General features: G+C 56.7%; 210 protein-coding genes, 1 tRNA gene, 1 other RNA gene and 1 other annotated feature (2 of these 213 running past the window's edge). Of the genes, 105 read left to right on the plus strand and 107 right to left on the minus strand.

Translation table 11 applies throughout. The annotated features are described in order from the left end of the window. The 7 genes from mrdB to lipA form a co-directional block, all read left to right on the plus strand. On the plus strand, positions 1–189 hold the 3' end of the coding sequence (gene mrdB / locus N5C09_RS04480) for a peptidoglycan glycosyltransferase MrdB (protein ID WP_048966702.1). The gene continues 924 nt to the left of window position 1, outside the view; only the last 189 of its 1113 coding nucleotides appear in the window; its start codon lies beyond the left edge, outside the window; its stop codon occupies positions 187–189. A gap of 16 nt (positions 190–205) precedes the next feature. After that, complete coding sequence (gene rlpA, locus N5C09_RS04485; RefSeq protein ID WP_279748525.1) at positions 206–1312, plus strand: endolytic peptidoglycan transglycosylase RlpA; 1107 nt, start codon at positions 206–208, stop codon at positions 1310–1312. A 139-nt stretch (positions 1313–1451) separates the two neighbouring features. Further along, the gene (gene dacA, locus N5C09_RS04490; RefSeq protein WP_063866078.1) at positions 1452–2663 is read left to right on the plus strand and encodes a D-alanyl-D-alanine carboxypeptidase DacA; all 1212 of its coding nucleotides are present in this window, start codon (positions 1452–1454) and stop codon (positions 2661–2663) included. Between the two features lie 107 nt (positions 2664–2770). Beyond that, entirely contained in the window at positions 2771–3034 is a 264-nt protein-coding gene (ybeD, locus tag N5C09_RS04495) for a DUF493 family protein YbeD (protein ID WP_003858718.1), read from the plus strand. Between the two features lie 94 nt (positions 3035–3128). After that, complete coding sequence (lipB, locus tag N5C09_RS04500; RefSeq protein ID WP_063866077.1) at positions 3129–3770, plus strand: lipoyl(octanoyl) transferase LipB; 642 nt, start codon at positions 3129–3131, stop codon at positions 3768–3770. Between the two features lie 291 nt (positions 3771–4061). Then, a complete protein-coding gene (locus N5C09_RS04505; RefSeq protein WP_107534918.1) occupies positions 4062–5015 on the plus strand; it encodes a YbeF family transcriptional regulator in 954 nt (317 codons plus the stop codon). Between the two features lie 207 nt (positions 5016–5222). Beyond that, a complete protein-coding gene (lipA, locus tag N5C09_RS04510; protein WP_006809637.1) occupies positions 5223–6188 on the plus strand; it encodes a lipoyl synthase in 966 nt (321 codons plus the stop codon). Between the two features lie 80 nt (positions 6189–6268). Here lipA and tatE read toward each other — a convergent pair whose 3' ends face one another. Beyond that, positions 6269–6472: a twin-arginine translocase subunit TatE gene (gene tatE, locus N5C09_RS04515; RefSeq protein ID WP_003858723.1), complete on the minus strand. Its 204-nt coding sequence runs from the start codon at positions 6470–6472 to the stop codon at positions 6269–6271. Positions 6473–6600: 128 nt separating this feature from the next. Beyond that, positions 6601–7389 carry a deaminated glutathione amidase gene (locus N5C09_RS04520; protein WP_279748526.1) on the minus strand — a complete coding sequence of 263 codons (789 nt, stop codon included), beginning with the start codon at positions 7387–7389 and terminating at the stop codon, positions 6601–6603. Positions 7390–7456: 67 nt separating this feature from the next. On the opposite strand from N5C09_RS04520, the gene crcB reads away from it, so the two are divergent. Beyond that, positions 7457–7840: a fluoride efflux transporter CrcB gene (gene crcB, locus N5C09_RS04525; protein WP_063449384.1), complete on the plus strand. Its 384-nt coding sequence runs from the start codon at positions 7457–7459 to the stop codon at positions 7838–7840. 219 nt (positions 7841–8059) lie between these two features. Here crcB and cspE read toward each other — a convergent pair whose 3' ends face one another. Continuing rightward, on the minus strand, positions 8060–8269 hold the full coding sequence (gene cspE / locus N5C09_RS04530; RefSeq protein WP_002439184.1) for a transcription antiterminator/RNA stability regulator CspE: 210 nt from the start codon (positions 8267–8269) through the stop codon (positions 8060–8062). 190 nt (positions 8270–8459) lie between these two features. Continuing rightward, positions 8460–9035 (minus strand): lipid IV(A) palmitoyltransferase PagP, encoded by a 576-nt coding sequence (gene pagP / locus N5C09_RS04535; RefSeq protein ID WP_063449385.1) that lies wholly within the window; start codon positions 9033–9035, stop codon positions 8460–8462. Between the two features lie 565 nt (positions 9036–9600). On the opposite strand from pagP, the gene dcuC reads away from it, so the two are divergent. Both dcuC and rna read left to right on the plus strand, forming a co-directional pair. Then, positions 9601–10968: an anaerobic C4-dicarboxylate transporter DcuC gene (dcuC, locus tag N5C09_RS04540; protein ID WP_064910849.1), complete on the plus strand. Its 1368-nt coding sequence runs from the start codon at positions 9601–9603 to the stop codon at positions 10966–10968. 94 nt (positions 10969–11062) lie between these two features. Further along, positions 11063–11872, plus strand: coding sequence for a ribonuclease I (rna, locus tag N5C09_RS04545; RefSeq protein ID WP_131636161.1), 810 nt, complete (start codon positions 11063–11065; stop codon positions 11870–11872). Here rna and N5C09_RS04550 read toward each other — a convergent pair. Then, entirely contained in the window at positions 11866–12492 is a 627-nt protein-coding gene (locus N5C09_RS04550; RefSeq protein WP_107534915.1) for a flavin reductase family protein, read from the minus strand. The genes rna and N5C09_RS04550 overlap by 7 nt on opposite strands. A gap of 260 nt (positions 12493–12752) precedes the next feature. Here N5C09_RS04550 and rnk point away from each other — a divergent pair, with 260 nt between their 5' ends. Further along, positions 12753–13163 (plus strand): nucleoside diphosphate kinase regulator, encoded by a 411-nt coding sequence (gene rnk / locus N5C09_RS04555; protein ID WP_279748527.1) that lies wholly within the window; start codon positions 12753–12755, stop codon positions 13161–13163. Positions 13164–13252: 89 nt separating this feature from the next. Here rnk and N5C09_RS04560 read toward each other — a convergent pair whose 3' ends face one another. Then, positions 13253–14491, minus strand: a complete 1239-nt coding sequence (locus N5C09_RS04560; protein WP_015571156.1) for a zinc-dependent alcohol dehydrogenase — start codon at positions 14489–14491, stop codon at positions 13253–13255. A 181-nt stretch (positions 14492–14672) separates the two neighbouring features. On the opposite strand from N5C09_RS04560, the gene uspG reads away from it, so the two are divergent. Beyond that, positions 14673–15101: a universal stress protein UspG gene (gene uspG / locus N5C09_RS04565; RefSeq protein ID WP_063449390.1), complete on the plus strand. Its 429-nt coding sequence runs from the start codon at positions 14673–14675 to the stop codon at positions 15099–15101. Between the two features lie 59 nt (positions 15102–15160). On the opposite strand, the gene ahpF is transcribed toward uspG, so the two are convergent. Further along, complete coding sequence (gene ahpF, locus N5C09_RS04570; RefSeq protein WP_107534913.1) at positions 15161–16726, minus strand: alkyl hydroperoxide reductase subunit F; 1566 nt, start codon at positions 16724–16726, stop codon at positions 15161–15163. Between the two features lie 185 nt (positions 16727–16911). Further along, a complete protein-coding gene (gene ahpC / locus N5C09_RS04575) occupies positions 16912–17475 on the minus strand; it encodes an alkyl hydroperoxide reductase subunit C (protein ID WP_008501015.1) in 564 nt (187 codons plus the stop codon). A 620-nt stretch (positions 17476–18095) separates the two neighbouring features. On the opposite strand from ahpC, the gene N5C09_RS04580 reads away from it, so the two are divergent. The 3 genes from N5C09_RS04580 (at position 18096) to N5C09_RS04590 (ending at position 20975) form a co-directional block, all read left to right on the plus strand. After that, a complete protein-coding gene (locus N5C09_RS04580; RefSeq protein WP_279748528.1) occupies positions 18096–19001 on the plus strand; it encodes a LysR substrate-binding domain-containing protein in 906 nt (301 codons plus the stop codon). A gap of 139 nt (positions 19002–19140) precedes the next feature. Further along, positions 19141–20364 carry a phosphoadenosine phosphosulfate reductase gene (locus N5C09_RS04585; RefSeq protein WP_193033273.1) on the plus strand — a complete coding sequence of 408 codons (1224 nt, stop codon included), beginning with the start codon at positions 19141–19143 and terminating at the stop codon, positions 20362–20364. Next, positions 20349–20975 carry a ParB/RepB/Spo0J family partition protein gene (locus N5C09_RS04590; protein ID WP_279748530.1) on the plus strand — a complete coding sequence of 209 codons (627 nt, stop codon included), beginning with the start codon at positions 20349–20351 and terminating at the stop codon, positions 20973–20975. Before N5C09_RS04585 ends, N5C09_RS04590 begins: the two co-directional genes overlap by 16 nt. On the opposite strand, the gene N5C09_RS04595 is transcribed toward N5C09_RS04590, so the two are convergent. Next, entirely contained in the window at positions 20976–22136 is a 1161-nt protein-coding gene (locus tag N5C09_RS04595; protein WP_279748531.1) for a pyridoxal phosphate-dependent aminotransferase, read from the minus strand. Positions 22137–22257: 121 nt separating this feature from the next. Between N5C09_RS04595 and N5C09_RS04600 the strand changes: the two genes are divergently transcribed. Genes N5C09_RS04600 through N5C09_RS04610 form a run of 3 tightly spaced genes read left to right on the plus strand, consistent with a single transcriptional unit; the run spans position 22258 to position 24097 of the window. Continuing rightward, entirely contained in the window at positions 22258–22872 is a 615-nt protein-coding gene (locus tag N5C09_RS04600; RefSeq protein WP_279748532.1) for a methylthioribulose 1-phosphate dehydratase, read from the plus strand. Beyond that, positions 22869–23558, plus strand: coding sequence for an acireductone synthase (gene mtnC, locus N5C09_RS04605; RefSeq protein ID WP_063866063.1), 690 nt, complete (start codon positions 22869–22871; stop codon positions 23556–23558). The genes N5C09_RS04600 and mtnC overlap by 4 nt, the downstream gene beginning before the upstream one ends. Next, positions 23555–24097 (plus strand): acireductone dioxygenase, encoded by a 543-nt coding sequence (locus N5C09_RS04610; RefSeq protein ID WP_063866062.1) that lies wholly within the window; start codon positions 23555–23557, stop codon positions 24095–24097. The genes mtnC and N5C09_RS04610 overlap by 4 nt, the downstream gene beginning before the upstream one ends. 110 nt (positions 24098–24207) lie before the next feature. Here the strand turns inward: N5C09_RS04610 and mtnA are convergent, their stop codons facing one another. Next, positions 24208–25224 (minus strand): S-methyl-5-thioribose-1-phosphate isomerase, encoded by a 1017-nt coding sequence (mtnA, locus tag N5C09_RS04615; RefSeq protein ID WP_279748533.1) that lies wholly within the window; start codon positions 25222–25224, stop codon positions 24208–24210. Positions 25225–25328: 104 nt separating this feature from the next. On the opposite strand from mtnA, the gene mtnK reads away from it, so the two are divergent. Beyond that, positions 25329–26528, plus strand: coding sequence for an S-methyl-5-thioribose kinase (gene mtnK / locus N5C09_RS04620; protein WP_279748534.1), 1200 nt, complete (start codon positions 25329–25331; stop codon positions 26526–26528). 47 nt (positions 26529–26575) lie between these two features. Here the strand turns inward: mtnK and N5C09_RS04625 are convergent, their stop codons facing one another. The 4 genes from N5C09_RS04625 to N5C09_RS04640 form a co-directional block, all read right to left on the minus strand. Next, positions 26576–27817 (minus strand): LVIVD repeat-containing protein, encoded by a 1242-nt coding sequence (locus N5C09_RS04625; RefSeq protein WP_279748535.1) that lies wholly within the window; start codon positions 27815–27817, stop codon positions 26576–26578. 82 nt (positions 27818–27899) lie between these two features. Continuing rightward, a complete protein-coding gene (locus tag N5C09_RS04630; RefSeq protein WP_279748536.1) occupies positions 27900–28964 on the minus strand; it encodes a sugar ABC transporter substrate-binding protein in 1065 nt (354 codons plus the stop codon). A 19-nt stretch (positions 28965–28983) separates the two neighbouring features. Beyond that, positions 28984–29979, minus strand: coding sequence for an ABC transporter permease (locus tag N5C09_RS04635; RefSeq protein WP_063866052.1), 996 nt, complete (start codon positions 29977–29979; stop codon positions 28984–28986). After that, positions 29976–31478: a sugar ABC transporter ATP-binding protein gene (locus tag N5C09_RS04640; protein ID WP_279748537.1), complete on the minus strand. Its 1503-nt coding sequence runs from the start codon at positions 31476–31478 to the stop codon at positions 29976–29978. Before N5C09_RS04640 ends, N5C09_RS04635 begins: the two co-directional genes overlap by 4 nt. 160 nt (positions 31479–31638) lie before the next feature. On the opposite strand from N5C09_RS04640, the gene N5C09_RS04645 reads away from it, so the two are divergent. The 4 genes from N5C09_RS04645 (at position 31639) to N5C09_RS04660 (ending at position 34393) form a co-directional block, all read left to right on the plus strand. Further along, positions 31639–32727: an oxidoreductase gene (locus N5C09_RS04645; RefSeq protein WP_279748540.1), complete on the plus strand. Its 1089-nt coding sequence runs from the start codon at positions 31639–31641 to the stop codon at positions 32725–32727. A 57-nt stretch (positions 32728–32784) separates the two neighbouring features. Beyond that, entirely contained in the window at positions 32785–33528 is a 744-nt protein-coding gene (locus N5C09_RS04650; protein WP_100170618.1) for a 3-oxoacyl-ACP reductase family protein, read from the plus strand. 183 nt (positions 33529–33711) lie between these two features. Beyond that, the gene (locus tag N5C09_RS04655) at positions 33712–34008 is read left to right on the plus strand and encodes a type II toxin-antitoxin system RelE/ParE family toxin (protein ID WP_279748541.1); all 297 of its coding nucleotides are present in this window, start codon (positions 33712–33714) and stop codon (positions 34006–34008) included. Further along, on the plus strand, positions 33989–34393 hold the full coding sequence (locus N5C09_RS04660; protein ID WP_279748543.1) for a helix-turn-helix transcriptional regulator: 405 nt from the start codon (positions 33989–33991) through the stop codon (positions 34391–34393). The genes N5C09_RS04655 and N5C09_RS04660 overlap by 20 nt, the downstream gene beginning before the upstream one ends. Here N5C09_RS04660 and N5C09_RS04665 read toward each other — a convergent pair. The 7 genes from N5C09_RS04665 to entC form a co-directional block, all read right to left on the minus strand. Next, the gene (locus N5C09_RS04665) at positions 34390–34587 is read right to left on the minus strand and encodes a YbdD/YjiX family protein (RefSeq protein ID WP_006809671.1); all 198 of its coding nucleotides are present in this window, start codon (positions 34585–34587) and stop codon (positions 34390–34392) included. The two genes, N5C09_RS04660 and N5C09_RS04665, sit on opposite strands and share 4 nt — an antisense overlap. 59 nt (positions 34588–34646) lie before the next feature. Then, the gene (cstA, locus tag N5C09_RS04670) at positions 34647–36752 is read right to left on the minus strand and encodes a pyruvate/proton symporter CstA (RefSeq protein WP_063449408.1); all 2106 of its coding nucleotides are present in this window, start codon (positions 36750–36752) and stop codon (positions 34647–34649) included. 149 nt (positions 36753–36901) lie between these two features. Beyond that, on the minus strand, positions 36902–37315 hold the full coding sequence (gene entH / locus N5C09_RS04675) for a proofreading thioesterase EntH (RefSeq protein ID WP_063866045.1): 414 nt from the start codon (positions 37313–37315) through the stop codon (positions 36902–36904). Beyond that, positions 37315–38070, minus strand: a complete 756-nt coding sequence (gene entA / locus N5C09_RS04680; protein ID WP_193033284.1) for a 2,3-dihydro-2,3-dihydroxybenzoate dehydrogenase EntA — start codon at positions 38068–38070, stop codon at positions 37315–37317. The genes entH and entA overlap by 1 nt, the downstream gene beginning before the upstream one ends. After that, positions 38070–38924 carry an isochorismatase gene (locus tag N5C09_RS04685; protein WP_279748544.1) on the minus strand — a complete coding sequence of 285 codons (855 nt, stop codon included), beginning with the start codon at positions 38922–38924 and terminating at the stop codon, positions 38070–38072. The genes entA and N5C09_RS04685 overlap by 1 nt, the downstream gene beginning before the upstream one ends. Positions 38925–38934: 10 nt before the next feature. Beyond that, positions 38935–40545, minus strand: coding sequence for a (2,3-dihydroxybenzoyl)adenylate synthase EntE (gene entE, locus N5C09_RS04690; RefSeq protein WP_279748546.1), 1611 nt, complete (start codon positions 40543–40545; stop codon positions 38935–38937). 9 nt (positions 40546–40554) lie between these two features. After that, positions 40555–41730: an isochorismate synthase EntC gene (gene entC / locus N5C09_RS04695; RefSeq protein WP_279748548.1), complete on the minus strand. Its 1176-nt coding sequence runs from the start codon at positions 41728–41730 to the stop codon at positions 40555–40557. Positions 41731–41918: 188 nt separating this feature from the next. Here entC and fepB point away from each other — a divergent pair, with 188 nt between their 5' ends. Beyond that, a complete protein-coding gene (gene fepB, locus N5C09_RS04700; protein ID WP_107534890.1) occupies positions 41919–42878 on the plus strand; it encodes a Fe2+-enterobactin ABC transporter substrate-binding protein in 960 nt (319 codons plus the stop codon). 61 nt (positions 42879–42939) lie between these two features. Here fepB and entS read toward each other — a convergent pair whose 3' ends face one another. Continuing rightward, on the minus strand, positions 42940–44178 hold the full coding sequence (gene entS / locus N5C09_RS04705; RefSeq protein WP_279748549.1) for an enterobactin transporter EntS: 1239 nt from the start codon (positions 44176–44178) through the stop codon (positions 42940–42942). 108 nt (positions 44179–44286) lie between these two features. Between entS and fepD the strand changes: the two genes are divergently transcribed. From fepD to fepC, 3 genes are read left to right on the plus strand one after another with little or no spacing between them, the layout of a single operon-like run. Beyond that, on the plus strand, positions 44287–45291 hold the full coding sequence (fepD, locus tag N5C09_RS04710) for a Fe(3+)-siderophore ABC transporter permease (RefSeq protein WP_063866037.1): 1005 nt from the start codon (positions 44287–44289) through the stop codon (positions 45289–45291). Further along, positions 45291–46280 carry an iron-enterobactin ABC transporter permease gene (gene fepG, locus N5C09_RS04715; RefSeq protein WP_074177705.1) on the plus strand — a complete coding sequence of 330 codons (990 nt, stop codon included), beginning with the start codon at positions 45291–45293 and terminating at the stop codon, positions 46278–46280. The genes fepD and fepG overlap by 1 nt, the downstream gene beginning before the upstream one ends. Further along, on the plus strand, positions 46277–47071 hold the full coding sequence (gene fepC / locus N5C09_RS04720; RefSeq protein ID WP_059357479.1) for an iron-enterobactin ABC transporter ATP-binding protein: 795 nt from the start codon (positions 46277–46279) through the stop codon (positions 47069–47071). The genes fepG and fepC overlap by 4 nt, the downstream gene beginning before the upstream one ends. 71 nt (positions 47072–47142) lie before the next feature. Here fepC and entF read toward each other — a convergent pair whose 3' ends face one another. Genes entF through fes form a run of 3 tightly spaced genes read right to left on the minus strand, consistent with a single transcriptional unit; the run spans position 47143 to position 52419 of the window. Then, the gene (gene entF / locus N5C09_RS04725) at positions 47143–51000 is read right to left on the minus strand and encodes an enterobactin non-ribosomal peptide synthetase EntF (protein ID WP_279748550.1); all 3858 of its coding nucleotides are present in this window, start codon (positions 50998–51000) and stop codon (positions 47143–47145) included. Continuing rightward, a complete protein-coding gene (locus N5C09_RS04730; RefSeq protein ID WP_063449420.1) occupies positions 50997–51209 on the minus strand; it encodes an MbtH family NRPS accessory protein in 213 nt (70 codons plus the stop codon). The genes entF and N5C09_RS04730 overlap by 4 nt, the downstream gene beginning before the upstream one ends. Before the next feature lie 10 nt (positions 51210–51219). Beyond that, entirely contained in the window at positions 51220–52419 is a 1200-nt protein-coding gene (fes, locus tag N5C09_RS04735) for an enterochelin esterase (RefSeq protein ID WP_279748551.1), read from the minus strand. Positions 52420–52564: 145 nt separating this feature from the next. Between fes and N5C09_RS04740 the strand changes: the two genes are divergently transcribed. Together N5C09_RS04740 and entD are read left to right on the plus strand one after the other, a co-directional pair. Further along, positions 52565–54805: a TonB-dependent siderophore receptor gene (locus N5C09_RS04740; RefSeq protein WP_279748553.1), complete on the plus strand. Its 2241-nt coding sequence runs from the start codon at positions 52565–52567 to the stop codon at positions 54803–54805. A gap of 62 nt (positions 54806–54867) precedes the next feature. Further along, on the plus strand, positions 54868–55560 hold the full coding sequence (entD, locus tag N5C09_RS04745) for an enterobactin synthase subunit EntD (RefSeq protein ID WP_279748555.1): 693 nt from the start codon (positions 54868–54870) through the stop codon (positions 55558–55560). On the opposite strand, the gene N5C09_RS04750 is transcribed toward entD, so the two are convergent. The 5 genes from N5C09_RS04750 to betT form a co-directional block, all read right to left on the minus strand. Next, on the minus strand, positions 55496–56335 hold the full coding sequence (locus N5C09_RS04750; protein WP_219258564.1) for a metal ABC transporter permease: 840 nt from the start codon (positions 56333–56335) through the stop codon (positions 55496–55498). The genes entD and N5C09_RS04750 overlap by 65 nt on opposite strands. Further along, positions 56332–57180, minus strand: coding sequence for an iron/manganese ABC transporter permease subunit SitC (gene sitC / locus N5C09_RS04755; protein WP_063449425.1), 849 nt, complete (start codon positions 57178–57180; stop codon positions 56332–56334). The genes N5C09_RS04750 and sitC overlap by 4 nt, the downstream gene beginning before the upstream one ends. After that, on the minus strand, positions 57177–57983 hold the full coding sequence (gene sitB, locus N5C09_RS04760; RefSeq protein WP_131636138.1) for an iron/manganese ABC transporter ATP-binding protein SitB: 807 nt from the start codon (positions 57981–57983) through the stop codon (positions 57177–57179). The genes sitC and sitB overlap by 4 nt, the downstream gene beginning before the upstream one ends. A 2-nt stretch (positions 57984–57985) precedes the next feature. After that, a complete protein-coding gene (locus N5C09_RS04765) occupies positions 57986–58897 on the minus strand; it encodes a metal ABC transporter substrate-binding protein (protein ID WP_279748556.1) in 912 nt (303 codons plus the stop codon). Between the two features lie 243 nt (positions 58898–59140). Further along, positions 59141–61174: a choline BCCT transporter BetT gene (betT, locus tag N5C09_RS04770; protein WP_063866018.1), complete on the minus strand. Its 2034-nt coding sequence runs from the start codon at positions 61172–61174 to the stop codon at positions 59141–59143. A 128-nt stretch (positions 61175–61302) separates the two neighbouring features. On the opposite strand from betT, the gene betI reads away from it, so the two are divergent. Genes betI through betA form a run of 3 tightly spaced genes read left to right on the plus strand, consistent with a single transcriptional unit; the run spans position 61303 to position 65054 of the window. After that, the gene (gene betI / locus N5C09_RS04775) at positions 61303–61890 is read left to right on the plus strand and encodes a transcriptional regulator BetI (protein WP_232948820.1); all 588 of its coding nucleotides are present in this window, start codon (positions 61303–61305) and stop codon (positions 61888–61890) included. A gap of 13 nt (positions 61891–61903) precedes the next feature. Then, positions 61904–63376, plus strand: coding sequence for a betaine-aldehyde dehydrogenase (betB, locus tag N5C09_RS04780; RefSeq protein ID WP_112792650.1), 1473 nt, complete (start codon positions 61904–61906; stop codon positions 63374–63376). A 13-nt stretch (positions 63377–63389) separates the two neighbouring features. Continuing rightward, complete coding sequence (gene betA, locus N5C09_RS04785; protein WP_193036162.1) at positions 63390–65054, plus strand: choline dehydrogenase; 1665 nt, start codon at positions 63390–63392, stop codon at positions 65052–65054. 40 nt (positions 65055–65094) lie between these two features. Here the strand turns inward: betA and N5C09_RS04790 are convergent, their stop codons facing one another. Next, positions 65095–65547, minus strand: a complete 453-nt coding sequence (locus N5C09_RS04790; RefSeq protein WP_063866013.1) for an SgcJ/EcaC family oxidoreductase — start codon at positions 65545–65547, stop codon at positions 65095–65097. Positions 65548–65848: 301 nt separating this feature from the next. Between N5C09_RS04790 and N5C09_RS04795 the strand changes: the two genes are divergently transcribed. The 5 genes from N5C09_RS04795 (at position 65849) to N5C09_RS04815 (ending at position 69319) form a co-directional block, all read left to right on the plus strand. Beyond that, a complete protein-coding gene (locus N5C09_RS04795) occupies positions 65849–66181 on the plus strand; it encodes an SMR family transporter (RefSeq protein ID WP_112792653.1) in 333 nt (110 codons plus the stop codon). Positions 66182–66604: 423 nt separating this feature from the next. Then, positions 66605–66970, plus strand: coding sequence for a hypothetical protein (locus N5C09_RS04800; RefSeq protein WP_129741670.1), 366 nt, complete (start codon positions 66605–66607; stop codon positions 66968–66970). A gap of 216 nt (positions 66971–67186) precedes the next feature. After that, positions 67187–67855, plus strand: a complete 669-nt coding sequence (locus N5C09_RS04805) for a helix-turn-helix transcriptional regulator (protein WP_203465782.1) — start codon at positions 67187–67189, stop codon at positions 67853–67855. Beyond that, positions 67845–68648, plus strand: a complete 804-nt coding sequence (locus tag N5C09_RS04810; RefSeq protein ID WP_279748558.1) for a PhzF family phenazine biosynthesis protein — start codon at positions 67845–67847, stop codon at positions 68646–68648. Before N5C09_RS04805 ends, N5C09_RS04810 begins: the two co-directional genes overlap by 11 nt. 452 nt (positions 68649–69100) lie before the next feature. Beyond that, positions 69101–69319 (plus strand): YgdI/YgdR family lipoprotein, encoded by a 219-nt coding sequence (locus tag N5C09_RS04815; protein WP_107534873.1) that lies wholly within the window; start codon positions 69101–69103, stop codon positions 69317–69319. A 47-nt stretch (positions 69320–69366) separates the two neighbouring features. Here the strand turns inward: N5C09_RS04815 and N5C09_RS04820 are convergent, their stop codons facing one another. From N5C09_RS04820 to budA, 5 genes are all read right to left on the minus strand, one after another. Beyond that, the gene (locus N5C09_RS04820) at positions 69367–70062 is read right to left on the minus strand and encodes a GNAT family protein (protein WP_279748560.1); all 696 of its coding nucleotides are present in this window, start codon (positions 70060–70062) and stop codon (positions 69367–69369) included. 107 nt (positions 70063–70169) lie between these two features. After that, on the minus strand, positions 70170–70643 hold the full coding sequence (locus tag N5C09_RS04825; protein ID WP_045260739.1) for a cold shock domain-containing protein: 474 nt from the start codon (positions 70641–70643) through the stop codon (positions 70170–70172). Positions 70644–70776: 133 nt separating this feature from the next. Continuing rightward, positions 70777–71547 carry a (S)-acetoin forming diacetyl reductase gene (locus tag N5C09_RS04830; protein WP_045631532.1) on the minus strand — a complete coding sequence of 257 codons (771 nt, stop codon included), beginning with the start codon at positions 71545–71547 and terminating at the stop codon, positions 70777–70779. Positions 71548–71567: 20 nt separating this feature from the next. Further along, entirely contained in the window at positions 71568–73247 is a 1680-nt protein-coding gene (alsS, locus tag N5C09_RS04835) for an acetolactate synthase AlsS (RefSeq protein WP_279748561.1), read from the minus strand. Between the two features lie 13 nt (positions 73248–73260). Further along, positions 73261–74040: an acetolactate decarboxylase gene (gene budA, locus N5C09_RS04840; protein ID WP_028012263.1), complete on the minus strand. Its 780-nt coding sequence runs from the start codon at positions 74038–74040 to the stop codon at positions 73261–73263. 105 nt (positions 74041–74145) lie between these two features. Between budA and N5C09_RS04845 the strand changes: the two genes are divergently transcribed. Together N5C09_RS04845 and N5C09_RS04850 are read left to right on the plus strand one after the other, a co-directional pair. Beyond that, positions 74146–75027, plus strand: a complete 882-nt coding sequence (locus tag N5C09_RS04845; RefSeq protein WP_107534868.1) for a LysR family transcriptional regulator — start codon at positions 74146–74148, stop codon at positions 75025–75027. Positions 75028–75316: 289 nt separating this feature from the next. Beyond that, positions 75317–75772, plus strand: coding sequence for a hypothetical protein (locus N5C09_RS04850; protein WP_279748562.1), 456 nt, complete (start codon positions 75317–75319; stop codon positions 75770–75772). Between the two features lie 148 nt (positions 75773–75920). Here the strand turns inward: N5C09_RS04850 and N5C09_RS04855 are convergent, their stop codons facing one another. Then, a complete protein-coding gene (locus N5C09_RS04855; RefSeq protein ID WP_107534866.1) occupies positions 75921–76388 on the minus strand; it encodes a DUF3237 domain-containing protein in 468 nt (155 codons plus the stop codon). Between the two features lie 1310 nt (positions 76389–77698). Here N5C09_RS04855 and N5C09_RS04860 point away from each other — a divergent pair. The 10 genes from N5C09_RS04860 (at position 77699) to N5C09_RS04905 (ending at position 90962) form a co-directional block, all read left to right on the plus strand. Continuing rightward, positions 77699–78118: a hypothetical protein gene (locus N5C09_RS04860; RefSeq protein WP_107534865.1), complete on the plus strand. Its 420-nt coding sequence runs from the start codon at positions 77699–77701 to the stop codon at positions 78116–78118. Further along, positions 78115–78705: a hypothetical protein gene (locus tag N5C09_RS04865; protein ID WP_279748564.1), complete on the plus strand. Its 591-nt coding sequence runs from the start codon at positions 78115–78117 to the stop codon at positions 78703–78705. Before N5C09_RS04860 ends, N5C09_RS04865 begins: the two co-directional genes overlap by 4 nt. A 155-nt stretch (positions 78706–78860) precedes the next feature. Next, a complete protein-coding gene (locus N5C09_RS04870) occupies positions 78861–79403 on the plus strand; it encodes a fimbrial protein (protein WP_279748565.1) in 543 nt (180 codons plus the stop codon). Between the two features lie 61 nt (positions 79404–79464). Next, positions 79465–80142 (plus strand): molecular chaperone, encoded by a 678-nt coding sequence (locus N5C09_RS04875; RefSeq protein ID WP_279748566.1) that lies wholly within the window; start codon positions 79465–79467, stop codon positions 80140–80142. Between the two features lie 172 nt (positions 80143–80314). Beyond that, the gene (locus N5C09_RS04880) at positions 80315–82678 is read left to right on the plus strand and encodes a fimbrial biogenesis outer membrane usher protein (protein WP_279748567.1); all 2364 of its coding nucleotides are present in this window, start codon (positions 80315–80317) and stop codon (positions 82676–82678) included. 135 nt (positions 82679–82813) lie between these two features. Further along, the gene (locus N5C09_RS04885; protein WP_279748568.1) at positions 82814–83788 is read left to right on the plus strand and encodes a fimbrial protein; all 975 of its coding nucleotides are present in this window, start codon (positions 82814–82816) and stop codon (positions 83786–83788) included. A 201-nt stretch (positions 83789–83989) separates the two neighbouring features. After that, complete coding sequence (locus N5C09_RS04890; protein ID WP_279748569.1) at positions 83990–88315, plus strand: inverse autotransporter beta domain-containing protein; 4326 nt, start codon at positions 83990–83992, stop codon at positions 88313–88315. A gap of 186 nt (positions 88316–88501) precedes the next feature. Next, entirely contained in the window at positions 88502–88864 is a 363-nt protein-coding gene (locus tag N5C09_RS04895; protein ID WP_107534860.1) for a hypothetical protein, read from the plus strand. 185 nt (positions 88865–89049) lie between these two features. Continuing rightward, a complete protein-coding gene (locus N5C09_RS04900) occupies positions 89050–89559 on the plus strand; it encodes a phenolic acid decarboxylase (RefSeq protein ID WP_193032728.1) in 510 nt (169 codons plus the stop codon). 281 nt (positions 89560–89840) lie between these two features. Next, positions 89841–90962: a YbdK family carboxylate-amine ligase gene (locus N5C09_RS04905; protein WP_063868913.1), complete on the plus strand. Its 1122-nt coding sequence runs from the start codon at positions 89841–89843 to the stop codon at positions 90960–90962. Here the strand turns inward: N5C09_RS04905 and N5C09_RS04910 are convergent. From N5C09_RS04910 to N5C09_RS04920, 3 genes are all read right to left on the minus strand, one after another. Further along, positions 90913–94047: an efflux RND transporter permease subunit gene (locus N5C09_RS04910; protein ID WP_279748570.1), complete on the minus strand. Its 3135-nt coding sequence runs from the start codon at positions 94045–94047 to the stop codon at positions 90913–90915. The genes N5C09_RS04905 and N5C09_RS04910 overlap by 50 nt on opposite strands. Before the next feature lie 9 nt (positions 94048–94056). After that, positions 94057–95121 (minus strand): efflux RND transporter periplasmic adaptor subunit, encoded by a 1065-nt coding sequence (locus tag N5C09_RS04915; RefSeq protein WP_279748572.1) that lies wholly within the window; start codon positions 95119–95121, stop codon positions 94057–94059. 116 nt (positions 95122–95237) lie between these two features. Continuing rightward, entirely contained in the window at positions 95238–97946 is a 2709-nt protein-coding gene (locus N5C09_RS04920) for a cation-transporting P-type ATPase (RefSeq protein WP_107534856.1), read from the minus strand. 488 nt (positions 97947–98434) lie between these two features. On the opposite strand from N5C09_RS04920, the gene N5C09_RS04925 reads away from it, so the two are divergent. Then, positions 98435–98683 carry a DUF1158 domain-containing protein gene (locus N5C09_RS04925; protein ID WP_063451549.1) on the plus strand — a complete coding sequence of 83 codons (249 nt, stop codon included), beginning with the start codon at positions 98435–98437 and terminating at the stop codon, positions 98681–98683. On the opposite strand, the gene N5C09_RS04930 is transcribed toward N5C09_RS04925, so the two are convergent. The 3 genes from N5C09_RS04930 to N5C09_RS04940 all read right to left on the minus strand — a co-directional run bounded on the left by N5C09_RS04930 (position 98669) and on the right by N5C09_RS04940 (position 101903). Further along, positions 98669–100237: an alpha/beta hydrolase-fold protein gene (locus N5C09_RS04930; RefSeq protein ID WP_279748573.1), complete on the minus strand. Its 1569-nt coding sequence runs from the start codon at positions 100235–100237 to the stop codon at positions 98669–98671. The two genes, N5C09_RS04925 and N5C09_RS04930, sit on opposite strands and share 15 nt — an antisense overlap. 188 nt (positions 100238–100425) lie before the next feature. Further along, a complete protein-coding gene (locus tag N5C09_RS04935; protein WP_063451551.1) occupies positions 100426–100767 on the minus strand; it encodes a RamA family antibiotic efflux transcriptional regulator in 342 nt (113 codons plus the stop codon). Between the two features lie 32 nt (positions 100768–100799). Continuing rightward, positions 100800–101903, minus strand: a complete 1104-nt coding sequence (locus tag N5C09_RS04940; RefSeq protein WP_193036138.1) for a RomA family MBL fold metallo-hydrolase — start codon at positions 101901–101903, stop codon at positions 100800–100802. 191 nt (positions 101904–102094) lie between these two features. Between N5C09_RS04940 and N5C09_RS04945 the strand changes: the two genes are divergently transcribed. The 3 genes from N5C09_RS04945 to nfsB all read left to right on the plus strand — a co-directional run bounded on the left by N5C09_RS04945 (position 102095) and on the right by nfsB (position 103817). Beyond that, positions 102095–102685, plus strand: a complete 591-nt coding sequence (locus N5C09_RS04945) for a TetR/AcrR family transcriptional regulator (RefSeq protein ID WP_063451553.1) — start codon at positions 102095–102097, stop codon at positions 102683–102685. Further along, positions 102675–103043 carry an MmcQ/YjbR family DNA-binding protein gene (locus N5C09_RS04950; RefSeq protein WP_279748575.1) on the plus strand — a complete coding sequence of 123 codons (369 nt, stop codon included), beginning with the start codon at positions 102675–102677 and terminating at the stop codon, positions 103041–103043. Before N5C09_RS04945 ends, N5C09_RS04950 begins: the two co-directional genes overlap by 11 nt. Before the next feature lie 120 nt (positions 103044–103163). Then, positions 103164–103817, plus strand: a complete 654-nt coding sequence (gene nfsB / locus N5C09_RS04955; RefSeq protein ID WP_023324270.1) for an oxygen-insensitive NAD(P)H nitroreductase — start codon at positions 103164–103166, stop codon at positions 103815–103817. 36 nt (positions 103818–103853) lie between these two features. Here nfsB and N5C09_RS04960 read toward each other — a convergent pair whose 3' ends face one another. From N5C09_RS04960 to N5C09_RS04970, 3 genes are all read right to left on the minus strand, one after another. Next, positions 103854–104141 carry a helix-turn-helix transcriptional regulator gene (locus N5C09_RS04960; protein WP_059357457.1) on the minus strand — a complete coding sequence of 96 codons (288 nt, stop codon included), beginning with the start codon at positions 104139–104141 and terminating at the stop codon, positions 103854–103856. Beyond that, on the minus strand, positions 104122–104451 hold the full coding sequence (locus tag N5C09_RS04965; RefSeq protein ID WP_131636121.1) for a type II toxin-antitoxin system RelE/ParE family toxin: 330 nt from the start codon (positions 104449–104451) through the stop codon (positions 104122–104124). Before N5C09_RS04965 ends, N5C09_RS04960 begins: the two co-directional genes overlap by 20 nt. A gap of 135 nt (positions 104452–104586) precedes the next feature. Further along, positions 104587–105456, minus strand: coding sequence for a helix-turn-helix transcriptional regulator (locus tag N5C09_RS04970; protein ID WP_107534850.1), 870 nt, complete (start codon positions 105454–105456; stop codon positions 104587–104589). A gap of 107 nt (positions 105457–105563) precedes the next feature. Between N5C09_RS04970 and N5C09_RS04975 the strand changes: the two genes are divergently transcribed. Both N5C09_RS04975 and N5C09_RS04980 read left to right on the plus strand, forming a co-directional pair. Next, positions 105564–107000: an MFS transporter gene (locus N5C09_RS04975; RefSeq protein WP_279748576.1), complete on the plus strand. Its 1437-nt coding sequence runs from the start codon at positions 105564–105566 to the stop codon at positions 106998–107000. Between the two features lie 67 nt (positions 107001–107067). Beyond that, on the plus strand, positions 107068–108312 hold the full coding sequence (locus tag N5C09_RS04980; RefSeq protein WP_022647326.1) for a mechanosensitive ion channel family protein: 1245 nt from the start codon (positions 107068–107070) through the stop codon (positions 108310–108312). Here the strand turns inward: N5C09_RS04980 and N5C09_RS04985 are convergent, their stop codons facing one another. The 9 genes from N5C09_RS04985 to N5C09_RS05025 form a co-directional block, all read right to left on the minus strand. Continuing rightward, complete coding sequence (locus N5C09_RS04985) at positions 108313–109284, minus strand: LacI family DNA-binding transcriptional regulator (protein WP_279748577.1); 972 nt, start codon at positions 109282–109284, stop codon at positions 108313–108315. It lies immediately after the preceding gene. 75 nt (positions 109285–109359) lie between these two features. After that, complete coding sequence (locus N5C09_RS04990; protein ID WP_279748578.1) at positions 109360–110502, minus strand: Gfo/Idh/MocA family oxidoreductase; 1143 nt, start codon at positions 110500–110502, stop codon at positions 109360–109362. After that, positions 110495–111520, minus strand: a complete 1026-nt coding sequence (locus tag N5C09_RS04995; RefSeq protein WP_279748579.1) for a sugar phosphate isomerase/epimerase — start codon at positions 111518–111520, stop codon at positions 110495–110497. Before N5C09_RS04995 ends, N5C09_RS04990 begins: the two co-directional genes overlap by 8 nt. A 15-nt stretch (positions 111521–111535) precedes the next feature. Next, positions 111536–112774, minus strand: coding sequence for an MFS transporter (locus N5C09_RS05000; protein ID WP_279748580.1), 1239 nt, complete (start codon positions 112772–112774; stop codon positions 111536–111538). Between the two features lie 289 nt (positions 112775–113063). Further along, positions 113064–114452 (minus strand): phenylalanine transporter, encoded by a 1389-nt coding sequence (pheP, locus tag N5C09_RS05005; RefSeq protein WP_193032706.1) that lies wholly within the window; start codon positions 114450–114452, stop codon positions 113064–113066. A 102-nt stretch (positions 114453–114554) separates the two neighbouring features. Further along, positions 114555–116528 carry a PhoX family phosphatase gene (locus tag N5C09_RS05010; RefSeq protein WP_279748582.1) on the minus strand — a complete coding sequence of 658 codons (1974 nt, stop codon included), beginning with the start codon at positions 116526–116528 and terminating at the stop codon, positions 114555–114557. A 128-nt stretch (positions 116529–116656) separates the two neighbouring features. After that, positions 116657–118840: a TonB-dependent siderophore receptor gene (locus tag N5C09_RS05015; protein ID WP_279748583.1), complete on the minus strand. Its 2184-nt coding sequence runs from the start codon at positions 118838–118840 to the stop codon at positions 116657–116659. Positions 118841–119058: 218 nt separating this feature from the next. Beyond that, complete coding sequence (yahO, locus tag N5C09_RS05020; protein ID WP_022647318.1) at positions 119059–119334, minus strand: DUF1471 family periplasmic protein YahO; 276 nt, start codon at positions 119332–119334, stop codon at positions 119059–119061. A 237-nt stretch (positions 119335–119571) separates the two neighbouring features. After that, positions 119572–119648 (minus strand) — tRNA-Arg (locus N5C09_RS05025). A gap of 303 nt (positions 119649–119951) precedes the next feature. Between N5C09_RS05025 and N5C09_RS05030 the strand changes: the two genes are divergently transcribed. The 3 genes from N5C09_RS05030 to fimZ all read left to right on the plus strand — a co-directional run bounded on the left by N5C09_RS05030 (position 119952) and on the right by fimZ (position 122796). Beyond that, positions 119952–120614, plus strand: coding sequence for an EAL domain-containing protein (locus N5C09_RS05030; protein ID WP_063868950.1), 663 nt, complete (start codon positions 119952–119954; stop codon positions 120612–120614). Positions 120615–120638: 24 nt separating this feature from the next. Continuing rightward, positions 120639–121355, plus strand: a complete 717-nt coding sequence (locus N5C09_RS05035; RefSeq protein WP_107534840.1) for a LuxR C-terminal-related transcriptional regulator — start codon at positions 120639–120641, stop codon at positions 121353–121355. An 808-nt stretch (positions 121356–122163) separates the two neighbouring features. After that, positions 122164–122796, plus strand: coding sequence for a fimbria biosynthesis transcriptional regulator FimZ (fimZ, locus tag N5C09_RS05040; protein WP_063451623.1), 633 nt, complete (start codon positions 122164–122166; stop codon positions 122794–122796). 50 nt (positions 122797–122846) lie between these two features. Here fimZ and sfmF read toward each other — a convergent pair whose 3' ends face one another. From sfmF to fimA, 6 genes are all read right to left on the minus strand, one after another. Beyond that, a complete protein-coding gene (gene sfmF, locus N5C09_RS05045; protein ID WP_063868955.1) occupies positions 122847–123368 on the minus strand; it encodes a fimbria assembly protein in 522 nt (173 codons plus the stop codon). 9 nt (positions 123369–123377) lie between these two features. After that, positions 123378–124385, minus strand: a complete 1008-nt coding sequence (gene fimH / locus N5C09_RS05050; RefSeq protein ID WP_279748584.1) for a type 1 fimbria D-mannose specific adhesin FimH — start codon at positions 124383–124385, stop codon at positions 123378–123380. Next, complete coding sequence (locus N5C09_RS05055; RefSeq protein WP_279748585.1) at positions 124378–126936, minus strand: fimbrial biogenesis usher protein; 2559 nt, start codon at positions 126934–126936, stop codon at positions 124378–124380. The genes fimH and N5C09_RS05055 overlap by 8 nt, the downstream gene beginning before the upstream one ends. 14 nt (positions 126937–126950) lie before the next feature. Then, the gene (gene fimC, locus N5C09_RS05060) at positions 126951–127643 is read right to left on the minus strand and encodes a type 1 fimbria chaperone FimC (protein WP_279748586.1); all 693 of its coding nucleotides are present in this window, start codon (positions 127641–127643) and stop codon (positions 126951–126953) included. 34 nt (positions 127644–127677) lie between these two features. Further along, positions 127678–128220, minus strand: a complete 543-nt coding sequence (gene fimI, locus N5C09_RS05065) for a type 1 fimbrial protein subunit FimI (RefSeq protein ID WP_063451628.1) — start codon at positions 128218–128220, stop codon at positions 127678–127680. Between the two features lie 69 nt (positions 128221–128289). After that, entirely contained in the window at positions 128290–128853 is a 564-nt protein-coding gene (gene fimA / locus N5C09_RS05070; protein ID WP_074161078.1) for a type 1 fimbrial major subunit FimA, read from the minus strand. Positions 128854–129162: 309 nt separating this feature from the next. Between fimA and folD the strand changes: the two genes are divergently transcribed. From folD to N5C09_RS05095, 5 genes are all read left to right on the plus strand, one after another. Beyond that, positions 129163–130029, plus strand: a complete 867-nt coding sequence (folD, locus tag N5C09_RS05075) for a bifunctional methylenetetrahydrofolate dehydrogenase/methenyltetrahydrofolate cyclohydrolase FolD (protein ID WP_279748587.1) — start codon at positions 129163–129165, stop codon at positions 130027–130029. A gap of 2 nt (positions 130030–130031) precedes the next feature. Continuing rightward, on the plus strand, positions 130032–130244 hold the full coding sequence (gene ybcJ / locus N5C09_RS05080) for a ribosome-associated protein YbcJ (protein ID WP_063451631.1): 213 nt from the start codon (positions 130032–130034) through the stop codon (positions 130242–130244). Positions 130245–130526: 282 nt separating this feature from the next. Further along, positions 130527–132026 carry a PTS transporter subunit EIIC gene (locus N5C09_RS05085; protein ID WP_063451632.1) on the plus strand — a complete coding sequence of 500 codons (1500 nt, stop codon included), beginning with the start codon at positions 130527–130529 and terminating at the stop codon, positions 132024–132026. Between the two features lie 83 nt (positions 132027–132109). Then, positions 132110–133126 (plus strand): Mal regulon transcriptional regulator MalI, encoded by a 1017-nt coding sequence (gene malI, locus N5C09_RS05090; RefSeq protein ID WP_131636105.1) that lies wholly within the window; start codon positions 132110–132112, stop codon positions 133124–133126. Between the two features lie 73 nt (positions 133127–133199). Continuing rightward, complete coding sequence (locus N5C09_RS05095) at positions 133200–133721, plus strand: metal-dependent hydrolase (RefSeq protein ID WP_063451634.1); 522 nt, start codon at positions 133200–133202, stop codon at positions 133719–133721. 88 nt (positions 133722–133809) lie between these two features. On the opposite strand, the gene cysS is transcribed toward N5C09_RS05095, so the two are convergent. Further along, positions 133810–135195 carry a cysteine--tRNA ligase gene (cysS, locus tag N5C09_RS05100; RefSeq protein WP_279748588.1) on the minus strand — a complete coding sequence of 462 codons (1386 nt, stop codon included), beginning with the start codon at positions 135193–135195 and terminating at the stop codon, positions 133810–133812. A gap of 175 nt (positions 135196–135370) precedes the next feature. Between cysS and ppiB the strand changes: the two genes are divergently transcribed. From ppiB to mnmH, 5 genes are all read left to right on the plus strand, one after another. After that, complete coding sequence (gene ppiB / locus N5C09_RS05105) at positions 135371–135865, plus strand: peptidylprolyl isomerase B (protein WP_000256009.1); 495 nt, start codon at positions 135371–135373, stop codon at positions 135863–135865. Between the two features lie 3 nt (positions 135866–135868). Beyond that, a complete protein-coding gene (gene lpxH, locus N5C09_RS05110) occupies positions 135869–136591 on the plus strand; it encodes a UDP-2,3-diacylglucosamine diphosphatase (RefSeq protein ID WP_279748589.1) in 723 nt (240 codons plus the stop codon). A 119-nt stretch (positions 136592–136710) separates the two neighbouring features. Then, positions 136711–137220 carry a 5-(carboxyamino)imidazole ribonucleotide mutase gene (gene purE, locus N5C09_RS05115; RefSeq protein ID WP_063868980.1) on the plus strand — a complete coding sequence of 170 codons (510 nt, stop codon included), beginning with the start codon at positions 136711–136713 and terminating at the stop codon, positions 137218–137220. Then, on the plus strand, positions 137217–138284 hold the full coding sequence (gene purK / locus N5C09_RS05120; RefSeq protein WP_279748590.1) for a 5-(carboxyamino)imidazole ribonucleotide synthase: 1068 nt from the start codon (positions 137217–137219) through the stop codon (positions 138282–138284). The genes purE and purK overlap by 4 nt, the downstream gene beginning before the upstream one ends. A gap of 84 nt (positions 138285–138368) precedes the next feature. Then, on the plus strand, positions 138369–139439 hold the full coding sequence (gene mnmH / locus N5C09_RS05125; RefSeq protein ID WP_279748591.1) for a tRNA 2-selenouridine(34) synthase MnmH: 1071 nt from the start codon (positions 138369–138371) through the stop codon (positions 139437–139439). Between the two features lie 90 nt (positions 139440–139529). Here mnmH and N5C09_RS05130 read toward each other — a convergent pair whose 3' ends face one another. From N5C09_RS05130 to ybbA, 3 genes are all read right to left on the minus strand, one after another. Then, positions 139530–140675 carry a porin gene (locus N5C09_RS05130; protein WP_063451640.1) on the minus strand — a complete coding sequence of 382 codons (1146 nt, stop codon included), beginning with the start codon at positions 140673–140675 and terminating at the stop codon, positions 139530–139532. Between the two features lie 182 nt (positions 140676–140857). Further along, entirely contained in the window at positions 140858–143272 is a 2415-nt protein-coding gene (ybbP, locus tag N5C09_RS05135) for a putative ABC transporter permease subunit YbbP (RefSeq protein WP_279748592.1), read from the minus strand. Next, on the minus strand, positions 143269–143955 hold the full coding sequence (gene ybbA / locus N5C09_RS05140; RefSeq protein ID WP_063451642.1) for a putative ABC transporter ATP-binding protein YbbA: 687 nt from the start codon (positions 143953–143955) through the stop codon (positions 143269–143271). The genes ybbP and ybbA overlap by 4 nt, the downstream gene beginning before the upstream one ends. On the opposite strand from ybbA, the gene tesA reads away from it, so the two are divergent. The 3 genes from tesA to N5C09_RS05155 are packed head-to-tail and all read left to right on the plus strand — an operon-like array spanning position 143926 to position 146261. Then, positions 143926–144558 (plus strand): multifunctional acyl-CoA thioesterase I/protease I/lysophospholipase L1, encoded by a 633-nt coding sequence (tesA, locus tag N5C09_RS05145; protein WP_063451796.1) that lies wholly within the window; start codon positions 143926–143928, stop codon positions 144556–144558. The genes ybbA and tesA overlap by 30 nt on opposite strands. Next, positions 144539–145348, plus strand: a complete 810-nt coding sequence (locus N5C09_RS05150; protein WP_107534829.1) for an SDR family oxidoreductase — start codon at positions 144539–144541, stop codon at positions 145346–145348. Before tesA ends, N5C09_RS05150 begins: the two co-directional genes overlap by 20 nt. 58 nt (positions 145349–145406) lie before the next feature. Next, on the plus strand, positions 145407–146261 hold the full coding sequence (locus N5C09_RS05155; RefSeq protein ID WP_063451644.1) for a co-chaperone YbbN: 855 nt from the start codon (positions 145407–145409) through the stop codon (positions 146259–146261). Between the two features lie 87 nt (positions 146262–146348). On the opposite strand, the gene fetB is transcribed toward N5C09_RS05155, so the two are convergent. Both fetB and fetA read right to left on the minus strand, forming a co-directional pair. Continuing rightward, positions 146349–147131 (minus strand): iron export ABC transporter permease subunit FetB, encoded by a 783-nt coding sequence (fetB, locus tag N5C09_RS05160; RefSeq protein ID WP_063868991.1) that lies wholly within the window; start codon positions 147129–147131, stop codon positions 146349–146351. Next, complete coding sequence (fetA, locus tag N5C09_RS05165; protein WP_279748593.1) at positions 147124–147795, minus strand: iron ABC transporter ATP-binding protein FetA; 672 nt, start codon at positions 147793–147795, stop codon at positions 147124–147126. The genes fetB and fetA overlap by 8 nt, the downstream gene beginning before the upstream one ends. A 142-nt stretch (positions 147796–147937) precedes the next feature. Here fetA and N5C09_RS05170 point away from each other — a divergent pair, with 142 nt between their 5' ends. The 3 genes from N5C09_RS05170 (at position 147938) to N5C09_RS05180 (ending at position 150310) form a co-directional block, all read left to right on the plus strand. Beyond that, a complete protein-coding gene (locus N5C09_RS05170; RefSeq protein WP_063451646.1) occupies positions 147938–148792 on the plus strand; it encodes a hypothetical protein in 855 nt (284 codons plus the stop codon). A gap of 154 nt (positions 148793–148946) precedes the next feature. Then, the gene (locus N5C09_RS05175) at positions 148947–149861 is read left to right on the plus strand and encodes an SPFH domain-containing protein (RefSeq protein WP_063451647.1); all 915 of its coding nucleotides are present in this window, start codon (positions 148947–148949) and stop codon (positions 149859–149861) included. After that, on the plus strand, positions 149858–150310 hold the full coding sequence (locus N5C09_RS05180; RefSeq protein WP_063868998.1) for an NfeD family protein: 453 nt from the start codon (positions 149858–149860) through the stop codon (positions 150308–150310). The genes N5C09_RS05175 and N5C09_RS05180 overlap by 4 nt, the downstream gene beginning before the upstream one ends. Here N5C09_RS05180 and cueR read toward each other — a convergent pair. Next, a complete protein-coding gene (gene cueR, locus N5C09_RS05185; protein WP_279748594.1) occupies positions 150307–150717 on the minus strand; it encodes a Cu(I)-responsive transcriptional regulator in 411 nt (136 codons plus the stop codon). The genes N5C09_RS05180 and cueR overlap by 4 nt on opposite strands. 108 nt (positions 150718–150825) lie before the next feature. Here cueR and copA point away from each other — a divergent pair, with 108 nt between their 5' ends. From copA to ybaK, 3 genes are all read left to right on the plus strand, one after another. Then, complete coding sequence (copA, locus tag N5C09_RS05190) at positions 150826–153324, plus strand: copper-exporting P-type ATPase CopA (protein ID WP_279748595.1); 2499 nt, start codon at positions 150826–150828, stop codon at positions 153322–153324. 50 nt (positions 153325–153374) lie between these two features. Next, on the plus strand, positions 153375–154169 hold the full coding sequence (locus N5C09_RS05195) for a TraB/GumN family protein (RefSeq protein WP_279748596.1): 795 nt from the start codon (positions 153375–153377) through the stop codon (positions 154167–154169). A 198-nt stretch (positions 154170–154367) separates the two neighbouring features. Beyond that, complete coding sequence (gene ybaK / locus N5C09_RS05200) at positions 154368–154850, plus strand: Cys-tRNA(Pro)/Cys-tRNA(Cys) deacylase YbaK (protein WP_279748597.1); 483 nt, start codon at positions 154368–154370, stop codon at positions 154848–154850. A 41-nt stretch (positions 154851–154891) separates the two neighbouring features. Here the strand turns inward: ybaK and ushA are convergent, their stop codons facing one another. Next, positions 154892–156544, minus strand: a complete 1653-nt coding sequence (ushA, locus tag N5C09_RS05205) for a bifunctional UDP-sugar hydrolase/5'-nucleotidase UshA (protein ID WP_107534824.1) — start codon at positions 156542–156544, stop codon at positions 154892–154894. Positions 156545–156708: 164 nt separating this feature from the next. Here ushA and N5C09_RS05210 point away from each other — a divergent pair, with 164 nt between their 5' ends. Next, positions 156709–157929, plus strand: coding sequence for an MFS transporter (locus tag N5C09_RS05210; protein WP_279748599.1), 1221 nt, complete (start codon positions 156709–156711; stop codon positions 157927–157929). Positions 157930–158161: 232 nt separating this feature from the next. After that, the gene (gene ybaL / locus N5C09_RS05215) at positions 158162–159838 is read left to right on the plus strand and encodes a YbaL family putative K(+) efflux transporter (RefSeq protein WP_112791913.1); all 1677 of its coding nucleotides are present in this window, start codon (positions 158162–158164) and stop codon (positions 159836–159838) included. 81 nt (positions 159839–159919) lie between these two features. On the opposite strand, the gene N5C09_RS05220 is transcribed toward ybaL, so the two are convergent. The 9 genes from N5C09_RS05220 to N5C09_RS05260 all read right to left on the minus strand — a co-directional run bounded on the left by N5C09_RS05220 (position 159920) and on the right by N5C09_RS05260 (position 169287). Beyond that, complete coding sequence (locus N5C09_RS05220) at positions 159920–161224, minus strand: inosine/guanosine kinase (RefSeq protein ID WP_131636096.1); 1305 nt, start codon at positions 161222–161224, stop codon at positions 159920–159922. A 62-nt stretch (positions 161225–161286) separates the two neighbouring features. Next, positions 161287–162249, minus strand: coding sequence for a ferrochelatase (gene hemH / locus N5C09_RS05225; protein WP_063451657.1), 963 nt, complete (start codon positions 162247–162249; stop codon positions 161287–161289). Positions 162250–162373: 124 nt separating this feature from the next. Further along, positions 162374–163018, minus strand: a complete 645-nt coding sequence (gene adk, locus N5C09_RS05230; RefSeq protein ID WP_006809841.1) for an adenylate kinase — start codon at positions 163016–163018, stop codon at positions 162374–162376. 195 nt (positions 163019–163213) lie between these two features. Then, the gene (gene htpG / locus N5C09_RS05235) at positions 163214–165088 is read right to left on the minus strand and encodes a molecular chaperone HtpG (RefSeq protein WP_112791912.1); all 1875 of its coding nucleotides are present in this window, start codon (positions 165086–165088) and stop codon (positions 163214–163216) included. A 110-nt stretch (positions 165089–165198) separates the two neighbouring features. Beyond that, entirely contained in the window at positions 165199–165804 is a 606-nt protein-coding gene (gene recR, locus N5C09_RS05240) for a recombination mediator RecR (RefSeq protein ID WP_006809843.1), read from the minus strand. Next, entirely contained in the window at positions 165804–166136 is a 333-nt protein-coding gene (locus N5C09_RS05245) for a YbaB/EbfC family nucleoid-associated protein (protein WP_003858972.1), read from the minus strand. The genes recR and N5C09_RS05245 overlap by 1 nt, the downstream gene beginning before the upstream one ends. Positions 166137–166189: 53 nt before the next feature. Beyond that, entirely contained in the window at positions 166190–168118 is a 1929-nt protein-coding gene (dnaX, locus tag N5C09_RS05250; protein WP_203465745.1) for a DNA polymerase III subunit gamma/tau, read from the minus strand. Further along, positions 166796–166860 (minus strand) — a sequence feature (DnaX frameshifting element). (Overlaps the previous gene by 65 nt.) Positions 168119–168206: 88 nt before the next feature. Further along, positions 168207–168758, minus strand: coding sequence for an adenine phosphoribosyltransferase (gene apt, locus N5C09_RS05255; RefSeq protein WP_000127359.1), 552 nt, complete (start codon positions 168756–168758; stop codon positions 168207–168209). Positions 168759–168909: 151 nt separating this feature from the next. After that, positions 168910–169287, minus strand: a complete 378-nt coding sequence (locus N5C09_RS05260) for a DUF454 family protein (RefSeq protein ID WP_063451660.1) — start codon at positions 169285–169287, stop codon at positions 168910–168912. A gap of 50 nt (positions 169288–169337) precedes the next feature. Between N5C09_RS05260 and priC the strand changes: the two genes are divergently transcribed. Together priC and rsmS are read left to right on the plus strand one after the other, a co-directional pair. Further along, on the plus strand, positions 169338–169865 hold the full coding sequence (gene priC, locus N5C09_RS05265) for a primosomal replication protein N'' (protein WP_063451661.1): 528 nt from the start codon (positions 169338–169340) through the stop codon (positions 169863–169865). 14 nt (positions 169866–169879) lie between these two features. After that, positions 169880–170050, plus strand: coding sequence for a pleiotropic regulatory protein RsmS (rsmS, locus tag N5C09_RS05270; RefSeq protein ID WP_279748602.1), 171 nt, complete (start codon positions 169880–169882; stop codon positions 170048–170050). A gap of 17 nt (positions 170051–170067) precedes the next feature. Here the strand turns inward: rsmS and mscK are convergent, their stop codons facing one another. After that, positions 170068–173415, minus strand: coding sequence for a mechanosensitive channel MscK (mscK, locus tag N5C09_RS05275; RefSeq protein WP_279748603.1), 3348 nt, complete (start codon positions 173413–173415; stop codon positions 170068–170070). Between the two features lie 113 nt (positions 173416–173528). Next, complete coding sequence (gene acrR, locus N5C09_RS05280) at positions 173529–174182, minus strand: multidrug efflux transporter transcriptional repressor AcrR (protein ID WP_063451664.1); 654 nt, start codon at positions 174180–174182, stop codon at positions 173529–173531. 141 nt (positions 174183–174323) lie between these two features. Between acrR and acrA the strand changes: the two genes are divergently transcribed. From acrA to N5C09_RS05310, 6 genes are all read left to right on the plus strand, one after another. After that, a complete protein-coding gene (acrA, locus tag N5C09_RS05285) occupies positions 174324–175517 on the plus strand; it encodes a multidrug efflux RND transporter periplasmic adaptor subunit AcrA (RefSeq protein WP_063451665.1) in 1194 nt (397 codons plus the stop codon). A 22-nt stretch (positions 175518–175539) separates the two neighbouring features. Further along, on the plus strand, positions 175540–178686 hold the full coding sequence (acrB, locus tag N5C09_RS05290; protein WP_063451666.1) for a multidrug efflux RND transporter permease subunit AcrB: 3147 nt from the start codon (positions 175540–175542) through the stop codon (positions 178684–178686). A gap of 509 nt (positions 178687–179195) precedes the next feature. Beyond that, entirely contained in the window at positions 179196–179570 is a 375-nt protein-coding gene (tomB, locus tag N5C09_RS05295) for an Hha toxicity modulator TomB (protein WP_006809850.1), read from the plus strand. A gap of 27 nt (positions 179571–179597) precedes the next feature. Continuing rightward, positions 179598–179816, plus strand: a complete 219-nt coding sequence (locus tag N5C09_RS05300; protein WP_010428174.1) for an HHA domain-containing protein — start codon at positions 179598–179600, stop codon at positions 179814–179816. 207 nt (positions 179817–180023) lie between these two features. Further along, positions 180024–180575, plus strand: a complete 552-nt coding sequence (maa, locus tag N5C09_RS05305; RefSeq protein ID WP_279748605.1) for a maltose O-acetyltransferase — start codon at positions 180024–180026, stop codon at positions 180573–180575. 115 nt (positions 180576–180690) lie between these two features. Further along, positions 180691–181158 (plus strand): YlaC family protein, encoded by a 468-nt coding sequence (locus N5C09_RS05310; RefSeq protein ID WP_063869025.1) that lies wholly within the window; start codon positions 180691–180693, stop codon positions 181156–181158. 37 nt (positions 181159–181195) lie between these two features. Here N5C09_RS05310 and ykgO read toward each other — a convergent pair whose 3' ends face one another. After that, on the minus strand, positions 181196–181336 hold the full coding sequence (gene ykgO / locus N5C09_RS05315) for a type B 50S ribosomal protein L36 (protein ID WP_063451669.1): 141 nt from the start codon (positions 181334–181336) through the stop codon (positions 181196–181198). Between the two features lie 2 nt (positions 181337–181338). After that, entirely contained in the window at positions 181339–181599 is a 261-nt protein-coding gene (locus N5C09_RS05320) for a type B 50S ribosomal protein L31 (protein WP_063451670.1), read from the minus strand. Between the two features lie 225 nt (positions 181600–181824). On the opposite strand from N5C09_RS05320, the gene N5C09_RS05325 reads away from it, so the two are divergent. Next, positions 181825–183393: an EAL domain-containing protein gene (locus N5C09_RS05325; RefSeq protein ID WP_107534814.1), complete on the plus strand. Its 1569-nt coding sequence runs from the start codon at positions 181825–181827 to the stop codon at positions 183391–183393. A 19-nt stretch (positions 183394–183412) separates the two neighbouring features. Here the strand turns inward: N5C09_RS05325 and N5C09_RS05330 are convergent, their stop codons facing one another. The 3 genes from N5C09_RS05330 to N5C09_RS05340 form a co-directional block, all read right to left on the minus strand. After that, complete coding sequence (locus N5C09_RS05330; protein ID WP_279748606.1) at positions 183413–186502, minus strand: beta-galactosidase; 3090 nt, start codon at positions 186500–186502, stop codon at positions 183413–183415. A gap of 103 nt (positions 186503–186605) precedes the next feature. Next, the gene (locus tag N5C09_RS05335) at positions 186606–187676 is read right to left on the minus strand and encodes a LacI family DNA-binding transcriptional regulator (protein ID WP_279748607.1); all 1071 of its coding nucleotides are present in this window, start codon (positions 187674–187676) and stop codon (positions 186606–186608) included. Positions 187677–187753: 77 nt separating this feature from the next. Next, complete coding sequence (locus tag N5C09_RS05340) at positions 187754–188365, minus strand: hypothetical protein (RefSeq protein WP_193527892.1); 612 nt, start codon at positions 188363–188365, stop codon at positions 187754–187756. Positions 188366–188449: 84 nt separating this feature from the next. Between N5C09_RS05340 and N5C09_RS05345 the strand changes: the two genes are divergently transcribed. After that, positions 188450–189871: a PLP-dependent aminotransferase family protein gene (locus N5C09_RS05345; RefSeq protein ID WP_279748608.1), complete on the plus strand. Its 1422-nt coding sequence runs from the start codon at positions 188450–188452 to the stop codon at positions 189869–189871. A gap of 70 nt (positions 189872–189941) precedes the next feature. On the opposite strand, the gene N5C09_RS05350 is transcribed toward N5C09_RS05345, so the two are convergent. Both N5C09_RS05350 and N5C09_RS05355 read right to left on the minus strand, forming a co-directional pair. Continuing rightward, a complete protein-coding gene (locus N5C09_RS05350; protein ID WP_279748609.1) occupies positions 189942–190157 on the minus strand; it encodes a hypothetical protein in 216 nt (71 codons plus the stop codon). Then, positions 190154–190405, minus strand: a complete 252-nt coding sequence (locus N5C09_RS05355; RefSeq protein ID WP_063451676.1) for a hypothetical protein — start codon at positions 190403–190405, stop codon at positions 190154–190156. Before N5C09_RS05355 ends, N5C09_RS05350 begins: the two co-directional genes overlap by 4 nt. Before the next feature lie 412 nt (positions 190406–190817). Between N5C09_RS05355 and N5C09_RS05360 the strand changes: the two genes are divergently transcribed. Continuing rightward, positions 190818–193307 carry a BsuBI/PstI family type II restriction endonuclease gene (locus N5C09_RS05360; RefSeq protein ID WP_279748610.1) on the plus strand — a complete coding sequence of 830 codons (2490 nt, stop codon included), beginning with the start codon at positions 190818–190820 and terminating at the stop codon, positions 193305–193307. A 114-nt stretch (positions 193308–193421) separates the two neighbouring features. On the opposite strand, the gene ffs is transcribed toward N5C09_RS05360, so the two are convergent. After that, positions 193422–193518: signal recognition particle sRNA small type (gene ffs / locus N5C09_RS05365), an RNA gene on the minus strand. 170 nt (positions 193519–193688) lie between these two features. Between ffs and N5C09_RS05370 the strand changes: the two genes are divergently transcribed. Continuing rightward, positions 193689–194000 (plus strand): MGMT family protein, encoded by a 312-nt coding sequence (locus N5C09_RS05370; RefSeq protein WP_063869039.1) that lies wholly within the window; start codon positions 193689–193691, stop codon positions 193998–194000. Positions 194001–194037: 37 nt separating this feature from the next. Here the strand turns inward: N5C09_RS05370 and N5C09_RS05375 are convergent, their stop codons facing one another. After that, a complete protein-coding gene (locus N5C09_RS05375; RefSeq protein ID WP_063869041.1) occupies positions 194038–194565 on the minus strand; it encodes a YbaY family lipoprotein in 528 nt (175 codons plus the stop codon). A 203-nt stretch (positions 194566–194768) separates the two neighbouring features. On the opposite strand from N5C09_RS05375, the gene tesB reads away from it, so the two are divergent. Then, positions 194769–195629: an acyl-CoA thioesterase II gene (tesB, locus tag N5C09_RS05380; protein WP_063451680.1), complete on the plus strand. Its 861-nt coding sequence runs from the start codon at positions 194769–194771 to the stop codon at positions 195627–195629. Positions 195630–195723: 94 nt separating this feature from the next. On the opposite strand, the gene amtB is transcribed toward tesB, so the two are convergent. From amtB to N5C09_RS05405, 5 genes are all read right to left on the minus strand, one after another. Continuing rightward, positions 195724–197010: an ammonium transporter AmtB gene (gene amtB, locus N5C09_RS05385; RefSeq protein WP_279748611.1), complete on the minus strand. Its 1287-nt coding sequence runs from the start codon at positions 197008–197010 to the stop codon at positions 195724–195726. 35 nt (positions 197011–197045) lie between these two features. After that, positions 197046–197384 carry a P-II family nitrogen regulator gene (glnK, locus tag N5C09_RS05390; protein ID WP_006809867.1) on the minus strand — a complete coding sequence of 113 codons (339 nt, stop codon included), beginning with the start codon at positions 197382–197384 and terminating at the stop codon, positions 197046–197048. A gap of 211 nt (positions 197385–197595) precedes the next feature. Continuing rightward, on the minus strand, positions 197596–199377 hold the full coding sequence (locus tag N5C09_RS05395) for a SmdB family multidrug efflux ABC transporter permease/ATP-binding protein (RefSeq protein ID WP_063869044.1): 1782 nt from the start codon (positions 199375–199377) through the stop codon (positions 197596–197598). Then, positions 199370–201124 (minus strand): SmdA family multidrug ABC transporter permease/ATP-binding protein, encoded by a 1755-nt coding sequence (locus N5C09_RS05400; protein ID WP_131636082.1) that lies wholly within the window; start codon positions 201122–201124, stop codon positions 199370–199372. Before N5C09_RS05400 ends, N5C09_RS05395 begins: the two co-directional genes overlap by 8 nt. Positions 201125–201154: 30 nt before the next feature. Beyond that, a complete protein-coding gene (locus tag N5C09_RS05405) occupies positions 201155–201613 on the minus strand; it encodes an Lrp/AsnC family transcriptional regulator (RefSeq protein WP_022647254.1) in 459 nt (152 codons plus the stop codon). A gap of 115 nt (positions 201614–201728) precedes the next feature. Here N5C09_RS05405 and N5C09_RS05410 point away from each other — a divergent pair, with 115 nt between their 5' ends. Next, positions 201729–202775: a PLP-dependent cysteine synthase family protein gene (locus N5C09_RS05410; RefSeq protein WP_279748612.1), complete on the plus strand. Its 1047-nt coding sequence runs from the start codon at positions 201729–201731 to the stop codon at positions 202773–202775. 42 nt (positions 202776–202817) lie between these two features. Here the strand turns inward: N5C09_RS05410 and cof are convergent, their stop codons facing one another. Continuing rightward, on the minus strand, positions 202818–203636 hold the full coding sequence (cof, locus tag N5C09_RS05415) for an HMP-PP phosphatase (RefSeq protein WP_279748613.1): 819 nt from the start codon (positions 203634–203636) through the stop codon (positions 202818–202820). 101 nt (positions 203637–203737) lie between these two features. Between cof and N5C09_RS05420 the strand changes: the two genes are divergently transcribed. Both N5C09_RS05420 and queC read left to right on the plus strand, forming a co-directional pair. Then, a complete protein-coding gene (locus N5C09_RS05420; protein ID WP_279748614.1) occupies positions 203738–205438 on the plus strand; it encodes an SgrR family transcriptional regulator in 1701 nt (566 codons plus the stop codon). A 66-nt stretch (positions 205439–205504) separates the two neighbouring features. Next, on the plus strand, positions 205505–206200 hold the full coding sequence (gene queC / locus N5C09_RS05425; RefSeq protein ID WP_045142053.1) for a 7-cyano-7-deazaguanine synthase QueC: 696 nt from the start codon (positions 205505–205507) through the stop codon (positions 206198–206200). Between the two features lie 2 nt (positions 206201–206202). Here queC and N5C09_RS05430 read toward each other — a convergent pair whose 3' ends face one another. The 11 genes from N5C09_RS05430 to bolA all read right to left on the minus strand — a co-directional run bounded on the left by N5C09_RS05430 (position 206203) and on the right by bolA (position 217281). Then, positions 206203–206532, minus strand: a complete 330-nt coding sequence (locus N5C09_RS05430) for a DNA-binding protein (protein WP_279748615.1) — start codon at positions 206530–206532, stop codon at positions 206203–206205. Beyond that, the gene (locus N5C09_RS05435; protein ID WP_102749855.1) at positions 206489–206869 is read right to left on the minus strand and encodes a type II toxin-antitoxin system RelE/ParE family toxin; all 381 of its coding nucleotides are present in this window, start codon (positions 206867–206869) and stop codon (positions 206489–206491) included. Before N5C09_RS05435 ends, N5C09_RS05430 begins: the two co-directional genes overlap by 44 nt. 47 nt (positions 206870–206916) lie before the next feature. Then, positions 206917–207315, minus strand: a complete 399-nt coding sequence (locus tag N5C09_RS05440; protein WP_063451689.1) for a YbgC/FadM family acyl-CoA thioesterase — start codon at positions 207313–207315, stop codon at positions 206917–206919. Positions 207316–207412: 97 nt separating this feature from the next. After that, on the minus strand, positions 207413–207793 hold the full coding sequence (locus N5C09_RS05445; RefSeq protein WP_107534802.1) for a helix-hairpin-helix domain-containing protein: 381 nt from the start codon (positions 207791–207793) through the stop codon (positions 207413–207415). A gap of 148 nt (positions 207794–207941) precedes the next feature. Then, positions 207942–209813, minus strand: coding sequence for a peptidylprolyl isomerase (ppiD, locus tag N5C09_RS05450; protein WP_102749812.1), 1872 nt, complete (start codon positions 209811–209813; stop codon positions 207942–207944). A 212-nt stretch (positions 209814–210025) separates the two neighbouring features. Next, complete coding sequence (gene hupB / locus N5C09_RS05455; protein ID WP_002444653.1) at positions 210026–210298, minus strand: nucleoid-associated protein HU-beta; 273 nt, start codon at positions 210296–210298, stop codon at positions 210026–210028. 210 nt (positions 210299–210508) lie between these two features. Next, a complete protein-coding gene (lon, locus tag N5C09_RS05460; protein ID WP_063451692.1) occupies positions 210509–212863 on the minus strand; it encodes an endopeptidase La in 2355 nt (784 codons plus the stop codon). A 184-nt stretch (positions 212864–213047) separates the two neighbouring features. Next, positions 213048–214322: an ATP-dependent protease ATP-binding subunit ClpX gene (gene clpX, locus N5C09_RS05465; protein ID WP_006809879.1), complete on the minus strand. Its 1275-nt coding sequence runs from the start codon at positions 214320–214322 to the stop codon at positions 213048–213050. 127 nt (positions 214323–214449) lie between these two features. Further along, a complete protein-coding gene (gene clpP / locus N5C09_RS05470; RefSeq protein ID WP_063451693.1) occupies positions 214450–215073 on the minus strand; it encodes an ATP-dependent Clp endopeptidase proteolytic subunit ClpP in 624 nt (207 codons plus the stop codon). Positions 215074–215333: 260 nt separating this feature from the next. Then, positions 215334–216632 (minus strand): trigger factor, encoded by a 1299-nt coding sequence (gene tig / locus N5C09_RS05475; protein WP_063869062.1) that lies wholly within the window; start codon positions 216630–216632, stop codon positions 215334–215336. A 331-nt stretch (positions 216633–216963) separates the two neighbouring features. Further along, a complete protein-coding gene (gene bolA / locus N5C09_RS05480; RefSeq protein ID WP_003859051.1) occupies positions 216964–217281 on the minus strand; it encodes a transcriptional regulator BolA in 318 nt (105 codons plus the stop codon). 303 nt (positions 217282–217584) lie between these two features. Here bolA and N5C09_RS05485 point away from each other — a divergent pair, with 303 nt between their 5' ends. The 8 genes from N5C09_RS05485 to N5C09_RS05520 all read left to right on the plus strand — a co-directional run bounded on the left by N5C09_RS05485 (position 217585) and on the right by N5C09_RS05520 (position 226457). Then, entirely contained in the window at positions 217585–218163 is a 579-nt protein-coding gene (locus N5C09_RS05485; protein ID WP_006809883.1) for a lipoprotein, read from the plus strand. Positions 218164–218208: 45 nt separating this feature from the next. Beyond that, on the plus strand, positions 218209–219684 hold the full coding sequence (ampG, locus tag N5C09_RS05490) for a muropeptide MFS transporter AmpG (protein ID WP_063451695.1): 1476 nt from the start codon (positions 218209–218211) through the stop codon (positions 219682–219684). Positions 219685–220162: 478 nt separating this feature from the next. Next, positions 220163–221110 carry a cytochrome o ubiquinol oxidase subunit II gene (gene cyoA / locus N5C09_RS05495; RefSeq protein WP_279748616.1) on the plus strand — a complete coding sequence of 316 codons (948 nt, stop codon included), beginning with the start codon at positions 220163–220165 and terminating at the stop codon, positions 221108–221110. Positions 221111–221126: 16 nt separating this feature from the next. Next, complete coding sequence (gene cyoB, locus N5C09_RS05500; RefSeq protein WP_063869066.1) at positions 221127–223118, plus strand: cytochrome o ubiquinol oxidase subunit I; 1992 nt, start codon at positions 221127–221129, stop codon at positions 223116–223118. Beyond that, positions 223108–223722: a cytochrome o ubiquinol oxidase subunit III gene (locus tag N5C09_RS05505; RefSeq protein WP_063451697.1), complete on the plus strand. Its 615-nt coding sequence runs from the start codon at positions 223108–223110 to the stop codon at positions 223720–223722. The genes cyoB and N5C09_RS05505 overlap by 11 nt, the downstream gene beginning before the upstream one ends. Then, positions 223722–224048: a cytochrome o ubiquinol oxidase subunit IV gene (locus N5C09_RS05510; RefSeq protein ID WP_006809888.1), complete on the plus strand. Its 327-nt coding sequence runs from the start codon at positions 223722–223724 to the stop codon at positions 224046–224048. Before N5C09_RS05505 ends, N5C09_RS05510 begins: the two co-directional genes overlap by 1 nt. An 11-nt stretch (positions 224049–224059) precedes the next feature. Beyond that, complete coding sequence (gene cyoE, locus N5C09_RS05515; RefSeq protein WP_003859062.1) at positions 224060–224947, plus strand: heme o synthase; 888 nt, start codon at positions 224060–224062, stop codon at positions 224945–224947. A 148-nt stretch (positions 224948–225095) separates the two neighbouring features. Further along, positions 225096–226457: an MFS transporter gene (locus N5C09_RS05520; protein WP_107534797.1), complete on the plus strand. Its 1362-nt coding sequence runs from the start codon at positions 225096–225098 to the stop codon at positions 226455–226457. Positions 226458–226489: 32 nt separating this feature from the next. Here N5C09_RS05520 and N5C09_RS05525 read toward each other — a convergent pair whose 3' ends face one another. Further along, the gene (locus tag N5C09_RS05525) at positions 226490–226981 is read right to left on the minus strand and encodes a YajQ family cyclic di-GMP-binding protein (protein WP_063451798.1); all 492 of its coding nucleotides are present in this window, start codon (positions 226979–226981) and stop codon (positions 226490–226492) included. Positions 226982–227106: 125 nt separating this feature from the next. Here N5C09_RS05525 and panE point away from each other — a divergent pair, with 125 nt between their 5' ends. After that, positions 227107–228018, plus strand: coding sequence for a 2-dehydropantoate 2-reductase (gene panE, locus N5C09_RS05530; RefSeq protein WP_193527886.1), 912 nt, complete (start codon positions 227107–227109; stop codon positions 228016–228018). Next, a protein-coding gene (yajL, locus tag N5C09_RS05535) for a protein deglycase YajL (RefSeq protein ID WP_203464227.1) crosses the window boundary here: on the plus strand, positions 227981–228161 show its 5' end (the start). Its footprint extends 410 nt past the window's final position; only the first 181 of its 591 coding nucleotides appear in the window; its start codon is at positions 227981–227983; the stop codon falls past the right edge of the window. The genes panE and yajL overlap by 38 nt, the downstream gene beginning before the upstream one ends.

Genomic DNA, 228161 nt, shown 5'->3' on the forward strand with positions numbered 1-228161 from the left:
GGGTTAATGTTGATTTTATTCGTTTATGTCTTCGTAAATATTGGTATGGTGAGTGGTATTCTGCCGGTTGTTGGCGTACCGCTGCCGCTGGTGAGTTACGGGGGCTCGGCACTGATCGTGTTGATGGCCGGGTTTGGTATCGTGATGTCGATCCATACCCACAGGAAAATGTTGTCCAAAAGCGTATAAAAATAAGGGGATCGCAATGCGTAAGCAGTGGCTGGGTATCTGTATCGCAGCAAGTTTACTTGCCGCCTGTACAAGTGATGATGGTCAGCAACAGGCAACCGTCGCGCCGCCGCAGCCTGCGGTCTGTAATGGCCCGATTGTTGAAATTAGCGGTGCCGATCCCGTTTATGAACCGCTGAACCCCAGCGTGAATCAGGATTATCAGCGCGACGGTAAAAGCTATAAAATCGTTCAGGATCCTTCCCGCTTCAGCCAGGCGGGCTTTGCTGCCATCTATGATGCTGAGCCAGGCAGCAACCTGACCGCCTCAGGTGAAACTTTCGATCCGATGCAGATCACGGCGGCACACCCGACGCTGCCCATCCCGAGCTATGCGCGCATCACTAACCTGGCGAACGGCCGAATGATCGTGGTGCGCATCAACGATCGTGGCCCTTACGGCAACGATCGCGTGATTTCCCTGTCGCGCGCGGCGGCCGATCGTCTGAACACCTCCAATAATACGAAAGTGCGTATCGACCCGATTATCGTGGCGCAGGATGGTTCGCTGTCTGGACCAGGCACAGCCTGTACCACGGTGGCGAAGCAAACCTACGCCCTGCCCGCTCGCCCGGACCTGAGCGGTGGTATGGGGGGCGCGTCAACGCCGGCAGAGCCCGCACAGCCGCAGGGTGAAGTGCGCGCCATCAGCAACGATACGCTGCAAAGTGAAGATGCGACAGGCGCCCCGGTGAAAAGCAGTGGTTTCCTTGGCGCACCCACCACCTTAGCGTCGGGCGTGATTGAATCGAATGAACCTGCTCCAGCGCCTGTCGTTACTGCGCCCGCAGCACAACCCGCCCCGGTAACTGCGCCGGCTGCGACGCAGACTGCTGCGCCTGCGCCTGCGGCGGCGAGCGGCAGCTACGTGGTTCAGGTTGGCGCCGTCAGCGATCGGACGCGTGCAGAGCAGTATCAGCAGCGCTTAAGCCAGCAGTTTGGCGTGCCAGGCCGCGTTGAGCAAAACGGTGCGGTATGGCGTATCCAGATGGGCCCGTTTGCCAGCAAAGCACAGGCCGCCTCCCTGCAACAGCGTTTGCAGAGCGAGGCGCAACTCCAGTCGTTTATCGCTGTTGCGAAATAATTAATCGGTGGTATCCGAAATGTCAGTTTGTGTAAACCACGTTAACACTCTCATGATGAAAGTCGGATGCCTGCCCGTATAGCATTTGCTATAGTAAGGCACTTTTTTTAATTCCATCACGGATGTCGTAGTTCTGACCATGAAGACCACTTTTTCTGCTCGTTTTGTGCAGCGCATGGCGCTGACCACGGCCCTTTGCGCTGCTGCGTTCTCCGCCGCTCACGCTGATGACCTGAACATCAAGACCATGATCCCTGGCGTTCCGCAGATCGACGCGGAATCCTACATCCTGATTGATTACAACTCCGGCAAAGTTCTGGCAGAACAGAACGCCGATGTCCGCCGCGATCCGGCCAGCCTGACTAAAATGATGACCAGCTACGTTATCGGCCAGGCGATGAAGGCAGGTAAATTCAAAGAAACCGACCTGGTAACTATCGGTAACGACGCGTGGGCGACCGGTAACCCGGTGTTCAAAGGTTCATCGCTGATGTTCCTGAAGCCAGGCATGCAGGTTCCCGTCTCTCAGCTGATTCGCGGCATTAACTTGCAGTCCGGTAACGACGCCTGCGTGGCAATGGCCGACTTTGCCGCAGGCAGCCAGGACGCGTTTGTTGGTCTGATGAACAGCTACGTCTCCGCGCTGGGCCTGAAAAACACCCACTTCCAGACCGTTCACGGCCTGGATGCGGAAGGCCAGTACAGCTCCGCGCGTGACATGGCGCTGATTGGTCAGGCGCTGATCCGCGATGTGCCAAACGAATACTCTATCTACAAAGAGAAAGAGTTCACCTTCAACGGCATTCGTCAGACCAACCGTAACGGCCTCCTGTGGGATAACAGCCTGAACGTCGACGGCATCAAAACCGGCCACACCGACAAAGCCGGCTATAACCTGGTGGCTTCCGCTACTGAAGGCCAGATGCGTCTGATCTCCGCCGTGATGGGGGGCCGCACGTTTAAAGGACGCGAAACAGAAAGCAAAAAACTGCTGACCTGGGGCTTCCGCTTCTTCGAAACCGTGAACCCGCTGAAGGCCGGTAAAGAATTTGCTTCTGAGCCCGTCTGGTTTGGCGATAACGACCGTGCTTCCCTGGGCGTGGACAAAGATCTCTATCTGACAATCCCACGCGGTCGCATGAAAGATCTGAAAGCCAGCTACGTGCTGAACACCACCGAACTGCACGCCCCGCTGCAAAAGAATCAGGTTGTGGGTACCATCAACTTCCAGCTGGATGGCAAAACCATCGATCAGCGCCCACTGGTGGTGCTGGAAGAAATTCCTGAAGGCAATTTCTTCGGCAAAATCATTGATTACATTAAGCTGATGTTCCATCACTGGTTTGGTTAAAAATTGAACACTTGAAAGTGTGATTTTGATCCCCATATACTACGTATCAGTATAACTCCCGCCCCGTGGCGGGAGTTATTATTTTTTATACACACGCCGGAGCTGACATGAAAACCAAACTTAACGAACTGCTTGAATTCCCTACCCCTTTTACTTACAAAGTAATGGGTCTGGCGAAACCTGAGCTGGTTGATCAGGTGGTTGAAGTGGTACAGCGCCATGCGCCGGGCGACTACTCTCCATCAGTCAAACCGAGCAGCAAAGGTAACTACCACTCGGTCTCAATCACCATTACTGCAACACACATTGAGCAGGTAGAGACGCTGTACGAAGAGCTCGGCAATATCGAAATTGTTCGTATGGTACTGTAGTCCCTCTGCGGTTGCCCGGTTTGCCGGGTAACCCCCTTCCCCGCTGTGATATACTCCCCGTTACCTATTCTCCCTTGTCTTCGGAGACATCCTTTTGTACCAGGATAAAATTCTTGTCCGCCATCTTGGGCTACAGCCTTACGAGCCTGTTTCTCAGGCTATGCATGACTTTACCGATACGCGCGATGACACCACGCCTGACGAAATCTGGCTGGTTGAACACCTGCCGGTGTTCACTCAAGGCCAGGCAGGAAAAGCCGAACATTTATTAATGACAGGCGATATCCCGGTGATCCAGAGCGATCGCGGTGGACAGGTGACGTACCACGGCCCTGGCCAGCAGGTGATGTATGTCTTGCTTAACCTGAAACGCAGAAAGCTGGGCGTGCGCGAGCTGGTTACCCTACTGGAACAGACCGTGGTGAACACGCTGGCTGAGTATGATATTGACGCTCATCCTCGCGCCGATGCGCCGGGCGTCTATGTTGGAGAGATGAAGATCTGTTCGCTGGGGCTGCGTATTCGTAAAGGCTGCTCGTTCCATGGGCTGGCGTTGAATATCAATATGGATCTGACCCCCTTCCAGCGCATCAACCCGTGTGGGTATGCCGGTATGGAAATGACGCAAATGCGCCAGTGGGTTGATACAGCCACGCCTGACAATATCCGCCCCGTGCTTCTGAAGAACTTTTTAGCGCTGCTTAACAATCCCGCTTACGAATATATTACTGCTTAACACCCATCCGTCAGTGGCTCGATTATTTGACGAGCCACGTCTTAATAAACGCATTTACGCTTTACAATAAACCGCATATTCTATATTTTCGAGTCGCCCATATATTAGCGACCCATATTAATTAGAACCTTAATAGAACCATTACCGGGTATCGTGTAACGTGCGTGACAATCACCCAACTGCTTGTTTTCGATAAACAATGGAAACTTACGAAAGACTTTACTGATCTCTGCAAGCATAATAAATAAATTCAACTATCATTCATATTGTGAATGGATACGGAGTAAGAGCGTGGAGCCTACTAATTTACCAGCCAAACGCCTGAATGAAACCGGCGGCGAAGATAAGCCGCAAATTTTTCGGACTTTACGTAATATTGATCTCAATTTACTGACTATTTTTGAGGCGGTATATGTCCACAAAGGTATCGTTAATGCTGCGAAAATTCTTAATCTCACGCCCTCTGCTATTAGCCAGTCCATTCAAAAATTGCGCGCGATATTTCCCGATCCGTTATTTATTCGTAAAGGCCAGGGCGTAACCCCAACCGCATACGCCACCCATCTGCATGAGTACATCAGTCAGGGCCTGGAGTCGATTCTGGGCGCGCTGGATCTCACCGGCAGTTACGATAAGCAAAGAACCATTACCATAGGCACCTCGCCCTCGGTGGGCGTTCTGGTCATGCCGGCTATTTATCAGGCTGTGAAACAGCATGCGCCGCAGCTGCTGATCCGCAACGTGCCCGTAAACGATCCGGAAACACAGCTGGCGCAATTCCAGACGGATCTGATCATCGACAGCAATACCTTCGCGGCCAGAGCATTAGGGCATAACGTTCTTTATTCCGACTCGCTGGCGCTCGTTTGTCGTCAGGCTCACCCTGCGTTGAGCGCACCATTGACGCCAGAAAATCTGCGTCAATACGAACATGCCACGTTTATGGCCGAAGGACAGGGACAGGATCCGCTGCGACAGCGTATTAACGAACTGTTCCCGGACCGTCTGATCAGCTTCAGCAGTTACAATATGTTTACCCTTGCGGCCCTGCTTGGCAGCAGCGATTTGCTCTGTATCATGCCCGTGCGTCTCTTCACTCTGCTGCAAAAGTGCTGGCCGCTGGAGAGCATTCCGCTGAGCCAGCTCGCTACGGAATCTGTTGAAATCTCACTGCATTACAACAAACTAAGCCTGCGCGATCCGGTCCTGGAAAACGTCATTAACGTGATCCGTCAGGCTTTCTGATCCTGCCTTTCAGCACAAGACCCTGCCGCATGCGGGGCAAAAGGCACAAAACAACAACTATTTTACAAATTGGCGACCTGGCAGGCTGCTTTCACGCCCCTATAAATGATATACTGCCTGTCGTTCGTTCAAAAATAGTTGATAATTACAACATTCCCTTGAATTGAAACGCTTTCCTTCGATATTCGCAACTGGAACACGCACGCTATGAGTAAACCCATTGTGATGGAACGCGGTGTTAAATACCGCGATGCCGATAAAATGGCCCTTATCCCGGTTAAAAACGTGGCTACAGAGCGCGAAGCGCTGTTAAGAAAACCGGAATGGATGAAAATTAAACTTCCGGCTGACTCTTCGCGTATCCAGGGGATCAAAGCGGCGATGCGCAAAAATGGCCTCCACTCTGTCTGTGAAGAGGCCTCCTGCCCTAACCTTGCTGAATGTTTCAATCACGGTACCGCGACGTTTATGATTCTGGGTGCCATCTGCACCCGCCGCTGCCCGTTCTGTGACGTTGCCCATGGCCGTCCTGTTGCGCCTGACGCTAACGAACCGCAAAAACTGGCGCAGACCATTGCCGATATGGCGCTGCGTTATGTTGTTATCACCTCCGTTGACCGTGACGATCTGCGCGATGGCGGTGCTCAGCATTTTGCAGACTGCATTACCGCCATCCGCGAAAAAAGCCCGAACATTAAGATTGAGACGCTGGTGCCGGACTTCCGTGGCCGAATGGACCGCGCGCTCGATATTCTGACCGCGACGCCTCCAGACGTGTTCAACCACAACCTGGAGAACGTGCCGCGTATCTACCGTCAGGTACGTCCAGGTGCAGATTACAACTGGTCTCTGAAACTGCTGGAGCGCTTTAAAGAAGCCCATCCGCATATTCCTACCAAGTCTGGCCTGATGGTGGGTCTGGGTGAAACCAACGCTGAAATCATTGAAGTGATGCGCGATCTGCGCCGCCATGGCGTGACGATGCTGACGCTGGGCCAGTACCTACAGCCAAGCCGTCATCACCTGCCCGTACAGCGTTATGTGAGCCCGGATGAGTTCGATGAAATGAAAGCCGAAGCGATGGCGATGGGCTTTACCCACGCGGCCTGCGGCCCGTTTGTTCGCTCCTCTTATCACGCCGATATGCAGGCGAAAGGCGAAGAAGTTAAATAAACCTGTAAAATTTGCTTACAGTAAAACAAAAAACCGGCCTCGTGAGCCGGTTTTTTTATGCAAGCCTTGCAGCATTGCCATTACTCTTTGTGCGAAAGCTTCTGTGCGGTGATGTCATCTTCGGCACTTTTCTTTGCTGCCGCGTCGTCATCGTTCATTGCTTTCTTAAAGCCCTTAATGGCAGCACCCAGGTCTCCACCCAGCGTGCGTAACTTCTTGGTACCGAACAGCAGGACGACCAGTGCGGCAACCACCAGCAGTTTGGTAATACTAATCTCACCCATAAATACCTTCTTTACATGAAACAGGCTGCATTCAGCGCCAAAGAAACCTGAACGTATTAACGGTCATCAGGCGCGCGCACACAATAGCAATCTGTAACAAGGTGAATCAAGCATTGTTGAAAAAAACATCATATTAATTGCGGTGGCGCAAATCTGCGGTTACGCAGAACAGGTAATTGCTGACGCGCAAGGGCGATTCGGTCTGATGTTATCTCCGTCAGCAGTAGCGCAGGCGACTCCGCCGCCGCCGCAACGGTCACTCCCAGCGGATCGACAACCCTGCTCTGCCCGATATTCCTGTTACCACATTCCCCTGCGGCAACCACATAACAGGTGGTATCCAGCGCGCGTGCGGTCAGCAGCGTGGCCCAGTGATGCTCCTTAAGCGGGCCTCTGACCCACGCGGCAGGCAGCACCAGCACCTCTGCCCCCTGCAATGCCAGATTCAGCGCCAGCTCGGGAAAACGGATATCGTAGCAGGTCATCAGGCCAACCTTAAAACCGTCCACCTCAATCAGCGGCGGAATAATACTCCCCGGATCGACCAGCCGCGACTCCTGGATGCTGAACGCATCATACAGATGTAGCTTGGCGTAACTCGCGACAATCGCACCTTCACGAATCGCCACCAGCGTGTTCACCGCACGTCCCGGCGTGGAGGGAACATGAATAGTCAAAATGGTGGTGAGCGCGTTGCCAGCGCTTTCGGCCAGAAGTCGTTTCAAAAACGCCCCTTCCAGCATTTGCGCAGATTTGACCGACAGGTCCGGATCGCTATCATCACGCGCCAGTAACGCTTCCGGAAGCACCAGCAGCGCCGCCCCTTTTTGCGTTGCCTGGTCCATCAGGGAGACGCATTTGCGCGCATTTTCATTCCAGTCCGGCGTCACCGCGAACTGCCCTACTGCTACATACATAATTGTCTCCCGGTTAAAAACAGCGTTACACTCGACGCATTCACACAGCAAACAGCAGGTAATGACAGTGTTACAACTACTTATAGCCGTTTTTATTGGTGGGGGCACGGGTAGCGTTGCGCGGTGGCTCTTAAGCATGCGGTTTAACCCTCTGCATCAGGCCATTCCGATGGGCACACTGGCAGCAAATCTGCTTGGCGCATTTATTATTGGCATGGGGCTGGCGTGGTTCAATCGCATGACTCATATCGACCCGATGTGGAAGGTGCTGATCACGACCGGTTTCTGTGGTGGCTTAACGACGTTTTCGACCTTCTCTGCGGAAGTAGTATTTCTGTTTCAGGAAGGACGGATGGGCTGGGCGCTGACGAATATCGCCGTTAACATGCTTGGCTCGTTTGCGATGACCGCGATCGCATTCTGGTTATTTTCCTCCGCCAGCGGACAGTAAGCGTGGCACCCTTAATGTTGGCTTAACTTTTCTCTGTCACTCTTGGCGCAATACTGACTGAGGGTGAAAGCATGAAAGAGAATCTGTTGAGCGCGGGCATGGTACTGCTAAGCGTTGCGATCGTCGCCAGCTTTCTGAAGATCTATCTTATGGGTTGATTCAGAACGAAAAAAACCCGCTCATTGAGCGGGTTTTGAAATTCTTGCTGACGCGTCTGAATTACAGAGCGATTACGTTAGCAGCAGAAGGGCCTTTGGCACCGTTAGTGATTTCGAACTCTACGCGCTGACCTTCAGCCAGAGTTTTGAAACCATTAGACTGGATTGCAGAGAAGTGTACGAACACGTCTTTGCTGCCATCTTCAGGAGTAATGAAACCGAATCCTTTGGACTCATTAAACCACTTAACGTTACCTTTAATCTTAGACATCAAAATTACCTTTACATTAAAAAACGACACAAATGCTGTGTCGGGTATCAGTACAACAATTGTGAGGCGTTTTGTCCAGCGGATCTTTGATAAAAAGTGACAAAAGTCGCGTTAATTTTCGCTGTCCGATTTTTATCCTTTACATTTCAATGCCTGTGCATTTTTTGACCGATTCATCACCCAAAATCAGTTAAAACTGGAACCGCATCCAGGCAAAGTAAACGTTACCGTTGTTATACGTACCCGGTATGTAGGTCATCTGAAACGTCGCCGGGCCATAACCGATAGAGGCAAGCGGCAACAGCACCGGGACAGGAATGTATTTCCAGTTATCACGCGCCGTCACCCCTGCCGTATAGCCTAAACCCAGATGGAAATTGTCGTCTGATAACGGACGCCAGGTTTTTTCCCAGCCGTAGCCGCCAATGGGCTCCCATTTGTTGTAGGAGTCCTTAAACGCCATCAGGTACAGGCCATGCCAGTTCCCTTTTTCATCCCAGCGAGACTGACCGAAGCCAGCCCCCCAGGGACGCTCGTTATAACGGTCTGTTTTTTCTTTATCGTAGGCAAAACGGGCGTGCCACGTAATGGCCGGAATATAGAGATCGTAATGCTCGGGTTCCTTCCATGTTTGCGCGACGTTATCCGTGAAGGTCGTAAACCAGCCTTTATCCGCTGTATTACCCTCTGCATTTACAACGGACGCGAACGATAACTGCCCAATAATAAACAATAAAAGAAGGGGGAATTTAAATCGTACAATCACAGTGCCATTACCCTATTTCGTATTCAGTGCAAACCTTAACACAGGATACTTGAATGAACGCTTAACGGCATGGGGGGTATTCTTAATTAACAATCCGGTGCTGAGAATAGTCTGCGTACCGGAAATCTGCCTGACTGAATAAGCGCATACAAAGGGCATATTTAACTCTGATGTAACAATTTATGCTGCGCAGGAATATCCGACATTCACAGCCGTGGTGCGGTAATCTTCCTGCCGCCATCGCTGCGACGGTACAGCGCCGGGCCGCGGCCAGGGCACGTTCGCGGGCTTCAATGCTTTTCGAAGCGAGATGCTGGGACAACAGCACGCCACACCCAAAAAATTAACACTTAAATATCAATTTAATGACATATAATCTCTATTCATCTGGTCAATAAGGACATAAGATAAATGACGCAGGATGAGCAAAAATATCATCATCATTGCCTTTAGTCGTCGCTTTCTTGATTTTAATCAGCAAGGACTGGCCATTTATTCGGCACATTTCAGGCTGCTTTTTTATTGATTATTTGTCCTCTCGGGCAGCAAGGATACAGGGGAAATCATGCTTACTTTTCTCGAACTCCTCATTGGAGTCGTGGTCATTGTCGGTGTAGCACGCTACATCATTAAAGGATACTCTGCCACCGGCGTGTTATTTGTCGGCGGCCTGGCGCTGCTCATCATTAGCGCGCTAATGGGTCATCAGGTATTACCCGCCAGTGAAGCCAGCACGGGATATACCGCCACCGATATTGTGGAATATATAAAAATTCTGCTGATGAGCCGCGGCGGCGATCTGGGCATGATGATCATGATGCTCTGCGGTTTTGCCGCCTATATGACCCATATCGGCGCGAATGATATGGTGGTGAAGCTGGCCTCTAAGCCGCTGCAATATATTAACTCCCCCTACCTGCTGATGGTCGCGGCCTATTTCCTGGCCTGCCTGATGTCGTTAGCCGTTTCCTCAGCCACAGGCCTCGGCGTGCTGTTGATGGCGACGTTATTCCCGGTAATGGTTAACGTCGGGATCAGCCGTGGCGCAGCGGCGGCTATTTGCGCCTCTCCGGCGGCAATTATCCTCTCCCCTACTTCCGGTGACGTAGTGCTGGCCGCAAAAGCGGCGGAAATGTCGCTGATTGACTTCGCCTTCAAAACCACGCTGCCGATCTCTATTACCGCTATTCTCGGTATGGGCGTGGCGCACTTCTTCTGGCAGCGCTATCTCGATAAGAAAGAGAACGTCAGCCATGAAATGATGGACGTCAGCGAAATCACCACTACCGCCCCGGCGTTTTATTCTATCCTGCCGTTCACCCCGATTATTGGCGTGCTTATTTTTGACGGAAAATGGGGTCCGCAGCTGCACATCATCACTATCCTGGTGATCTGTATGCTGCTGGCGGCCATCCTCGAATTTGTCCGTGGCTTTAATACCCAGAAAGTGTTCACTGGTCTGGAAGTTGCCTTCCGCGGTATGGCAGACGCCTTCGCGGGCGTGGTAATGCTGCTGGTTGCCGCAGGGGTATTTGCCCAGGGGCTGAGCACCATCGGCTTTATTCAGAGCCTGATCTCTATCGCCACCTCGTTCGGCTCGGCCAGCATTATCCTGATGCTGGTACTGGTGGTGCTGACCATGCTGGCGGCGATGACCACCGGCTCCGGTAACGCGCCTTTCTACGCCTTTGTTGAGATGATCCCTAAGCTGGCACACACCTCCGGCATCAACCCGGCTTACCTGTCCATTCCAATGCTTCAGGCCTCTAACCTGGGTCGTACCATCTCTCCGGTATCGGGCGTGGTGGTTGCGGTTGCGGGGATGGCAAAAATCTCTCCGTTTGAAGTGGTAAAACGCACGTCAGTGCCGGTGCTGGTTGGTCTGATTATCGTCATCATCGCCACCGAAGTGCTGGTTCCCGGCGCTGCCTAAGCGAAATTCCTGGTTTCCAAAAAGCGCCTGCGGGCGCTTTTTGTGCTTTAATAACCCCCAGAAATTAATCGCGCCCAACCAATCAGGAAAGCAAATGTTCAGGAAGGATATCGTTATCCCGTCTGGCGCAGTAGCGCTTGCACTCTGTGTCTTCTCACTCCAGGCGGACCCTCTTAAGGCAACGCAGTACGGCGATTTCGATCGCTACGTTCTGGCGCTTTCCTGGCAAACCGGATTTTGCCAAAGCATGGTCGAACGTAACCGCGACGAACCGGACGAGTGCCGGCTGCAAAAAGAGAGCAACAACAAAACCGATTTTCTGACCGTCCACGGCTTATGGCCCGGCCTGCCGAAATCGATCGCTGCTCGCGGCGTGGATGAACGCCGCTGGATGCGCTTCGGCTGCGCCACGCGTCCGGTGCCGAACATGCCGGAAGCAAAAGCCAGCCGCAAATGTGCCGCAGCAGAAACCGGGCTATCGCTCTCGGGCGCGGCAAAGCTGAACAGCGTGATGCCCGGCGCGGGCGGCAACTCCTGCCTTGAACGTTATGAATACGCAAAACACGGCGTCTGCTTTGGTTTTGATCCCGACGCCTACTTCGGCACCATGGTGCGCATGAACCAGGAAGTGAAGAGTAGCGCGGTAGGGGAATTTCTGGCGGAAAACTACGGCAAAACCGTACGCCGCAGCGACTTTGATGCCGCCGTGGCCAAAAGCTGGGGGAAGCAGAACGTTAAAGCCTTCAAGCTTACCTGCCATGGCAATCCGGCCTATTTGACCGAAATGCAGATCTCGCTGAAATCCAGCACCATAAACCAGCCGCTCTCTGCCGGCTCCTTTGCTCCGCAGCCGCATCCGGGCAACTGCGGTAAACAGTTCGTCATCGATAAAGCCGGTTACTGATTGTTCCTGCGGGCATCCGGGCGTACCAGATCGAACCGATGGCTGTCGCTGATGGCGTAGTAGGCCGTCGGTCCCCCCGCACGCAGAATGGGCTGCGCTTTTGCGGTTTGGTAAATCCCCTCTTCCAGCAGACTTTCGGCGATGTGGACGCCCACCACTTCGCCGAGCACCAGCCAGGTATCAATCGGCGTCCCGTCCGCGCCGGTAAGCTGAATGCACTGCGATAATCGGCACTCGAAATTAACCGGGCTTTCCGCCACGCGCGGCGCGCCCACAAGCTGGCTGGCTACGGGCGTCAGGCCGGCAAAGGTAAATTCATCCTCACCATGAGGCAGCGTGACGGAAGTTTCATTCATCGCCTCGGCCAGATCGCGCGTCGCGAGGTTCCAGACAAACTCACCCGTTTCGGTAATATTCCGCACGCTGTCCTTCCAGCCGTTGCTGGAAAAACCAATGATTGGGGGGCGATAGTTAAAGCAGTTAAAGAAGCTATACGGGGCCAGGTTCAGCTGTCCGGCCTTATCACTGGATGAGATCCAGCCAATCGGACGCGGGCCGATAATGGCATTCAGCGGGTCGTGCGGCAGGCCGTGCCCCTGAGAAGGTTGGTAAAAGTACATATCGCTCTCTCTACGGTGGGCTGCAAAGCGCATTGCCCGGATTCGGTCTTCCCAGACTAACGAAATTTCCGTTCAGCGTGAATCGGGGGCCGGGTTTATTGCCAAAAATTCATATGGCGCATGATTGTGACGTTCATCACTTCAAACTTACGGGTTCAGACAGTATCATCAGATAAGTTAAACCCTCGCTGCCAGACGGCGAGGGTTTTCTTTTGGATTGGTTTCTGCGTTACACGCAGCATTAACGACATGGAGTAAAAATGTCCAGACCTACGATTATCATCAATGAACTCGACGCAGAACGTATTGACCGCCTGTTGGAAAAACCAAAATTTGCCTCGCTGCCGGTAGCGGATGCGCTGAACGAAGAGCTAGACCGGGCGCAGATGTGTACGCCTGAAACCATGCCGCATGATGTGGTCACCATGAACAGCCAGGTGAAGTTCCGCAACCTGACGACCGGGGAAGAACTGACCCGCACGCTGGTCTACCCGGCGCAGATGACCGACAGCAGCACGCAGCTTTCGGTGCTGGCCCCCGTGGGCGCGGCGCTGCTTGGGCTGCGCACGGGCGATACCATCCACTGGGAACTCCCGGGCGGCGCATCGGCCCATCTGGAAGTGCTTGAGCTGCTCTACCAGCCCGAAGCCGCGGGCGATTACCTGCGTTAATCCCTTCTGAACAAGCGACCCCGCTTTGCACAGAGGATGCGTCTGCATCCTCTTTCCGCAAAATCACCCGAGAGTGTCAGTGAGAGGCCTCACACGACGCCGCCGGGGAAAGCATTCACTAGCCCTTTCACCTTCTGCTGTGCGGCCTCCGGGGTATCTGCGCCAGGCACCAGGATCACCTTGCGGCACTCCTCCTCGCGTTTTTCGAAAATCTTATAGGCGCGCTCCGCGTCGGCCAGCGGAAGGTAATGGGTCACAATATCTTCCGGCGTGAGCAGCCCCTTTTCGATGAGCGGCAGCAGCTCTCCCAGCCAGGCATGGACGTGCGTCTGGCCCATCTTAAAGCTCAGCCCCTTATCGAAGGCATCGCCAAACAGGAAGCCGTGGATAAAGCCGGCATACACGCCCGGCACGCTGACCACGCCACCGCGTCGCACCGCCGCAATGCACTGGCGCAGGGCTTTGCCGCTGCTGCCTTCAATTTTCAGGTTACTGAGGATCGTTTCCGTCGTGCTGCCTTTGGCCTCAAACCCGACGGCATCAATGACCGCATCCACCCCGCGCTGCCCGGCCGTTTGCTCAATGATTTTCTCCGCCGCGTCGTTATCGTCATCAAAGTTAATCGGGATGGCGCCATAGCGCTCCTGAGCAAACCGCAGCCGGTAAGGGTGATGGTCAACCACGAAAATCTGCTCTGCGCCAAGCAGACGCGCGCAGGCAATGGTCAGTAGCCCCACCGGTCCGGCCCCGAATACGGCGACGCTGGAGCCTTTCTGGATCTGGGCGTTTTTCGCCGCCTGCCAGGCGGTTGGCAGAATATCGGACAGGAAAAGCGCTTTGTCATCAGACAACAGCTGCGGCACTTTAAACGGCCCCACGTTACCTTTCGGCACGCGCACGTACTCAGCCTGTCCGCCCGGCACGCCGCCGTAGAGATGGCTGTAGCCAAACAGCGCCGCAGGAGCGGGAATTTGCTTTTTGTTCAGCGCCGCGCCCTGCCCGCGGTTCGTGTTTTCGCAGGCCGCGTACTGCTGCATCTGGCAAAAGAAGCAGTCGCCGCAGGCGATCACAAACGGGATCACCACCCGGTCGCCTTTCTGCACGTTTTTCACCTCGCTTCCGCACTCCACCACTTCGCCCATAAATTCATGACCAAAGATATCGCCGTGCTGGACCTTGGGAATTTTTCCGCGATAAAGATGCAGATCGGAACCACAGATCGCCGTGGCCGTTACGCGCAGGATGATATCGTCTGGCTGTTCAATGCCCGGGTCAGGCACGTTATCAACCCGAACATGGTGTGGACCGTGATAGGTGAGAGCTTTCATGCAACCTCCGAAAGGGTGTGGGTTAGCTTATAAAAGGGTAGCTACCCCACGGGATCTGCCCCGGAATCCGGCTGTTTTGAGATTTATCCTGGCGAAATGAAAAAGTGCTGTCGGGATTACAGAAACCATTTATATTTTGTGGTTGAATGATTTCAGCGTTTATAAACAAGGAGAAACGGTTATGTATCAAACAATCATTATGCCGGTTGATGTTTTCGAAATGGAACTGAGTGATAAAGCTGTACGTCACGCGGAATTTCTCGCGCAGCAGGACGGAATTATTCATCTTCTGCATGTCTTACCGGGCTCTGCCAGCCTGAGCCTGCACCGCTTTGCTGCCGACGTGCGTCGTTTTGAAGAGCATTTACAGCACGAAGCCGAAACGCGCCTGCAAACCATGGTCGGGCATTTCAGCATCGATCCTTCCCGCATTAAAACTCACGTTCGCTTCGGCAGCGTTCGCGACGCCGTCAACGAGCTGGCCGCGGAGCTGAATGCGGACGTGGTGGTGATCGGTTCGCGTAATCCTTCCATCACCACGCACCTGCTGGGATCGAACGCGTCCAGCGTGATCCGCCACACCCACATTCCGGTGATGGTCGTCAGATAAAAAAAGAGGCCACCTTCTGGTGGCCTCTTGAATTGCAGGTATAGTCTTGCTTTCTTTTGTTATGCGGTTTTGGTGCGGATCAGGTAATCAAACGAGCTCAGCGACGCTTTCGCACCTTCGCCGGTGGCGATGATGATCTGCTTGTACGGCACGGTGGTGCAGTCGCCCGCCGCAAATACCCCTTTCACGCTGGTTTCGCATTTCGCATCAATGATGATCTCGCCCATGCGGTTGCGCTCAATCGCGCCTTCCAGCCAGGTGGTGTTTGGCAGCAGACCAATCTGAACGAAGATCCCCGCCAGCGGTACGCTGTGGATATCGCCGCTCACACGGTCGCGGTATTCCAGACCGGTCACCTTGCTGCCGTCGCCTTTCACTTCCGTCGTCTGGGCATTCAGCACAATGTCGACGTTATTCAGGCTACGCACTTTGTCCTGCAACACCTGGTCCGCTTTCATCTCTGGGGCGAACTCCAGCAGGGTAACGTGTTCAACAATCCCCGCCAGATCGATAGCCGCTTCCACGCCGGAGTTACCACCGCCGATCACCGCTACGCGTTTGCCTTTGAACAGCGGGCCGTCGCAGTGCGGGCAGTAGGTCACGCCTTTGGTGCGATACTGATCTTCACCCGGCACGTTCATGTTGCGCCATTTCGCGCCGGTGGCAATGATCACGCTGCGCGCTTTCAGCACCGCGCCAGAGGCGGTTTCAATCTGGTGTAAGCCACCTTCTACCGCCGCCGGAACCAGTTTGCTGGCGCTCTGGCTGTCGATGACGTCCACAGCGTAATCGCTGACGTGCGCCTTCAACGCACCGGCCAGCTTCTGACCTTCGGTTTTCGGCACGGAAATGTAGTTTTCGATGTCTACCGTATCGAGCACCTGACCACCGAAACGCTCGCCCATCAGGCCGGTGCGGATCCCTTTACGTGCGGAGTAAACCGCTGCCGCCGCGCCCGCAGGGCCGGAACCGACAATCAGCACATCGTACGCATCGCGTTTGTTCAGCTCTTCCGCCGCGCGTTTTTCTGCACCGGTATCCACTTTCGCGACGATTTCCGTCAGCGTCATGCGGCCCTGACCGAACTCCTGACCGTTCAGATACACCGCCGGAACGCCCATCACGTTGCGATCGGTGATTTCATTCTGGAACGTGCCGCCGTCAATCGCCGTATGCTTGATGCGCGGGTTCAGAACCGACATCAGGTTGAGCGCCTGCACCACGTCCGGGCAGTTGTGGCAGGAGAGCGAATAATAGGTTTCAAACTCAAAATCACCGTCGATATCGCGGATCTGCTCCAGCAGGGTCTGCGCTTCTTTCGACGGGTGACCACCGGTCCACAGCAGCGCCAGCACCAGTGAGGTAAATTCATGTCCCAGCGGAGAGCCGGCAAAACGCGGTCCCTTGTCCGAGCCCGGGTTAGTAATCAGGAAAGAAGGTTTACGAACCGCAAGCGAATTGTCTTCTTTGAAGGTCACTTTTGGCGACAGTTCAGCGATCTCTGCCAGCAGCTCTTTGATTTCTGCCGATTTCGCGCTGTCGTCCAGCGTGGCAATCAGCTCAACGGGTTTGGTCAGTTTCTCAAGGTAGGCCTTGAGCTGGGTTTTCATATTGGTGTCGAGCATGGTTCTTCCCTCTCTTAAGACGTCATCATGCAAGCTGCCTTTGCGGGCGGCCTGAATGCAACTTGCATCATGGTGCTGGAATGAAATGGGCGCGGGTGCGCCCATTGATTGCCGGAGGCACTTCGTTTACCCGGCCTACGATACCGTAGGCCTGTGCAAGCGCAGCGCCGCCAGGTTTTACAGACTTAGATCTTGCCGACCAGGTCTAAAGATGGCGCCAGAGTCGCTTCGCCTTCTTTCCATTTCGCCGGGCACACTTCGCCTGGGTGAGAAGCTACGTACTGAGCCGCTTTCACTTTACGCAGCAGGTCAGATGCATCACGGCCGATACCTTCAGCGGTAACTTCGATAGCCTGGATAATACCCTGCGGGTCAACAACGAAGGTTGCACGGTCTGCCAGGCCTTCATCTTCACGCATGTTGTCGAAGTTACGGGTCAGGGCGCCAGTCGGGTCGCCGATCATCGCGTATTTGATTTTCGCGATGGTTTCAGAGCTGCTGTGCCACGCTTTGTGGGTGAAGTGGGTATCGGTAGACACTGAGTAAACGTCTACGCCCAGCTTTTGCAGTTCGTCGTAATGGTCAGCAACGTCGCCCAGTTCAGTCGGGCAAACGAAGGTGAAGTCAGCCGGATAGAAGAAGAAGACGCTCCAGCGACCTTCAGTATCTTTCTCGGTAACTTCAATGAACTCACCGTTTTTGAACGCCTGGTTTTTGAAAGGTTTAATTTTGGTGTTAATCAAGGACATCTGTACTTCCTCCGTGTTTTCGTTGAGATGTAAGGTAACCAACTTTGCTCATCGGGGCTAATGCGTATGCTTTATCAAATCAATCAGCCAAACCTTACAACGGCAACAAGACAGCAAGGTGAACTCTTTACAGGAAAGCCTGAAAGTAAAAAGGCCGCCTCAACGGGCGGCCCTGATACCTGAATTCCCCGCAGGTACATTCAGTGCCAGCCGAAGCTGGCGTTGCGTTGCGCTCTACATACCTTGTATCAAGGCGGTAACAGCACCCTGATTACACCACCCGTACAGGCATTGAGCAATCCTTAACAGGGGCATTCCTGTCTATGGCTCTGATAGGTTTAACCGAACAGTCATACCGACCTGACTAAATCAAAACGGGTGATGAATAAGAGGCAATATATAAATGTCAATTACCCTTTAATTTATTATCGCTCTGTTCAAAGATAAAATTATCTTAATCACATCTGAAGTTCTATTTCATTAATGCGACAGCGTGATATATTAAGATGACTTAAATATCTTTTTAAGTCGTTAACCAAAAGGATTGTAAATGGTTAGCTTTAATCTATAGTTATCAACAATATGTCATACCCGCACACACGGCACAGTCAGGATGAAACATGGCAAACCTTTACGATCTTAAAAAGTTCGATCTTAACCTGTTAGTTATTTTTGAATGCATTTATCAACATCTTAGCATCAGTAAAGCAGCGGAAATGCTTTATATCACCCCTTCCGCGGTAAGCCAGTCGCTTCAGCGCCTGCGTGGACAACTGAACGATCCGCTGTTTATTCGTTCCGGTAAAGGCATCACCCCGACGACCGTTGGCATCAATCTGCACCAGCATCTTGAGAAAAACCTCAACCAGATCGAGCAGACCATCAACCTGATGCACGATGCCGACATCAAAAAGAAGTTTGTGATTTATTGCTCGCAGATGGTCTCTCCGGGCTACCTTTATGAACCCATCCGGCTGCTGATGTCTCAGGAAAATTACGAGGTAGAACAACGCGATATGCTCGTTTCGGCAGAGTCTGCGGAGGATTTACTGGCCTACCGCAAAGCCGACCTGATCTTTACCGTTTCGCCGGTCAACAGCCGCGCCGTGGTGTGCTCTCACTTCGTGACGATTCCGTCTGTGCTGTTTTGTCGCAAGGACCATTCGCGCCTTGACGGCGAGGTCACGCTGGACCAGCTAAAGCAGGAGAAATTTACCTTCTACCAGAGCACTAATCCGGGTATTAAGGAGCTTCAGGGCCGTGCAGCAGACATTTATCCTGACAGAAATATCGCCTTTCGCACGGATTCCATGAGCTCGTTTGTCTCTATGGTCAGCATGTCGGACCTGTTAGGGTATATCCCGCTTTCTATTTTTGAAACGTATAAATCATCGCTCGGGTTAAAACGGCTTTTACCGCCGTTTGAATTACCGGAAGTACCTATTTATATGCTGTACAACCGCTCGTCGCTGAACAGCACCGTTTTTTCAACATTCATTGAAAAAATGCATAAGCTGGCGCATTAACCGTATCAATATAATGAACCACCACCGCCCGTGAGCAGGCGCACGATATAGCAATGATGACTTGTGAATACAGACAGATAATACGATTATTGGCGTTCAATAATGTAAAAAGTCTTCAATACGCAGGACGCGATTCATCATGTCTCTCTATAAATTACCGCTTCAGGAAAATGTTCTGGAGGCGTCTACCGAACGCATAAACTGGACGCTTCAGAACCTGACGCGGGTCTGCGTCTCTTTTTCTGGCGGAAAAGATTCAACGGTTATGCTCCACCTTGTCGCGCAGCAGGCGCGGCGCTTAAAGCGAAAAATCGACGTGCTTTTTCTGGACTGGGAAGCACAGTTTTCGAGCACCATCGAGCACATCGAAAACATGCGTGTGCTGTATCAGGACGTTATCCATCACTTCTGGTGGGTGGCTCTGCCAATCACCACGCAAAATGCGCTGTCCCAGTTTCAGCCCGAATGGCAGTGCTGGGAGCCGGGCACCCGCTGGGTTCGCCTGCCGCCTGAAGATGCCATTACCGACCCACAATACTTCGCTTTTTATCAGCAAGGGATGACCTTCGAAGCCTTCGTCCGGGACTTTGCCGAATGGTATGCGCGAAGGCGTCCCGCCGCAGTGATGGTGGGCATCCGCGCCGATGAATCCTACAACCGCTTCCTGGCTATCGCCTCCGCCCGCAAGCAGCGCTTTTCCGATGACAAACCCTGGACAACCGTCGCGCCGGGCGGGCATGCCTGGTATATCTATCCTCTCTACGACTGGAAAACCGCCGACATCTGGACCTGGTTCGCCAAATCCGGCTGCCCCTATAACCCCCTCTACGACCTGATGTACCAAGCCGGCGTGCCGCCGCGCTATATGCGCATCTGTGAGCCCTTTGGTCCCGAACAGCGTCAGGGATTATGGCTCTATCACGTTGTGGAGCCCGATCGCTGGGCCGCCATGTGCGAACGCGTGAGCGGCGTGCGCAGCGGCGGCATTTACGCCGGGCACGATAACCACTTCTACGGCCACAGAAAGATCCTCAAGCCCGACCACCTGAGCTGGCGCGCATACGCCATGCTGTTGCTCGACAGCATGCCGCAATCGACCGCTGAACATTACCGCAATAAGGTCGCGGTGTACCTGCACTGGTATCAGAAGCGCGGGATGGCGGATATCCCCGAAACGCAGGAGGGCGATATTGGTGCGAAGGATATCCCCTCATGGCGGCGGATATGCAAGGTTCTGCTGAATAACGATTACTGGTGTCGGGCGCTCTCGTTTAGCCCAAACAAACCCAGGCACTATCAGCGCTACAGCGAACGAATGAAATCAAAACGCAAGGAGTGGGGAATTTTATGCAACAACGAATAATCAGCGAGATGGAAGCGTACCTTCAGACGTTAAGCGATGAGAAAAGAATTGACGCTATCAATGCGTTTCGCCAGGCCATGCATCAGCTCAGCCCGTTTCGCGATCAGCCCGTCGACTGCGTGCTGTGGATCAGGCAGGACGACATCAGCGCCAACGATTACAACCCCAATAACGTGGCGCCACCGGAAAAACGGCTGCTCAGCAAATCGCTGGAACTGGACGGCTTTACCCAGCCCATCGTCGTGACCGAAAGCGAGCCGGCGCACTATGAAATTGTCGACGGATTCCATCGCCACGAAATCGGCAAAAGCAGAGCCGCGCTGAAGCGCCAGCTCAGGGGCTATCTGCCCGTCACCTGCCTGCGCAAAGATCGCCAGCAAAAGCTCGACCGGATGGCGGCCACCATTCGCCATAACCGGGCCCGCGGCCGTCACCAGATTAACGCCATGTCCGACATTGTGCGGGAACTGGCCCAGCTTGGCTGGAACGACGAAAAAATTGGTAAGGAGCTGGGGATGGACGGCGACGAGGTACTGCGCCTGAAGCAGATCAACGGCCTGCTGGAGCTGTTTGCAGACCGTCACTATTCCGAAGCCTGGACGGTGAAATAGTCAGAGCGTCGCCAGACGCTCCGCCGCCGCCAGCAGCGTCGATTCCTGCTTCGCAAAGCACAGGCGAATCAGCTTGTGCGGGAAGGGATCGGCGCAGAACACCGACAGCGGAATGGCCGCCACGCCCACCTCCTTCGTCAGCCACCGGCAAAAGCTGACGTCGTCCAGATCGGAAATCGCGCTGTAGTCCGCCAGCAGGAAGTAGGTCCCTTCGCAGGGCAGGATTTCCAGGCGGCTTTTGCCGAGCGCGGCCACGAACAGATCCCGACGCGCGCGGTAAAAATCCGGCAGCTCGCGATAGTGCTGCGGTTCGCTGCGCAGCATGTCCGCCAGCGCCAGCTGGGCGGGCGTGTTGACCGCAAAGGTCAGGTACTGGTGTACCTTGCGCAGCTCCGCGCTGATGGCCGCCGGGGCCACGCAGTACCCTACCTTCCAGCCAGTCATATGGTAGGTCTTCCCGAATGACGACACCGCAACCGCACGCTCGCGCAGCTGCGGATGGGCCAGCACGCTGGCGTGCCCTTTCGCCGCAAAGCAGATGTGTTCGTAGACTTCATCGCTCAGGACGTAAATTTCCCGCTCAGCGATGGCCTGCCACAGCGCGGTAAAATCGGCCTGTTGCCACACCGTCGCCGACGGATTGTGCGGAGTATTCAGGATCACCAGACGGGTTTTATCGCTCAGCAGCGCGGCGAACGCCTGCCAGTCCGGGCGGAAATGCGGCGGCTGGAGTGCCACGCGCTTCACCACGCCACCAGAGAGTTCAACCGCAGGCGCATAGCTGTCGTAGCTTGGGTCAAAGCAGATCACTTCATCCCCAACGCGCACCAGCGCGGTGATGGCCGCATAGAGCGCTTCGGTCGCCCCTGCGGTCACCGTGATATCGCTGTTCACATCGGGCCGATGGCCGTACAACTCCGCCGTTTTGTCGGCAATGGCTTCCCGCAGCGCCTGCACGCCGGTCATCGGCGCATACTGATTCGCCCCCTGCGCCACGTGGTGCGCCAGACGTTCTTGCAAATATTTCGGACCGTCAAAATCGGGGAACCCCTGCGAGAGGTTAATGGCGTTGTGCTGCTGCGCCAGGGCGCTCATCTGCGTAAAGATGGTGGTACCGAGACCAGGAAGTTTACTCTGCGGGATCAATGCGTTATTGCTCATGTTGTCGTGCCTGCTTGTAATACTTATGTTGCTGCCACTATAACACGATGTTAATCTTTGGCAATCAAGACGCTTAGACGTCTAAACCATATCAATATTCCTGGCCGAGGGGTAAAAGGAAATGACAGACAACCTGCTGCTCACACACCTGGTCGACGCCTGCCGCTGGATAGGCGCCAAAGGCTGGGCACCCGCCACCGGCGGCAATATGTCGGTGCGTCAGGACAAGCACCTCTGCTGGCTCAGCGAGTCCGGCAAGGACAAAGGCAGCCTGACCACCGACGATTTTCTCCAGGTTGAAATTGCCACCAACCGCGCGCCGTCTGGCCGAAAACCCTCGGCAGAGACCGGTCTGCACACCCTCATCTATCGCCTGTTCCCGGAGGCTAACGCCGTCCTGCACGTTCACACCGTTAATGCCACGGTGCTGTCGCGTCTGGTCAAAGAAGCCGAGCTGAATATCAGCGGTTTCGAGATGCAGAAATCCCTCGCCGGACAGACCACGCATCTGGATACCGTCGCCATCCCGGTGTTTGATAACGACCAGGACATCGACGCCCTCGCCTCGCGCATCGCCCATTACGCCCAGGAGCGTCCGCTTAATTATGGTTTTCTTCTGCGCGGTCATGGCTTAACCTGCTGGGGACGCGACGTGGCCGAAGCCCGCCGTCATCTGGAAGGATTAGAATTCTTATTTGAATGCGAAATGCGTTTACGACAACTGGAGAGAATATGATTCGCGCGATTGTGACGGATATTGAAGGAACCACCAGCGATATCCGTTTTGTCCATGATGTTTTGTTCCCCTACGCGCGTGAGCGGCTGGCGGCCTTCGTGACCGCGCAGCAGTACGCCGAGCCGGTCAAATCGATTCTGGACAACCTGCGCGATGAAATCAGCGATCCGCATGCCGGCGTCAGCGAGCTTATCAACGTGCTGTTTAGCTTTATGGATGAAGACCGCAAATCAACGGCGCTTAAAGCCCTGCAAGGGATCATCTGGCAGGAGGGCTACATCAACGGTGACTTTACCGGCCATCTCTACCCTGACGTTCTGCCCGCGCTGGAAAAATGGAAGGCGCAAGGAATTGATCTCTATGTATATTCCTCAGGCTCCGTTGCTGCGCAGAAACTGTTATTTGGCTACAGCGACGAAGGTGATATTACTCATCTGTTCAGCGGCTATTTTGATACGCACATCGGCGCCAAGCGCGAGGTGCAGTCTTACCAGAACATAGCGGCGCAAACGGGCATCGCCCCGTCGCAGATCCTGTTCCTGTCGGACATTCATCAGGAGCTGGACGCGGCTGAACAGGCGGGTTTTCGCACCCTGCAACTGATTCGCGGTGAAGATGACGGCGCGAGCCATCACCATCAGATCCACCAGTTTGACGAGATTAATCCGGAGCAGATCCCTTCATGAGCGCATTGACCATTTATTCCGATAAAGACGCAAGTCAACACCAGTGGCACAGCACCGACGCCGCCGAAATCGCTCAACAGCTAAACGCTAAGGGCGTGCGCTTTGAGCGCTGGGCGGCAGACCGTGATTTAGGGCAGGATCCTGCGCCCGAAGCCGTGATCGAAGCGTATCAACATGCGATCGACAAGCTGGTGGCGGAGAAAGGCTACCAGAGCTGGGATGTCATCAGCCTGCGCGCCGACAATCCGCAGAAAGAGGCGCTGCGCGCGAAGTTTCTCAACGAGCACACCCACGGCGAAGACGAAGTGCGCTTCTTCGTGGAAGGTGCGGGGCTGTTTTGCCTGCATATTGGCGATGAGGTGTACCAGGTACTGTGCGAGAAAAACGACCTGATTTCCGTGCCCGCCGGCACGCCGCACTGGTTTGATATGGGATCAGAGCCGAACTTTACCGCCATTCGTATTTTCGACAATCCGGAGGGATGGGTGGCGCAGTTTACCGGGGATACGATTGCGGATGCGTATCCACGCCTGGCATAGGTATTCGCCTTGCTCCCTCTCCCCGTGGGAGAGGGCCGGGGTGAGGGCATCAGCGTACACCGCCCCTTCACCTGCCTCACCAGTCGAGCGCCCCTTCAGGCAAGCTATTCTCAGGCAAATCTCCCTGCCACCACCTCATCCGGCATGACCACGCTCGTGTCCAGCACCCAGCCGCTAATCAGCGAGGCGGGGGTGACGTCGAACGCCGGGTTATACACCGCCGCGTTTTCCGGCGCCCACTGCACCGCGCCAAAGCTTCCGGCAACGCCCGTCACTTCGCTGGAGGCGCGCTGCTCGATGGGGATCGCATCCCCGTTCGGGCAGGCCGGGTCGAGCGTCGTTTGCGGGGCGGCGACGTAGAACGGAATGCCGTGGAATTTCGCCAGCACCGCCAGCGAATAGGTTCCTATTTTATTCGCCACGTCACCATTAGCGGCGATGCGATCGGCTCCCACCCACACGGCGTCCACCTGCCCTTTCGCCATCAGGCTGGCGGCCATGGAGTCGGTAATCAGCTGATACGGCACGCCCAGCTCGCCCAGCTCCCAGGCGGTCAGCCTGCCGCCCTGCAACAGCGGACGAGTTTCATCCACCCAGACGTTGCTGACGTTGCCTTCCTGATGCGCGCGGGCAATCACCCCCAGCGCCGTACCGACGCCCGCCGTTGCCAGCCCGCCAGTGTTGCAGTGGGTCAGCAGACGGCTACCGGGCTTCACCAGCGCGCTGCCCGCTTTTGCAATCGCATCGCACAGCTGCCGGTCTTCGTCAATCAGGCGCAGCGCCTCAGCCACCAGCGCCGGAACGAAATCCTCTTTCCACAGCGCAAGCTTCATGCGGTCGAGGTTGTTCATCAGGTTTACCGCCGTCGGGCGTGCGGCGCGAAGCGTGTCCAGCGCCGCCGCCAGCGCGTCGCGGCTTTTGCCGTTTTCCGCCAGCAGCGCCAGCAGCAGGCTTGCAGAGAGACCAATCAGCGGCGCGCCGCGCACCCGCAGAGCGTGAATATGCCCGACCAGCGCCTCCACCGTTGAGGCATCCAGCCAGCGTTTCTCCTGCGGAAGCGCCTGCTGGTCGAGAATAAAGAGCTGATTATCCGCCACCCGCAGGCTGGTCGTCTGTAATGTCTGCATGTCGTTAATTCCCTGTTGCGTTGTTGTAGCACATTGTGTCAGGATGAAATCCAGATGTATAGACGTCTACATGTCTTAATTAGTTAACTCGTGAGGAGCAGGCCATGTCGCAATACCGTACCTTTACCGCTCAGGACGCCGTGGAGTATGCCAGGCAGTTTGGCGGGCTTGACGATCCGTCATCGCTGGTAGAGGCGCAGGAAGTGGGCGACGGCAACCTCAATCTGGTTTTTAAAATTTACGACAGCGCGGGCGTCAGCCGCATCATCGTCAAACAGGCGCTGCCCTACGTGCGCTGCGTCGGGGAATCCTGGCCGCTGACGCTGGATCGCGCCCGCCTCGAGGCGCAAACCCTGGTCGAGCATCACAGGCATAGCCCGCAGCACACCGTAAAAATCCACCACTATGACCCGGAACTGGCGGTGATGGTGATGGAAGATCTCTCCAGCCATCGCATCTGGCGCGGCGAGCTGATCGGCAACATTTACTACCCGCAGGCGGCGCGGCAGCTGGGTGAATACCTCGCTCACACCCTGTTCCACACCAGCGATTTTTACCTGCACCCGCACAAGAAAAAAGCGCAGGTCGCGAAGTTCATCAACCCGGAGATGTGTGAGATCACCGAAGATTTGTTCTTCAACGATCCGTATCAGGTTCATGAGCGCAATAACTACCCTACCGAGCTGGAAAATGACGTCGCCGCCCTGCGCGACGACGCCCCGCTAAAAATTGCCGTGGCCTCCCTGAAGCACCGCTTCTTCTCGCATGCCGAAGCGCTGCTGCACGGGGATATTCACAGCGGCTCGATTTTTGTGGCCGACGGCAGCCTGAAGGCCATCGACGCCGAGTTCGGCTATTTCGGGCCGATAGGCTTTGACGTCGGCACCGCCATCGGCAACCTGCTGCTCAACTTCTGCGGCCTGCCGGGGCATCTGGGCATTCGCGATGCCGCCGCCGCGCGCGAGCAGCGCCTGACCGATATTCAGGAACTGTGGAACAGCTTCGCGGAACGTTTCCAGGCGCTGGCAAACGAGAAAGCGAACGATGCCGCGCTGAGCGCGCCGGGCTATGCTTCCGCGTTCCTGAAAAAAGTCTGGCATGACGCCATCGGGTTTTGCGGTACCGAATTAATTCGCCGCAGCGTCGGGCTTTCCCACGTCGCGGATATCGACAGCATTCAGGACGAGGCCATGCGCCACGAATGCCTGCGCCACGCCATTACGCTTGGTAAAGCACTGATTCTGATTGCCGACCGCATCGACAGCGTGGAAGCGCTGGTGGCAAGGGTGCGGCAGTACAGTTGAGTGCCGTTTGTTTGCCGGGTAAGGCGCAGCCGCCACCCGGCAAAAATTCACCCCAGATACTCAATCACCGATAGCCCGCCGTTATAGTCCGTGCTGTAAATAATCCCCTGCGCGTCCACAAACACGTCACAGGACTGGATCACCTGCGGGCGATTCGGCCGCGTGTCCATCATTCTCTCCGGCGCGGCGGGCACCAGCGCCCCGGTTTCCACCGGCCGATACGGATTAGAAATGTCATACGCGCGCACGCCCGCGTTCTGATACGTCGCGAAAATCAGCGTTGAGCTGACGAAGCTCCCCGGCCGGTTCTCATGCAGGTTGTGCGGGCCGAAATGCGCCCCTTTTGCCACGTAGTCGGTTTCATTCGGCTGCGGGAAGGTGGAGATGCTCACCGGGTTAAACGGCTCGCGAATATCAAACAGCCAGATCAGCTTCTCGCCGTCCTGCTGGTTATCCAGCACCGCTTCGTCCAGCACCACCAGCAGGGAGCGGTCCGGAAGCGGCAGCGCGGTGTGCGTCCCGCCGCCAAACGGCGGGCTCCAGTTGCGGTGGCTAATAAGCTTAGGCTGGGTGCGGTCCTTCACGTCCAGCAGCGTTAAGCCGCCGTCGCGCCAGCTGCCGTACGCCGTATCGCCGGCGATAATCGCGTGGTGCAGCGCGTAGCGCTTGCCCTCCGGCCAGTTGGGCTGTTCCCCTGCGGCCTGGTTCATCCCCGGCAGCCACCAGCGCCCCACTACCTCGGGCTTGCGCGGGTCCGCCAGGTCAATGGTCAGGAAAATGTAGTCGGTAAAGCCGTCGATCAGCGCTGACACGTACGCCCAGCGGCCACCCACGTACCAGATGCGGTGTATGCCGATACCGCTCAGCGACAGAAAGCCAATTTCGCGCGGCGCGTCGGGGGTTGAGATATCAAACACCCGCAGCCCGGCGCTCCAGCCCCTGTCCTGCACGTCGCTGACGGTCTCCCCCACCTGGCGGGTGTAGTAGACCTTCTCGTCGGCGAAGCGGGCATCGGCAAACAGATCCCGGGCGTTAATCACCAGCAGCAGGTCGTCATGCGCCTGTAAATGGACGTTCCAGGTACCCGGCGGCGCGGGCACGTAGCCCGCGGCTTTCGGGTTTTTCGGGTCGCGCACGTCAACAATCGAAAAGCCCTGCGACACCATATGGCCAATATACGCAAAGCCGCGGTGCACCATCAGCTGAACGCCGTCCGGGCGACCGCCCTGGTCGCTATGGCCAATCAGCCGCATATTGCGGCTGTATTCGGGAAGGGGTAATTGAGACACCTGAGCTCCTTTAGCCGGGTGGCGGCTGCGCCTTACCCGGCCTACGAAACCGTAGGCCCGGTAAGCGAAGCGCCACCGGGCATTATTTTGACCTGGCTTGCAGCGTCGCAAACCACGGCGCGATAAAATCGTCCGTCTGACCCCAGCCCGGAATGATTTTGCCCAGCGACGCCACGTTCACCGCCCCCGGCTGCGCGGTCAGCAGCGCCTGCGGGATCGCGGCGGCTTTGAAGTCGTAGGTGGCAGGCGTGGCTTCCCCGGCAATCTTGTTGGCGATCAGGCGCACGTTGGTCGCGCCAATCAGCTTTGGATCCACCGCCACGCTCACTGCCCACGGGCTACCCGGCTCGCGCATCAGCTGTAAGTCCTGGTTGGAGATATCAATGCTGTAGAGCTTGATCTCGGTGCGGCCATTCTCCTTCAGCGCCTTATACGCCCCCTGGCTGAAGGCGTCCCAGGTGCCCCAGATCGCGTCGATTTTGCCTTTCGGGTATTTCGCCAGGATCGCCCCCACCTTGTTGGCGGTGTCGCCCTGCACGTCAGAAGAGACCGCGCCGATGGACTCCAGCTCTTTAATCTCCGGGTACTGCTTTTGCAGTTCTTTATACGCCGCCTGACGGCGCTCCATCGGCGGGAAGCCCGCCACCCACAGCTTGACGATGTTGGCCTTGCCGTTGAAATCTTTCGCCAGCTGGCCGAAGGAGAGATTCGTCAGGGAGGCATCGTCCTGCTGGGTGACGGTCACGCCCGGGATCTCGCCGTTAACGGCGGTATCAAATACGGCGACCTTGATCCCGGCATCCACCGCCTTCTTCACCAGCGCGGTGGAGTACGGATCGCGGCCCTGCGACAGGATGATCCCGTCATATTTCTGGCTGATGGCCTGGTTAACAAAGTCCTGGAATTTGGCGTCATCCCCGTTGCTCAAAAAGGTGCTGACCTTAAAGCCGAGCTTTTTCCCTTCCTGAATCGCCCCGGCAACAAACTGCGTGGTGTTGTCGTCCGAGCCGAGGTTACGGATCACCGCGATGCGGATCGGACCGTCATGGCTGGCAATGGCGTCCGGAACCGGCGCGGGCGTGGCCGCAAATCCCGGCAGAGAAGTGAGTAACCCCAGTGCCACCAAAGAGAGAGCAATCTTTTTCATTTATTATCCCGTTGTGTTGTCAGCGTTTTTGTATGTAGGTAATCGCCAGCGCTACCGCGAGCACCAGCCCTTTTATTATGTCCATGGCGTAATACGGCACGGAGAGCATCACCAGCCCGTTCGACAGTACGCCGAGGATCACCGCCCCCACCAGCGTGCCCAGCGCGTTCGGCTTGCCGGACCCGGCCAGCGAGAAGCCAATCCACGCCGCTGCCACCGCATCCATCAGATAGCCGCCGCCCGCATTGACCTGCGACGATCCGATGCGGGAGGCCAGCAGAATGCCGCCCAGCCCCGCCAGCAGCGAGGCAATCACGTAGGCCGCCACCTTGTAGCGCGTGGTGCGAATGCCCGAGAGGCGCGCCGCTTCCGGGTTGCCGCCAATGGCGTACATCCGGCGTCCATGGGTGGTCAGCGACAGCCCCAGCTGCGCCAGCAGCGTCACCGCCAGCATGATGATGACAATGGTCGGCACCTGCCCCAGCAGGCCAAACGCCGCCGGAATGGTGCCTTCCGCCATGTCGCCGCTCGGCAGCACCATGTTCTCGGTAATCGACCCGCCGTAGCTGTAGGTCATCGCCACCCCCTGGATCACAAACAGGCTGGCGAGCGTCGCGAGCATATCGGGGATGCGCAGGATGACGATCAGAAAAGCGTTAAACAGGCCGACCAGCGTGCAGAGCGCAAGGGTGATCACAATCGACTCGGTAGTGCCGAAGCCGTGCCAGACGAAAAGCGAAATCACCAGCGCGTTCGCCAGCGACGCCGTGGAGCCCACGGAAAGATCGAACCCGCCGACGGTCAGGGAAATCGACACGCCAACGGCAATCACCGTCACGATGGCAATCGAGCGCAGAATATTGATGATGTTGTTCGGGTCGAGAAAGCTGTCCGACGCCAGGCCAAAGACGGCCACCAGCGCGACGACGGTGAGCAACATGCCCCATTTATAGAGAAAATCAAAAAGTTGCTGACGGCCAGACGCCGCCGCGGTCACTGAAAGGGCCTTGCTCACGACGCCGTTCCTCCGGTTGAATAATAAAGTAGTGTCTCTTCACGGGCCTCGGCCCCGGCGATTTCCGCCACGATGCCCCCGTCCCACAGCACGCAGATGCGGTCGCACAGCCCCACCAGCTCGGCGAACTCGCCGGAGGCGTAAATCACCCCTTTGCCCTCGCGCGCCAGGCCGTCAATAAGCTGGAACAGATCGGTTTTGGCCTTCACGTCCACGCCTTTGGTCGGCTCGTCGAAAATCAACACGCTGGCGTCATTACGCAACCATTTGCCAATGGCAACCTTCTGCTGGTTACCGCCGGAGAGACGTCGCAAAACCTGCCCCGGTCCCCGAGCGCGCACGCCGATGCGGGCAATGACCTCTTCCGCCCAGCGCCACGCCTGACGATGACCAAACAGACTCCAGCGCGAGAAGCTGTTATCGGCGCTCACGGCAAGGTTCATGCTTACCGGCTCGTCGATAAAAATACCCTCCTTGCGCCGCTCCTCCGGCACCAGCGCAAGGCCATGTAGCACGGAATCTGCCGGATCGCGCGGTTTCCAGGCCTGATGGTTCAGCTCGCCGCGCGCCACGCGGCTTTTGCTGGCGCCAAACAGCGCCTTGCAGAGTTCGGTTTTCCCCGCCCCCGCCAGCCCGGCAATGCCGAGGATTTCGCCTTTGCGCAGGTGCAGGGAGATGTCTTTCAACAGGACATCGTCGTGAAGCCCGTCGACGCGCAGCAGCGTCTCTTCGCCGTGCGGCGGTCGCGCGGGCGGGTAGATATCGCTCAGCTCGTGGCCCAGCATCTTCTCGACAATCTCTTCACCGCTGAGATCGGCCATCGGGCCGGACTCAATCAGCTTGCCGTCGCGCAGCACCGTTAAGGTGTCGCAGATAGCCTTCAGCTCGTGAATACGGTGGGAGATAAACACCACGCCTATGCCCTGCTCTTTTAAACGTCTCACCACCGCAAACAGACGCTCGCTTTCGTGCGCGTCCAGCGGCGCGGTGGGCTCATCAAGGATCAAAAATCGGCAATGGTGCGACAGCGCCCGCGCCAGCAAAATCTGCTGCTTTTCGGCAAGGGAGCAGCTGTCGATGGAACGGCGAACGTCCAGCGAAACATCCAGCTGCGCCAGCGCCTGCCGCGCCTGCTGGCGAACGGCGCGCCAGCTGTAGCGGTGTCCCGGCTGCGCCAGCTGGTCGAGCATAATGTTCTCCGCAATGCTCAGCCCGGGGATCAGCGCCACGTCCACCTCCTGCTGCACCAGGTGGATACCCAGCCGTTTGGCGTCCAGCGGTTCTCGAATATTTACCGGCTGGTTGTTAATGCAGATTTCGCCTTCATAACGATCGTGCGTCCCGCACAGTACCGCCATCAGCGTCGATTTCCCCGCGCCGTTGGCCCCGGTCAGCGCATGCACCGACCCGCCGTTCAGGGTAAAGTCCACGCGCGACAGCGCCTGAAAGCCGGAAAAGGCCAGGCTGATACCGCGCATCTCAAGGCGACTGGAAACCATCCGCGTAAATCCTTCATTACTCTTCTGATTTAGCGAATTTTTCACAGCTCCGGTTGACTGACAACGACGGAAAAGGCATAAGATAAAGCGAAATATTATTAGCCATCCGGATGTCCAGACATAACATCGGGTTAGCGCTTGCTAAAATAAGGACAACTTCATGAGCAACACCGATATTCGCGTCGTGCCCGGCCCGGCGAACTACTTCTCTCACCCGGGAAGCCTTGCGCGCCTGGATGATTTCTTTACCCCGGAACAGCTTTCCCGAGCGGTGTGGATCTACGGCGAGCGGGCGATTGAGGGCGCGCGCCCTTATCTGCCGCAGAGTTTTACCGCGCCGGGGGCAAAACAGCTGCTGTTTATGGGCCATTGCAGCGAGCGTGACGTCACCCGTCTGGTGAACGAAGCGGGAAGCGAAGCCAGCGTGGTGATTGGCATCGGCGGCGGTGCGGTGATGGATACCGTTAAGGCCGTGGCGCGTCGTCTGGGCGTGCCGTTCGTCGGCATTCCCACCATCGCCGCCACCTGCGCAGCGTGGACGCCGCTCTCCGTCTGGTACAACGATGCCGGTCAGGCGCTACAGTTTGAGATTTTTGACGACGCTAACTTTCTGGTGCTGGTGGAGCCGCGGATCATTCTGAACGCCCCGGCGGAATATTTGCTGGCGGGCATCGGCGATACGCTGGCGAAGTGGTACGAAGCGGCGGTGCTCGCCCCACAACCTGAGACTCTGCCGCTCACCGTGCGTCTCGGCCTCAACGGTGCGCTGGCGATCCGCGACGTGCTGCTGGAGCGCAGCGAAGAGGCGCTTGCTGACCAGCAGCGCGGCGAACAAACGCAGGCGTTCCGGGACGTGGTGGATGCCATTATTGCCGGCGGCGGTATGGTTGGCGGTTTGGGGGAGCGCTATACCCGCGTGGCGGCGGCGCACGCGGTGCATAACGGCTTAACCGTGCTGCCGCAGACGGAAAAATACCTGCACGGCACTAAGGTGGCGTACGGCATTCTGGTGCAGAGTGCCCTGCTCGGCCAGGACGACGTGCTGGCGCAGCTGGTGGCGGCGTACCAGCGCTTTAATCTGCCGACCCGGCTTCGCGAGCTGGACGTCGACATCAATAACCGCGACGAGCTGGATAGGGTCATCGCCCACACCCTGCGCCCGGTGGAGTCGATTCACTATTTACCCATTACGTTAACGCCTGAGGTTCTGCTCGCCGCGTTTGAGAAGGTGGAATCCTTCAGCCGTTAATCGCGCCGACGGGCTATACCTAATGATGATTCTCACCACTCTCGTAACGAGGTCATCATGCAGATCGATTTAACAGGTAAAAAGGCGCTGGTTACCGGCGCCAGTCGTGGGCTGGGCCGGGCGATTGCGCTGTCGCTGGCGCGCGCCGGTGCTGATGTGGTTATCACCTACGAAAAATCCGTCGATAAAGCCCAAGCGGTCGCCGATGAGATTAAGGCGCTGGGGCGGCACGGCGAGGCCATTCAGGCGGACAGCGCCAGCGCGCAGGCGATTCAGGATGCGGTCACGCAGGCGGCGCGCTCCCTTGGCGGACTGGATATTCTGGTCAATAACGCCGGCATTGCGCGCGGCGGCCCGCTGGAGTCCATGACCCTGGCGGACATCGATGCCCTCATCAACGTCAATATCCGCGGCGTGGTGATCGCCATTCAGGAAGCGCTGGTGCACATGTCCGACGGCGGGCGCATTATCAACATCGGCAGCTGCCTGGCGAACCGCGTGGCGCAGCCGGGGATTGCGGTCTACTCAATGACCAAATCTGCGCTTAACTCCCTGACCCGCGGTCTGGCCCGCGATCTTGGCCCACGCGGCATCACCGTTAATCTGGTGCACCCCGGCCCGACCAACAGCGACATGAACCCGGAAGACGGGGAACAGGCTGACTCACAGCGTCAGCTTATTGCCCTGGGCCATTACGGCCAGCCGGAAGACGTCGCGGCGGCGGTCACCTTCCTCGCCAGCCCGGCTGCGGGGCAAATATCCGGCACCGGTCTGGACGTGGACGGCGGTTTGAACGCCTGATCGCAAATTTTCTGCAAGCCTCTGTCGACCGGCAGAGGCCTTCTCAAGCGCTCTCGACGATTCGCGTTTTGCCGCTTTCTCCCGCTTTTTGTCCGCTCTACAGTACCCCATAAGAAATTCGGAATTTATCTAATAGTCTTATTATTTCCTTATGTTTTGTGTGGGCGTACAGTGGAGGTACGGATGAAGATTGTGTGGTCAAAGAATGCAAAGAAAGAGCTTTCCAAAATTGATGGCCGATATCAGCGAAGAATCAAAACAAAACTTGCTGAACTGGACGATCGTTCAGCTCCCCGGCCCGATATCAAAAAAATATCGGCGACAGAAAATCATTTCCGGCTACGCGTTGGCGAATACCGCATCCTGATTACACTTCGGGACAATCCCAATACCCATTGTTATGTTTTGGCCGTCAAGCGCAGAACATCAACAACTTACCTGCACGAGGAGAAAGCCACCTATGGCTGTTCAGCTAATTAAGGACGATAACGGAAAAACACAGTTCGTGGTCATGCCCTATCACGAATACTTTCGTATGTGCTTACAGATGGCAGAGATCGACGACGAAACCGATGAGGATCTGGAGGATATCGAAGTCGAACACGATTGCTATGATGACGTGGAATTACCCGGAGAAGTATGCGACGTCATGCATAACGAGAACGTCAGCCTACAAGCCGCGTGGCGCATTCTGCGCGGCATGTCCCAGCAGGAGGTGGCGGAAAAACTCGGCATCAGCCAGTCCGCCGTATCACAGCTTGAAGCGCTGGACTCCCGCCCGCAAAAGCGCACCCGCGAAAAGCTGGCGGCGATCTACGGCTGTCAACAGGAGCAAATCAGCCTCTATTTACCGAAAGAGGGTTAACAGCACTTCGCCCCGCCCTTGCCGCCGTAACGGGCATCCTGGCGGTCGCGGAAAAACTCTTCGTACGTCATTGGCGTCTGGTCCGGGTGGTTGACGCGCATATGCTCGACGTAGTTGTCGTAATCCGGCACGCCAATCATCATTTTGGCGGCCTGGCCCAGGTACTTACCTGCTTTGGAGAGGGTGTCGAACATCATTCTGGTCTCACTGGAAATGTAGGCCGGGTAAGCGCTAGCGCCACCCGGCACACGGGTTAATGCGCCCCTTTCGCCTGGGTCACAATCTCGTCCAGGTTTTCAGGCATAGGCTCGTACGGCGTCTCTTTCGCCGTCGGCGTGTCGACCTTCAGCGCCGCCAGCGCGGTTTTCAGAGAATACAACGCCAGCACCACAACCACCACCATAAAGAAGATGGTCAGCCCGGCATCCAGACGGTTGTTGAACACCAGCTGCGACAGCTGGGATTCGGTGTACTGCGCCGGGATCTTACCGCTGTCGATCATCGCCTGGAACTTGTTGGCGATGGCCAGGAAGCCCACCTTGTTGTCCGGGCTGAAGGCTTTTTGCCAGCCCGCCGTCAGGGTACAGATCAGCAGCCATGCGGTTGGCACCAGCGCCACCCATGCGTAACGCTGGCGCTTCATCTTGAACAGCACCACCGCACAGAGCATCAGCGCCATGCCCGCCAGCATCTGGTTGGCGATACCGAACAGCGGCCACAGGGTGTTGATCCCGCCCAGCGGATCGACCACGCCCTGATGCAGGAAGTAGCCCCACGCCAGCACGCACAGCGCCGTCGCCAGCAGGTTAGCCGGGAGCGAATCGGTCCGCTTCAGGTTTGGCGAGATCACCCCCAGCAGATCCTGGAGCATAAAGCGCGCCGCACGCGTACCGGCATCCACCGCCGTCAGGATAAACAGCGCTTCGAACAGAATGGCGAAGTGATACCAGAACGAGACGTCCATCAGCCCGCCCAGCGCACCGTGCAGGATGTAGGCCATGCCCACCGCCAGCGTCGGCGCCCCGCCCGCGCGGGAGATAATTGACTGCTCGCCCACCTCATTAGCGATATGCGTCAGCGTTTCCGGGGTAATGGCAAAGCCCCAGCCGCTCACCACCTGCGCGGCAGAGGCGACCACGTCAACGGTGCCGGCCGGGGCCAGCACCGCCATCGGGCTGTTCATCGCAAAGTACACGCCCGGATCAATAATGCAGGCGGAGACCAGCGCCATAATCGCCACGAAGGACTCCATCAGCATGCCGCCGTAGCCAATCAGGCAGGCCTGATTCTCGTTGGCCAGCATCTTCGGCGTGGTCCCGGAGGCAATCAGGGCATGGAAGCCGGACACCGCGCCGCAGGCGATGGTGATAAACAGGAACGGGAACAGGTTGCCGGTCCAGACCGGGCCGGTGCCGTCGATGAATTTGGTCAGCGCAGGCATGGTCAGGGTCGGGCGCATAATCAGAATGCCGATGGCCAGCCCGACGATGGTGCCGATTTTCAGGAAGGTTGAGAGGTAATCGCGCGGGGCCAGCAGCAGCCACACCGGCAGCACCGCCGCCACAAAGCCGTAGCCCACCAGCATCCAGGTCAGCTGCACGCCGGTAAAGTCGAAGAACGGTGCCCAGGTCGGGCTTTCCGCCACCCAGCCGCCGGAAATAATCGCAAATACCAGGAACACCAGACCAATGACCGAGACTTCCCCGATGCGGCCCGGGCGCAGGTAGCGAATGTAGATCCCCATGAACAGCGCCAGCGGAATGGTAAAGGCGACGGTATAGGTTCCCCACGGGCTGTGGGTCAGCGCTTTCACCACGATCATCGCCAGCACCGCGAGGATGATCACCATGATCATAAAGGTCGCCACCAGCGCGATGACCCCGGCGGTCGCGCCCATCTCCTCTTTCACCAGCTCGCCCAGCGAACGACCGTCGCGACGGGTGGAGACGAACAGCACCATAAAGTCCTGCACCGCGCCCGCCAGCACCACCCCCGCGAGGATCCAGATCATCCCCGGCAGATAGCCCATCTGCGCCGCCAGCACCGGCCCCACCAGCGGGCCTGCACCGGCAATCGCCGCGAAATGGTGACCGAACAGCACTTTTTTATCGGTCGGCACGTAGTCCAGACCATCGTTGTGGCGAACGGCAGGCGTCATGCGCGTGCCGTCTACGCCCAGTACCGTCTTTGCGATATAGCGGCCATAAAAACGGTACGCGATGAGATAAATGCAGACGGAGGCGACGACGATCCAGAGCGCATTGATCTGCTCCCCCCGATTGAGGGCGATATAGCCCAGGGCAAAGGCTCCCACAACGGAGAGCGCCGCCCACGTAAGGTATTTCCCTGAGTTGTTCATAGCTGTTATCCGTTGTTGTGAAACAGTGAGATGTTACATTTTGTTTCTAGAACAACGGATAATATTTAACAACTTTGAAACGCAATAATGCGTGGTCAAACCAGAGATTTACACTACAGTGTTAAGCCGATCACTTTCAGCTGAATGACTTACCCCAGCACCATCGTGCTCAACCGACAGGTACAGCACCGCCGCCCCTGCTCGTCGAATACCACGATCTCCCAGCTCTGGCTGGAACGCCCCAGATGCAGCGGCTGACAAACGCCGCGCACCTTGCCCTGCGACACCGCGCGGTGGTGCGTGGCGTTCAGCTCCGTGCCCACCACGTTCTGCCCGTCGCGGGTCATCAGAAAACCGGCCATTGAGCCCAGCGTTTCCGCCAGTGCCGCCGAGGCGCCGCCGTGCAGCAGGCCAAACGGCTGATGGGTGCGCGCATCCACCGGCATCTCCGCTTCCAGCGTGTCGTCCCCGAGGCGGGTATAGACGATGCCCAGGTGCGCCACCATCGTGTTCTGGCTGGTGGCGTTCAGCTCGTCGAGGGATAAATGACGTTTCCAGATCATCACGCCCCCAGCGTGGAGCCGCCGTCCACCACGATATCCTGCAAGGTAATGTGGCTGGCGGCATCGGACGCAAGGAACAGTACGGTCGCGGCAATCTCCTGCGGACGAGCGATTTTGCCCAGCGGAATGCCAAGCTTGAACTGCTCGCCAAAGCCGCGAATGCGCTGCTGCTCCGCGTCGTCGCTTTTCCACAGGGTGCGCTGCATGTCGGTATCCGTTGAGCCCGGCGACACCAGATTACAGCGCACGCCGCTGCCCGCCAGCTCCAGCCCGACGGTCAGCGCCAGGCTTTTCAGCGCCGCCTTCGACGCGCCGTAGGCACTCATGCCGATGCGCGGGGTGTGCGCCGCGTCGGAGGCCACGGTCACTATCGCCCCGCCCTGCTGACGGCGGAACTGGCCCATCGTCTGCTGAAACAGGTTAAACGCACCGCCGACGTTAACCGCGAAGGTCTGCTGCCAGTCCTCCAGCGAGAGCTCGTCCGTCGCGCCCATGCGCAGAATCCCCGCCGCGTTAACCAGCACGTCGAGGCGCTCAAGGGTGCCGAGTAAACGTCCGCAGACGTCGCCCACCTGCGCCGCGTCCGCCACGTCCAGCGTTTCGGTGGCAAACGGATAATCGTCCTGCGGAAAGGCCAGATCGAACCCGGTCACCCGCGCGCCCGCCTCCACAAAGGCCAGCGCGGTCGCATAGCCAATACCTTTACCCGCGCCCGTTACCCAAACCGTTTTACCGGTAAAATCGAACCCGGCCATCACTTCACCTCACGGGAGAGCAGCGCCCACCAGGCGTCGAGGGTCGGATTTTTCGCCAGCATCACGAAGTCGATGTCGCCGTGCACCTTCCGCCAGCGGGCGGCCAGCGCCATCATGCGCACTGAATCCAGACCGTAGTCGATCAGGTTTTCGTCATCCATCGGCTCGTCGGACTCGTCCAGCAGCGGCAGGATCAGCTCGCGCAGCGCGGCTTTCGTTGCCGGAACGGACGGCAGCAGCTCGTCGGTCATCACCACGCGGCCCGAACGTCCGGCCACGTATTTCAGCGACATCAGGTGGTCGTCGCGGGTGAAGTCCGCCAGCGCATCGGCGATAAAGAACGGCTTGATGTCGCGCATAAAGGCGTCGGTGGCGGTGGTCATGCAGCCGATGTGGGCATACACGCCGGTAATCAGCAGCTGGTTGCGGCCGGTCTCTTTCAGCATCTGCTCCAGCGGCGAGCGGTGAAATGCGCTGTAGCGCCACTTCACCAGCACGGTGTCCGCTTCGTCCGGCGTCAGTTCAGCCACGATGCGCTGCTGCTCCGGCGAGCGGGTCAGCCCCGGCCCCCACATGTCGTTCAGCAGGGCACGGTCTTCATCGCTCTGCTCTTTCGGCTGCGCGGTGTAGTACACCGGGATATTGTGTTCTTTGCAGTACGCGCGCAGTTTAGCGATGTTCGCCACCACCTGCTGCATCATGTCGCTATTTTCGCCCCAGAAGTTCAGGAAATACTCCTGCATATCGTGGATCAGCAGCGCGGCGCGCTCCGGTTCAAACGCCCAGTTCACCTTGTTGGTCGGCAGCTCTGCGGCGGTTGGCAGCGCGTAAGCGGTTAATTTTGGAATGGCCATTCTCTGTTCCTCAGCCCCGGGCGCGTTCAGCAAGCCACAGGCGCAACTGTTTCTTATCAACTTTGCCGACCGGCGTGAGCGGAAGCGCATCCACGCTTTCCACGCGGTCCGGCAGCTTAAATTCGGCAACGCCCTGCTCGCGCAGGAAGCGGCGCACCTCAACCGCGCGCAGGGGTTGTTTCACCACCAGATACGCACAGCTTTTTTCGCCCAGCAGGCTGTCCTCCATGCTCACCAGCGCGGCGTGGATCACCGCTTCGTGGCGCAGCAGCAGGTTTTCAATCTCTTCGGCGGCAATCTTTTCGCCACCGCGGTTAATCTGATCTTTCTCGCGACCCTGCACGGTGATGTAGCCCTGCTCGTCGATGGCGATTAGATCGCCGGAGCAGTAAAAACCGTTGGCATCAAAGGCGCTGGCGTTGTGCTCCGGGCTGTTGAAATAGCCGCGGAAGGTGTACGGGCCGCGCGTCATCAAACGTCCGACTTCCCCGCGCGGGAGCGGATAGCCGTCCTCGTCCGCCACCCACACCTCGTCGTCCGGACACATTGGGCGGCCCTGAGTGTTGATGATGCGTTCCGGCGCATCGTCGAGGGCGGTGTAGTTCACCAGCCCTTCCGCCATGCCAAACACCTGTTGCAGCTGGCAGCCGATTTCCGCCGGGATACGCGCCGCGAGCGTGGCGGAGAGCCGTGCGCCGCCTACCTGGAGCAGCTTCAGCGACGCAAGCTGGGCGTTGCCCGCCCCTTCAGCGATCGCCTGCAACCACAGGCTGACCGCCGGCGGTACCAGCGAGGTCACGTTAACCTGATGCCGTTCAATCAGCGGGAAGCAGAGCGTGGCGCTCGGATCGTTCGCCAGCACCACGCAGCCGCCCGCCGTGAACACGCCTAACGATCCTGGCGAGCTCATGGCGTAGTTGTGCGCTGCGGGAAGCGCGTTCAGATAGCGGGTCTGCGCAGTGATACCGCAGATTTCGTTGCTGCGACGAATGCTGTAGTCGTAGTCGTTATGCGTACGCGGGATCAGCTTCGGCGTGCCGGTGCTGCCGCCGGAGAGCTGGAAGAACGCCACTTCGTCGGCGGGCGTCGGGTTAGGGATAAAATTATCCGCCGGACGGGCAATCGCCGCTTCCAGCGCGCGATCGCCCCGATCGCCACGCAGCAGTACCCCGCGCACCGAGCGATGCTCGTCGATAAACGTATTGAGAAATTCGTCGCCCGCGAACAGGGCGTGGTCGCGATCGGCAATCAGTACGGCGGGTTTGATCTGCACCGCGTAGGCGTTCAGTTCGCTGCGTTGATGGCTAAAGAGCGCGTTGACCGGCGCGACGCCAATTTGCAGCAGCGCAAAGAAAGTGATGTAAAACTCGGCCACGTTGCCGAGCTGCACCAGCGCGGTCTCACCGCGATGCAGCCCCTGCGCCTGGAGGGCAGACGCCAGATTCGTGACCGCCTCATTCAACGCGCGGTAGGTGATGTGGCGATCGCCGTCGATAATCGCGACCGCATCGCTTTGCGCATGGTCCGTCAGGATGTGGGTCAGGGGCAGATCCTGCCAGTAGCCTTTTTCACGGTAGCGGCGGGCAAAATCCTCAGGCCAGCGGGTAAAAGGGATGGTCATGGGTATTCCTTAGTGCAAACCAAACACGTTAAGCATGGTGGAGAGCTTCACGCCCGTCTCGCGCCACTCGCCCACCGGGGAGGAAGCAGGCACAATGCCCGCGCCGGCAAACAGGCGAACGGTATTTTGATGCAGCCGCGCGCAGCGGATGGTCACCACCCACTCGCCGTTGCCTTCGCTGTCGCACCAGCCAACGATGCCGCCGAACAGTTCGCGGTCGAAGGGCTCCAGCTCGGCAATGAGTTCTTTTGCCGCCTGATGCGGGAAACCGCTCAGCGCCGGGGTCGGGTGCAGCAGGCAGGCCAGCGTCAGGGCGTTTTCGTTTTCACGCGCCTCGCCTTCTACTGGCGTCGCCAGGTGCCACAGCGTCGGTGTAGTGATGAGCTGCGGGGAAGCCGGCATGCTCAGTTGATGGCTGCGCGGTTCCAGAATGGTTTTCATCGCCTGAGTCACCAGGTCGTGTTCGTGACGATCTTTTTCAGAGGCCAGCAGCTTATTGCCCGCCTCGCGATCCAACACATCATCCGGCTGACGCCGCGCGGAGCCTGCCAGCGGCAGGGAGCTAAAGTGCGCGCCCTCTTTGCGCAGCAGCAGCTCCGGGCTGGCGCCCAGCAGCACGCCGCCGTCTTCCAGCGGCACGTGGAAGTTAAAGCTCGCCGGGTTCTGGGCGATCAAACGCTCCATCAGCGCACCGCTATCAATGGTTTTGTCGGTGGCGATATCAATCAGGCGCGACAGCACCACCTTATTCACCTGCGGCGTGGCGGTGAGCGACGCGGCGCGGGCGACCATCTCCTCGAAAACCGGCTGCGGTGGGATCTCGGTGCGTTGTTGCACGTTCAGCGTCTGTGCGCCGGAGGCGTAGCGTGCAGTCTGCTGACGCGCAGGACGAGAGAAGGTCTGCCAGCGCTGCGGAATAAACAGCGACGACGGTTTGCGGGTATCGAAGGGGATCGCCCCTACCATTACCGGATGGGCAATGCCGCTGTTTTTCGCATTTCTGAAAGCCTGAGCCAGTTTCTGCTGAAAGGACCCCGCCGGATCGTCACCGCCGACGGCGGGTTCAGAAAAACGGGCAAAACAACCGGACGTGGTAAAACTGCGGTAAGGCGACATAAAGAAAAAGCTGTCTGATTGCAGCGTGGTCGCGGTGTGCTGAACTTCCTCAGCCAGGGACGTGTCCATATCATCCTCCTTAAAATGATAAAAGAAGCAATAATGATTATCATTTATATTTTCGTCGGCTAACCTAATCCCACAGCGCGCCGCTGTCAACCGTCGGGCCATTAACTTGTGCGACAAATGCTTGCATCCCTTCACGGCAACCATGAAAATGAGAAGCATTATCTTCAATAAAAACAGGATGCCGCTCTGTGAAAATCGCTGCCGTTTGCCGCAATGCCCTTCTTCTGACAGGACTTTTTGTTTTAGGACTAACCTCAGCCGCCGCCGACGACTGGCCGCGCCAGGTCACCGACAGCCGCGGCGTGCACACGCTTGAGAGCAAGCCGACGCGCATTGTCTCCACCAGCGTGACCTTAACCGGCTCCCTGCTGGCCATTGACGCGCCGGTCATCGCCAGCGGTGCGACCACGCCCAACAACCGCGTGGCGGATGCGCAGGGGTTCCTGCGCCAGTGGGGCGATATCGCGAAACAGCGCAAAGTTGCCCGGCTGTATATCGGCGAGCCAAGCGCCGAAGCGGTGGCCGCCCAGATGCCGGACCTGATTCTAATCAGCGCCACCGGCGGGGATTCCGCGCTGGCGCTCTACGATCAGCTCTCCGCCATCGCCCCGACGCTTATCATCAATTACGACGACAAAAGCTGGCAGGAACTGCTGACCCAGCTGGGCACGATGACCGGGCATGAAAAACAGGCCGCTGAACGTATCGCCGCGTTCGATAAACAGCTCGCGCAGGTGAAACAGCAGATGAAACTGCCGCCGCAGCCGGTGAACGCCATCGTCTATACCGCCGCTGCGCACACGGCGAACCTGTGGACGACAGAATCGGCGCAGGGCAAGCTGTTACACCAGCTGGGCTTTACGCTGGCGGCGTTACCCGATGGGCTGCACACCTCAAAAAGCCAGGGCAAGCGTCACGACATTATTCAGCTGGGTGGAGAAAACCTGGCGACAGGGCTGAACGGCGAAGGGCTGTTCGTGTTTGCCGGTGACGAGAAAGACGTGAATGCGATTTATGCCAACCCGCTGCTGGCGCATTTACCGTCGGTGAAAAACAAGCGCGTCTGGGCGCTGGGAACGGAGACGTTCCGCCTGGATTATTACAGCGCGATGTTGGTGTTACAGCGCTTAGATTCAATTTTTAAATAAGTGGCACATTCCCCGTAGGCCCGGTAAGCGCAGCGCCACCGGGCGTTTTGTCGGGTGGCGGCTACGCCTTACCCGACCTACAGGGGCTGAATCGCCGCAATTCCACCAGCGCCACCAGTAAGATCGCGCCAACCATTGCTAACACAAACCCGCTGCTGCTCGCCGACGCCACCGGAGTCATTATTGCCCCCAGCCCGCCGAGGATCGCCGCGCCAATCGCATCGCCCGTCACGTTCTGCGCCGTCCACAGGCCGTTAATACGCCCCAGCATGCCTTCCGGCGTCTGGGTCTGGATCAGGGTGTACTGTAAAAGTGAGCTGACCGCGCTCAGCCAGCCGAAAATCACCAGACACATCACCCCCAGCGCCCAGACCGGCATCAGGCTGAAGAAGCCGATGGCGATAAACGAGGCCAGCGTCGCCACCAGCATAATCAAGCCCGGACGCGCGCTTTGAGCCAGGTTACCGCTGGTCAGCGCTCCGCAGGCCGCGCCGAGCGGAATGGCGGCGTACAGCACACCAATCTCTGAGGCGCTCATCTGCCACTCGCCCGCCAGCGCCGGGTAAAGCACGCGCACGGCGCTCGCCATGGTCAGCAGGCCGCCGAGCAGCGCAATGCCGCCAATCAGCGGGTTACTGAACAGAAAACGAATCGCGGCCATTAACGACTTCAGCGGGTGCTCGCGCGGCTGCGGCGGCGGTGGCAACAGCGGCAGACGCAGCAGCGTCAGCGTGGTGATAAAGGTTCCCGCCGCTGCAAGGCCGTAGTTCCACGCCACGCTGCCGGTGGCCAGCAGCAGGCCGCCGACCATCGGCGAAATCACCGAGCCGAGGCGCACGGTGAGCATGGTGATCGCCCCCGCCTGCATCAGGTTCTCGCGCCCCACCAGCACGGGCGTCGCCGCCAGCAGCGCCGTCACGCCGAGCGAGGCGAAAAAACCGTCCCACAGGCCAAGGGCATAAATCGCCACCAGCGACGGCTCCGGCAGCATCGCGTTCAGACACAGCCCGATAAAGCCCACCCCGCAGGTACCGCGCGCCAGCAGGATCAGCTTCTTACGCTCGTAGCGATCCGCCAGCACCCCGCCGACCATCAGGCCGATAAACATCGCCCCGCCGGTTAAGGTCACGGATAACCCCACCAGCCAGCTGGAGTGCGTCATGGTCTGGATCTGGACGGGCACGGCGACGCCGAGCAGGCCGAGGGACAAAATGGAGATAAAACGGGCGATAAAGACGGCGCGAAATGCCGGGTGCGTCTTAAGCAGGCTGAGGTTAAGCAGCCAGGATTTTTGATTCATGACAAGGCCTTGAGTCTATTTCTACCAATTCCATGGGCGCACATGCTAACATAGCCAAATAAGATAGATAACGATAATCACTATCATTATCAAATCATGGATGTTGCTATGTCGTTTTCCTCTTCTGCGGTGCGCGCCATTGCCGTGCCCGTATTATTGCTACTGCTAATCCTTGCGATTGCACTCAGCCTGCTGGTCGGCGCTAAACCGCTGCCCGCGTCCGTTATTGTCGATGCGCTCTCCGGAACCTGTCAGAGCGCCGACTGCACCATCGTGCTCGATGCCCGCCTGCCCCGTACCCTTGCCGGACTGCTGGCCGGCGGCGCGCTCGGCCTTGCGGGTGCGCTGATGCAAACCCTTACCCGTAACCCGCTGGCGGACCCCGGCATTCTTGGCGTCAACTCAGGCGCAAGCTTTGCCATCGTGCTCGGCGCAGCGCTGTTCGGGTTAACGTCGCCCTCTGAACAGCTGGTGATGGCTTTCTGCGGCGCGCTGGCGGCCTCGCTGGTAGTGGCGTTTACCGGCAGTCAGGGCGGCGGCCAGCTCAGCCCGGTACGCTTAACCCTGGCAGGCGTGGCGCTGGCGGCGGTGCTGGAAGGTCTGTCCAGCGGTATCGCCCTGCTTAACCCGGACGTGTATGACCAGCTGCGCTTCTGGCAGGCCGGTTCGCTGGATATCCGCACCCTTGAAACCTTAAACGTGGTGGCGATCCCGGTCATTATCGCCGCCGTCGTGGCGCTGTGTTTAAGCCGGTCGCTGAACAGCCTGAGTCTCGGCAGCGACACCGCGACCGCCCTCGGCAACCGCGTGGCGCGCACGCAGCTGACTGGCCTGCTCGCTATCACGGTGCTGAGCGGTAGCGCAACCGCCGTGGTCGGCCCGATCGCCTTTATCGGCCTGATGATGCCGCACATGGCGCGCTGGCTGGTGGGCTCGGACCACCGCTGGTCGCTGCCGGTCACGCTGCTGGCGACCCCTGCACTGCTACTGTTTGCCGACGTGCTGGGCCGCCTGCTGGTGCCCGGCGAGCTGCGCGTCTCGGTGGTGAGCGCGTTTATCGGCGCGCCGGTGCTGATCTTCCTGGTACGTCGCAGACGCGGGGGTGGCGCATGATGGCTCCGTCCCGCCGTTTACTCACCAGCGTCTTCCTGCTGGCTATCGCCATTACTCTGCTGGCGGTCTGGAGCCTGCAAAGCGGTGCCGTAGCGCTTGATTTCGCGCAGGTCTTTCATGCCCTCACCGGCAGCGCGCCGCGTAACATCACCATGGTGGTCACCGAATGGCGACTGCCGCGCGTGGCGATGGCGATCCTGGTGGGCGCGGCGCTCGGCGTCAGCGGCGCGATTTTCCAGTCGCTGATGCGTAACCCCCTCGGCAGCCCGGACGTGATGGGCCTGAATACCGGCGCGTGGAGCGGTGTGTTGGTAGCGATGGTGCTGTTCGGGCAGCATCTGACGGCCATTACCTTTACGGCGATGGCGGGCGGCATTTTGACCTCGCTGCTTATCTGGGCCCTGGCCTGGCGCAACGGTATCGACACCTTCCGGCTGATCATTATCGGGATCGGCATCCGCGCCATGCTGATGGCGTTTAACACCTGGCTTTTGTTGCAGGCGTCTCTGGAAACCGCGCTCTCCGCGGGGCTGTGGTATGCCGGTTCACTTAACGGCCTGACGTGGGGCAAAACCTGGCCCGCCGCGCCGCTGATTTTGCTGATGTTTATCGGCGCCCTGCTGCTGGTACGCCGGATGCGCCTGCTGGAGATGGGCGACGACAGCGCCTGCGCGCTGGGCGTGAGCGTTGAGCGTTCGCGTCTGATGCTGATGCTGGTGGCGGTATTGCTGACCGCAGCGTCCACCGCGATTGCCGGGCCGATCTCGTTTATTGCCCTTGTCGCGCCGCATATCGCGCGGCGTCTTAGCGGCACCGCACGCTGGGGCTTGACCCAGGCTGCCCTGTGCGGTGCGATGCTGCTGCTGGCCGCCGATCTCTGTGCCCAGCGGCTGTTTATGCCTTATCAACTTCCGGTGGGCGTGGTGACCGTCAGCCTCGGCGGGATTTACCTCATCGTCTTGCTCGTTCAGGAGTCACGCAAGAAATGACAGATTCAACAACCCGCTTGCGCGGCGAAAACTTGACCCTCGGCTATGGCAAAAAAATCATTGCCCGTGATTTAACCGTCGCCATTCCGGACGGCCACTTCACCGCGATTATCGGACCGAACGGCTGCGGCAAATCGACCCTGCTGCGCACCCTGAGCCGCCTGATGTCGCCGACAGAGGGCAGCGTATTCCTCGACGGGGAGCAGATCCAGCGCTTCGCCAGCAAAGAGGTGGCCAGGCGCATCGGGCTGCTGGCGCAAAACGCCACCACGCCGGGAGATATCACGGTGCAGGAGCTGGTCTCGCGCGGGCGCTACCCACACCAGCCGCTGTTTACCCGCTGGCGCAAAGAGGACGACGAGGCCGTGAAGCGCGCGATGCAGGCAACGGGCATCACCGATCTGGCTCAGCAAAGCGTGGATACCCTCTCCGGCGGACAGCGACAGCGGGCGTGGATCGCGATGGTGCTGGCGCAGGAAACCGCCATTATGCTGCTGGACGAGCCGACGACCTGGCTGGACATCAGCCATCAGATTGACCTGCTGGAGCTGCTGAGCGAGCTGAACCGCACGCAGGGGTATACCCTGGCGGCGGTGCTGCATGATTTAAATCAGGCCTGCCGCTACGCGACGCATCTGATTGCGCTGCGCGACGGCGAGATTGTGGCGCAGGGCGCGCCAAAGGAGATTGTGACGCCAGAGTTGATCGCGCGGATCTACGGCATGCGCTGCATGATTATTGACGATCCGGTGGCGGGCACGCCGCTGGTGGTGCCGTTAGGTCGGCGGTAATTGCCGGACCCGGCCTACAGTCAGCTCCCGTAGGCCGGGTAAGGCGTAGCCGCCACCCGGCGCTTTTGACGTTACTCCAATATTTCCTTCAACACCGGCCCAATCTTTTCAAACGCCTGCGGTGAAATGATATCCACGTGGGCGCAGTCCTGGCTGTAGACCTCCAGCTCGCCCACCCACGGCGCCCAGGCCGTATGCGGATCCATCGTTCGCGTGCGTTCGGCAACAAACAGCGTCGCTTTACCGTCGAACCGTGAACTGTGCGCGGTGGTGAGCAACCGCACCGCGTCCGCGTAGTTGCCTTCAATGGTGTTAAACAATTCGCTGGAGCCCTGCCCCTGCTGGGCGGCGATAAACGCCTGACGCTCGCGCTCGATCTCCGCCAGCACTTCCGGGTCAAGGCCGTTGGCCTCTTTCTCCGCCCAGTTCTGGGTTTCCGGCGGCCAGGTATCCAGCAGACCAAGGAACGCCACCGCTTCGCCCTGCTCGCGCAGACGCGCCGCAATGCCCTGCGCCAGCGTACCGCCGAGCGAATAGCCGAACAGATAATACGGCCCTTGCGGCTGCTGCTTACGCAGCGTTTTCAGGTGATGTTCGATCACCCCATCGAGATCCGCGCACTGCTGCATCGGACCGTTTGGCCGCGGCGACTGAATGCCGGTAATCGACCAGCGAGGGCTGAGATAGCGCGCCAGGACGCTGAACTGCCAGGCAAAGCCGGACGCCGGATGGAAGCAGAACAGCGTCGGGCCGTTGCTTTCACGCAGCGGCAGCAGGGTTTCATACCCCAGACGCTGCGCCTGTTCGTCGCTCAGTTGCGAGTCCAGCAGCGCGCTGAGCTTGCCGACCGTCGAGGCGACCATAATCTGCCCTGGCGTGACCTTGCGGCTGAACGCACGGCCAAGCTGAGCCGCGAGGCGCATCGCCAGCAGCGAGTGGCCGCCGAGGGCAAAGAAGTCGGCGTCGATATCGTTCACTTCGCAGCCCAGCAGCGCGGAAAACGCCTGCGCCACGACGGCTTCGGTTTGCGTCTCGGGTGCGCGACCGGAGGTTTTGCTGGTCAGCTCCGGCAGCGGCAGCGCCTTGCGATCCAGCTTGCCGTTGGCGCTCAGCGGCAGCGCGCTGATTTGCAGCAGCACCACCGGCACCATATGCGGCGGCAGCTGTGCCCTGAGCGAGTCCAGCAGCGCGTCGCGATCCAGCGGCAAACCGGATTCGGACACCACATACCCCACCAGCTGGCGGGCATCGCCGCCCGTTGCCGCTGCCTGGTTGAACACGCACGCATGCGCCACGGCCTGGGCCACGTCCGGCAGCGACAGCATCGCCCGGTCGATTTCACCCAGCTCAATGCGCTGACCGCGGATTTTCAGCTGGTCATCGCTGCGGCCCAGATATTCCACCGCCCCGTTGTCCAGCCAGCGGGCAACGTCTCCGGTGCGATACATCCGCTCGCCTGGGGCAAACGGATCGGCAATAAAGCGGCTGGCGGTGAGGTCGGGGCGTCCCAGATACCCCTGTGCCAGCTGAATGCCGGTGAGATACAGATCGCCCGCCACGCCGAACGGCACCGGGCGCATCATCGCATCCAGAATGCGCAGCCCCGTATTCCACACCGGGAAGCCAATCGGCACGCTGTTGCCCTCCACCGCCGCCAGCTCCGGGCCATACGCCGGATACCAGCTCACGTCCACCGCCGCTTCGGTTGGGCCGTAGAGGTTGTGCAGCGGTACATGAGTGAGCTGCTCCCACTCGCGGCACAGCGCCGTTGGCAGCGCCTCGCCGCTACAGAACACCTGCTTCAGCGTCCTGCAACAGTCGACGTTTTCCGGCGTCAGCGAGGCGACAAATGCCGCCAGCATCGACGGCACGAAGTGGGTGGTGGTTACGCCATATTCTGCGAAGAAGCTCTGCATCGCCTGCGGATCGCGGTGTGCGTCCGGCTCGGCCATCACCAGCTTTGCCCCGGCGATAAACGGCCACCAGAACTCCCACACCGACACGTCAAAGCTGCACGGCGTTTTCTGCGCCACGACGTCATCCGCCGCCAGTGGATAATGATCCTGCATCCACTTCAGGCGGTTAACGATGGCGGTATGCCCCACCATCACCCCTTTCGGGCGTCCCGTTGAACCTGAGGTAAAGATGATGTACGCGGTCTGCTCCGGCTTCGCCAGCCGCAGAGGTTCAGCGTCCGTGGTCGGTAATAGCATGTTGTAACTAAGCGAAGGTATCGGCAGATCGTTAAAGCGCGGAAGCTGCGTGTCGGTGGTAATGAGAAGCGACGGTTTCGCGTCCTCCAGCATCATCCGCAAACGATCGTCCGGGTAGCCGGTATCCAGCGGCAGCCAGGCGGCACCGGCTTCAACAATGCCGTGCAGCGCCAGGGTCAGGAACACTGAACGCGGAAGCGCCACCGCCACGCTGTCGCCGGGCTTCACGCCGCGCGCGCGCAGCAGGGTTGCCAGCGCGACCACCTGCTCGCGCATCTGGCGGTAGTTCAGCTCAATATGGGCATCCGCCAGCGCGGGGGCGTCCGGCGTTTTGTTTGCCTGCTCCGCCACCAGATCCGCCAGCGTGGTGGAAGGCAGCGCCAGGCCAGTATCGTTGATGCGCGCCAGCCGGGCGTATTCCTGCTCGGATACGGTTTCCACGTCGCCACAGCGCAGGTCCGGGTTCGCGGCAAACTGCGTCAGCATCGCGTTCAGGCGCGAAACGTGGCGCTTCAGCGTTGCGTCGTCGTAACGCTGCCTGTTGGCGAGGATCTCAATGCTTAATCCGCCCTGCTCGTCCGGGAACAGCGCCAGCTCCAGATCGTTCACCGGGCCGGTCGCCAGCGTGTGGGTGATGGCCTCCACGCCGTCGATATCCAGCTGATAATCAAACACCTTCACGTTCAGCACCGGCCCAAACAAGGGTTCGTCCCCTGCGGCCCGCCCGCTGTCGCGCACGATCTGCTCGGCGTCGTAGCGCTGATGGCGGCGCATCTTTTTCAGCTGGTTCGCCAGGCGCAGCGCCAGCTCCGGCAGGCTCTCAAGCGGATTAATATTCACCGCCAACGGCAGGACGTTAAGCACCGGGCCGGTTGCGGTCAGCGCGGCGGACCCCATGCGGCGCATAAAGATAAACCCGGCGGCGTAGTCCAGCCGTCCGGTGAGGCGGCCGAGCCACAGCGCCACCAGCGCAAGCGCCAGATCGGTGCGCTGTGCCTGCCCCGCAGCCTGCGCCAGCTGGCTAAAGGCGCGAGCGTCCATTGCAATTTTCAGGCGCAGAATGTCGGTAGTGGCGGCGCGTCCCGGCAGCGGCGCGGAGGAGAGCGAGACCGGAGGAGGAAGCTGTTTGCGCTGCCCGGCCCAGAAAGCACCGTCGCGCTGCCATGCCTCGCTGTCGCGATAGCGCTGATACTCGTCGACGACCTCAGCGAACGGGGTAAACGGTGAGGCTGGGGTGGGTTCCCCTTTCTTCCAGGCAGCGTAAATCGCGGCGATCTGGCGGGTAATCGCCGGGAAACTGAAGCCATCCACCACCAGATGGTGATAGCGCTGATACCAGTACCAGCGGTTGTCACCGACCTGAATCAGCTGATGAAAAGCGAGCGGCTGACCGCTGTCCACGCGCAGATCCTGACTGAGATCGGCCTCCATCAGCGCCACGGCGGCGTCGTGAGAATCAACGCGAACGATGGACGGCTCCGGCAGGATCAGGGTCTCATCGACCCACTGCCAGACCTCGCCGTTATCTTCAGCGAAACGCGTACGCAGGGTATCGGCCTGCATCATGCCTTGCGCAATGGCTTTTGCCAGCAATGGCGCGTCGATATTCCCTTTCAGCTCGGTGTAGTGCGCCACGCTCCAGGCGTTTGGCAGCGAGGAAAGCTGCTCTGCCATCCAGATACCCGGCTGGGCGGCGACGAGAGGAAGACGGTTCATGCGCGCTCCCCCGCAAAACAGGACGGCTCAAGCGTCTGCCAGCGTTGCGCCAGCCACTGCTGGCACGCCTCCTGAGAGTGCGGTTCGCAGACCACGCGCCAGCCCGCGGGCAACTCGCACTGCTGCGGCCACAGGCTGTACTGCCCCTGGTCATTTTGCAAAATGGCGAACTGTCCCTGCGGATTATCGAAAGGATTGCTGAATTCCATACAGACTCCGTTATTGAATGAGCGGCTGCCAGAGGGTCATCAGCCCCTGCGTCAGCCCACCGCGCCAGCAAAGCGCATCGTGCCCGCCGTCAACCTGACGCCAGAATACCGGTTGCTGTGCGTGTAGTTCGGCGTAAATCGCCTGGTTTGCGCGCAAGATAAGCGGCTCATTGCGCCCGGCCTCAAGGACGATGCGCAGCCCGCGAGCGGTTTTTTCACCCGCTTTAAGTTGTTCGATGAGCAGCCCGTCCTGCTGTGCGCCGCGGTGCGGCCACCAGTAAGATCCGGACTGGCTGAGAATGCAGCCAAACCGCTGCGGCCAGTTGAGGCCGGCATAGAGCGAAGAGAGCCCGCCGAAGCTCTGGCCCGCCACCACGGTGCGATCGGCGCGATCGCTGAAGGGCGCAATGCTGTTCACCTGCGGGAGAAGCTCTTCCTGCACCGCCAGCCAGAAATCAGGGTTGCAGGGCAGCTCGCGGCTGCGGTGCGCGGTGTCTATCACGTCGATCAGCACGTAAACCGCTGGCGGCAGTTTGCCTTCACGGGTGAGCGACGTCAGCGCGGGCCAGATCGGCATGCTTTCGGCCCAGAACTGCCCGTCGAGGAAGACCGCCAGCGGGCGACCGGGGTTATCATCGCCGGTGGTAAAAATCCACACGCGGCGACGGTTCTTCAGGCGCGCGCTGTTCCACGTAATGCAGACGGGCTTTTTATAAGGCGTATCGGGATGGTTCCAGCCCGGCTGAACGGGGGCCGCAGGCATTTCCAGCGCCGAGACGGCGTGCCCGCGCCCGCCGCGCCAGCTCTGCGCATTCAGCGGGTCAGAAATTGCGTGCGGCAGCAGTTTTCGCCAGCCTTCGCGCAGCGCCATGCGGTCCGGCTGATCGCCTTCAAACACTGCATCGGCAAAATCGTTTTCGTTATCGGTGGGGATAAAACAGTAGCTGCCGCGCCATTCGGGGCTGAACTCCCCCTGCCAGTGCCAGACGTCGGTATCCGGGATACGTTCAAGCGATTGCGGGCGGGCATTCTGATGGTGGTCGGTCACGCCGGTAACGTAGAGCCAGACGCGCTTGATCGTTGAGGTCTGCTGGGTTCCTGCCGGGTCCCGCCACCAGAATGTGACGCGATAGTTTTCCTCATGACGTTCCCATTCCGGCCCGTTTTTCGACTGCCACCACGCTTCACTTCCGGTTGTTAACGCCGTCACCCTTATAACCCCATGTTTAACAATATTTTTTGTTTCAGAGCAAATTTTATTGATAATATTATTGATAACTATTTGCATTTGCAATAGCGTATTGCCCGCGCTGTGGGAAGCGCGTTCATAAATAACCATAAAAGCGGGACGTACAATGAATAAGAAGATTCACTCTCTGGCCTTGCTGGTCAATTTAGGGATTTATGGCGTCGCGCTGCCCGCCATGGCAGACGACAACGCCGCCTCCGCGCAGCACGAAGACACCATGGTGATCACCGCCGCCGAGCAGAATTTGCAGGCGCCAGGCGTGTCGACCATCACCGCCGATGAGATCCGCAAAAACCCGCCCGCGCGGGACGTGGCGGAAATCATCCGCACCATGCCGGGCGTTAACCTGACCGGGAACTCCACCAGCGGCCAGCGCGGGAATAACCGTCAGATCGACATTCGCGGCATGGGCCCGGAAAACACCCTGATCCTGATCGACGGCAAGCCCGTCACCAGCCGCAACTCCATCCGCCTGGGCTGGCGCGGCGAGCGTGATACCCGCGGCGATACCGGCTGGGTGCCGCCAGAGATGATCGAGCGCATCGAAGTGATCCGCGGCCCGGCCGCCGCGCGCTACGGTAACGGCGCGGCGGGCGGCGTGGTGAACATCATCACCAAAAAATTCGACGACCAGTGGCACGGCTCCTGGAACACCTACCTGAACGTGCCAGAACATAAAGACGAAGGTTCTACCAAGCGCACCAACTTTAGCCTGAGCGGCCCGCTGGGCGGCGACTTCAGCTTCCGCATGTTCGGTAACCTGGACAAAACCCAGGCCGACGCGTGGGACATTAACCAGGGTCATCAGTCTGACCGCACGGGCGCTTACGCCAACACCCTGCCCGCGGGCCGCGAGGGTGTAGAGAACAAAGACATCAATGGCGTGGTGCGCTGGGACTTCGCGCCGATGCAGTCGCTGGAGTTTGAAGCGGGCTACAGCCGCCAGAACAACCTGTATGCGGGTGACACGCAGAACACCAACAACGACAACGCGCTGGTGAAGAAAAACTACGGCAAAGAGACCAACCGTATTTATCGCCAGAACTTCGCCGTAACCTGGAACGGCGGCTGGGATAACGGCATTACCACCAGCAACTGGGCGCAGTACGAACACACCCGCAACTCCCGACTGGGCGAAGGGCTGGCGGGCGGTCTGGAAGGCCTGTTCAACAGCAATAAATTCACCGATACCGACCTGGCCGACGTGATGCTGCACAGCGAAATCAACCTGCCGATTGATTTCATTGTGAACCAGAACCTGACGCTCGGCACCGAGTGGAACCAGCAACGGATGAAGGATTCAACCTCCTTCACGCAAACCCAGCAGGGTGGCACCATCCCGGGCATGAGCGAAGACCGTAGCCCGTACACGTCAGCGGAGATCTTCTCCCTGTTCGCTGAGAACAACATGGAGCTGACCGACAGCACCATGCTGACCCCTGCCCTGCGCTTCGATCACCACACCATCGTGGGCAATAACTGGAGCCCGTCCCTGAACCTGTCGCAGGGTCTGGGGGATGACTTCACCCTGAAGATGGGGATTGCGCGCGCCTACAAAGCACCAAGCCTGTACCAGACCAACCCGAACTACCTGTTGTACAGTAAAGGCCAGGGCTGCTACGCCAGTTCCGACGGCGTGGGCTGCTACATGATGGGTAACGACGATCTGAAAGCGGAAACCAGCATCAACAAAGAGATTGGCCTGGAGTGGAAACGCGACGGCTGGCTGGCGGGCGTGACCTGGTTCCGCAACGACTACCGCAACAAGATTGAAGCGGGCTACGCGCCGATTGGCCAGACCTCCACCGGTAAAGTCACCACCGATATCTACCAGTGGGAAAACGTGCCGAAGGCGGTGGTGGAAGGTCTGGAAGGCTCCCTGAACGTGCCGGTCAGCGACACCATCAACTGGACCAACAACATCACCTATATGCTGCAAAGCAAGAACAAGGAGACCGGCGACCGTCTGTCGATCATTCCGGAGTACACGCTGAACTCGACCCTGAGCTGGCAGGTGCATCAGGACGTGTCGCTTCAGTCGACCTTCACCTGGTACGGCAAGCAGCAGCCGAAGAAGTACAACTACAAAGGTCAGCCGGTGACCGGGTCTGAGAAAGACGAAGTCAGCCCGTACAGCATCGTTGGCCTGAGCGCCACCTGGGACGTGACCAAAAACGTTAGCCTGACCGGCGGCGTGGACAACGTCTTCGACAAGCGCCAGTGGCGCGCGGGTAATGCCCAGACGACCGGAAATGCCACCACCGGTGCGTATATGTACGGTGCGGGTGCCTACACGTATAATGAACCGGGTCGCACCTGGTATATGAGCGTGAATACACGTTTTTAAGGCACTGAAGTCAATCCTTCCCTCTCCCCTCCGGGGAGAGGGTCAGGGTGAGGGGAAAAACCATGCACACCACCCACAGCACATTTTCTCTCGCCGGCCTCATCCTCCACCGCATCACCTTCGATTCCAGCACCTTCACCGACGCCGATCTCCTCTGGCTCCCCCATCACGCCCAGCTCGCTGATGCCGGACGTAAACGCAAGGCTGACCATCTGGCAGGACGCATCGCCGCCGCGCACGCCTTGCCTGACCACACCGTTCCCGCTATCGGCCCCAGCGGGGAACCGCTCTGGCCTGACGGCGTTTCCGGCAGCATCACCCACAGCGGCACCCAAGCCATGGCGGTAGTGGTTCGCGATCGACACGCGCTCATCGGCATCGACTGCGAAACCCTCCTGCCCGAAAATGAAGCAAGGGAAATCAAAGATGGCATTATAGATGCCCATGAAGAGCGCGTGCTTTCCCACTCGGGATACCCGTTCGCCCTCGCCCTGACGCTGGTTTTCAGCGCCAAAGAGAGCCTGTTCAAGGCCCTCTTTCCCCAGGTGCAGGCATATATGGGTTTTGACAGCGCCCGCGTCACCCTGCTCGACGATAAGACGCTCACGCTGGCGTTGACCCGTCAACTGGCAGGCTTTAACGAAGGCACCGCCTTCACCCTGCACTGGCAGCAGCACGGCGAGCAGGCGATCACCCTGCTGTCACACGTTCCTGCCGACGCGCCTTCACGCTGGTCACCACAAACGTCACGATAAACACCACCGCGAACAGCACCACGATGGTCGGCGCGGGCGCGCTGTCGAGATAAAACGAGGCATACACGCCGCTGACCGACACCAGTACTGATACCGCCACTGCCACCAGCAGCGCCATGTGAAAGCGTCGGGCGATCAGCACCGCCACCGCGCCGGGGGCAATCAGCAGCGAAATCGACAGAATGATCCCCACCGCCTTCAGCGTCGCCACGATGGTCAGCGAGACCATGCACAGTAAGCCGTAGTGCAGCCATCGGGCGCGCAGGCCGCTCGCCTGCGCCTGCTGATAGTCAAAGCAGAACAGCAGGAAATCGCGCCACTTCAGGCCAATCACCAGCGCAATCAGCCCCGCCACGATGCCGCTTTGCAGAATGTCCATCCCGTTTATGCCCAGCATATCGCCGAACAGAATGTGGTCGAGATGCACCTCAGGCTTGACGGCGATATAGAGGATCAGCCCGGCGCCGAACATCCCGGAAAAGACAATCCCCATCACCGTATCCTGCTTGATCCGGCTGTTGTCCTTCAGGTAGCCGGTGGCGACCGCGCAGAACAGACCGGCAACGAATGCACCCACCGCCAGCGGCAGGCCCATCACCCACGCCAGCACCACGCCGGGAAACACCGCGTGGCTCATGGCGTCGCCCATCAGCGCCCAGCCTTTCAGCACCAGAAAAACCGACAGCAGCGCGCAGGGTACGGCCACCAGAAGTGAAATCAGCAGCGCGTTATTCATGAACGCAAACTGGAAGGGTTCAAGGAGCAGCGCCATCATGGGTGTGCCTCCTTCGCGCGACGGCGGCTGGCGAGCAGCCCGTGCTTCGGCGCAAAGACGAACGCCAGCAGGAACAGCAGCGTCTGGGCGACCACAATAATGCCGCCGGTGGCGCCGTCCAGGTAATAGCTGGCCCACGCGCCGAGGAAGCTGGTGAGGCTGCCAATGGCGACGGCAATCATCAGCAGGCGCGGAAAGCGGTCGGTGAGCAGCCACGCGGTTGCGCCGGGCGTAACCACCAGGCAAATCACCAGAAACGCGCCAACGGTTTGCAGCGCCGCCACGGTGGAGACCGCCAGCAGCGTAAAGAACAGAACCTTCAGGCGCGCCGGGCGCAGGCCGATGGCGCGGGCGTGGTTCTCATCAAAAAAGGTCACCATCAGATCTTTCCATTTGAACAGCAGGATAACCATCGACACCACGCCGATAATCGCCAGCTGGACGATATCCTCCGGGGCGATAGCCAGAATATTGCCGAGGACGATAGTCTGAATATTCACCGAGGTCGGGTTGAGCGAGACCATAAACAGCCCCAGCCCGAAAAAGGAGGAGAAGATCAGCCCGATGATGGCGTCCTCCTTCAGGCGGCTGCGCTGGTTGAGAAACAGCATGCTGCCCGCCGCCAGCCCGCCCGATAAAAACGCCCCCAGCGAGAACGGCAGCCCGAGCATGTAAGCCCCCGCCACGCCCGGCACGATGGAATGCGAGAGCGCATCGCCGATCAGCGACCAGCCTTTGAGCATCAGGTAGCAGGAGAGAAACGCGCACAGCCCGCCCACCATCGCCGAGACCCACATCGCGTTGAGCATGTACTCATAGCTGAAGGGTTCAAGAAGCGCGTTCATTTGGCCTCCTGCCGGTGCGTGACGAAGGGCCGCTCGTCGTCGGTAATGATGCGTTCTTCCGAGCCGCTGAGCACCACGTGGCGCAGCACGCCGCTGAAGGCGCGCTCAAGGTTTTCGGCGGTGAACGTCGTTTCCGTCGGACCGCTCGCCAGCACGGTGCCTTTGACCATCACCGTGTAATCGCAAAACTCCGTGACCGAGCCTAAATTGTGGGTCGAGACCAGCATGGTTTTGCCCTCGTCGCGCAACTCGCGCAGCAGGCTGATGATTCTGGCTTCGGTTTTAACGTCCACGCCGGTAAACGGCTCGTCGAGCAGGATCACCTCGCCCTGCTGGGCAATCGCCCGCGCCAGGAAGACGCGTTTCTTTTGCCCGCCGGACAGCTCGCCAATCTGCCGATGGCGCAGCTCGAGCATATCCACGCGCTTCAGGGCGTCGGTTACGATCTGCCGATCCTGCGCTTTAGGCCGCCGCAGAAATCCCATATGCCCGTAGCGGCCCATCATCACCACGTCCTCGACCAGCACCGGAAACGACCAGTCGACCTCTTCCGACTGCGGCACATAGGCGACCAGGTTCTGGCGCAGCGCCCGGTGAGGCGGCAGCCCATGGAGGGTGATGCTGCCGCTCGCCGCCCGCACAAAGCCCATCACCGCCTTAAACAGCGTGGACTTGCCGGAGCCGTTCACCCCCACCAGCGCGGCAATCGATCCGCCGGGCACGCTGAACGACGCATTGCGCAGCGCCGTGTGGCCGTTGCGGTAGGTCACGGTCACGTCCGTAACGACAATCCCCTTTTGCATGGTCACTCCTTCATGCCGTCGCGAATGCCCTGCACCAGCGTGCGGGTGGTCACGTTCAGCAGGTCGATATAGGTCGGCACCGGGCCGTTTTCCGCGCTCAGGGAGTCGACGTACAGCACGCCGCCGTAGTGGGCGCCGGTTTCCCGCGCCACCTGACGCGCCGGCTTATCGGAAACCGTGCTTTCGCTGAATACCGCCGGGATGCGATGTTGCTTCACCAGATCGATCACCTTGCGCACCTGCTGCGGCGTCCCCTGCCGATCGGCGTTGATCGGCCACAGGTAAAGTTCCTTCATGCCCAGATCCCGCGCCAGATAGGAGAAGGCGCCCTCGCTGGTCACCATCCAGCGCTTGTCTTCCGGTATAGCCGCCACCTGCTTGCGCAGCGGTTCGAGGGTCGCGACGATCTTCTGCTTGTAGGCTTCGGCGTTGCGCTGATACGTCTGCGCATTCGCCGGGTCGTACTTCACCAGCGCGTCGCGGATGTTATCGACGTAAATCAGCGCGTTGTCCGGCGACATCCACGCGTGCGGGTTGGGCTTGCCGTCGTACGGCCCCTCGCTGATGCCCATCGGCGTAATGCCCTGGGTGACAATCACCTCCGGCACGCCGTTCAGATGCTGATAAAAACGCTGGAACCACAGCTCCAGGTTCATGCCGTTCGCCAGAATTAGCTGCGCCTTTTGCGCGCGCTTGATATCGCCCGGCGTCGGCTGGTACTCGTGGATTTCAGCGCCCGGCTTGGTGATGGAGGTGACGTCTGCGGCATCCCCCGCCACGTTTTTCGCCATATCCGCAATGACGGTAAAGGTGGTGATGACCTGGAACTTTTCAGCCGCCAGCGCGCCCGTACTGGTCGTAGCCGTGAGCAGCGCGCCGAGCAACAGACGCTTTAATCCTTGCAGTGGGTGCATCGCAGAAGTCTCCTGAGGTGGTTAAATTCAAAGCAAAATTAGCCCGTGCTATAAGGTATAGCACAGGCTATATTTAAATGAAAATGGTTATCATTAAAGTTATGTCAATGAAGAGCGTGCCTGATGGCGCTTCGCTTATCAGGCCTACGGAAAAGCAGTTTTGGAGTTTTTGTAGGCCGGGTAAGCGCAGCGCCACCCGGCAAAAAAATGGCTGGATTTTTAATTAAAGGAGTTTGTCATTACTTAAACATCCGGGAACATCACGCTATTCCCCGGCGCTTCCCTGTGCAGATGAATAAAGTTCAGGTGCCGTTCATACTGGTCCAGAATGTCCGTAATCACCTGCTCCTTGCTGTAATCCATCAAATCATTCCCCTGGCTCCCTTCCAGCAGGAACGTCTCCAGCCGGTAGTAGGTTGATTTCCCGCTGCGCGCCCGGTAGGTAAACCCAGGCACCGAGTACTGCTGCGGCCAGATCTGATAGACAAAGTTCTGCTCGTCGCCCATGTGCACCAGCAGATCCAGGTGCCCCAGGGTTTCGCCCTCCTCCGGCGGCAGGTTTTTCAGCTCCACGTACGCACCGCGCAGCTTCAGCTCCTGCGCCACCTCTTCCATCGCCGGGAAGCAGACGGTTTCCATCATCTGGCTGGTGTAGCGCGTGCCCGGGTAGTTCATCAGGCGCGACAGGCGCTTCTTCCAGCTCAGCCGGTCCTGGGCGCCCATCGGCCGCGGCGCGGTGTCGCGGCTGGCGCTTTCGCGGCGGTAGTCTTCTACCTTGAGCGATTTATACAGCCCGGCCATCACGAAGAAGATCACAAAGCTGAACGGCAGGCCCATGATCACCGTGGTGTTCTGCAACGCCGAAATGCCGTTGGTCATCAGCATGCCGAGCGTCAGCAGGCCGATGGCGACCGACCAGAAGATGCGCAGCCAGTTCGGCGCGTCGCTGTTGATGTCCTTCAGCTTTGAGGTGAAGTTCCCCAGCACCAGCGCGCCGGAGTCCGCCGAGGTGACGTAAAACAGCAGGCCGGTAATGGTCGCTACCGAGGCGCTAAAGGTAAACGCCGGATACTGCGCCAGCAGGCTGTAGAAGCCGCGCTCCGGGTGCGCCATCGCTTCCTGGGCAAAGGTTGCGTTGCCGTGGATGATCTCGTGCAGCGCGCTGTTGCCGAAAATCGACAGCCACAGCAGGGTAAAGGTGAACGGGATGATCAGGGTGCCCATCACAAACTGACGAATGGTGCGCCCGCGCGAAATACGCGCCAGGAACAGGCCAACAAACGGCGACCATGCGACCCACCACGCCCAGAAGAACAGGGTCCAGTTGTTCATCCACTCCACCGGGCGGTCAAAGGCGAAGCTGTTCAGCGTCATGCCCATGAAGCGGTTCACGTAATCGCCCACGTTCAGTACCAGAGCGTTGAGCAGGAACGACGTGTCGCCCATAAACAGCACGAACAGGATCAGACCCAGCGCCAGCGCCACGTTCAGCTCAGAGAGCACGCGAATGCCCTTATCCACGCCGGAAGTCACCGAAATGGTGGCGATAATCACCGAGAGTGCAATCAGCGCCGCTTTCGCCGCCATTGAATCCGGGATATCAAACAGCACGCTCAGCCCATAGTTGAGCTGGACCACGCCAATGCCGAGCGTCGTCGCGATGCCGAAGATGGTGCCAATGACCGCCGCGATATCGACGCTGTGGCCAATCGGGCCGTTAATTCTTTTCCCGAAAATCGGGTACAGCGCGGAGCGGATGGTGAGGGGCAAATTATAACGATAGCTAAAGTATCCGAGCGCCATCCCCATCAGGGCATACATCGACCATCCTGTCAGGCCGTAGTGGAACAGCGTCCAGACCATCGCCTGTCGCGCGGCCTCCATCGTCTGCCCCGCCCCTTCCGGCGGCTGCATATACTGTGTGACCGGTTCGGCTACCGAGAAGAACATCAGGTCGATGCCGATGCCCGCGGCAAACAGCATTGCCGCCCAGCTCAGCAGGCTGAACTCGGGCTTGGACTGCTCTGGCCCGAGCTTCACCGAGCCAAAGCGCGAGCAGGCAATGCAGACCACGAAGACGATATAGAGCGTCGCCGCCAGCAGGTAGTACCAGCCGAAGGTCTTCGACACCCAGTTCAGGGTGCGGCCAATCCACTCGGCAGAAAAATCGCTAAAGAAAATGGTCGTCAGGGAAAACAACAAAATCAGCCCGGCGGACGTGTAAAAAACGACCGGGTTGATTTTGTCTTTTTCTCTGTCTTGTGAAAGGTCTGTCATCCAGTATCCCCACTGTTTTTGTAACTATTGAAATCCAAAATCGCAACAATTAAGACACATTTTATATTGAACGTCCAATCAAAAACCGCTTTAATAGATTACCAACGCTGATGAATGGAGTGGCAAAAATGCCCAAAGTGGGGATGCAGCCGATCCGGCGCAGGCAGCTTATCGACGCCACGCTGGAAGCAATCAATGAAGTGGGAATGCATGACGCAACCATCGCGCAGATCGCCCGTCGGGCGGGCGTGTCCACGGGGATCATCAGCCACTATTTCAAAGATAAAAACGGCCTGCTGGAAGCGACCATGCGCGACATCACCGGCCAGCTGCGCGACGCGGTATTAAGCCGCTTACGCGCCCTGCCGAACGGCAGCGCGGAGCAGCGTTTGCAGGCGATTGTCGGCGGCAATTTTGATGAAACCCAGATTAGCGGCGCGGCGATGAAGGCCTGGCTGGCCTTCTGGGCGAGCAGCATGCATCAGCCGATGCTCTACCGTTTGCAGCAGGTCAGCAGCCGCCGGTTGCTCTCAAACCTGGTGTACGAGTTCCGCCGCGAGCTGCCGCGTGAACAGGCTGAAGAGGCGGGCTACGGGCTCGCCGCGCTGATTGACGGGCTGTGGCTGCGCGCCGCGCTGAGCGGCAAACCGCTGGACAAAACCCTCGCGCAATCGCTCACCAGCCACTTTATCAGCCAGCATTTACCGACCGAATAACCGAGGAGGAAGCATGTCCCGAATGGCAGAACAGCAGCTTTATATAAATGGTGGTTATACATCCGCCACCAGCGGTCGCACCTTCGAGACCATCAACCCGGCCAACGGTGAAGTTCTGGCGAGCGTGCAGGCCGCCGGGCGTGAAGACGTGGACCGCGCCGTAGAGAGCGCAACGCGCGGGCAAAAAATCTGGGCGGCGATGACCGCCATGGAGCGCTCGCGCATCCTGCGTCGCGCCGTCGATATCCTGCGCGAGCGCAACGACGCGCTGGCGAAGCTTGAAACCCTCGACACCGGTAAGGCGTTTTCTGAAACCTCGACCGTCGACATCGTCACCGGTGCGGACGTGCTGGAGTACTACGCGGGGCTGATCCCGGCGCTGGAAGGCAGCCAGATCCCGCTGCGCGACACCTCATTTGTCTATACGCGCCGCGAGCCGCTGGGCGTGGTGGCGGGCATCGGCGCGTGGAACTACCCGATCCAGATCGCCCTGTGGAAATCCGCCCCGGCGCTCGCGGCGGGCAACGCGATGATCTTCAAGCCGAGCGAAGTGACCCCGCTCACCGCCCTGAAACTGGCGGAAATCTACACCGAGGCGGGCCTGCCGGACGGCGTGTTTAACGTCCTGCCGGGCGTGGGCGCGGAAACCGGCCAGTACCTGACCGAGCATCCGGGCATTGCCAAAGTCTCCTTCACCGGCGGCGTCGCCAGCGGCAAAAAGGTGATGGCTAACTCCGCAGCCTCGTCCCTTAAAGAGGTGACGATGGAGCTGGGCGGCAAATCTCCGCTGATAGTGTTTGACGATGCGGATCTGGATCTCGCCGCAGACATCGCCATGATGGCCAACTTCTTCAGTTCCGGACAGGTGTGCACCAACGGCACCCGCGTGTTCGTGCCTGCAAAATATAAGGCCGCATTTGAGCAGAAAATCGTTGAGCGCGTGGGTCGCATCCGCGCGGGCGATCTGTTCGATGAAAGCACCAACTTTGGCCCGATGGTCAGCTTCCCGCACCGCGACAGCGTGATGCGCTACATCGCCAAAGGTAAAGAGGAAGGCGCGCGCGTGCTGTGCGGCGGCGACGTGCTGAAGGGCGACGGGTTTGATAACGGCGCGTGGGTAGCCCCGACCGTGTTCACCGACTGCACCGACGAGATGACCATCGTGCGCGAAGAGATCTTCGGCCCGGTGATGTCCATCCTCACCTATGAAAGCGATGAAGAAGCCATTCGCCGCGCCAACGACACCGACTACGGTCTGGCGGCGGGCATCGTCACTGCCGATCTGAACCGCGCGCACGGCGCGATTCATCAACTCGAAGCGGGCATCTGCTGGATCAACACCTGGGGTGAATCCGCCGCGGAGATGCCGGTTGGCGGCTACAAGCACTCCGGCATTGGCCGCGAAAACGGCGTGATGACGCTTCAGAGCTACACCCAGGTGAAGTCCATCCAGGTTGAGATGGGTAAATTCCAGTCCATATTTTAACCGGGAGGTTTATTTGCAATTTGACTACATCATTATCGGGGCCGGCTCTGCCGGCAACGTACTGGCTACACGATTGACTGAAGATCCGAACACCACCGTCCTGCTGCTTGAGGCGGGCGGGCCGGACTACCGCTTTGATTTCCGCACCCAGATGCCCGCCGCGCTGGCCTTCCCGCTCCAGGGCAAGCGCTACAACTGGGCGTATGAAACCGAACCAGAGCCTTTCATGAACAACCGCCGCATGGAGTGCGGACGCGGAAAAGGGCTGGGCGGCTCGTCGCTGATCAACGGCATGTGCTACGTGCGCGGCAACGCGATGGATCTGGACAACTGGGCGAAAGAACCGGGTCTGGAGCACTGGAGCTACCTCAACTGTCTGCCCTACTACCGCAAGGCAGAGACCCGCGATGTGGGACCGAACGACTACCACGGCGGCGACGGTCCGGTGAGCGTCACCACCTCTAAGCCGGGCGTAAACCCGCTGTTTGAAGCAATGGTGGAAGCAGGCGTGCAGGCGGGCTATCCGCGCACCGACGATCTCAACGGCTACCAGCAGGAAGGCTTCGGCCCGATGGACCGCACAGTCACGCCGCAGGGCCGACGCGCCAGCACCGCGCGCGGCTATCTGGACCAGGCAAAACCGCGTCCTAACCTGACCATCCGTACCCACGCCATGACCGATCACATTATTTTTGACGGCAAGCGCGCGGCGGGCGTTGAGTGGCTGGAAGGCGAAAGCACCATTCCGTCAAAAGCGACGGCGAATAAAGAAGTTCTCCTGTGCGCAGGCGCCATTGCGTCTCCGCAGATCCTCCAGCGTTCCGGCGTGGGCAACGCTGAGCTGCTGAAGCAGTTCGATATCCCGCTGGTGCATGATTTACCCGGCGTGGGGGAAAACTTGCAGGATCACCTGGAGATGTACCTCCAGTATGAATGTAAGGAGCCGGTTTCCCTCTACCCTGCCCTGCAATGGTGGAACCAGCCGAAGATTGGCGCGGAGTGGCTGTTTGGCGGCACCGGCGTAGGTGCGAGCAACCACTTCGAAGCGGGCGGATTTATCCGCAGCCGCGAGGAGTTCGCGTGGCCGAACATTCAGTACCACTTCCTGCCGGTGGCGATTAACTACAACGGCTCGAACGCGGTGAAGGAACACGGCTTCCAGTGCCACGTCGGCTCCATGCGCTCCCCGAGCCGCGGGCACGTGCGCATTACATCTCGCGATCCGCACCAGCATCCGGCGATCCTGTTTAACTATATGTCCCACGAGCAGGACTGGCAGGAGTTCCGCGACGCGATCCGCATCACCCGCGAGATCATGCACCAGCCGGCGCTGGACAAATACCGTGGTCGTGAAATCAGCCCGGGCGTCGAATGCCAGACCGACGAACAGCTGGACGAGTTCGTGCGTAACCATGCTGAAACCGCCTTCCATCCGTGCGGCACCTGCAAAATGGGCTACGACGAGATGGCGGTGGTTGACGGTGAAGGCCGCGTTCACGGGCTGGAAGGATTACGCGTGGTGGATGCGTCGATCATGCCGCAGATTATTACCGGCAACCTGAACGCTACCACGATTATGATCGGTGAGAAAATTGCTGATGCCATTCGCGGGCGCGAGCCGCTGGCGAAGAGCACGGCGGCGTATTACGTGGCGAACGGCGCGCCGGTTCGCCGATAAGACATTCCCCCTCTCCCCGCCAGGGCGAGGGGGACAGAATTTACCCTTCTGGCATCGCTGAAGAGTGGTGCGATGAAATTTTCCACGCTTTTCCATCCCACGCGTAGGTGAAGGTATAACGTGCGGTCACGGACGTTTTATCGGCAAAGGTAAACGTGTAGGTCCCTGTATCAATCGCTTTATTGCAGCCGAGACGAATGGTGCGGCTATCAATTTTCCCGAACGGCTTCTTCTTCAGAAAATCCTGGAAGTAATCCACGCGCTCCTGATCGGTCAGCCGGACCTGATTGGATATGGTCGGCAGCAAAACCGCATCGCTCAGGTAATTCTCCGCGACCTTATGGGCATCTCCCGTCTGGAGTGAGGCATTCCATTTATCAAAAAGCGCTTCAATTTGCTGATTATCCGCTTTTACGCAGTCAGGCGCGCTCGCGGCAAAAGCAGAAGTTGAGGCAACACCGAGAAGTACGGTAAGAGAAACGAACGTTTTCATAAACCATTTTCCTTATGTGGTTTTTTCCTGTGAAGCGCACTATCCCGATTATCCCGCTGCGTGACAATATCCATTACTTATTATTACGTTTTTTACAGAACGACAAATTAGGTCAAATTATATCCAATCGAGTGACCGTCCTCTGATTGCTCCCCTCAGCCATTCTCCGGCTGCCCTCCTTCAGGCCAGAGAAGGTGCGCTGGCTCACACAAATTAAACACTGAGTTTAATTTACAACTTATTGTTGATAATATTTTTCCCCCCAACTGGGAAACCGGAGTATCAAAAAACAGGCAGCTGAATGAATACCTATCTTTTTCTTTTATTATCAATTGCATCTGAAGTCATTGCGACGACGGCATTAAAACTATCCGACAGCTTCACCCGGTTGTGGCCCTCCGTCATCACGGTGATGTTTTACATCATTGCGTTCTGGTCATTAACCATCCCCATGAGAACAATCCCAACGGGAATTATTTATGCGGTGTGGTCAGGGGCCGGGATCGTACTGATTAGCCTGGCAGGATGGATTATTTATGGTCAAAAGCTGGATATGGCGGCCCTGACAGGAATAGGCCTTATTATTGCCGGCGTGATGGTGATAAATCTGTTTTCGAATTCAACAGGACACTGAGCGGCAGCTTTATCCCGTCAGGTATCACGTCGTCCGGTACACTTTATGATCAAAAATCTTTTAATCTGCTTCGTTGTGTTTCTCTTTCTGGTGTTAACGCTTGAAATTCTTTATATCGAAAAGCGTCATGTTAATTTTTTTCGCGATGGGGTAAGAAGCGTCGAGGAGGTGCTGTCTCTCTGGGATGAGCATTAATCAGACTCCCCCTATATCCTTCGCCTGCATCAACACCGTGAAGACGTTTTTGTGAAAATTTCAACGTAACGTTTTATTAATGTAAATTATTGCCGATATATTTGACAGAAGAATTAGTCGATGCATATCGGCGTTAATCCGATGGATAGGCAATATCTATTATGTACTCTTTACGGAGGTAGCTAAACTGCTTTCAAAGAGTATAATATTTGTTAAAAAGGTAAATGAGTGGAAACAACAAAATTATGGATTTCGTTAGGGACGATTGTCAGCCCTATTACTGGAACGTTTTTCACTAAAATAGTTACACAACATAATCATAAATATCTGCTCTGGTATAATGGCGACTATCTTATCAAGCCGGGAGATAACATTAAGGTTAGTAACAAAGGCTTTGTTATTTCCGGGCAACTACGTTCGGTGAACATTATTCAGATTGATAAATACAGCCCAACGCTCTGGCGGGTAATGCACAATATGTCCAGCTGTCCGGGAGACAGAGAACCTGAAAATCCGTATTGTACGACCACAACCCGCTGCATTTTCAAGTCCTGCCCTCACGGCAAAACGCGTCATGCCCTTCAAAACCGCTGAGAATACGCTCCCCTGAGCCTCTTTCATCAGAGGCTTTTTTTTTACCTTAAATATTAATACGTTAATTGATCACCGACCGCCTGATACGGCATAAAATCTGCATGCTCACAACGCATTTATCAACTTTTTGTTGATAATTAAACACTATCGATATACTTTAAGCTCAGTGAGGTTTTAAGCTCGACATCTGACCATGCCAAACATAAAGGAACAACGATGAAATCAGATTACGCCAAACAGATTGAACTGATTTCCGGGCCGCTGGAAGCGGCAATGGAAGCGCTTGCAGGTACGTTGTCGGCGAATCATGAGATAGTCCTGCACAACCTAACCATGCCAGATCGGTCCGTGGTAAAAATCATCAACGGGCACGTCAGCGGCAGACAAGCGGGTGACAATCTTTTGTCAGGCCCTGAAAAAGACAAAGGATTTGCCCTACTGCTTAAAAACAGCAAAGACAGCACCCCGGTCACGGTAAAAAATTATAAAACCGTCACGGCATCCGGACGGATCCTGAGCAGCGCCTCGACAATTTACTACAGCGAGGAAGGCGTACCGTTGATGGCCTTTTGCATCAATATCGATACCTCTCCTTACGAGCAAATGCGCAAGTGCCTGGACGCGATTACGGGCAGCCCGCTTGCCGATTCAGACCCGCAGGATATGAACCTGGGTGGCATCATCGAGCAGTCAATCCAGGAAATCATCGATAAACATTCGGTCCCGGGCAAAAAGGTTCAGAAAGCGCAGCGGCTTAAAATAGTCGCTGAAATGCATGCGAAAGGCATTTTCAAAATGCGGGGTGGCGTCCAGCACGCGGCGCAGGCCCTGGGCGTGACGCGCTATACGGTTTATAACGATCTTGAGGTGATGGGTGAAAAATAACAGTCCCCGGCGCATTCCGTTTTACCAGGTTGACGCCTTCTCTGACGGTCCCTTTACGGGCAATCCCGCGGCCGTCTGCCTGCTGGACGCCTGGCCGGACGCGCATGTTCTCCAGCGTATCGCTACGGAAAACAATCTTTCCGAGACCGCGTTTGTGGTTAAGCAGGACGACGGCTTCGCGCTTCGCTGGTTCACCCCTGCGGTAGAAGTGGATCTTTGCGGCCATGCGACGCTTGCCGCTGCGAGCGTTCTCTTAAGCCGTGACCACGCCTCTGAAAGCGTGCGTTTTTTCACCCGCAGCGGCGAGCTGAACGTCACCTCGGAGGGTGAGCAATACACGCTGGATTTCCCACAGGCGATCCCGTCCCGCATTACCGCTCCGGAAGGGTTGTTTGAGGCGCTAGGGCTGGAGGAAAACGCCGGAGAAACCTGGCAGGCGTCCGATCTCATCGTCGTCATTGATGATGAAGACAGGCTGGATGCGCTGAAGCCTGATTTTTCCGCGCTGGAAAGGTTTAACACGCGCGGCGTGGTGGTTACTGCCGCCTCACGCACCTTCGATTTTCGCTCCCGCTGGTTCGGCCCGCAGGTGGGAGTAAATGAAGATCCGGTGACGGGTTCTGCCCACACCTTTCTGGCACCGTTGTGGAGCGAAAAACTGTCGAAGAAGACGTTGCGCGCGCAACAGGGCGGAAGCCGTAAAGGCGAACTGATTTGCCATGTTAAGGACAACGGACGCGTAGAGCTCTCAGGCAAAGCGTGCCTGATGATTGAAGGAACCTTTATTCTGTAAGCACACGGACGTGCTGCGTAAACCCGGGTGAAAGGGTTCAGTCGGGTTATTGCTGCGAATTATCATAAACGCTTTATATTTTATTAAATAGCGTGAGGTCTATTCATGACGCCTTACGCTTAACCTGACGCTCGGGAAAAATAAATAACGTTGTCATTACGCAGGTATATCATCCTGAACTGCTATTTGCTGTTTATTTGTCACTGGCACGCTATTACTGGCGTGGCCACGGCTTAGTATAACGCTCGCAGGCTAAATGAGAGAAAATCATGTCAACGAAACCAGATGAAAGATCTAAAGTGGCCGTTACGCCCCTTGAACGTCGCGTTGTTATTGTGACGCTCCTGTTTATGTTTTTGATATATACAGTGTTACTGATATCTCCCTTTTTATGAGGTGAATGACAGTAACCTTATTCGGCCCCAGTGGTCTTTTTAATTACAGGCATTAAGATGAAAAATTTAGCAGCAGTGATGAGTCTGGCACTGATGACCCTGACGGTTACAGGGTGCTCCAGCGACTACGTATTACAAAAGAAAAATGGCGAAATGATTATTACCCACGGAAAGCCGGAAGTCGATGATGACAACGGTTTAATTACCTATGAGGACGTTGCGGGCAATGAACATGCTATCAACCGCGACCAAATTATCCAGATGATCGAGAAATAACGTTCGTGGGCAGAGCAGCCGCATTGCGCTCTGCCCGCGATACCGTTCTAGCGAAATGCCTCAAGCCGCTTAATCTGATGCCCTTGCGCGTCAAAATTCTCTGCTGCCAGCCACGCGCGCAGCGCCGCGTCCCTCTGCGGCCATTCGCCGTCAATAATAGAGAGCATGTCGCTGTCGCGGTTACGCCCCTTACGCACCAGCTTCTGGCGCAGACGTCCTTCCCAGACAAACCCCAGCCGCTCCGCCGCGTTGCGTGAGGCGGTGTTCATCGAATCGCACTTCCACTCCAGCCGACGGTATTTATGCTCGAAGGCATTTTTCAGCAGCAGCCACACCGCTTCGGTGCCAATGCGGGTGCCTTTCATTCTGCGCGACCAGGTCACATGGCCGATCTCCACCGAGCCCTGGAACCGCTCTATCGCCATGTAGCAGACCAGCCCCACGGCGCGCTCGGTGCGCAAATCAATCACGGCATAGGGCACCAGATCGTCATCCAGCACTTTGCCGAGCACCCAGTGCGCGGTGGCTTCCACGCTCATGGGCTGGCTGCTGGCAAGCCACGTCCAGTCGCTGTCGTCGCCCAGGGCATACGCTTCATACAGATCCGCGGAATGGCGATCGGCATCGAGCGGCTCCAGACGACAATACTGACCAACGAGCGCGGTGCGGGCCAGCGCGGGGGCGCATTTCCAGTCCGGGACGATATCGTTAACGGTTTGACCATGTTGATTGATTTCGGGCACGGCAATGACTCCCTGAAAGGTAAGGAGTGTGTTATAGCAGGTTAAAAAGCGGACGAAAAGAGAGGAAATGCAGGCCGGGTAACGTGGAACCGCCACCCGGCATAAGATTACTTCAGCAGTTTTACCGTGGCGTCGATGTCGATTTCATCTTCGGTAAAGATCATCGTCGTGTTCTGGAAGGTGGTGATCGCCAGCTTCTTCACCGTACGCATTTCGCCCGGCTTCTTGTCGGATTTTGGTTTGATGCTGTTCATCAGCAGCCCCACCGAGAGCACTGCATTCTCTTTGTCGATTTTGGTCTCAACGGGCTCTTCCTCGCTGAATACCACGAAGGACTTGATCGAGGTGAGCTTCACGCGCTCGCCCGCGATATAGAGATGCTTGCTCTCCGGGATCACCTTCACCGCATACGCGGAAAGACCTTTGGTGTTGGTGGTTGGCTCGAAGGTCACCGCCGCATCTTTTTTAATCAGATCAGGGTTGGCGACCTTAATCACATGAAAATAGCGGTTGTCGCCGTTTTCATCTTTGATAAATCCAAAGCCTTTATCTTTAAACCACGTTGTGATTGTACCGTTCATCGCTGTTACCGCCTGTCAGATCTCAAGACTAAAGTTTTGCAGCGCGCAGTGTAATCCACAATGGCTGAGGAGACAAAAAAAAGCCCCTGCACGGGAGCAGGGGAAAGTTCATGTCAGAGCTTATCGTTATTTTTTAGTTAAACACCATCCCGCCGTCTATCAGCAGGGACTGGCCGGTCATGTAGTCGGAGTCTGGCCCCGCAAGGTAAGAGACGCACGCGGCCACGTCTTCCGGCTCGGACAAACGGCCAAGCGTGATGCGTTTGGCAAAGGTTTCTGTCCCGTAGCCGAGTGGTTTACCCGCCGCCTCGGAGACCTGACGGTCAATTTCCGCCCACATCGGCGTTTTAACGATGCCCGGGCAGTAGGCGTTAACGGTGATCCCCAGCGGGGCGAGATCCCGCGCGGCCGTCTGGGTCAGGCCGCGTACCGCGAACTTGCTTGAACTGTATACCGCCAGCTCCGGGTTACCGGTATGCCCCGCCTGGGAGCAGGCGTTGATGATTTTGCCGCCGTGCCCCTCTTTGCGAAACGCGTCAATCGCGGCCTGAATGCCCCAGATCACCCCTTTCACGTTGATGTTGTAGACCTTGTCGACAATCTCCGGGGTGATGGATTCGATGGGGGTAGACGGCGCAACCCCGGCGTTATTGACGATGACGTTGAAGCCGCCCAGCTCGGTACGGGCTTTCTCCACGGCCGCAAACACCTGCTCGCGGTCAGAGACGTCGACCTTCACGGCGACGGCCTTCCCGCCGCTGCGGGTGATTTCATCGGCTACCGCTTTCGCCGTCTCTTCGTTGTAATCGGCGATAGCGACGGCAAAACCATCCTTCACCAGACGAAGCGCGATCGCTTTGCCAATCCCCTGGCCGGAGCCGGTTACGAGAGCCACTTTTTGCATTTCTCTGTCCTTATGTTGATTCACAAAATCTGGCTGAGATGGAGCTGGCCCATCAGCAGCGGGTTATCGCTGTAGTCGACGGGAATGGCCACCACGGCCGGGCCATCGACATCCATTGCCGCACGCAGCGTCGGTTCGAGCGCGTCGGCACTCTCGACGGCAAAACCTTTTGCGCCGAACGCGTCGGCATAGGCTTTGAAGTCGACCGGGCCGAACTCCACGCCGGAGAGACGCTGGTATTTTTTCTCTTCCTGGATCGCCACCATGTTGTAGGCGTTATCCACCCAGATGATGTGCAGCACGTTGGCGTTGAGGCGCACGGCGGTTTCCAGCTCCATGCTCGACTGCAAAAAGCCGCCGTCCCCGGAGACCGACACGACCTTGCGCCCCGGGTTGACCAGCCACGCGCCAATCGCCCACGGCAGCGCCACGCCCATGGTCTGCTGACCGTTGGAGATCATCACCTGACGCGCGCGGAAGCTGTAGAGGTAGCGGGCGATCCAGATGTGGAAGCTGCCCATATCGACGGTGAGCGTCACGTCGCTGTTCACGATGTCCTGCATGGCGCGCACGATGCGCAGCGGATGCAGGGCAAACTGGTTAAGCGATGCGCCGCGGCGGTCGAGGAGGTCCCGCTGATGCTGGCGATCGACCAGAATTTCCGAGGCGCGCTGGCTCAGTTCAAGCTTGTGCTCAATGCGGCTGGCGAGCAGGTTCAGCGTGGCGGCGATATCCCCTACCAGCTCCAGATCGGGAACATACCTGCGCTCCTCATAGGCGGGCAGCACGTCAATGTGCACGAGGGTGGCATCGCCGCTGTTCCACATAGCTGGCTCGTACTCCACCGGGCTGTAGCCGATGCAGATAATCAGATCCGCCAGATGCAGCAGCCGGTCGCCCGCCTGGTTGTTAAACAGGCCGACGCGTCCGGCAAAGCGGGTGAAGTGCTCCTGATTCACCGCCCCGGCGGCCTGGTAGGTGCTGGTGACCGGAATACGGCTTTTCTCCAGCAGCTTGCGCAGCGCGGCGCTGTTCGCGGGCTGGCTGGCCATCAGGCCGAGTAAGATGACCGGGTTTTTGGCCTTTTCAATAAGCTTCGCCACATCGTTAATGGCGGATTCCGGTGCCGGCCCCATCAGCGCGGGACCGCTCGCGGGCAGGATCGCCCCCGTGGTGGGCTGGTCGACAATATCCTGCGGCAGGCTGACAAACGCCCCGCCCGGCCTGCCGTGCTCGGCGGCGCGAAACGCGTTGGACACCACCTCGGCAATCGCGTCCGGGGAGTTCACTTCTACGGCGTATTTCGTCACCGGGCTGAACATCGCGACGGTGTCCATGCTCTGATGCACCAGCTTGGCTTTATCCGCCCGCTTCACCGCCCCGCCCAGCGCTACCACCGGGTCGCCTTCGCTGTTGGCGGTGGCGATGCCGGTGATCAGGTTCGAACAGCCCGGTCCGGAGGTGACCAGCGCCACCCCGGCTTTACCGGTCAACCGCCCCACTGCCGCCGCCATAAACGCCGCGTTGGCCTCGTGGCGTACGGGAATGATCTCAATGGAGGAGTCCAGCAGGGAGTCAAAAACCTTGTCGATTTTCGCCCCCGGTATCCCGAACACCTGCTTCACGCCCTGCGCTTCCAGCTGGCCGACAACCATATCGGCGCCGTGCGCCCACTGACGTGACTGTTTCTCACTGTTCACGGTAGTTCTCCTGTTAGTTTTCGACGGCGCGGATAGCCGCATCAAGGTTGCTGGGGTGCAGGTTGGCCTGTAAAAACGCGCTGTCGGCAGGCAGGTCAATCATCAGCTTGTGAATTTCACCGAAGGTGAGTACGCCGCTTTCCAGCTGGTAGTCGAGCAGATGGCCGCCGCCCTGTCGGTCGTCGGTGATGAAGTGTTCGTGATAGCCCGCCACGTTTATCCCCTGCATATGCTGCGGGGTACGGAACCCCACCAGCACGCCCTCGCGCTGGTTAAAGCGGAATACCGGCTGGTCGTCCAGCACGTCGGTCATCGCCCGGTACGGCGGCGTCTGGCGCGGAACGGTGCGGGTGTGGGCATGGCGGAAGTTGCCATCGATGCGCAGCGCGCAGAACAGGTTATCGGAGGGGATCTGCTGGTCGATCACGTCGTGGATCTGCTGACGGCTGACCGGCCCGTCAAAGGTTTTGCGGTACTGGGGCTGGAACCAGGTCATCACCGCGAACGGCGTTTTCTGCTCCGGCTTCGCGGCGCGGGCGCTGCCGTCGGCGCGCAGCTGGTACACCTGGCTGCTGAAGGCAATCATTTCGCCGTCCAGCTCGTTAAAGGTGCCGAGGCCAAAATCGCCATGCGCCAGCAGGTCGGCGATGGTGGTCTCTCCTTCGTACACGCCGCTTAGCAGGGCGCTCATTAGCGATGTCTGATAGATCACGCTGTCAGGATGTTGAGCCGAGAACCCGCGCAGGGTCTCGCATAAACTCGCCTCACAGTCGCATGCAGATGAATGCATCATCATGCTCGTCCTCTTCAACTTTATTTATAAAGGTTAAATAAATGTTGACCCGATTCAGCAGAGAGTTCCAATATAGAATCCATGCTGGTTTGAGACGTTTTTGATATGGAACTTCGTTATCTGCGCTATTTTGTCGCGGTAGCACGCGAGCGACACTTCACCAGGGCGGCCAACGCGCTGGGTATTTCACAGCCTCCTCTGAGCCAGCAGATCAAACGGCTTGAGGAGGAAGTGGGCACGCCGCTGTTCAGGCGCCTGACGCGGGGCGTGGAGCTGACCGAAGCGGGAGAAGCCTTCTATGAGGACGCCTGTAAGATCCTGGCGCTGAGCGACGCCGCGCTGGAGAAAGCCCGGGGCATCGCGCGCGGGCTGAACGGCAGCCTGTCGATTGGCATCACCAGCTCCGACGCTTTCCATCCCAAAATCTTCGCCCTGATCCGCCAGTTTCAGGTGCAGAACATGGCGGTGCAGGTTCATCAGGTGGAAGCCAACATGTCGTCGCTGACCACGATGCTGGCGGAGGGTGAGCTGGATATCGCCTTTGTGCGCCTGCCGTGCGAAAGCAGCAAGGTGTTCGAATTAAAAATCCTCGACCGGGAGCCCATGGTGGTGGCGCTGCATCGCGATCATCCCCTGGCGACGTGTGGCGATCTGGCGCTGGAGGAACTTCGGGATACGCCGGTGGTGCTGTTCCCGCAGGAGGTCGCGCCGGGGCTGTACGACCGCGTTTACGGCAGCTGCGAGCGGGCCGGAATCGATATGCAGCACATGCTGCAATCTTCACAACTTTCTTCTTCCCTGAGCATGGTCTCCGCCGGCGGCGGGTTCGCGCTGGTGCCGAAATCCATGGCCGCTATTTCGCCGCCGAATGTCACCTACCATGCGCTGCGCTCACCGGAGCTTTATACCGATATCGCGCTCTGCTGGCGGCGCTTTGAACGTTCGCGGACGGTGAAGCGGTTTCTGGCGATGATGAGCGAGGGGTAGCTACGGTGCGGCTGTGCCCGGCGGCGCTGCGCTTGCGCGGGCCTACGGTTCGTGTCGCGGGTTGGTTGGCTTGTTTGCGGTTTTGTAGGCCGGGTAAGGCGTAGCCGCCACCCGGCAATGCCTTTCTGGAAGCCGCCTCGCAAACCTGCAAGCAACCTTATGTAATTCAGGGTTATCCCCTTTCCTTCCTTTTTTCACCGCCGTAAAGTGCCTGCGTTGCGGCACATCCGTAACCGGGCGTAGGAACCCGTTAGCATGACATAACATGTTTGGACCAAGAGGATGCTAAATGGCGACTACCCCTGAATTTTCCTACGCGCTTTCTGAGGAAAGTGCTGTTCATCAGCTCATCAACCACCCAATTTCCGACTCTGCGGATCTCTTCGAACTGGCCGATGCCTGCGCCACTTACGTAAGCGTACTGGTGGAAACTGACGACACAGTGACATTCGCCACGCTTTGCGAGCGACTGCTGGCTACACTGAAGCGGCTGCGCGAATGCTGTGACTCGGCACTTCCGCCGTATCTGGTTGAACGGCTCATTGCGGGGGAAAAGATCGCCTCCTGCGTGCCGGAATGTTGGCAAGAAACGGCGCTACAGGTGGATTATGCCGTGGCGTTAACGCTGGCGGTGATGGGCGGGACGTTGCATGCGAGCGTGGCGAAAGAACTCACCGGGCTGTTGCATGATATGGTCTGGCTGCTGGCGGAGTTTGTGAAAGAGCCTTATATAACGGCGCACTGAGGCGGGTGATGGGAGAACGTAATACTACTGGGTAATATGTAAACTCCCGGGCGGGCAGGTTTATCCCACGGAGAGCCTGTCAATTCTTAGTCCCATCACTGCTATAAAGGTTACGGTGGGGAGCAGTCAAAAATATACGAGACGGAAATCAGCTCACACGATAAAAATCTAGCTTTACACCATCAGATGTACGGCTTGCAGAACAGATAAAAATTGATGTCCTCAGCCATTCAAGTTCAGGCGAATCGACCTCAAAAACAGGCACCGTTTTAAAATAAATGTCAGAGGGTAAAATGTGATTGAAAAAACTCATGTCTTCGGTAAAAAGCAAATGTGTAAACTCTGCTGGCACTTTGCGTATACCGTTATTTTCAATATAAATTGTCCCTTCTGAGACCTTTAAAGCATACCTTGCAGAAAGTCGGCAGACTCCATTAGGCTCTATGATCTGACTATCAACACCACCAGGCAGAACCTCACCCGTTAGTCCCCCGGAAACTTTTCCACTCAAAATAGGTATTAACTGACGCTTTCCTGTCACAGGAGAGTTAGAAACAACGATCGGCCGATCGACAACAATATCAACACTGAAAGAAAATTCGAGTTTTGGCTCCATGAGATCCTCCTAAGACTTCACTCTATAGCAATAGCCACACACAAAATAGCGCAAAATGTGAATTGATTTCATCACATATTTAAATCATTAAGGTTGTTGAAAAAAAAACTACAGTCACAACACCCCACAGGGAAACCGTGTTAAACCTTTTTCAAAAATCCAGGGCGGACAAGGTTATTACGATCCGGCCTATGCTTTAAAGCGCGGTTATGCTCAGAAAATCATAAGACCGTCTGGGTTCAGGTCAGCAACATGGCGAAAAGCATGCGAGAATTCCGCTTAGCTGAAGCAGCAGCGTGCAGCGCATAATGACGGGTGAAATGGCGAAAAATGCACTGTTACCCTTGTTAAATTGGGCAACCACCCTGTTCTCACCTATACAGAACTAAGCTCCCCCAATTATTTTGATGTTAGTAAAAGAAACTTTGTTGAATGCAATGAACTGTTTTGTGTAAAGCAGCGCACGGATAACCTTTTACAAAGGGCGGGTATACAACGGGAGCCCATACGTAATCCAAAGCGATTAACTAATCACTTATTCACCCTACGCGCGCGCATTCAATCATCATTCAATTAAAGATGATTATTAAAATATTATTAATACCCTGGCGTAATGATATCAGTCCGTGAAATGTTTACACTGTTGACTATATAGTTGCCTACGCCAGACAGCTGTGGCACAGGTATGGTCATTTTTCCTTTATATATGTTCAGTCCTGGATGTTGATCCAGGAGATTTTTAGAGGGTTACCGATATGGGGAAATAATGACCTCGCTCACATGCAGGTAACCTGCTGATTTGAATAGATTATTTTTCTATCCATGTTGCAAAATATTGTTCGGGGTTACCATTTGTTAATTTAGATTCATTTATGTTGCCAGAGTTTTAAGCGGATTTTACGCGCTGTTTTGACTATTCCTAAATCCACCTGGTTAGGATATGGCTTAACGCCTTTAATCGATAATCACAACACATTGAAAATTAAGATAATTTTTGGTTGGATTTTATATAAATCCATAAAGAAACTTTAATTAGATAAATGTTCTGACGTTTAAATATTGTTAAAAAACAGAGAATAAAAGCAACATTTTATTATCATATAGATTTATATCTCCCAGGACTTAACATCTAAAGTCATAAATGTTTTGAATATTATTATTTTGGTATTTTATTTTGATAAACCTGTCTCATTGCCACCTTTTTTTTAATGAAATACTATTTTTCTCGTACCTGGTGAACAACAATTCATTGTAAAGATATGAAAAAAAGTGTCATGGATATGAGATGGATAGACCTCTAAGGAGTGGCCGTGCCCTTTTTCTCAGACGTTATTCTATATGGATATAATATTTTTCAAAATCTGGAGTACAGGCTTTCTACCAGAACGTTAATCAACATCAAAAATGGGCGTATCAAAAGGTTTGGAGCCACTAAAGCCAGACTTTTCGAATATTTGCTGTCTGAAATGGACACGGGTGTTGTGTATGATGAAGATATTATCATTCATGTATTTTATGATAATGGATTACGCTGTTCAAAATCATATTTACTGTCGATGGTAAAGAAGATTCAGCTTGCATTTAACAGCGTTGGCTTTGAAAGGTATCCATTCTCAAGGCTGGACGGTAAAGCATATAAAATAGAACAGGATGCTCTGGAACGTGTATATGTTGTCAAAAAACAATCATTTATTAAAAATGAGATTAGCTCGAAAGGACAGAAGCAGTGACAGCTGTACTTGTTTTTACCAGAAATTTTGCAATGCGTCAGGCGATAATATCATTATCTCCTGAAAATAGACAGATTTTCTTCTTTGATAATCGTCTGGCATTTTTAGTTTGCGCGACGGTTTTTGACAAACCCTATATTATCATCGATACGGTTCATGAAACGGGAGACAATATTCGCTGGCTCCACTCGCGCCTGGCTGCGAGGGGATTATCCAGGCAGACCCATTTTATTGTACCAGAAAACATTGCCGCAAATAGCTTCCTTAAAGCATTTGGGCTAATAACGACAATCAAAGAACTAAAGAAGATTTGCAGCCGTGCAGCAAAATTCACCCTGGTAGAATCATCCTGTAGTTTAGTTAATGTATTGCATCATAGATTGAAAGATACTTTATCAGAAGATTATTTTGATTTTCTGGTAAACATTTACGACCCAACAAATGAAATTTATTTGCGTAAAAACAGGTCTGACACCAATAGATTACAGTATGTAAAGAGCCGTCTTTTTTTAGGTAGCAGCCTGGAGTTAAAACAACTCATTTTAATGCTGTCTTCTGAAGGGGTTTCCAGAAGGGCTTTTATGTAAAATATAAGTAGCAACCTTATCTATTAATGTGTTTTTTGGTCAGAAGTATTCCTTTTGATCTTCTTGAATATTTTTATAAGGCGGTATTAAACCGTCAGTCCTGCTATGGATAACGTCCGCAGCAGATATTTGTTCAATCATAAGGATATATAGCTATGCAAAATAAAATGCCCCGTCTTGTTCGCAAAGTGCTGGCAGCAGCTGTCGTCACCGGTATTTCCTTTGCGGCTCATGCTGCCGATGGGAAGATTAATTTTACCGGAACTATTCTGGATTCGGCGTGCACGGTTAACACAGGTACTGCTACCCAGACTGTTGACCTCGGACAAATTCCCAAGAGCTCATTCAGCGCAAAAGGCGATGTAGCGGCAGCAACTCGCTTTACTATCGTGCTTGATAATTGCCCGACGGCGGTTAAAACCGCATCAGTTAAATTTGATGGCACAGCTGATGCTAATGATACCAGCATACTTGCGCTTAGCTCAGGTCAGACGGCCAAAGGAGTAGGCGTCGCGCTGTATGAAAAAGATGGCGTTACGCCCATCCCTCTCGCCACGCTGTCTAAAAGCCTGACGCTTGATACCACGGCTTCAAACAGTAATCAGATGGCATTTGTTGCCAAATACAAGGCAACCGAAGCTACGGTTACAGCCGGTACGGCTAATGCCTCATCAGATTTTACTATCACCTACCAGTAAGACGTTCGGGCGTGCCCGCTGCACGCCCGCCTGTTTCCCGATGGGATCATGGAGTTGTAATATGAGCCGTCTCCTTCACGCTATTCTTTTACTCACTGCTTGCTTATTCACCCTTTCAGTCAATGCTGGCATTACTGTTGGCGGCACACGGCTGATTTACAATGGTGAAGAAAACGAAGCGTCAATATCGGTGATTAATAGTAAGAACTCAATTCCTTATCTCATTCAGTCATGGATTGAACTGGAAGAAAATTCACCTGCTAAAGTGCCTTTTATTGTCACACCACCGCTGTTTCGTCTGGACGGAGAGCATGAAAATACCCTTCGTATTATTTACACCGGGGAACAGATGCTGCCGCAAGATCGTGAATCCCTCTTTTGGCTTAACGTAAAGTCGATTCCATCTATGGAAAAATCGGATCACAACCAACTGCTTATTGCCGTTAAGACGCGCATTAAGCTTTTCTATCGGCCGGCAAAATTAGCAACCGACAGGGTAAATGACGCCTGGAAAAACCTGCACTATGAGCGTAGCGGAGATCGGATTGTTATCTCTAATCCAACCCCCTATTACGTGTCGTTGTTTTCTTTAAAAGTGGGCAGTCAGGCTATTGAACACCCGCCGATGATAGCACCGTTCGGTACGGCACATATCACCGCTGCGGGACGGGATGTTACCTGGAAAGCGATAAATGATTTCGGCGGCGTTACTGAAGAAGCGCGTCAGAGATTGCCGTAATTAAGAAATAGATTCAGCCATGTCATCCCAGCAGGAAAGCAAAGTGAAGACTGACTTTAATTGCCGAAAATTAATTAAACCGGAAATGAAAGCTTTTAAAGTTATCCGGCTGTCTGCTATTGCCCTGTTAATTTCCGGTCTGTTTCCTGCAAAGGCAGGTGAATTATATTTTATGTCTGACGCGCTGGAAAAGACGCACACATCGGCAAAAAACATTGATCTAAGCCGTTTTGAACATGGAGAGCAGTTGCCCGGTACCTACAGGGTAGAAATCTGGCTTAACAATGAATATGTTCGGACGGAGAATATTTCTTTTGTAGCCCTGAATGGTGTGGGGCTGGCGCCTGAGCTAAATCGCGGCATGCTTGAGATGCTTGGTGTACGGACCCAGCTTTTTCCGAAGCTGGCGGCACTGCCGGAAGGAACGATTATCACCAACCCTGGCGCCTTTATACCTGATGCCAGCGCTCGCCTGAATTTTGACAAGCAAAGGCTGGATATATCCATTCCTCAGTCAGCGCTTAACATTCGTGCACGCGGCACGGTTGACCCTTCCCGTTGGGATCAGGGGATCCCGGCGCTGCTGCTCAACTACAGTGCCAATGGCTCGCGCAATTGGGTAAATCAGGGAAAGACGCAGGATCAGCTTTATCTGAACCTACAGAGCGGTCTGAATCTGGGGCCCTGGCGGCTACGTAATTACAGTACCGCCACTAAAAGTAATAAAGAGCATGATTTTTCGTCCGTCAGTACGACGCTGAGCCGCGATATACAATTTTTGAAAGGACAGCTACAGCTTGGCGAAACAAGCACGCCGGGAGATATTTTCGACAGCATTATGTTTCGGGGCATACAGATTTATTCAGACGACACCATGCTGCCCGAGAGCATGCGCGGTTTTGCGCCAACGATCCGTGGCATTGCCCGCAGCAATGCGATGGTCACCGTTAAGCAAAACGGCTACACGATTTATCAAACCTATGTCGCGCCGGGCAGCTTCGAGATACGCGATCTTTATCCTACTTCAACCAGCGGCGATCTTGAGGTTACGGTTGCCGAAGCCGACGGCAGCGAGCAGCGATTTATCCAGCCTTTTTCAGCAGTACCCGTCATGCTGCGTGAGGGGCGGTTAAAATACTCGCTGAGCGGCGGTGAATACCGTACCACCAAAGATAATGCACAGAAGCCCTCATTTGGTCAGGGTACCCTGGCCTGGGGCGTGTCAAACACGCTTACTCTTTATGGCGGCATGCTGGGCGCAGATAACTATCTTGCCGGCGTACTGGGTGCGGGCTTAAGTTTTGGTGAGATCGGGTCGCTTTCTGCGGATGTTACCCTGGCCGACAGCAAGCTTAAACAGGACGAAGTCAGGCGAAGCCGTGGACAATCCTATCGGGTGCAGTATTCGAAAACGGTGACGACCACTGATACCACGGTAACGCTGGCCAGCTACCGATATTCCACCGAGGGGTTTTATACTTTTCAGGAGGTAAACGACTACGCCAGCCAGCGCTACAACAAACGAAGCCGACTACAGCTTAATCTTAATCAGTCCTTGATGAGCTGGGGGAGCTTTTATATTAGCGCCTACCAGCAAGACTACTGGCGACGGGAAGGGTATGAACGCAGCATCAGTACGGGCATTAACACCAGCATCAACGAGATCGGCTATTCGCTGAGCTACACCTACAGCGAAACCCCTGGCGTGTCGCAAAAGGATCAGATCCTCGCCTTCAGCTTGCAGGTGCCGCTCAGTAAATGGTTGCCGAAAAGCTGGGCCAGCTACAGCGTGAACGCCCAAAAAAAGGGCGGCGAAACGCATCAGGTGGGGCTGAGCGGTACAGCGCTTGCTGATAACAATTTCAGTTATTCGCTTCAACAGGGGTATACCTCATCGGGGAGCCAGTCCAGAAGTTCGGTCAGCGGCACCTATAAAGGCGGCTACGGCACCGTCAGCGCAGGTTATAACTACAGCCGGGATAACAGCCAGCTTAACGTTGGTGTGCAGGGCGGTATTGTCGCTCATGAAGACGGCGTAACGTTCTCGCAACCGCTCGGCGACACCGTTGCGCTGGTGAAGGCCGAGGGGGCATCAGGCCTGAAGGTGCGCAATAATCCGGGGGTGAAAACCGACTGGCGCGGCTACGCGATTGTTCCTTATACCAGCGCTTATCAGGAGAACCGTATCGCTATTGATACCCGTTCGCTCGGGCCTGATACCGATATCGCAGAATCTGTGGTTAACGTGGTACCGACCCGCGGCGCGGTTGTGCGCGCAACGTTCAATGCCAGAACGGGCTACCGCGCGTTAATTAAACTGCGCTACAAAAATGGGCCCGTACCCTTTGGATCAATGGTCAAGCTGGAGGGCCGTGACGTGATGAGCATCGTTGGTAATGATGGTGAGGTTTACCTGAGCGGTCTGAATAACGGCGATCGTATTTCAGCGACCTGGGGTCAGATAAATTGCCAGACAACGATAAAACATGAAAACCGCCCCGGAGCTATTCAACGTATAACCGCGCTATGTCAGTGATAAAAAGTCAGAGAATGAATTATTGCGAGGATAGCTAACAACTTTTATACGCGGTTTTATAGATGAATATCGCTTCAGTGATGTTGTGAAAAAGCATTTTCCGCAACATTGCCAGACATAATTAAGGAATTCGCTGTGCGCACATTTTTTAAAATTATTAGCCTCATTGCAGGCAGTTTTATGTCAGTCAATACTTACGCTTTATGTACAGCATCGGATGTCAACGTTAACTTTGATCAAAGTATTCTTATTCAGCGGGATGTACCCGTCGGAAGTGTGTTGGGTTCGGTAACGGTTAACCATCCCATCAACTGCGATGCGAAAGGTCAAACCACAGCGGAAGGGTCCTGGGCAATTCAGCTGGCGCCAACAAATATTGACAATGGTGCTTCGGTGATAGCCGGCGTACGGGCCACAAACGTTGAAGGAATTGGGTTACGCTGGAAAAACTATTCCAGTACCACCGGGGCTACGGGCACCGTTACTAACGGTTCGCTGAACCTGAGCACCTGGCAGCGAGGCATATCGCAAAAAGGGGCAACCTTCAATGATACCTTTGAGCTGGTCAAAACGGCGTCAACGCCCAGGACGGGCATAATTTCCCCACTCGTCATTGCGATTCAGTACAGCACGCCAGTAAGTAAAAACGTACAGCGACAGCCTCTGTTTAAATACCTTATATCAGGCGTCAATACCAATACCGTTTCGTGTCTGGTACAGGATAGCAATTTAAATATTGATATGGGATTTGCCGTTGCCTCTAAATTTAATGGCATTGGCAGTACCCAAAACCCAGTAAATTTCAATGTATCGCTTAATTGTGATGCACAAACATCTGTGAACGTAACGCTGGATAATGTCTCGGTACTTGCAGACGCCACCAACGGAGTATTAGGCCTTAGCAGCGCATCCACTGCCAGCGGGGTTGGCATTCAGATTTTGCATCAAGATTCACCTGTGAAATTTGGCAGCATGATCAATCACGCTATCACGACTTCCAATGGGGAAATCGTGAATATTCCATTTAAGGCTGCCTACTATCAGACGGACAAAAACATTCAACCCGGAACAATAAACGCTACGGCATCCTTCACGATGACCTATCGATGATATTTGGGTCTAAATACGTGGAAAAGACTTTTAATATAATTTAGCGCGCACGCTTATATAAATCATCAATGTCAAAAGTGCGCCTGTATAAGCAAGGGAGTAATTATCAATATGGTGGTCAGCTGCCTATCCCATTTTAAGCGAAAGCACGGGATGTATATTGTGCTTTTTATGCAGCCAGGACTGGCTGCGGGAAGTGAGATGAATACGAACGATCGCGCCATGACGGTCAGGGAGAGTGTCTATCGCGCGCTGCATGAGGAAGAAATCAGCCGTGAAGAAACCCTCTTCCGGGCAAGAGCTGGCGCAGGCGCTAAGCTGGCGCAGGTGCTGGGGCAGGACGCTTCCGCCGATCGCATCAGCGCCGTCGGCGGCAGCATGGCCTCAGGATTATTCAGCTCGGCCGTTCAGCAAAGCCTTTCTTCATTTGGCACGGCAAGAGTGAAGTTGAATTTAAGCAGCGCGCACCTTGACGGCAGTGAATTTGATTTTTTACTGCCCCTTTACGAAAACCGCAGCCATCTGTTTTTTTCCCAGACGGGGATTAGGCGGATCGACGACAGAACCATGGCAAATCTCGGCATGGGGTATCGATTCTGGCCTTCTGACTCCGCCATGTTCGGTGCCAATATGTTTTATGATTACGACGTCAGTCGCCAGCATAAGCGCCTGGGCACAGGTCTTGAGTATGCACGCGATTTCTTTCGCGTTTCTGCCAATGGCTATTACCGGCTCAGCGACTGGAAGCGCTCGCGGGATCTCACAGACTACCACGAACGCGTCGCTAATGGCTTTGATATCCGGACAGAAGCCTGGCTACCGGGTTTGCCTCAGCTTGGCGGAAAAATTACCTGGGCTCGGTATTATGGCGATCAAGTCGGTATTTTTGGCCCGGATGATCTTCAGAAAAATCCTCAGGTACTGACCTTAGGTCTGAATTACACCCCTGTCCCCCTGGCGGGAATTTCACTGCAAAAAACGGTTAACACGCGTGGCGGCGGTGACGAATTTTCCATAGGGTTGAACCTCTCCTGGCAGTTTGGTTTGCCGCTCAAAACGCAGCTTGATCCCGAGCGTGTTCGCTTTAACCGCACGCTGGCGGGCTCTCGCTATGATCTGGTGGACAGAAACAACGTTATTGTTCTGGAATACAAAAAGGATCGCCTGTTTTCCGTGGCTCCGCATCACAAGGTTTCGGGCGTTGAAAGCAGCCAGCTCGCGTTAAACCTGGACATCTCTTCGCGCTATGCCGTGGCCGGAATTGGCTGGCAGGGTCAGGATTTCTTCGCCGCAGGTGGCGATATCACCAATGTAAACGGCGCCTATGTCATCGTTCTGCCCGAATGGCAAACAACCGGCAGTAATCACTATCTGCTGGAGGGGCGTGCCATTGATGAAAAAGGCAACTTATCAGCGCCGTTCCGCGTTGAGGTGGATGTTCTGCCATTGGATGTCAAAATCTCGCTGGCAGGCGACCTCAAGGGTGAAGAGGGACAAACGCTGGCCCTCGGCCTTAATGTTCGCAGTACCGGCACCATCGGTAAAGTTGACTGGAAGGCACCGGAATTTCTTGCCGCCGGAGGCAAGTTTATCCAGACGCGTGCTCCAGAAGCGGACAATCTGAGCCTGAACTATAGCGTCGTTCTGCCTCCCTATAAGGCTGGCGGTGAAAACAGTTATCCCATTGAAGTAACGGTGAGTGACAGCGAGGGGAACGTTTCTAACACCGCTTCAGCCCGGATCGTGGTCGAACCGCGCTCTATTGTGCTCACCGTTCCGCCAGAGGTGGAGGGTAACGAAGGGGAGCGTATTGCGCTGCCGCTGACGATTGATGCCAAAACTGCCGTCACCCGACTCGACTGGGAGGCGCCCGAGTTTGTTGCCCATGGGGGTAAAGTCACCGTCGAAAAAGATAAAGTCTGGCTGGAGCTGCCTGCATGGTCGGACTCGGGCTCCAACCAGTATGCAATTACCCTTACCGCAGGTGACGACCAAAACCACCGTTCCGCGCCGGTTACCGCCACGGTTTCTGTGGCTTCAGCGGCCATTAACCTTGTTCTCGATGAAAATCTGACGGGTAACTCTGGTGAGGAGCTCATCGTTACGCCGCAGGCCAGCGCCCAGTCCAATATTGATCGCATCGAGTGGCAGGGTGAGGCATTTTTCAGCGCCGGCGGAAAAATTACGCAGGACGGCACAAATGCCTGGCGGTTCACCCTGCCCTTATGGAAAAAAGAGGGGGCCAACCGCTATTCCGTGCGCGCTGTCGCGTGGGATAAGTCTGGCCACTCATCGACACCGGTCACCCTGACAATTGTGGTTGAGCCTGGCGCGATTGTGCTCACCGTTCCGCCAGAGGTGAAGGGTAATGAGGGAGAGCGTATTGCGCTGCCGCTGACGATTGATGCAAAAACCGCCGTCACCCGGCTCGACTGGGAGGCGCCCGAGTTTGTTGCCCATGGGGGTAAAGTCACCGTCGAAAAAGATAAAGTCTGGCTGGAGCTGCCTGCATGGTCGGACTCGGGCTCCAACCAGTATGCAATTACCCTTACCGCAGGTGACGACCAAAACCACCGTTCCGCGCCGGTAACCGCCACGGTTTCAGTACTTTCAGCGGCCATTAACCTTGTTCTTGATGAAAATCTGACGGGCAAGTCAGGTGAGGAGCTTATCGTTACGCCGCAGGCCAGCGCCCAGTCCGGCATCGATCGCATCGAGTGGCAGGGTGAAGCATTTTTCAGCGCTGGTGGAAAAATTACGCAGGACGGCACAAATGCCTGGCGGTTCACGCTGCCTTTATGGAAAAAAGAGGGAACCAACCGCTATTCCGTGCGCGCTGTCGCGTGGGATAAGTCTGGCCGCTCGTCGACACCGGTCACCCTGACGTTAGAGGTGCAGCCTGTCAGCATTGCCGTTTCGGCGCCCGACACGCTGACCGGAACTGAGCAGGAAACGGTGGATACCACCATAAACGTGGTGTCAGAGGGAACCACCGTAAGTGATGTCCAGTTCAGCGCGGAGGATTTCCTTGCCGCAGGCGGTAAGATTACCGGCACACTGCCTGACTATCATTTTGTCATGCCCGCATGGCAGGCAACGGGAAGCAACCACTACAGCATCACGGTTACCGGAAAGGATCCGCACGGCAATATCAGCGAGCCGACGAAAATAGAGGTTGTCGTCAGCCAGGCGCCCTTCACCATCACCGCGGAGACGGCTGTCACGGGCTTTGAGGGCAGCACAACCGAGGTGACGCCCGAGGTTCAGAGCCTGTACGGCGTCGCAAATTACCAGATTGAGGCTTCCGCCTTCAAATCCGCCGGCGGCACCATTACGGAGAAAGAAGGGACCTTCATGCTGACCTTGCCGGGCTTTATCGTGGGCGGCGAAAACCGTTATCCCGTTACGATCCGCGCCGTTGACAGAAAAGGCACGGTATCCTCGCCGCTGGAGCTGAACGTCGTCGTCACCACCCAGCTACTTGATGCAAACGGTCAGTGCTCTGTCGTCGGTGGCGGAGAAGGCTATGCGAGCCGGATAGATAAAGACAGCGTGAATTATCAGGAGGCTACTGACTATGCCACACTAAAGGCGCTGGTCGATGCCGGCACCCCCTATATCTATATTCCCGGCGATGTTGAAATTGAATTACCGGTCCGGCAAAACGCGCTCTTCATCAAAAGCGGAACCACTATTTTTAGCGATCGTGGGGCAAACGGCAGCGAAGGAGCGCGCCTGAGTATTCCTTACATGAGCGAAGAAGAAAATAAATTCCCGATTATCATGATGGACAGCAATACGCGTATTTCGGGTATCCGATATGAAGGCCCCTATAAAGGAACCCTGACGAAAAATACCACTATTGGTATCCAGACCGTTGAAGGCAGCCATAATGTTGAGGTCGACAATATGGAGCTCTGGGGATGGCCCTGGGCTGCGGTGAGCGTAAAAAAATCAACGAATGTGCGGGTTCATCACAGCTATATTCATCAGAATATTAAAAAAGAGCTCGGGTATGGCGTGGTTGTGCAAAACGGTAATGCCACGGCAGAGGTTGCCTGTAACCTGTTCAACAGTAACCGGCATTCAATTGCCGGAAGCGGTATGGCTGGAGAAGGCTACGCGGCGCACCATAACCTGGTACTTAACGGCGGCGGAACCGGAGCTTATCATCAGTTTGATATGCACAGATATCAGTCAGCAGGCGCCGGTGCGTTTATGGAAGTAACGCAAAACTGGTTTGATTATGGGCGCTACGGTACCAGCAATCGCTCCTCAATTGGCGTGCGTGGTCAGCCTTCAAGAGGGCCTATTACCGTGACCGATAACTGGTTCAGTCAGCCCTGGAAGAATGGAACCCAGTATGCCGTCGCGGGAGAATATGGCACCTGGGTCCCTACCGTTGAATCAATACTGGCAACCAATAAATTCAGTGTTAAGTTCAACTATCTAAATAAAGGGAGCAACCAGTGCGTTATTGACTGGTTAAGTTACAGCCAGAGCATTAACTGTGCAGCGGTAAATTAACCGTGAACACGTGACATACCCATCCACACAGATGCAGATTCGTAGTGAGTATGGGTAATGCCGATAACGCGCTGAGTAAAATAATAATACAGGGAGATTCCCTGTATTATTATTGCGGCGGCTCATCACTGTCCGGTCGTAGAAATTCCCGCCCTAAAGAGCGGAGAGATTGTCAAAGGATTTTCAATGATCAAACACGTCAAAATATTTGTATTAACTTTTTTTTATTCAATTTCGTCGTATGCTTTATCCCTCGAAAATTCAGCTATCAGGTTGTTTTGCCCAATGCGCGGTCAGATCGAGGTCATCCTTCACCGCTACGAACACTCACAGGAATCATGGGGGGGAAATCAGTTTGAAACAGGAGCGGGACACTTTCGCAAGGGATCACTTCTTATCTTCCCCTTTGCTAATCTTGACCAGATGATTTTTAACCAGACCACCGGGCAATTTTCTTTCTGGTATGCAGACAGTGAAAAACTGGTACGCTGCCGCCTGATAACGCTCACAAATACTTACCCTGTCGATATACCGTATTTCCGCAATTGATGCCCCCTGTCCTAAAAAATGCCAGTCAAATTTCGCGGAGCCCAACCTAAGCTGCGTAAGTTTGAGATCATATTTTCACTCTACGGTTTACATGCTCTTACATACCTAAACGCTGTGTCCAATGAAAGCATCTATACTTTTATTTCACGTTGCGGGGCAATATCTAAGTACTCAGGAGATGGGACATGACAGACTTTAATAAAGATGATCTCTCAGGTTTCACTGGTAAACACCTTGTCTATACTTATGACAACGGCTGGAACTACGAGCTTTACATTAAAAATGAAAACACGATCGATTACCGAATTCACAGCGGTATGGTCGGTGGTCGCTGGGTCAAAGACCAGCATGTCTACATCGTTCGTGTCGGTAATGAGATCTATAAGGTATCCTGGACCGAGCCAACGGGTACTGATGTCAGTCTGATTGCCAATCTCGGAGACAAGCTTTTCCATGGAACCATATTCTTCCCTCGCTGGGTTATGAACAATCCAGAGAAAACGGTTTGTTTCCAGAACGATCATCTCGACAAAATGGAAGAGTATCGCAGCGCGGGTCCTGCCTATCCGACTGAAGTCATTGACGAGTTTGCAACCATTACATACGTCAACGACAGCGGTGTAAATAATGAATCTGTTATTAATTGCCCGCCTGACCAGTTGCCCGATAATTTTCCAGAGAATCTAAAAAAATAACTCTCGCGTATTGTTAATCTGATTTATTAAAAAGGCTGCTTCATTGCAGCCTCCATCACACTGTTTTTTTTGTGCATTAAATCAGTCTTCCAACAACCTTCCCGCAATTCGGTACGCCGAAATAACTTACCTGGTCATTCAGGAAATCCTTCTGTAATCGATGGATAGTCAGACATAAGTCACTCCCCTGTTGCAAAGCCTACTATCCGTTATACCACCACGAGACGAGCGCGCCACGCCCATTGTCTATACTCAACACACAACAGACAACGGAGTGCGCCATGCCTTTACCTGATTTCAAATCCTCTGAACCCTACACCCTCGGCATCGAGCTTGAACTCCAGGTGGTGAACCCGCCGGGCTACGACCTGAGTCAGGACTCTTCCGCGCTTATCGCTGCCGTCAAAGACGACATCAAAGGCGGTGAAGTCAAACACGACATCACCGAAAGCATGCTCGAAATCGCCACTGGCGTGTGCCAGACCATCGACCAGGCGGCAGCGCAGTTCTCGGTGATGCAGCAGAGCATCCTGCGCGCGGCGGCGGAGCAGCATATTCAGATCTGCGGCGGCGGAACCCATCCGTTCCAGAAGTGGCAGCGGCAGGAAGTGTGCGCCGATGAGCGCTATAACGTCACGCTGGAGCGCTTTGGCTATCTGATTTTACAGGCGACGGTGTTTGGCCAGCACGTGCACGTGGGATGCCGAAACGGGGACGACGCCATTTATCTGCTGCACGGCCTGTCGCGCTTCGTGCCGCACTTTATCGCCCTCGCCGCGTCCTCCCCCTATATGCAGGGCACGGACACCAGGTTTTCCTCGTCGCGTCTCAATATCTTTTCCGGCTTCCCGGATAACGGCCAGATGCCGTGGGTCAACAGCTGGCAGGAGTTCGAGGGGCTGTTCCGCCGCCTGAGCGCTACCAGCATGATCGACAGCATTAAGGATCTGCACTGGGACATCCGCCCCAGCCCGCACTTCGGCACCGTGGAGGTACGAGTGATGGATACCCCGCTGACGCTCGGCCACGCGATTAATATCGCCGGGCTGATCCAGGCGACGTCTCACTGGCTGCTGACCACGCGGCCGTATAAGCATCAGGAGCGGGATTTTCTCTTGTACCGCTTTAACCGTTTTCAGGCGTGTCGCTACGGGCTGGAGGGGGTTCTGACGGACGTGCATACCGGCGAGCACAAAACCGTGGCGGACGATATCGCCTGGCTGCTGGAGCAGGTTGCGCCGTCGGCCGAGAAGCTCGGCGCAACGAGCGCAATCAAGGAAATTGCCCTGCTGTTAAAGCAGGGCAAGAGCGAGGCGCAGCGCATGCGGGACTTCATCGCCGACGGCGGCTCGCTTATTTCTCTGGTTCAGAAGCACTGCGAGCTGTGGGCGACGAGTCCGTAAGGCCGTGGCCCCACTCGCGCAGGCGCTGGAACAGCACGAACAGCGCAGGGATGAACACAATCCCCACCACGGTTGCCACCAGCATGCCGCTGAACACCGTGGTGCCAATGATGCGGCGGCTCTGGGCACCCGCCCCGGTCGCCAGCATCATCGGCAGGACGCCGATGATGAACGACACGGCGGTCATCATCACCGCGCGGAAGCGGCGCGATGCCCCTTCCCGTGCGGCATCGACAATCGCCATCCCGTCCATCCGCCGCGCGCGGGCGAACTCCACGATAAGAATCGCGTTTTTCGCCGCTAGCGCGATCAGCAAGACCAGACCGATCTGCACGTACACGTCGTTGGCGTAGCCCGCCAGCCACAGCCAGACCAGCGCCCCGCCGATGGCGAACAGCACCGAGAGCATCACGCTCGCCGGCAGCGTCCAGCTCTCGTACTGGGCGACGAGGAACAGCCACGCCATCACCACCGCCGCCAGCACAATCCATACCGCCTGGTTGCCGGTCTGCTGCTCCTGATACGACATGCCGCTCCAGGCGTAGTCGTACCCCGCAGGCAGGCTCTGCGCCAGAATTTCGTCCATCGCCGCCATCGCGGTGCTGCTGCTTACCCCTTCCGCTGCCGAACCGCTTATCGATACCGACGGGAACTGGTTGTACTGCTGAATAAATGGCGCGCCGACGGTCGGCGTGATGGTGACGAGGTTGCTCAGTCGCACCCGCTCGCCGCTGTTGCTGCGCACGAACAGCTCGCTGATTTGCTCCGCGCGCTCGCGCCACTGCATCTCGTTCTGCATCACCACGTGGTAAACGCGGTTGTTGACGCTGAAATCCCCGGCGCGGGTGCCGCCGAAGGCGGTTTGCAGGCTGCTGAAGATGCGCGACACCGGCACGTCGAGCCGGGCAGCGCGCTCGCGGTCAACGGTCAGCGTCAGCTGCGGCACGTTGCTGCTCCAGGTGGTGAACACGCGGCTCAGCTGCGGATGCTGGTTGGCTTTTGCCAGTACCTCACGCGTAACGCGCTCCAGCTCCGCCGGGCTCTGCCCCGCCTGCGCCTGAATGCGCAGGTCGAAACCGGAGGCATTGCCCAGCCCCGGAAGCGTCGGCGGCGCGAAGGTCATGATGGTCGCTTCCGGCAGGGCCAGCAGCTGGCGCTGAAGGGTGCCCATCACCTCATCCAGCGGCGGGCGCTCGCTCCAGTCCTTCAGCATGATGGAGATAAACCCGCCGTTCGACGCGCTGGTGCCGTTGAGGATGTTAAACCCGGAGACCTGAATCACGTCTTCCACCGCCGGGTTTTTAGCGATCAGCTCGCGCGCGGAGGTCATTACCGCTTCGGTGCGTTCCAGCGAGGCCGCCTCCGGCAGCTGGACGCTGGCGAAGAAGTAGCCCTGATCTTCCTGGGGCAGGAAGCCCTTTGGCATCGACATAAAGCTGAACGCCACCACTGCCGCCGCGCCTGCGGTGGCCAGCAGCGCCAGCCACGGACGCCGGTTGAACACGCTCACTATCCGAGTGTAAAGCGTGCGCGTGGCGTCCAGCCCACGGTTGAACCCACGGAAAATCGCGGCAGGCTTCGCCGGACGCGGGCGCAGCAGCATGGCACAGAGCGCGGGCGTCAGGGTCAGCGCCACCAGGCTTGAGAGCGTGACGGCGGTAGAGAGCGTCACCGCGAACTGGCGGTACAGCTCGCCCACGATCCCCGGCAGGAGCGCCACCGGCACAAACACCGCCAGCAGCACCAGCGTGGTGGCAATCACCGGCCCGGCAATCTGGCGCAGCGCCAGCGCGGTCGCCGCCGTGCGGCTCTGCCCTTCCGCCATCAGGGTTTCGATGCTCTCAACCACCACGATGGCATCATCCACCACCATGGTCAGCGCCAGAATAATGGCGAACAGGCTCAGCGTGTTAGCGGAGTAACCGAGCGCGTAGAGCACCGCAAAGGTGCCCACCAGCGACACCGGAATGGCGAGGGCGACAATCAGCGTCGCGCGCCAGCTTTGCAGGAACAGGGAAACAACCACCACAACCACCAGCATGGTCAGCGCCAGCGAGACGCCGATCTCTTTAATGGTGGCGGCAACGAAGGTGGTGGTGTCGAATTTCACCTCGTAGACCAGGTCGTCCGGAAAGCGCGTCGAGAGACGCTCCAGCTCCGCGCGCACCGCGTCGGCCACGCGCAGGGCGTTAGCGGACGGCGTCGGGTAGATGCCAAGATAAGCAGAGTCATGCCCGTTCAGCTGGGCGCCCGAGCTGTAGCTGCGCGAGCCGAGCTCGATGGTCGCCACATCCTTCAGGCGCACCAGCTGGCCCATCTCTCCGGCGCGAATAATGATCTCGGCAAAGTCTTCGGCCTGGCTTAAGCGCCCCAGCCCGTTGATGGTCAGCGTCTGCTGCTGGCCGTTGAATACCGGTGGCGTACCGATCTGGCCCGCCGCCCCCTGCACGTTCTGCTCGCGCAGCGCCTGCGCCACGTCGTCGGTCGTGACGTTCAGGGCGTTCATGCGGTCCGGACGCAGCCAGATGCGCATGCTATAGTCCCGCGCGCCAAACATCTGCACCTGCCCCACGCCCGGCAGACGCGACAGCGCCTCGCGCACCTGCGTGCTGGCGTAGTTGCTGACAAACAGCGGCGTGTGGGTGTTGTTCGGTGAGTAAAGGCTTACCCCCATCATCAGGTTGGTGGCGCGCTTGCGCACCTGCACGCCGTTTTGCTGTGCCTCGGTCGGCAGCTGCGCCACGGCCTGCGCCACACGGTTCTGCACGTCGATGGCGGCGAGGTCCGGATCGGTACCCGCCGCAAAGGTGATGTTCAGGCTGTAGGTGCCTTCATCCGAACTGGTGGACTCCATATAGAGCATGTGATCTACGCCGTTAAGCTGCGTCTCCAGCGGCGTGGCGATGGCCTCCGCTACGTCAGCCGAGCTGGCGCCCGGCCAGCTGGCAGAGACATTCACCACCGGCGGGGTGATCTGCGGGTACTGCTCTACCGGAATGATCCTCAGGGCGATGGCCCCCAGCAGGGTGATGACCAGCGCAATCACCATCGCGAAGCGCGGGCGTTTGATGAAAAACGTCAGCATGATGGCTCCTTAATTGAGTATCTGGACGGCAGCGCCGGGCTGCACGCGCTGCGCGCCGTCGGTAATCGCTCGCTCACCGGTATTCACGCCGGAGGCAATCTGAAACTGCTGGCCGATTTGCCCGGCAATTTTCAGCGGGCGCCTTTCGGCTTTGCCGTCGGCGTTAACCACCCAGGCGAAGAACCCGTCGCCGTTCTGCTGGACCGCGGCGGCAGGCAGCGTCAGCACCGGCTGCTCGCTCGCCGGACGCAGATAGACATTCACGTTGCCGCCGGGCAGCAGCTGATGGCGCGGGTTCGCAAACTCGGCGCGCAGCATCACGCTGGCGGTGCGCGGATCGATGCGGTTGTCCACGGACGTCAGTTCCCCGCCGACGCGCTGACCGTTGCTGTCGATCAGCGCCTGCCAGGCCTGCTTCATGGCGCTGATATCCGCGTGCTGTCCGGCTTTGGTGGCAAACGCGCCCTCTTCCAGCGCAAAGGCGATGCGGATGGGATCGAGCTGCACCACCTCCACCAGCACGCCGCTGGCAGGATTCACCAGGCTGCCCACGTGGAACTGGCTATGCCCCACGCGACCGTCAATCGGCGAGGTGATGCGGGTATAGTTCAGGGTGACGCTGCGGGTATCGAGCCGGGCTTTCGCCTGCTCCAGCGCGGCGCTCGCCACGTCGCGCTGCATGCGGGCGTTGTCCACGTCGTGACGACTGATAGCGTTGCTGCTGCCCAGACTTTCGAAGCGGGAAAGCTGCTGCTGCGCCTGACGCAGCGTGGCTTCGGCGCTTCTCACTTCGGCCTGCGCCAGACGCAGGGCGGCACGCGGCTCGGCGTCGTCCAGCTCAAACAGCACGTCGCCTTTTTTCACGTACTGCCCGTCGCGGAAGTGGATTTTCGTTAACACGCCTTCCGTACGCGCGCGCAGCTCAACGGTGTGAATGGCTTCGATGCGGCCCGGGATCTGGCGCTCGGCGGCATGGGCGGTCTGCTCCACGGTGGCGACGCGAACGGGAATAGCCGCGGCGAATGCGGGTGGCAGCGTGCAGGCGAGGAGTGCGAACAGGAGCGGAAATTTCATGGGAGTACCTCTAATTTGTACCCCTCACCCCGGCCCTCTCCCCACAGGGGCGAGGGTGAAAACCGGGCGGTCCCCTCTCCCCTGTGGGGAGAGGGTTAGGGTGAGGGGGATCTTTGTTATGCAGCCTTACGGAACCTGCGGGTCAGTCGCTTCTCGATTTCGACGACGAAGAACATCACCCCAGCCACCGCCAGCGTTACGAACCAGTAGCGCAGCGGCAGCGCTTCGGTGCCGAACAGCATCTGCATAAACGGCAGGTAGATAATCGCCGCCTGGAGCAGGAACAGTACGCCCGTCACCAGCCAGATCCCTTTGTTCGCCAGCAGGCCGCGGTTCAGGGAGAACCCGTCGGTGTTGCGGCAGTTAATCATGTACACCCACTGGGCGCAGACCAGCATCTGAAGCAGCACGGTGCGGATGAACTCCGCGCTATGGCCGCGCGGGGCCAGCCAGGCTTCAAGCGCAAAGGCGGCGATGGCAATCATGGTGCCGACGAAGGCCACGCGCCATACGGCGTAGGCGTCCATCACGTGCTGCCCGGTCTGGCGCGGCGGGCGGCGCATAATGTTGCGCTCGGCGGCCTCAAAGGCCAGGCCGAAGGAGAGCGTGGCGGAGGTCGCCATGTTCATCCACAGAATCAGCACCGGCGTCAGCGGAATGATATTCCCCGCCAGCAGCGCAATCACAATCAGCAGCCCCTGCGCCAGGTTGGTCGGCATAATGAACAGGATGGTTTTCTTCAGGTTGTCGTAAACGCGACGCCCCTCTTTCACCGCGCTGGCGATGGTGGCGAAGTTATCGTCCGTCAGGACCATGTCCGCCGCCTCTTTGGTCACTTCCGTGCCTTTGATGCCCATCGCGATGCCGACGTCCGCCTGGCGCAGCGCCGGGGCATCGTTTACGCCGTCGCCGGTCATGCCGACGATTTCGCCTTTATCCTGCAACGCTTTCACCAGGCGCAGCTTATGCTCCGGGCTGGTACGGGCAAAGATGTCATATTTCACCGCCGCTTCCGCCAGCTCGGCATCGTCCATTTTCTCCAGCTGATAGCCGGTGACCGCCTGCTCGCTGTTGGTGATCCCCAGCATCTGGCCGATGCTCATCGCCGTCTGCGGGTGATCGCCGGTGATCATCTTGACCCGGATCCCCGCCTGCTGGCAGGCGTTAATTGCATCAATCGCTTCCGGGCGCGGCGGATCCATCATTCCGGCAATGCCGAGGAAAATCAGGCCGTGGCTCAGGTCGTCGTGCGTTAACGCCTGCTCGCCGTTCGCCGGCTTGAACGCCGCGGCGACCATGCGCAGCCCCTGACGCGCATAGCGCTCCATCTCCGTTTCCCAGTACGCGCGGTTGAAGGCTTCCGCGCCGTTGCGCGTCTGCTGCTGGTCACACAGGGCGAAAATCACGTCCGGCGCGCCGGTAATCAAAATCTGCTCCTCACCGCCAATCTGGTAGTGGGTGCTCATATACTTGTACTGCGAGTCGAACGGGATCTTGTTGATAAGGGTGGTCATCACCGGCGCGAGGTGGGCTTTCGCCGCCAGCACCTTCAGCGCGCCCTCGGTCGGCCCACCGGTAATGCCCCACAGGCCGCGCTCGTCCTGAATCAGCTGGCTGTCGTTGCACAGGTCAACGGTGCGCAGGTACTGCTCGAGCACGGTGCCCGGCTGGATCTGTACCGGCTCATCGCTGCCTTCCAGGTAGATATTGCCCACCGGCTCGTAGCTGTTGCCGTCCACGCGGTAGCAGGTATCGGCAGTGATGATGGCTTTGACCGTCATCTCGTTCATGGTCAGGGTGCCGGTTTTGTCCGAGCAGACCACGGTCATCGCGCCCAGGGTTTCAACCGTCGGCAGCTTGCGGATAATCGCCCGCTTGCGCGCCATCGCCTGCACGCCCAGGGAGAGGATGATGGAGATAATCGCCGGCAGGCCTTCCGGTACGGAGGCGACCGCCAGGCTAATGAGGGAGAGCAGCAGCTCGCCCATCGGGATCTCGCGGAACACCAGGCTGAAGACGAACAGCGCAGCCATCATTGCCAGAATAATGGCGAAGATGGCTTTGCCCAGCTTGTCCATCTGCACCAGCAGCGGGGTGCGGTGTTTTTCAATGCCCGCCATCATCTGGTTGATGTGGCCGAGCTCGGTCTCCTGGCCGGTGGCAATGACCACGCCCACGCCGCCGCCCGCGCTTACCGTCGTACCGGAAAAGACCATATTGGTGCGGTCGCCCAGCGGTAATTCGCCGTTAAGCGGGTTCGTGTGTTTATCCACCACCGTGGATTCGCCGGTCAGGATCGCCTCTTCCACGCGTAAATTATGCGCTTCGATTAAACGCATATCCGCCGGAATACGATCCCCTGCGCGCAATACAATAATATCGCCCGGGACGATTTCCGTCGTCGGGATAGTTTCATGGTTGCCGTTACGAATAACGCGCGCCTCGCTGGAAAGCATATTGCGAATACTCTTCAGCGATTTTTCCGCGTTGCTTTCCTGAATGTGGCCAATTAGCGCATTGATGACCGCCACGCCCAGAATAACCAGCGTATCAACCCAGTGGCCCATTACCGCGGTTAATACAGCAGCCGCCAGCAGGACGTAAATCAGCACGTCGTTAAAGTGCGCGAGAAAACGCAGCCAGCCCGGCTTGCCTTTTTTCTCCGGCAGCGCGTTTGGGCCATGCTTTTGCAGACGCGCCTGCGCCTCGGCGCGGTCAAGGCCGCTGGCCTGGCTTTGGGTCTGGGCAAGCACCTGCTCTATGTTCTGCTGGTACGCCTGTCCGCCTGCGGGTGGCATATTCTGTGAGAAATTTTTTTTGGTCATGGTATTTTTCCTTCAATATCCGGTGGTCGGAAGCCGGAATTCCTTTCTGGCTTTAATTAATTCATTTTTAAGACTTGCGGGTTAAATTGATCTACCGCAATATAATGACGACAAGGTTATTCAAAACTGATTTAAATTATTTCGATGCGCTGATTTTTACAAAATATTTCTAAACCAACACTAAACGAGGAGGAACCATGTTTGGTATTTATCGCGGACGGCGCCTGGCGTTATACATTGTCGCAGCCATTGTTATTGCGACGTTAATTGGATATAGCACCTATAGCTTTGTAAAATTATTTTCGTAAGGAAGACGTTTATTTACATTACGCGATATTAATTTAATCGCATCGGCGTTTATATTCTTTTTTGGCTATTTATTCGCAGAATAACGGTGGGCTGTGTCTTAATTTTGCCAGCCGGGATGATATTGCTTTACGTTTCAGGATGCCGGACAATGACATTTTTAACTGACGATTAACATTACGATGAAACACCCGTTAGAATCGCTGATTACTGCGGGGGGCATTTTACTGATGGCCCTGCTCTCCTGCCTGCTGTTACCTGCGCCGTCGCTTGGGCTGGCGCTGGCGCAAAAGCTGGTTCAGACCTTTCATATGGTCGATCTGAATCAGCTTTACACCATTCTGTTCTGCCTGTGGTTTTTACTGCTCGGCGCCATCGAATTTTTCATTCTGCGTTTCGTCTGGCGCCGCTGGTTTTCACTGGCGTCGTAGGCCGGTGAAATCACGCATCCCGTGGATCAGCGCTTCGCACCAGGCCGCGTAGTCGTGGCCGCTGGACCACGGATGGAAACTGACGCGATAGCCTTTTTCCCTCAGCACCTGTTCAAAATCCTTCGTGGTGCGATAGATGCCACCGCCCGGCCCCGCGGTTTCAAACTTCCCGGCCTGTAACCAGAAGCGTACCGGATACGGCGGAGACTGCTGGTACTGACGCGTCAGCCAGCCGGGGGCTTCACCTTTTGGCGCCCACCAGTAGGAGCCGGAAAGACTCAGCACTTTGCCAAACAGCCGCGGGTAGCGTAGCGCCACCCAGGAGGAGGCGATTCCCCCGTAGCTTGACCCCGCCAGCACCGTTTTCTGCCGCTGCATCGCGATGCCCTGTCCGCGAAGCCACGGCAGCAGCTCGTGCGCCATGAAATCGGCGAAATCCGGGTTCGGCGGCAGTTCGTTGCCGCGTCGGGCATGATCGAGGCTGTCGATAAACACCACGTTAATGGGTGGCAGATGGTGCCGGGCAATCAGGCCATCCAGCACGTTGGCAAAACGGTACTCGTCCTGATAAATCTGTCCGTCGAAGAGGATGAGCGTCCAGCGCGCGGGCTGCGCGCCGCGCGGTTTGTAGATCATCACTTCACGGGAATTGCCGAGGATAGTGCTGCTCAGCATCTGGCGGCTCAACGTTCCGTGCACCAGCGGCTGTGCCGTAGCCTGAACGGAGCAATAGCGCGCCGGGCTGAGATCGAGCAGGGAAAAGCGATTCCAGCGATCCGCCTTCTGTTCACCAAAGGTGTTCGGGTTAAGCGGATCGGCCTGCGCGCTCACCAGGATCGCGCGGCGCCTGTCGAGGGCAGAACCTTCCACGATCGGTACATCGGGGGCGAGCTTGTACTGCATCACCGTATCAGCGGGCACGACGTAGCTGCGAAACCAGACGTCGCTGTTGCCCAGGCGGAACAGCGGATCGTGATCCCCCGCCGGAGAGCCGAGGATGAACACGTTATCGCGCGCGCCGCGCCACAGAAAGGTCACGCGCTTATGGCTCGCGTCAACCGGCTCCACCATCGGCGTGCCCTGCCGACGCTGCGCCTGCCAGAACGCCTCGGTACTGCCACCGGCAGAAATAGCGTTTGCCAGCGCCTTCAGCGTCGGGCTTTCAGGCGCCAGCCTCTGTACGCGCGGCAAGGGGGAAGTCTCTTTCATTCGCCACTGAAAACGCCACGGCTTGCCCGCTTCGCCGTGCAGCACCAGCGAGGTGCGCTGTTTCACCGGCAGGGCAAACAGCAGCGTGTGTTCGCCGTCGGCAGGCCCGCCTTCGACCAGCGTGCGAATGCGGCGGTTTTGTCCGTCCAGCAGGCGCGCATCCGTCACGCCGTTCAGCGTGGCGGAAACGTAATTTTCACCCAGCTCGGGCAGCAAAAAGCAGACTTCGCCGCTGGCATCAAACTTTCCCTGAACATCCCCCAGCAGGGACGACTCCTCGCACGTTGCCGCCACCGCGGGCAGCGCGCCGATCCCCACCAGCAACCCACTCCATACGCTCTTCATTACCGCTTGTTTCCCAACGAAATTTGGCATCAACGCTAATGCAAATGGTAATAATTTGCAATATCACCTACAGCGTTTTACCGGTGATGTCAGGACGATCGCAGGTGTCGGCATGGGCTACAACGGCAGCGAGGCAATAAAAAAGCCGGGTGGCGGCTACGCCTTACCCGGCCTACATGCCGTCAAATTTAATGTGTCTGGCTGTGATTTTCTTTGCGGTACGCGCCGGGCGGCTGGTTGAAGGTGCGGGTGAAGATGCGCGTAAACGTCTGCTGCGAGTCAAAGCCGTAGCGCAGGCAGATGTCGTACACGCGTTCGTTTGATTCACGCAAATCGCGCGCCGCCATCAGCAGCTTGCGTTCACGGATATAGCGCCCCAGACTTTCGCCTTTGTATTGCATAAACAGCCGCTGTAAATGCCACTTTGAGTAACCCGCGTGGCGGGCAATCTCTTCGATACGTAACGGCTGGTGCAGGTTGTCATCGATCCATTCGACAATCGTATCAATGACCTGAGCGGAAATCGTCATACTGCTCTCCCCCTCTGATTCTCGCTTAAACATTATTCCCACCACTCGCGAAATTTTTGCGTGGAATCACTCACCCGGACAGGCTCGCCCAGCTCCGGCGTCAGCAGCCGGTAGTTTTTATCCTTACTGGCTTTCGCCAGCTGGATCAGCGGATCGTTCCAGGTATGTTTCGCCAGCACAAAACGCCCGTTATGGCCCGGTACGATCGCTTTAGCATTGAGATCTGCCGAGGCCTGCGCCGTTTCTGCCGGATGCATATGGATGTACTTCCAGTCCTGGTCGTACTGGCCGTTTTCCATGATGGCTAAGTCAACGCCGCCAAACTGCTCGCCAATCGCTTTGAAGTGCGGGCCGTAACCGGAGTCTCCGCTGTAGTAAACCTTCCGCTCCGGGGTGACAAACATAAAGCTGCCCCACAGGGTCTGGTTACGCTTAATGCCACGCCCGGAAAAGTGGCGTGCGGGCAGCACGTGAACCGTCAGCGCATCGCTGATGTGCACAGACTGATTCCAGTCCCGCTCGTCAATTATGTCCGGGTTCATGCCCCAGTAGCGCAGGTGTGAGCCCACGCCGAGCGGCGTGACCACGCGCTTCACCTTCGGCAGCAGCGCCCTGATGGTGGCGTAATCCAGATGGTCATAGTGATCGTGAGAGATAATCAGCAGGTCGATCTCCGGCATGCTCTGTGCGTTCCACGGGTACTCCCCCGCAAACGCTTTATTGAGGAAGGAGAACGGCGCGGCGTAATTCCCCAGAACCGGATCGATCAGGATGCGCTTTCCCGCCAGCTGCATATACCAGGAGGAGTGGCCGAGCCACACCAGCGTGTCCTGTTCAGGCGACAGGCTGGCCAGTTCGGTTTTCACCAGCGGCAGCGGCTGAGCAGGACGGGCGTTTTCGGTTTTACGGGTAAGAAACTGCCACCACGCCACCAGCATATTTTGTTGCCCGGTAAAGCCCGGCGTAGGGAGCGTGTTGTGGAATTGCCCGTCGCGATAGTGCGGGGAAGCTTCCACTTCAGAGAGCTGCGCACCCTGCGGCGGCTGACCAAATCCGGCATTCAGTACAAACGGTAAACTCGCCGCTGAAGCAATTATCATGACTAACACCACGCAGATGAATAGAGGCTTTTTCATTTCCTGACCCGCCAACGCGCCCCTTCCGATGGTTTGCGCGGGTGACACTTGATTATGAGTGAGTAAGCACTCATTATAGATAGGATGCTTACGCCGTCAAGAAGGTTTTCGATCTTTGACATTCCGCGTTGCAGCGTAACAAAGCACGTGTTTCAATCAGGGCTTTTACAATTGACGGGAGGAAAAATTTAGTGGCACGTCCGAAGAGTGAAGATAAAAAACAGGCCTTACTGGAAGCAGCAACCGCTGCATTTGCGCAGTCAGGTATTGCCGCCTCAACGGCGTTAATTGCCCGTAATGCGGGCGTCGCTGAAGGGACGCTGTTTCGCTACTTTGCTACCAAAGACGATCTGCTGAATGCCCTCTACCTGCATCTGAAGCAGGATCTTTGCCAGACCATGCTGGCGAACCTCGATCGCACCATCACCCTGCCGAAAGAGCACACCCGCAATATCTGGAACAGCTATGTGGACTGGGGTATTCGTAACCCCGTGGCGCATGCGGCTATCCGCCAGATCGGCGTCAGTGAAAAGCTGAACGCGGAAACGGAGCAGGCGGTAAAAGACATGTTCCCTGAGCTGCACGAACTGTGCCGCCGTTCGATTCGCCAGGTATTTATGTCCGACGAGTTTAAGACTTTCGGTGATGCCATGTTCTTATCGCTGGCGGAAACCACCATGGAGTTTGCTACCCGCGATCCGTCCCGTGCCGTCGATTTTAAAGCGCTGGGCTTTGAGGCCATGTGGCGCGGGCTTGCTGAGGAGGATAACGATGGACGGTAAAACGTTGCAGGCGCACGCAAAACGCGTCGCACTGGAGATGCCCTTCACCGAACATTGCTGGCCGTTTGGGCCGGAGTATGACGTGTTTAAGGTGGGCGGGAAAATTTTCATGCTGATGGCGACCGTACGCGGTCGGCCCCACGTCAGCCTGAAGTCCGATCCGGAAACATCGCTGCTCAATCAGCAGATCTACCGTGGCGTGGAGCCCGGCTACCATCTCAACAAGAAGCACTGGATTTCCGTGTACGGCACCAACGACGTTACGCCTGAGCTGGTCACCGACCTGATTACGGACTCGTGGAACCTGGTCGTCGACAAACTGCCGAAAAAAGACCAGAAGCGGATACGCCCGACCTGATTGTTCGCCTGAGGCGAACAGTATAAGCGCTCGAATCGCACTTATCTTTTCCCGCTTCGCGCGGTAATCTGCTTTCCTTCCACGCCCGCCTACGGGCGAATTTCAACACCAGGAGTTGTTATGGATATTATTTCTGTCGCCCTGAAACGCCACTCAACCAAGGCGTTCGACCCCGCTAAAAAACTGACCGCAGAAGAAGCGGAAAAAATCAAAACGCTGCTGCAATACAGCCCGTCCAGCACCAACTCGCAGCCGTGGCACTTTATTGTTGCCAGCACTGAAGAGGGTAAAGCGCGCGTGGCAAAATCCGCGGCGGGCACTTATGTGTTCAACGAACGCAAAATGCTGGATGCCTCTCACGTAGTGGTGTTCTGCGCGAAAACCGCGATGGACGATGCCTGGCTTGAGCGCGTTGTCGATCAGGAAGAAGCCGATGGCCGTTTCAACACGCCGGAAGCCAAAGCCGCGAACCACAAGGGCCGCTGCTACTTTGCCGACATGCACCGCGTGGATCTGAAAGATGACGACCAGTGGATGGCGAAGCAGGTTTACCTGAACGTCGGTAACTTCCTGCTGGGCGTGGCCGCAATGGGCCTGGACGCGGTGCCGATTGAAGGCTTTGACGCGGCTATTCTTGATGAAGAGTTTGGCCTGAAAGAGAAAGGCTTCACCAGCCTGGTGGTGGTCCCGGTCGGGCACCACAGCGTGGAAGATTTCAACGCCACGCTGCCGAAGTCTCGTCTGCCGCTGAGCACGATTGTGACCGAGTGCTGATCGCTTCTTGCACGCCGGATTCCGGCGTGCAAGTTATTAATAGAGCGTAATCTGCGGATGCTTCACCCCACACACCATCGCATAACGCGTTAATGTATCGAGACTCGCCCGGGTAATATTCGCTTCCATTCTTGATACCGTTGGTGCGCTGACGCCCATCCGCTCCGCCACCTGGGCGCGCGTCAGACCAGCATGATTGCGCCATTGCGCCAGCATCTCTCGCAAACGCTCCTTGCGCTCTTCTGCATCAAAGGAAGCCTGAACCTCTGAATCGCTTAACAGTTCAGCCCTGAGTTCATCCCAGTCAATAATCTTCTTGCTCATCTAACATCTCCTGTTGTCGCTTCAGTGCCAGACGAAGTTCAGCAGAGGGCGTTTTTTGCGTCTTCTTGATAAACACCCGCAGCAGAAAAATTGTCTTTTCTCGCTGATAGACGTAGATCCCACGCGTGTGGATCAGCCCGACGGTTCTGATTTCAAACAAACCATAGGGTAAGGGTTTGCTGACAGGCTCTCTCAGTGCCGTCGGATTAACGCATAGTTTATCAAGCTGGCGAATCAGCTTCGCCTGTACCCCCGCAGGCAGGGAGAGGATCTCATCCCTGACCGCCTTATGAACGATAAGTCTGAACACGTTACTCATCCCTGATATTAGCATATAAGGCAATTTGCATTAAAGGCTAATTTTGCCTTTCATGACTCACCTTACCTGCTTTTAACAGTCAGTACCGGATCCGCATTGATTCCCTGAAAGCGCCTCGCAAAAAACTTATTTCCCCTGCCCGGCCAGCCACGCCATCGCCCGCTCTCCCGCCTCATCCACAGGTAAATAGACCAGCAGCCGCGATCCGTTTCGCGGCGCGGAGTACCAGTACATCTGCTGGAGATGGAAATCACCCAGTTCTGGATGGGTAAACAGCTTGAGCTGATTCTCCACGCCGCGCACGTCGTTGCGCTGGTGCCACAGGGTTTTGAACTCCTCGGAAACCGCGAAAAAACGCGCCAGCTTCGCTTCCCAGAGCGGGTCGCCCCGGTGTTCGGCCATTGCCGCGCGGAAATAGGAGACGAAAATCGGCAGCACGTCGTCACGTTTGCCGAGCCGCGCGCGCCACGCCGGATGGGTGAGGAAGAGATAAATACAATTGCGATCTTCCGGCGGTATGGCGTTGAAATCGACGCCCATCAGATGCCCGAAGCTGTCGTTCCAGGCCACGATATCGAAATTCGGTTTCTGAATGCTGGCGGGTTTTGGCATCAGCGTATCCAGCAGGCGACGCGTGCCTTCGCTGATCCCCTCGCAGCAGACCGCCTGCGGGGCTTCACCCGGCGGCAAACCGGCGAGCACAAAAAGATGTCGGGCTTCGGTTGGGGTGCATTGCAGCGCTTTTGCGATGGCGGCCATCACCGCGCTGGACGGGTTGACGTCCCTGCCCTGTTCCAGCCAGGTGTACCAGGTGACGCCGACGTCCGCGAGCATCGCCACCTCCTCGCGGCGCAGGCCCGGCGTGCGGCGGCGGCCGCTGCGCGGTAAGCCGAGGCGTTGCGGGTCAAGGCTTTCACGCCGGGCACGTAAAAAGGCGCCCAGCTGCTTGCGGGTGTCATCCTGGAGAGAGGTGACAGGTTCAGACATCAGCGCCATAAAATCTCCTGCATGGTAGTGCCAGTACCAGTATAAGCAAGAACTGGTACCCGTTTATCAGATGGTTGATGCTACGACTCTACGCTGTTTGACGCAATGGAGTCACCATGAATACGTCAGTTGTTTCACCGGGTCGTGCGGGCCTGATACTGCTGTTAACCGGCCAGATGCTGCCGCTGATTGATACCTCAATCACCAACGTGGCGCTGGATTCCATCACCCAGTCGTTACACGCCACTGCTACCGAACTGGAGCTGATTGTCGCCCTCTACGGCGTGGCCTTCGCCGTCTGTCTGGCCCCCGGCAGCAAGCTGGGCGATAACCTTGGCCGCCGTCGTCTGTTTATGTGGGGCGTGGCGAGTTTTGGCCTGGCCTCGCTGCTGTGCGGCATGGCGGGCAATATTGAACAGCTGCTTGCCGCGCGCATTATTCAGGGTGCGGGCGCCGCGCTTATCATGCCGCAAATTCTTGCGACGCTGCATGTCACGTTAAAAGGGACGGCACACGCCAAAGCGATCAGCCTGTTTGGGGGGATCGGCGGGATTGCGTTTATCGTCGGCCAGATGGGTGGCGGCTGGCTGGTGTCGGCGGATATCGCCGGGCTGGGCTGGCGCAACGCCTTCTTTATCAACGTGCCGATTTGTCTGGTGGTGCTGGCGTTAAGCCGTCGCTACGTCCCGGAAACCCGCCGCGACACGCCGTCGCGCATTGACTGGACCGGAACCGTCCTGCTGACGGCGATACTGTGCTGTCTGCTGTTCCCGATGGCGCTCGGCCCGCAGTGGCACTGGTCCTGGCCGCTTAAAGTCGCGCTGCTGGCGATTGTGCCGCTGGCCGGGTTAATGGTGCTGAACGCGCGCAAAAAAGAGCGTGAGGATGCCCACCCGCTGATTGCGCCGCGCCTGTTGCAGCTGCGCAGCATTCGCTTTGGCGTGCTGATTGGGATGCTCTTTTTCAGCGTCTGGTCCGGGTTTATGTTCTGCATGGCGCTGACCATGCAAAGCGGTCTGGGGATGGCGCCGTGGCAGTCCGGGAACAGCTTTATTGCGCTCGGCGTGACCTATTTTATCTCTGCCTGGTTCGCCCCACGCCTGATTGCCCGCTACAGCACCAGCGCCATCCTGCTGACCGGGCTTGCGATTCAGCTGGTCGGCCTGGTGGCGCTGATCGCCACGTTCCGCCACTGGGGAATGCACAATACCGCGCTGACGCTGGCCCCGGCTACCGGGCTGGTGGGTTACGGGCAGGCGCTGATTGTGAACAGCTTCTACCGCATCGGGATGCGCGATATCCAGCCTGACGACGCAGGGGCCGCGAGCGCGATTTTAAGCACCCTGCAACAAGCTGCGCTGGGGCTTGGCCCGGCCATTTTTGGCGCAATTTTGCTGCACGGACTGCACACTCATCACGGCGATTACACCCAGGCGGTCAACGTCTTCCTGATGGTGGAAACGGTCATGATGGTGGTGCTGGCGCTGGCCACGCTGCGCATGCGCCATCGCCTGAGTTTACCGGTCGTCAAGGCCTGCCCGACGACAAAATAAAACAGCCTGAATTTGCATAATAGATCCGCAGCCGCCATTATGGGGCTGCATCAATACAGGAGACGTTATGCAGGAATTAATTGCTCAGGTTGAAGAGTTAGGGATTGAAATTAATCACACCACCTCTTTAGTGATTATCTTTGGTATTATTTTTCTTACCGCCATCATTGTTCATTTTATTCTGCACAAAGTGGTGCTGCGCGCCTTCGAGAAACGCGCGCAGGCCAGCAGCCATTTATGGTTGCAGATCATCACTCAGAACAAGTTATTTCACCGTCTGGCGTTTACCCTTCAGGGGATAATCGTCAACGTTCAGGCGGTACTGTGGCTGCAAAAAGGCAGCGAAGCAGCGGAAATGCTCACCACCTGCGCAAAGCTGTGGGTGATGGTATATGCCCTGCTCTCTTTCTTCTCGCTGCTGGACGTCATATTCAATCTGTCGCAGAAAATGGCCACCGCGTCGCAGCTGCCGCTGAAGGGGATATTCCAGGGCATCAAGCTGGTGAGCGCCATTCTGGTGGGGATCTTAATTATCTCCCTGCTGATCGGCCAGTCTCCCGCCATTCTGATAAGCGGCCTGGGTGCAATGGCTGCCGTTCTGATGTTGGTATTCAAAGATCCGATCCTGGGCTTAGTGGCCGGCATCCAGCTCTCCGCCAACGACATGCTCAAGCTCGGTGACTGGCTGGAAATGCCGAAATACGGCGCCAACGGCACGGTGACGGATATCGGCCTGACCACCGTTAAGGTGCGCAACTTTGATAACACCATTACCACCATCCCGACCTGGGCGCTGGTCTCTGACGCGTTCATCAACTGGAGCGGCATGTCCGCCTCCGGTGGCCGCCGCATTAAGCGCAGCCTGAATATCGACACCACCAGCATTCATTTTCTTGACGAGCAGGAGCAGCAGAAGCTGATTCAGGCGAAACTGCTGAAGCCCTATCTGGCCGCGCGCCATGAGGAAATTAACCTGTGGAATCAGCAAAACGGGGAAGGAGAATCGGTATTAAACCTGCGCAAGATGACCAATATCGGCACCTTCCGCGCCTACCTGAATGAATATCTGCGTAACCATCCGCGTATTCGTAAAGATATGACGCTGATGGTGCGCCAGCTGGCGCCGGATGCCAACGGGCTGCCGATTGAAATATATGCCTTTACCAATACGGTCATCTGGGCGGAATACGAAGATATTCAGGCCGATATCTTTGACCATATTTTCGCGGTAGTGGATGAGTTTGGCCTGCGTATTCATCAGTCACCGACCGGAAACGATATTCGCTCGCTGGCAGGCGTTATTGCCAGATAATCAGGCGCTGGCGCGGGAAATAAAGCGCCAGCCCATCATCACCCTTTCCGTGGGCGCATCCGGGTTGTCGATTTTGTTTAAAAGAAGATTGACCGCCTTGCGCCCGATATCCCGCGACGGCTGTTCGATGGTGGTAAGTGAAATCATGTCCGCCAGCTCCGTACCGTCAAAGCCGACCAAGGCAATATCCTCCGGCACCCGCAGACCTGCCTGCTGAATGGCGCGCAACGCCCCCGCCGCCAGCGTATCGGAAACGGCAAATACCGCATCTGGCGGATTTTCTTTTAACAGGTTTTGCATCGCCGCCATGCCCGCTCTGGAGTTGAGCTCACTGGCGTACTCCACCGCCTGATAGTCCAGACCCCGCAGGTGGATCACGCTCTTATAGCCGCGCTCGCGCAGACGGGCATATTTGTAGCTGAGGTCGTGGTTGATCAGCGCAATGCGTTTGCGTCCCCCGTCGGCCAGCTGGCTGACAACGTGCTGGGAGGCATCGACATCGTTTATCCCCACGCAGGAAACCGCGCCCGCATCCGCGTATTCGGCGCACTGCACCCACGGCGCAGAACCAATCAGCGCCGCCAGTTCCGGCAGTTTTGAAAATGCATCCATGGTGATGATGCCGTCGACGATTTTGCCCGACAGCAGGCTTAAGCCCGAGCGGGAGCGCTCAATGTCCGAGCCGGAGTTGCACAGCAGAATGCGATAGCCGTTCTTTTCCGCCTCGGCTTCGATGCCCTTCACCACTTCGGCGCAGAACGGATTAGCGATGTTCGAGACCATCACCAGGATCATATAGCTGCGGGCGGTGCGCAGCTGACGCGCCAGCAGATTGGGCTGATAGTTACTCTCCTGGATCGCCTGCAAAACACGCTCGCGGTTTTTCGCCTTCACGGTATCGCTGTTGTTCAGCACGCGGGAGACCGTTGCCACGGAAACCCCGGCCAGCTGAGCGATTTTCTGAATTGACATAGCGACGATACATCCTGCGGTTAGCGTTTTGTGCAGGCTATCATAAATTCGTTGCCCGGCGAACCGGGCAGTGCATCAACGTTCCACGCGCACCCAGCGCTGCTGCTGATGGCTTTTCACAATAGCATCAATGATATACATCACGTTTGTGCCATCGTGGAAGGTGGCAAACTGCGCCGCCTCAGGCATTACACCGGCCTGCACGGCGCGGTAGAACTGCGCCATCATATTTTTGAAGGCGTCCAGCCAGCCTTCAATATGCCCGCCGGGGAAGTGGGCGCTGTCGGCCACGTCACGGTTCATCAGGCCTGGATCGTCGGTGAGCGTCTGGTTGGCCTGCGCGCGATGGCCGATCCACAGCTGCTGCGGGATCTCCTGATCCCATGCCACCGACCGCTCGCTGCCGTTGATTTCAAAGGTCAGACGGTTTTTTCGCCCGGCGCTTACCTGCGAGACGCTAAAGCTGCCTTTGCTGCCATCGTCAAAGCGGAACAGTACCGAGCCGAAGTCTTCGGTCGTGACCGGTTTGTTTTCATACTCCGCCTGCTCGTCATGGGAGAAGGTCTGATGACCGCCCGCGCTGGCCTTGCGCGTCGGCCAGACGATGGATAAATCAGCCATCACCTCGGTAATGCGCCTGCCGGTCACATACTGCACCGTATCGCACCAGTGGGAGCCGATATCCGCCACCGCCCGCGATGCGCCGCCGAGCGCGGCATCCACCCGCCAGTTGTAATCGGTTTCCAGCAGCATCCAGTCCTGGAGGTAGCTGCCGTGTGAGGCAAAAATCCGCCCGAGGCTGCCCGCGCGCATCATGCTCGCCGCCTGACGCACCATCGCAAACTGGCGATAGACGAAGCTCACGCCGTGCATCACGCCCGCCTGCTCCGCCAGCGCCACCAGCTCGCGCGCCTCCTCAGGCGTCATGCACAGTGGCTTTTCGGAAAACACGTGCTTGCCCGCGCGCAGGATCTGGCGGTTAATCTGTGCGTGCAGGTGGTTCGGCGTGCAGTTGTGCACCACGTGCAAATCAGGGTGCGCGAGCAGCGCCTCAACGCTGCCGTACGCGTGCGGTACGTTTAGCAGGCGCGCCTTTTCCTGCGCCTTAACGAGCGAGCCGTCGCACAGCGCGACCACCTGGACAAACCCGAGGCGCCTGAGCGCCTCGATATGTGCCGGGCCAATAAACCCGCTGCCGACGATCCCGACGTTAATCATGGCTGTCCCCTGCGGCGAAATCGTCAAACGCCCGTCCGGAAACGGGAATGATGTGGCGGCGGATAAATTCGCTGCCTTCACTCGCCCCGGTATCGCCGTCCTTCAGGCAGCACTCCCACTCCAGCACCGCCCAGCCGTCATAGTCGTACTGGGTCAGCTTGCTGAAAATGCCTTTGAAGTCGATCTGCCCGTCGCCGGGCGAGCGGAAGCGTCCGGCGCGGTTGATCCACGGCTGGTAGCCGCCGTACATGCCGCTGCGCCCGCTGGGGCGGAACTCGGCATCCTTCACGTGGAACGCTTTAATACGCGCATGGAAGATGTCGATAAAGGCCAGATAGTCCATCTGCTGGAGCAGCATATGGCTTGGATCGTAGAGGATGTTGCAGCGCGGATGGTTGTCCACCAGCGCCAGAAAACGCTCGAAGGTGACGCCGTCGTGCAGATCTTCCCCCGGATGCAGCTCAAAACAGACGTCCACACCCTGTTCGTCGAAGGTATCCAGAATTGGCCGCCAGCGATCCGCCAGCGCCTGGAACGCCTCCTGAAAACGCTGCTCGTTGTGCGGCGGCCACGGATAGAAAAACGGCCACGCCAGCGAGCCGGAGAAGGTCGCGTGCGCCTTCAGCCCTAATCTTGCCGAGGCGACCGCCGCCTGCTTCAGTTTTTCGGTTGCCCACGCCCGGCGCGCCGCCTCGTTACCGCGCACGGCGGCGGGCGCGAAGTGGTCAAACGCCTCGCTGTAAACCGGGTTCACCGCCACGAGCTGCCCTTCCAGATGGGTCGACAGCTCGCTGATCGCCAGCCCGTGCGCAGCCAGCTTTGCGGTGATGTCGTCGCAGTAGGCCTGGCTCTCTGCGGCTTTCTCCACGTCAAAGATGTGCGGATGGTTGCAGGGGATCTGCACCGCTTTGTAGCCCTTCGCAGCCGCCCATCCGGCCAGCCCGTCAAGGGTGTTGAACGGCGCGTTCTCGCCAATAAACTGCGACAGAAAAATGCCGGGTCCTTTCATCGTCCTCATACCACCTCCTGAACGTTACGCCTTATCATCGTCATACTTAAACGTGAGAAGGAAAATCAGCGCGATCGCCGCGGCCGCCACCGCCGGGATCCACCAGAATGTTACCCACGCCTGCGGCACGGTCTGCCCTGCCACCAGGCGGTTATAGAGCGCGCCGGAAATCTGCGAGCCGAGCAGCATGCCGATGCCGTAGGTGAACATCACGATCATGCTCTGGGCCTGGCCTTTCACCTTTTCGCCCGCCACCCGGTCGGTGTAAATAAAGCCGACGACAAAGAAGAAATCGTAGCAGACGCCGTGCAGCAGAATGCCGAGATACAGCAGAATGCGCCCTTCCTCGCTGACGCCCAGCGCGAACATGGCGTAGCGCACGAACCACGCCAGCATGCCGATCAGCAGCATGACCTTCACCCCCAGACGGCGGAACAGCAGCGGAATGATCAGCATGAAGACGATCTCGGACATCTGCCCGAAGGACATGGCGGTGCTGACATCGGCAATTCCCGCATCCGCCAGATACGAGGCGGTGTAGGCGTAATAGGTGCCGAGCGGCACGGAGATCAGCATCGCGCAGACGGAGAAGACGAAAAAGTGGCGGGTTTTGAGCAGCGCGAACGCATCCGCGCAGAAGAGATCCCGCACCTTCACCGGCAGGCCTTTCGCCGGTGCAGGCGTGTGCGGCAGCGTCAGGCTGTAAAGCGCCAGCAGCACGGAGCTGGCCGCCGCCACCTGAAAGATGGTGACGCTGGACGCCACGCCGGTGACGCCGATGAAAATGCCCGCCACGATCCAGCCGATGGTGCCGAATACGCGCACCACCGGGAAGGTTTTATCCACGTTCGCCAGGCTATGGAACGCGATGTTGTTGGTCAGCGCCAGCGTCGGCATGTAGCAGAGCGTGTAGCCAAACAGCAGGCCAATCAGCAGCGCGCCGTTCTCGGCAATCAGCGCCCCCGGCACGAACCAGAGGATCGCCGCGCCCGCGAGGTGCATCACCGCCATCACCTTCTGCGAGGCGAAGAAGCGGTCCACCAGCATCCCGAGCACGAACGGCGAGAGAATAGAGGCGATGGGCCCGGCGGAGAACGCATCGCCAATCAACAAAGACATGTTGTACTGGGTCATCACCAGGCCGAGCGTGACCGACCAGCTACCCCAGATAAAAAATTGCAGAAACATCATCAGCGACAGCCGCGGCACCAGCAGCCGGTGCTGTGTTATCGCCTTTTCACTACCGTCAGTTGACACCATCATAAGCCTCGCCCGAAAAAAGTAATCGATTACAAAACGGTTCATATGAAAAGTAATCGATTACAATTCAAAGATCCTGCGGATCAAAACAGAATTGGGAGGAGGGTCACGATAAAGGTGAAGGGGGTGCCGGGTGACGGCTGCGCCTTACCCGGCCTACAAAATAACGTCCCCGGACATGTAGGCCCGGTAAGCGAAGCGCCACCGGGCGTGAAGGCGGGTGCGGTCTGGTTGGGTGCGGTCTGGTGCCCTCACCCCGGCCCTCTCCCACAGGAAGAGGGAGAAAGCCGCGCTACTTTTTGCGTGAAAGCTTAAAGGCAACAAACAGGAACACCACCCATACCGGCAGCAGCATTGCTGAAAGTCGCATCTCATCCATGGTGCACATCAGCACCAGAATCAACGCCAGGAACGCGATACAGAGATAGTTCCCCGCCGGATAGAGCAGCGCTTTGAACTGCGTCTCGCGTCCCTTACGGCGCATCGCCGCGCGGAAACGCAGGTGCGCGAGGCAGATCATGATCCAGTTCAGCAGCAGCGTCGCCACAACCAGCGCCATCAGCAGACCAAAGGCCTCTTTCGGCAGCAGGTAGTTGATCAGCACCACCAGCGAGGTGATAGCGCCAGAAAGAAACAGCGAATTGACCGGTACGCCGCGACGGCTGACGCGGGTGAGGAACTTCGGTGCGTTGCCCTGTACGGAGAGGCCAAACAGCATACGGCTGTTGGAGTAGACCCCGCTGTTGTACACCGACAAAGAGGCCACCAGAATGACGAAGTTCAGCGCGGAAGCCACCACGTTGCTGTTCAGGTCGTGGAAAATCATCACGAACGGGCTGCTGTCGGACTTCACTTCCACCCACGGGTAGAGCGCCAGCAGCACCACCAGCGAGCCGATGTAAAACAGCAGAATACGGTACACCACCTGGTTGACCGCTTTCGGAATGCTTTTGTGCGGGTCGCGCGCTTCAGCAGCAGTGATGCCAATCAGCTCCAGACCGCCGAAGGAGAACATAATGACCGCCAGCGAGAGGATAAGCCCTTTCCAGCCGGTCGCCAGGAAGCCGCCGTGCTGCCACAGGTTGTCGATGGTGGCTCGCTCGCCGCCGTGGCCGGAGAACAGCAGCCACAGGCCAAAGCCGATCATGCCGATAATTGCCAGCACCTTAATCAGCGCAAACCAGAACTCGGTCTCACCATACAGGCGCACGTTCACAAGGTTAACGGCGTTAATAATGATGAAGAAGGCCGCCGCCCAGATCCACGTGGGCACGTCCGGCAGCCAGTACTGCATGTAGATGCCAGCGGCGGTCAGCTCCGCCATGCCCACCAGCACGAACATCACCCAGTAGTTCCAGCCGGAGAGGAAGCCTGCGAACGGGCCCCAGTATTTATAGGCAAAGTGCGCGAAGGAGCCGGACACCGGCTCTTCAACGACCATCTCGCCGAGCTGGCGCATGATCAGGAAGGCGATGATCCCGGCGATGCCGTAACCCAGCAGAACCGCCGGGCCGGCCATCTGAATGGCGGGGCCGATGCCGAGAAACAGCCCGGTACCGATTGCGCCGCCGAGGGCAATTAACTGAATATGTCGATTTTGCAAACCACGTTGCAGCGTCGGATTCTGATCCGACGAAGCTTCAGCGCTACCATGGCCTGAAGCGGATGACGCGTCTTTCACGCCCTACCCCTGTCTCTTTTTTAGAAGGGGCACGTTTTAACACTTCATGCTGGTGGTAGCAAGCTTAACGCCGGGCCAGCGCATGCGCCCGGCGCGTAAACGTCACGAGCCGATGATCCCGCCGTCCGCTTTGACGATCACCACCGTGGACGATCGCGGGCGTCCGTTCGGGCTGGCGTCCGGCCAGTTTGAGACAGCGCGAGGATTGGCCGGGTCGGTAATATCATCCCCGCCCTCCCCCGGATGCTGAATGTTGATAAACAGCGTGCGGTTGTCCGGCGTAAACGCAATGCCGGTGATCTCACACCCGCGCGGTCCGGTCAGGAACCGGCGATACTCGTTGGTGCCCGGAATGGTCGCCACCATCTGGTTATTGCCCATCCCCTCGTACGCTTTCTTATTAATGGTGCTGGAGGAGACATCGGTCTGGATCCACAGCACGCCCTGGTGATCGAACGACAGGCCGTCGGGGCTGCCGAATTCCGCGCCCTGCATGGAGCCTTTGGCCTTCGGGTCGTCGCCGTCGGTACGCCCGGCCATAACCAGAATATCCCACTTAAAGCGTGCGGCAGCAGGATCGGCCCCGTCTTCGTGCCAGTGCATGATATGCCCAAACACGTTGTTGGCGCGCGGGTTGGCGGCATCCACCGGCGCTTTCCCCTCTTTCCCGCGATCGCTGTTGTTGGTGAGCGTACAGTAGACGCTGCCGCTGGCGTGCGGATCGACGGCGATCCACTCGGGGCGATCCATCTTCGTCGCGCCCACCGCGTCGGCCGCCAGGCGGGTTTTAATCAGCAGATCGCCCTGGCTTTCAAACCCTTTGCTTTTATCCAGGCCGTTTTGCCCGAAGATCAGCGGCAGCCAGTCGCCGCTACCGTCCTCGTTGAACCTGGCGACGTACAGCGTGCCGGACGTGAGCAGCTGCATACTGGCTTCCCGGTTCGCGGGATCGTATTTTTTGTCCGAGACAAACTTATAGATGTACTCGAACTTCTGATCGTCACCCATATAGACCACTACGCGATTATCGGCGGCGAGCGTGACGGCAGCCCCCTCATGCTTGAAGCGTCCGAGCGCGGTGTGCTTGCGTGGTGTGGAGGATGGGTCGTAAGGATCGATCTCCACGACCCAGCCGAAACGGTTAGGTTCGTTAGGCGTTTTATCGACGCTGAACCGCTCATCCACTTCGTTCCAGCGGTAGGACTCATCGCTGTCGCTGATGCCGTAGCGTTTTTCCAGCGGATTGAGATCGGCTTTTTTCACAAAAATATCCGACCAGTTCTCCTCGCAGGTGAGGTAGGTGCCCCACGGCGTATGGCCGTTAGCGCAGTTTTGCATGGTGCCCAGCACGCGCTCCCCCTGCGGGTCGGCGGCGGTTTTCATTAGGTCCTGATGCCGCGCCGGACCGGTAAGCTGCATCGGCGTATTGACGGTAATACGGCGCGCGAACGAAGACGGACGAACCACCTCCCAGCCGCTGCCCGCTTTTTTCACTTCCACCACCGACACGCCCATCGCGTTCTGCCCCTTACGGGCTTTGTCGAGACTCCAGTTCGCCGTACCGTCGGTAAACAGCATCCCGTTGTCGATGTATTCATGGTTCATCGCCAGCAGGCCATGCTCCGGGCTTTGCCCCCCCTGCGGCAGGCTAAACCACGCCATGCCGTCGTGATGCATGCCCGCCTGCGCGGCCTGTTCGTCCGTGGTGTTGCTGGCGTCCGGCTTAAAGGCCGGCATGTTGTCTTTGAGACCCGTCGGATCGCCCCAGCGATAGAACGGGCGGGCAATATAGCCTTCCGGCACCCTGACCGTATCTTCGGTGGAAACAGAGATGCTGGTAAACCCAAGCGACACCGCTTTTGCCAGCGCGGACGGTTTTGAGACCGCGGCAATGGCGTTCTCAGGTTTGATCAGAAACGGGAATGATACGGCAGCCCCCGCAACGGCCCCCATCTGGAGAAAACGGCGGCGGGAGAGGAACACCTCCGCAACCTCGGAAAATACCGGGTTAGCGCTGCGGTTACTGATATCGTCTTGATGTTCTTTTTTGAAAATAGATTTGAGGGGTCTGCCCATAGCGGCTTCCTGTCATTGGCCAAGAGGTAAAAGAGTTGGCGACCAGTGTAAGAAGCTTTTGTTACAATTTTATAACACGATAACGAGGGGATTGGGGCGTCCCTGCCCCGGATAACGAGGTGGAACGCTTAGAACTCGTAGCCCACCGAGACCTTAAAGGTTCGCGGCTCGCCCTGAGTGATGTAGGTACCGGAATCGTCCACGCTTGACCAGTAGTTTTCGTTGGTCACGTTGTCGATGCCTGCGCGCACCGTCATCTGGTTTTCATTGTGGTTTACCGCGAATCGATAGCGCATGCCCAGATCCAGCGTGGTGTAGCTGTCCAGCTTTTTGCTGTTCGCGAGATCGGCATACTGCGTGCCGGAGTGGTTAACGCGCGCGGTGGCCGTCAGCCCCTCAATCGGCCTGATATCGTACTCCGCGCCCAGCACGGCGTAGAAGTTCGGAATACCGATCGCATCGTTCCCCTGATTCACGCCGTTTTTGGTTTTGGTCAGCTCGGCCTGGAGCCAGGTGGCGCTGGCATTCAGACGCATCCCCAGCATGGGCTCGCCGAAGACGTTCAGCTCCACGCCACGGTTGCGCTGTTCAGCGTCCAGGCCAAAGTGTCCGCTGTCGTCGAGGATCGCCGACGGCATTTTGATTTCAAACAGCGCCAGGGAGCCGCCCACGCGGCCAAAGTCTGCCTTCACGCCCACTTCATTCTGCTTAGAGTGAACGATACCGGTGCTCTGGCCGTAGTTGGTGGCGGTGTTAGGTGCGGTTTCACCGGGCTGTAACGCTTCGGTATGGTTAGCGTAAAGGGAGATTTCCTCCCACGGTTTGTAGACCACGCCGTAGGTTGGCATCCAGCGGCTGCCGTCGAAACCGTCCGCGTCGTTTTCCGCGCCGGTGATTTTGTTGTACCCGCGAATAACCACCTTCTGATGGCGCGCGCCGGCGGTGAACAGCAATTTATCATCCAGCACGCCCAGGGTGTCGCTCAGCAGCCAGCCCTGGGTACGGGTGCGCCCGCTGGTCAGCGGATCGCTGTATTTGCCGCCTGAGCCGCTGAAGTTGGTGCTGTCCGGCATAGCCACGCCGGTGTTGTGGTAGATGTTGGTGGTCGGGTTATCCTTCGTCGCCGACATCTTCCACGCAATCTTTTCGTTTTTGGTCATCGCGGAATAGCCGACGTTGACCTTGTGCGAAACGAAACCGGTATTGAAGTTACCGCGAATGCCCGCCATCCCGCTGACGGAATCGCTGATGCGGTTGGTGTCGAGACGGCTGACCGTTGCGTTACCGCTCTTGTCCACCAGCTTCGGCGCGCTGTAGATCCCTTCTTCGTGCGCGTGCTGCGCGCCGAGGCCGGTATAGGCGGTCCAGCTGTCGGTGATGTCATACTCGCTGCGCCACATCCCGAACTCGTTTTCGATATCGCTGTAGGCCCACTTCTGCGAGAAGTTGCGATCGTTTTTCGGCGGTTCAGGCACGAAATCCACCGCCGAGATGTTGACGCTGGTCGGGCTGCCGTGGAAGGTTTTCTTCTGATAGCCGAGATCCAGCGAGGTGCGGAAACGGTCGCCTTTGTAGTCCAGACCGGTGGAGAGCAGCGTGGTGCGGCGGCGGTCGTTCGGTACGCCGGTTTCGCCTTCACGATGCACGAGGTTCACGCGCGCGCCGAACTGGTCGTTATCGCCAAAGCGACGCCCCGCATCCAGCGTGGTGCCGATCTGGGAATCCGAGGTGTAGTCCACGCCCACTTTCGCCTGCGGGGTGTCGCCCGCGTGTTTAGGCTCAAGGTTGATCATTCCGCCCACGCCCGAGCTTGCTGCGCCGTTCATCAGGGCGTTTGCCCCTTTGAAGATCTCAATGCGGTCAACCATCTGGGCATCCACCACCTGACGCGGCAACACGCCGGAGAGGCCACCGAAGGTCATGTCGTCGCCGTCAAACTTCAGGCCGCGAATGCGGAAGGTTTCCGCACTGTTGCCGTAACCCTGCACAAACTGCACGCCCGCGTCGTTCGCGACTACGTCAGCAATGGTTTTTGCCTGCTGATCTTCCACCAGCTTCGAGGTGTAGCTGATGATGTTGAACGGCACGTCCATGGCGTTCTGCTGACCGAGCATCCCCATACGTCCGCCATTGGCCACCTGCCCGTCAAGGAAGGCAGGCACCAGCTGGTCACCGCCGGGTTTAAAATCACTTCCCGCGGTGGACTGGACAACGATGGTGTCTTCTTTTTTTTCATCCGCCGCAAAGGCGGAGTGGGTAACCGCGCCAATGGCAATCGCCAGCAGCGTTTTGTGCATTGTGGTGTTGTTCATAGTTAACTCGTTTAACGTGCGCGCAAAAATGACCCGTTATCGGGCCTTAGAATTTATTAAAAGAAATGCAAATGAGAACTATACGTATTATCCATGCGTTATCAAGCGTCAACGCGCGTTTCTTTCTGTGTAAACGGTGAAAGTAAAACGGGAGGGTATGCAGGCGGGAGAAAGCGTGACGCACAGCCACCCCGCGTACGGGGGTGGCTGATCAGGCATTATTTTTTCTTGTAGATATCGGCGGTGCCGTGAATTTTGTTGTTGGTGTTACCGGAGGTCAGCACCAGCACATCAGCGCCTTCTTTATCGGCTTTCTCGACCAGCTCTTTTTTCGCATCATCGACAGAGACTTCGTTAGCGGTGCTCACGGTACCGATTTTTTCGTACTGCGATTCAACTTTTTCGAATTCGTTTTTTGTCATCATTTCAGCCGCAAAGGCATTGGTGGTAAACAGAAACGCGGTGCCCAACAAAATAGCAGTCGTTTTTTTCATAACCTTTTTCCTTGAGATTAATGAGCAACTACGAAAAGGCCCCACGCGAAACGGTGAGGTGTAATGAGCATGGTAGAGGAACGGCAAAAATGCCATAGCGTAAGAAAAATACTGTTATAACAGTCAATTATGCTGTCAAAAATGTGAATTAACGCTTTTTTTGAGGTTGTTGTCCCAAATATGTCCAACAGCGGAAATCAGGAGAATGTGAAGGAGGCTTAAGTGTATGATATTTAATGGCACGCCCTGTAGGATTCGAACCTACGACCTACGGCTTAGAAGGCCGTTGCTCTATCCAACTGAGCTAAGGGCGCACGGAGAAGAGTATACTTCGCGGTGGTGAAACGCATGGAATTATACGGTCAATGCGTAGTGAGTCAATGCCTTTTCCGCCTTCTCTGCCGATAATGACTAGCTGATTGTAAATACGGCTGTTTTTTCAACATTTATGCTCCTTTTAAGGGCTGCGAAAAGGCTTAGCCGCTTTTAAGTAACGCCTGCTGTTTTCCTGTTTACTTCGCCGTCACACTGTCCTGCGGTATCCCGGCCACCTGGAGGCTGGAAGTGAACAGGACGACGGAGTGACAGCGCCAGACCAGACAGGTTTCCCCTCGTGCGTGCAGCACATCTCACGCGACATTACAGGCATCAAGCTTGAACCCATTGTCGCCCTCTCCTCTTCCCGCACAATTGGGGCCGAAGTGCTCAGCGTGCTGTCACCGCATCAGCAAAGCGAAGACTTTTTCCGCGACTGGTCCGCCGCCCGGGCGCTTATGCTGCTGGAAGCCCAGATCGCTGCGTTAAAAAACCCCTCTCCCTGTGACAACCTTTTCATAAATGTGCCGATAACCGTTCTGACCATCCCGGATATGTTCCAGCGCTTACTGCAACTTAACAGCCCACCGCTGAACATTGAACTCGTGGAGCCCGCCTCGTTCTTTTCCCTCTCAGACCCGACACGTCTGAGGGTAAGTTGTGCGCTTCAGCAGTTGACGGCGCAGGGGCATCGGATCTGGCTGGATGATATTGATGAAGCGTCAGGGCGCGCATTTTTATCCTGCCGTCTGCCGTTAAGCGGAATCAAAATCGATAAGATGGCTTTCTGGCGACTACGTGCAACGCCAGCGCTGACGCAGCTGGTCGGTCTTTGTTCAAAAATTGCTGCCAATGTGCTTATAGAAGGCATTGAAACAGAAAAGGATCGTGAGTGTGCGCTTCAGGCTGGCGCGCGCTTCGGTCAGGGATATTATTGGCCATCCTGGAGATGGCAGGAGGACTGAACGGTCATCGCCAAGAGGGAAGCTATGCGAATGACAGTACGCCGTTACCGGCGTCGTCGGACAGGAAGTGATTCACTGGGTTCTACGCACTCGCCTTTTGCTCTCCCATTTTTTGATCGTCTCGAATATTTGAGCCAGTCAATCAACCAGACCCGCAAAACCGATGCTCCCTTTATCGTTCTGGTCACACAGGATAACTTTTTCCGTTCCGGTTTTCTGAGCGGGCATTCGCCCCTGAGCAATTGCTGCGACTACTCCACGCTGGAAGCAGCCCTCAGCGATTTGAATCAATGGCCTTCATCACGTCTGGTGGTAGACGTAGAGAGCCGCGCCTCGCCGCTGATTGACCTGCTGGACCGATTACGACGCCACAGCCTGTACCCTCCCTTCCTCACCCCCTACCTGCTCATCCGCGCCGATGATTACGATACACGCCTGTTTTGCAAAGCGGCTGGCCCTTTTCACGTGCTTGAACGGCAGCTTTCGGCGCTGGCTATGCAACAAACGTTGCTGGAGCCGCCGTCTCCCGTCGGCCACCGGAAAGAGTGGTTTTCCAGGGAAGAATGGCCAATCTTACAAGCGCTGTCGCAGGGTCGCTCCCTGCGTCAGATCGCGCAGATACAGAACCGTCCCTATAGCCGCATTATTTACCGTCTCAGCTGCATTCTGGCGAAACTTGGGCTGAACCATCGTCACGAGTTGCTACATCTTCTCAACAACCTCTCAGATTTCACGTATTAACGTATTCAATAACCCCTTAATTCCTAAAGACCTTTAGGAAAATACTTAGGATATATGTTAAATTTTTGTGTTTTTTAACAAAACTATCGATTTTATAACTATTCCTAATTCTTCGCCCTCAACCGCGCGAAATGCTGTTTATCTGCTCAATCAGAGTACTTTTATCCAGGCGTTAAGGACCTGACGTTTTCGTTAACAGAGTGATAATGGTGTAAAAACAAGCGATTTACGTGTAAATAAACGCGATGAGAGGTGAAAAAAACAGCAGATAGTGCTGTTCATACGCCGGGATCTTAAGCCTGGCCTAAGGTGTTTATAAAGGGGCGATGACGTGCGAAAGCGCGGATATCAGGGGTGGCGAGCGGGCAGGATGACCTCCGTCACAGACTGCGTATTGTTAACATTTTAGCAACATACAGTAATATCGTTTATTTTTTGTTATTACATAAAGATGAAAGTGTGTGGTAAATGCAATATCAGGACATTTTTGCTAAATTTAAAAAGGTAGCGATTCAGATCCAGAAGATAATAATCAGCAATATATGGATATTAATTTACAGGCTTTTCGGACATTACTTAAACGGTATAATAAGACGTGTTTGACACACTAATAAGAAAAATCATTTTGCCATAACCAGCCTTATGAGATAACTGCGCTGAGGCATCGATATCACACTACGTAAACAAGGATGCTTTCGCTCTTCCCCGGGACATTTACCGTAGAAGGATCTGCGCAATTATCCTTCCGGCTTTTCGAGAGTTTTTACAAAACTCAGCATAACGCTTTTAACAATCTGAGGCATAAAAAATGAAACCGGCATCCGTTATCATTATGGACGAACACCCTATCGTCAGAATGTCGATAGAAGTCCTGCTACAGAAAAATAAAAACATCCAGGTAAAACTGAAGTCAGGCGACAGCCACGAAGTGCTTGACTGTATACGCAACCACCCTATCGACCTGGTCATTCTGGATATTGAAATGACGGGCACCGATGGGTTCGTATTATTAAAAAGAATCAGGAACTTAAACAAAGACATTAAGGTGCTTTTCCTCTCTTCAAAATCAGAAGCCTTCTATGCCGGCCGCGCCATTCGCGCCGGGGCCAATGGTTTTGTCAGCAAGCGAAAAGATTTGGGAGAAATTTATAACGCAGTGGAAATGATACTGATGGGCTATTCTTTTTTCCCGTCAGAAACGTTGAGTTTTATAAATCACCTGGGCTCCCGGACAGGCGCCGCTGTGGATATGCCTTTATCGAATCGTGAGGTGACGGTTTTGCGGTATCTGGCGAACGGATTATCTAATAAGGAGATTGCCGATCAATTATTACTTAGCAACAAAACAATTAGCGCCCATAAGTCTAATATCTTTTCGAAGCTGGGCGTGCAAAGTATCGTTGAATTAATTGATTACGCGAAAGCGCACGAATTATTGTAACCCGACACTCTCCCTGCAACGGATAACCGTTACAGGGAGAGTGGATTTAATTAATTATAATTAATCATGAACGTTGCATCGGCGTCAGCCCGGCCCGGCTGCGGATTATCCGCCGTGGCGATATAATTGGCATAAAATGACAGCTCTGCATTTCCCTGCGCATCCACCGATACCGTCTTGCTGGCCTGCTGCAAGGCGAGGCGCGTTTTATCCCGGTCGAGGATCTCCACGGCCACGTTGCTGGCCGCGCTGGCATCATTCAGCGCCAGCAGGCTGTTATCATGCCCGTCAACCTTCCCCGTAAACGTGACCGAAGCCGCCCCGGGAGGGCATCCGGTCAGCTTGAGGGTGAACGGCACGGGCTGCGTGCGGCTTCCCGTAGTGCGAAGCTGTTTCGTTGGCCAGGTGCCGAGCGTGACGGTCTTATTGCTGTCGTCCCCCTCCGCCACGCAGGTAAAGTCCACAATATTGCCGTAAAGCTGAATGTTAATTTCCCCAAGCGCCGTCTCTGCATGCGCATGTGCGCAAAGCGTCAGGAGCGCCAGAGAGAGATACCGCATCCCGTTTCGCATTCCCGCTCCTTAGTCGTAGTCGACGCGTAGATAGCCGCGAGAGGTAAAGCGCCCCTCGGCAGGTTTTTTACCGGTCACGCTGACGGGCCATGCACGGATCCCAACCTGCGCCTGCGCGCTGTCGTCCAGGCGGAACGGAATTTTGCTGGTCAGGTTGTTCGGCGTCAGCGGCACGCCATTGCTGTTGGCAATCACAAAGCCCACATCCGCGTTATCGGAGACCAGCGTACTGCCTGAAACCTTCTCCGCTTCGACGCGCATCGTGAGCATGGCGTTCGCCTCCACGTTGGTGCATTTTATGCCGATGGTTTTGCTTTGCGCTGAGACCCCCTCCGGCTTATTCCCGATGCCCGCTTTACTGAACAAGGAGGCGCCGATGTCCCCGAAATCGAACTCCACCACATTCCCGGCATTAATTTCACAGCTCTGGGGCACCTGAATGGTCCCGCTGTAGCTGATGGTATAGACCGGCGTGGTGAGCGGATCCGAAGAGGTGGTGGTAACATAAACCCGGAACATGGTCGCTCGCGGGATCACCACCATATTGATAAAGCGCCGGGTCACCTTAAGCCGAAAGACGAGGCTGGAATCCTGAACGCCAAACGGTTTGTTTTTAGACACGTTCGGGTGGCTCCCCATCTGGATGTAGGTTTTGGGGGGATAAAACGTGCCCGCGTAGCTGTCGGTGATTTTCATCGCCCCGTCCAGATAGTCGTTAAGCTTCAGATACTGATAGCCATCGCTGGTGCCCGTGACCGGAAAATCGGTCACATAGCTGCGCTTGGTGGTGTTCCCGGACGTTCCCTTAGGGCAGACGGCGTTTACACCCACCCACTGGGATTTCTCGCTGAGCGTCACCACCTGCCCCACCTGGTTATTGGCGCTGTTGAATTTATCCGTCAGGTCGTAATAGACCTCCGTCGGCACGCCATTTTCATTGACGCAGACGGTGGCGAGCGCGTCAGTTACCGGCAAAAACGCCAGAAGGGATAACCCCAGATAATGGATTTTATTCACAGCGGATCCCCTTAAGTGTGATCGCCTGTTGCAGGCTCTGTTCTGGCAAGCTGTAGGGCGCACGACACTGGGATTGCTTTCCGTCTCCCCACTGAATCAGCAGCTCCCCTTCCAGCGGCAGCCCGCTCAGGTAAATCTGCCCGTCATCGCCCACCATGCTGGTTACGCCGCTCTGCGTCTCACGCACCACCGCACCAAACGGTACGGGCTGGTTATCACGCTTAACGGTGAGCAGCGCGCGCACGCCGATGCGGGTATCGAAGGTGGCGCGCACCAGCGCGCCGTTCGTCGGCACGACGCTGGACACGTTATTTTCAATGTCGGTGTTGTTGCTCATGGTGTTGGTATCAAGCGCCACGCGGTTGTAACGGTACACCGTGGCGTACGGCATCACCGCATAGCCACGCCAGTCGGTTTTCACCCCGGTCTGGTTTTCGACGCTCACGCCCGACGCGCCCGGCGCTTTGATCAGCACGTTGGTATCGCCCAGCGGCTGGCTGAACGTTACGCCGTCGGAATGCCCTACCACGCCGCCGGAAAGCTGCCAGTTGAAATCGTGCTGATCCCGGGTGTAGTTGTAGCCCACGCCCAGCGTGCCGTAGGTGGCCTGCCAGTTGGCGCTGGCGCTGCCGCTTGCGCCGTTATTGCTGGCGTGGCCCTGGGTGACGCTATAGTTCAGGTTGCGATCTTTCAGCAGCGTTCCGCTTATCCCGGTCTGCCAGCTGGTATCACCGTTGCTGTTTCGGCTGGAAGAGGCCGTGGCATAGGCTCTGTCGATCGCGCTATCGCGACGGAAGCCGTGACGGGTGAACAGGCTGAACGGTACGGAGACGTTGAACGAGGCGATACGGTCGGTTCCGTCAATGCCGACGGCCTTGTTCCACGACCAAGATAAGGCATAGCTGACCCCTTTCACCCCGCCCGCATAGCCGAGCTGGTACCAGACGTTGGACTCGCTGGTGCCCCAGTAACTCTGCTGGCTGCCTGAAACGTACACCGAGCCGTAATCGCCGAGAGACTGGGAGATATTGAGCTGGAAACGCCCTTTTTTATTCAGCGTCAGGTTGTGATAGCTCTGCACGTCCGGCACGCCGTCATCATCCTTATCGTCGCCATACTGATAGCCTTCCATTGTGCGCCAGGCCACATCGTCGAGGGTGTAGAAGCCTTTGGTCGAGTAGCGATAGCCCAGCAGCTGGAAGTTGGTGCCGAATCCGTTAAGGGATTTTGCGTACAGGAAACGCAGGGACTGGCCTTCATGGCGGCTGTCATCCGCCAGCTGGCTGCGGGCGTGCGTGAGGTCAAGTGAGACCGCGCCCCAGTCACCGAGGTTTTTCCCCGCGCCAATGGCGATTGCGGTATACCGCGAGGCCAGCTGCGTACCGCCGTACAGCGTGTAGCCGTCGGCAAGGCCGGCAATCATCGTTCCCTGCGTAAAGAACGGCGTGTCCTGCTCGCTGTTGCCGCTGCGATAATCCCCCGCCACCAGATCGTATTTCCAGCGTCCTTCACGCTGGAGCAGCGGTACGGTGGAATACGGTACGGTGTAGCGCTGCTGGCTGCCGTCCTTCTCTTCCACCGTCACCTCAAGGTCACCGCTGGAGGAGGTGGGGTTAAGGTCGGTAATGGCGAAAGCACCCGGCTGCACATAGCTCTGGTAAATCACATAGCCGTTCTGACGAATCACCACTTTGGCAGGGGTGCGGGCGATTCCGCGCACGGTAGGCGCGTAGCCTTGCAGGCTGTCCGGGTACATGCTGTCGGAAGAATAGAGCCGACCGCCGCGAAAACCGACGCTGTCGAAGACATCGTTGCCGGTATTACTGTCGCCGAGCACCAGCTCGCTTTTCAGCGGAATGACCGTACGCTGCGCCCAGGTGCCGATATTTTGCCAGCTGCTGTGCCGCTGGCCGTTGCTTTCGGTATAGCGCCACGCGCCGTTATTGCGTAATCGCCACGCGCCATAGTTCAACCCACTTTGCAGGTTCAGATAGTAGCTGTCGTCTTCGCTGCCCCGGTTGCCGGTAAAGCTGTAGTTCACCAGCGCGGCGGGGATGCCCTCATCCCACTGTTCAGGCGGAATATATCCCCGGGCGCTGTTTTGCATCGCCACCTGAGGCAGGCTGACGTTAAGGCGCAACGAGGCGAAGTTGAACGCCGTTTCGCTGCCGGGAATAGCCGTGGTAAGCGGAACGCAGGTGTCGCCCTGCACGTTGCTGAGCTCCGGGAAGGCGGCGATATTCACGCCAAAGCGATCGAGCATCGCGCGCGTAATACACGGCGACAACCCGCCCGCGACCGGCGGCGTGTTGTCGGCTTGCTCAAACCGCACGTCCTGGGTGCCGATAAATTCATCGTTACGCCAGATATCGACGCGATAGACGCCCGGGGCCTGCTGATGGCCCTTTTCAAAACGCGACAAATCCGCCACGTTCGCCGCGTCATCGGAGAGAAACGCCGGGTTAAAATAGCTGTCGCCCCAGCCAGCGTGTGGCCAGAGCGTTGCCATCAGCGCCAGCGCAACCGGGCAGTAACGCCATTGAGTGTTCATCGCCCTGTCTCTGCTCACAGGCTGACGCTACGCGCCGGCGTAATGGCACCGTAGTCGTTCACGCTCTGCCAGGAGAGCGTGCCGCTCGCGGCGGCGGGCAGTACCTGCTGTGCCGAGCTTTTAGGCGCAACCATCAGGTTATCGAGCGTCTTGCCGCCGAGCTTCAGGTTAACCAGCGTAACGTAATAAGGCGAGGCATTGCTCACCTTAAGGTGGTTGCCGACGCGCTCAAAGCGCAGCTGCGAGAGCGCCTCTTCCGGCGGCATCGCCAGGTTAGCCGGGCGTACAAACAGTTTGATGCGTGACAGAATGGCCAGTTGCAGGACGTTATTGCCGTCCTGGTGCGTTTTGCTGACCGATGGAATCGCTTTGACGTTCATGTAAAAGAGGGATTCGCGATCGGCGGGCAGCGCCGGGCCTGCGTAAATAATGCGCAGCGTATTTTCACTGGCCGGCTCGCTGACAAACAGCGGCGGCGTGACGACAAAGGATTTTTCCTTTTGCCCGCTGGCGTTTTCTATCCACGCGTTAATTAAATAGCGCTCTTGTTTATTGCTGTTGGTGATCGCCAGCGACGTTTGTTTTGCATCGGCCGGATAAATAACGCGCGTCGCGCCCAGCGCAATTCCGCCGGACGCATTTGCGCAGGCAGACATCATCATCAAAATAAAAGTTAAAAACAGTCCAGGTTTAATCAGGGTGTTCATCACAACCGTACCTTTAATAATTAGTTCGCAGGCGTCAGGGATAAATCAACGTAAACCAGACATTCGACTGAATAGTGCCTGGTACCAGGTGTTCGGAAATAGCCCGATAGCGGGCGCTAAAATGAAATGCCAGTTCGCGGGTATCAATGGGTAACCAGCTCACCGCCGTCGCGTTCGGGATGATTTGCCGTTGCTGTTCGTCAAAAAGCGCCAGCCCGACACCGCTGCTGACCGCGTTTTCCCCTGGCCGCGATGTCGCCAGGAAAACCTGCGGATCTTCTGCCGGTGTGACGCCCTGGAACTGGATCCCTACGGTGCGGGAGACGTCCACGCTACAATCCAGCAGACGTACGGTGAAAGGCACGTTAACCGTGGAAAAGCTGCCGACGCCGGAAAAGGCGTTTGTGCGGTATTGCCCCATATCCACGCGCATATTCTGGCTGTCCGGGGCCACCGCGCAGCCGCCGTTGACCAGCTCTCCTCTGAGGTGAACTTTGCCGCCGTCGATCACCACGGTATGTGCGTTTACCGCTGAGGCAACGGCAAGGGCGCACAGCAATATCCCAGTCCTTGTCATCCTTCGCTCCCGGTATAAGCGATTAAAAGACCTCTTCCCTGAGGCCAACCACATCCCTGTACAAAGGCATTACTCGTATTTCATTACGAATGTTGCGTCCGCGTTTGCCTGGCCTGGCTGGGTGGTCGCAGCCGTAGCTTTATAGCGCGCGGTGAAGTTCAGGGTGTTAGTCCCTTCAATCAGGCTCTGTGCCGCAGAGAAGGTGGCACCGTCCGGGGTCAGCGTGGTGGATTTGCTGTCGAGGATCTCAATGCCCACGCCCTTCGCGGAGTTGTCGTTGTTACCGGAGGTTACCGCCAGCAGGGTTTTGTCGGTGGCGTCGATCTGGCCGGTGAACGCAACAGCAGCGGTTTTCGCTACCGCAGGATCGCAGTCGTTCAGTTCGATGGTGAACGGAATATTGGAGGTGGTGTCACCCACTTTAGTGAATTTCGCGGTACGGTACTGGCCGAGATTAACGGTCTGCTCAGAAGAGTCAGTATTTACTGAACACGCGGCATTGACTAATTCACCTTTAAAATGCACCGTACCACCGTTAACAGATACAGGCGTTACAGGATCTTCTGCGTGAGCGGCACCCGCGACCAGGGCCAGAGTTGCAATAACAGTAGAAGCAATGTTGCTGAGTTTCATGTCTATTCCTTTAAAATGTAAATAACCCTTCCCGCACATATTCGGGAATAAGAAATACGTTCAATTAAAAAATTGAAGGCTTATTTCGGAGAAGACAAAGTAGCTCAGTAATCTATTTTGTAATATGTCAAAACGCTGCCATTTTGCCAGGTCACATCCTAATCCCCCCTAAGAAATTGGCCATGCCCTGAGAAGGGGTTTTGCAGGCTATCGGTGAAATCTCGTAAAGGGTGACTGACAGCGGCGCTCGCTTCTGACAAAATACAGGCAATCCCCCCTTCTAACGTTACAGACGGAATCTTCTCTCTGATGGCAGCAAAGATTATTGACGGTAAAACGATTGCGCAGCAGGTGCGCTCTGAGGTTGCGGAAAAAGTGAAGGCGCGTACAGCCGCTGGATTTCGCGCGCCAGGGCTGGCCGTTGTGCTGGTTGGCAGCAACCCGGCTTCGCAAATTTATGTCGGCAGCAAGCGCAAAGCGTGTGAAGAGGTAGGCTTCGTCTCCCGCTCCTACGATCTGCCGGAAACCACCAGCGAAGCGGAGCTGCTGGAACTGATTGACGCCCTGAATGCCGATAAAGCAATCGACGGCATCCTGGTTCAGCTGCCGCTGCCTGCGGGCATTGACAACGTAAAGGTGCTGGAGCGCATCGCACCGGACAAAGACGTTGACGGTTTCCACCCGTATAACGTGGGCCGCCTGTGCCAGCGCGCGCCGCGCCTGCGTCCGTGCACTCCGCGCGGCATCGTGACGCTGCTGGAGCGTTATAACATCGACACCTACGGCCTGAACGCCGTGGTGATTGGCGCCTCCAACATCGTGGGCCGCCCGATGAGCATGGAGCTGTTGCTGGCGGGCTGCACCACCACCGTGACCCACCGCTTCACTAAAAACCTGCGTCACCACGTAGAAAACGCCGATCTGCTGATCGTCGCGGTCGGCAAGCCGGGCTTTATTCCGGGCGAGTGGATTAAAGAGGGCGCCATCGTCGTGGACGTGGGTATTAACCGTCTGGAAAACGGCAAAGTGGTCGGCGACGTGGTGTATGAAGATGCCGCGGCGCGCGCATCTTACATTACCCCGGTCCCGGGCGGCGTAGGCCCGATGACGGTAGCAACACTGATTCAAAATACCTTGCAGGCGTGCGAGGAGTATCACGACGTAGAGGACGCGTAATCATGGCAACTTTTTCTTTAGGTAAACACCCGCACGTTGAGCTGTGCGATCTGCTGAAGCTGGAAGGCTGGAGCGAAAGCGGCGCGCAGGCGAAAATCGTTATCGCCGACGGGCAGGTGAAAGTGGACGGCGTGGTGGAAACCCGCAAGCGCTGCAAAATTGTCGCGGGTCAGACCGTGAGTTTTGCAGGACAAAGCGTGACCGTGACGGCGTAAGCCGTTTGATGCCCGGTAGCGCTGCGCTTACCGGGCCTACGTACTGTCTTCGGTTGCAGGCCGGGTAAGGCGAAGCCGCCACCCGGCAATTTCTGTCTCTATCCCCTCACACCCATCGCGGTTATTTATCGATCAACTTCAAATAATCATTATTTCATCTGTTGAAAGATGAGAATTCAGTTGCGCGCTTTTCAGACTTTCCCCACGATGAGTAGAACGTTCTACTAAAACGTTCTACTAACAATAACAGCGCGAAAAAAGCGCTATTCGGGGGAAATCAGCATGAGTCTGATATCAGGGTTTGTTAAATCGTTGTCTAAGCTGTCTATGATTGGCCGCGCCTTAATGCTGCCAATTTCACTGCTTCCCGCTGCGGGCCTGCTGCTGGCCTTCGGCGATAAGTTCCACCTGCCGCTGATGATGAACGCCGGCGGGGTTATCTTTGATAACCTGCCGATGCTGTTCGCCATCGGCTCTGCTGTCGGTCTGGCCTCGGAATCCGGTATTGCCGCACTCTCTGCGGCGGTCTCGGTGTTTGTCACCAATATCACCATCAGCACGGTGCTGAGCATTACGCCGGAAATGGCCTCTCAGGGCGGGAAATACGCCATGGTGGTCGGCATCCCGACGTTGCAGATGGGCGTCTTCGGCGGCCTTATTTGCGGCATTCTCGCGGCCTGGTGCTATAACCGCTTCCACACCATGCAGCTGCCGGAGTTCCTTGGCTTCTTCTCCGGGAAGCGCTTTGTGGCGATCGCGACAGCGTTTCTGTCGTTCCTGCTCGGCCTGCTGCTGCCCTACGTCTGGCAGCATATTCAGTCCGGGATCGACGCCCTGTCCGTGGTGGTGAACGGCGATAACCAGGCGGCCTCGACCTTTATCTTCGGGCTGGTGGAGCGCGCGCTGATCCCGCTCGGCCTGCACCATATCTGGTATCCCTCCTTCTGGTATTCGTTTGGGGATTACACCACTCAGGCGGGTCAGGTGATCCACGGTGACCAGACCATCTGGTTCAAGATGCTCGAAGAGGGGGTAAAATCTTTCAGCAGCGACACCTACCAGAACGCCGGGAAATTCATGCAGGGCGAGTTCCCGCTGATGCTGTTCGCGCTGCCAGCGGCGTGCCTGGCGATGTACCACGAAGCGCACACGAAGAATAAGAAAATCGCGGCCGGTATTCTGTTCTCTGCGGCGCTGACCTGTTTCCTGACGGGGATCACCGAGCCGGTGGAGTTCACCTTTATCTTCGTGGCCCCCATCCTTTACGTCTTCAACGCCATCATGGCGGGGCTGGCGTATATGGCCATGTACCTGATGCATGCGCATATTGCCAAATCGTTCTCCGCAGGCTTTATCGACTACCTGTCGTTCGGGATCCTGCCGTCGTTTAACGGCTATCAGACCAACTTCCTGAGCGCCATTATCATCGGCATTCCGATGGCGCTGATTTACTACTTCACCTTCCGCTTCGTGATCCGCCGTTTCGACGTAAAAACGCCGGGGCGCACCGAAGTCACCGCCAGTGCGAATGACAAGTCCGATTCCGAACTTGCCACCGAAATCATCGGCCTGCTGGGCGGTGCGCAGAACATTGATTCCGTCGGCTCCTGCATCACCCGCCTGCGTCTGGAAGTGGCGAAGAGCGATGCGGTGGACAGAGAGGGCCTGAACGGGCTTGGCGCGCGCGGCGTAGTGTTCGTGGGCGACAACGGTATACAGGTGATTTTCGGGGCCAGAGCACAGTTTATCGCCCAGACCATGTCCACCATGATTGGCAAATAATAAGATGCCTGAAGAAGGCGTCTCCTGTACGCTGAGGGGCGCCTCTTATCTGGCTGATAATCGGTAAATTTCAGGGAGCGGTTTTGAAGAAAGTCAGCATTATTGATGTTGCAAAGCATGCGGGCGTGTCGGTTTCTACCGTTTCGCTGGTGCTGCGCCAGAAAGGGAAGATCTCAGAGGCGACGATCGGGAAGGTCAATGCCGCCATCACAACGCTGGGCTATGTTCATAACGTCGCCGCTGCCAACCTTCGCGCCAACACCTCCAACTTAATCGGCCTGATCCTGCGCGACTTCAGCGACAGCTTTTCCATCAAAGTGATGGCGAGCATCGTTCAGGAGCTGGAGAAACAGGGTTATATGGTTTTTCTCGGTCAGCCGCTGAACGACGGCGAACATCTGGAACGCACCCTGCTGTCGTTTAAGCAGCAGGGCGTCGCGGGCGTCATCTACCTGGCGTCGGATACCCGCGCCGCCGCTCTCCCGGAACACATTCGCCACTGCCCGCTGCCGCTTGTCGCGGTTTCGCAGTCGTTGCTGGAAGAGAAATGCAACCTGGTGATGCGCGATAACCGTCAGGCGGCGAACCTGGCCGCGCGGTATCTTATCGAGCGCGGGCACCGCAACATCGCCTACATCGGCGGGCGCGACGGGTGTCGTATCCGCGAGCAGCGCCTGCTCGGTTTTCGCAGCGCGATGACGCAGAACGGGCTGGTCTGGCGTGAGGAATATTCTCCCGCCTGCACCGATGACACGCAGGCGGCGGCCATGGCGACCCGCCAGCTGCTGGAGAAGAACAATACGATTACCGCCCTGCTCTGCCACTCGCCGGATGCGATGCTCGGTTCAATATCCGGCATTCACCAGGTGGGGCGCACGGTGGGTAAAGATGTTTTCCTGACTCAGCAGGTGGCGCTGATCGGCTTTGAAGATATGCTTCACGTAAACCTCACGTCGCCGTCACTGACTTACGTTTCGTCAGCCAGCGAAGAGACAGGCCGCCAGGCGGCGGGGCTGATGATCCGAAGGCTGAAAGAGCCGGATCTGCAAACCCAGCGCATTACCCTCTCCGGGCAGCTTATCGCGCGGGAATCGGCGTAAAATCAGAATTTGACACGGGTTTACTGCGGCGGATCCACTGCTATATTCCCATGATTTGCCATGGATACATGCAATGCCTACCGTTATCACCCACGCTGCCGTTCCTCTGTGTCTCGGCTTAGGGCTCGGAACCCGCGTCATCCCACCCCGCCTGCTGTTTGCCGGGATCGTCCTCGCTATGCTGCCCGACGCCGACGTACTGGCGTTTAAATTCGGCGTCGCCTACGGGAATATTTTCGGCCACCGCGGTTTCACTCATTCGCTGCTGTTTGCCTTTGTGGTGCCAATACTCTGCGTGCTGGCCGGGCGACGATGGTTCAGGGCCAGCCTGACGCGCTGCTGGCTGTTTTTAACCGTGTCGTTGCTGTCGCACAGCCTGCTGGACTCCGTTACCACCGGCGGGAAAGGCGTCGGCTGGCTGTGGCCGTGGTCAGACGAGCGCTTCTTTGCGCCGTGGCAGGTGATCAAGGTCGCGCCGTTTGCGCTGTCGCGCTATACCACGCCGTACGGGCATGAGGTCATTATCTCGGAATTGCTGTGGGTGTGGCTGCCGGGGGCGGTGCTGATGGGGATGTTGTGGTGGAAAAGAAGGTAAAAAAGCCGGGTGGCGGCTGCGCCTTACCCGGCCTACGGTCGTGCTTTTGTAGGCCCGGTAAGCGTAAGCGCCACCGGGCGTTAAAGACTTACTTACGACGCCAGGTCGTCCCCTGCGGGCCGTCTTCCAGAATGATGCCCATCTCGGTCAGACGGTTACGCGCCGCATCCGCCGCCGCCCAGTCTTTCGCCTGACGCGCTTCCAGACGCGCTTTAATCAGCGCTTCAATTTCTGCCACTTCGCCGTCGTCTGCCTGCGCGCCGCTTTGCAGGAACACGTCCGGCTCCTGCTCCAGCAGGCCGAGCACGGAAGAGAGCTTACGCAGATGAGACGCCAGCGCATTCGCCGCCGCCATATCTTCTGACTTCAGGCGGTTGACCTCACGCGCCATGTCGAACAGCACGGAGTAGGCTTCCGGCGTGTTAAAGTCGTCGTTCATCACCTCAACAAAGCGCGCTTCAAATGCTTCGCCGCCCGCCGCAGGCACAGATTTGTCGGTGCCGCGCAGCGCGGTGTACAAACGCTCCAGCGCAGCGCGCGCCTGCTTCAGGTTCTCTTCGCTGTAGTTCAGCTGGCTGCGATAGTGACCAGACATCAGGAAGTAGCGCACGGTTTCCGCGTCGTAATACTTCAGCACGTCGCGCACGGTAAAGAAGTTGCCCAGCGATTTAGACATCTTCTCGCGGTCAACCATCACCATCCCGGAGTGCATCCAGTAGTTCACGTACTCGCCGCCGTGGGCACAGGTGGACTGCGCGATTTCGTTTTCGTGGTGCGGGAACATCAGGTCCGAACCGCCGCCGTGAATGTCGAAATGGTTGCCCAGCTGCTTGCAGTTCATCGCTGAACATTCAATGTGCCAGCCCGGACGCCCTTCGCCCCACGGGGATGGCCAGCTCGGCTCGCCCTCTTTGGACATCTTCCACAGCACGAAGTCCATCGGGTTACGCTTCACGTCAACCACGTCCACGCGCGCGCCGGCCTGAAGCTGGTCCAGATCCTGGCGGGAAAGCGCACCGTAGGTTGGGTCCGTCGGCACCGAGAACATCACATCGCCGTTGTCCGCCACATAGGCGTTGCCGCGTTCGATCAGCTTTTCAGTGAGCTCGATGATTTCATGGATATGGTGGGTCGCGCGCGGCTCGCTGTCCGGGCGCAGAATATTTAAGGCGTCAAAATCCTTGTGCATTTCGGCGATCATGCGATCCACCAGCGCGACGAAGCTTTCGCCGTTTTCATTAGCGCGCTTGATGATTTTATCGTCGATGTCGGTGATGTTGCGCACGTACTTCAGGTTATAGCCCAGGAAGCGCAGGTAGCGTGACACCACGTCGAACGCGACAAAGGTACGGCCATGGCCGATATGACAAAGATCGTAAACCGTAATACCACACACGTACATGCCGACTTCCCCGGCATGGATAGGTTTAAATTCCTCTTTCTGGCGCGTCATTGTATTAAAGATTTTTAACATCGAAGATTCCATGTAAACACGTGTGTGGATTGTTTGTTCCTTATAATACCCATAATTGGGAGCACGGTCAGCACACAATGCAAGGTGATCGTGTCCTGTGGTTATGCTATAACAAGCCCCTATATGTGACCCGAGCACGGGTCGACGCACCACAATAACGGAACAGGATGCAAAAATGGTTACTTTCCACACTAATCATGGCGATATCGTAATCAAAACCTTTGATGATAAAGCGCCTGAAACAGTTAAAAACTTCCTGGACTACTGCCGCGAAGGTTTCTACAACAACACTATTTTCCACCGTGTGATCAACGGCTTTATGATCCAGGGCGGCGGTTTCGAGCCTGGTATGCGCCAGAAAGAGACCAAAGAAGCGATCAAAAACGAAGCGAACAACGGCCTGAAAAACACCCGTGGTACGCTGGCAATGGCCCGTACTCAGGCACCACACTCTGCAACCGCACAGTTCTTCATCAACGTAGCGGACAACGACTTCCTGAACTTCTCTGGCGAAAGCCTGCAAGGCTGGGGCTACTGCGTATTCGCAGAAGTGGTTGAAGGGATGGACGTGGTCGACAAGATCAAAGCCGTTTCTACTGGCCGCAGCGGTATGCACCAGGACGTTCCTAAAGAAGACGTTGTGATTACAAGCGTGACCGTCAGCGAGTAATTCGTGGCGACACTCTTTATTGCGGATCTGCATCTGCAAACAGAAGAACCGGCGATAACCGCCGGTTTTCTGCGTTTTTTACGCGGTGAAGCGAAAAGCGCCGACGCGCTGTACATTCTGGGCGACCTGTTTGAGGCCTGGATCGGCGACGACGACCCGAACCCGCTGCACCGTGAAATAGCAGCTGCCATTCACGCGCTGGTGGATTCCGGCGTGCCCTGCTATTTCATTCACGGCAACCGTGATTTCCTGATAGGCCAGCGCTACGCCCGCGAGAGCGGCATGACGCTGCTGCCGGAAGAGCAGGTGCTCGATCTCTACGGTCGCAAGGTGCTGATCATGCACGGCGACACGCTCTGCACCGACGATACCGGCTATCTGGCGTTTCGCGCCAAAGTCCACACTCCGTGGATCCAGAAAGTGTTCCTCGCCCTGCCGCTGTTTATCCGTAACCGCATCGCCGCCAGAATGCGCGCGGGCAGCAAAGCCGCCAATAGCAGCAAATCGATGACCATTATGGACGTCAACCCGCAGGCAGTGGTTAACGTGATGGAAAAGCATCGCGTTCAGTGGCTGATCCACGGCCATACCCATCGCCCGGACGTGCACTCCCTTATCGCCAACGGCGAGCCCGCTCACCGCGTGGTTTTAGGGGCCTGGCACAGCGAAGGTTCGATGGTAAAAGTCACGCCGGAAGGGGTGGAACTGATCGCCTTCCCGTTTTAACGTCTTCCCGCCTTTTCGCCCATTTCTCGACCACGCAACCGTTTTCCTTGCCGGTATTACATGCTATTCTCTGTGCCCTCGAAAGCAGTGTGTTCCGCACCACAGGAGTTTTAAGACGCATGTCTTCCCGCAATAATCCGGCGCGTGTCGCCATCGTGATGGGGTCCAAAAGCGACTGGGCTACCATGCAGTTCGCCGCCGAAATCTTTGAAATCCTGAATGTTCCGCACCACGTAGAAGTGGTTTCCGCACACCGCACGCCGGACAAACTGTTCAGCTTCGCCGAAAGCGCCGAAGAGAACGGGTATGAGGTGATTATTGCCGGTGCGGGCGGCGCAGCACATTTGCCGGGCATGATTGCCGCCAAAACCCTGGTGCCGGTGCTGGGCGTGCCGGTGCAGAGCGCTGCGTTAAGCGGTGTCGATAGCCTTTACTCTATTGTGCAGATGCCGCGCGGTATTCCCGTCGGTACGCTGGCGATTGGCAAAGCGGGCGCCGCCAACGCCGCGTTGCTCGCCGCACAGATCCTGGCGACGCACGATACAGCGTTACATCAACGCCTGACGGAGTGGCGTAAAGCCCAGACCGACGAGGTGCTGGATAACCCGGATCCGCGGGGTGCAGCATGAAGCAGGTTTGCGTTCTGGGTAATGGTCAGCTTGGCCGCATGCTGCGTCAGGCTGGCGAACCGTTGGCGATTACCGTCTGGCCCGTCGGGCTGGACGCCGAGCCGGAAGCCGTGCCGTTCCATCAGAGCGTGATCACCGCCGAAATTGAACGCTGGCCGGAAACCGCCCTGACCCGCGTGCTGGCGCGCCATAACGCCTTTGTGAACCGCGACGTATTCCCGATCATCGCCGACCGTCTGACGCAAAAGCAGCTGTTCGATAAGCTTGGGCTGGCAACCGCGCCGTGGCAATTGCTCTCTGATAAAAGCGAGTGGGATGACGTGTTTGCGATGCTGGGCGAACTGGCGATCGTGAAGCGCCGCGTCGGCGGCTATGACGGTCGCGGGCAGTGGCGCTTGCGGGCGAACGACACCGCCGAGCTGCCGGACGACTGCTACGGCGAATGCATCGTTGAGCAGGGCATCAACTTCAGCGGCGAAGTGTCGCTGGTTGGCGCGCGCGCGCATGATGGCCGCACGGTGTTTTACCCGCTGACGCATAACCTGCATCAGGACGGCATTCTGCGTACCAGCGTTGCCTTCCCGCAGGCGAACGCTGGCCAGCAGGCGCAGGCGGAAGAGATGCTCTCCGCCATCATGCACGAGCTGGGCTACGTGGGCGTGATGGCGATGGAGTGCTTCGTCACGCCGTCGGGCCTGCTGATCAACGAGCTGGCGCCGCGCGTGCACAACAGCGGCCACTGGACGCAAAACGGCGCCTCCATCAGCCAGTTCGAACTGCACCTGCGCGCTATCACTGACCTGCCTCTGCCGCAGCCGGTGGTGACCAGCCCGTCGGTGATGATCAACCTGATCGGTACCGATCTGAACTACGACTGGCTGAAGCTGCCGCTGGTGCACCTGCACTGGTATGACAAAGAGGTGCGCCCGGGTCGTAAGGTCGGTCACCTGAACCTGAACGATACCGACACGGATCGCCTGAGCGCTACGCTGGAAGCGATCGTCCCTCTCCTGCCGCCGGAATACGCAAGCGGTATTGTCTGGGCACAGTCAAAGCTCAACTAAGACATCTGCGCCGGGGAGTTGACCTTCCCCTTCCCCGGCGTACAATTCCCGCCCATTGCTGCTCAGTTTTCTTCTGGAATCACCATGAACGATGGAACGGACTATCGCGCGATCCTCGCGTCCGATACCCCTTTAATCGACGTTCGCGCGCCGATCGAATTTGCCCAGGGTGCGATGCCCGCCGCACTCAACCTGCCCTTAATGAACGACGACGAACGTGCCGCCGTGGGGACCTGCTATAAGCGCCAGGGACCCGACGCCGCGCTGGCGCTCGGCCATAGCCTGGTGAGCGGCGAGACGCGGGAGGCGCGCATTAACGCCTGGCGCGAAGCCAGCCTTGCGCACCCTGAGGGCTATCTCTGCTGCGCCCGCGGCGGGCAGCGCTCGCATATCTCCCAGGCCTGGCTTAAGGAGGCGGGTGTCGATTACCCGCTGATCCGCGGCGGCTATAAGGCCCTGCGTCAGACGGCCATTCAGGTCACGGTCGAGCAGTCGCAAAAGCCGATGGTGCTTATCGGCGGCTGTACCGGCAACGGTAAAACGCTGCTGGTGAAGCAGCACGCGCAGGGCATCGATCTGGAAGGGCTGGCGCACCATCGCGGCTCGTCGTTTGGCCGCACGCTCACGCCGCAGCTTTCCCAGGCGAGCTTTGAAAATCACCTCGCCGTTGAGCTGCTGAAAAAAGACGCGGCGCGCTGGGTGCTGGAAGATGAGGGCCGGATGATTGGCGCCAACCATCTGCCGGAGTGCCTGCGTGACCGCATGGCTGAAGCGCCTATCGTGGTGGTCGAGGATCCGTTTGACGTTCGTCTTGAGCGCCTGCGTGAAGAGTACTTCGACCATATGTGGGCGGATTTTTCTGCCGCCTACGGTGAAGACGCGGGCTGGAAAGCGTACAGCGAATACCTGCATCACGGACTTTTTGCCATTCGTCGCCGTCTGGGGCTGCAACGCTTCGCGGAGTTTACCGCCCTGCTGGACGCCGCGCTCGTCGAGCAACAGCGAACTGGCAGCACTGACGCACACTTCAGCTGGCTTGTGCCGCTGCTGAACGACTATTACGACCCGATGTACGGCTATCAGCTGGAGAAAAAGGTAGAGAAAATTGTGTATCGCGGGACGTTCGAAGACATTGCCGAATGGCTTAATCGCTGAAAAATAAAGCCGGGTGGCGGCTACGCCTTACCCGGCCTACGCGTGCTTTTGTAGCCCCGGTAAGCGCAGCGCCACCGGGGAACAAACAACTTAGAAGTCGTAACGCAGACGCACCAGGTTCATGTCGCCCAGGTTGTCGGTGCTGGAGGTGAACACGTGTTCGTAATCCACGCGGAAACCGTAGTCCAGCTGGAAGCTGATACCCACGCCGTTGTCGATGCGCTGGTAGTTACGGCCGTTCACGTACTCAATGCGGTCACCCATGAAGTAAGGCTGGATGGATTTCACCGCATACTGGCCGACCGGGAATTTGTACCCTGCGAAGTATTCAATACCCCATGCGTCACCGGCGAAGTAGTCGTTAACGGACACTTTTTTGGTGGTCATGAAGTTCTGATACCAGCCGCCGCCCGCGGAGAAGGTCCAGTTATCCGGGGTCCAGCTCAGCGCAGTACCGACAATGTTCTGGTCGTAGGATTTGCTGTCGCCGTTGTCCGGGTTACGCATGTCCGCGCGGGTGTAGTTCCACGCTGCGCCCCAGGTCAGATCGGTGGTCAGGTGGTAATCGATACCCAGCGAGCCGCCGCCTTTACGCTTGTAGCGCAGGCCGTTACCCGGCAGGTATTCACTGTCCTCAAACAGGTAGGATGCATAGATATCCGCATCGCCCACGGTTTTCTTGTACTTCAGCATCTGGCGTGAACGGTAAGAGCCGTCGTAGTCGCCGTTGATCCCGTTACCCGGCGCCTGGCCGATCATGTCGTAGTCCCAGATATCGGTTTTCGCGCCCACCACATCATAGTACACGCTGTTTTGCTGGCCGAAGGTCAGCGTGCCCCAGGTGTCGCTCTTCAGGCCGGTGTACAGCATACGACGTGAAGTGTCGTGCGCGCCGTCGGCGTAGTGGTTATCCCAGTTAAACTGCGCCGGAATGTTCACACCCAGCTCGTAGTAAGTGATCCAGCTGATGTCATCGAACAGGTAGTAGTCTGCCGCGAAACGGAAGCGGGTACCGCCGTCAAAGCCGTTACGCTTGTAGCCGTTTTTGCCGTCATCGCCGGTCATGTTCTGGAACTGAGGACGAATACTGCCGCCAACGGTGAAGTTCAGGCGGCTTAGCGGGTTACCCGCCTGCGGATCCTGTTTCAGAAGAGTGATTTCCGCCTGGGATGCGAAAGAAGCCAATGCCACTGCTGCGCCGATCGTTGTCGCCAGCGCTGTTTTTCTTATAGTCATTCTTTTTCCTTGATAGACACGCTGCTAAATATTTAGCTGGTGAATATTAACCGGAAATATTCGGGCTGTGCGGGCGGGTTTTTAATGTTTTGTGCTACTAAATGCAGGGTCATTAACGATTTGTGCCGTTAAGCGGTGACGCACCAGCAGATATGCCGGTGCGTCATCATCACGTCAGTAAACTAGCTGACAAACTGGCGGAACAGCGCTTTACCTTTCAACAGCCGGGTGCCGAGCCAGCCGCCGCACAGGGACAGCAGCACGGCGCCGCAGACGGGCAGCGTTACCCACAGCCGCCAGTCAGACTCCCACGGGAAGTCGAAGACTTTCGTCTGGAGCACCGCCAGCGCGGTTTCCGCACCGATGGCCGCCACCAGCCCCGCCACCAGCCCAAGCAGCGCAAACTCGCTCCACAGCGTGGCGCGCAGCAGTCGCTTACCGGCGCCCAGCGTGCGGTAGACCACCAGCTCCTGATGTCGCTGGCGCATGCCGACCTGCACCTGCGCCAGCAGCAGCAATATGCCGCAGATCGTCACCAGCACCACCATCACCTCCAGCGCGCGGCTCACCTGCTCCAGCACCTGCCCGACCTGTTTGAGGATCGCGCCGATATCCAGCAGGCTCACCGTCGGAAACTCCCGGTTAAGCTGCGTCAGCATGCCGTTGCCGTTTTCCCAGCGGAAGCTGGTCAGCCAGCTCTGGGGCTGTCCGTCCAGCGCGCCCGGCGGGAAAATGAAGAAGAAGTTTGGCCGCAGGCTTTCCCAGTCCACCTTGCGCAGGCTGGTCACTTTGGCGCTGAAATCCTGCGTGTCGCCGGTAAAGGTCACGCTGTCGCCCAGCCCCACGTTCAGACGCTTCGCCAGCCCCTCCTCCATCGACACTTCCCCCGCCTTTGGCGGCCAGGTGCCGGCGACGATCGGGTTATGGTCCGGACGCTTCTCCTGCCAGGTCAGGTTCAGCTCTCGGTTGAGCGATTCGTCTTTGTTTCCTTCCGTCGACTGGCCGTTGATCTGCGTCAGGCGGGCACGCACGATCGGATAGAACGACTCGGGAATAATGTGATGCTCGGACAGGAAGCCCTTCAGCGGCGTCACCTGCTCGGGCGCGATGTTGATCAGAAAATAGTTCGGGCTTTCCGGCGGAAGCTGCTGCTGCCAGCGATCCAGCAGATCCCCGCGCAGCACCAGCAGGAGCGCCAGCAGCATAAACGACAGCGAGAACGCCGAAAGCTGGCTGAGCGTGGACCACGGCTGATGCAGCAGACGATTAATCGCCAGACGCACCGGCAGCGATTTCACCGTCAGCTTTTTTAGCAGGCTGAGCAGCACCCAGCCCAGCGCGCCGCACAGCAGCGCCAGCACGACCGCACCCGCCAGCACCGCCCACAGCAGCGTACTGCCGCCCATCAGCCAGGCCAGCAGCCCGACCGCCACCGCAATAATCACCGGCAGGTAGAACTTCATTGGCCAGACGTTGGCCACCACGTCGCGGCGCAGCACGCGCAGCGGCTGGGTGGCGAGCAGCAGCCGGTACGGGCGCAGCCCCACCAGCAGGGAGATCACCGTCATCGCGCCAATGGCCCACAGCCACGGCCAGAGGCTGGCAGGCGGCAGCGCGGCGGGCAGTACCGGTTTGAGCAGCACCATCAGCAGTTTTTCAAACAGCAGCCCGATCGCCCCACCGGTAATGGCCGACAGCGCCAGCACCATCAGCCACTGGCCGACAATCAGCTTGCGCAGCTGCGCCCGACCCGCGCCGAGGGTTTTGAGGATCGCCACCAGATCGTAACGGCTGCGGCAGTAGTGCCCCATCGCCACGGCGACGGCCGCAACGGCCAGCAGCAGGGTTAACAGCGCCGACAGCAGCAGGAACTGCTGGGACCGTTCAAGAGATTTGCCTAGCGCCCCTTCATCCTGTTCCAGCCCGTACCAGCGATGTTCCGGCTTGAGCTGCGGCAGAAGCCATTTTTCATACGCCTCCAGCTGTGCGGGCGTACCGCCAAACTTATAGCGCCAGGTTACGCGGCTTCCCGGCTGGACGGCGTTGGTTTTCGCGACATCGGCGGTGTTCATCAGCAGGCGCGGCGCGAGCTGGAACGGGTTAAAGCCGGAATCGGGCTCCTGCACCACTTCCCCGGCAATTTTCAGAGTGGCATCGCCAACGTCAATACTGTCGCCGGGCTTCAGGTTAAGAAGCGCCATCAGACGCGAAGCCAGCAATACCGTACCGGAGGCCGGTTTTAGCCCCGGCGGGCTGGTTTGTAGTTCGCCGTACATTGGGTAGATGTCATCCACGGCCTTCACGCTGGCAAGCTGCGGCGTGTCGCCCGCAAAGGTCATGGTCTGGAAGGTGATTTGCTCCCCTACCTTCAGCCCTTCCTTGCGCGCTTCTTCTATCCAGCCCGGCGGGACGGGCCGGGAACTTTGCAGCGCCCTGTCCCCCGCCATAAATTCGCGGCTCTGCTGGCTAAGCCCTTTTTCCATGCGATCGCTGACGCTGCCGAGCGCCAGCACGCAGGCCACCGCCAGGCTTAACGCCAGCCAGACAATCAGCAGCGAGGGCGAGCGCCATTCGCGCCAGAACCAGCGGGCAATCATGCTTCCTCCTGAAGAATACCGTTCACCAGCCGCAGGCGGCGGTCGCAGCGGGCGGCCAGCTGCGGATCGTGGGTAACCAGAATCAGCGTGGTGCCGTGCTCGCGGTTGAGCGAAAACAGCAGATCGGCAATTTTATCCCCGGTTTTACGGTCGAGGTTGCCCGTTGGCTCATCGGCAAACAGCACTTCCGGGCGTCCGTTAAACGCCCGCGCCAGCGCCACGCGCTGCTGCTCGCCGCCCGAAAGCTGCGCCGGAAGGTGGTCAAGCCGCTTCCCCAGCCCAAGCTGTTCCAGCAATGCTTTGGCGTGATCGCGACTTTCGCGGGTATTTTCGCCGCGCAGCAGGCCCGGCAGCTCGACGTTTTCCAGCGCGTTGAGGGTTGGGATCAGCATGAAGGACTGAAAGACAAACCCGATATGCCGGGCGCGCAGCGCGGCGCGCGCCTCTTCATCAAGCGCGTGAAGGGGCTGGCCGACCAGGTTCACCTCGCCGCTGCTGCCATCGTCCAGGCCGGCCAGGATCGCCAGCAGCGTGGACTTACCGGAACCGGATTCGCCAATCAGCGCGATGCTTTCGGCGCGTTTGACAACGAGTTCAACTCCGGTAAGGATGGAAAGCTCGTGTTCTCCCTGACCGACGGACTTCTTAAGACGATGAACTTCAACAATGTTTTCCGCTGGCATTTGCCCTTCCTGTTTTTGATGCTGATGACCTTCCGCGCGGCGGCTGCGGACACGTTACTGGTGCTGGGCGACAGCCTGAGCGCGGGCTATCGTATGGCCGCCAGCGCGGCCTGGCCCGCGCTGCTCAATGATAAATGGCAGTCCGGGACGTCTGTCGTTAACGGCAGCATCAGCGGCGATACGTCGCAGCAGGGCCTGTCGCGCCTGCCTGCCCTGCTCAAGCAGCATCAGCCGCGCTGGGTGCTGGTTGAACTGGGCGGCAACGATGGCCTGCGAGGCTTCCCGCCGCAGCAAACCGAGCAAACGCTGCGGACCATTTTGCAGACCATTAAGGCCGCTAACGCCCAGCCGCTGCTGATGCAAATTCGCCTGCCCGCTAACTACGGCCGTCGGTATAATGAGGCGTTTAGCGCGATCTATCCTAAGCTTGCCAAAGAGTTTGATATTCCGCTGCTGCCATTTTTCATGGAAGAGGTCTATCTCAAGCCCCAGTGGATGCAGGACGACGGCATTCACCCCAATCGCGATGCCCAGCCGTTTATTGCCGACTGGATGGCAACCCGGCTGGCACCTTTAGTAAAACATGACTCGTCAAACAGCTGAGAACCTGACAGGTAAAGTTATGCAAAAATCGGTCTTAATAACAGGATGTTCCAGCGGAATTGGCCTCGAAAGCGCCCTTGAGCTGAAGCGCCAGGGGTTTTGGGTACTGGCAGCCTGCCGTAAACCCGAAGATGTCGAACGCATGAGAGGGCTCGGTTTTACCGGCATCCTGCTGGATCTGGATTCGCCGGAGAGCGTGGAGCAGGCCGCCGATGAGGTTATCGCCCTGACCAATAACCGGCTTTACGGCCTGTTCAACAATGCGGGCTATGGCGTCTACGGCCCGCTACAGACCATCTCGCGGGAACAGCTGGAACAGCAGTTCTCCGCTAACGTTTTCGGCGCGCATCAGCTCACCATGCGCCTGCTTCCCGCCATGCTGCCGCACGGCGAAGGGCGGATTGTCATGACCTCCTCGGTGATGGGCCTGATCTCCACGCCGGGCCGTGGAGCTTATGCCGCCAGCAAATACGCGCTGGAGGCGTGGTCCGACGCGCTACGCATGGAACTGCGCCACAGCGGCATTAAGGTCAGCCTGATTGAGCCCGGCCCTATCCGCACCCGGTTCACGGAAAACGTTAACCAGACGCAGGCGGACAAGCCGGTCGAAAACCCCGGTATTGCCGCACGCTTCACGCTGGGGCCGGAGGCGGTGGTCGCCAAAGTGCGCCACGCATTTGAGAGCGACAACCCCAAAACGCGCTATCCGGTCACGCTGGTGACCCATGCCGTCGGCTGGTTAAAACGCCTGCTGCCGGGACGGATGATGGACAAAATTTTGCAGGGTTGAGTTGAAGCGATGACGCTTACCCCCATGTAAAGAGTAAACCGACAAAAGAGAATGCCGCATGTCCGTACAGAATATCGTCAACATAACTGAAGCTAACCTGCAACAGACGCTCGAACAGTCAATGGCTAAACCGGTGCTGTTCTACTTCTGGTCTGAACGCAGCCAACACTGTCTGCAACTGACGCCGGTCCTGGAAAGCCTTGCTGCGCAATACAACGGCCAGTTCATTCTGGCGAAACTGGATTGTGACGCCGAACCGATGGTGGCATCCCAGTTTGGCCTGCGTGCGATCCCGACCGTCTACCTGTTCCAGAACGGTCAGCCCGTCGATGGCTTCCAGGGACCGCAGCCGGAAGAGGCGATCCGCGCCCTGCTGGATAAAGTCCTGCCGCGTGAAGAAGAGCTGAAGGCGCAGGAAGCGATGGCGCTGATGCAGGAAGGCAAATACGACGAGGCGCTGCCGCTGTTAAAAGACGCGTGGCAGCTGTCGAATCAAAACAGCCAGATTGGTCTGCTGCTGGCAGAGACCCAGATTGCGCTGCACCGCCCCGAAGACGCGGAAGCCGTTCTGAAAACCGTTCCGATGCAGGATCAGGACACCCGTTATCAGGGCCTGGTGGCGCAGATTGACCTGCTGAAACAGGCGGCGGATACCCCTGAAATTCAGCAGCTTCAGCAGCAGGTTGCAGACAACCCGGCGGATGCGGCGCTGGCAAGCCAGCTCGCGCTCCAGCTGCATCAGGTCGGGCGTAACGAAGAGGCGCTGGAACTGCTTTTTAGCCATCTTCAGAAAGACCTGGGCGCCGCAGACGGTCAGGCGCGGAAGATGTTCCAGGAGATCCTGGCCGCGCTCGGTACCGGTGACGCCCTGGCGTCAAAATATCGTCGTCAGCTGTACGCGTTGTTATATTGATGCATTTTGCCCGGTGGCGGCTTCGCCTTACCGGGCCTACAAAAGCACGAATCGTAGGCCGGGCAAACGCAGTGCCGCCCGGCACAATCAGCGCACGTTTTTCAACGGCGTCACCACCAGCTGGTGGCGTGCGTTGTAGAACTTCCGATAGGTCAGGTAGCAGGCAATAATCGTCGACAGGCTCGCGGTGGAGAGCAGCATAAACGTCACCATTATCTGGTACTTAATCGCTTTAACCGGATCGATACCGGCAAAAATCAGCCCCGACATCATGCCCGGCAGACTGACCAGCCCCACGGTTTTTGCTGAATCCACCGTGGGGATCAGCGAAGAACGAATGCTGTCGCGAATCAACCGCGCCGAGGCCACCTTCGGCGTTGCCCCCAGGCTTAGCTTTTCCTGAAGCTGCTGCTGCTCGCTGCTGAAGCGTTGCCCCAGATTGTTGTAGCACAACCCTACCGCCACCATCGCGTTACCCGCAATCATCCCGGAAATGGGGATCACCTGCATCGGCGTAAACTCTATCGAGCCGGAGAGCACCAGCACCGCCAGCGTTAACGCGGTCCCGGTGGTAATGGCGATAAACGACGAGATGAACGCTTTATCGATGTATTTACTGCGCTTTTGCGCATTCCACGCCGCGTTGAAGCAGATAAACAGCACCATCAGCAGCGTCAGTACCGCATGGTTGACGTTGAAGATGTATTTCAGCACGTAGCCGACGATGATGAGCTGGATGACCGCGCGGGCGATACTCCACAGAATATCTTTCTCCAGCCCCAGCTTTTCCCGGTAGCTGACCACAATCGCCACCAGCACCAGTACCATCGACAGCGCCAGCGATTCGTTCGTTATATTATGTTCACCCACGGTTAGCCTCCTGCATTTTCCCGCCCTGCGGCCTGAGCGTGATGACATCATCCGCATGGCTAATTTCGTTTGAATCGTGCGTCACCCACAGCACGGCAATATCCTGTTCACGGGCGTAGCGATGAATAATCTCATTCACGTTGCGCTTGTTGGCGTCATCCAGCGCGCTGGTGATCTCGTCCAGCAGCAGCACCTTCGGCAGGAATTGCAGATTACGGATCAGCGATACGCGCTGCTTTTCCCCGCCTGACAGGTCGGCAATCGATTTGGTCAGCGTCTCCGGCGAAAGCCCAAACCGGGCCAAATCGTCGGCAAACGTTTCAGGTTCAGGCGTTTGGTTGCGGATTTGCCAGGGGAACACCAGATTGTCGTACACCGTATCGCCAAACAGGGACGGCGTCTGCACGCAGTAGGACACCTGCTGGCGGTAGCGTTCCGGTGTAAGCGTGGCGATATCCTTCCCTTCAAACAGGATCGTTCCCTCCGTTGGGCTCAGTAACGAGGCCACGATTTTCAGAAGCGTGCTTTTGCCGCAGCCGGAGGGGCCGGTTATCAGCTTAAATTCGCCCGGTGAAAGGCAAAAATTGACGTGCTGAAGGATCGTGTTGTCACCCACGCGAAAGCCAACATCCCTGATATCCAGAAGATTTTTTTTATTATTCATTCCGATTCCATTTAACGCTTTTATGAGAACAGCCTGTAGCATAATCCTTTCAGGTTCACAGTGCGAATAGCCTTAAGCTATGGCTAGTGTTAAACTTTTTGTTTGCTCATTGTCACCTCTATCACTACAGGTAGTAAGCCGCATGACACATATTTTTTATGAGTTTTCCTCCCTGAAGCCAGGCGTGCCTGATGTCGAAACATTAATGGAAGTCATCAATTCGTCGGAACTCACGCGTTTTGTTATGGGTGCAGAGGTTGTCGATTTTGTTAAGAAGGCACTCATCGTTAACACCACGATTGGCAGCTTTAAGAACTGCTATTTTGCTTTCGATGACGGGGCTTACTTTCTCGAATTTGACAGCAAGGGTAAATCCAGGCGCTTTACCGAGGTGCCGGACTGGTTCGTTTCGCCTGCGGAATTTGCCCGCTCGCAATGGCTGATCAACCATGACCTGGCCGATGTGAAGGCGACGGCGTTTATTGACGTGCTGATGTCCTACCCGCTAAAAGAACGCCGGGCGCACTGCAATCTGCTGTTTGGTCTGGATCTGCATAAGGTCAATGTGGTTCCGGCGCCCGCCGCGCCTGTGGGAAAAATGGGCAATAAGAACGGAAAAACCACCAAGCCTCGCGTCACGGATCTCGGCTCTTTTGAGCTTTTTACCGCCTTCTTTGCGCGCATGAAAACCGCCGTCAACGCTAATGCATTCCCAACGCTACAGGTGCTGACCGGCCAGGAGAATCTTGCCAAAGCGCCGCACAGCCTAAAGCAAGGGATCAGAACCTGGTTTAAAGCGATCACCGGCGATCTGCCGCCGAACAACAAACGTGTCGGAGCGGGCAATGCAGTGCTGTTCTGCGCCCCGATCCGCGAACAGATCCAGCAGATAGAGGCTATTGGCCTGGAAAAATACTATCAGGGCTTATCGAAAGCCATCGCTGACGCCGGGGATGGGTTTATCACCGACTTCAGCTACACCTGGTCAGAAGACTAAGCGTCTGCGCCCTGCTCTCCTGGCGGGGCATTTTAATTTTACCAGTCCGGTTCCCACCTCTTTACAGGGGCGAAATCCCGCCCGTTAACCGATATACTAACGTTCAACAATTACGCAATTTTTCCCGCTACGGCATGCAAAACAGGAGGTTTTTATGCTCATCGTTGTCCCTGTCCTTATTTTCGTTGCGCTGGTTATTGTGGGCGCAGGCATCAAAATTGTCCCGCAGGGTTACCAGTGGACCGTCGAACGCTTCGGTCGCTACACCAATACCCTTCAGCCTGGTTTAAGCCTGATCGTCCCCTTCATGGACAGAATTGGGCGCAAGATCAATATGATGGAGCAGGTCCTGGATATCCCTTCCCAGGAAGTCATCTCGAAGGATAACGCCAACGTCACCATTGATGCGGTGTGCTTTATCCAGGTGATAGACGCGCCGAAAGCGGCCTATGAGGTGAGCAATCTGGAGCTGGCGATCGTCAACCTGACGATGACCAACATCCGTACCGTGCTGGGCTCGATGGAGCTGGATGAAATGCTCTCCCAGCGTGACAGCATCAATACCCGCCTGCTGCACATTGTGGATGAAGCTACCAATCCGTGGGGGATCAAGGTGACCCGCATTGAGATCCGCGACGTGCGCCCACCGGCAGAGCTGATCGCTTCCATGAACGCGCAGATGAAGGCCGAGCGTACCAAGCGTGCCTATATCCTTGAAGCCGAAGGGGTGCGCCAGGCCGAGATCCTGAAAGCGGAAGGGGAAAAACAGTCGCAGATCCTGAAAGCCGAGGGCGACCGTCAGTCTGCCTTCCTCCAGGCGGAAGCGCGTGAACGTTCAGCAGAGGCGGAAGCCCGCGCGACGCAAATGGTATCCGAGGCGATTGCCGCCGGGGATATCCAGGCCGTGAACTACTTCGTCGCGCAAAAATATACCGATGCGCTGAAGGAGATCGGCTCTGCGAACAACAGCAAAGTGGTGATGATGCCGCTGGATGCCAGCAGCCTGATGGGATCTATCGCCGGGATTGCCGAACTGATCAAAGACGGCGGAAACGAGCGTAAAAAATGATTGAACTCATCGTTGCACATCCACATGCGTTCTGGCTAAGCCTCGGCGGCCTGCTGCTGGCCGCCGAGATGCTGGGCGGCAACGGTTATCTGCTGTGGAGCGGCATTGCCGCGGTGATTACCGGGCTGGTCGTCTGGCTGCTGCCTGTCGGCTGGGAGTGGCAGGGCGCGCTGTTTGCCGTACTGACGCTGGTGGCCGCCTGGCTGTGGTGGCGCTGGCTGAACAAACGCGTTCAGGAGCAGAAGCCAGTCGACGCGCATCTCAACCAGCGTGGGCAGCAGATCGTGGGTAAACGTTTCACGCTTGATAACGCACTGATCAACGGACGCGGCCATATGCGCGTGGGGGACAGTTCGTGGCCGGTCGTGGCCGATGATGACCTCAGCGCAGGAACGCGGGTTGAGGTCATTGCGGTGGAAGGTATTACCCTGCGGGTTAAAGCCTGTTAGGCGTGGGTTTTGCGGTGGCAGCAGCCGGAAAGATTGTCGATAATCGGGCAGTCGGCGCTGTCATCTCCCGGGCAGGATTCCGCCAGCTTTAAAAGCTGCTCACGCATTGCCTGTAATTCGATAATATGGCGTTCGATCTCCGCCACTTTTTCCAGCGTACGTTTTTTCACGTCGGCACTGTGGCGCTTCGGATCGTTAAACAGGTTTACCAGCTCCCCGCACTCTTCCAGGTTGAATCCAACCTGTCTGGCCTGGCGCAGTAACGTCAGCTCATCAAGATGCAGTTGCGTATAGCTGCGGTAGCCGTTCTCACTGCGCAACGGTGGCGTCACCAGCCCTTTCTCTTCATAAAAGCGAATCGCTTTGCTGGTTAAGCCGGTTTTTTTCGCAACATCGCTGATATTCACATTTCCCCCTTGACCTTCCCCTTGATGGAAGGTTTAACCTTCATAACAGTTAGCGAAAAGCAGAGTGAAGGTCAACAATTGACCAGAACATTATACGGGAGTTTTGTTATGTCTCACACTATTGACCTGACGCTTGACGGCCTCTCCTGCGGCCACTGCGTCAAACGCGTTAAAGAAAGTCTGGAGCAGCGCCCTGACGTGGAAAGCGCTGAGGTGACTATCGATCATGCCGCCGTGACCGGCAGCGCCAGCGCCGACGCGCTGATTGATACTATCAAACAGGCCGGTTACGGGGCGGAGTTAAGCCACCCAAAGGCTAAACCGCTGGCAGAGTCATCATCCCCGTCGGAAGCACTGACAGCGGCCACTCCTGAGCTTCCGGTAGCGGATGACATTGATGATAGCCAACAGCTGCTGATCAACGGCATGAGCTGCGCCAGCTGCGTTTCACGGGTACAGAATGCCTTGCAGGCGGTCCCGGGCGTAGCGCAGGCACGGGTAAACCTGGCGGAGCGTACTGCGCTGGTGATGGGCAGCGCCTCCGCCGCAGATTTAGTACAGGCCGTTGAGAAAGCGGGCTACGGGGCGGAGGCCATCGAAGATGATGCCGAGCGCCGCGAGCGCCAGCAGGAAACGGCTATCGCCACCATGAAGCGCTTCCGCTGGCAGGCGATCGTCGCCCTGCTGGTTGGTATTCCGGTGATGGTGTGGGGCATGATGGGTGACAACATGATGGTCACCGCTGATAACCGCACCCTATGGCTGGTGATTGGTGTCATTACCCTTGCGGTCATGGTGTTTGCAGGCGGGCATTTTTACACCAGCGCCTGGAAGAGCCTGAAAAACCGCACGGCGACGATGGACACGCTGGTCGCGCTCGGGACGGGGGCCGCGTGGCTCTATTCAATGAGCGTTAACGTCTGGCCGCAGTGGTTCCCGATGGAAGCTCGCCACCTCTACTATGAAGCAAGCGCGATGATTATTGGTCTGATTAACTTAGGCCACATGCTCGAAGCCCGCGCTCGCCAGCGCTCGTCGAAAGCGCTGGAAAGATTACTCGATTTAACCCCGCCGACGGCCCGCGTGGTGACGGACGACGGGGAGAAAAGCGTTCCGCTTTCGGAGGTGCAGCCGGGTATGACGCTGCGCCTGACCACCGGTGACCGCGTGCCCGTCGACGGTGAAATCACTCAGGGCGACGCCTGGCTTGATGAAGCCATGCTGACCGGTGAGCCGATCCCCCAGCAGAAATCCCCGGGCGATGCGGTGCATGCGGGTACGGTGGTGCAGGACGGAAGCGTGCTGTTCCGCGCCAGCGCCGTTGGCAGCCATACCACCCTGTCGCGCATCATCCGCATGGTCCGCCAGGCCCAGAGCAGCAAGCCGGAAATCGGCCAGCTTGCCGATAAAATTTCCGCTATTTTTGTCCCCGTGGTGGTCGGCATTGCCCTGTTCAGCGCGGCGATCTGGTATTTCTTCGGCCCGGCGCCGCAGATTGTCTATACCCTGGTGATTGCCACCACGGTGCTGATCATCGCCTGCCCTTGTGCGCTTGGCCTGGCCACGCCGATGTCGATTATCTCCGGCGTCGGTCGCGCCGCCGAGTTTGGCGTGCTGGTCCGTGACGCCGACGCGCTACAGCGGGCAAGCACGCTGGACACCCTTGTCTTTGATAAAACCGGTACGCTCACCGAGGGCAAACCCCAGGTGGTGGCCGTCAAAACCGCGGGCTGTACGGAAGCGGATGCCGTGCGCCTTGCCGCGGCGCTGGAACAAGGTTCCAGCCACCCGCTGGCGCGCGCCATCCTTGAGAAAGCCGGCGATGCCCGCCTGCCACAGGTAAGCAACTTCCGCACCCTGCGCGGTTTAGGGGTCAGCGGGGAAGCCGAAGGGCATACGCTGCTGCTGGGTAACCAGGCACTGCTGAATGAAAACGGCGTTGATACGTCCGCGCTGGAAGCTGAGCTTAACGCGCAGGCTTCTCAGGGGGCGACACCGGTTCTGCTGGCAATGGATGGACAGGCGGCGGCGCTGCTGGCCGTGCGCGATCCGTTACGCCAGGACAGCGTGGATGCCCTACAGCGCCTGCACCGCGCGGGCTACCGCCTGGTGATGTTAACCGGTGATAATCCGACGACCGCTAACGCCATCGCCAGAGAAGCCGGGATTGATGAGGTGATTGCCGGCGTGCTGCCGGACGGCAAAGCGGACGCCATCAAGAACCTGCAAAGTCAGGGTCGCCAGGTGGCGATGGTGGGCGACGGTATCAACGACGCCCCGGCGCTGGCGCAGGCTGACGTAGGCATTGCGATGGGCGGCGGGAGCGATGTTGCCATTGAGACTGCGGCGATCACCCTGATGCGGCACAGCCTGATGGGCGTGGCGGACGCGCTGGCGATTTCGAAAGCTACGTTGCGCAACATGAAGCAGAACCTGCTGGGGGCATTCATCTACAACTCACTCGGCATTCCGGTTGCCGCCGGGATTTTGTGGCCGCTGACCGGCACTCTGCTGAACCCGGTGGTCGCGGGTGCGGCGATGGCGCTCTCGTCCATTACCGTGGTGAGCAACGCCAACCGCCTGCTGCGGTTTAAACCGAAGGATTGAACCTTGTTCTCGTACGCGCTAGCATGACCCTTTCCGATCATGGAGCGCGTATGAGTCTGTTTAGCCGTATAAAAGCATCGTTTCGCGCCCTCTTTCCCCGCCGTTATGCCTGGCCCGGCATGGATATTTCGCTTCCGGGCGGACGGCATCTGCACCTGGTGGGAAGCATCCATATGGGCACACAGGATATGTCACCCCTGCCCGCCGGCCTGATTAAACTGCTGAAGCGCGCCGACGCGCTGATCGTAGAGGCCGACATCTCCGGCCACGAGTCGCCGTTTGCCGGGCTGGAAAGCGACCTCCCGCTGGCGGAACGGCTGGACGATGCCCAGCTCGCGGAGCTGACGCGCATTGCCAACGAGACGGGCGTATCGCTATCCATGATTGATACCCTGCCGCTGTGGCAAATCGCGATGGTGTTACAGGCCACGCAGGCGCAGCGCCTGGGCCTGCGCGGCGATTACGGCATTGATTATCAGCTGCTGAATATGGCACGGGCGCGCACTATGCCCGTCATCGAACTGGAAGGGACGGACAGCCAGATAGCGCTCCTGCGTCAGCTTCCGGACGACGGACGTATGCTGCTGGAAGATACCCTGACCCACTGGCACACCAATGCGCGGCTTCTGCAAACCATGATTGGCTGGTGGCTGGACGCGCCGCCGGCAGACGGCAAGCTGGCGTTACCGTCGACGTTCAGTGGATCGTTGTATGATGTGCTGATGAACGCGCGTAACCAGGCGTGGCGGGAGACGCTGTATGCCCTGCCTGCTGGTCGTTATGTCGTCGCGGTTGGCGCGTTGCATTTGTACGGCGAAGGGAATTTGCCGTCGCTGCTGAAGTAAAAAAATGGCCAATATCGCTATTGGCCCGTCAAAGAGGAATTTCATCGTTTTTATTATACCGAAGTGACCTTCGGTTGAGCCGATTGTCGCTCAAAGTGACCATCACTGCCAATACTATTGCGCAAGATGGTGCTATTTTTTAGACAAACGTCAGGCGTATGCTGCTGGTATGAATCGTCTGTCGTAAGAAGGATAGCCATGACTCCCGCCGTTAAATTACTCGAAAAAAACAAAATTTCTTTCCGGATCCACACCTACGATCACGATCCGAACGAAACCAACTTTGGTGATGAAGTGGTGCGCAAGCTGGGGCTGAACGCGGACCAGGTCTACAAAACGCTGCTGGTCGCGGTGAATGGCGATATGAAGCACCTCGCCGTGGCGGTGACGCCCGTCGCCGGTCAGCTTGATTTGAAAAAAGTGGCCAAAGCGCTGGGGGCGAAAAAGGTCGATATGGCCGACCCGATGGTTGCGCAACGCACGACAGGATATCTTGTCGGCGGGATCAGCCCGCTCGGCCAGAAAAAGCGTCTGCCGACGCTGATCGATGCGCCTTCGCAGGAATTTGAGACGATCTACATTTCTGGCGGCAAGCGCGGACTGGATATCGAACTGGCCGCGGGCGATCTGGCGAAAATACTGGACGCGACGTTTGCGGATATTGCGCGCCGGATTGAATAAAAAGCCGGGTAAGGCGTAGCCGCCACCCGGCAACAAAACCACTACTGCCAGCTCACCTCGCCCTTCGGCTCGTACGCATTCACGTCAATCGGTGAATTCTGCTGGATAAACTGCTTCAGCACCTCCGCATCAATAAAGCCGGTATTCACATAGCCCGGTTTGTTATCAATGTGCGGATAGCCGTCGCCGCCGGTGGCATTGAAGCTTAACGTTGCCAGGCGGTAGGTTTTCGCCGGATCAACAGGCTCGCCTTTGATCTTGAGATCGTTGAGCTTGCCGTCCTTCGCCACGAAGCTGACGTTAGCAAACTGCGGATATGCCCCTGAGTCCGGCTTCATCTGCGCGACAGCCGTCAGGTAGTCAATCACCTCTTTCCCGCTCATGTCCGCATACACCACCACGTTGCCAAACGGCTGTACCTTCAGCACGTCTTTATAGGTGATATTTCCGCCTTCGATGGAATCACGAATACCGCCACCGCTCATCACGCCAAAATCCGCATTCGTGCGCGCCATCTGCGCGGCCAGCACCAGACGCCCCATGTTGGTCTGCACGAAGCGGACTTTGCTGCGGTCCCCTTCCAGACGACCGTTAAGCGTGCCAATCTTCACGTCCAGCTGCGCTTTCCCTTTGCTCTGGAACGGCGTCAGTAGGGAGAGCATCTGCTGGTTTTCAGCGATCTCTGGCGTGTAGAGTACGCGTTCGCTTTTGCCGTCCGGGTAGGTGACTTTCTTCTTCAGGTTGACCGGAATGAGTTGATAGTGCACCAGCTTCATCTCGCCGTTACGGAATTCAAAATCCGCGCGGCCAACGTATTTCCCCCACTCGTGGGCCTGCACGATCCAGATCCCGTTTTGACGGTCCGGCGCGCAGGGCGTGCCCGGCACGTAGTCCACCTGCTTTTTGTTCTCCGACGCCATGCAGACCGGATCCTGCGAATGGCCGCCCACAATCATCGCCAGCGAGCCCGCTGGCAGGCTGCGCGCCATCTCTACGTCGCCCGGCGCGTTGGAGCCGTGCTCGCCGTTATCGTAATGCCCCATGTGGGTGGTCGCGATAATCACATCCGGCTTTTCATTCTGCTGCAACTCCTGGATCACCAGCTTCGCTTCGTCCGCCGGTTTACGGAATTCAATGTCGGTGAAATATTCAGGGTTGCCAATTTTGGCCGTATCGTCAGTGGTTAAGCCAATGACCGCAATCTTCAGATCCTGACGCTTAAACAGCGCCCACGGTTTAAACAGGCGCTCGCCGGTGCTTTTCTGATAAATATTGGCGGAAAGGAACGGGAATTTGGACCACTTCTCCTGCTGGCGCAGCACGCTCAGCGGATTATCAAACTCGTGGTTTCCGACCGCCATCGCGTCGTAGCCGATTAAATTCATGCCGCGAAAATCAGGCTCGGCATCCTGTAAATCCGACTCCGGTACGCCGGTATTAATATCCCCGCCCGATAGCAGCAGCACGCTGCCGCCCTGGGCCGCGACCTCTTTGCGAATGCCGTCCACCAGCGTTTTTTGCGCCGCCAGGCCATATTCACCGTATTCGCTGCGCCAGAAATGGCCGTGATGATCGTTCGTGTGGAGAATGGTAATTTTATAGGTTTTATCTTTCTCATACGCCTGCGCGGGCAGGCTTGTCAGCCCCCATGCGGCGATGAGCGCCAGCGCGACGCCACGCTTTATTAACTTCATCTTCTCTCTCCCTGACCCATAGACAAACGCAAAAATTACAGTGACTCACAAGAATAGACAAATAAGTTTTCAGAATTGCGACTTTCTTCAAATGTCACGGACGAGTATGTTAGTCGGATAATAATTACTCCCTGCATCTCTAATAACAAATTGACGTGGTATTTATGGCAATCAGTGAATCAACCCAGCCTGTTCAGGGCGCTCCGGCGTCGCCGCCGAAATCGCGCACTTCCTTTAAAGTATTAGGCGCAATCAGTCTTTCTCACCTGCTCAACGACATGATCCAGTCGCTGATTCTGGCGATCTATCCGCTGTTGCAGTCCGAGTTCTCATTAACCTTCGTGCAGATCGGGATGATTACCCTGACCTTCCAGCTGGCCTCTTCACTGCTACAGCCGGTGGTGGGCTACTGGACGGACAAATACCCGATGCCATGGTCGCTGCCCATTGGCATGTGCTTCACCCTGAGCGGGCTGGTGCTGCTGGCGATGGCGGGCAGCTTTGAGGCGGTTTTGGTTGCCGCGGCGCTGGTGGGTACCGGATCATCGGTATTCCATCCGGAGTCGTCCCGCGTGGCGCGTATGGCCTCCGGCGGACGTCACGGGCTGGCGCAGTCTCTGTTCCAGGTGGGGGGCAACTTTGGTAGCTCCCTCGGTCCTCTGCTGGCGGCGGTAATCATTGCGCCCTATGGTAAAGGCAACGTGGCGTGGTTTGTGCTGGCCGCACTGCTGGCGATTGTCGTGCTGGCGCAAATCAGCCGCTGGTATGCCGCGCAGCATCGCGTGAATAAGGGTAAGCCTGTGGCGAAGGTTATTAACCCCCTTCCCCGCAACAAGGTGATCCTGACCGTCAGCGTGCTGCTGGTGCTGATTTTCTCGAAATATTTCTATATGGCGAGCATCAGCAGCTATTACACCTTCTATCTGATGCAAAAATTCGGATTATCGGTACAAAACGCCCAGTTTCACCTCTTCGCCTTCCTGTTTGCGGTGGCGGCAGGCACGGTGATTGGCGGGCCTGTTGGCGATAAAATCGGGCGTAAATATGTGATTTGGGGCTCTATCCTCGGCGTCGCGCCGTTTACCCTTCTTTTACCGTACGCAAGTCTGGAATGGACCGGGATTTTGACGGTGATTATTGGTTTTATTCTCGCATCGGCATTCTCAGCCATCCTGGTCTATGCGCAGGAGCTGCTGCCGGGACGTATCGGTATGGTTTCCGGCCTCTTTTTCGGTTTTGCCTTTGGCATGGGCGGCCTTGGCGCAGCCGTGTTAGGGATGGTTGCAGACCACACCAGCATCTTCCTGGTTTATAAAATCTGCGCTTTCCTGCCACTTCTGGGGATGTTGACCATATTCCTGCCTGACAACCGCCATAAAGCGTAATTTCACGGCTGCCAAAGTTAAACTTTGGCAGCCGGATAACCTGATGCCATAAGGCTTTCCTCTGACTCCTCCCCGCAAACTTAGTAAAACCTGCCCTTTTTCACGCTTATTGCCTTTTTATTCCTGTTTCAACAATTATTCATAAACATAAGGGTAAAAATTGTCATAAACTATTAATCGGCTTTTTGGTATTTGCACCAAAAATGGATCACCCATCGCGAAAGGAGACGGAATGCACCACGCCACACCGCTTATCACCACCATTGTTGGTGGACTTGTGCTCGCTTTTATCCTCGGCATGATTGCCAACAAACTGCGTATTTCGCCGCTGGTAGGCTATTTGTTAGCGGGTGTGCTGGCAGGACCATTTACGCCTGGTTTTGTCGCAGATACTAAACTTGCACCGGAGCTGGCGGAACTGGGCGTTATCCTGCTGATGTTTGGCGTCGGTCTGCATTTTTCGCTGAAGGATCTGATGGCGGTAAAGTCGATCGCCATACCGGGAGCGATCGCCCAGATAGGGGTGGCGACGCTGCTGGGCATGGCGCTTTCTGCGGTGCTGGGCTGGTCAATCATGACCGGCATCGTATTTGGGCTGTGTCTTTCAACCGCCAGTACCGTGGTGCTGCTGCGCGCGCTTGAAGAGAGACAGCTGATAGACAGCCAGCGCGGGCAAATCGCGATCGGCTGGCTGATTGTAGAAGATCTGGTGATGGTGTTGACGCTGGTGCTGCTGCCCGCCGTCGCCGGGATGATGGAAAAAGAGAATATCGGCTTCGCCTCGCTGGCGCTGGATATGAGCATCACCATCGGTAAGGTGGTGGCGTTTATCGCCATCATGATGCTGGTGGGCCGTCGTCTGGTGCCGTGGATCATGTCCCGCAGCGCCGCTACCGGCTCGCGTGAACTGTTTACGCTTTCGGTCCTTGCGCTGGCGCTGGGCATTGCCTTTGGCGCCGTCGAGCTGTTCGACGTCTCCTTTGCGCTGGGAGCGTTCTTCGCCGGGATGGTGCTGAACGAGTCCGAACTGAGCCACCGTGCCGCGCACGATACCCTGCCACTGCGCGATGCGTTCGCGGTGCTGTTCTTTGTCTCCGTCGGGATGCTGTTCGACCCGATGGTCCTGATTCATCAGCCGCTGGCCGTGCTGGGCACGCTGGCAATCATCATCTTCGGTAAGTCGCTGGCGGCCTTCTTCCTGGTGCGGATGTTCGGCCACTCGCCGCGCACGGCGCTGACCATCGCCGCCAGCCTGGCGCAGATTGGTGAGTTTGCCTTTATTCTGGCTGGTCTGGGCATGGCCCTGAACCTGCTGCCGCAGGCGGGGCAAAATCTGGTGCTGGCGGGGGCGATCCTCTCCATCATGCTGAATCCGGTTTTGTTTGCCCTGCTGGAAAAATACCTCGAGAAGACCGAAACCCTCGAAGAGCAGACGCTGGAAGAGGCAACGGAAGATGAGAAGCAGATCCCGGTGGATATCTGCAACCACGCGCTGCTGGTCGGCTTTGGCCGCGTCGGCAGTCTGCTCGGCGAGAAGCTGATGGCGCAGGGCATTCCGCTGGTGGTGATTGAGACGTCACGCACGCGCGTGGATGAGCTTCGCGAGCGCGGCATTCGTGCGGTGCTGGGCAACGCGGCTAACGAAGAGATTATGGAGCTTGCGCATCTGGACTGCGCCCGCTGGCTGCTGCTGACGATCCCGAACGGGTACGAGGCCGGTGAGATCGTGGCGTCCGCGCGCGAGAAGTGCCCGGGTATTGAGATCATCGCCCGAGCGCACTATGACGACGAGGTGGACTACATCACCGAGCGCGGCGCGAATCAGGTGGTGATGGGCGAGCGTGAGATTGCAAACACCATGCTGACGCTGCTGACGAAGCCGCCGGTTGAAGAGGCGGTGACGGGGTAAAAAAAGCCTGCTGGCGCTACGCTTAGCAGGCCTACAAGCAGCCCCGGTAAGCGTAGCGCCACCGGGGTTTTCTTTTAACAATCAACGATCCCAGTACGCCTCTTCGAGGCTGTCTTCCCGTTCCGGCAGCCCTCGCGTTAAGCGCGGCGAATGCTGGTTCAGCACCTGATAGCTCACGCGGTTCGCGTACTTGCACACCTGCGCCAGCGAGGAGTAGGTCAGCCAGGTGAACCTGTGTTTGCTGGAGTTCGGCACGTTGGTTTTATGGTAGGCGTTAGCGGTGATGTCGTGCAGCAGCGCGGCCAGCGCGCCGTCGCCCGCGCCGTTGGTGTTCATGATCTTCTCGGGACCGCCCATATACGGTGCGATGTGGGAGAAGATGCGCAGCGGGTTTACGCAGTCTTTATGACGCATGGCGCGGCTAAATTCGTACTGGTTAAATTCGGCAATCGCCCCCGGCAGCAGCGGGTGCTGGGTTTTGCGCTTGCTCTCTTCTTCCGTGAACCCCGCCATATACAGCCCAACCGGACCGGCGGTGCAGAGCACCAGATCCACCCAGTCCAGCGCTTTATCGGACGCCAGCAGCGGATCGCTTTCGCCGGTCAGCGCTTCGGCCTCTTCTTCGTTCATCGCCAGAATGGAGACGTGCTCCTTCAGGAAGGCCTGCCACCACGCCGGGTTGTCGGCAATCACGAATTTGGTGCCCAGCGTCAGGACCACCGGCACGTTGTATTTCTTCGCGTACTCAATCGCCTTCATGGTCGCTTCAGGCATCGGCTCGCCCGGCTTGCAGCGCACCAGGTAGGAGGTCAGCACCAGCGCAGACGCGCCCGCGATCACCTCTTCCGGGATACTTTCGGCGCGCAGCTTGTTCATATGGCCAGGGCTGATGGCGAAGGTCCGTTCGCCGGAATCGCTAATCAGCGTAAAACAGCGGCCAATCGGCCCGTCAACGCCCTGCAAATAGTTCAGATCGGTGCGGCTGGAGGTATTGCACAGGTAGCGGTAGGCATAGCCACCGATTTCGATATTGCTGCACATCACGCCAAGCAGGACCGAGCGGTCATCTGCCAGCACGGAGTAGTTGTGCATGGTGTTACCGATGGTGCCGCCGGCAAACTGGTGGGTGATGAGATTGTCGCGCTTCAGCTCCTGATACAGCGCTTCAGCAACGTCATCCTCAATCACTAGCGAGTGCCCGGCGCTCAGACCGTAACGTGCGACAAACGCGTCATCCACTTTGGCTTCAATGTCCACCAGCGTCTGATCGATACCCACCACCCAGGCTGCGCTGGTTTCGCTTTCCGGCTGGATTTGCTGTAGCAGCGGATCGCGGGCATCGACGGGGAAATAGTGTTTGGACTTACGTTTACCGGGAAATTTCATGGTCTGAACTGTGCAAAGAATACGGGCCGGGAATGGTAGCACAAACCCGGCCCGTAACGCGATCAGCGGCGAGTGGTGACCAGCGACACCATCATGTCGATGTGTTCAGGGGAGTCGTTAAGCGCCGGAATGTATTCGTATTTCGTTCCGCCCGCCTCCATGAAGAACTCTTTGTTCTGGACGGCAATCTCTTCCAGCGTTTCCAGACAGTCCGCCGAGAAGCCCGGCGACATCACCTGAATATGCTTCACGCCCTTCTCGCCCAGCATTTTAAGCGTTTCATCGGTATACGGCGTGAGCCACGGCTCGCGGCCAAAGCGCGACTGGAAGGTCATCATCACCTTCTCCGGCGGCAGGCCGAGCGCAGAGACCAGCTCGCGGGTCGTATCGCGGCAGCGCTGGGGGTAATCATCCCCTTCGTTGGCGAAACGCTGCGGAATACCGTGATAGGAAAGCAGCAGCAGATCCGGCTCGCCATGTTTTTCAAACGACGCGCGCACGCTGCTGGCGAGCGCCTGAATATACAGCTCGTTATCGGCGTAGTCGCGGATAAAGGTAATACCGGGAATACGGCGGCGGGTCGCCAGAATGCGCGCCAGCTCGTCCCAGACGGCAGCCACCGTGGAGCACGAATACTGCGGGTAAAGGGCGAGCACCACGATGTGCTCAACGCCCTGCGCCAGCAGAGAATCGACGGCGCTGGCCAGCGAAGGCTTACCGTAGCTCATGCCGAGCGCAACGGGCATGTCCGGCAGACGGGCGGCCAGCGCTTTTTCCTGACGACGGCTGTAAACCATCAGCGGCGAGCCCTCTTCCATCCACACGGACTGATAGAGCTTTGCCACACGCGGAGAACGAATCGGCAGAATAACGCCACGCAGCAGTGGCCACCACAGCAGTCTTGGGGTATCCACGACGCGCGTGTCGCTTAAAAATTGTCGCAGGTAGCGTTTTACCGCCGCTGGAGTAGGTGCTTCTGGGGTGCCCAGATTGGCAAGCAGGATGCCGGTTTTCGCCTGACTCATTCACGCCTCTTAACCATTTGATAGGTTGTCAATTGTAGCGGAAATGCGTTTAAACGAAACCCATTGCTGTAATAGGTAAGATGAGAATTTTTCTCACCCGGGATTCCGGGTGAGAGAGGTGCGGTTAGCCGAGGATTTTTTCCAGCTCTGCACGTACGTCAGCCACGGCTTTGGTGCCGTCAACTTTTGCGTATTTGGTGTTACCCGCCTGCGCTTCTTTGGTGTAGTAGCCGATCAGCGGCGCGGTCATCTGATGGTATTCCACCAGGCGCTTACGCACGGTCTCTTCCTGATCGTCTTTACGGGTGGTCAGCTCTTCGCCGGTCACGTCGTCTTTACCTTCAACCTTAGGCGGGTTGAATTTGATGTGGTAAACGCGGCCAGAAGCAGCGTGCACGCGACGGCCAACGATACGGTCAACGATCAGCTCGTCCGGCACGTCGAACTCCAGCACGTAGTCCACGTTGATGCCCGCTTCTTTCATGGCGTCAGCCTGAGGAATGGTGCGCGGGAAGCCGTCCAGCAGGAAACCGTTGCGGCAGTCTTCCTGAGCAATGCGCTCTTTGACCAGCGCGATAACCAGCTCGTCGGTCACCAGCTTGCCTGCATCCATGATGTCTTTAGCTTGTTTGCCCAGCTCGGAGCCAGATTTAACAGCGGCACGCAGCATGTCACCGGTAGAGATTTGCGGAATACCGTATTTCTCCATGATGAACTGAGCCTGAGTTCCCTTACCCGCGCCCGGAGCGCCAAGCAGAATAATACGCATTGCGAAAATCCCCTCAAATGTCGATTCAATTTTTCAAAAGCGCTAAACAATACCACCAGAACGGGTATCGCTCAAGGAAGGCGGGGAGGCTGAAACGGTTAATGAGGGGAGATAATTTGGGAGAGTGCGGTCTGGTGCCCTCACCCCGGCCCTCTCCCACGGGGAGAGGGAGAAGACCAGGGGAGACGTGGTCAGTTACGCCAGCAGCAGCGCATTCACACGTTTAATGAACAGGTTAGGATCTTCCAGGGTGCCGCGCTCGGCCAGCAGGGACTGATCCAGCAGCAGCTCAACCCACTCGGCGAAGCGGGCTTCGTCCTGAGTATCCGCCGCGCGTTTCACCAGCGGGTGATCCGGATTAAGCTCAAAGATATATTTCACTTCCGGCACGGCCTGGCCCGCCGCAGCGAACAGTTTCGCCATCTGGGTGCTCATTTCGTCCGCATCGGTGGTGACAATCGCCGGAGTATCGGTCAGACGGTGCGTGAGGCGCACCTCTTTCACGCGGTCGCCCAGCAGGGTTTTCACGCGCTCAACGAACGGCTCCAGCGCCTTCTCGGCTTCTTTCGCGCTTTCGTCCACTTCATCCGCCAGCTTGTCGATGGACTCGTCGGCTTTGGCAACGGACTGGAACGCCTTACCGTCGAACTCGGTCAGGTAGTTCATCATCCACTCGTCGATGCGGTCAGACAGCAGTAGCACTTCGATGCCTTTCTTACGCAGCAGCTCCAGGTGCGGGCTGCTCTTCGCTGCCGCATAGCTGTCAGCGGTGATGTAGTAGATCTTCTCCTGCCCTTCCTTCATGCGGGAGACGTACTCTTCCAGCGACACGGTCTGTGCGGAAGAGTCGGTGTGCGTAGAGGCGAAGCGCAGCAGCTTAGCGATAGCTTCCACGTTCGCGGTGTCTTCCGCCGGACCTTCTTTCAGCACCAGGCCGAACTGTTTCCAGAAGGTCTGGTATTTTTCCGCGTCGTCTTTCGCCAGTTTTTCCAGCATCTGCAACGCACGTTTGGTCAGGGCGTTACGCAGATTACGGGTGACGGTGCTGTCCTGGAGGATTTCACGAGAGACGTTCAGCGGCAGATCGTTGGAGTCTATCAGGCCACGAACAAAGCGCAGATAGTTCGGCATGAACTGCTCGGCGTCGTCCATAATGAAGACGCGCTGCACGTACAGCTTCAGGCCGTGCTTGTGATCGCGGTTCCACATGTCCCACGGTGCCTGCGCCGGAATGTACAGCAGGCTGGTGTACTCCTGCTTCCCTTCCACGCGGTTGTGGCTCCAGGTCAGCGGGTCGGTAAAGTCGTGGGCGATGTGCTTATAAAACTCGTTGTACTCGTCGTCTTTGATTTCAGCCTTGTTACGCGTCCACAGCGCCTGCGCCTTGTTGATTTTCTCCCAGGAAACCACGGTTTCACCGTCTTTCTCTTCCTGTTTTTCAATCTCTACCGGCAGCGCGATGTGGTCGGAATATTTGCTGATGATGGAGCGTACGCGCCAGTCGTTCAGGAAATCATCTTCCCCTTCGCGCAGGTGGAGGGTGATTTCAGTGCCGCGATCTGCTTTGGTGATGTCATCAACGGTGTATTCGCCTTCCCCTTTGGATTCCCACAGCACGCCGTTCTCGGCGCTGTCGCCCGCCGCGCGGGTGCGCACGGTGACTTTGTCCGCCACGATGAACGCCGAGTAGAAGCCCACGCCGAACTGACCTATCAGCTGGCTGTCTTTCGCCTGGTCAGAGCCCATGGACTCCAGGAACGCTTTGGTGCCGGATTTAGCGATGGTGCCGAGATGGTCGATCACCTCGTCGCGGTTCATCCCGATGCCGTTATCGGCAATCGTCAGGGTGCGGTTCTCTTTATTGAAAGAGACACGCACGCGCAGCTCGCCGTCGCCTTCATACAGATCCGGGTTGGACAGCGCGCGGAAGCGCAGCTTGTCCGCCGCATCGGAGGCGTTGGAAATCAGCTCACGCAGGAAAATTTCTTTGTTGGAATACAGGGAATGGATCATCAGGTGCAGAAGCTGTTTCACTTCTGACTGGAAACCACGGGTTTCTTGTCCTTTCATCTAAGTCGACCTCAACAATGCCATTTAATGGGGTTGTAAAACGTTGAGTGAGAGATGGGGATAAGGGGGGAAATTTTCAAGCGGAGGCCGCGCACGCAGCCTCCGTTTGGTCAGAAAATAATCTTGTGACGTCCGGCCAGAGAGTGCGACAGCGTGGTGCCGTCGACCATCTCCAGCTCGCCGCCGACCGGCACGCCGTGGGCGATGCGGCTGGCGTCAACGCCGTACTGCGCGCACAGCTCGGCGATATAGTTGGCGGTTGCCTCCCCTTCCACCGTGGGGTTGGTGGCGAGGATCACCTCTTTGATCGTCTCGGACTCAAGACGCTGTTCAAGGCGATCGAGACCGATATCGTCCGGGCCAATGCCGTCCAGCGGGGAGAGGTGTCCCATCAGCACGAAATAGCGGCCGGAAAACTGCCCGGTTTGTTCGATGGCGTAGATGTCCGCCGGACTCTCCACCACGCAAATCTGGCCGTTTTCCTGACGACGCGGGTTCGTGCAGATGTTACAGACGTCCTGCTCGGTAAAGGTCCGGCAATCCGCACAGTGACCAATTTCTGACATGGCGCGGGTCAAAGCCTGCGCCAGGCGCATCCCGCCGCTGCGGTCGCGCTGCAATAGCGTAAACGCCATACGCTGCGCCGACTTCGGGCCAACGCCCGGCAGGCAGCGCAGTGCTTCCATTAACTGCGTGAGCAGCGGACTGGTTTGCATCAGAACGGCATCTTAAAGCCCGGCGGCAGCTGCATACCGCTGGAAACAGAGGCCATTTTCTCTTTCTGGGTTTCGTCGATACGGCGAGCGGCATCGTTAAACGCGGCTGCAACCAGATCTTCCAGCATCTCTTTGTCGTCTTCGAGCAGGCTCGGGTCGATTTCAACGCGACGGCAGTTATGCGCACCGTTGATGGTCACCTTGACCAGACCGGCACCGGATTCACCCGTGACTTCCAGCTGAGCGATCTCTTCCTGCATCTTCTGCATTTTTTCCTGCATCTGCTGAGCCTGCTTCATCAGGCCACCCAGACCGCCTTTTCCACCAAACATAGGCTTCTCTCTTCTTTCACGTTAAGGATTACAACCGTAAGTCAGACTCACGATCAAAGGGGGCGAATACTCTCTTCATCCAGATCGGCGTCGAAGAACCGGCGCAGGGTCTGGATGTTGTTATCCGCGATAATCGACTCGCGCGCCTGCGCGAGCTTCTCTTCATAAATCGCCTGTCGCCACTCGAGCGGCGTTTTCACCGCCGGATTATCATCTTCAATGATAGTCAATTCAACCGGCATGCCCTGTAAAGCGGCGAGCGCCTCGGCCAGCGCCTTTTGCGCGCCGGGGGAGTTGAGGTGCCGCTGGCCGGGACGCAGGTGCAGACGCACCTGATTGCCTTCCTGCTCTTTCCAGGCGTTCAGCGCGACCTGCTCCACCAGCTTCGGCAGTTGCAGTTTGCTGACCTCAGCGGCCCAGGCGTCGCGCTCGATAGACTCTTCGGCAAGCCTGGCGGAAAGCTCCGGCGTTTTTTCATGCTCCAGCGCCTTTTTCAGCGCTTTCGGCGTGGCGACCACTTCCTTGACCGTCTCAACAACGGTGGTCGCCTTCCAGCGGTAAGCCTCTTCTTTAGCCGGGGCTTTCTGCTCGAGCGCGGACGGTGCCGGGCGCGACTGTACGCGCTCCGTTACCGAAGCCAGTCGTTCAAGCGCGGCGTTGTTCACCGGCCGCGCTCTTCCTGGCGCTGCCGGTTCACTCTTTTTTGGTTTGGTTGCTCCCTGCGCACGCTGCAACTGGCTTCGTGCGGCAAGCACCGAACTGGTGGCATCCGACAGCGGCACGTTTTGCGGCGGCGGCGATGCCGGCTGCGGTGGCACCTGCTGCGGTGACATTACCGCGGTCGGCGCAACCGGCGCAAAGGACTGTCGGGGCGTTTCCGGCTCCGGCAAGGGCATACGCGGATGGAAAGCCAGCGCGCGCAGCAGCGTCATCTCAACGCCCATCCGGCGATCCGGCGCAAACGGCAGCTCTTTGCGGCCAATCAGCAGGGTTTGATAATAAAGCTGCACGTCAGCCGGCGGCACGGTGCGCGCAAGTTCACGCATCCGCTGCTCAATGGTTGCCATGTCCGCGCCAATGGCCGACGGGGACAGTTGCAGCATCGCCACGCGGTGCAGCAGGCTGAGCATCTCGACCAGCAGCGCTTCCCATTCAATGCCACGGGCGGCGGCATCGTTGACGAGCGTCATCACCCGCTCACCGTTGGCGGCGATCATCGCTTCGATAAGCGACAGCGCCTGATCGTCATCCAGCGTGCCGAGCATGGTGCTGACCGCGTCGGTGGAGAGCTTACCGTCACCGCTGGCAATCGCCTGATCGGTCAGGCTTAGCGCATCGCGCAGGCTGCCGTCCGCCGCACGGGCCAGCAGTTGCAGCGCGCGCGGTTCATGAACAATGTTCTCTTCATCGAGAATATGCTCAAGCTGAGCGCGGATCTGCTCAACGTCCAGCGCCTTCAGATGGAATTGCAGGCAGCGCGACAGGATCGTGACCGGCAGCTTTTGCGGATCGGTGGTCGCCAGCAGGAATTTAACATGCGCAGGCGGCTCTTCCAGCGTTTTCAGCAGGGCGTTGAAGCTGTGGCGCGACAGCATGTGCACTTCATCGATCAGGTAGACCTTGAAGCGGCCGCGCGCCGGGGCGTACTGCACGTTGTCGAGCAGATCGCGGGTGTCTTCCACCTTGGTGCGCGAGGCGGCGTCGATCTCGATCAGATCGACAAACCGCCCCTGCTCGATCTCGCGGCAGTTGTCACATACGCCGCACGGGGTGGCGGTGATCCCGGTTTCGCAGTTCAGACCTTTTGCCAGCAGACGGGCAATAGAGGTTTTCCCGACGCCGCGGGTGCCGGAAAAAAGATAGGCGTGATGGATGCGACCTAGCGACAAGCCGTTCGCCAGGGCCGTCAGCACATGTTCCTGACCGACAACGTCAGCAAAGGTTTGTGGTCGCCATTTACGGGCTAACACCTGATAACTCATGGGCAGGCTCTGCAACGCTGGAAGGTGAATTAATGGAGGGGAATGCTATCACAACCTCACCCATTGAGCGAGGTTGTGAGATACGGGATTAATGACCCGGGAAAGGCACCAGGCTGTAGCTGGTAATACCCTGTTTTTCCAGGCGCTGCTCGCCGCCGAGATCGAACAGGTTGATGATGAATGCCGCGTCGGTCACTTCACCACCCAGACGACGGATCAGCTTGACGGTCGCTTCAATGGTGCCGCCGGTAGCCAGCAGATCGTCCACCACCAGCACTTTGTCGCCAGGCTTGATGGCATCAACGTGAATTTCCAGCTGATCGGTGCCGTATTCCAGCTCATAGCTCTCGGCGATGGTTTCACGCGGCAGTTTGCGCGGCTTACGCACCGGCACAAAACCCACGCCCATCGCCAGCGCAACCGGTGCGCCAAACAGGAAGCCGCGGGCTTCGGTACCTACTACTTTGGTGATCCCGGCGTTTTTATAACGCTCGACCAGCAGTTCAATGCTGAGCGCGTACGCTTTCGGGTCTTCCAGCAAGCTGGTGACATCACGGAAAAGAATGCCAGGCTTTGGATAGTCCTGGATACTTTTGATGCTATTTTTCAGATATTCAAGCTGCTGTGCAGTTGCGGTCATCGGTTTGTGCCTAAATGAAACAGTGTTACTCACGGCGCGCGACGAGTCGGTCAAAGTAACAGTTGTTTAACCTTTGACCAGGCGCACCTGTGCTCGAAAACGGTCGAATTTACTGGCTGCGCGCCATAATTGCAACCGCCATGATGAGGCTTCAGTGCTTTTGTTGCTTTTCATCAACCACGGGGATCCGCCACATGAAGATCAGCAGGCAGGCCAGGATCGCCAGCAGCAGAATACGCACCCACATCATTTTCACCAGCCATAACGAAACGGCGAAGGTGATCAGGATAAAGGCAATGGCGCGCGGCTTGGCCCCAGGCGGCATGGCCCGGTGTTTTTGCCAGTAGCGCAGGTAGCCGCCAAACCACGAGCGGTACAGGAGCCAGTGGTGAAAACGCGGCGACGAGCGGGCGAAGCACCAGGCGGCCAACAGGATGAACGGCGTGGTCGGCAGCAAGGGCAAAACCACACCTAGCGTACCCAGCACTACCGCGAGCCAGCCAATGATGATTAAAATAGTACGCTGCATAATGCGAATCGTTATCAAACTGAACGGCTACTTTACCACTGGAGAGCGCATTGAAAACAGCACTGCTTCTTGAGAAGCTGCAAAATCAGCTGATCGCTCTGCGGGTGCAGGCCACGCCGCTGATGGGACACGCCACGCTGAAACCGCGCTTTGACCGGCAGCTTTTCCGCACCCGCAGCACTCTCATTCAGGATTACCTTGCTGAGATGCAGACCAACCTCGATGAGCTTCGCCACGCGGTTGAGCATGAACAGCAGGAACAGGTGGCGTGGCTTGCAGCGCATCTTACCGAGCAGATCACCGCCCTGCACCGCGAACTCGCCGCCTGGCCGCTACGGGCGTGGGACAGCGCCTCGCCTGGGCTGGGAAAATGGCAGCGCAAGCGGCTGGAGACCCAGGAGTTTGAGCGGCGTCTGTTTGAGATGAAGCGCGAGCGCGAAGCCCGCCTGAACAACAGCGAAACGCTGGAAGAGCAGCAGCTCTTAATGCGTGAAATCAGCGCGCTGGAAGGCCGTATCGTCCGCTGCCGTCAGGCGCTGGACGACATTGAGCGCGTCATTGAACGCCTGACCCGTTAACAGGAGCCACACTGATGTCACTGGAAAATGCCCCCGACGAGGTCAAGCTGGCCGTCGATTTAATTATGCTGCTGGAGAATCATGAGATCCCGGCGGAGACGGTGCTGAAGGCGCTGGAGATTGTGCGGCGAGATTTTGAAGGAAAGGTGAAGGCCGGTTGCCCTCACCCTGGCCCTCTCCTTTGAGGGAGAGGGAAAATAGTTTAGGCGGGAGTCGGATCGTCACCCTTAATCTCGCGCTTCACTTCCGTATGCTCGTCACCTTTCTCGTTGCGCAGGTGCACCTCAAGCTGGTTGAAGGCGATATTGATGTTGTTTTCACGGCACAGGCGATCGATGGTGCGGTTCAGCTCGTCGACGGTGTAGCTGCGATCGCGCAGTTCACGCACGTATAACCGCAGCTCATGATCCAGCGTGCTCGGCCCAAACGTGGTGAAAAATACGTCAGGGGCAGGATCGTGCATCACTTTCGGGTGCGAGTTAGCCGCTTTCAGCAGCACCTCTTTGACCTTATCCAGATCTGAGCCGTAGGCCACCCCGAGGCGGATCACTACGCGGGTGGTCGTGTCGGAGAGGGACCAGTTGATCAGTCGCTCGGTCACGAAGGCTTTGTTCGGGATGATCACCTCTTTACGATCGAAGTCAGTGATGGTGGTCGCACGGATACGGATCTTGCTGACGGTCCCGGAGAAGGTGCCGATGGTGACGGTATCGCCGATACGCACCGGACGTTCGAACAGGATAATCAGGCCGGAGACAAAGTTACCGAAGATCTCCTGCAAGCCGAAGCCCAGACCCACCGACAGCGCCGCCGCCAGCCACTGAAGCTTATCCCACGAGACGCCCAGCGAGCCGAATACCGTCATCGCCCCGACAATAATAATGACGTAGTTCAGGATGGTGGTAATGGCATACGACGCCCCCTGACGCAGGTTCAGCCTTGAGAGCACCAGCACTTCCAGCAGGCCAGGCAGGTTGCGAATCAACGCCCAGGCAACCACTGACGACACCAGCGCAAAGAGCAGGCTGCCCATGGTGACGCTTTTCATTACCGCAGCGCCCGCTTCGGTGCCGTTGTATTGCCAGAGGGTGATACTGTCGAGGTAGGCGAAGACGGTAATGAGATCAGACCAGATGGCCCAGAACATCACCGCAAACAGGGCGATCATCACCAGCATGGTAATACGCATCGTTTGCTGGTTGACCTGCTCCAGCGCAATGGTCGGCTCTTCCTGCGGCTCAGCCCCTTCAGCCCCCTCTTTAACCTGATGCTGTCGACGGGCAACAGCACGACGATAAGCAATGCGGCGCGCCGCCACGCTCAAACCACGCAGCACGGTCTGGAACAGCAGGTTCCACACAATCACCAGGTAGACCGTTTCAATCCAGCGGCCTGACAGACGAAGCGTGGTATAGAAGTAACCCGTTGCCGTCAGCACCATCAGCGCCAGCGGAATGAACGCCAGCACCGTTACGATAACCAGACGAAGATTGTGGGACTCTTTATCACGCCAGCTATCGCGGCACATCGGCCACATCAGGACGGCAATCAGCAGCAGGTTCAGCATAATCACCAGCTGTCCGAGCACGTCATCCATCAGATGCAGCGGAGAAAGCTCGGCCACAACGGACCAGAAGTGCAGCGGCAGCAGCGCGAGGCTGATACGCACAATCTGGCGACGCCAGTGGCTGGTAAGTTTCTCCGGCATGTTGAAGTGGCGGACGGCGACGCCATCTTTTTCCAGCACTTTCCAGCACAGGCCAAACACCAGCCAGAACAGCGCCAGCTTTTTACTGAACGCCCACAGCAGGTCGCTGATATTGAGCTGCATGGTCAGCAGGATCAGGCCGATGGCGAGGATCAGCAGGCAAACCGGCAGCGCGCGGATCAGATCGATCAGGATCGCTTTCGGCGTGTGCAGCTGGCTGTCGTTACGCAGTTGCCCCACTTCCGAGGCCAGCTTCGCCTGATACTGTTTCAGCCATTTCAAACGCCAGCGGATCACGCCGGCGATGAGCAGCAAAGGCAGGCCCGCCAGGAAGGCAATCATCACCGCAGGCCAGGCTTTCTCCCAGTTCACGGTAATTTTCATGCTTTTGATCTGGGATTTCAGCGTTTCAGGGAAAGATTTAAACCAGTCCCAGTCCATGGGTTTGTTGCTGTTCACCCAGAAAATCTGCTGGGTCAGGATCTCCTGTAGGCTTTTAGATACGCTCATCAGCTGCTGCTGGTTGATTTGCAGGTTAATCGCCATCATCAGCTGATTGCCCAGCTGCTTATTAAGCTGATCGAGCAGTTCGCGGCGCATATCCACCACCTGCAACAGCGCGTCGTGAACTTCACCGTTCACTTCACTTGAATGGCCCTCTTCCACTTTGGCAACAAACGTGTCGCTCTGGAACAGGGCATCGCGCTGCTGGTTAACGTCAAACTGTTCAAGACGCAAATCCGCAATGCGGTTGGTCATGTCTTCCAGCTCGTCGGCGGACGGCAGCGTCTGCTGCTGCTGGTAGAGAATGCGCGACAGCAGCAGGCTGCCCTTCAGGACGGCAATCTGCTCTTTGATATTACGCTCGGCCTGCAAAGCGCGATCCAGCCAGTTTTTGACTTTAATATTCTGCTGCACCAGCGCGCTGCCGCTTTCAGTTGCCTGAATCAGGCGTTCGCTCAGTTGATGGTTAATCTCCAGCTCCTGCTTCACCAGCGGATTGGCCTGGATGCGCGCCGTTTCGTCTGGCGAAACCGCTTCCTGCGCCGTTTTTTCGGTCAGCGTCAGGCGCTTGCTGTTCACCGCTTCCTGCAACAGCTGAAGCTGATGCTCGAGCCGGTTGATATTCGCGTTCACGTAGTCACGCTGTTTTTGCAGCGCATCCTGCAACACCGTGTTGCCTTCCAGACTCTTACGCTGCTGTTCAATCTCCGCGTTCAGCAGTGTCTGCTGAATGTTCAGCAGCGTTTGCTGGCTCGGACGAAGCGCCCCTTCCCCCACGGTGATGCCATTCAGACGGTTACGTATCTGCTGGAGCTGTTGCGATGCGGAGTACATGGCGTTCTGCACGCGCTCAGGCTGGGTTTGCAGTGAAACCAGCTGGCTGTTGTAGGTCGAGAGATCGGACTGCGCCGTTTGCAAATCGTCCAGCAGCTGCGCCACGCGCGACTCAAGCTGGCGCAACGACAGGGTGGCGAGCGTTTTCCGGGTTTCATCATCGTTATCAACGTCGCTGAGCGCGTTCAGCGCCTCCGTTGCTTTACGCATGTTCTCCGGTGCCTGAGCAACCTTCTGCCGTAGCTGGGCCGTTCCGGCTTTGATGCGATCGATCTTATCCAGCGTTTCCAGGGTTTCCGTCAGGTCCTGCTGAACGAGCTTTTCCTGAGCGGAGAGATCTTTCTGTTTATTCAGGGTGTCGAGTTGCGACTGAACCTCGGCACGCGTCGGAACGTCACTGCCGTTGTCTGCACGGGCCCAGGAATGCGGTGCGGCTGCAAAGAAAAACAGCAGGATCAAAAAAACGGCCAGAACAGAATGTGTCGAGCGATAGGTGTGCAGCATAGTCGTGAATGTGATCTGAGAAATGACCGAAAATAGTCGGGCGTGAAGAATATCACGCCCGCCTGAAGCAGAATAGCGGGAAGGTTATCCTCTAAGACATTTCCTGGACAGGTTCAGGCAGTCAGCGGCGGTTCCTCACTGCGGAGAGTCGGACAAAGCTGGCACATCTCAAGGAAGATCGCGACGTAGCTGCGCGCCTCTGCTTTCAAATCAAACGACTGCGGGGCAAAAAGCCAGTTTTCCATCAGGCCGGAAATATAGCTGCGCATCAGGATCGCCGCCCGGCGCGTTAACAGCGTGGCGGGAAGCATGTCGGCCTGCATACATTCCTTAAGAACCTGCTCGATGCGATCGTAGCTTTCCAGACACAGGTCGCGCTGTGCCTGCTGAACCACCGCCATTTCGCCAACGAATTCACATTTATGGAAAATGATTTCCATCATCAGACGTCGGCGTTCTTCCACAACGGTCGCTTCAAGGATATATACTAATATTTCTCTTAATACTGAGAGTGGATCGTGAGGGAATTTTGCCCGATACTCAGTCTCAAGATCGCTAATGCTGGACTCTGAAAGCTCCCAGATTTCACCAAACAGATCTGACTTGTCTTTAAAATGCCAGTAAATCGCTCCCCGCGTGACGCCCGCGGCCTGAGCAATCTGCGCCAGCGAGGTTGCCGAAACACCCTGCTGTGAGAACAAACGCATTGCCACATCCAGAATGTGTTGTCGGGTTTCCAGCGCTTGTTGTTTGGTTTTTCGTGCCATACGTTGATGAATTTACAGGAGTCAGATTTACATACATTTATGAATGTATGTACCATAGCATGACGATAATATAAACGCAGCAATGGGTTTTTAGACTCAGGACCCTTGATCAATTTGAAATCGGACACTCGAGGTTTACATATGAACAAAAACAGAGGGTTAACGCCTCTGGCGGTCGTTCTGATGCTCTCAGGCAGCTTAGCGCTTACAGGATGTGACGACAAAGAGGCTCAACAAGGAGCTCAGCAGGTGCCAGAAGTTGGCGTGGTGACGCTCAAATCCGAACCTCTCCAGATGACAACAGAACTACCGGGCCGCACCAGCGCCTACCGCATTGCGGAAGTGCGTCCGCAGGTGAGCGGTATCATCCTGAAACGTAACTTCACCGAAGGCGGTGATGTCAAAGCAGGTGAGTCTCTGTATCAGATTGATCCAGCAACCTACCAGGCGTCTTATGAGAGCGCTAAAGGCGATCTGGCGAAAGCAGAAGCGGCAGCCAAAATTTCGCAGCTGACGTTGAATCGTTACAAGAAACTGCTCGGCACGCAGTACATCAGCCAACAGGATTATGATTCTGCCCTGGCCGATGCGCAGCAAGCCAACGCGGCCGTTGTGGCGGCGAAAGCGGCGGTAGAAACCGCGCGTATCAACCTGGCCTACACCAAAGTGACCTCTCCTATCAGCGGTCGTATTGGTAAATCTGCCGTCACCGAAGGTGCGCTGGTGCAGAACGGTCAGACCAACGCGCTGGCCACCGTGCAGCAGCTTGACCCGATCTATGTTGACGTTACCCAGTCCAGCAACGATTTCCTGCGTCTCAAACAGGAGCTGGCCAGCGGTCAACTGAAACAGGAAAACGGTAAAGCCAAGGTTGAACTGGTTACCAACGACGGTATCGAGTTCTCGCAGACCGGTACACTGGAATTTTCTGATGTGACCGTCGATCAGACCACCGGCTCAATCACCATCCGGGCCATTTTCCCGAATCCGGATAAAACGCTGCTGCCGGGTATGTTCGTACGCGCGCGTCTGGAAGAAGGGACGAACCCAACCGCCATTCTGGTTCCTCAGCAGGGTGTGACCCGTACGCCACGCGGCGATGCGAGCGCGCTGGTTGTGGGTGCCGATAACAAAGTCGAAACGCGCAATATCACCGCAACGCAGGCGATTGGCGACAAGTGGCTGGTAACGAAAGGTCTGAAAGATGGCGATCGCGTGATTGTAACCGGTTTGCAAAAAGTTCGTCCTGGCGCGCAGGTCAAAGCTCAGGAAGTGAAATCTGACGACAAACAACAAGCGTCCGCCGCTGGCCAGTCAGAACAAACCAAGTCTTAACTTAAACAGGAGCCGTTAAGACATGCCTAATTTCTTTATCGATCGCCCCATATTTGCGTGGGTGATCGCCATTATCATCATGCTGGCCGGGGGACTTGCGATCCTGAAGCTGCCTGTTGCGCAATATCCAACGATTGCGCCACCGGCAGTAACGATCTCCGCAACCTACCCGGGCGCTGATGCGAAAACGGTGCAGGATACCGTTACGCAGGTTATCGAACAGAACATGAACGGTATCGATAACCTGATGTACATGTCCTCAAACAGTGACTCAACCGGTACGGTTCAGATCACCCTGACCTTTGAATCCGGTACGGATGCGGACATTGCACAGGTTCAGGTGCAGAACAAATTGCAGCTGGCGATGCCCCTGCTCCCGCAGGAAGTGCAACAGCAGGGCGTGAGCGTCGAGAAATCGTCCAGTAGCTTCCTGATGGTTGTCGGCGTGATCAACACCAACGGCACCATGACGCAGGAGGATATTTCCGACTACGTGGGCGCCAACATGAAGGATGCCATCAGCCGTACGTCCGGTGTGGGTGACGTTCAGCTGTTCGGTTCTCAGTACGCGATGCGTATCTGGATGGATCCGAATAAGCTGAACAACTTCCAGCTGACGCCGGTTGACGTGATCAACGCCATCAAAGCGCAGAACGCCCAGGTTGCCGCCGGTCAGTTAGGCGGTACGCCGCCGGTGAAAGGCCAGCAGCTTAACGCGTCTATCATCGCGCAAACGCGTCTGACCTCTGCGGATGAGTTCAGCAAAATTCTGCTGAAGGTGAATCAGGACGGTTCGCAGGTTCGCCTGCGTGACGTGGCGAAAGTGGAGCTGGGCGGCGAGAACTACGACGTTATCGCGAAGTTCAACGGCAAGCCGGCATCTGGTCTGGGTATCAAACTGGCGACCGGCGCGAACGCCCTGGACACCGCGACGGCTATCCGTGCAGAGCTGAAGAAGATGGAACCGTTCTTCCCGTCAGGTCTGAAAATCGTTTACCCGTATGACACGACGCCGTTCGTAAAAATTTCGATTCACGAAGTGGTAAAAACCCTGGTTGAGGCGATCATCCTCGTCTTCCTGGTCATGTACCTGTTCCTGCAAAACTTCCGCGCGACGCTGATCCCAACCATCGCCGTACCGGTTGTATTGCTCGGGACCTTCGCGGTTCTGGCGATATTCGGCTACTCGATAAACACCCTGACGATGTTCGGGATGGTGCTCGCCATCGGCCTGCTGGTGGATGACGCCATCGTGGTGGTCGAAAACGTCGAGCGTGTGATGGCGGAAGAAGGCCTGCCGCCGAAGGAAGCGACCCGTAAATCGATGGGTCAGATCCAGGGCGCGCTGGTCGGTATCGCGATGGTACTGTCTGCGGTGTTTATCCCGATGGCCTTCTTCGGTGGCTCAACGGGTGCGATTTACCGTCAGTTCTCCATCACCATCGTGTCAGCAATGGCGCTGTCCGTGCTGGTTGCGCTGATCCTGACGCCAGCCCTGTGTGCGACGATGCTGAAGCCGATTCAGAAAGGCGGTCACGGCGAGCACAAAGGGTTCTTCGGCTGGTTTAACCGCATGTTTGATAAGAGCACGCATCACTACACCGACAGCGTGGGGAACATCCTGCGCAGCACCGGTCGTTACCTGCTGCTCTACATCATCATCGTGGTAGGGATGGCCTTCCTGTTTGTTCGTCTGCCAAGCTCGTTCCTGCCAGATGAAGACCAGGGCGTGTTCCTGAGTATGGCTCAGCTTCCGGCCGGTGCGACGCAAGAGCGTACGCAGAAAGTGCTGGATGAGATGACCGACTATTTCCTGACCAAAGAGAAAGACAACGTCGAATCCGTGTTTGCGGTTAACGGCTTTGGCTTCGCAGGTCGTGGTCAGAACACCGGTATTGCCTTCGTTTCTCTGAAAGACTGGTCTGAACGTCCGGGCGACGAGAACAAAGTTGAAGCGATTACCGGCCGTGCAATGGCTACCTTCTCGCAGATTAAAGACGCGATGGTCTTCGCCTTTAACCTGCCAGCGATCGTGGAACTGGGTACGGCGACCGGCTTCGACTTCCAGCTGATTGATCAGGGCGGTCTGGGACACGAAAAACTGACTCAGGCGCGTAACCAGCTGTTTGGCGAGGTGGCAAAACACCCTGACCTGCTGGTGGGCGTGCGTCCTAACGGTCTGGAAGATACGCCGCAGTACAAGATCGATATCGACCAGGAAAAAGCGCAGGCGCTGGGTGTGTCCATCAGCGACATCAACACCACGCTGGGTGCAGCCTGGGGCGGTAGCTACGTCAACGACTTCATCGACCGCGGTCGCGTGAAGAAAGTGTACGTCATGTCCGAAGCGCAATACCGCATGCTGCCGAACGATATCAACAACTGGTACGTTCGCGGTAGCGATGGTCAGATGGTGCCGTTCTCATCCTTCTCTACGTCACACTGGGAATACGGTTCGCCGCGTCTGGAGCGTTATAACGGCTTGCCATCGATGGAAATCCTCGGTCAGGCAGCGCCGGGTCGAAGCACCGGTGAAGCCATGAACCTGATGGAAGAGCTGGCCAGCAAACTGCCTGCGGGTATCGGCTACGACTGGACCGGCATGTCCTATCAGGAACGTCTGTCCGGTAACCAGGCCCCTGCCCTGTACGCCATTTCACTGATTGTGGTGTTCCTGTGTCTGGCGGCACTGTACGAGAGCTGGTCGATTCCGTTCTCCGTTATGCTGGTGGTTCCGCTGGGGGTTATCGGTGCGCTGCTTGCTGCAACGTTCCGTGGGCTGACCAACGACGTATACTTCCAGGTGGGCCTGCTGACAACCATTGGCTTGTCGGCGAAGAACGCGATACTTATCGTCGAATTCGCCAAAGATCTGATGGAGAAAGAAGGTAAAGGCCTGATTGAAGCTACGCTGGAAGCGGTTCGTATGCGTCTGCGTCCAATCCTGATGACGTCCCTGGCGTTTATCCTGGGCGTTATGCCGCTGGTTATCAGTTCAGGTGCAGGCTCCGGCGCGCAGAACGCGGTAGGTACTGGCGTTATGGGCGGTATGGTCACCGCGACGGTGCTTGCGATCTTCTTCGTGCCGGTGTTCTTTGTGGTGGTTCGTCGCCGCTTCAGCCGTAAGAATGAAGATGTTGAGCACAATCATTCGGTAGAACATCACTGATACCGGTTTCACATGATAAAAAGGCCGCATTTGCGGCCTTTTTCATTTTCAGAAAAGATCATAAAATAGACCTATTGTCGTTCTATTTATTTTCTTCTTTTTTATAAGGCCTGGCATAATAGGTCGAAAATCAATACGAAGAACTCAGCATTCTTTTATTATCATTTCGCGGCGTAAATTATTCGGACTATTCCTAACTTAAAGAAAATATCTGAGATATCTGGTTCCGGACTTCACATCAAACTTTGCGCTAACTCAATGAATTTTAAGGAACCGATAAAAAAATGCGTTTTTTACTGATTAACGCGTTCCCTGCCAAAGGAACATTTGCGTAAAGGCTCGCACAGTAACGTTTTAATTGTAATTTTTCGTAATAGCGCGATGAAATCTTGATCAGAGTGGCTTATAGTTAGAGTTATCAGGAACACAGCTCCCGTGTAGCTAAGCAAGTTGTATCCATCCCGACATGATGTTCGGTGAGTAAAAAATCACTCAGAAGGGGATGCGCTATGGACGAGTACTCGCCAAAAAGGCATGATATCGCGCAGTTGAAATTTCTCTGCGAATCCTTGTACCATGACTGCCTCGCCAATCTTGAAGAAAGTAACCATGGCTGGGTGAACGATCCAACGTCTGCTATCAATTTACAGCTAAACGAGCTGATTGAGCATATCGCTACCTTCGCACTTAATTATAAAATTAAGTACAATGAAGATAATAAGTTGATAGAGCAAATTGATGAATACCTGGACGACACCTTTATGTTGTTCAGCAGCTACGGCATTAACGCACAGGATTTGCAGAAATGGCGTAAATCAGGAAACCGTCTATTTCGCTGCTTCACGAATGTCAGCAGAGCTAATCCGGTTAGTCTTTCCTGTTAAAATTATTACAATTACTAAGGTGAATTTATGTCTGATAAACCATTAACTAAAGTCGATTATTTGATGCGCCTGCGACGCTGCCAGTCAATTGACACACTCGAGCGGGTTATTGAGAAAAATAAATACGAGCTGTCCGATAATGAACTGGCGGTATTTTATTCAGCTGCCGACCATCGTCTTGCTGAACTGACCATGAATAAACTGTATGACAAGATCCCCACTTCGGTATGGAAATTTGTTCGTTAATCGTTGAAGAGAGACTGTAAAGGCACTACGCCCGTTGTTAAGCTGAATTTACCTTCGAACTACGCTTCAAGTGCAAACGCCAGGTTCCCGTGTAAAAAGTATCTACGCTCAAGAATGTTGTGACTACCGTCACAGCCATTTTTAGGGAACGTTCCCTTTCTGGCTAATCCTCTTTACGCTACGTAAAACGATTCCAGTGAGGTTCCCATGAGTGACGAAAAACAGAAGATGATTGCAGGTGAATATTACCGCCCTGGCGACGACACGTTAAGGGCTGACCGTTTACGCGCGCGTCATCTTATCCACCGCTATAACCATTCCGCCCCCGATGAGAAAGCCGAACGACGCGCCTTGTTAGCTGACCTGCTGGGTCAAAGCGAAGGCGCCTATATAGAGCCGAGCTTCCGCTGCGACTACGGCTATAACATCTACCTGGGCAACAATTTTTACGCTAACTTCGACTGCGTTATGCTGGACGTCTGCCCTATCCGCATTGGCGATAACTGTATGCTCGCGCCGGGAGTGCACATCTATACGGCCACGCATCCCCTGGACGCGACCGCGCGTAACAGCGGGCTTGAGTACGGCAAACCGGTCACCATAGGCCACAACGTCTGGATTGGCGGACGGGCGGTCATTAACCCGGGCGTGACCATTGGCGATAATGCGGTTATCGCGTCCGGTGCGGTTGTGACCAAAGACGTGCCGGCCAATGCGGTCGTGGGCGGAAATCCCGCGAAAATCATAAAAATGCTCTAAGGCTCCCTGAGTAACTGTTATGCTTTTTCCCGGCATAACTGTTACTTTCCACGCCTGACCCCCTCTCATAAAATAGGCAGATCACCTGTATTTTCAATATGTATAAAGGCAAAAAATGACAGAGATACAGCGCCTGCTTACCGCCACCATCGACGATCTCAATGCCCGTGAAAAGCGCGACAATCGCCCGCGCTTTAGCATCAGCTTTATCCGTAAACACCCCGGACTGTTCGTTGCGATGTACGCCGCCTGGCTGGCAACGCTTATCGTCATGCTGAGGTCTGAAACGCTGGTCGATTCCGTCTGGCTGCTGGTTGTGCTGTTCGTGGTGTTTAACGCGTTCTTCTTTTTCGACGTTAACCCGCGCTACCGGTATGAAGATATCGACGTGCTAGATTTCCGCGTGTGCTACAACGGCGAGTGGTATAACACGCGCTACGTGCCGCCCGAGCTAATTGACAGCATCATGCGCTCACCTTCAGTCGAGGCCGGGCTTAAAGAGAAGCTGCAAAAAATGGTGGCGAGGAAGGGAGAGCTTTCGTTTTATGACGTTTTCACGCTCTCTCGCCCTGCTAACGGCTAGCAGGGCTGTTGCCGGAGAAGAGGCGCCAAGCATCCGCTTAGCGCCTTTTTTTACGTCCCTGTACGGCCTTAAAGCGCGGATTGGATTTGCAAATAACGTACAGACGCCCTTTGCGCCTGACGATCTGGCAATCCGGATGCCGTTGCTTTGCGCTACGCAGCGAGTTAAGTACCTGCATGGTTAGCCTCGCTTCGCATCAAGAAAGCCGCCAAAACGCTTGCGGAAGCGCGCCGCGCTGCCGTCCGTGGAGAAGGTCTTCTGCTTCCCGGTATAAAACGGATGCGATTTTGATGAGACATCAAGGGTGACGTAAGGATACGTTTCGCCGTCGAGCTCGATTTCCCGGTCCGTCTTAATCGTTGAGCCAACGCGGAAGTATTCATTAGCCGTGGTGTCGTGGAACACAACGGTGCGATAGGCTGGATGGATATTCGGTTTCATATCTGACTCTCGTGTATTGTTATAACATAACAAAATACTAGCCGAGCCTTGCTGTAAAAACAACCCCCAGGACGATCCAGCGCACTTTTGTCTTTTATCCAAAGGTGGATTCAGATACCTGCCTGCGACTTTCGCATGCTATAACTATATCATTTAGCACTAAAATCTTTCTCCTCTGGCGCTCAAACTCACTGCCCTTCATGGGCAAATGGGAAGGAAAACGGCATGCGAACCCGACATCTGGTGAGCCTGGTCACGGGCGTACTGATCATTTCTGTGCTGGTCCCCGTTTGCCTCAGTATCTGGCTGGCGCATCGTCAGGCAGAGGAAAAGTTTGTGGAGGCGCTGGACGGCTATGCCTCGCGCGTTCTGATCCGTACCGACAGAGTTGTCGTGCAGGCTAAACAGGCGCTCACGCACCTACAGTCGTTCAACGCCCCGCCCTGCACTCCCTTGCATTTACGTGAAATGCGCCGGGTCGCGTTCTCCTGGCGCTATGTTCAGGAAGTGATGTATGTCGATAACCTGAAGCCGCTCTGCTCTTCCCTGGAACAGTCGAGTAATACGGAGGCTCTGCCGCCTCCGGTGCGCATCACCGAGGACGGTTACAGCACGTGGCTCACCTCGCAAAACGACCTCGGCATTCACCGCTATATGGTGGTGATCGGGAAAGGGCATTATCTGGTGATGGTCGATCCGGCATCGCTTGTAGATGTCGTTCCGTTCGGCGAAATCTCGATGGATGCCGCCCTGGTGGGCAACACGACACAGCGCATATTTGCCAGAAGTCATGTCCTCGATCCGCATATCCTCTCGATTGTTAAGGATCGGCAGGAGATGACGAGCGTTCAGTACAACGGCTCGATGTACATTCTGAAGCCCGTGCCCGAGCTGGGGTTCACCGTCATTGCCTGGGCCTCGCTGAAGCCGCTGGCGGAAGCCTGGCATCAGCAGCTGCTCATCTGGCTGCCGGCGGGCGTGCTGATTAGCCTGGCGGCGGCCCTGATTGTTCTGCGGATCCTCCGCCGGCTACAGTCTCCGCGTAACCGCCTGATGGACGCGATAAACAACCGGGAGATCCAGGTTCACTATCAGCCCATCGTGGCGCTGTGCAGCGGCAAACTGGTAGGAGCCGAAGCGCTGATGCGCTGGCCGCAGCCGGATGGCAGCAACCTGTCGCCAGACATATTTGTCCCTCTGGCTGAGCAAACGGGGCTGATTTCCCAGTTAACGCTGCTGGCAATCGATAAGATCTTCGACGAGCTGGGCGACTGGCTGCATCATCATCCGGAGCTGCACATTTCTGTTAACCTGGCCCCAGCCGATTTAACGTCCGTGGAGCTGCCGCGCCTGCTGAGCCAGCTGCTGAACAAATGGAAAGTCCACCCGCAGCAGATTGCGCTGGAGTTAACCGAGCGCGGCTTCGCCGATCCCGCCGTCAGCGCCCCGGCCATCGCGGCGTTTCGCCGTGCCGGACACGCCGTCTACATTGACGATTTTGGTACAGGCTACTCCAGCCTGAGCTATCTCCAGGATCTGGATGTCGATACCCTGAAGATCGATAAATCTTTCGTGCACGCGCTGGAGTATAAAAACGTCACTCCGCACATTATCGAAATGGCAAAATCGCTCGAGCTGGCGATGGTGGCAGAAGGCATCGAAACGGAAGGACAGATTGCCTGGCTGCATCGCCACGGCGTGCAGTACGGACAGGGCTGGTACTACAGCAAGGCGCTGCCTGAGGCGGAATTCATTCTCTGGGCCGAGCGCAATCTCAACAGCGGCTCCGCCTGAGCGGAGCCGGTGCTTTTATTCAGCCGTTCTGCTGCCAGCAGAAGGTGTAGCGCAGCTGCCGGTTTTGCAAAAGGAAGTCCGGCGCCACGCTCGGGCTCCAGGAATCATCTCCCCCTACGCCCATGTGGAAGGCGTCCAGGTTCAGCCAGCAACCCGGCTCTTCCCGTAGCAGATGCTGATGCGTTGTCACATGCAGCTGCTGCTGGCTGTAGCGGCTCACGGAGAAATGGAACCGCCCCTGCAACCGATGCGCGCCAAACGCCAGCTCGCGGGTGTCGCAGCGCAGGCCGTTCTCCGTCGGGAAGATATACGGCGTGTGCATGGCTTCCAGCGGAAGCGTCCAGCGCCCCTGCTGCGCCGCCAGCTTTCTGTCCGGATAATTTTCCAGCGGCCCCAGCCCCAGCCAGCGCACGGTTTCCGGGATATCCACCAGCATAACGCTCAGGCCCACGCGAGCAGGCTCGGGAATATCAGACGCTACCGTCACCTGCACGTCACCGTGCAGCGCGCCGCGATCGTCAATCCGCCAGATCTTACGGCTGACAAACAGCGCTTTCCCCCGGAATTCCCAGACGTGCTGCGTGGTCACCACCACCTCACGGGCGTACTGTTCTGCTTCACACTGGAGAAGGCGCGGCGACATCTCATACATCCCTGCCGCCTTCCAGCGCTCCACCCACGCGTTCGGATCGATGCGGGTTGCCTCGCTGACGCCAATATCATTGTCCAGCGGCGCGCGGGTAAAGTTATCCGTTAGCGGAGAACGGAGCGTTTCAGCCCCCGCGTTCCACCACTGGGTCAGGTTTCCAGTAAGGCGGCTAAACTGCCAGCGCTGCTGCTGATGGACAATCTCCAGCGCCTCGCCGCACGCGGTTAGCTGCGGGGCCGTACCTTCCACATTCGCGGGCGCAACGTACAGCGGAGCCGGGAGCGGCCACTGATCCCAGGCACAACGGTGGCCGGACGGCGACCACGGCGTCTCCTGCGGCTGAACGACTTCCACATTGAGCCAGACCTCACCCGGCTCAGCGGCAAGTTCAGGCAGCGGGATCTCAATGCGTTGCGCCTCCTGGGGCGCGACAGAAAGCGTCAAGCCGCCACAAGCCACTACCGCACCGTCACGCGCCACCGACCATTGCAGACGTTCGTTGTCGGTATGACGGAACAGATAATCGCTCTGTACCTCGACGACCAGTGGAGAGGTGCTCACCAGCGTAAAGGTAAAGAACTGCTGGGCACGCTGCGCCTCGAAAAGGGCGGGATGCGGGGTGCGATCGGGGAACACCAGCCCGTTGAGGCAGAACTGACGATCGTTAGGCTTATCGCCAAAATCGCCGCCGTAGGCCCAGAATGCCGCGCCATTTTCCTCTTTTTTGGTTAATGCCTGATCGACCCAGTCCCAGACAAAGCCCCCCTGCAACCGGGGATGGCTGCGGAATGCCTGCCAGTAGCTGGCAAAGCCGCCAAAGCTGTTGCCCATCGCGTGGGCATACTCGCACAGGATCAGCGGACGGGTTTCGTCCGGCATGCCGATCCACTTTTTAATCGACCACTTTGGCACCGCCGGGAACGGCTGATCCTGATCGACGCGGGCATACATCGGGCAAATAATATCGGTTGCCGCCGTACAGGCGCCGCCGCCTTCGTACTGCACCGGACGCGTGGGATCGGTGGTTTTCAGCCAGCGGTACAACGCATCGTGGTTCGCACCATGACCAGATTCGTTCCCCAAAGACCAGATGATGACTGACGGATGATTCCGGTCCCGCTGCACCATACGCGTTACGCGCTCGCTCATGGCGGGCAGCCAGCGCGGATCGTCCGCCAGGCGGCTCATCGGCACCATGCCATGGGTCTCGATATTCGCCTCATCAACCACGTACAGGCCATAGCGATCGCAAAGCGTGTACCACAGAGGATGGTTCGGATAATGCGAGCAGCGCACGGCGTTGAAGTTATGCTGCTTCATCAGTTCAATGTCGCGGCGCATGGTCGCCTCATCCATCACCTGCCCCTTCTCAGGATGATGTTCGTGACGGTTCACGCCGCGGATCAGCAGCGGCTTGCCGTTGAGCTTCAGTAGACCATTGCTGATTTCGACGCGCCTGAAGCCGACATCGCAGGCTTCGGTCTCCAGCACACTGCCCTGCGTATCACGAAGCGACATCGTCAGACGATAGAGTTCCGGTGTTTCGGCGCTCCACAGCGCGGGATCGTTCACGGGTATCGCAACCTTGAGCCGCTCCGCCCAGCTGCCCCGTTCATCGACGATGGCCGATCCTGGCTGCTGCGTGGTTTGCGCGCAGGCTTCGCCGTTACGCCACAGAGTAAACGCCACCTCACATTCGGCGTAGCGTGAACCTTCCAGCGCCACGTCTACCCGGAGTATTGCCCGATCGCATTCGGCATTCAGATCGGTCACGACCTGATAATCGGCAATCCGCGTTTCCGGCTTATGCAGCAGCGAAACGTCACGGAAAATGCCGCTCATCCGCCACATGTCCTGATCTTCCAGGTAGCTTCCGTCGCACCAGCGTAACACCATCACCGCCAGGCGGTTCTGCCCCGGTTGCAGCACCGCGCTAAGGTCAAACTCTGCGGGCAGACGACTGTCCTGCGAATAGCCCATCCATTGGCCGTTACACCACAGATGAAAAGCTGAATTGACCCCGTCGAAAATAATGCGGGTCTGTCCGTTGCGCGGCCAGGCGTCATCCACCTCAAATGTGAGCGAGTAACAGCCGGTAGGATTTTCAGCCGGAACATACGGTGGGTTCACATTTATCGGATAGGTGACGTTGGTATAAATGGGGGTATCGAATCCCTCCATCTGCCAGTTCGACGGCACGGGCATCTCAACGGCGTCAGCAAGGTCGTGCGTTACCCAGGCCTCGGGAACCTGCTCTGGCGCGGCGAAAAAGCTGAATTGCCAGACGCCGTTAAGCGAGCGCTTGCTCAGCGAAGGCTTATCCTCCCGGGCGAGAATTTCATCGCGCCAGCTATGAAAAGGCGCGTGTGCGGCCAGACGGTTCCATTGCGTCACACCGGGGTTTTCCCAGTCACGACGAGCCAGAAGTGCGCTGAGGGTCAGCGGTAATGCAGAAGACATATCAACCTCTTTGCGAAGCGCTCACAATTTTAGTCAACATGCCCTGGTAAACGGTGGCGGTAAAGACTTTGATCGTCACCAGGCGAGCCCGATCACAAAAGCGCTAGCTGCGCGCCAGTTTCTCCGCCAGCAGTGCCAGCGTTCGTAGCTGCTGCGCCAGATCTTCACGATCGGCCTGCTGCGGCGCGTGCGGCGCGGTGGAGTGACGAACGATCAGCGTAACGGGAAGCTGTTTTTGCCAGCGTTCGTCGTGAGGCGTGGGCGCCAGGAGCCACTCCACGCTGCGCTCACCGGCCTCGCGGAACGCCTGCCGAATGGTGGTCAGCGGAGGTGTAAACCATGCGCTGTCGGCCGTATCATCAAATCCGACCACCGAGATCTGACCCGGTACCGCAATCCCTTTTTCCGCACAGGCGCGTATAACGCCGAGCGCCATCTGATCGTTCGCGACGAGGATCGCGTCGGGCAGCGCCGGGCCCGATAAAAGCTGATGCCCTTTCTCGTAGCCGGAGGCCGCGCTCCAGTCGCCCTGCGCCACTGCAAACGCCTCCACGCCGGACTGAGCGAGCGCGGTTTTCCATCCCGCCAGACGCGCCCGGGCAGAGACGGAACTTTCCGGACCGGCGAGCAGCGCAATTCGCCGGTGCCCCAGCGAAAGCAGATGCTCCGCCCCCAGGCCAGCGCCCTGTTCGGCATTGAACACGAGGCTGTTCACCCTGGCTGAGGGGGAAACATCGAGAAAAAGAACCGGGATCGGCGAAGCCATTTCCTGAAGCATTTCTGCCTGTGCATCTTCCAGCGGAACGTTCACCAGCAGCGCCTCCACGCGCTGCGCCAGTAACTCCTGCAAAGCAGCCTGACACTGCGCGGGCTGTTCCACCATAGAGATGAGCACGCTTGCCCCCTGCTCCACTGCCCGGGATTTTACGGCTGAGACGATTTGCGACGGCGCATGCAGCGCCAGATTGGTCGTTATCAACCCGAGCGTGCGGGTGCGTTTCCCGGCCAGCTGCTGCGCGCCACGGTTAGGCACATAGTGTAGCGCCGCCATGGCCTGGCGGACCTTTTCCCGCGTGCGGGCAGAAACGTGTTCCGCGTCGTTAATCACCCGGGAAACGGTCTGATAAGAAACGCCCGCCTCGCGGGCAACGTCATAGAGAGTGATCGCTTTCATACATTCTGGCGTCGCAAAAAGTGTAACCACTATTCTGACACAGTTGCGTCATTATAGCCTGTGAGCGCTTCGCAAAATTAGACAATCCGCTCCGGCTGCGGTGCTTTCTGAACGCGCGGCCGGTGGCGAAACCACGGCAAACAGAGCTGGATCAGCGGGCCGATGGTTAACGCATACAGCACGGTTCCAACGCCAAACGCTCCCCCGAGGAGGTAGCCGATGATTAACACGCTCACCTCGATCGCGGTACGCACGCTGCGAATCGACCAGCCCAGCCGGGCGTGTATACCGGTCATCAGGCCGTCACGCGGGCCAGCACCAAAACCCGCCCCGATATACATCCCGGTGGCAAGGGCGTTAACCACAATGCCTGAAACCAGCAGGATAATGCGCACGGGCAGCGAGGTGAGTTCCGGGATCAGCGCCATTGACGCATCAGCCGCCAGGCCGATACAAATCACGTTACTGACCGTACCCAGCCCCGGAAGCTGACGCAGCGGAATCCACAGCAGCAGCACCGCAGCACCGGTTAAAATAATCACCGTGCCGATGCTCATCCCGGTCTGGATGGCGACGCCAAGGTGAAAGACATTCCAGGGGTCTACCCCCAGATCCGAACGAATAAACATCGCGGTTGAAAGCCCGTACAGGCCTAAACCGACATAAAGTTGTACCAGACGACGTACCATTTTCTCTTCTCCGAAGAACCCGGTTCCATCTTCGGTGAAAATGGCACTATGATTAATGTCCAGTTTTCAAATAGTGGACTGCTCATGTCATCACGTCGTTTTGGTAGCCAGTCTCTGGTTCGCCTGTTAGGGCACTGGCAGCAAGCCTCTTCCCGCACCCCGCTGTGGCGCCAGCTGGCTGACGCGCTACGCCTGTTGATTCTGGATGGCAGGCTGGCGCTAAACACTCGCCTGCCCGGAGAGCGGGAGCTGGCCGCCGCACTGGACGTCAGCCGCACCACCATCAACAGCGCGCTGGCACATCTGCGGGAAGAGGGTTATCTGGAGAGCCGTCAGGGCAGCGGTTCGCGCGTGATCCTGCCCGACAGCCGCGCAGTGCCCACCCTTTCCACTGCCAGCGCGGCGCTTGATCTCTCTACCGCCGCGCTCAACGCGGGGCCCGAGATCCACCAGGCCTACGCCCACGCACTGACGGTCCTCACGCCGAACCTGGCGCTAACCGGGTACGATCAGCTCGGGCTCCCGGCCCTGCGTGAAGCCATTGCCGCCCGCTACACCGCACGGGGTTTGCCGACCCGGGCAGACGAAGTGATGGTGGTGAACGGCGCCGTCAGCGGCTTCGCCCTGATCTTAAGAATGATGACCGGTCCCGGGGATCGCGTGGTGGTGGATCATCCTACCTACCCGCTGGCGATCGCCGCCATTCAGGGGGCGCTCTGCCGGCCCGTGGGCGTCTCGCTGCCTGAAACGGGCTGGGATACCGACGGTTTTGCCGCAACGCTTGCCCAGACAGCCCCGCGTCTGGCCTATCTGATGCCGGATTTTCATAATCCGACGGGGCGCTGTATGGATGCCGCAACGCGCCAGGCCATAACCCACATTGCCGCGCAAACCCGCACCACGCTGGTCGTGGATGAAACCATGGTCGATCTCTGGTTCGATGCTCCCCCGCCGCCGCCGCTGGCCGCCTTTAACCCGGAGGCCGCCGTCATAACGCTGGGTTCCGCTGGAAAAAGCTTCTGGGGCGGGCTTCGTCTCGGCTGGATCCGCGCCTCGTCCCGCACTATCGCCACGCTCGCGCAGACGCGCGACACGCTGGATCTGGGCTCACCGGTGCTGGAACAGCTGGCCACGCTGTGGCTTATCGAAAACAGTGAAACTTTTCTGCCCGCTCGCCGGAAAATGCTGGCAGAACGGCGCGACCGCTGCGGCCAGATGCTGCGGGAACATTTTCCCGAATGGCGGTTCCAGGAAGCGGAGGGAGGGCTTTCATACTGGATAGAGTTACCCGGCATGCTGGCGACGCTGCTGGCGGCACGCGCCGAGACGACGGGCATCATTATGGGCACCGGCACGCGCTTTGGGCTTTCAGGCGCGTTCGACCGCTACCTGCGCATGCCTTTCTCCCTCAATCCGCCAGAACTTGAAGAGGCATTATTGCGGATTAAACCGCTGTGGCTTGCCTTAAACAGAAGTACACCGCCAGTAAAACGGAGCCTGGTGTAAATTTTTCGCCAGAAACAATAAAAACTGCTGACTGTAACGCATGCAGTCAGCAGTTTTCATGAAGAACAACTTAATGTTGAGGAGGAATCGGGAAGCCTTTCAGTGAAATAATGAAATTATCCCCTTCTTTCTTTATTTTTGCACCGGTATCACACCAGTCAGATGCAATTCGAAAGAATTCTTCACTTCCTACATTCCAGCCAAGACGAACATGTTTCACGTAGCCGGAACGTAACAGATTACAGGCCTCGTTGTAGTCGCTGGCCGTGGATAGTTGTTGTTTCATTTTCTCTTCTTCAGAAGTTTACGTAGTGCTTTGATTTCTTTAGGAGTAAATGGAGTTACGCTCTCTTCTTCCGTATGCTGATTATCAATATCCTCTTCCGATACTCCCGCCTCTTCTACCGCTTCAAATGCCAGCAGCAGCAGTTTCTCTGTGGTCACGCTTAAATTCTCATTATTATCTTCCGCATAGTGGCGAAGTCTTTCTTTTAGCGCTTCATCAATTTTAACGTTTAAAACCGCAGTAACCATGATTGTCACATCCTTTCGGAACACGTGTTTAATTTAATACACGAAGATATGTTTGTTATCCAGATATATATTTTTTTGCTTATGACAACAAAAAGACGCCCGATAATAAAATGACAGTCTATTATTACAGGTTTATGACAATATTATTTCAATTAAATGAAGGATATATTGCACGACAGAATAACGGGCCTGGTAAAGCAGTCGTTGAACAGTTATGGGACAGTTGGCGACCAGCCGTGGTGCAGGGCAGGTTAGCGGTCAGCAAAGCAACCTTCTACAGACCAAAGACTTCCAGATCGCTTCTCTGTTTGTAGTAACATTGCCGGCATGTAAAGCATTCTGACTCTTGATACACTTCCGGGCGACACAGGAGCCGTATGCAATTTGAACTTTTTTGTTACCCAGTGGAAATATGATGCGCTTGTTGGAATTGGCCGATCAGCATAGAAAAGAAGCGAATAAGCTATTAAATCCAAAGACAAAATCTGCATTTGGTCAGTTTATGACCCCGGCTCCGATTTGTCTGTTCATGGCAAGCCTGTTTGACGACATAAAAGGTGACATAACGCTACTTGACCCAGGCTGTGGAGTGGGGTCGCTCTCTGCGGCGTTCATAGAACGGGCGTTGATGGCTGAAGTCGAAAAGATTGAGCTTGACGCCATCGACATTGAAGATGTGGTGCTGACGTATCTTAGAAAGACGCTGAGAGCCTGCAATGAGGCTGCAAATGGTAAATTCTCCCATAAAATCAGAAAGGTAGATTATATACTCGAGGCAAGTCTTGCGGCCAAAAGTATAGCGACCCGTGAAGAGCCGGGGGTTTATAGCCATGTGATTATGAATCCACCCTATAAAAAAATTCTCTCTTCGAGCGCACACCGGGACTCTTTACGCAAAGCTGGCATAGAAACGGTCAACTTATACTCTGGATTTGTTGCCTTAGCTTTGAAACAGCTGAAAATGGGAGGAGAGTTAGTGGCAATTATTCCACGCTCTTTCTGTAATGGTCCGTACTACCAGCCTTTTCGTGAGCAATTACTGTCGGATACGTCCATTAAGCACATCCACATTTTCGACTCCCGTAATGCGGCATTTTCTGAAGATGAAGTGCTTCAGGAAAATATCATTATTCACTGTGTAAAAGGTGTTCCGCAGGGGCAGGTTATCATTACATCCAGCCCAACGTCTGATTTTCATCTGGATGAAGAATCCGGGCAAATCACTGCCACTGATATGACGCAACGCAAGGTGTCGATAGACAAAATAGTTAACCCAGAGGACAAGCAAAAGTTCATTCATATCGCCGCCAGCCCCAGAGAACAGGACATAATCGAGAGATTATCCCCTTTTACATCTACTCTGGGCGAGCTTGGCGTTCAGGTTAGTACAGGACCGGTAGTTGACTTTCGTCTTAGAGAAGATCTCAGAGAAAGCATGGATTCTGAATCAGTGCCGCTTCTTTTTCCTCAGCATTTGCATGGAAAAGTTAATTGGCCCCTTGATGGCAAAAAACCTAATGCCATCAGGGTTTCCGATTCATCACGACCCTGGCTATGGAAAAACCATGGTAATTTCCTGATTGTAAAAAGGTTTAGCAGCAAAGAAGAAAAACGTCGCATTGTAGCAACCTTATATGACTCCTCTTTACCGGGCGAGCTGATCGGTTTCGACAATAAGACCAATGTTTTCCATGTGCAGAAGACGGGTATGGATGCGGATCTTGCCCGCGGGCTTTATGTCTATCTGAACTGTACTTTGCTGGACAAGTATTACCGTCAGTTTGGCGGGCATACTCAGGTAAATGCCTCTGATTTAAGAACAATTCATTATCCATCACTGGAAGTTCTGCGCAAAATGGGTGGTGAGTTCGGTGATGAAGTGCTCAGTCAGAATCAGATTGACGAAATCATTAACAGGGAGTTGAACATCATGACCAAAGGAAAAATAGCTGACCCGCTTAAAGCGCAGGAAAAGATTGAGCAGGCGCTTGATGTGTTGCGTCAACTGGGAATGCCTCGTGCGCAAATAAACGAACGTTCAGCTTTAACTTTGCTTGCATTGCTCGATCTTCATCCCGATGGCGATTGGGAGAAAATTGAACGCCCGATGATGGGTGTGACACCGATCATGGATTGGTGTAGAGACGTCTACGGCAAAGAGTATGCCCCAAACACGCGCGAAACCTTCCGGCGACAAACGCTGCATCAGTTTTGTGATGGCGGAATAGCAATATATAACCCGGATAAGCCCGATCGCCCTGTCAACTCCCCTAAGGCTTGCTATCAGATAGCGCCTGAACTGCATACAGTATTACTCAACTATGGTTCCGCTAAATGGGAAAAAGCGCTTGAGGAACACAGGGGCAACGTACCGACCTTAGTTGAGCAGTATGCTATGGCGCGAAAAATGGAAATGGTGCCATTAAAACTGAATGACGGTACAGAATTAGAATTAAGCCCCGGCGCACATAGCCAGCTTATCAAGGATATCATCGTTGAGTTTGGTCCTCGTTTCGCTCCTGAAGCAGAAGTTATTTACATCGGAGATACGGGTGCGAAGGAAGATCATTTTAGAAAAGAGCGGCTTGCGGAACTGGGTGTTATCGTTGATCGAAAAGGTAAACTGCCCGATGTTGTTCTTTATTGGCAAAAACGCAACTGGTTACTGTTAATTGAATCGGTCACTTCGCATGGGCCCGTCGATGGAAAGCGTCACGGTGAGTTAGCAAAATTATTTGCGAATGCTAAACCTGGACTGGTATACGTTACGGCCTTCCCAGACCGGAAGGTGATGTCGAAATATCTTATGGAATTATCCTGGGAAACAGAGGTTTGGGTAGCTGACGCGCCAACGCATATGATCCACCTGAACGGCGATCGGTTCCTTGGACCCCATACTTAAGCTAAAAGCGTCATCTATGATTAGTGGAGCCGCATATAATCGGCTCTGCATCAGAGCGATTGTCGGCAAAGAAATGGGCTATTAAGACATAGCGTTAGCACAAATGGGTGGGGGCCCTGCCAGCTACATCCCGGCACCCACGTCGTCTGCCCTGGCTGCTTCCTTCCGGACCTGACCTGGTGAACAGAGTAGCGTTGCGGGAGAACCAACAGAGCCCCCATTGAGAGCGTTGATAACCAACGCGCTGGCGCATTATCCCTGTGGAGCACTACAATTGCAAGCCGCTGGCAACCGGATGCTGGATTATTGCGCAAACTGCCCCGGCAATCTGCTTTATCTTCATTTACCCTACCCCTTCGCTGATTTTCCGCAGGAGAAACAATGGACGAACATGACACTTTCCCACAACGAGTGTGGCAAATTGTGGCCTCAATTCCGGAAGGTTATGTCACTACCTACGGTGAAGTTGCCCGACTCGCAGGTTCTCCACGCGCGGCGCGTCAGGTTGGCGGTGTGCTAAGAAGACTACCGGAGGGGAGCACGTTACCGTGGCATCGGGTCGTCAACCGCCATGGCGCGATCTCTCTCACCGGGCCAGACTTGCAGCGCCAGCGTCAGGCATTACTCTCAGAAGGGGTTCAGGTGTCCGGGTCAGGACAGATTGATATGCAGAAGTATCGGTGGGAGTACTGACGCCCTCTTCAGGAGGCCTGAAGAGGGCGAAAGAAAATTACAGCTGAGTCGGCGCTGTTGGCAAAGTCGGCTGGTTGGTCTGAGGCGCAACGGGCACTGCCGTTTGCTGGACAGGAACCAGGGTCAGGTCGATTTTGGTGCCGCCTTTATTAACCGCTTCCTGCACGGTATCGGTGATAAAGACCAGCTTATCGTTGATCGTTACCGCCGCGCTCAGGAGGATACGCGCGTTAGGCTGCACGTCAGACGGGTTATACGGCAGCACGAAGCTGAACGGCGCCTGTTTACCTTCTGTACGAACCGCGCGCTGGGCCAGCACTTTTGACGGTGCATCCGCCAGAGAGGCATCGGACAGCGTAACCGTGAGTACCGCGTCCGGCGGCAGAGCAACTTTCTGCTTGATCCAGATAGTACCGGATACGTTAGGCTGTCGAATGGCTTGCTGTGAAAGGGTGTTAATCCCGTTTGGGGTTGCCGTTGGCACCGGGACATCGGCACTCTTATCCGCACAGGCGGACAGCGCTACCGCCATTGCAACACCGCTTAACATAGGCACGAGTTTCATTGAAGTCTCCTTATCATCAATGCACCGGCGGGATCGATCCCATCCGATGTCGTTTTATTCACATAACGTAAACAAGTGTGGCACAAATCACGGATTAATGCCTAATTTTGGCCTGGTATTAAGATAATTCCACCCATCGGACCACTATCGTTTCTGCGTTATACTCTGCGTATCTTTCGCCACGGCGTTTATTGAGGACCATTATGAGTCAGGCACTGAACAATCTGCTGACATTGCTGAACCTGGAAAAAATAGAAGAAGGGCTGTTTCGCGGACAGAGCGAAGATTTAGGCTTACGCCAGGTTTTTGGCGGCCAGGTCGTGGGGCAAGCGCTGTATGCCGCAAAGGAGACCGTCCCGGCAGACCGTCTGGTGCATTCGTTCCACAGCTACTTTTTACGCCCTGGCGACAGCGCTAAACCGATTGTGTACGACGTGGAAGTTCTGCGTGACGGCCAAAGCTTCAGCGCCCGCCGCGTGGCGGCCATCCAGCATGGAAAACCCATCTTTTACATGACCGCCTCGTTCCAGGCACCAGAGCCGGGGTATGAGCATCAAAAAACGATGCCCCCTGCCCCGTCGCCGGACGATCTGAAATCGGAAACCGACATCGCTCGCGCGCTCGCGCATCTGCTGCCGCCGCAGGTAAAAGAGAAGTTTCTGTGCGATAAGCCACTGGAGATCCGCCCGGTGGAATTTCATAACCCTATGAAGGGTCACGCTTCCGAGCCCACCCGTCAGGTGTGGATCCGCGCCAACGGCAGCGTTCCGGCAGATTTGCGCGTGCACCAGTATCTGCTCGGGTATGCGTCGGATTTCAACTTCCTGCCGGTTGCGCTACAGCCGCACGGCGTGGGATTCCTGGAAAAAGGGATGCAGGTTGCCACGATTGACCACTCTATGTGGTTCCACCGTCCGTTCGATATGAACCAATGGCTGCTTTACAGCGTGGAGAGTACCTCTGCGTCCAGCGCGCGCGGCTTTGTACGTGGGGAGTTTTATACCCAGGATGGCGTGCTGGTGGCCTCGACGGTTCAGGAAGGGGTCATGCGTAACAGAGGATGATGTAAAAAGCCCGGTAATGCTACGCTTACCGGGCCTGTGGATCCTGTCTTTGCATGCCGGGTAGACGAAGCCGCCACCCGGCAAAGCACGCAAATCATGCGTTATAAGCATTCTCGCCGTGGCTGTTGACGTCCAGACCTTCGCGCTCCTGCTCTTCCGGCACGCGCAGCCCGACGGTCATATCGGCCAGCTTGTAGCCGATAAAGGCCACCACGCCCGACCAGACAACGGTAATAGCAATGCTTTCCAGCTGGACCAGCACCTGATGCATCATGGTCACGCCTTCCGCGTAGCCCACGCCGCCGAGAGACTGCGCCGCGAAGATACCCGTCATCACGCAGCCGATGATGCCGCACACGCCGTGCACGCCGAACACGTCGCACGGATCGTCAACGCGCAGAATACGTTTCAGCGCGGTAACGCCCCACAGCCCCGCCAGACCGGCGACGATGCCGATAAGCAGCGCGCCGCCCACGCCCACGTAACCGCACGCTGGCGTGATGCCCACCAGGCCGGCAATCGCCCCGGAACAGGCACCCAGCAGCGAAGGCTTGCCGCTAACGGCCCACTCGCCAAATACCCACGAGAGGATAGCGCCGGCGGTTGCCACTACGGTATTCACGAAGGCCAGCGCAGCGATTTCGTTAGCGGCACTGGCTGAACCGGCGTTGAAGCCGAACCAGCCAAAGTAGAGGATGGCTGTGCCGGTAAAGACCATCGGCAGGTTGTGCGGTTTGAACGCTTCTTTCCCGAAGCCCACGCGTTTGCCAATCAGGTATGCGCCGACCAGGCCTGCTACCGCGGCGTTGATGTGCACAACGGTACCGCCCGCAAAGTCCAGCGCGCCATGGGAAGCCAGCAGACCGCCGCCCCAGACCATATGCGCAATCGGGATATAGGAGAGCGTCAACCAGACCACCACAAAAATCAGTACCGCAGAGAAGCGGATACGCTCGGCCAGCGCGCCCACAATCAGCCCCACGGTGATGCAGGCGAATGAGCCCTGAAATGCGACGTGTATATACTGATAGAAGCTGCCCATCACCGCGGTCAGCTCGATATTTTTCAGCATCGCCCAGTTAACGTTGCCGAAGAAGGCGTTACCCTCGCCGAAGGCCAGCGAGTAACCGTAAACCACCCACAGCACGCACACCAGCGCGAACGTCACGGCAACCTGCGTCAGCATGGAAAGCACGTTCTTGCCGCGGATCAGGCCGCCGTAAAACAGCGCGATGCCCGGGATCGTCATGAACAGCACCAGCGCGGTGCAAATCATCATAAACGCGTTATCGGCTTTGTCTGCCACGGCAGGTGCAGCCATTGCCAGGCCCGGCAGCAGCGCCAGCGACCCCAGAGCTGTTTTCATTGTTGTTCTCTTCATTTTCTCGATCCCTATCACTGTGTGCCAGGAGTTACTTACAACGCCGCTTCGTCAGATTCGCCGGTACGGATGCGAATGACGCGCTGTAGTTCAGCAACGAAAATTTTGCCGTCGCCAATTTTGCCGGTGTAGGCCGCTTTGCTGACCACATCAATCACCTCATCAAGCTGATCGTCGGCAATCGCCACGTCAATCTTCACTTTTGGCAGGAAGTTAACGCTGTATTCCGCCCCGCGATAAAGCTCGGCATGACCTTTCTGACGCCCAAAGCCTTTCACTTCGGTGACGGTCAGCCCCTGAATACCCATGGAAGACAGCGCTTCACGCACGTCTTCGAGTTTGAATGGTTTGATTACCACCGTAACCAGCTTCATAAATCCCCTCCAGTCAGAATTCGGTAATGGCCGCAGCTAACACGAAAGGGATATTGCAAAGGGTGTGCCAGAAGTGAAATGTGAGAAGGAAAGCGGCGCGGCGCGCATGCTCAGAGAACGGGTGAAAAAAAACGCACCATGACGGTGCAGGGTGCGTTTCCGTTTTGCACCAACAGGTATGTCTGTTAGCACATTGCCTTGGAATGGTGCATCAGGCGCTGAGTGACTCATCCTCGCGTACGCTGGCGGCCAACTCGTCGCCTGCCAGCTGCAACTGATACATCTGCCAGTAGCGCCCTTTTGCCTCAAGCAACTCCCTGTGCGTTCCCCGTTCAACGGCCTGACCACGGTGCAGCACCAGAATGGTATCGGCATCGACGATGGTTGAGAGGCGGTGGGCGATCACCACAAGCGTGGTGCGATCCCGCACGGCAGCCAGCGCCTGCTGGATCGCCTGTTCGGTACCGGAGTCGATGCTAGCGGTCGCTTCATCCAGAATCAGCACCTGCGGCGTCTCAATCAGCACGCGCGCCAGCGCCAGCAGTTGCTTTTGCCCGACGGAGAGGTTGTTGCCCTGCTCGCCCAGCCGGGTATAGATCCCCTCGCTTAACCCGCGCGCCAGATCCGCCAGCTGTACCGTCTCCAGCACCTCCCAGACCTGCTCAGGTGTGAATGGTCGCCCCAGCGTCACGTTGGCATAAAAGGTATCGGCCAGCACCACCGGATCCTGCTGCACCATCGCGACGCCCTTGCGCAACGCATTGTGGCTAAGCGCGGCAAGAGGCCGTCCGTCCAGACGGATCTCCCCCTGCGTCAACGGATAGTAGCCCATCAGCAAACTGGCGAGCGTGCTTTTGCCGCTGCCGGTATGCCCAACCAGGGCGACAAAACCGCGCGACGGCACATCCAGATTGATATCCTGCAAGACAAGCTGGTCGTCGCGGTAGGCAAACGAGACATGATCGAACGCGATAGATCCACTTTCCAGCGGGCGGTCATCATCGCCATAGGTCTGACGCGGCCTGTCCATCAGCTCGAACACACGCTCGCCCGCCACCACCGCCTGTTGCAGCATCGACTGCTGCGTGGTGAGTTCAATCAGCGGTTCGTTGAGGCGTCCAAGGTAGCTGATAAACGCGTACAGTACCCCCACCTCAATGGTTCCGCGCGTCGTCAGGCCAAACAGCATCAACAGCCCGCACAGCACCAGCGCAGAGAAGAGGCTCAGCAGCGGACGTAACAGGAAACCGTCCAGACGTAACGTCTGCATCCGCGCCATATAGTGCGAGCGGCTGGCTTCCCCCATTCGCTCGCCAAAACGCGCCTGCTGGCGAAACTGCTGGATAACACTCATGCCGTTGATCACTTCGTTGAAGCCATCATTGATATCCGCAAGATAAGCGCGCACGCGACGAACAATCGGCGTGCTGTAGCGCTGGTAAATCACCATCACAATCAGCACTGCCGGGAAAATAGCGATCGCCACCAGCGCCATACGCCAGTCCAGGCTGAACATCGCCACCAGCATCGCGCCAATCAACGCGGCGCTGCGCAGAACCGTTGCGACAACGGTGACGTAGAGGTCGCGGATCACTTCGGTGTCGTTAGTGACGCGCGAAATGACCTGTCCGACCGGCTGGGTATCAAACTCGCTCAGCGGCTGACGCAGCGCGGCATCCATCACATCCGTGCGTAGCTGCTGAACCACGCCCACGGCGGCCCGGTTAAACAGCAGCGACTGCGCATAGTGTAGCCCCGCCGCCGTCAGCTGTAGCCCGACATACGCCACGCCCAGCCCCGCCACCAGCCCCAGCGGCAGATAGCGCTTCGCCACCATGTTATCGATGAAATAGCTGATTAGCAGCGGGCCGGTCACCTCCGCAATCGCGGCGATCCACAGCAACAGCACGGCGATGGAAAGCGGTTTGCGCCACGGTGAGCCATAGGCGAGCAGCCGTTTTAACGTCGGCCACATCTGTCCAAACTTACGCATCGGCGACCTCCTCATCCAGCGCGGCTTCAAGCTGTTGATAGCGGTACATATCCCGATACCAGCCGGTCTGCCCGGCGAGCTGCTCATGCTGACCACGCTGGGCAATATGTCCGTGCTGAAGCACCATAATTTCACTGGCTTCGGTAAGCGCCGACAGACGGTGCGCGCTGATGATGACCGTGCGCCCCTCCCCCCACTGGCGAAGGTTATGCAGAATTTGATGCTCGGTACGCCCGTCAACCGCCGACAGCGCATCATCCAGAATCAGGATCTCAGCGTTCAGCAGCAGCGCGCGGGCGATGGAGATACGCTGCTTTTGTCCACCGGAGAGCATCACGCCCCGCTCCCCCACTTCCGTGTCGTAGCCCTGCGGCAGGCGCAAAATATCCTCGTGGACGCTGGCCAGGCGCGCTACGTGCTCGATCTCGTCCTGCGTCGCCGTCGGGCACCCGAGCGCGATATTGTTGGCAATGGTGTCTGAAAACAAAAACGGCGTCTGGCTAACTACCGCCAGGCGGCTGCGCCAGTCATCCAGCAGCAGGCGCGGCAGGGGGACGTCGTGGAAACGGATATCGCCTTCGCTCACGTCAAAATGGCGCTGAATGAGTGACAGGAGGGTACTTTTTCCGGACCCTGTCGGGCCGCAGATGCCCAGCATCTGACCAGGCCGTAGCGTGAAGCTGACGTTTTCAAGCACCGGATGTTCCGTTTGCGGATAGATAAAGGCGCGAACGTCAGCCTTCAGGATACCCGGACCTTCCGGTACCGGCTCGCTGCCATCGTTCACCACCGGCACTTCCGCCAGCATGGCGCGGATACGGCTGTAGGCGGCGCTCCCGCGCTCAACGATATTAAACATCCAGGCCAGCGCCAGCATCGGCCAGATCATCAGCCCGAGGTACATCGCAAAGCTGGTTAGCTGACCGAGGGTCATCGTGCCTTGCACCACCATCCAGCTGCCGCCGCCAACCGCCAGCAGGTTCGCCATGCCAATCGCAATATAAATTGTCGGATCGAAACGGGCGTCAATCCGCGCCACGCGCATGTTTTTCGCGCCGGTGTCGGCGGCGTCTGCGGCAAACAGCGCGGACTGCCTGTCTTCCAGACCAAACGCTTTGATCATGCGGATGCTGGTCATGCTCTCCTGGGTGCGATCGTTCAGCGACGAGAACGCCGCCTGCGCCAGCTTGAAGCGTTCATGGAGCTGCTCGCCGTAGCGGTTAATCGCCAGCGCCATCAGCGGCATCGGCAGCAGCGCAAGCAGAGTGAGCTCCCAGCTAATTTGCGTAGACATCACAATCAGTACCGCACAGCCCATCACCAGGGAATCCACCAGCGTTAATACCCCTTCGCCAGCGGCAAACACCACGCGATCCACGTCGTTAGTGGCGCGGGCGATGAGATCCCCGGTACGGTGACGCAGATAAAACTCAGGGTGCTGGCGGCTCAGCTGGCGGTAAAAATCTTCGCGCAGCTCCACGGCAAGCTGGTAGGACGCGCCGAACAGCAGCACGCGCCAGACATAGCGCAGCAGGTAAACCACCACGGCCGTCAGCACCAGCGTGCCGACCCACATCATCACCCGTGCGGCGGTGTAATGTTGTTCGGTAACGCCATCCACGACGTATCCCACCACTTTGGGCGGGAGCAGTTGCAGGATGGCAATGATAATAAGCAGGGCCACCGCGCCGAGGTAGCGTTGCCACTCCCGACGAAAGTACCAGCTTAATTGGGCAAATAATCGCACGCGGTATTTTCCTGAAGGTATTTTATGATGTTATTCAATGGGTAATGCTGTGGTGTATTTAATCTGTTCCATGGCGAAACTGGAGGTGACATCGGACAAGCCCGGTACGCTGTTGACCAGCCGCTTGTAAAAATCATCGTAGCGCTTCATGTCCGCCACCTGAACGCGCATCAGATAGTCGTATTCCCCCGCCATGCGCCAGAAGCCGAGCACCTCGGGCATATCGGAAACCTGCGTGACGAAGCGGCTGTACCATTCGCTGCTGTGATGCTGCGTTTTTATCAGGACGAAGGCGGTCAGTCCAAGCCCCAGTTTTTCGGGATCAAGCAGCGCCACGCGTCCCAGCAGAATGCCATCATCTTCCAGCTTCTTGAGGCGCTTCCAGCACGGTGTGGTGGTCAGATTAACGGCATCTGCCAGCGCCTGCAAAGAGAGGGTGCAGTCGCTTTGCAGCAAAGAAAGCAGCTTGCGGTCAATTTTATCTAGCATACCCACCTCGCAGAGAAAATTATTCTCTATACATTCTATTTTAAAGGCCAGATAGCAACAATTTTTTCTGTGCTTTTCGCTATGCTGGGCACAAAATGACAAACGGATAACTACGATGAATAGCACCTGGGTTAAACATGCCATCAGCGAAATAAATGCCGACTATCAGCGCTCGGCAGACACCCACTTAATCCGCCTGCCTCTGCCGGGGTTTCCCGGTATTCAGCTCTATCTGAAGGATGAAAGTACCCATCCTACCGGCAGCCTGAAGCATCGCCTGGCGCGTTCACTCTTTTTATACGGTTTATGTAACGGCTGGATTAAAGAAGGCACCACGATTATTGAATCCTCATCTGGCTCTACTGCCGTCTCCGAGGCCTACTTTGCCCGCCTGCTGGGCCTGCCGTTTATCGCCGTGATGCCTTCCTGCACGGCGAAACGCAAAGTCGAACAGATCGAATTTTACGGCGGACGCTGCCACTTTGTGGAAAGCGCCTGCGAAATCTACGCGGCCTCCGAAATGCTGGCCCGCGAGCTGAATGGCCACTATATGGACCAGTTCACCTTCGCCGAGCGCGCCACCGACTGGCGCGGCAATAACAATATCGCGGACAGCATTTTCCGCCAGATGACCCACGAACCGCATCCGGTTCCGTCGTACATTGTGATGAGCGCCGGTACGGGCGGAACCTCCGCCACCATCGGACGCTACATTCGCTGTCAGGGCTACGATACCCAGCTGATGGTGGTCGATCCGCAGAACTCGGTGTTCCTTGATTACTGGCAATCCCGCGATGCCGGCCTGCGTAGCCCCGTGGGTAGCAAAATCGAAGGGATTGGCCGCCCGCGCGTGGAACCCTCGTTCATTCCGGACGTCGTGGATGAGATGCTTCGCGTGCCGGACGCTGCCAGCGTCGCGACGGCGCACTGGCTGGAGACACAGCTTGGCCGTAAGGTCGGGGCCTCAACCGGCACCAATATGTGGGGCGCGCTTCAGCTGGCGGCGAGGATGCGTGAAGAAGGCCGTACCGGCTCTGTCGTCACGCTGATGTGCGACAGCGGAGAGCGCTACCTGGAGACCTATTACAACGCGCAATGGGTACAGGCCAATATTGGCGATGTTGAACCGTGGAAAGCGCAGATTTCTCAGCTGGTGAAATAAAAAAAAAGCCAGGCTTAAGCCTGGCTTGCTGGAAGGATCTCGCTATTCGGGGGAATATGGGAGGTTATTTTTGTCCAGCCAATGCGTCAAAAAATGGGACACCGCTTCGTTACGACAGTGTCCGATAACCGGTAAATGAGGGAGCGCGGCGATAAGTTGCGGCATCGCGTTCCCCATGATCAGCCCACGGCCAACGCTGCCCAGCATCTCGTGGTCGTTCATGGCATCGCCAAAGGCCATGCAGTCCTGCATCGTCAGCCCAAGATGGTCGCTCAGCACCGCCAGCGCAGAACCTTTGTTACAGCCCACCGGCAACACTTCAAGACAGTCCACCGCCGAGAAAGTCAAATGTGCCCGGTCGCCCAGCGCCTCGTTAAGCTGAATGCGCAGGCGGCAGAGGTCGTCGTGATCGCCGCAGAAGCAGATCTTGGTCACCTTGTGCGCCGGAATACGGCGCAAATCGATAAGCTGATACTTAAAGCCGCTGTAGACGTGCGCGTGCAGCAAGTCCGGGATCTCTCGCCCGGTAAACCAGCCTTCATCGTTAAAAACGTGCACGCTGGCCTGGGTATCCCAGGCGCTGTGCAGGACAATATCGGCCACTTCCGGGTTCAGATCCTGACGGTGCAGCACCTCGCCGTCGACGGAGTGAATGCGCGTCCCGTTGCCGGTGATCAGGAACGCATCGAGGGAAAATGTTCCCAGCAGATGGCGCATCTCAAGGACATGACGACCGGTGGCAAACGTCAGGGTGACTTCACGCTCGTGCAGGCGCTTAAGGACGTTGAGGGTTTTCTCCCCTAAACGGTGATCCGGCATTAACAGCGTGCCGTCCATATCAAATGCAGCGAGCCGAGCCATGATTACTCCTGAAATGTGATGCGGTTAACTTGTGCATCAGTATTACGTGAGATATACGGAAGTAATAGTGAATAGATGATAATTATTGTTCCGGGTTTTCCATGCGCCAGCTTAACCGTCTTAACCAGTATCAACGTCTGTGGCAACCTTCAGCCGGCGCGCCGCAGCAGGTGACCATCAGTGAACTTGCCAGCCGCTGCTTTTGCAGCGAGCGCCACGTTCGCACCCTGCTGCGCCAGGCGCAGGAGGCGGGCTGGCTAAGCTGGCACGCCCGGTCCGGACGAGGAAAACGTGGGGAGTTACTCTTTCACGTCACCCCGGATTCGTTGCGTAATACGATGATGGAAGAGGCGCTGAAAAGCGGGCAGCAGCATAACGCCCTGGAGCTGGCCCAGCTCGCGCCTGAAGATTTGCGATCGCTGCTGCATCCGTTTCTGGGCGGGCAGTGGCAGAACGATACGCCAACGCTGCGTATCCCCTATTATCGCTCGCTAGAGCCGCTTCAGCCGGGGTTTTTACCTGGCCGGGCGGAGCAGCATCTGGCAGGACAGGTGTTCTCTGGCTTGACGCGTTTCAACGGTAACAGCAGCGAACCTACGGGCGATCTGGCGCATCACTGGGACGTTTCTGCTGACGGCCTGCGCTGGCATTTCTATATTCGCTCCACCCTGCACTGGCATAACGGCGATAAAATAGAGACGTCGCAGCTCCAGCAAAGCCTGACGGCGCTGTTATCGCAACCCAGCATGGGCACACTTTTCCGGAGCGTCCTTCGCATCGAAACCACGCATCCACAGTGCCTGACGTTTATTCTGCATCAACCTGACTACTGGCTGGCGCACAGGCTGGCAACCTACTGTAGCCGTCTGGCGCATCCCCGCCTCCCCGGGGTTGGCAGCGGCCCCTTCCGTCTGAGCGTTTTTGAGCCCGAGCTGGTGCGTCTGGAAAGCCACGAGCAGTATCACCTTAGCCATCCGTTGCTTAAGGCTATAGAGTACTGGATCACACCGCAGCTTTTTGACTACAGCCTGGGCACCAGCTGCCGCCACCCGGTGCAAATCGCCATTGGTCAGGCCGACGAGCTGGCCAGTCTGCGGCTGGTGAGTAACAGCACCAGCCTGGGCTTTTGCTACCTCACGCTGAAACAGAGCGCGCGCCTGAGCGAGCTTCAGGCAAAGCGGCTGATTAATATCATTCATCTCTCAACGCTTCTGCACACGCTTCCGCTGAACGAAGGGCTTATCACGCCTACCGAGGAACTGCTTCCCGGCTGGGCGATCCCCCAGTGGCCTGATTTAACCGACGTTGCGCTGCCAGAGGCATTGACGCTGGTTTACCACCTGCCGGTTGAGCTTCATACCATGGCCAGCCAGTTAAAGGCATACCTTGCGCGGCAGGGTTGCGAACTGACCGTCATCTTTCACGACGCCAAGACGTGGGACGGGTGCCAGCCGCTTGCCGAGGCAGACATGATGATGGGAGACAGACTGATTGGCGAAGCGCCGGCGTACACGCTTGAGCAGTGGCTCCGCTGCGATGCACTCTGGCCGCATCTGCTGAGCGCACCGGCATACGCCCATTTACAGGCCACGCTGGATGCGGTGCAGATGCAGGCCGACGATCGTGACCGACACGCAGGGCTTCAGGCCATATTCAGCCGGTTAATGGAAACTGCCGTCCTGACGCCGCTCTTTAACTATCAGTATCAAATCAGCGCCCCTCCGGGCGTCAACGGGATACGCCTTAACACCCGCGGCTGGTTTGACTTCACCGAAGCCTGGCTTCCTCCCCCAAACGCGTGAAGAAGCTGGTCGCCGCTGTAGCCAGGCGTTAACATGACACTTTTACCGTAACTGTCGAGATGATCTATGAAACGTGCCGTCGTCGTGTTCAGCGGAGGACAAGATTCCACAACTTGCCTGATTCAGGCGCTTCACCAGTATGATGAAGTTCATTGCGTCACTTTTGATTATGGACAGCGTCATCGCGCTGAAATTGATGTCGCTCGTGAACTGGCCCTGAAACTGGGCGCCCGCGCGCATAAAGTGCTGGACGTGACGCTGTTAAATGAACTGGCCGTCAGCAGCCTCACCCGTGACAGTATTCCGGTCCCTGATTACGAGCCGGATGCCAGCGGCATTCCGAATACCTTCGTGCCGGGCCGCAACATTCTGTTCCTGACCCTGACGGCAATCTATGCCTACCAGGTAAAAGCCGAAGCGGTAATTACCGGCGTGTGTGAGACCGACTTCTCCGGTTACCCGGACTGCCGGGATGAGTTCGTGAAAGCACTCAATCACGCCGTGGATCTGGGAATGGCAAAAGAGACCCGCTTCGAAACGCCGCTGATGTGGCTGGATAAGGCCGAAACCTGGGCGCTGGCCGACTACTGGGGCAAGCTGGATGTGGTTCGCAACGAGACCCTGACCTGCTACAACGGCATTAAAGGAGACGGCTGCGGCCAGTGTGCCGCCTGTAATCTGCGCGCAAACGGGCTGAATCATTATCTTGCGGATAAAGCGGGCGTGATGGCCGCAATGCAGAAAAAGACCGGGCTGAAATAGGGCTACCTGACCGTGCTGTCGAACAGTTTTACGCCGGCAGCACGGGTAATTTTCATCAGAGTAGACAGCGTTGGGTTGCCATCTTCGGACAGGGTTCGATATAGCTGCTGACGTGAGAGTCCCGCTTTGGCTGAAATTTCCCCGATACCGCCACGCGCTTCGATGACACGTCTGAGAGCAATCAAATAGGCCGGGATCCCCTGATCTTCGTAAATTTCATCCAGTGCAATTTGCAGATACAGCTGTGCGTAAGAAGGATTTTCGCGCAGCATCTTCACTACGGCTTCATCATGGCTGACGGTACTCGAGAATTTTCGCTCGCTTTTGTTCATTGGGTTTATCCTTTTGATGATCCTTCCAGTAGTCTATTGCCAGCTTTACATCCGCTTTCTGGCTCTTTTTATCACCGCCGATCAGCAACAATAAGATTTCCCGATGTTGTACTGCAAAATAGACTCGATAACCGGGACCACAATCAATCTTCAGTTCCCAGACGCCCTCTCTGAGATAACGGTAATCACCGAAGTTCCCCTTCTCCGCACGGTCGATTCGCAGAAGGATCCGAAACGCCAGCTCCGGATCCTTTCGCCTCATCTTTGTTACCCAATCCTCAAACGGTATCTTCCCGTCACGGGTCCGGTAGCGTTCAACAACATAGTCCCTGTTCATTATTTTATCCCTGAAAAACTTTTTTGTCTTTTATAAAAGACAAAAATTTACGCGATCATCAGCTCCAGCTTTTCGCGCAATTCCCCTTCAAGCGGCAACGCTTTCTGGGTTTTGAGATCGATGCAGACAAAGGTGATCAGCGCGTCTGCCACCACCTGTCCTTCAGGCTCCAGCGTGACGACCTGGCTCAGCACGCCGCTTTTGCCATTCAGCTGCTGTACCTGGCTGGTCACGGTAAGCACATCCCCCAGCACGGCCGGACGACGGTAGTTAATGTTGATGTTAGCGACCACAAACGCGATGTTGTGTGCAGTCAGCCACTGGAAACTTTCGCTGTTCTCCAGGCCGTCCCAGCGCGCCTCTTCAAGAAACTCCAGATAGCGGGCGTTATTGACGTGCTGGTAAACATCGAGGTGATAACCACGGACTTTGATTTGTGTTTGCATAGCGCAATAGCCTTTCGTTGTTATAGGATCAGAGGTCATAACTGGTATGACCTCTTTATCCTGGCAAATTTTTGCCGCAGTGCAAGTGATTACGCGATTACAACGTCAGGTGTGCGAGATTGCGCTCAACCAGCGCGCTGCCCATCCCCGGGACCTGCTTGAGATCGTCAATGGTTTTAAAGGGGCCATACTCTTCGCGATAGCTGACGATGGCCTGCGCTTTTTTGAGCCCCACGCCATTCATCGCCCGGGCCAGATCCTCCGCAGAGGCAGTATTGATACTGACCCGCGAACCCTCGTCCTCGGCCGCTTTGGTGCTGGCCGTCGCGTTGGCTTTAACATGACCTTGCGACGTCGCATCCGCCTGGTTTTGTACAGCCTGCGCTTTAGCGGCGGGGGTTGCAGCCAGCGCTCCCGCACTCATCCCGGAAGTGGCAATCGCCAGGGTAATTAACAGTGCTTTGATTCCAGATTTCATGCTGCTTTCTCCTTGTTTGTTGACAGCCAGGCCACGATAGCCGCACGGAGAAACAGGCACAAACAGCAGATTGCAGAAATGGAAAAGGCCGCGAAAGCGGCCTTTAGTTTTTGCAGAGCGTTACGAAAATCTGCGAGCAGGTACGAAATTATTGCTCCTGGGTAACCACATCACCCAGCTTGATTTTGGCTTCTTTACGCAGGTTGCTCATCATCGCTTCGAAAGCAATCTGAGCATTGTTCTGGGTAATACCCTGAACCATAGCCTTCTTCTGCGCGTCCGGCAGCGTGCCGGCTTTCACTTCATCCAGCGCCAGAAGAACCACATTACCCTGCATATCGGTCGTGGTCCCAAACACAGGTTTGTCCTTCGCCGGCAGGCTCAGACCAAACGCCGCCTGGCTGACAGGATCCTGACCGGTACGGCTCAGCGTTTTGGCTTCGCCAAAGCTCAGGCCAGCCGCCTTCATCGCATCACTCTTACCGGCTTTCAGATCGGCCAGAATTTTCTCTGCATCCAGTTTTGCCTGCTGTGCCGCTTTGTTATGTTTCACCAGCGCCACGACCTGATCTTTCACTTCCGCCAGCGGTTTCACCGCCTCGGCTTTGTGCTCGCTGACGCGCAGAACAAACGCACGGTCACCGTCGACGGTAATGATGTCTGAGTTGCTGCCCGGCGTACCGTTCTCACCCACCAGACCCCCATTGAAGATAGCGTCTGAAACCGGTTTGAAGTTCAGTTCTTCCGGCAGGTTTTCGTGGCTAAACCAGCCCGTCTCAACCGCTTTCACGCCGGCAGCCTGCTCCGCGCCCGCCAGTGATTCGTTGTCGTTGCTTGCGGCATCGCTCACTTTCTGTTGCAGCGCATAGAAGGCGTCAAGCGCTTTCTCCTGCTTCACTTTCGCAGCGATATCATCCCGCACCTCAGCCAGCGGCTTGGTTTTTGCCGCAGTGATATCGTCAAGGCGCGCCACCAGGAAACCAACGGAGGATTTGATCACGCCAGACAGCTGGCCTTTCTCTTTCAGGCCGGCATTTTTCAGCTCGTCCGGGGTGGTTGCGTCTTCCAGCCAGCCCATATCCCCGCCGTTTTTAGCAGAAATAATGTCGGTGGATTTTGCTTTCGCCACGGTCGCGAAATCTGCGCCTTTGTTCAGTTCGTCCAGCACGGCTTTAGCTTCTGCTTCCGTTTTGGTCTGGATCACGCTGTAGCGGTTACGCTGCGGCTGGGTGAACTGATCCTGATGCTGATCGTAATAAGACTGGATCTCCGCGTCAGTCGCGTTTTCCTGCATCGCCGCCGCGTCCAGCTTGATATAGCTTACGCGGAACTGTTCAGGAGAGATGAAGTTGTTCTTGTTTTGCTCGTAGTAAGCATTAACTTCAGCGTCGCTGACCTGCTGTTTCGCCGCCAGCGCGTTGACGTCAATCGTCGCTTCGCGCACCACGCGTTGCTGCGCCACCAGCGCCGCCAGCTCTTCCGTTTCGCCTTTCAGCATGAAATCGGTACCCACCACAGCGTTGATCAGCTGTTGCGTGGTCAGCTGGTTACGCAGCGCCTGCGCGTACTGGTCAGCCGTCATACCCATCTGGTTAACAATGCTGTTGTAGCGCGCGTTGTCGAACTTCCCGTTAGACTGGAAAGCCTGCGTCGAGAAGATGGCTTTTTTGACCTGCTCATCGCTGATGCCCAGACCCAGGCTTTTCGCGTACTGGTCCAGCAGTGCTTCGTCGATAAGACGGTTCAGCGTCTGCTGACGCAGGTTTTTCATATAACCTTCATTGGCTGCGAGTTCAGAGTATTGGTCGCCCAGCTGCTGCTGCATGCGGTTACGTTCACCAGCAAAAGCGTTCTCGAACTGCCCACGGCTAATTTCCTGGCCGTTCACTTTTGCGGCGTAATTCGCGCCACCGCCGATGAGGTAACTACTCACACCGGTCAATATGAACGACACGATAATGATACCGAAAATAATCTTGAGCACGAGACTGTTAGCAGCCGTGCGTAAGCTGTCCATCATGGTGTAACAACACTCCGCTGTAGGTGACTGGTTACCTGACGCTGACGGAAAATCCTGACCGTCGCGCGTAAAGGCGTATTGTGACAAGAAAACAGGGCAATTGTCAGCCCACAACTCGCATAAACTCGCACAAATCAGGCCTGGACAAACAAAAAAGGCACATCAAACGATGCGCCCTTGTACTTTTCAGCTTCCCTGAAGCGGGAAAGCAATCAGTTTACTGCGTCTTTCAGCGCTTTACCTGCACGGAAACCCGGCACTTTAGCGGCAGCAATGGTGATCTCTTTACCGGTCTGAGGGTTGCGGCCAGTACGGGCAGCGCGCTCTTTAACCGCAAAAGTACCGAAGCCTACCAGTGCAACGTCGTCCCCAGCTTGCAGAGATTCAGTAACAGAAGCAATTAAAGCATCTAAAGCACGTCCAGCTGCAGCTTTAGAAATATCAGCACCCGCAGCAATTTTGTCAATCAGTTGAGATTTATTCACTGTTCTCTTCCTCTCTTTATAATTTATATCGCACCTGAATCCTTCACAGCGCGACCGCGCAGCAGTTATATCAGTCCTGCTATGACCTTACAACACCCGTTGTTGATGGCTTACCCAATCAGCAATCTAAATTAGCTATACAAAAAAAGGCTGGCAAGTACGAAATGACTTACCAGCCTTGTTTTTATTGGCGCTCTTTGCGCGAGGTCACTATTTTGCGGTTACAACCTGCATTCCGGACGGTTCATTTTGCAGTGCGAGAGTCAGAACTTCCTCAATGCGTTTCACCGGATGGATCTGCAAATCAGCAATAACGTTGTCCGGAATCTCTTCCAGATCGCGTTTATTCTCGTAAGGGATCAATACGGTTTTGATCCCACCGCGGTGTGCCGCCAGCAGTTTTTCTTTTAACCCGCCGATTGGCAGAACCTGGCCACGCAGGGTGATTTCACCGGTCATGGCCACATCGGCACGAACCGGGTTACCCGTCAGGCAGGAAACCAGCGCCGTACACATGGCAATACCCGCGCTTGGGCCATCTTTCGGCGTCGCCCCTTCCGGAACGTGAACGTGAATGTCGCGTTTTTCGTAGAAATCAGCGTTGATGCCCAATTTCTCTGCGCGCGCGCGCACCACGGTCAGCGCCGCCTGAATGGACTCCTGCATCACTTCACCGAGCGAGCCGGTGTAGGTCAGCTTGCCTTTGCCCGGCACGCAGGCGGTTTCGATGGTCAGCAGATCGCCGCCCACTTCCGTCCATGCCAGACCGGTCACCTGACCCACGCGGTTTTCGTTGTCCGCGCGACCATAGTCGAAGCGCTGAACGCCGAGATAAGCATGCAGATTGTCGCCGTTAATCACGATGTGTTTCAGGCTCTTATCCAGCAGCAGCTGTTTCACCGCCTTACGGCACAGCTTGGAGATCTCACGCTCAAGGCTACGCACGCCCGCTTCACGGGTGTAGTAACGAATAATGCCTACAATGGCGCTGTCTTCAACGGTCAGCTCGTTAGCTTTCAGCGCGTTACGCTCAATCTGCTTCGGCAGCAGGTGCCGCTTAGCAATGTTCAGCTTCTCGTCTTCGGTATAGCCGGACAGACGGATCACTTCCATACGGTCCAGCAGCGGTGCCGGAATGTTCATGGAGTTGGAGGTCGCCACGAACATCACATCGCTCAGGTCGTAGTCGACTTCCAGATAGTGATCGCTGAACGCGACGTTCTGCTCTGGATCAAGCACTTCCAGCAGCGCCGACGCCGGATCGCCACGCATGTCCGAAGACATTTTGTCGATTTCATCGAGCAGGAACAGCGGGTTTTTAACGCCCACTTTCGCCATCTTCTGAATCAGCTTGCCCGGCATCGAACCAATATAGGTACGACGGTGGCCGCGGATTTCCGCTTCATCACGCACGCCGCCCAGCGCCATACGGATGTACTTACGTCCTGTCGCTTTGGCGATGGACTGACCCAGAGAGGTTTTACCCACCCCTGGCGGTCCGACCAGGCACAGGATTGGGCCTTTGATTTTGTTCACACGGCTTTGTACCGCGAGATACTCAAGAATGCGGTCTTTCACGCGTTCCAGGCCGTAGTGGTCGGTATCCAGTATCTCCTGGGCCTGACGCAGGTCTTTTTTGACCTTGCTGCGGGCATTCCACGGAACTTGTACCATCCACTCAATGTAGCCGCGAACAACGGTTGCTTCTGCCGACATCGGAGACATCATTTTCAGCTTCTGCAACTCGGCTTCGGCTTTCTCTTTCGCCTCTTTCGGCATTTTCGCCGCGTCGATCTTACGCTTCAGCGCTTCGTTTTCGTCCGGCGCGTCGTCCATCTCGCCGAGCTCTTTCTGAATGGCTTTCATTTGCTCGTTCAGATAGTACTCACGCTGCGATTTTTCCATCTGCTTTTTGACGCGGTTGCGAATGCGCTTCTCAACCTGGAGCAGATCGATTTCAGACTCCATCATCGCCATCAGGTATTCCAGACGTTCGTTAACGTCGGACATTTCCAACACGGACTGTTTGTCAGCCAGTTTCAGCGGCATGTGTGCAGCGATGGTATCCGCCAGACGTGCAGGATCGTCGATGCTGTTCAGCGACGTCAGCACTTCAGGTGGGATCTTCTTGTTCAGCTTGATATAGCCTTCAAACTGGCTGATCGCGGTGCGTACCAGCACTTCCTGCTCGCGCTCATCCAGTTCCGGTGAATCAAGGTACTCCGCCTTCGCAGAGAAGTGCTCGCCATCATCTGACAGAGTGGTAATACGCGCACGCTGTAAGCCTTCCACCAGCACCTTCACGGTGCCGTCCGGCAGCTTCAGCATTTGCAAAATAGAGGCCACGGTCCCGACGGTGAAAAGATCGTTTACACCCGGCTCATCCGTTGATGCTTCCTTCTGCGCCACCAGCATGATTTTTTTATCATGATCCATGGCGGCTTCGAGGCAACGGATAGATTTTTCCCGCCCTACAAATAAGGGTATGACCATGTGCGGATAAACCACCACATCGCGCAACGGCAATACGGGGATTTCAATGCGTTCAGAACGCTCAGGATTCATAGAGCTCTCTCTTAGTTTAGTGTCCGCCAGGTAAGCTGGTCATGTCACTGTGCTTCACACAACCATTAACATGTAATCCAGTATATGGGGATGTTTCCCATACATTCAACGCCATGAATACGGAAAAAGTAAAGGGGAGATAAAATCCCCCCTTTTTGATTAACTGATTGTATGAGTTGGTGAATTATTCGCCAGATGCCTGCTGCGCTTCCGGTTTGCCGTAAATCAGCAACGGCTTGGTCTGGCCACCAATGACGGACTCGTCGATAACCACTTTTTCGACGTCTTCCATAGAAGGCAGATCGTACATCGTGTCGAGCAACGCTGCTTCTACGATAGAACGCAGACCACGCGCGCCAGTTTTACGCGCCATCGCTTTTTTGGCAATCGCGTCCAGCGCTTCGTCACGGAATTCCAGCTCAACGCCTTCCAGATTGAACAGCGCCTGATACTGCTTGGTCAGCGCGTTTTTCGGCTCTTTCAGGATCTGAATAAGCGCGTCTTCGCTCAGTTCATTCAGGGTCGCCACCACCGGCAGACGGCCGATAAACTCTGGGATCAAACCGAATTTGATCAGGTCTTCCGGTTCCACCTGCGCCAGCAGCTGACCTTCGTTTGGTTTTTCAGACGTGGCTTTCACCGTTGCGCCAAAACCAATGCCGGAGCCGGTTTCAACACGGTGAGAAATCACTTTATCCAGGCCTGCAAACGCACCACCGCAGATAAACAGGATCTTGGAGGTATCAACCTGCAAGAACTCCTGCTGCGGATGCTTACGCCCACCCTGTGGTGGAACAGCCGCAACCGTACCTTCAATCAGCTTCAGGAGCGCCTGCTGCACGCCTTCGCCCGATACGTCACGGGTGATGGACGGGTTGTCTGACTTACGAGAGATTTTGTCGATCTCATCAATATAGACGATCCCGCGCTGGGCTTTCTGCACGTCGTAATCGCACTTCTGAAGCAGCTTCTGGATGATATTTTCAACGTCTTCACCCACATAACCGGCTTCGGTCAGGGTGGTGGCATCCGCCATGGTGAACGGAACATCCAGCAGGCGCGCCAGGGTTTCCGCCAGCAGCGTTTTACCGGAGCCGGTCGGCCCGATCAGCAGAATGTTACTTTTACCCAGTTCCACGCCATTGCTGGTATCGCCGTTACGCAGACGTTTGTAGTGGTTGTATACCGCCACCGCCAGCACTTTTTTCGCCTGTTCCTGACCAATGACATAGTCGTCGAGGTGGTGGCGAATTTCGTGTGGCGTTGGCAACGCGCTGCGCTCACGGTGCGGCGCGACTTCTTTAATCTCTTCGCGAATGATGTCGTTACATAAATCGACGCATTCGTCGCAGATATACACGGACGGCCCGGCAATCAGTTTACGCACTTCATGCTGGCTTTTGCCGCAAAAAGAGCAGTACAGCAGTTTGCCCGAACCATCTTTGCGTTTATCTGTCATGAGTCCAAACCTCTTTTTAAGTTCTATGTGCCGCACATGACGACGCAAATGCCATTCTCAGACGCAAGCTGCTTACTGGCAACGTGCCGCCCTACCTTAGTATAGCGGCACACTCGCGTCGCGGGCATCAATTACGATGGGTCAAAATGGAGTCGACTAAGCCGTACTCAACTGCCTCTGGTGCAGAGAGGAAGCGATCGCGCTCGGTATCGCGCTCGATCTGCTCAAGAGGTTGACCTGTATGCTGCGCCATAAGTTCATTCATGCGCGATTTTACTTTCAGAATTTCTCGGGCGTGGATTTCGATATCCGTCGCCTGACCCTGGTAACCACCCAGCGGCTGGTGAATCATCACGCGGGAATTTGGCAGGCAGAAACGCTTACCTTTCGCCCCTGCGGTTAACAGGAAGGCACCCATGGACGCCGCCTGCCCCATACAGATGGTGCTGACGTCCGGCTTGATGAATTGCATGGTGTCATAAATAGACATGCCCGCCGTAATCACACCGCCTGGCGAGTTGATGTACAGGTAAATGTCTTTTTCCGGGTTTTCCGCTTCCAGGAACAGCATCTGCGCCACGATCAGGTTAGCCATATGGTCTTCCACCTGGCCGGTCAGAAAGATAACGCGTTCCTTGAGCAGACGGGAATAGATATCGAAAGAACGCTCACCGCGTGAGGTCTGTTCAATAACCATTGGCACCAGCGCCATATGGGGTGCAAAGTTATCTCGTTCGCCACTGTATGACATTTCCGTCTCCTGGTTCAAAATTGAAAACACCTGCTGTACTGATTGTAACCTTATGGACGGATTATCAGCCAGTCTCAATCATCGTGATTACATACTAATGGGGGTCGCCACGCCCTATTTCAAGCATAACAACGTTTTGTTGTAACGCTAACACTGAAAGGGCGTTTTAGCACCCTTCCAGGACTCAAGCTGCGATAAAAAAAACCCGTCGCCGGAGGGCAACGGGTTTTTTGTTCAAACTTTAAACCGTTGGGGCGAAATTACGCCTGCTGGTTCATCAGTTCGGTGAAAGAGGTCTCTTTTTCGGTCACTTTAGCTTTCGCCAGTACCGCTTCAACAGCCTGCTCTTCCAGTGCGACGTTGCGCATGTTGTCCATCAGCTCTTTGTTCTTACCGTAGAACTCGATCACTTCTGATGGATCTTCGTATGCAGACGCCATCTCTTCGATCAGGCCTTTCACACGCTCTTCGTCAGCTTTCAGCTCGTGGGTACGAATCACTTCACCCAGCAGCAGGCCAACTACAACGCGGCGTTTCGCTTGCTCTTCAAACAGCTCGCGCGGCAGTTCCATCGCTTGCTGCTGGTTGCCACCGAAACGCTGTGCAGCCTGACGGCGCAGAACGTCGATTTCGCTGTCGATCAGGGCAGCAGGAACGTCGATCTCGTTCGCTTTTACCAGACCTTCAATCGCCTGAGATTTCACACGGTTACGTACAGCGCCGTTCAGCTCGCGCTCCATGTTCTTACGCACTTCGGTACGCAGGCCCGCAACAGAACCATCTTCCACGCCGAAACGCTTGATGAATTCTTCAGTCAGTTCTGGCAGTTCGCGCTCTTCCACTTTCTTCAGGTTGATGACGAACTTCGCTGCTTTACCTTTCAGGTTTTCAGCGTGGTACTCTTCAGGGAAGGTCACGTCGATGGTGAACTCTTCGCCCGCTTTGTGGCCTTTGATACCGTCTTCGAAGCCTGGGATCATACGACCCTGGCCCATCGCCAGTACGAAATCAGACGCTTTACCGCCTTCGAACTCTTCGCCGTCTACAGAACCGGTGAAGTCGATGGTTACGCGGTCTTCCGCGTCAACAGCGCCTTCTTTTTCTTTCCAGTTCGCCTGCTGCTTACGCAGGGTGTCCAGCATGCCGTCAACGTCTTCATCGGTCACGGAAACGATCGGTTTTTCAACTTCGATAGATTCCAGACCTTTCAGCTCAACTTCAGGGTACACTTCGAACTCTACGGAGTAGGTGAAGTCTTCGCCCTGCTTGTATTCGCCTGGAACGTAGTTCGGCGCGCCGGCTGGATTGATTTTTTCTTTGATGATCGCGTCGATAAAGTTACGGCTCATCAGTTCACCCAGCACATCCTGACGCACGGAAGCGCCATAACGCTGAGCAACAACATTCATTGGTACTTTGCCCTTGCGGAAGCCGTCAATACGTACTTTTTTTGCTACGTTGACCAGCTCGCTTTTCACAGCAGTTTCGATGCTGTCAGCAGCGATAGTAATCGTTACACGGCGGCCAAGGCCTTGAGTGGTTTCAACTGAAACTTGCATCTTGTTACCTCAAAAAAATCACAGTGCTCGGTCAACTCTGAATCTGTCTGTTATACCGGGATGCTCTCTTATGTGCAGATTCACATTCCCTGTCGCCAGAATCATCCCGAAGACATTCATTAAGACGCGGCATTATAGCGGCATCACTTAGGTGAGTCGAGAACGGTTGGCGTATGTAGCTGCGGCTTTTTTCACACTTTAAGGCTATTTTTAGCCTCAAAAACGCACCATCCGCTCAAAACTCAGACAAAACAAAACGGCCCGAAGGCCGTTTTGACGAAATCTGTATGCAACATACTGGAAAAACTCCGGCGGTTGCAAATCCGATTTATCAGGCGATGGTGCCTGCACCGCGACAAGGCGGAGATGCGAATACCGTATCCTGTAGCCCTTCCCACTCCTTAATGGTGTAAGTGTGCAGCGCCAGGGCATGTACGGTTGTGGAGAGTTCTTCCGTCAAGGTGCTGTAGATCAGGCGGTGTCGGTTCAGGAAACGTTCTCCCGTGAAGCGATCGCTGACCAGAACCACTTTGAAGTGGCTTTCAGAACCTGCCGGCACGTTATGACGATAGCTTTCGTCGACAACTTCGAGAAACACAGGGTTGAACGCTGCCCTTAATTTTTCTTCTATCTGTTCACGTATCATCATGAAATCACTCCTCCGACAACGCTAAGATGTCACCCATCCCTTTAAATATTAGCCGCTTTTACCGTTTCCATTACACCTTGACAACAAATATTTAGCTTTCGTCTGATTTTCTCAGTCAAACGAATGAAGTTCACTATGAAGTTCATACGTTTTGTCACTCACAGGCAGAGAAAAGCGGAAAGCTGGTCAGTTTTCGGACAAGGCGATGAATTTACATGCGTTGACCACTTCCACTGGCCGTTGGCGATGTTATGATGGCGGCAATTTTTCTCTATTTGCTTACGATTCGTTGAGAACCCAAAAATGTTAAAAAAAATCTTCTTTCCGTTGGTAGCACTCTTTATGCTCGCCGGCTGCGCGACCCCGCCGACGACGATCGACGTTTCACCAAAAATTACCCTGCCTCAGCAGGACCCAAGCCTGATGGGCGTCACGGTCAGCATTAATGGTGCCGATCAGCGTCAGGATCAGGCGCTGGCGAAAGTGACCCGCGACAACCAGCAGGTCACCCTGACCGCCTCCCGCGATCTGCGCTTCCTGTTGCAGGAAGTGCTGGAGAAACAGATGACCTCCCGTGGCTACATGATTGGCCCGAGCGGCGCGGTTGATCTGCAAATCATCGTGAACAACCTGTACGCTGACGTTTCCCAGGGCAACGTTCGCTACAACATCGCGACGAAAGCCGATATCGCCATCATCGCTACCGCGAAGAACGGCAACAAAATGAATAAAAACTACCGTGCAAGCTATTCTGTTGAAGGCGCATTCCAGGCGTCTAACAAAAATATCGCTGACGCGGTTAACAGCGTGCTGACTGATACCATTGCCGACATGGCACAGGACACCAGCATTCACGACTTCATCAAGCAGAACGCCCGTTAATCCTGCTGACTGACCCGGTGCTTCACCGGGTCAGCTCATAAGAATATGTCCAGTCACTACTTACGCATTTTCCAGCAACCCAAATCAGCTATTCTGCTGATCCTTGGTTTCGCCTCCGGTTTACCGCTTGCGCTCACCTCCGGCACGTTACAGGCGTGGATGACGGTCGAGAACATCGATCTTAAAACCATTGGTTTCTTCTCGCTCGTCGGTCAGGCCTACGTCTTCAAGTTCCTGTGGTCGCCGGTGATGGACCGCTATACCCCGCCGTTCCTCGGTCGCCGTCGCGGCTGGCTCGTAATGACGCAGGTTTTCCTGCTGATCGCGATCGCCGCAATGGGTTTCCTTGAGCCGTCAACGCAGCTGCGCTGGATGGCCGCGCTTGCGGTGGTCATCGCCTTCTGCTCCGCGTCCCAGGACATTGTTTTTGACGCCTGGAAAACGGACGTCTTGCCCGCGGAAGAGCGTGGTGCCGGTGCGGCAATCAGCGTGCTGGGCTACCGCCTGGGTATGCTGGTTTCCGGCGGCCTGGCACTCTGGCTTGCCGACCGCTATCTCGGCTGGCAGGGAATGTACTGGCTGATGGCCGCTCTGCTGATCCCCTGCATTATTGCCACGCTATTTGCGCCTGAACCGAGCGATGTTATTCCGGTCCCCCGCTCGCTGGAGCAGGCCGTCGTAGCACCGCTCCGCGACTTCTTCGGTCGCAATAATGCCTGGCTGATCCTGCTGCTGATTGTCCTTTATAAGCTCGGCGATGCTTTCGCCATGAGCCTGACCACCACCTTTCTGATCCGCGGCGTCGGGTTTGATGCGGGCGAGGTCGGCGTGGTGAATAAAACCCTGGGGCTGTTTGCCACCATCGTCGGCGCGCTGTACGGCGGCGTATTGATGCAGCGCCTGACGCTGTTCCGGGCTCTGCTGATCTTCGGCATCCTTCAGGGCGCATCGAATGCCGGTTATTGGCTGCTGTCGGTAACCGACAAGAATATGATCAGCATGGCGACGGCCGTATTCTTTGAAAACCTGTGCGGCGGTATGGGCACCGCGGCCTTTGTTGCCCTGCTGATGACGCTGTGCAATAAGTCATTTTCCGCTACCCAGTTTGCGCTGCTCTCAGCGCTTTCCGCCGTCGGGCGCGTCTACGTTGGCCCTGTCGCAGGCTGGTTTGTTGAAGCTCACGGCTGGCCGACGTTTTATCTCTTCTCGGTGGTCGCGGCCGTGCCGGGAATTTTATTGCTGCTGATTTGTCGTCAGACGCTGGAATATACCCAGCGGACGGAACACTTCATGCCGCGCACGGAATATCAGGCCGCCTATCGGTTTGCGCTGCGTCTGATGATGGTAGGCTGCCTTGCGCTGGTACTGTGGCTGGTGGTGCTCATTATTAATGCAACGACCGGTCTATCGCTGCCTTTTGAAGCGCTGCTGCTGGATATTGGCGCGCTACTGGCCCTTGCGGGCATCCTGACGGGCGGCACGCTGGATTTCATGTCGCTGCGTAAAACCCGGATGACCTGAAGAAAAAAGCGAAAGGTTATTTCCCGTTGTAATAACGACCCGAAATTATAACGGTGAAATAACCGCCCTCGGTAAAAAAAATATTTGTTGTTTTGTGCGGGATAGCATTCGGAAATTATTGGAGCTTATTTCGCTACGCTATTTTCCATTAAACGATTCAGCTTTTGAAAGATTGAATTTTCGTTTTTTAGTTGTCTTTTTATTGATAATTAATTGTTAATTATTTGTGTATTTTCAACAATGGTTATACCAATTATCCCTTTTAAGGTATGCTGGGGCACCCTTTCGTTATAACGCCCACACCGTGCGGCTTCCATCCTGAAACGCGACATAATTTGCAACACTTGTGACATGTGCGGCAGAACCCGGTAACACCTTCCTGACACAGGGCTAATGATGTTTACAGTAATGTAACCTTCCCGTAAAATGCCCCCACACTTTAAACGCCACCAGACTCCCGTGGAATTGAGGTCGTTAAATGAGACTCAGGAAATACAATAAAAGTTTGGGATGGTTGTCATTATTCGCAGGCACTGTATTACTCAGTGGCTGCGATTCTGCACTACTAGACCCCAAAGGACAGATTGGACTGGAACAACGTTCATTGATACTGACGGCTTTTGGCCTGATGTTGATTGTGGTTATTCCTGCAATCTTGATGGCTGTTGGTTTCGCCTGGAAGTATCGTGCGAGCAATAAAGATGCGAAGTATAGCCCTAACTGGTCACACTCCAATAAAGTGGAAGCTGTGGTCTGGACGGTGCCTATTCTGATCATCCTGTTCCTTGCTGTGCTGACCTGGAAAACCACTCACGCACTTGAGCCAAGCAAGCCGCTGGTTCACGATGAAAAACCCATTACCATTGAAGTGGTCTCCATGGACTGGAAATGGTTCTTCATCTATCCAGAGCAGGGCATTGCTACCGTGAATGAAATCGCCTTCCCGGCGAACACTCCGGTTCAGTTCAAAGTGACCTCCAACTCCGTAATGAACTCCTTCTTCATCCCACGTCTGGGCAGCCAGATTTACGCGATGGCCGGTATGCAGACTAACCTGCACCTGATCGCGAATGAAGCAGGCACCTACGACGGTATCTCCGCCAGCTATAGTGGCCCGGGCTTCTCGGGTATGAAGTTCAAAGCTATCGCTACGCCAGACCGCGCGACTTTCGACCAGTGGGTTGCAAAAGCGAAGCAGTCTACCAACACCATGTCTGACATGGCGGCGTTCGAAAAAGTGGCTGCACCTAGCGAATATAACAAGGTGGAGTACTTCTCTAACGTGAAACCGAATCTGTTCAAAGATGTTATTGGCAAATTTATGGATCACGGTATGAGCATGGACATGACCCAGCCTGAAGGCGAGCACAACACGCACCAGGGTATGGAAGGCATGAACATGAGCCACGCGGAAACCGCTCACTAAGGGGCCGAGGAAGAAAATGTTCGGAAAATTGACATTGGATGCGGTGCCGTACCATGAACCCATTATCATGGTTACGATTGCTGCAATTATCATTGGTGGCGCGGCCTTACTGGGCCTTATCACTTACTTCGGTAAGTGGAGCTACCTGTGGAACGAGTGGCTGACTTCGGTCGACCACAAAAAACTCGGCATCATGTACTGCATCGTCGGTATCGTCATGTTAATTCGTGGCTTTGCGGATGCGATCATGATGCGTAGCCAGCAGGCGCTCGCTTCTGCGGGTGAAGCAGGCTTCCTGCCGCCGCACCACTACGATCAGATCTTTACCGCTCACGGCGTTATCATGATCTTCTTCGTGGCGATGCCGCTGGTTATCGGTCTGATGAACGTTGTCGTTCCGCTGCAAATCGGCGCGCGCGACGTTGCGTTCCCGTTCCTGAACAACCTGAGCTTCTGGTTCACCGTTGTCGGCGTTATCCTGGTTAACCTGTCACTGGGCGTGGGCGAGTTTGCTCAGACCGGCTGGCTGGCTTACCCGCCGCTTTCGGGAATTGAGTACAGTCCGGGCGTCGGCGTTGACTACTGGATTTGGGCGCTTCAGCTCTCCGGTGTCGGTACCACCCTGACCGGTATTAACTTCTTCGTGACCATCCTGAAGATGCGTGCACCAGGTATGACGATGTTCAAGATGCCAGTATTTACCTGGGCATCTCTGTGCGCCAACGTACTGATTATCGCATCGTTCCCAATTCTGACCGTCACCATCGCGCTGCTGACCCTGGATCGCTATCTGGGTACCCATTTCTTCACGAATGATATGGGTGGCAACATGATGATGTACATCAACCTGATTTGGGCCTGGGGTCACCCGGAAGTGTACATTCTGGTTCTGCCTGTGTTCGGTGTGTTCTCCGAAATCGCGGCAACCTTCTCGCGTAAACGTCTGTTTGGTTACACCTCGCTGGTGTGGGCAACCGTGTGTATTACCGTTCTGTCGTTCATCGTCTGGCTGCACCACTTCTTCACCATGGGTGCGGGCGCGAACGTAAACGCCTTCTTCGGTATCACCACCATGATTATCGCGATCCCAACCGGGGTTAAGATCTTCAACTGGCTGTTCACTATGTACCAGGGCCGTATCCAGTTCCACTCAGCCATGCTGTGGACTATCGGCTTCATCGTGACCTTCTCCGTAGGCGGGATGACCGGCGTACTGCTGGCGGTACCAGGCGCTGACTTCGTTCTGCACAACAGTCTGTTCCTGATTGCGCACTTCCATAACGTTATCATCGGCGGCGTGGTCTTCGGCTGCTTCGCAGGTGTGACCTACTGGTGGCCTAAAGCGTTTGGCTTCACGCTGAACGAAACCTGGGGTAAACGCGCGTTCTGGTTCTGGATCATCGGCTTCTTCGTGGCGTTTATGCCGCTGTACGTGCTGGGCTTCATGGGTATGACCCGTCGCCTGAGCCAGCAGATTGACCCGCAGTTCCACCCAATGCTGATGGTTGCAGCGGGCGGTGCGGTTCTGATTGCCTGCGGTATCGCGTCTCAGCTGATTCAGTTCTACGTTTCTATTCGCGACCGCGACCAGAACCGTGACCTGACCGGTGACCCGTGGGGTGGCCGTACGCTGGAGTGGGCAACCTCTTCTCCACCTCCTTTCTATAACTTCGCCGTTGTGCCGCAGATCCATGAACGCGACGCATTCTGGGAAATGAAAGAAAAAGGTGAAGCGTACAAGCAGCCTGAGCATTACGAAGAGATCCACATGCCGAAAAACAGCGCTGCGGGCATTGTGATTGCCGCTTTCGCGACGGTATTTGGTTTCGCAATGATCTGGCACATCTGGTGGATGGCGATTGTTGGCTTCGCTGGCATCGTAATCAGCTGGATTGTGAAGAGCTTTGACGAGGACGTGGACTACTACGTACCAGTCCGTGAAGTTGAAAAGCTGGAAAATCAGCATTTTGACGAGATTTCTAAAGCGGGGCTGAAAAATGGCAACTGATACTTTGGCGCACTCAACTGCCCACGCGCATGAGCATGCGCACCATGATGCAGGACCGAATAAAGTTTTCGGGTTCTGGATCTACCTGATGAGCGACTGCATCCTGTTCTGCTGTCTGTTCGCAACCTATGCCGTTCTGGTGAACGGCACAGCGGGCGGCCCGACCGGTAAGGACATCTTTGAGCTGCCGTTCGTTCTGGTTGAAACCGCACTGCTGTTATTCAGCTCCATCACCTACGGCATGGCGGCTATCGCCATGTACAAGAACAACAAGAGCCAGGTTGTCTCCTGGCTGGCGTTGACCTGGCTGTTTGGTGCTGGCTTTATCGGGATGGAAATCTATGAATTCCATCACCTGATTGCGGAAGGTTTCGGTCCGGATCGCAGCGGCTTCCTGTCGGCGTTCTTCGCGCTGGTCGGCACCCACGGTCTGCACGTGACCTCGGGCCTGATCTGGATGGCGGTTCTGATGTTCCAGATCTCCCGTCGCGGCCTGACCAGTACTAACCGTACCCGTATTATGTGCCTGAGCCTGTTCTGGCACTTCCTTGACGTGGTATGGATCTGTGTGTTCTCTGTTGTCTATCTGATGGGGGCGATGTAATGAGTCATTCTAACGATCATGGCGCTTCCCACGGCAGCGTAAAAACCTACATGACAGGTTTCATCCTGTCGATCATCCTGACGGTGATCCCGTTCTGGATGGTGATGAACGGTTCTGCATCCAAGCCGGTTATCCTGGGAGCAATCCTGGTGACCGCAGTGATTCAGATTCTGGTGCATCTGGTTTGCTTCCTGCACATGAACACCAAGTCCGATGAAGGCTGGAACATGACGGCCTTTATCTTTACCGTGATTATCATCGCTATCCTGGTAGTCGGTTCCATCTGGATTATGTGGAACCTTAACTACAACATGATGGTTCACTAAGAGCGGCGAGTATGTTTAAGCAATACCTGCAAGTCACGAAACCAGGCATCATCTTTGGCAACCTGATCTCCGTAATCGGAGGGTTCCTGCTGGCCTCTAAAGGCAGCATTGATTACACCCTCTTTATTTACACGCTGGTCGGTGTGTCACTGGTGGTTGCGTCCGGTTGTGTATTTAACAACTACATCGACATGGATATCGACAAGAAGATGGAAAGGACCAAAAATCGGGTGCTGGTTAAAGGCCTGATTGCCCCTTCCGTCTCGCTGGTGTACGCCACCTTGCTGGGTATTGCTGGCTTTATGCTGCTGTGGTTTGGTGCTAACCCGCTGGCCTGCTGGCTGGGGGTGATGGGGTTCGTGGTGTATGTGGGCGTCTACAGCCTGTATATGAAACGTCACTCCGTCTACGGCACGCTGATTGGTTCTCTCTCCGGCGCTGCGCCGCCGGTGATTGGCTACTGCGCCGTAACGAACGAGTTCGACAGCGGTGCGCTCATCCTGCTGGCTATCTTTAGCCTGTGGCAGATGCCTCACTCCTACGCCATCGCGATTTTCCGCTTCAAGGATTATCAGGCGGCGAACATTCCGGTTCTGCCGGTCGTGAAAGGTATCTCGGTTGCCAAGAACCACATCACGCTGTATATCATCGCCTTTGCCGTAGCAACGCTGATGCTTTCTCTGGGCGGTTACGCCGGATATAAATATCTGGTGGTAGCGGCCGCGGTGAGCGTCTGGTGGCTCGGCATGGCCTTGCGCGGCTACAAGGTGGAAGACGACAAAGTCTGGGCACGCAAGCTGTTTGTGTTCTCAATTGTCGCCATCACCTCCCTGTCCGTGATGATGTCCGTAGACTTTATGGTGCCGGACTCGCAAAACCTGCTGACTTACGTCTGGTAAGTTTATGTGATGATGAAAAGGGTGCTTCGGCACCCTTTTTTATTCACCAAATCCATTAATCACGCATGTAATATTTGTTAAATAAGCCTTTATTTACCCCGCCCCTTCCCCGCACTACACTATGGCCTGCTTTTGAACTGAGGTGGTAATGAACGATTATAAAATGACGCCAGGCGAGCTGCGTGCGACCTGGGGTTTAGGGACTGTTTTCTCGCTGCGGATGCTTGGCATGTTTATGGTCCTGCCCGTTCTGACCACGTACGGCATGGCGTTACAGGGTGCCAGCGAAGCGCTGATTGGTCTGGCGATCGGTATCTACGGCCTGGCGCAGGCAATATTCCAGATCCCCTTTGGCCTGCTCTCCGACCGCGTGGGTCGCAAACCGCTGATTGTCGGCGGTCTGCTGGTATTTATCCTGGGCAGCGTCATCGCCGCCCTCTCCCACTCCATCTGGGGCATTATTCTTGGCCGCGCCCTGCAAGGGTCCGGTGCCATTGCTGCCGCCGTGATGGCGCTGCTGTCAGATTTAACCCGCGAGCAAAACCGCACCAAAGCCATGGCGTTTATTGGCGTCAGCTTCGGCGTCACTTTTGCCATTGCCATGGTGCTGGGGCCGATTATCACGCATGCGCTCGGCCTGCACGCTCTGTTCTGGATGATTGCGGTGCTGGCGACCATCGGGATTGCACTCACGCTGTGGGTTGTGCCAGACAGTAAAAATCACGTCCTCAACCGTGAATCCGGGATGGTTAAAGGCTGCTTTAGCAAAGTCATCGCCGAGCCGCGTCTGCTTAAGCTTAACTTCGGCATTATGTGCCTGCACATTCTGCTGATGTCCACCTTCGTCGCCCTGCCCGGCCAGCTTGCCGCAGCAGGTTTCCCGGCGGCCGAGCACTGGAAAATTTATCTGGTCACAATGCTAATCTCGTTTGTCTCCGTTGTGCCCTTCATTATTTACGCCGAAGTGAAGCGCAAAATGAAACGCGTCTTCGTGGGCTGCGTGGCATTACTGCTGATTGCCGAGATTGTGCTGTGGGGCGCCGGCCCGCACTTCTGGGAGCTGATCGCAGGCGTGCAGCTGTTCTTCCTGGCGTTTAATCTGATGGAAGCCCTGCTGCCCTCGCTGATCAGCAAAGAGTCTCCGGCAGGATACAAAGGCACCGCGATGGGCATTTACTCCACCAGCCAGTTTCTCGGCGTGGCGATCGGCGGCTCGCTCGGCGGCTGGGTGGACGGTCTGTTTGATTCCCAGACCGTTTTCCTCGCCGGTGCGCTGCTGGCGATGCTCTGGCTGTTTGTGGCCAGCACCATGAAAGAGCCGCGCTATGTGAGTAGCCTGCGGGTAGAAATTCCCGATGAGGTGACAATCGGTGATGCACTAAAACAGCGGCTGGAAGCGACAGAGGGCGTGAGCGAAGTGCTGATTGTCCCGGAAGAGCGCAGTGCGTACGTCAAAATTGACAGCAAAGTGACGAACCGCTTTGAGGTGGAGCAGGCGCTGAAGGCCTGAAAAAATGCCCGGTTTAGCCGGGCATTATTGTCTTAATCGCGGAAGTTTTTAAACTGGAATGGCTGACCTAAATCGCCGCCGCGCACCAGCGCCATGACGGACTGGAGATCGTCGCGAGATTTTCCGGTTACGCGAATTTCTTCGCCCTGGATCTGCGCCTGCACCTTCAGCTTGCTGTCTTTAATCAGCTTCACGATTTTCTTCTGCACGGCACTTTCAATGCCCTGCTTCAGCTTCGCTTCCACAAACCAGGTTTTCCCGCTGTGAACGAAATCTTCCGGCACATCCAGTGAGGTCCCTTCGATGCCGCGCTTGAGCAGCTTGGCGCGCAGGATATCCAGCAGCTGATTGACCTGGAAATCAGACTCGCTCAGGACTTTGATCGTCTTGTTAGCGTCGTTCAGTTCAATCGTCGCCTCAACGCCACGAAAATCGAAACGTGACTCAACCTCACGGACAGCGTTATCTACGCCGTTACGCGCTTCCTGCAAATCAACTTCAGAAACAATATCGAAAGATGGCATCTTTTCTTCTCCCTTCATTTTTGTTGCGTTGCATAATACCCGCAACGAGGCATAACGAGAAGCTTAGCTGATGCCGCTATACTTAGCGTCACAGCACCTGGCACCGTTGCAGGTGAGGAGGAACAATGAAAGTAACAGTGCTTGGATGCGGAGCCCTTGGCCAACTCTGGCTCACAGCGCTATGCAAACAGGGACACGATGTACAGGGCTGGCTGCGCATTCCTCAGCCCTATTGCAGTGTGAACGTGATGGGTACCGACGGTTCAATTTTTAACGAGTCTTTGACGGCAAACGATCCGGAATTTCTCGCCACCAGCGATCTGCTGCTGGTCACGCTGAAGGCCTGGCAGGTCTCCGATGCGGTGAAAAGCCTGGCCGCCCAGTTACCTGAAAGCACGCCAATCCTGCTTATCCACAATGGCATGGGTACCATTGAAGAGCTAAAAACTGTCCGGCAACCGCTGCTAATCGGGACAACCACCCACGCGGCACGTCGCGACGGTAGCGTCATTATTCACGTTGCCAGCGGTATCACCCATATCGGTCCTGCGCGTGAGCAGCCCGGCGATTACAGCTATCTTGCCGATACGTTGCAATGCACGCTGCCTGACGTCGCCTGGCACAATAACATTCGTGCGGAACTGTGGCGCAAGCTGGCGGTCAACTGCGCGATCAACCCCCTGACCGCCCTGCTGGACTGCCCTAACGGTGAGCTGCGTCAGCATTCGGATCAGGTGGCGCTGATTTGCCGGGAAGTTGCCGACGTGATTGAGCGCGAAGGCTACCACACCTCAGAAACCGATTTACGTTATTATGTCGACCAGGTCATTGAGAGTACGGCAGAAAATATCTCTTCAATGTTGCAGGATGTCCGGGCGATGCGGCATACCGAAATTGATTACATTACCGGTTATCTGTTAAAACGCGCCCGGGCACACGGCATTACCGTTGCCGAAAACAGCCGTCTGTTTGAGTCAGTAAAACGAAAGGAGAGTGAGTATGAGCGCATCGGCACTGGTATGCCTCGCCCCTGGTAGCGAAGAGACAGAAGCGGTCACCGCCATTGATTTAATGGTGCGCGGCGGTATCAAAGTCACCACCGCCAGCGTCGCCAGCGACGGCGATCTGACGATCGTCTGTTCCCGTGGGGTGAAGATCCTGGCGGATGCACCGCTTGTAC

Origin of the sequence: Enterobacter sp. GD03975 (genome assembly GCF_029838645.1) — a bacterium.
In the GTDB taxonomy this organism is placed as follows: Bacteria; Pseudomonadota; Gammaproteobacteria; order Enterobacterales; family Enterobacteriaceae; genus Enterobacter; species Enterobacter quasihormaechei.

What these genes read in the sequence shown, in the direction of transcription:
- rlpA (WP_279748525.1), top strand. Translation starts at nt 206, where the DNA reads ATGCGTAAGCAGTGGCTGGGTATCTGTATCGCAGCAAGTTTACTTGCC.
- dacA (WP_063866078.1), top strand. Translation starts at nt 1,452, where the DNA reads ATGAAGACCACTTTTTCTGCTCGTTTTGTGCAGCGCATGGCGCTGACC.
- ybeD (WP_003858718.1), top strand. Translation starts at nt 2,771, where the DNA reads ATGAAAACCAAACTTAACGAACTGCTTGAATTCCCTACCCCTTTTACT.
- lipA (WP_006809637.1), top strand. Translation starts at nt 5,223, where the DNA reads ATGAGTAAACCCATTGTGATGGAACGCGGTGTTAAATACCGCGATGCC.
- tatE (WP_003858723.1), bottom strand. Translation starts at nt 6,472, where the DNA reads ATGGGTGAGATTAGTATTACCAAACTGCTGGTGGTTGCCGCACTGGTC.
- N5C09_RS04520 (WP_279748526.1), bottom strand. Translation starts at nt 7,389, where the DNA reads ATGTATGTAGCAGTAGGGCAGTTCGCGGTGACGCCGGACTGGAATGAA.
- cspE (WP_002439184.1), bottom strand. Translation starts at nt 8,269, where the DNA reads ATGTCTAAGATTAAAGGTAACGTTAAGTGGTTTAATGAGTCCAAAGGA.
- dcuC (WP_064910849.1), top strand. Translation starts at nt 9,601, where the DNA reads ATGCTTACTTTTCTCGAACTCCTCATTGGAGTCGTGGTCATTGTCGGT.
- rna (WP_131636161.1), top strand. Translation starts at nt 11,063, where the DNA reads ATGTTCAGGAAGGATATCGTTATCCCGTCTGGCGCAGTAGCGCTTGCA.
- N5C09_RS04550 (WP_107534915.1), bottom strand. Translation starts at nt 12,492, where the DNA reads ATGTACTTTTACCAACCTTCTCAGGGGCACGGCCTGCCGCACGACCCG.
- rnk (WP_279748527.1), top strand. Translation starts at nt 12,753, where the DNA reads ATGTCCAGACCTACGATTATCATCAATGAACTCGACGCAGAACGTATT.
- N5C09_RS04560 (WP_015571156.1), bottom strand. Translation starts at nt 14,491, where the DNA reads ATGAAAGCTCTCACCTATCACGGTCCACACCATGTTCGGGTTGATAAC.
- uspG (WP_063449390.1), top strand. Translation starts at nt 14,673, where the DNA reads ATGTATCAAACAATCATTATGCCGGTTGATGTTTTCGAAATGGAACTG.
- ahpF (WP_107534913.1), bottom strand. Translation starts at nt 16,726, where the DNA reads ATGCTCGACACCAATATGAAAACCCAGCTCAAGGCCTACCTTGAGAAA.
- ahpC (WP_008501015.1), bottom strand. Translation starts at nt 17,475, where the DNA reads ATGTCCTTGATTAACACCAAAATTAAACCTTTCAAAAACCAGGCGTTC.
- N5C09_RS04580 (WP_279748528.1), top strand. Translation starts at nt 18,096, where the DNA reads ATGGCAAACCTTTACGATCTTAAAAAGTTCGATCTTAACCTGTTAGTT.
- N5C09_RS04585 (WP_193033273.1), top strand. Translation starts at nt 19,141, where the DNA reads ATGTCTCTCTATAAATTACCGCTTCAGGAAAATGTTCTGGAGGCGTCT.
- N5C09_RS04590 (WP_279748530.1), top strand. Translation starts at nt 20,349, where the DNA reads ATGCAACAACGAATAATCAGCGAGATGGAAGCGTACCTTCAGACGTTA.
- N5C09_RS04595 (WP_279748531.1), bottom strand. Translation starts at nt 22,136, where the DNA reads ATGAGCAATAACGCATTGATCCCGCAGAGTAAACTTCCTGGTCTCGGT.
- N5C09_RS04600 (WP_279748532.1), top strand. Translation starts at nt 22,258, where the DNA reads ATGACAGACAACCTGCTGCTCACACACCTGGTCGACGCCTGCCGCTGG.
- mtnC (WP_063866063.1), top strand. Translation starts at nt 22,869, where the DNA reads ATGATTCGCGCGATTGTGACGGATATTGAAGGAACCACCAGCGATATC.
- N5C09_RS04610 (WP_063866062.1), top strand. Translation starts at nt 23,555, where the DNA reads ATGAGCGCATTGACCATTTATTCCGATAAAGACGCAAGTCAACACCAG.
- mtnA (WP_279748533.1), bottom strand. Translation starts at nt 25,224, where the DNA reads ATGCAGACATTACAGACGACCAGCCTGCGGGTGGCGGATAATCAGCTC.
- mtnK (WP_279748534.1), top strand. Translation starts at nt 25,329, where the DNA reads ATGTCGCAATACCGTACCTTTACCGCTCAGGACGCCGTGGAGTATGCC.
- N5C09_RS04630 (WP_279748536.1), bottom strand. Translation starts at nt 28,964, where the DNA reads ATGAAAAAGATTGCTCTCTCTTTGGTGGCACTGGGGTTACTCACTTCT.
- N5C09_RS04640 (WP_279748537.1), bottom strand. Translation starts at nt 31,478, where the DNA reads ATGGTTTCCAGTCGCCTTGAGATGCGCGGTATCAGCCTGGCCTTTTCC.
- N5C09_RS04645 (WP_279748540.1), top strand. Translation starts at nt 31,639, where the DNA reads ATGAGCAACACCGATATTCGCGTCGTGCCCGGCCCGGCGAACTACTTC.
- N5C09_RS04650 (WP_100170618.1), top strand. Translation starts at nt 32,785, where the DNA reads ATGCAGATCGATTTAACAGGTAAAAAGGCGCTGGTTACCGGCGCCAGT.
- N5C09_RS04655 (WP_279748541.1), top strand. Translation starts at nt 33,712, where the DNA reads ATGAAGATTGTGTGGTCAAAGAATGCAAAGAAAGAGCTTTCCAAAATT.
- N5C09_RS04660 (WP_279748543.1), top strand. Translation starts at nt 33,989, where the DNA reads ATGGCTGTTCAGCTAATTAAGGACGATAACGGAAAAACACAGTTCGTG.
- N5C09_RS04665 (WP_006809671.1), bottom strand. Translation starts at nt 34,587, where the DNA reads ATGTTCGACACCCTCTCCAAAGCAGGTAAGTACCTGGGCCAGGCCGCC.
- cstA (WP_063449408.1), bottom strand. Translation starts at nt 36,752, where the DNA reads ATGAACAACTCAGGGAAATACCTTACGTGGGCGGCGCTCTCCGTTGTG.
- entH (WP_063866045.1), bottom strand. Translation starts at nt 37,315, where the DNA reads ATGATCTGGAAACGTCATTTATCCCTCGACGAGCTGAACGCCACCAGC.
- entA (WP_193033284.1), bottom strand. Translation starts at nt 38,070, where the DNA reads ATGGCCGGGTTCGATTTTACCGGTAAAACGGTTTGGGTAACGGGCGCG.
- N5C09_RS04685 (WP_279748544.1), bottom strand. Translation starts at nt 38,924, where the DNA reads ATGGCCATTCCAAAATTAACCGCTTACGCGCTGCCAACCGCCGCAGAG.
- entE (WP_279748546.1), bottom strand. Translation starts at nt 40,545, where the DNA reads ATGACCATCCCTTTTACCCGCTGGCCTGAGGATTTTGCCCGCCGCTAC.
- entC (WP_279748548.1), bottom strand. Translation starts at nt 41,730, where the DNA reads ATGGACACGTCCCTGGCTGAGGAAGTTCAGCACACCGCGACCACGCTG.
- entS (WP_279748549.1), bottom strand. Translation starts at nt 44,178, where the DNA reads ATGAATCAAAAATCCTGGCTGCTTAACCTCAGCCTGCTTAAGACGCAC.
- fepD (WP_063866037.1), top strand. Translation starts at nt 44,287, where the DNA reads ATGTCGTTTTCCTCTTCTGCGGTGCGCGCCATTGCCGTGCCCGTATTA.
- fepG (WP_074177705.1), top strand. Translation starts at nt 45,291, where the DNA reads ATGGCTCCGTCCCGCCGTTTACTCACCAGCGTCTTCCTGCTGGCTATC.
- fepC (WP_059357479.1), top strand. Translation starts at nt 46,277, where the DNA reads ATGACAGATTCAACAACCCGCTTGCGCGGCGAAAACTTGACCCTCGGC.
- entF (WP_279748550.1), bottom strand. Translation starts at nt 51,000, where the DNA reads ATGAACCGTCTTCCTCTCGTCGCCGCCCAGCCGGGTATCTGGATGGCA.
- N5C09_RS04730 (WP_063449420.1), bottom strand. Translation starts at nt 51,209, where the DNA reads ATGGAATTCAGCAATCCTTTCGATAATCCGCAGGGACAGTTCGCCATT.
- N5C09_RS04740 (WP_279748553.1), top strand. Translation starts at nt 52,565, where the DNA reads ATGAATAAGAAGATTCACTCTCTGGCCTTGCTGGTCAATTTAGGGATT.
- entD (WP_279748555.1), top strand. Translation starts at nt 54,868, where the DNA reads ATGCACACCACCCACAGCACATTTTCTCTCGCCGGCCTCATCCTCCAC.
- N5C09_RS04750 (WP_219258564.1), bottom strand. Translation starts at nt 56,335, where the DNA reads ATGATGGCGCTGCTCCTTGAACCCTTCCAGTTTGCGTTCATGAATAAC.
- sitC (WP_063449425.1), bottom strand. Translation starts at nt 57,180, where the DNA reads ATGAACGCGCTTCTTGAACCCTTCAGCTATGAGTACATGCTCAACGCG.
- sitB (WP_131636138.1), bottom strand. Translation starts at nt 57,983, where the DNA reads ATGCAAAAGGGGATTGTCGTTACGGACGTGACCGTGACCTACCGCAAC.
- N5C09_RS04765 (WP_279748556.1), bottom strand. Translation starts at nt 58,897, where the DNA reads ATGCACCCACTGCAAGGATTAAAGCGTCTGTTGCTCGGCGCGCTGCTC.
- betT (WP_063866018.1), bottom strand. Translation starts at nt 61,174, where the DNA reads ATGACAGACCTTTCACAAGACAGAGAAAAAGACAAAATCAACCCGGTC.
- betI (WP_232948820.1), top strand. Translation starts at nt 61,303, where the DNA reads ATGCCCAAAGTGGGGATGCAGCCGATCCGGCGCAGGCAGCTTATCGAC.
- betB (WP_112792650.1), top strand. Translation starts at nt 61,904, where the DNA reads ATGTCCCGAATGGCAGAACAGCAGCTTTATATAAATGGTGGTTATACA.
- N5C09_RS04790 (WP_063866013.1), bottom strand. Translation starts at nt 65,547, where the DNA reads ATGAAAACGTTCGTTTCTCTTACCGTACTTCTCGGTGTTGCCTCAACT.
- N5C09_RS04795 (WP_112792653.1), top strand. Translation starts at nt 65,849, where the DNA reads ATGAATACCTATCTTTTTCTTTTATTATCAATTGCATCTGAAGTCATT.
- N5C09_RS04805 (WP_203465782.1), top strand. Translation starts at nt 67,187, where the DNA reads ATGAAATCAGATTACGCCAAACAGATTGAACTGATTTCCGGGCCGCTG.
- N5C09_RS04815 (WP_107534873.1), top strand. Translation starts at nt 69,101, where the DNA reads ATGAAAAATTTAGCAGCAGTGATGAGTCTGGCACTGATGACCCTGACG.
- N5C09_RS04825 (WP_045260739.1), bottom strand. Translation starts at nt 70,643, where the DNA reads ATGAACGGTACAATCACAACGTGGTTTAAAGATAAAGGCTTTGGATTT.
- N5C09_RS04830 (WP_045631532.1), bottom strand. Translation starts at nt 71,547, where the DNA reads ATGCAAAAAGTGGCTCTCGTAACCGGCTCCGGCCAGGGGATTGGCAAA.
- budA (WP_028012263.1), bottom strand. Translation starts at nt 74,040, where the DNA reads ATGATGCATTCATCTGCATGCGACTGTGAGGCGAGTTTATGCGAGACC.
- N5C09_RS04845 (WP_107534868.1), top strand. Translation starts at nt 74,146, where the DNA reads ATGGAACTTCGTTATCTGCGCTATTTTGTCGCGGTAGCACGCGAGCGA.
- N5C09_RS04850 (WP_279748562.1), top strand. Translation starts at nt 75,317, where the DNA reads ATGGCGACTACCCCTGAATTTTCCTACGCGCTTTCTGAGGAAAGTGCT.
- N5C09_RS04855 (WP_107534866.1), bottom strand. Translation starts at nt 76,388, where the DNA reads ATGGAGCCAAAACTCGAATTTTCTTTCAGTGTTGATATTGTTGTCGAT.
- N5C09_RS04870 (WP_279748565.1), top strand. Translation starts at nt 78,861, where the DNA reads ATGCAAAATAAAATGCCCCGTCTTGTTCGCAAAGTGCTGGCAGCAGCT.
- N5C09_RS04875 (WP_279748566.1), top strand. Translation starts at nt 79,465, where the DNA reads ATGAGCCGTCTCCTTCACGCTATTCTTTTACTCACTGCTTGCTTATTC.
- N5C09_RS04880 (WP_279748567.1), top strand. Translation starts at nt 80,315, where the DNA reads ATGTCTGACGCGCTGGAAAAGACGCACACATCGGCAAAAAACATTGAT.
- N5C09_RS04890 (WP_279748569.1), top strand. Translation starts at nt 83,990, where the DNA reads ATGAATACGAACGATCGCGCCATGACGGTCAGGGAGAGTGTCTATCGC.
- N5C09_RS04895 (WP_107534860.1), top strand. Translation starts at nt 88,502, where the DNA reads ATGATCAAACACGTCAAAATATTTGTATTAACTTTTTTTTATTCAATT.
- N5C09_RS04900 (WP_193032728.1), top strand. Translation starts at nt 89,050, where the DNA reads ATGACAGACTTTAATAAAGATGATCTCTCAGGTTTCACTGGTAAACAC.
- N5C09_RS04905 (WP_063868913.1), top strand. Translation starts at nt 89,841, where the DNA reads ATGCCTTTACCTGATTTCAAATCCTCTGAACCCTACACCCTCGGCATC.
- N5C09_RS04910 (WP_279748570.1), bottom strand. Translation starts at nt 94,047, where the DNA reads ATGCTGACGTTTTTCATCAAACGCCCGCGCTTCGCGATGGTGATTGCG.
- N5C09_RS04915 (WP_279748572.1), bottom strand. Translation starts at nt 95,121, where the DNA reads ATGAAATTTCCGCTCCTGTTCGCACTCCTCGCCTGCACGCTGCCACCC.
- N5C09_RS04920 (WP_107534856.1), bottom strand. Translation starts at nt 97,946, where the DNA reads ATGACCAAAAAAAATTTCTCACAGAATATGCCACCCGCAGGCGGACAG.
- N5C09_RS04925 (WP_063451549.1), top strand. Translation starts at nt 98,435, where the DNA reads ATGAAACACCCGTTAGAATCGCTGATTACTGCGGGGGGCATTTTACTG.
- N5C09_RS04930 (WP_279748573.1), bottom strand. Translation starts at nt 100,237, where the DNA reads ATGAAGAGCGTATGGAGTGGGTTGCTGGTGGGGATCGGCGCGCTGCCC.
- N5C09_RS04935 (WP_063451551.1), bottom strand. Translation starts at nt 100,767, where the DNA reads ATGACGATTTCCGCTCAGGTCATTGATACGATTGTCGAATGGATCGAT.
- N5C09_RS04940 (WP_193036138.1), bottom strand. Translation starts at nt 101,903, where the DNA reads ATGAAAAAGCCTCTATTCATCTGCGTGGTGTTAGTCATGATAATTGCT.
- N5C09_RS04950 (WP_279748575.1), top strand. Translation starts at nt 102,675, where the DNA reads ATGGACGGTAAAACGTTGCAGGCGCACGCAAAACGCGTCGCACTGGAG.
- nfsB (WP_023324270.1), top strand. Translation starts at nt 103,164, where the DNA reads ATGGATATTATTTCTGTCGCCCTGAAACGCCACTCAACCAAGGCGTTC.
- N5C09_RS04960 (WP_059357457.1), bottom strand. Translation starts at nt 104,141, where the DNA reads ATGAGCAAGAAGATTATTGACTGGGATGAACTCAGGGCTGAACTGTTA.
- N5C09_RS04970 (WP_107534850.1), bottom strand. Translation starts at nt 105,456, where the DNA reads ATGGCGCTGATGTCTGAACCTGTCACCTCTCTCCAGGATGACACCCGC.
- N5C09_RS04975 (WP_279748576.1), top strand. Translation starts at nt 105,564, where the DNA reads ATGAATACGTCAGTTGTTTCACCGGGTCGTGCGGGCCTGATACTGCTG.
- N5C09_RS04980 (WP_022647326.1), top strand. Translation starts at nt 107,068, where the DNA reads ATGCAGGAATTAATTGCTCAGGTTGAAGAGTTAGGGATTGAAATTAAT.
- N5C09_RS04985 (WP_279748577.1), bottom strand. Translation starts at nt 109,284, where the DNA reads ATGTCAATTCAGAAAATCGCTCAGCTGGCCGGGGTTTCCGTGGCAACG.
- N5C09_RS04990 (WP_279748578.1), bottom strand. Translation starts at nt 110,502, where the DNA reads ATGATTAACGTCGGGATCGTCGGCAGCGGGTTTATTGGCCCGGCACAT.
- N5C09_RS04995 (WP_279748579.1), bottom strand. Translation starts at nt 111,520, where the DNA reads ATGAGGACGATGAAAGGACCCGGCATTTTTCTGTCGCAGTTTATTGGC.
- N5C09_RS05000 (WP_279748580.1), bottom strand. Translation starts at nt 112,774, where the DNA reads ATGATGGTGTCAACTGACGGTAGTGAAAAGGCGATAACACAGCACCGG.
- N5C09_RS05010 (WP_279748582.1), bottom strand. Translation starts at nt 116,528, where the DNA reads ATGGGCAGACCCCTCAAATCTATTTTCAAAAAAGAACATCAAGACGAT.
- N5C09_RS05015 (WP_279748583.1), bottom strand. Translation starts at nt 118,840, where the DNA reads ATGAACAACACCACAATGCACAAAACGCTGCTGGCGATTGCCATTGGC.
- yahO (WP_022647318.1), bottom strand. Translation starts at nt 119,334, where the DNA reads ATGAAAAAAACGACTGCTATTTTGTTGGGCACCGCGTTTCTGTTTACC.
- N5C09_RS05035 (WP_107534840.1), top strand. Translation starts at nt 120,639, where the DNA reads ATGCGAATGACAGTACGCCGTTACCGGCGTCGTCGGACAGGAAGTGAT.
- fimZ (WP_063451623.1), top strand. Translation starts at nt 122,164, where the DNA reads ATGAAACCGGCATCCGTTATCATTATGGACGAACACCCTATCGTCAGA.
- sfmF (WP_063868955.1), bottom strand. Translation starts at nt 123,368, where the DNA reads ATGCGAAACGGGATGCGGTATCTCTCTCTGGCGCTCCTGACGCTTTGC.
- N5C09_RS05055 (WP_279748585.1), bottom strand. Translation starts at nt 126,936, where the DNA reads ATGAACACTCAATGGCGTTACTGCCCGGTTGCGCTGGCGCTGATGGCA.
- fimC (WP_279748586.1), bottom strand. Translation starts at nt 127,643, where the DNA reads ATGAACACCCTGATTAAACCTGGACTGTTTTTAACTTTTATTTTGATG.
- fimI (WP_063451628.1), bottom strand. Translation starts at nt 128,220, where the DNA reads ATGACAAGGACTGGGATATTGCTGTGCGCCCTTGCCGTTGCCTCAGCG.
- fimA (WP_074161078.1), bottom strand. Translation starts at nt 128,853, where the DNA reads ATGAAACTCAGCAACATTGCTTCTACTGTTATTGCAACTCTGGCCCTG.
- folD (WP_279748587.1), top strand. Translation starts at nt 129,163, where the DNA reads ATGGCAGCAAAGATTATTGACGGTAAAACGATTGCGCAGCAGGTGCGC.
- ybcJ (WP_063451631.1), top strand. Translation starts at nt 130,032, where the DNA reads ATGGCAACTTTTTCTTTAGGTAAACACCCGCACGTTGAGCTGTGCGAT.
- N5C09_RS05085 (WP_063451632.1), top strand. Translation starts at nt 130,527, where the DNA reads ATGAGTCTGATATCAGGGTTTGTTAAATCGTTGTCTAAGCTGTCTATG.
- N5C09_RS05095 (WP_063451634.1), top strand. Translation starts at nt 133,200, where the DNA reads ATGCCTACCGTTATCACCCACGCTGCCGTTCCTCTGTGTCTCGGCTTA.
- cysS (WP_279748588.1), bottom strand. Translation starts at nt 135,195, where the DNA reads ATGTTAAAAATCTTTAATACAATGACGCGCCAGAAAGAGGAATTTAAA.
- ppiB (WP_000256009.1), top strand. Translation starts at nt 135,371, where the DNA reads ATGGTTACTTTCCACACTAATCATGGCGATATCGTAATCAAAACCTTT.
- purE (WP_063868980.1), top strand. Translation starts at nt 136,711, where the DNA reads ATGTCTTCCCGCAATAATCCGGCGCGTGTCGCCATCGTGATGGGGTCC.
- purK (WP_279748590.1), top strand. Translation starts at nt 137,217, where the DNA reads ATGAAGCAGGTTTGCGTTCTGGGTAATGGTCAGCTTGGCCGCATGCTG.
- mnmH (WP_279748591.1), top strand. Translation starts at nt 138,369, where the DNA reads ATGAACGATGGAACGGACTATCGCGCGATCCTCGCGTCCGATACCCCT.
- N5C09_RS05130 (WP_063451640.1), bottom strand. Translation starts at nt 140,675, where the DNA reads ATGACTATAAGAAAAACAGCGCTGGCGACAACGATCGGCGCAGCAGTG.
- ybbP (WP_279748592.1), bottom strand. Translation starts at nt 143,272, where the DNA reads ATGATTGCCCGCTGGTTCTGGCGCGAATGGCGCTCGCCCTCGCTGCTG.
- tesA (WP_063451796.1), top strand. Translation starts at nt 143,926, where the DNA reads ATGAACTTCAACAATGTTTTCCGCTGGCATTTGCCCTTCCTGTTTTTG.
- ybbA (WP_063451642.1), bottom strand. Translation starts at nt 143,955, where the DNA reads ATGCCAGCGGAAAACATTGTTGAAGTTCATCGTCTTAAGAAGTCCGTC.
- N5C09_RS05150 (WP_107534829.1), top strand. Translation starts at nt 144,539, where the DNA reads ATGACTCGTCAAACAGCTGAGAACCTGACAGGTAAAGTTATGCAAAAA.
- N5C09_RS05155 (WP_063451644.1), top strand. Translation starts at nt 145,407, where the DNA reads ATGTCCGTACAGAATATCGTCAACATAACTGAAGCTAACCTGCAACAG.
- fetA (WP_279748593.1), bottom strand. Translation starts at nt 147,795, where the DNA reads ATGAATAATAAAAAAAATCTTCTGGATATCAGGGATGTTGGCTTTCGC.
- N5C09_RS05170 (WP_063451646.1), top strand. Translation starts at nt 147,938, where the DNA reads ATGACACATATTTTTTATGAGTTTTCCTCCCTGAAGCCAGGCGTGCCT.
- N5C09_RS05175 (WP_063451647.1), top strand. Translation starts at nt 148,947, where the DNA reads ATGCTCATCGTTGTCCCTGTCCTTATTTTCGTTGCGCTGGTTATTGTG.
- N5C09_RS05180 (WP_063868998.1), top strand. Translation starts at nt 149,858, where the DNA reads ATGATTGAACTCATCGTTGCACATCCACATGCGTTCTGGCTAAGCCTC.
- copA (WP_279748595.1), top strand. Translation starts at nt 150,826, where the DNA reads ATGTCTCACACTATTGACCTGACGCTTGACGGCCTCTCCTGCGGCCAC.
- N5C09_RS05195 (WP_279748596.1), top strand. Translation starts at nt 153,375, where the DNA reads ATGAGTCTGTTTAGCCGTATAAAAGCATCGTTTCGCGCCCTCTTTCCC.
- ybaK (WP_279748597.1), top strand. Translation starts at nt 154,368, where the DNA reads ATGACTCCCGCCGTTAAATTACTCGAAAAAAACAAAATTTCTTTCCGG.
- ushA (WP_107534824.1), bottom strand. Translation starts at nt 156,544, where the DNA reads ATGAAGTTAATAAAGCGTGGCGTCGCGCTGGCGCTCATCGCCGCATGG.
- N5C09_RS05210 (WP_279748599.1), top strand. Translation starts at nt 156,709, where the DNA reads ATGGCAATCAGTGAATCAACCCAGCCTGTTCAGGGCGCTCCGGCGTCG.
- ybaL (WP_112791913.1), top strand. Translation starts at nt 158,162, where the DNA reads ATGCACCACGCCACACCGCTTATCACCACCATTGTTGGTGGACTTGTG.
- N5C09_RS05220 (WP_131636096.1), bottom strand. Translation starts at nt 161,224, where the DNA reads ATGAAATTTCCCGGTAAACGTAAGTCCAAACACTATTTCCCCGTCGAT.
- hemH (WP_063451657.1), bottom strand. Translation starts at nt 162,249, where the DNA reads ATGAGTCAGGCGAAAACCGGCATCCTGCTTGCCAATCTGGGCACCCCA.
- adk (WP_006809841.1), bottom strand. Translation starts at nt 163,018, where the DNA reads ATGCGTATTATTCTGCTTGGCGCTCCGGGCGCGGGTAAGGGAACTCAG.
- htpG (WP_112791912.1), bottom strand. Translation starts at nt 165,088, where the DNA reads ATGAAAGGACAAGAAACCCGTGGTTTCCAGTCAGAAGTGAAACAGCTT.
- recR (WP_006809843.1), bottom strand. Translation starts at nt 165,804, where the DNA reads ATGCAAACCAGTCCGCTGCTCACGCAGTTAATGGAAGCACTGCGCTGC.
- N5C09_RS05245 (WP_003858972.1), bottom strand. Translation starts at nt 166,136, where the DNA reads ATGTTTGGTGGAAAAGGCGGTCTGGGTGGCCTGATGAAGCAGGCTCAG.
- dnaX (WP_203465745.1), bottom strand. Translation starts at nt 168,118, where the DNA reads ATGAGTTATCAGGTGTTAGCCCGTAAATGGCGACCACAAACCTTTGCT.
- apt (WP_000127359.1), bottom strand. Translation starts at nt 168,758, where the DNA reads ATGACCGCAACTGCACAGCAGCTTGAATATCTGAAAAATAGCATCAAA.
- N5C09_RS05260 (WP_063451660.1), bottom strand. Translation starts at nt 169,287, where the DNA reads ATGCAGCGTACTATTTTAATCATCATTGGCTGGCTCGCGGTAGTGCTG.
- rsmS (WP_279748602.1), top strand. Translation starts at nt 169,880, where the DNA reads ATGTCACTGGAAAATGCCCCCGACGAGGTCAAGCTGGCCGTCGATTTA.
- mscK (WP_279748603.1), bottom strand. Translation starts at nt 173,415, where the DNA reads ATGCTGCACACCTATCGCTCGACACATTCTGTTCTGGCCGTTTTTTTG.
- acrR (WP_063451664.1), bottom strand. Translation starts at nt 174,182, where the DNA reads ATGGCACGAAAAACCAAACAACAAGCGCTGGAAACCCGACAACACATT.
- acrA (WP_063451665.1), top strand. Translation starts at nt 174,324, where the DNA reads ATGAACAAAAACAGAGGGTTAACGCCTCTGGCGGTCGTTCTGATGCTC.
- acrB (WP_063451666.1), top strand. Translation starts at nt 175,540, where the DNA reads ATGCCTAATTTCTTTATCGATCGCCCCATATTTGCGTGGGTGATCGCC.
- tomB (WP_006809850.1), top strand. Translation starts at nt 179,196, where the DNA reads ATGGACGAGTACTCGCCAAAAAGGCATGATATCGCGCAGTTGAAATTT.
- N5C09_RS05300 (WP_010428174.1), top strand. Translation starts at nt 179,598, where the DNA reads ATGTCTGATAAACCATTAACTAAAGTCGATTATTTGATGCGCCTGCGA.
- maa (WP_279748605.1), top strand. Translation starts at nt 180,024, where the DNA reads ATGAGTGACGAAAAACAGAAGATGATTGCAGGTGAATATTACCGCCCT.
- N5C09_RS05310 (WP_063869025.1), top strand. Translation starts at nt 180,691, where the DNA reads ATGACAGAGATACAGCGCCTGCTTACCGCCACCATCGACGATCTCAAT.
- ykgO (WP_063451669.1), bottom strand. Translation starts at nt 181,336, where the DNA reads ATGCAGGTACTTAACTCGCTGCGTAGCGCAAAGCAACGGCATCCGGAT.
- N5C09_RS05320 (WP_063451670.1), bottom strand. Translation starts at nt 181,599, where the DNA reads ATGAAACCGAATATCCATCCAGCCTATCGCACCGTTGTGTTCCACGAC.
- N5C09_RS05325 (WP_107534814.1), top strand. Translation starts at nt 181,825, where the DNA reads ATGCGAACCCGACATCTGGTGAGCCTGGTCACGGGCGTACTGATCATT.
- N5C09_RS05330 (WP_279748606.1), bottom strand. Translation starts at nt 186,502, where the DNA reads ATGTCTTCTGCATTACCGCTGACCCTCAGCGCACTTCTGGCTCGTCGT.
- N5C09_RS05335 (WP_279748607.1), bottom strand. Translation starts at nt 187,676, where the DNA reads ATGAAAGCGATCACTCTCTATGACGTTGCCCGCGAGGCGGGCGTTTCT.
- N5C09_RS05340 (WP_193527892.1), bottom strand. Translation starts at nt 188,365, where the DNA reads ATGGTACGTCGTCTGGTACAACTTTATGTCGGTTTAGGCCTGTACGGG.
- N5C09_RS05345 (WP_279748608.1), top strand. Translation starts at nt 188,450, where the DNA reads ATGTCATCACGTCGTTTTGGTAGCCAGTCTCTGGTTCGCCTGTTAGGG.
- N5C09_RS05350 (WP_279748609.1), bottom strand. Translation starts at nt 190,157, where the DNA reads ATGAAACAACAACTATCCACGGCCAGCGACTACAACGAGGCCTGTAAT.
- N5C09_RS05355 (WP_063451676.1), bottom strand. Translation starts at nt 190,405, where the DNA reads ATGGTTACTGCGGTTTTAAACGTTAAAATTGATGAAGCGCTAAAAGAA.
- N5C09_RS05360 (WP_279748610.1), top strand. Translation starts at nt 190,818, where the DNA reads ATGATGCGCTTGTTGGAATTGGCCGATCAGCATAGAAAAGAAGCGAAT.
- N5C09_RS05370 (WP_063869039.1), top strand. Translation starts at nt 193,689, where the DNA reads ATGGACGAACATGACACTTTCCCACAACGAGTGTGGCAAATTGTGGCC.
- N5C09_RS05375 (WP_063869041.1), bottom strand. Translation starts at nt 194,565, where the DNA reads ATGAAACTCGTGCCTATGTTAAGCGGTGTTGCAATGGCGGTAGCGCTG.
- tesB (WP_063451680.1), top strand. Translation starts at nt 194,769, where the DNA reads ATGAGTCAGGCACTGAACAATCTGCTGACATTGCTGAACCTGGAAAAA.
- amtB (WP_279748611.1), bottom strand. Translation starts at nt 197,010, where the DNA reads ATGAAGAGAACAACAATGAAAACAGCTCTGGGGTCGCTGGCGCTGCTG.
- glnK (WP_006809867.1), bottom strand. Translation starts at nt 197,384, where the DNA reads ATGAAGCTGGTTACGGTGGTAATCAAACCATTCAAACTCGAAGACGTG.
- N5C09_RS05395 (WP_063869044.1), bottom strand. Translation starts at nt 199,377, where the DNA reads ATGCGTAAGTTTGGACAGATGTGGCCGACGTTAAAACGGCTGCTCGCC.
- N5C09_RS05405 (WP_022647254.1), bottom strand. Translation starts at nt 201,613, where the DNA reads ATGCTAGATAAAATTGACCGCAAGCTGCTTTCTTTGCTGCAAAGCGAC.
- N5C09_RS05410 (WP_279748612.1), top strand. Translation starts at nt 201,729, where the DNA reads ATGAATAGCACCTGGGTTAAACATGCCATCAGCGAAATAAATGCCGAC.
- cof (WP_279748613.1), bottom strand. Translation starts at nt 203,636, where the DNA reads ATGGCTCGGCTCGCTGCATTTGATATGGACGGCACGCTGTTAATGCCG.
- N5C09_RS05420 (WP_279748614.1), top strand. Translation starts at nt 203,738, where the DNA reads ATGCGCCAGCTTAACCGTCTTAACCAGTATCAACGTCTGTGGCAACCT.
- queC (WP_045142053.1), top strand. Translation starts at nt 205,505, where the DNA reads ATGAAACGTGCCGTCGTCGTGTTCAGCGGAGGACAAGATTCCACAACT.
- N5C09_RS05430 (WP_279748615.1), bottom strand. Translation starts at nt 206,532, where the DNA reads ATGAACAAAAGCGAGCGAAAATTCTCGAGTACCGTCAGCCATGATGAA.
- N5C09_RS05435 (WP_102749855.1), bottom strand. Translation starts at nt 206,869, where the DNA reads ATGAACAGGGACTATGTTGTTGAACGCTACCGGACCCGTGACGGGAAG.
- N5C09_RS05440 (WP_063451689.1), bottom strand. Translation starts at nt 207,315, where the DNA reads ATGCAAACACAAATCAAAGTCCGTGGTTATCACCTCGATGTTTACCAG.
- N5C09_RS05445 (WP_107534802.1), bottom strand. Translation starts at nt 207,793, where the DNA reads ATGAAATCTGGAATCAAAGCACTGTTAATTACCCTGGCGATTGCCACT.
- ppiD (WP_102749812.1), bottom strand. Translation starts at nt 209,813, where the DNA reads ATGATGGACAGCTTACGCACGGCTGCTAACAGTCTCGTGCTCAAGATT.
- lon (WP_063451692.1), bottom strand. Translation starts at nt 212,863, where the DNA reads ATGAATCCTGAGCGTTCTGAACGCATTGAAATCCCCGTATTGCCGTTG.
- clpX (WP_006809879.1), bottom strand. Translation starts at nt 214,322, where the DNA reads ATGACAGATAAACGCAAAGATGGTTCGGGCAAACTGCTGTACTGCTCT.
- clpP (WP_063451693.1), bottom strand. Translation starts at nt 215,073, where the DNA reads ATGTCATACAGTGGCGAACGAGATAACTTTGCACCCCATATGGCGCTG.
- tig (WP_063869062.1), bottom strand. Translation starts at nt 216,632, where the DNA reads ATGCAAGTTTCAGTTGAAACCACTCAAGGCCTTGGCCGCCGTGTAACG.
- bolA (WP_003859051.1), bottom strand. Translation starts at nt 217,281, where the DNA reads ATGATGATACGTGAACAGATAGAAGAAAAATTAAGGGCAGCGTTCAAC.
- N5C09_RS05485 (WP_006809883.1), top strand. Translation starts at nt 217,585, where the DNA reads ATGTTAAAAAAAATCTTCTTTCCGTTGGTAGCACTCTTTATGCTCGCC.
- ampG (WP_063451695.1), top strand. Translation starts at nt 218,209, where the DNA reads ATGTCCAGTCACTACTTACGCATTTTCCAGCAACCCAAATCAGCTATT.
- cyoA (WP_279748616.1), top strand. Translation starts at nt 220,163, where the DNA reads ATGAGACTCAGGAAATACAATAAAAGTTTGGGATGGTTGTCATTATTC.
- cyoB (WP_063869066.1), top strand. Translation starts at nt 221,127, where the DNA reads ATGTTCGGAAAATTGACATTGGATGCGGTGCCGTACCATGAACCCATT.
- N5C09_RS05505 (WP_063451697.1), top strand. Translation starts at nt 223,108, where the DNA reads ATGGCAACTGATACTTTGGCGCACTCAACTGCCCACGCGCATGAGCAT.
- N5C09_RS05510 (WP_006809888.1), top strand. Translation starts at nt 223,722, where the DNA reads ATGAGTCATTCTAACGATCATGGCGCTTCCCACGGCAGCGTAAAAACC.
- cyoE (WP_003859062.1), top strand. Translation starts at nt 224,060, where the DNA reads ATGTTTAAGCAATACCTGCAAGTCACGAAACCAGGCATCATCTTTGGC.
- N5C09_RS05520 (WP_107534797.1), top strand. Translation starts at nt 225,096, where the DNA reads ATGAACGATTATAAAATGACGCCAGGCGAGCTGCGTGCGACCTGGGGT.
- N5C09_RS05525 (WP_063451798.1), bottom strand. Translation starts at nt 226,981, where the DNA reads ATGCCATCTTTCGATATTGTTTCTGAAGTTGATTTGCAGGAAGCGCGT.
- panE (WP_193527886.1), top strand. Translation starts at nt 227,107, where the DNA reads ATGAAAGTAACAGTGCTTGGATGCGGAGCCCTTGGCCAACTCTGGCTC.